The organism is uncultured Microbulbifer sp., assembly GCF_947504145.1.
Classification (GTDB): Bacteria; Pseudomonadota; Gammaproteobacteria; order Pseudomonadales; family Cellvibrionaceae; genus Microbulbifer.
On record NZ_CANNGQ010000002.1, the window covers coordinates 171,708 to 402,393 of the forward strand.

Below are 230,686 nucleotides of genomic sequence, written 5' to 3' on the forward strand. Positions count from 1 at the left end.
CATCAACGTGCAGCCTATTGCCCCCCGGCAGCCGTTGCGAACCCGCAAGCTCTCGCCGCGCGATGGCGATGACCGCAATGGGAGTGACCAGGGTCCGGTAAATTTTGCCATTGTCAGCCCTGCCAATGGCGCCACCATTCCGCCGGGCCAGCGGTTTATCGTGTTGCAGGTGGCGGTGGATCCGGTGCCGAAGGACGGCTATGAATTTTTCGTGGTGGTGGATGGCCAGCGCTGGTCGGGCACCTCGTCCGGCACCAGCCTGGATATCTCGGCGCTGGAACGGGGAACTCACACCCTGCAGGCCGTGTTGCTGGGCTCCGGCGGCCAGCCTCTGGCGCAGTCCCAGGCCATTGAGGTCTACGTGAAGCGCCCAGGCGGCCAGGTGCCCGATTTCCCTGCTCGCCAGGCTCCGGCGATGCCCAAGGCTCCGCAGGCGCCGGGCCTTAGCCCCAAGCCTCAACCCAGGCGTTAATTTCCTTCAGCGGGCCGCGATGACGCGCGGCCCTGGCCTCCCCCTTGCTCGAGCCCCGTTCTGGGGCCCGAATTGCACAAATTTTGATCTGCGCCCACTTTTGGTGCATGATGGTGCGGCGTCTTCTACCTGCGCCCCCGAACCTTTCCCTTATGCCCGATTTTTTTGCGCCATTTTGGTTTGCTTTTTGCACTGCCATTAGGCGAGCGGAATAAATGAACCAAATCGGAACTCTTGACCTCGGAAGCCTGAATGCTCAACGACCGCCAGCTACGCCTGCTTTTGGACAACCTTACCTCGGCCGTCTTGGTGCTCGACGAGAGCCTGTCGCTGCGTTACCTCAATTCTGCCGCCGAGGACCTGGTTGCTGCATCCAGCACCCGCTCGATCGGATTGCCGCTGGAAGAAGTGGTGCGCGAATCCCGCTCCGCCGAGCAGGCCCTGCGCTCGGCGCTGGCCACTGGCGAGAAATACACCGTGCGGCGGGCCCTGTGGCTGCTGCACAACCTGGAAGAGTGCACCGTGGACTATTCGGTGACACCGCTCACCGAGCTGGGGCTGTTGTTGCTGGAAGTGCAGTCCATGGATCGCCTGCTGCGCATCGCACGAGAGGATGCGCTCATCTCCGCCCAGGAGACCACACGCAATCTGGTGCGGGGCATGGCCCACGAAGTGAAAAATCCCCTCGGTGGAATTCGCGGAGCGGCACAGTTGCTGCAAAGAGAATTGAAGGACCTGACGCAGCCCGAGGGCGAGGATCTGGCGGAATACACCCAGATCATCATTGAAGAGGCCGACCGCCTGCGCAATCTGGTGGACCGGATGTTGGGGCCACGGCAGCCGGTGAAGCTGCAACCGGTCAACGTGCACTCGATAACCGAACGTGTGGCGCAGCTGGTGGAAGCCGAGTGCAATGGCGCCCTGGAGATCAAGCGGGATTACGACCCGTCGATTCCGGATATTCCGGCAGACAGCGAACAGCTGATCCAGGCAGTTTTGAATATTGCGCGCAACGCCATGCAGGCGATTACGGAAAATGTGGGCCTGGGCGATGGCAGCCTGACTATCCGCACCCGGGTGCAACGGCAGTTCACCATCGGCCGCAGGCACTGCGCGCTGGTGTGCCGTATCGACATAGTGGACAACGGACCGGGTATTCCGGAAGACATTCGCGAGCGCATTTTTTACCCGATGATTTCCGGGCGTGCCGAAGGTTCAGGGTTGGGGCTCTCCATTTCCCAGCACATCATCAATCAGCACCGGGGGCTGATCAAATGCGAGAGCGAGCCCGGGCAGACGGAGTTCCAGATTTATCTGCCGCTGGCGAATGAATAGCCACGGCAGAATTGAAGACCTTAGTGACCATTTAAAAATACAACGAACGTAAAACGCAGGCCGGAAAACTACTATGAACAATCGCGTTTGGATCATTGATGACGACCGCTCCATCCGCTGGGTACTGGAGCGCGCTCTGTCTCGTGCGGGCATCGACACCACCTGCTACGAAAATGGCGACCGCGCCCTGGATGACTTTTATAGCGAATCACCGGACGTGGTGATCAGCGATATCCGTATGCCGGGGTCCGACGGTTTCAAATTGTTGCAGCGCTTCCAGGCCGAGCGGCCGGAATTACCGATTATCATCATGACCGCACACTCGGATCTCGATAGTGCGGTGGCTGCGTATCAAGGTGGTGCTTTCGAGTACCTGCCCAAACCGTTTGATGTGGACGAAGCGGTTGCTGTTACCCGTCGCGCCCTTGCGCATGCCAACGAGCAGCAGCCGGAAGAACCGGTCATCATCGAAAACGGCACCGCCAACAAGGAAATCATTGGCGAAGCGCCGGCGATGCAGGAAGTGTTCCGGGCCATCGGCCGCCTGTCTCACTCCAACATCACCGTATTGATCAATGGTGAATCCGGTACCGGTAAAGAGCTGGTGGCGGCCGCGCTGCATAACCATAGCCCGCGCAAGAACCAACCGTTTATTGCACTCAATATGGCGGCGATTCCCAAGGACCTGATGGAATCCGAATTGTTCGGCCATGAAAAAGGCGCATTTACCGGCGCCACTGCCCAGCGCGCCGGCCGCTTCGAGCAGGCCAATGGCGGTACATTATTCCTCGATGAAATCGGGGACATGCCCGCGGAGACGCAAACCCGTCTGCTGCGGGTACTGGCAGACGGGGAGTTTTATCGGGTGGGCGGCCACACCCCGGTAAAAGTTGATGTCCGTATTATTGCCGCTACACACCAGGATCTGGAGCGCCTGGTCGAAGAGCACAAGTTCCGCGAAGACCTTTTTCACCGCCTCAATGTCATCCGCATTCATATCCCCCGTCTCGCCGATCGCCGCGAGGACATCCCGCGCCTGGTGCGCCACTTCTTCAACAGCGCCGCCAAGGATCTCGGGGTAGAGCCCAAAATCCTGCTGAAAGAAACCGAAGAATACCTCTCTGGCCTGGACTGGCCGGGCAATGTGCGCCAGCTGGAAAATACCTGCCGTTGGATTACCGTTATGGGATCTGGCCGCGAAGTCCTGGTGGACGACCTGCCGCCAGAACTTCACCAGCAGGGTGCTACCAGTGAAGCGCCACAGGACTGGCAGAAAGCCCTGCGCCTGTGGGCCGACCAGGCACTGGCCACTGGGCAGCGGGAAATCCTCAGTGAAGCGGTACCCGCCTTCGAGCGCGCCCTGATCGAAATTGCCCTCAAACACACCGCTGGCCGCAAACGCGATGCCGCAGAACTCCTGGGCTGGGGGCGCAATACGCTGACACGCAAGCTGAAAGAACTGGGTATGAATGGCGCCGATGACTAGCGCGTGTGACGTTAGACCCACCAATGAAATCGCCGGTACGCGCGCGGCCCCGCCGCGCCGTACCGCCGCACCCTTCCTGCGCCAGGTGCTCCCTCCCCGCTAACTTCCTGTCCCTTCCTGCCAGCTCAAATCACGCTCAAGTATCCATGGTTCTGGGCTGACAGAGCTCTCTACTATGCTTTCAAGGTATTACCGCCGAAGGCATGGTTGAGGAGTCTTTCGTGCATCGACCAAATGGATTCACGGACGTGAAAACCCCGAATACGGCGTATACCCCGCCACACTCATCTTCAGTTTGGTGAACCTGGGGGCGGATTTTGTTTAAATGCGCCAACTTAATTTTCAGGAAAGCCTCACATGAGTGACCTACCCAATTGTCCCCAGTGCAAGTCAACCTACACATACGAAGATCGAAGCCTGTTTGTATGTCCAGAATGCGGGCATGAATGGTCGGGCAGCGAGGCAGAATTGGGGGCGGAGGACGGCCTTAAGATCAGTGATGCCAACGGCAATCCATTGGCCGACGGCGATACGGTTACGGTAATCAAAGATCTGAAGGTGAAAGGTTCGTCGTCGGTGGTGAAGGTGGGCACCAAAGTAAAGAATATCCGGCTGGTGGAGGGAGATCACGATATCGACTGCAAGATTGATGGTATCGGGCCGATGAAGTTGAAGTCGGAGTTTGTAAAAAAAGCCTGACTACCAATTTCTGATCAACGTGGGATTTCAAGGATGAAAGACGTTGCACTGATTACCCTTCACGGTATGGGTAAGGTGGACTGGCACTACCACAGTGAGCTGGAAAACCGGCTGCGGAATGACCTTGGTGCCGACTGGGAACGGGTTTCCTTCAAAGTGGTGAATTATGCCTATTTCCTGCAGCAGCCTCAGAATATTCTCTGGGAGCGGATGCTGCGGGATACGGACAATGAACTGGACGCTACCCGTTTGCGCAAATTCCTGCTGTTTGGATTTGGCGATGCTGCCGCGCTCGAGTACAGCGCGCGCCAGGCGGGCCCAAATACCAAGTACCTACAGGTGCAGCGGGAAATTCAGGCGCAACTGAGCCAGGCGTTTGAGGAGCTTGGGCGCGACCACCGCAAACCGGTGGTGATTATCGCCCAGTCCCTCGGTTGCCAGGTGATCTCCAGCTACCTGTGGGATGCCGGTACCGGAAAATATATTTTCGAGAGCATGGCGGGTATCGACGCGGGCGAGCGCGAATTTGTAAAGCTGCGATCTCTGCGCAACCTGGTAACTACCGGTTGCAATATTCCCATTTTTGCCTCTGGGCTAGACCGCCCTACCTGCTTTGACCGCCCCAACCCGCAGTTCCAGTGGGATAACTACTACGATGCTGACGACGTGCTGGGTTGGCCAATGAACCAGCTGGGCAACACCTATCACTTTGTGCGCGATCACCCCATCAATGCGGGCAACCTGCTGACTTCCTGGAACCCGCTCAGTCATACCGGCTACTGGAGTGACGACGACGTTTTGCTCCCGCTAGCGGAAAAGTTGCGCCAGCTGTTAACAGCAACTACTTGACGGTCCCCGGCCATGATTGCTGACGAACTGTTTCATTCGATTCCGCTGGCGGTGATTTATGTCTTCACCGTTCTGCTGGTGCTTTCTACCATGGGCTTCGGTCTGGTGCTGGGGCGCCACTATATCCGATCGCAGGGCGCGGAAAAGGAGACCTCGATTGGTAGCACGGTTACGGCCACCCTGGGCCTGCTCGCCTTCCTGCTGGCATTTACTTTTAATATGACGGCGAGCCGTTATAGCGATCGCAAAGCGCTATTGCTGGACGAGGTGAATGCCATCCACACCGCGTACCTGCATGCAGACTTTCTCAAGCCGGAAGCGGCGCGCAAAGCCAAACGACTATTGATTGACTACGCCGAGTTGCGGGACTTTGATCCGAAAGTGGATGAGATAACCCCGGAGGCGCTGGCAGAGAGTGTTGCGATTCAGGCTCAACTTTGGAAAATCATCGATCAGCACGTATCGGAAAAACACGACGCCGGTTATCTGCGCCACTTTGTTGAACCGGTCACCAGTATCATCAACTCACACAATTCCCGCATTGTGGTGGGCCTCGAAGATCGAATACCGGGGCCAATATGGATTGCGCTTTACTTTCTGACCGGGCTCTCCATGCTGGCGATCGGGTTCCAGTTCGGTGTCAGCCGGGGTGGGTCGATGCAGTTGGCGTTTACCCTCGGGCTGACCTTTGCCACGGTCATCTTGTTGATTGCAGATCTGGACCGGGCAACGGAAGGGGTGATCATTATCGATCAAACACCGATGGCGCAGATGCACCTCATCCTGCAGGAGTCCAGTCGAAACCGGTAGGGATGGTCAGCATCGCAGGTGCAAAAATACGGAGCCCGCTTGATAGTTGTGCGGGCCCGGATTATGCACGTCAGGGCGGATCTGAGCGGGCTTCGCCAGACGATTTGACGTCGTCGATCGGCGAGACGGTTCTCGGTGGGATCAGCGGTTCGCCGTCGGCAATAAACTCGCGCATAAAGATTTCCCAGAACGCCATAAACAGCGCGGCCAGCAATGGGCCAATGGCGAAGCCGCTGATGCCGAACATGAATAGGCCGCCAACGGTGGAAAACAGCACGATATAGTCCGGAAGCTTGGTGTCACGTCCCACCAGAATCGGGCGCAGAATATTGTCCACCAGGCTGATTACCGCGACCCCGTAGACCATCAATACGGTGGCTTTCACCGAATCCCCTGTAGCGTATAGATAAAGAGCCGCGGGGAACCAGATGATGGCCGCACCCACGGCGGGCAGTAGCGAGAGTACCGTCATCACCACACCCCACAGCAGTGGTGCGGGCAGTCCCAGTATCCAGAAAATGATCCCGCCCAGCGTGCCCTGAGTAACGGCCACCACCAGGTTGCCCTTGATGGTGGCGCGGGTGACTTCGGCAAATTTTGCCAGCAGCAGCTTTTCCCGCTCGTCACCCAGAGGCAGCGCGCGGATGAGCAGCGCAACTAGAGCATTACCATCGCGAATCAGGAAGAATGTCAGATACAGCATCAGGCCGAGGCTGACAAAAAAGTTCAGGGTGTTCTGGCCGAGCGCCAGGGCATTTTTGGCGATCAGGCTGCCGGCGGTCATCAGCCCGCCGAGAAGGCGTTCCTTCAGTCCATCGAAGTCCATGCCGACGCGTTCCAGCGCCGCATTAATACCCGGGAAGGCGGCGCGCACCTGTTCTACCTTGGCGCCGAGATTGATTTCCCCTGACTGCACCTTCTGGTAGAGGTTGGCCACCTCACTGATGAACGAGCTCGCTACCGCCAATACCGGAATAACCACCACGACGATACACAAAAGCAGGGTCGCCAGTGCAGTCAGGTTGGGCCAGCGGGGAAAGCGATTGAGCAGGTAGCGGTACAGGGGGTGGAAGATCAGCGCGACCGCGCAGGCCCAGAAGATGGCGATGAAAAACGGCTTCAGAAGAAAGCCGAAGGCAATGGTCACCAGCAACAGGGTGAAGATAAACGAGCGTCTTTCCAGTCTTTCCTGCACCGGAGCGTCCTTGATTGTTGTTATGTGGGTGGGATTATCGAATCAGGGGCTATGAAAACAGATAGCCTCGGGGTTTACCAGCGGCGGTAACCACAGGTGTCCACATGAAAGCGGATACCACTGTAGATGCCGAGGCCCATGTTCCATTTGCGCCCGACTTTTTTGTGGATGCGGCGCAGCTTGGGTAGCAGCTGTTTGCGGGTGTATTCATCCTCGGGAATCATGTCGAGACCGCAGAAATGCATGTGCTTACTGGTGCGCGCGCCGCCGGCTTTGGCGTTGTAGCGCGCGGTGCGCCAGCCCGATAGCACAATCACCGGGCCGATTTCCGGGATGATGTAATTCTTCAGTACCTTGAGGGTGTCCACCATGGTTTCCCAGGTATCTTCCGGCGGTATGGAAAACGGTGGTTCGTCAATCTCCTGCCAGTCGGTGCCCTGCCGCATTAGCTCGTAAGGTGGCACCACGTCGTTGACATGATTGATCTCGAGAAAGTGCTCCAGCTTCTCGAACTTTGCCCGGTTGTCATTTTCATCGAGAAATTTTTCAAAAGCGACGGCCGTGGCCGCGGTGTAGCCTTTGATGCGGTAAATAAGCGGCACATCCGGATCAACCGGCTCCGGCTCGATATGCTCCACCGGGCTGACAATACGCTCCGCCAGCTCGCGCGCTTTTTCCACGGTGAGCACCACCAGTATCAGGGAGCCAATCAGCACCAGCGCGACGATCCAGATCACCCGGCGTCGCTCGATATGGATGTCGATAAACTCGTGATCCGGACTTTCTTTGATATCCATGCCGCTGACTACCCAACTACATTAAACAGCTAACAAAAAATCGCTCGCGCATCGGTTACCAGCGGCGGAATCCGCAGGTGTCCACGTGGAAACGCACCCCACTGTATATCCCCAGCCCCATATGGCTTTCTGGGCCCAGGCGGGCGTGCAGGTTGTTCAGTTCCTCAATCAGCTCCTTGCGGCTGATATTGGAGCGCGGCACCAAATCCAGCCCGCAGAAGGTCTTGTGTTTGCTCTTTTTCGAGCCGCCCGCTTTCTGGTTGTAATGATCGGTGCGAAATGCGGAGACCACATCCACCGGGCCGATACTGGGTACCAGCTCATCGCGAATCAGTTTCAACGTGGCGACCATATTTGGCCAGTAGTCCCGCGGTGGAATGGCAAAGGGCGGTTCGTCGATATCCAGCCAGTCCGATCCCTGGCGCAACAGGTTTTCCGGCTCCGTCGCATTGCCGACGCCGGCTTCTTTCAGAAACTGAGCCAGCTGCTTGAACTCGCTTCGATTGCGGCGCTGGCGCAGAAACTGATTGAGGCTGGCGTGTGTGGCTACGCGGTAGCCTTGCAGTTCGTTGTAGGGCTTTTCCTGCGCCTTGAAGTACAGGTAGAGCCACAGCAGGAGCAGCAGTAGCAGCAACAACAGGGCGACGCCGACCACGACCCACCAGTTGGTCTGCTGGCTCGGCGGCAGGTGGTCGTAGCGGCGCTTGGCTCTGTTAAAAGGATTGCCCAATGGCATACCGGCAGCCTGATTTCCCATAGTCGATTGCTGGTTCCCGGGTGCTCCGCCGGGGTTGTTCGACGGAGAGGGGTCTCTTATGACTATAGCCATCTGAGGGTTGGGCGTCGGGCACAAAAAAGGCGATCCGAAGATCGCCTTGGGGTGGCGGTCGCGAGGCCGCCGGGGGGGAATCTAGCTGTCAGGCCTTGGGGCCGGCGGCCTTGATCTCGTCGCTGACAGCGAACTTCTCGATATTGTCGGCGAAGAGTGCAGCCAGTTTGCTGGCGGCGCTGTCATAGGCGCCGCTATCGGCCCAGGCGTCGCGCGGATTCAGGTAGGACTTGTCCACACCCGGCACCGCAGCGGGGATTTCCAGATTCATGGTATCCAGGTGCACGGTGTCGGTGTTTTCCAGTGCGCCGCTCTGGATGGCGGCGATCACCGCGCGGGTCACCGGAATCGGGAAGCGTTTGCCCTTCTCGCCGGAGCCGCCGGTCCAGCCGGTGTTCACCAGGTAGACTCGGGAATCGAAATCGTCGATGCGCTTCATCAGCAGGTCAGCGTATTCCCGCGGTGCGCGCGGCATGAAGGGCGCGCCGAAGCAGGTGGAGAAGGTGGGGTGGATACCCGCTTCCGCACCCAGCTCGGTGGAGCCGACCCGTGCTGTGTAGCCCGACAGGAAGTGGTAGGCCGCAGCTTCTTTGGACAGGATGGATACTGGCGGCAGAACACCGGTCACGTCGCAGGTCAGGAAGATCACGTTCTTCGGTTCGCCGGCGCGGTTTTCCAGCTGGCGCATTTCTACGTGCTCCAGCGGGTAGGAGCAGCGGCCATTCTCGGTGAGGCTGGTGTCGTCGTAATCGGGCACGCCGGCATCGTCGGTCACCACGTTTTCGACGATGGCGCCAAAGCGGATGGCGTCCCAGATGACAGGCTCGTTCTTCTGGCTGAGGTTGATGGTCTTGGCGTAGCAGCCACCTTCCATATTGAACACGCCGCCCTTGGCCCAACCGTGCTCGTCGTCGCCGATCAGGTAGCGTTCCGGGTCTGCGGACAGGGTGGTCTTACCGGTGCCGGAGAGGCCGAAGAACAGGCACACATCGCCGTCTTTGCCCACATTCGCCGCGCAGTGCATCGGCATCACATCTTTTTCCGGCAGCAGGAAGTTCTGCACCGAGAACATGGCTTTCTTCATCTCACCGGCGTAGCGCATACCAGCCAGCAATACCTTGCGCTGGGCGAAGTTGATGATCACGCAGCCTTCGGAATTGGTGCCGTCGCGGGACGGATCGCACTCAAAGTTCGCGGCGTGCAGGATGCGCCACTCTTCCTTGCCCTTGGGGTTGTACTTGTCGGTGCGGATAAACATGTTGCGACCGAACAGGTTGTGCCAGGCGGTCTGGGTGGTGACTTTCACGGGGATATAGTGGTCTTCGTCCTGACCGACATGCAGTTGCTGGACGAAGCTGTCGTGGCTGGCAACGAAATCTTCAACGCGGGCCCAGAGGGCGTCGAACTTTTCCGCGGGGAACGGGCGGTTGACGCTGCCCCACTCGATGTTGTCGGCAGTGGATGCTTCTTCCACCACGAAACGGTCCGCGGGAGAACGGCCGGTGCGAGAACCGGTTACTGCCAGAAGTGCACCGGTATGCGTGAGGTGGCCTTCGCCGCGCTGCAGCGCCTGTTCGACCAGTTGTGCTGCTGACAGATTGGAGAACGCCTGCACCATCTCGTTTTGCTGTGCCATTCGCTTATTACCCATGAAAGTTGTATCACTGAAATAAATAGTAGGGGGTGCCGCCCGGGTTTGCGATAAATAGCCGCGGGCTATTACCGTGCCAAGCTGGCTGGCGCGCGCATTATGGCAAACTTCAAATTCTGTTCACAGGAAAAACAGTATAAATTTTGATCTAAAACAGCGTTGTCAGGGAAATTTTTTGCGAAATTTTATTCAAAATGATGATGTAGTTTTTTTACTTCATAATTTTAGGGAATATTGGGTGTTCTGTAGTTTTTACTACAGTCAGTTTCAGGGAGGGGCGGGGCAGGACGGGATGAGTATGCGGGCACCCGAAACGAAAAAACGCGCCAGGTGGGCGCGTTCGCGTTTGGACGGTGCTCTGATGTAGGGGCGCAGGCGACGATGACGATGCCGGGTATTACTTGCTGAGACCTTCAAAAACAGGATGTTTTTGCAGAGCCCCCAAGGATGGGTTCACGGCGTGTCTCAGCAAGTAATACCCGACATCGTCGCCGCCACATGACCAATCAATGCAACGTGTGCGGCGGGGCGTTGAACAGCTCTTCGACCTTGTCGCGGTCAAATTTATAAGTCTGGTTGCAGAACTGGCAGTCTGCGGTGATCTCGCCGCCCTGTTCTTCCAGCAGCTGGTACACATCCTCTGGGCCCATGGCGATTAGCGCGCGGGCACTGCGTTCGGCGGAGCAACTGCACTTGAAGCGGATATTTGCCGTGCCCAGGCTCGCCGGTTCCATTTCGTGAAACAGGCGCACCAGCAGCTCGTCATGGGGCAGGTTGTGCAACTCCTCGGCGGTGACCGTGGAAGCGAGGTGCACACCGGTCTCCCAGGCGTCCGCGTTTTCCACCGCAGTGGCGGCATTGTTACCGGGCAGTACCTGCAACATGATGCCGCCCACGGTATCCGGGCTCGATTCGATCCAGAAACGGGTCTGTAGTTGCTCTGACTGGGTGAAGTAATCCTCCAGGCACTCCGCCAGGGTATCTTTCTCCAGCGGCACAATGCCCTGGTAGCGTTCGCCCTCCTGCGGATCCACGGTAATCACCAGGGCGCCGCGGTTGCCCACCAGCTCGCGCAGGGTCGCGGTCTCTTTGATCTCTGCCCCTTCCGCCACGCGCGCCAGGCCGCGCACGTCGCTGTGGTGGGTGCACTCGGCCACCAGCAAGGGTACATCGCCCTCGCCGCGGGCCTGCAACATCAGCACCCCCTCAAACTTGAGGGTGGTGGAAAGCAGGCAGGCGGCGGCCAGAAACTCGCCCAGCAGTTGCTTGACCGGTAGCGGCAGCGGATTGTGCTCCAGCACCTCCCGGTAGGCATCGGTAAGCGTGACCAGCTGGCCGCGAATATCGTGCTTGGAGAAGATGAAGCGTTCCAACTGGTCCGACATGGGAAAGTGCCTCGTTGATGATCGGGAGGGGGAAATTGAGGGTGGCGATTTTAGTGCCTGATTGGGTGTCTGTCGCGCCCAAATACACTGGTGTTACAGGATAGTGAGTGCGAACGGGAGATGGTTGGCGGGAGGGGCGGGGGCTAACCGCAATACTGGCGGACCTGCGCTTCCAGCTTGCGCGCCTCTACCACCCGCTGGCGCTCGCTGATGGTGGACTCGTTGCCCTCGGCATCCACAAAGTACACCGGCCCCTTGAGAATTTTGAGTTGCTTGCGCGCACGGGCGCAGGCGATCTGCTGCTGGCGGCGGGCCCTGGATTGCTCGGACTGTTTCCGTGCGGCGTACTCCCGCTCGAGCTGTTTTGCGCGCTGGCTGTCGGGGAAGTCCTGTTTGCGGGTGGGGTCGGCGCTGTTGACCGGTTTCAGCTGGCCCTCCAGAGACTCCGCCTTGGCTTCCAGCGGTGGCCGGTCGCCGAAGTGCACCTTACCGTCTTCGTCCACCCAGCGGTACAGTTCGCTGGCGCTGGTATTCGCTGCCAGCAGCGCACAGCCCAGAATCATCAGTCGGCAAAACATCCCTGTTCCCTTCCCCATCAAAAAATACGGTGTTTTTTATCTGTTGGCGCGGCCGCGGCCGCTACTGCACCTGCCCCAGCTCTTCCTGTGCTTCCCGTTCCGCCAGGGTACTGAACAGCCCCTGCGAGTGACGCTCGGGAATCTGGTAGGTCTGCAGAATAAACGGCTGCTGCTCCCCGGCGGCAGCGGCGTCCAGCACCATGCGGTAGCCGGCGCTGTCTTTCAGCTCCACGAAGCCCTGCTGGGATGACTCCATCAACTGGGCAAACTGCTGGAAGTCGTTGATTTTCTCGCCGTTGACCGATTCGATGATCCAGTTCTTCCAGTCGTGATAGCCCAGGTTCACTGGCGCCGGCAGTACCTTGAGGGCGACTACCAGCTCCTGCTGTTCCGGGCTGGACCACTGGTTGCGCGCGTAGAGGTATTCGATGGGGGCTTTGGAGTGCCAGTTGCTGCCCCAGCGTTTGATCAGGTTCATATTCAGCGGCACAAACACCACACCGCCGTAGATGTAATAGCGCGGGCGCTGGTCAAACTTTTCTCCCTGCACCAGTGAGCGCGAGGGCGGTGTCGCTTCCAATACGATCTCGGCATCCAGGATCTCGCCATCGCGGGCGATCCGCACCGGCAGCTTGTCGCCCACATGGTATTTGTCCACGGCGAAGTGGTAATTGGTGCGCTGGTTCTCACGCCACTCGATGGTGCGATCTGCGGCAATATCAAAACCGTCCACCTGCAGCAGCACGTCCCCGGGTTTCAGTACCTGTGCGGCTGGTGCATCGACAAACACCCGCACCACCAGCGCGCCTTCCTGGTCTTCTGTCAGGCCCGCGGCGGCTTTCATGGAGGGGCTCTCCAGGCTCTGGGTCACGGCACCAAATTCCGGGAATCCTTGGTGAACGCCATCTTTTGCATCTTCCAGCACGTGGCTGATCACGCTCGGTGGCACAAAGTAACCGAGGTTCTCGGCGCCCTTGCTGTGGTTGGTTTGCATCGCCACACCGACGATGCGCCCATCGGAAATCACCGGCCCGCCGCTGTTGCCGGGGTTGATGGCAGCGTCGATCTGCCCGGCCATCAGGTAGCTCTCGGCGTGGGCGTAGTACTGGTGTTCGACACGGGACAGGACACCGCGGGTAATCGACAGGGATTTCCCGCCGATGGGGTAGCCGTAGACGGTCACTTCTTCCTGCAGGTCGGGCAGTTTGCCGAGGGTGAGTGGCCGGGTGTCGTCGAAGAAGCTCTCGTCCTCAACGGTGAGCAGGGCGAGGTCGGCATCGTGGGACACGAAAGTGACCCGTGCGCGAAACTTCTGCGCATCGCCGTGACGCTGTACCTGGATAAAGCTGCCGTTGGCGATCACGTGGGCGTTGGTGAGGATCCGCTGGCCTTTGATCACGGCGCCGGAGCCGGACAGCTGCTGGGCGTTGAGCAGGGCCCAGGGATTGAAGTAGTCGGGGGCGGCGGCGGTGGTGTAGATCTTGATGATCGAGCGTTTCAGCTGCTCCCGCTCGCGGTTGTCGGCGTTGGCAGCCTGGGAGAAGCAGAGGATCAGCAGGCAGAAAGTCAGCAGGTGTTTCATTGCGGCTTCTTGGTTATTCGTTGGTTTGGGGCAGTTTAGCACTTTGGCGGGTTTGTGCTCTGTTTGGCCTGCAGTGGCGGTCGGGTACCGGGTGGCCCTTTTCAGGACCGCTGTGTATACATCCCTGTACGCTGCGGCGGCGACGTCCCTGTCGCCGACGCTCCTGAAAAGGGCCACCCGGTACCCAACCTTCGCTTCTGACTTATTTATTTAGTCCAGGATCGAGTCTGGGATAACACTGCCAATTCGGACGCGTCATACCGGGCTTGACCAGGTATCGATAGGGATTGGCAGAGCGCCAGCTAATCCTGTGATTCGCGCAGGAACCTGTGAATCTGACGGCGCTGTTTTTTGTTCGGGCGGTCGTGGGAGATGTTGGCGTTGCTGGCCTTACGGTCCGCGGCGAACTGCTCGCGTTTGGCCAGGCTGTCTTCGGTTTCCCGATACAGCGTCTGCGCAATTTCCGCACCACGGCGCTGATCGGAAAGCGCGATCACTTCCACCACTTTTTCATCCCATCCCTGGCGGATGGTGAGCAGCATGCCGGTGGCGATGTCTTTGCTGGCTTTCACCCGCTGGCCATTGGCGTGCACCTTGCCGCCTTCGATGGCCTGCTTGGCGATGCTGCGGGTTTTATAGAAACGCGCGGCCCAGAGCCATTTATCAATACGTACTTTTTCCATCGATCTATTTCAGAACCCGTTCAGAGCGAATAGCGCTACGAAGTACAAAACTCAGAAGCGAAGGTGGGGTGCCGGGTGCGGGTTTTCAGGAGCGTCGCAAACAGGATGTTTGCGCCGCAGCGCCCAGGGATGGGTTTACAGCGGTCCTGAAAACCCGCACCCGGTGCCCCGCCGCCACCAAAGGACACCCGAAGGCGGTACGCGGACTTAGCGAACCCCGGCACCCAAAATTTCATCAAAATCGAATATCGCCGGAAACTCGGTAATTTCCCGCGCGGGGTTCTTGCTGTCCGGCTGGCGAATACACAGCAAGTGTTCGATGCCGTACTCCCGCGCGGCCCCCAACACATGTAGGTTGTCGTCTACAAACAGGGTGCGCGCGGGGTCGAAGGGCTGGCGTTCCTGAAGTGAATGCCAGAACAGCGTGCTCTCTTTCGCGTGTCCCAGATCGTGGGAGGAAACGATTTCATCCAGCCACAGATCGATACCGGTAATCTCCAGCTTGTGGCTCAGACCGTCCGGGTGGGCATTGGTGACCAGTAAGGCACGTTTTTTCATAACGCGCAGGCTGCGCAGGAAATTGTCCGTGTGTGGACGCAGCGCAATACGGTCCTCGATTTCGCGATAGATCGCCGGCACATCCAGTTTCAGGGCATTGGACCAGTGGTGCAGGCAATACCAGTCTAGAGTGCCCTGCAACTCATCGGTCATCCGGATCACCAGCGCCTGCGCTTCCGTGACCGGGATACCGTTGGCCTCCGCGTAGCGCAGGGGCAGGTGCTCCATCCAGAAATGGTTGTCGTAATGCAGATCCAGCAGGGTGCCGTCCATATCCAGAAGCACCGTATCGATCCGACTCCAATCCAGCATAAATCCGTCCAGTTACCGCCCGATTGGGCAGTTGGTCAAAAAAACGCCGGCTATTATGCCCCTAAGCCCGGCGTGCCGCCAAATCCGCGCGGATCAGGCCTGTCACCAGCAGCGCCTGAGCAGCGTAGTAGGTCAGCATGATCCAGGTACCAGAGAGCGGAATCGGGTCGACGAAGCGATTCAGTGCGATCAGCGCGTCGGAAATCATAAAGGTCAGCGCTCCGGCAAACAGCAGCGAAGAACCGCTGCGATGGGCTGCCGCAGACAGCGCCATAAACACGATAGCCATCACGTAGAACACCACCGGCAGTGCCATCTCGCCGGCGTTGGGGAGTACCTGCCGCGCCAGTAACAGCGCCGCCAGTACCACCGCTATGCCGCGCAGGGCGAAGCGTCGGCTGCCGAGTTCCGCCGCGCGCAGAAAGTTGCCCGCATACGTCAGTTGCGCCAGTAGAAACGCCCCCAGGCCGAACACAAAATGATTGGCGAATGGAATCGCCAGCAATACATCTCCGGTGGCCGAAAATAGCAGTGCCGCCACCGTCAGAGTGCGCCCGAGACCGCTCAGGTGCGTTGCCGCAAGCCAGACCAGAGTGAGAATCGGCACTATCTTCAGTGCTGCCATCCACAGAGCCTCGATGCCGGCGGCATCCAGCCCCATATAAAGCGTGGCGCCCAGGGCAAAGAGTGCGCCGGGCGTGGAAATTGACAGTCGGTTTTCCGGCTGTAGGGATTCGGATTGTGTTGTCATCGCTGCCTCGGACATAGTGATCTCCAGTTTTCTTATTCTATTTTTTATCTTTGCAAGTCTTGCGAGTATTCTTGCGAGTATTCGTCAAAGCGGCTGGCGGTTCAATCCACTGGTTCGCGAACTTTACAACGAGCGACAAGATCGCTGATCCAGACCATCACCTCACGGAGCGAAAGATGAAGGCCAACAATATTCTCGAAACCATCGGCAACACGCCCCATGTGCGGATCAACAACCTGTTCCGGGACGATATCGAAGTGTGGATGAAGGTCGAGCGCTTCAACCCTGGTAGCAGCATCAAGGACCGGATTGCCCTGGGCATGATCGAGGATGCAGAAAAGTCTGGCGCACTGAAGCCCGGCGGTGTGATTGTCGAGCCCACTTCCGGGAATACCGGTATTGGTCTTGCCATGGTGGCTGCGGTAAAGGGCTACCGCCTGATCCTCACTATGCCGGAATCCATGTCGGTGGAGCGTCGCAAGATCATGAAAGCGCTGGGGGCGGAGTTGGTGCTTACTCCCAAGGAGAAGGGTATGCCCGGGGCGATTGCCATGGCGGAAGAGATTCTCGCGCAGCACGATAACAGCTGGATGCCGCAGCAGTTCAAAAACCCGGCAAATGTGACTGCGCACAAGAACACCACCGCTCGGGAAATTCTCGCCGACTTTCCGGAAGGGCTGGACTTCCTGATCACCGGTGTCGGCACCGGCGGACATATCACCGCGTGTGCGCAACTACTCAAAGAGTCCATGGGCAATCTGCAGGTGCTGGCGGTGGAGCCGGAGAAGTCTCAGGTCATCGCCGGTGGTGAAAAAGGTATGCATCGCCTGCAGGGTATCGGTGCCGGCTTTGTACCGGAAGTGCTCGACAAGTCGTCGCTTGATGGCACCATCGCCGTCACTGAGGAAGACAGCTTTGACATGGCCCGCCAGTGTGCATTGAAAGAGGGCATTTTCATCGGCATATCATCCGGCGCATCGCTTGCGGCATTGAAGCGCCGCGAAAAAGACCTGGATCCCGGCAGCCGAGTACTGGTATTCAGCTACGACACCGGCGAGCGTTATCTGTCGATTGAAGACCTGTTTAGTGCCTGATTCGGAGCCCAAGATCGATAAAACTGGCAGCGGCAGGATCCATCGACAAATCCTGCCGCGAGCCGCGTATAATTCCCCGCTTCTGACTTTTAAAGCCCTCTAGTGGGGAAATTATGGACAACGATCATGGATAACAAAGTAAGCAGGGATCTGCTGGATCAGGTCATTTCTATTTCAGTGCGGGCCGGCGAGGCGATCCTGGAAGTGTACAACGCCAGCGGTGACATCGAGGTCGACACCAAGTCCGACGATTCCCCGGTCACCGCAGCAGATCTGGCCGCACACAACATTCTTGCGCCGGCGCTGGAACAGCTGGTACCGGGGGTTCCGGTCCTCTCCGAAGAAGGCGAAATGCCCTCGTTTGATGTGCGCAGCCAGTGGGAGCGCTACTGGATCATCGACCCGCTGGATGGCACCAAGGAATTTATCCGTCGCAACGGCGAGTTCACCGTCAACGTAGCGCTGATTGAAAACGGCGAGCCGGTACTGGGGGTGGTGCATGTGCCGGTGCTGGATATCACCTACGCGGGTGCCAAATCTCTGGGTGCGTTCAAACGCGATAGCGCGGGTGAAACGCCGATTTCCGTGCGCGCCATGGCGCCACGTCTGGACGGCAAGCAGCCCATCGAAGTGGTGGCCAGCCGCAGTCATGGTGCCGGTGCCGTAGACACGCTGCTGTCTCGGATTGAGGGCACCCTGGGCCAGACCGGCCTCAAGAATATGGGCAGCTCACTGAAATTGTGCCTGGTGGCGGAAGGTGCCGCAGACCTCTACCCGCGCCTCGCACCGACCTGCGAGTGGGATACCGCCGCCGCCCAGGCCGTGGTGGAAGCCGCCGGCGGTGTCGTGGTGGACGATCAGTTCGAACTGCTGCGGTACAACCAGAAAGAAGCGTTGCTGAATCCGTTTTTCTATGTGATCGGCGACCGCGCTTTCGACTGGAAGTCTCTTTTGTTGGCGTGATTCCGGCAGAGTGGAAAATCTGGTCTAGGCTTAACCTTATAGTCCGGCTGTCGCGTGGTTTTTGACGACGGCCGGTCATTACAAGGTACCGCCTATGACCAGTGTCCGCAGTACAACCAGCTACTCGCACGTCAATATCAGCGAGCCTGAAACCCGCCATCTCCGCCAGCGCCTGGAAGTGGAAATTACCTGGCTTTCACGGCAGATGCAGGAGCTGAAGGGCGCCAACGAATCCCCGGATATCTCTCTTCTCCAGACCTACCGGGAAATGATCTTTTCCCGCCGCGCCCTGCTCGGGCGAATCCCTCGCTGAACATCCTGTTCCCGGGCATTTTTGTATGGTTAATTCTCGCGAAATAAAAATTTGCGCCCGGTTTGCCCGTGGTGAATATTCGCCTGTTGCGCGGCGCTTGGGTTTGGTAGGAAATTTTTCGCAAAAATTGCAGTGGTCTCTTTAATCGTCGCGTAAATATTTTCCTCGCCGAGAATTTTGTTCAAGTTCCGGTAATTAGGTCTACGCTTGGTGGGATAAAAGTTAACGTAAAAGAGAAATTCCCATGCGCTACCCGGTCGTGGTCCACAACATCGAATTTGCCGGTTACGGTGCTATCGCACCGGATCTTCCTCACTGCCATTGCCATGGTGAAACGCTCGAAGGCGCCCTGCAAAAAATGGCGGAAACCATCGTTGAGCGCCTGGATGAACTGGAAGCTGCGGGCGACCCGCCGCCGCAGGCCGGCGAGTTGGATCTGCTGCGGAAAAATCCCGCCTTTGCCGGTGGCGTCTGGGCCATCATCGATATTGAACAAAATGCGTTGAGTCCGAAATCCTGACTCGCAGCTGTGCAGGGATAGTGAATTCACAGCAATCGAACCAACATTAAACGCGCTTCAAATAAAGAAAACGTAATTTCTGAACCAGTTAAAAACCAAGGACGGTGACAATGAAAGGTCTGGTATTCCTTCTGGCTCTGTTCGCTTCCAGTGCGGCACTGGCCCAATGGAACAACCCAATCGACGGCTACTGCAATGGCGAGTACCACATCGTGGGTACGGTCGGGCTCGGCGTCGGCGAACTGCAGATTAATGATGAACAGGACTTTGCCGGCTACGGCAGTATCGGCGTCACGCCGGACGTCGGGATCTGGCAGGTCGAATTGCGGTACACCGGGTTTGACGACGGCAGTATTTCAGTAGACCAGTGGGGTATCGGTGCCAAGGTCGATTTTACCGTGACCTGTGACGTGCAATGCCTGTACTGGATGGTGGGCTGGAACTACGGCAGTTTCGACGTCGACACCATTGAAAAGCGCGATGTGCTCTATGTGGTCGACGGTGAGACAGAGGACAATTATTGGAATGCCGGTGTAGGCTACCGCTACAACTGGACCAAGGAGTTTGATACCTCCATCGAATACAACTACAACGATGTGGACGCCCGGGTCTGGGTCAACGATGGCGTTGACGATGTGCGGCTCAATTTCGGCCATATGCGTACACTCACAGTGAACTTCAGTTACCGTTTTTAGCCGATAAAAATCCCAACCCGGCGCCGGTAAACGCGACGGGTTGGTACCTCAATCAGAACGCGTAACCCAGGCTCATATTCAGGCCGTTCTCCCGGCCCAGCTGATAGCCGTTGTAGTGCGCGGCCAGGTTGCTGGTCCACTCCAGTCCAAGCCGGACACCGGCCAGCGCGCCAGTTTGCGGCACCAGGTTGGCACCCACCGCCGCCTCTACAAATTCCCCGCCGTAGTTGGCCTGTAAATCCGACGGGCTGGAATGATTGTGCGGGCCATTGTAGTGGCCGTTGATATCGTGCTGTTTGGTATAGCCGAGACGGGCAGAGACGCTCACCCAGTCAGCGAGCCGATAAGCACTCCAGGCAGTGGCAGAGTAGCGCTCGCCAAATTGGAAGCCCGAATCGTTTTCTTCCTGTATCGGCAGGCGCGCGCTGCCCTGTGCGCCCCAGCTCAGGCTGTTGCGGCCACTGGTGTAGGTGATCGAAGGCATCAGGTCCCAGGTGCCGGTGCCCAGCTGCATGCCATAGTGCACGAAAGTGCCGTCTGCATTTTTCAGGTCCACATTACCGGTGGGTGCACTGATGCCGAGCGTTGCGTGCAGGTTGTAATCTGCATCGTTTGCGAGACGGAACAGACCGGCAAAGATGGTATCGCCGGTGCCACTGGTGCCGTGGCTGTGGCTGCCGTGCATTTCCATGGAGTGATCCATTTCACCCATGCCGTCCATCCCACTCATATCACCCATGCCGCCGTCCATGCCCGCCATGGCCGAGTCACCGTGTATATGCGAGCCTTCGGTCATGGCCATGGTCATATCCATCGACATCGTCTGTGGCATAAACATCAGGGTCAGGTTGTCGTTTACCGCGTACATGATGTCCAACATATGCATTTCCATGGTCATGCCTGTGGGCATCATGGAAAAGCCCGCGGCATTGAGCGCGGCGCTGGACGTCTTGTCCGAACCGCGATAAATCCCCGAGAATTCCTCGCGCATATAGCGGTAACCGACCATCCATTCTCCCTGGCTGTGCAGGTGGTCTGTCATGACGCCGGCGGGTGCATGGCTTTCAGGCAGGTAGGCGGGTGCCACCTGGTCATGGCCCAGTGCGGGTGTGCTTGTGAGGGCGAGAGAAAGAGAGAGCGGGGCAGAGCAGATAAGTAGCTTCGCATGACGAATCATGGGGGCGTTCCTTGTGTAGGCATTGTTCGGTCACATGTGTGCACCCTGTTGGGCACTCAGGGTATGTGCAGGTCCATTCGCAACCGGAGCCTAACACCCACTACATCAGAGTCACCCCGCCGCGACGAAATGCCTCACCTCATTCAATGTACACGCTTCCATGCCCAGGCAAGCCCGATACTTCTGCGAGCAACGTTCAGCTCGCCTGGGTCTTTAGAGCCGGCCACTGCGCTTCAGTTGCCAGTAGGTTTCCACTAGCGACATATGCATTTCCGATGGCAGCGCGTCCGCAAGAATCGTATTGCGTGCGCGCAGTTGTTGCAGCAGCCGCCCGCGACGTGCAACAAAATCTTTTCCCGCGCTGTTCAGTAGTGCGCTTTCAAAATCCGCCACCGGTTTTTCCAGTAACTCATCCAGTGCCCGCTCCCGCAGGCAGGCCACCATTACCAGGTGGTGGCGGGAGAGCTGCTGTACTGCGGCAGTCAGGTCTTCGCTGTCTTCATCCCGGACATTGGTGAGCAGAATCACCAGTGCGCGCCGCTGCTGCCGGGCCAGCAACTGCTCCGCAGCAGCGGTGTAATCGCTGTGGGCGGTGCCCGAATGCAGATCGTACACGTGATTCAGCAGCAGGTTGATAGCACCCTCACCTTTCACCGGCGGCAGGCGGCTGTGGGTGCCGGCAAAACACTGCAGGCCGACGGCGTCACCCTGGCGAATGGCCACATAGGCGGAAAGCAGCAGTGCATTGAGGGCGTGATCGAAATGGCTGAGATCACCGTCGCGGGTGCGCATTCGCCGGCCGCAGTCCAGCAGGAAAATGATCTCCTGGTCCCGTTCGTCCTGATATTCGCGGCTGATGAGTTTCTGCATGCGCGCACTGGCCCGCCAGTCTACCTGGCGTTGGCTGTCGCCCTGGCGGAATTCCCGCAGCTGGCGGAAGTCCAGCCCCTCGCCGCGACGCTGCTGCTGATGCACGCCGAGGTAGCGCAGGGACTGCTCTGTGGACAGGGCCTGCAGCGAGGAAATACCGAGAAAATTGGGATAGACCTTCACATCCTGGGCTTCGCCCAGCAGCACCCGGCACTGCCACAATTGCCACGGCGACGAGACCAGTGCCTCTACCCTGCCAAAGCCGGCGAGGCCGCGGTGTACGGGCGTCGCTTTATAGTGCGCGTGAATTTCCTGGTCCGGCGCTAACCGGATCTGTATTGGGAGGTTGGCACTGCGCAGCTGCACAGGTAATTGGTCGGATACCAGTAACGACAGTGGGCGCACACCACGGTTGTGCAGGCGCAGGCCAATTTCCTGCTCTACCCCCAGGGCGAGGTTGCCGGGCAGGTTGCGCTGGCCGTTCAGCCCTTCGCAGCGGCGGCCCGTGGCGAAGTCCAGCAGTGCGGCCAGTGCCAGTGCTCCGAGACCCAGCCACCAGACGCTGGCGAGGATTGCCGCCGCAGCGGGCCACCAGATGCGCGCAGCCGTTACCGCCAGTGCGCAGCCGGCGGCAATCAGCAGCAGCCGGATCAGTAGCGGAGAGGGCTTCACAGCCGCGGTGCCTCCACGGATTCGACGATCTGTGCCAGTACCGAGTCGGCAGTCTCGCCGTCGATCTCCATATCTGGTGATACCGCCACGCGGTGGCGCATTACCGGAATGGCCATCGCCTTGATGTCGTCTGGCAGCACAAATTCACGCCCTTCCAGCAGGGCGTGGGCGCGGGCGGCGAGCATCAGGCCGATACTGGCGCGGGGGCCGGCGGCGCGACGCAGCTGGGAAGATTCGCGGGTGGCGCGGACCAGGCGTACGGCGTAACTCAGTACCTGCTGGTCCACCTGGATCTGTGGCACCAGTGCCTGCAGTTGCTGCAGTTCGTCGGCATCGAATACGGCACTTACCGCATTGCGCAGTGTGCTTTCGATGTGTCCGCCACTGGCGGCGGCCGCCAGCTGTTCTTCCGCCTGCTGGCTGGGGAAATCAATGAGTACTTTTAACAGGAAGCGATCCAGTTCCGCCTCCGGCAGCGGGTAGGTGCCCTCCTGCTCCACCGGGTTCTGGGTGGCCAGCACCATAAACGGCTGCGGGGTTGCGTGGGTCTCGCCGTCGATGGTGACCTGATGTTCCTGCATCACTTCCAGCAGCGCCGCCTGGGTCTTGGCCGGGGCGCGGTTGATTTCGTCTGCCAGTAGCAGGTTGGTGAACACCGGGCCGCGGCGCACTTCAAAGCGGCTCTCCGCCATGTGGTAGATAGCGTGACCAGTGACATCGGCAGGCATCAGATCGGGAGTGAACTGGATGCGGCGGAAGTCGCCACCGAAGCCGCGCGCAAGGCTGCGCACCAGCAGTGTTTTGCCGAGGCCCGGCACCCCTTCGAGCAGCACGTGGCCGCCGGCCAGCAGTGCGATCAGCACCTGGTCCACTACGGCCTGCTGGCCGATAACCACCTGATTGATGCGCTCGCGCAGTGTGTTGACCCGTGCGCTGGCCTGTTGCCAGCGGTTGTCACTTTGCGGTTCAGCGCTAACGGGATTCTGGTTCAGCGTTGATTCACTGATGGTGGATTCGCTCATAGGGCGGCCTCGATGATCTGAATGCTGCGCAGTCGCGCGGTAAAGTCGTCTTGATGGATGGGCGCCGGGGCCCACAGGGTGTCAAAAATTTCCTGCGCCGAGAGGCCGGTTTTTTCCGCTATGGACTGGGCGATCTGTCGCTCTGCGCCTGGTTGCCGGTTTCGTACCAGCTTTTTCAGCAGTGGCTTGCGCGCCTGGTCAAACAGCAGCACGGCCCGGTTCTGGCGCCAGTAAAAATGTCCGCAGGCGCGGATATGTTCCATTAGCGAGCGGCGTTCACTGGCGGCGGGTGGTGCCATGGGGCCAAAGCGGCGGCTGCGGTTAGCGATCCAGGCGATGAGTGCGAGCAGTCCGGCAAAAAACAGTTCCAGGGTGTAGCGCTGGATCAGTGTGCCGAGCGTATCGAATCTGGGCTGGGTGATCATCACCAGGGCGCGCTCGCCCACCAGGTGGGCAAGAAAGTAGGCGTGATCGAATTCGCCAATGCGATCGTTCCGCCACAGGCCGCCGTCGGTCATCAGTGTCATGCGACCGCGGCCGCGCTCGTAATACACCAGCGGCGATTGAGTGGAGATTTTCTGAAAGGGCACCCAGTGCAGAGGGTTGCCATCCACGTCCGCATCCCTGTCGACGTCAGTGCCCTGGCCCATCATTTCGTGGGTAAACACCTTGCCGGGATCAAAGTAGAGGGCGTAGCTGGCACCGCTGTCGCTGGTTAGATTGACCAACCGCTCCGGGTCGACATCCGGGTTGCGGGGCGCTGACTCTTCCGCCGTCTCGTTGTCATCCGACACCGCTGGCGCTTCACCGCTGCTTTCTTCTTCTGCCAGCTTGCGGTTGTGGTCGCGCATCATTTCGCTGGCGGTCTTGCCCTGCAGGTCACTCGCGTCCTCGCCGAAGACCTCGCGCACCTGGCGATTGAAGTAGAGATCCAGGTCTCCGTTGGTCACTTCCAGCCCGAGGGTTGCCAGCAGCAGGTCCTGCTCGTTGTCACCGTCGCCACGGTGGGCGATGACAATAGCGTGGCCACCGGCTTCGATCCAGTCGAGCAATTCCCTCAGGCGGTCCTGGTTGTACACCTGGCTGGAACTGGCGAGAAACAGAGCGTCGCCGTCGTCCAGGGTGGAAACGATGGAAATATTGTCCGCGCGGCGATGATGGATATCCAGCTGGTCGAGGAACTGTTGTGCGGCGAGAAATGGGTTGCGGCGAGCCTCGGGGCCAAAGCCGAGATCAACTTCTTCCGTGTGCCGTTCGAAGAAGTACAAAAACAGGGTGCAGGCGGCGGTCAGCAGCAACAGGGTCCAGACGATGGCGATACGGCTCAGTTTCACGGCTGCACCTCCTGTTTTTGATCGCGGTTACGGCCGCGTTCTCTGTCGCGATCGCGGATCGAATCTGTCTCGTGAAATACCTGCTGCCACTGGGTGCAGAGGTTTTCCAGTTGGGTACTTTGCGGTGGCTGGTGTGCGTAGGCCTGGCGTTGCCAGGTTTTTGTGAGCAGTCCAAAAAACTGTACCAGGGCGGGCTGCAGGCGCGGGTCCCGCTCCGCTTCCTGCCGTACCAGCAGCGCACACTCGGCTTCGGTGTGGTGGTCGCGGAACGCGCAGTCGAAGCGGGAGATCAGATTGGACAGGCTGGCCCGGTACAACAGTCCCATGGCCTCCCGTTGCTGGCCTGCGTTCCACAAGCGCAGTACTTCGTTGGTGACATCATCGGGCAGGCTTTCGCGGCGCACGTCCAGCCCGAACAGGGTTTCAGGGGTGTGACTCTCGGCAATTTTTTTCATCGGGCGGTAGCCAAGCAGTCCGCGCAGATGATCGCGGAAATGCCACAGCAGGTAAGCGACCAGGCTGATGGCGAGAATCCACAGCAGCACTTCGATGATGCCCGCAAGTAATGGACCGATACTCAGGTCTTCATCGGCGCCTTCGTCGATGTCGTCGTCACCGCCGAGCCCTTCCAGCCACTCGATAAACGCGATAAACCAGTCGGGGAAGCGGTATTCGCGGGATTCGAAATCCCGCAGTCGCCAGTTGCTGACCTTTTCTCGCTGGTGGAACTCGTCCTGTGCCAGTACCTCGTCGATCAGTACTTCTGACTGTGCCGGAGTGGCGGCGTCGGCGTGTGCCGGTTGCGGACCGGCGAGGGTAGTGAGGAATAGCAGGCTGAGTGCGCAGACCAGAGAGGCCGCAGTCGATGTGGTTTTCGCGGTGCTGTGAGGTTGTGCGGTGCGTTGCTGCCGGGCGTCCAGCCGCGCGCGCAGTTTGCGAAAGTGAATCTCGATATCCCAGGCTTCCAGGTCCACCCGCCGGCCGATGTACAGCATGAATCCACCGCAGACATAAAAGGGTGCGACAGCGGCCATGATCAGCAGGCTGCAGCCGTTGGCGATCCATGCGTAGGTTGCATTGCTGTCGTTTAGGATCGGCATCCAGTCTATTTCCAGCTGTTCGGGCAGCATCAGGTAGAGGAGTGCTGCCAGTCCCATCCCCAGAATCATTTCCACATGCACGCCGACAATATGCAGCCAGCTGGCCGCATTGGCGGCTTTGCGATGCAGCAGGGAGATGCGTGTAGACCGCGCTTTGCCGCGCGCGTTTTCCAACACCGTAACCGGTAGATCGAAAGCGCGGGTAAAACTGAGACGGCGCCAGGTCAGCCACGCAAACCAGTCTGTGCGATTGGCGCGGCGGAACTGGACGAGGGCCTCGCGGTTGCTCATGGGCTCGTTGAACAGCTTGCGGCTGGCCACCAGTAGCGGCAGGCGATCGAACAGGGGTTTCAGCCACCACACGGCAAAGATGACCCAGTTGGGGCTGTCTGAAAATAGCAGGGCGAGCACCAGGAACAGCACGGCGGCTGGCAGCAACCACAGGGTAGCCAGCTGCAGCCAGTGCCGGCGCGCCAACAGAATGCCCAGGTCGATGGATTCCCAACTGGAGCGCTGGCGTGCGCGTACGGCGAGTCGATCGAGATTCACAGCCGGCCTCCCGCACTTGGGGTGGTGGGCAGGCGTCTGCCGGCCAGAAAGCAGTAACCCAGCACCAGCAGCCAGAAAAAACTGCCTACGGCGAGTTTCACCGCAATGCTGACTTCGGTACTGGAAGACCAGAAAGCTTCGAGGAAGGCGGCGATCACCAGCATCAGGAAAGTGCCGTACATGATTTTCATCGCCTCGCGCCCGGCTTCGCGCAGGGATTGCCGGCGGGTCATATTACCGGGCGATACCAGCGAATGACCCAGGCGCAGTCCAGCGGCGCCGGCGAATACGATGGCGGTCAGTTCAAAGGCGCCGTGGCCTATCACAAACGGATAGAACGTCGTAACAAACCCCACCCGGGTGATGTGCCCGAATATCGCGCCGAGAAACACGCCGTTGAACACGATAAAAAATATGGAGCCAATACCGAACAGAATACCGGAGGCAAAGGTGCGAAAGGCGATGCCGATATTGTTCTTGATATAAAACCCGAACATCTGCAGGTCGGTATCGGAGCCGCGCTCGCGGCCCAGTACCTGGTTGGCCGGGTCGTACATGGACTCGATCTGCAGCACCTGCTCGGGGGACAGGACGGCGTAGACCAGGGAATCATTAAAGTAACTGCCGAGGCCCATCACCAGTGCCGGTGCCAGAAACAGTGCGCAGGACAGCCATACAAACCGGGCCTGTTCGCGCAGGGCGCGCGGGAAGCCGCTAAACAGGTATTCCAGCCAGCGATTCCTGGAAACGGACTTTTCCTGATACAGGCGTTGGTGGCAGGCCATCACCAACTGGTTGAGCCGCGCGATCAGGTTGCTGGTGTACTGGCGCTCCTTGGCGACGGCCAGCTGCTGGCACAGGCGACGGTAGCTCGCCGGCAGGTCCTCAACCATCGCGCTGCCGTTGGCTTCAATCGGTGCGTGTTTACAGTAGCCGGCGAGGGTGTTTTCCAGCTGCAGCCACAGGCTCTGGTGGCGCTGTTCAAAATCCCGCTGTTTCATTGGCCACCCACTTGTCTATCGGCACTTCTCAGGTTGTCGTCCGCGGAGCGCGCGCCGAGCAACCAGCGGCCGATGCCGTGCAATCGATTCAGTCCGTCGTCGCCGGGTTTGCCGGTCACGGGTTGCAGCAGATCCGCCAGTTCCTGTTGCCGGGCGCGGCTCAATTCACCGCTGCGCTCAACAAGGCTCACGATGGCTTGCTGGTCTTCCAGTTGCAGCCCCCGCGGTGGTGCCATGGGGGTGACCTGGGGCAGTGCGGCCGGTGCCGCCGCCTGGTCCCGGTGAACGACAAGGGTGCCGGCAGCGTGGTCACCCAGGCGCTGGAAATCCCGGCTGCAGGTCATGCTGATAATCCCGGCGCAATAACCGAACGGCAGGAAATCCGCAAAGCGCAACAGGTTGCGCATGATGGAAGGGCCCCAGCCGATGGGCGTGAGATTGTCGTTCACTACGGCGATAGAAAAGGCCCGCTTGCCCGGGGTCTGGCCTCCGCGCAACACTTCAAAAACAACCGGGTAAAACCACTCCAGCAGGAATGAAATCAGTAGCCAGAGTCCAACCCCGGCGTTGCCGGCAAAAGTGACCGCAATTCCCAAAATGACAAGGATCACCGTCCGGTAAAAGAGATCGACCGAGTAGGCCAGCAGGCGCGGAACAGGGCCGGCTAATCGGCTGGTGAGATCGATACCCTCGGGCGTTTCAATTTCGTACAGGGTGTCGAGGCCGGTGATTTCGGCAGACGGATTCGGCGAGTGGGGTTGCGTGCTGGAATTGTGCATCGGGCAGAGCTACGGCTTGGGCGGCATGGAATGCTGGCGGGTGGTGAGCAGTTGCAAACGGCAGCGGCGGAAAGGCAATTTGAAGAACCTTTCCGCCGCGGGGAAATCAGATTTCCGGGTTGGTTTCATGTCCGCCAAACATATTGCGATACAGAATGCCGTAGGCAATGCTGAGGGTCGGAATCGCCCAGATCAGGCCGATAATCAGCGCCAGAAAACCGGCGATGTACAACAGCATCATCACGATGAAAAAGCCGAACACGGGGAACCAGTGTTTGGTTACCGCTTTGCGGGAGGTCTCCAGTGCCTGCCAGGGACCGAGGTTCTTGTCCACGATCAGCGGCAGCAGCATCATGTAGCCGATCATCAGGTAAATACCGGGCAGAACCAGCAGTACAAAGCCGAGGCCTACCAGCAGGTACATCAGGATCATACCCAGTGCCAGCGGCAGGACTTTGTCAAAATGGGCAAACACCTCGGTCGCGGAAACTTCTTCGTCCCGTGCGATTTTGACGCCGATCATCATCATGCCGGCAATGACTGGGGTGGTGCCAACAAGGATGATCAGGTTGGACAGGATAGCGCCAACGCCGGCGTTGGCTTCCGGGTTGGAAAGCGATTGGCCGGTAATCAGTGAGGCCACAACGGCAATAGCAATATAGGCCACCATATACAGCAGCAGACCCAGCCAAATGGTGCCCTTGTTGCCTTTGGTTTTGGCCCAGGCCTCACTCAGAGTATCGCCGATGGCGACCTGGTAATCCCCCGCCAGTGCACCGGGGATGGACCCCATATTGGCGCTGCTGGCCTGGTCCCCTGCCAGTTCAGCCTGGGGCGCATTGTAAATATCACTGCTCATGGTCGAAATTCCTTGATCGAATTTTTTGTCTTTATTGATGCCGGCGGTAGTTCCGAGTCCGGTCTCCCTGTAACAATCCGATACCGGCAACAGGGCCTGCAACGATAACACAGGTAAAGCGATGGTTGGCGCCATAACCCCGTCGGTGTAAGCGTGTGTAATTGGCGCCATCATGACGCTACTATTGCGCTCTGTTGTCTGATAGAAATGGTGGATGGTTGATGGAAAAGCGGTTGATGGGGAAGTTGCTGGTGAAACTAGCGCTGTGCCTGGTTGTGATTGCGGCTGTCTATGCCGCGCTGCCCTGGTACTCCGCGAAACAGCTGATCGAGGCTGCCCACCACGAAGATACGGCTGCACTCGAGCGCTATGTCGACTTTCCGCAATTGCGCTTCAACATTCGCCGGCGGCTCAACGACGAAGTGCAGGAATCCGTCGGCACCAATGTGCCCCCGGAGCTGGGCGGCCTGCTCACGGCCGGAGCCGATCTGATTCTCGGGCCGCTGGTGGATCGGCTGATCAGCCCCCAGGGGATTTCCGATCTGATCCAGGGGCAGAAAGACTGGCGCGAGCTCGAGCGCGACCTGGAACGGGCGCTTGGCGGTGCTGGAGCTTCGCCACCGTCCGCTCCATCGACTTCACTATCTCCACAGCAGCCACCAGCACCACCCTCTGCGACTGAGGACAAAGTCGCGGCGGATCCGCACGATCATCACTGGCGACTTCGCCACTGGTATTTCAGCGGGCTCAATACGGTCGGTGTCATCTGTGGGAATAAAGAAGATGATACCGGGGTGAAGCTTTTACTGCGGCGCAGCGGCCTGCGCTGGCAGCTGGTGGATATGCATCTAATCAATTCAGAAAACGGGGAATAACGAGAATGGCAATTGCACTGGAAATGCACGACTCAAAAAATGTATTTGGTGAGGCACTTATTCCCTGTAGTAGCGACCCGCTGACCGGATTTTTCCGCGATGGCTGCTGTAATACCAACGATCAGGATCTGGGCTCTCATACCGTGTGTGTCGAGGTGAGCCGGGATTTTCTGCGCTTTTCCCGCGAGCGCGGCAATGACCTGAGTACGCCTGTCGAAGAGTTTGGTTTTCCTGGACTGAATCCCGGTGACCGCTGGTGCCTGTGCGCAGCGCGCTGGCTGGAAGCCCAACAGGCCGATATGGCACCGCGGGTATTTTTACAGCGCACCCATGTACGCGCTCTGGAAATTGTGCCACTGGAAGTGTTGCGTGAGTACGCGGCAGATCTGAATTGACAGAGGCTGGAAAAGGCCGTGATACAGGAAGAAGGCGGTAGAGAAAAGGCGCAGGTATTCGCAGAAATTAAAAGCGCTCTGAAGCAAGCCATCCTGGCTTACCCAGAGCCAGCCTCACGGCTGATAACCAACTCACAGGATGAACATTGTTGGTGAGCGCGGTTTCCGTTCCGGCTGGTGACTCTCTTCAGAGTCGCCCTGCCCGCTCAGTGGATAGAATGCGCCGGTAGCGCGGATTAAACAATAGCCCTTTTTAGCCCAATTCGATGAAGCTTCCATGAAACTGTGACCGGACTGCGGTGTTTCGTTCTCGTCTGACTAAATTAACCCTTCATTCATGCATTTCGAAATCAGCTGACCGGTGGTTTTACAGTCGGCTTTTTTCAGAATGTTTTTCCTGTGGTTTTTCACCGTGTTGGGAGAAATATTCATGATGCTGGCAATATCGATGCTGGTTCTCCCTGCAGAGAGCAGGTCGAGAACTTCAAGTTCCCGCTTGGTAAATACCGATTGGGTGGCCATGGGCCTGTCTTGCTCATCGAATACGTCGATGTTGAGAAAGCTTTCCTGGCCGTGCAGATTGAGCAGCGAGAGTTTGTAATTGTTGCGAGTGGTCAGGTGAGAAATGTCGGTATGGATACCGAGGGTTTTTGTTACCCCGCCATTGTCATCGGTGGCCAGAATAATCGCCTGATGGTTGAAAAGTCGGTAACTGCCGTCGGCCACACGCAGGCGCCCACTGTAGGAAATTTTGTAATCCGTTACCCGCTCGATGCCAATCCGGTGTTTGATGATGGAAAGCGCGGTTTCTTCGGCGCGCGCGGCAAATGGCATATCTTCCGGGTGGCCCCGATCGATGATGGATTGAATGGTGGTGGTCTTGTGATTCAGCCCCAGAATACTTTCGATCGCCGGACTGACCAGCATCGGCTTTTCCAGATTGAAAAAATCGAGCACATAGTAATAAGCGCTGCCGGCGCTGAATGTAGTCGCAATAAACTGGTCCAGTTCATGGCGCTGGTGCGAGCTATCCGTATCCTTTTTGGCAAAAAAATCGGGAATATTATGCCAGGCGCGATGTATCAGGCTTTTTTCCGGTTGTAAAAAATCTGATGCCATTGGCTCCGCCCCGTCGATTTTTTCTTGTTCGTGCCAGCACCGGTCCCTGACCCGTGCCGAATTGTGATTTTCGTCACACAATGTTTTGTGTTTATAGCAATAAATCGGCGCCTGGCACAGATTTCTTTAGACGAATGATCAATTATTTATTTCTGAGTACCTGTCCCGGTCTCCGGGGTGCTGGCTAAGCGCGGACAGGCAGTTTTGGCAGGTTAGATAAGGCCTTCTGTGATACACAGGGCGAGCAGCTGGCTCATATTCTGACAGCCCCCCTTTTTCAGAATCCGTTTGCGGTGATTTTTGATCGTGTATTCGGAGAGCTGCAAATCCCGACCAATCTCCGCACTGGTCATTCCTCTGGCCACCCGTTCGATGACTGAAATTTCCCGCTGGGTAAATATCGGTGGCGCGGACCGCACATTCTGCACATTGCCATCCACCACCAGGTCGAGATAAGAGGGCTCGCCACGCATCCCGATCAGCGAGAGCCGTTGATTGTTGGTGCTGGTCAGGTGGGAGATGTCCGTGTGCACATTCAGCGACTTGCCAACGCCACCCTGACTATCGGTAGTGAGCACCACAGACTGGTGGTTGAACAAATGATAACTGCCATCCTTTACCCTGAAGCGGAAGCAGTAGGAGATTTTGTAGTCGGTCACCTTGTGCATGCCGATCTTTTCCTGGAACAGTCGGATGGCGGTGGCCTCAGCACGCGCTACAAAATCCATATCGTCCGGGTGCATCTGATCGAGGATATCCTGGAAGGTGACAGACTCCAGGCTGAGGTCGTGGATCTGCTCTACCTCCGGGCTGACATACAGCAGGTCGAGGTCAAACAAGTCGAACACATAGTGATAGAAGGGGCCATTGCTGAAAATGGAGCTGATCAGCTCATTTACCCGAAATTGTGCCAGCTCCGTCTTGCGCTGTGCGAACAGCTCCTTGCGGCTTCCCCACACATCTTTCAGCAGTTCCGTTTGTGGCTTTTGCTCAAGGATCTTCTCGGCCACGGTTGCAAGTCCTTCTGTTTTCCGGAATCCGACTGGGCGGTAAAGTGATTTGAATAAGCCAGAGCTTTGGCTGCAGATTCGCCATGTGATGCGAATCACAAAATAAGTGGGACGTTTGTATCACTTCTGTCGTCTTTTTCCAACGTCAATGAAGGCACATCGAGGTTTTCAGGTGAATGGTGTGCAGTTATGGCAGGAATGAATGTTCGTCACCCGGAAGCCGGGCCGGATGATCGCTTGAGGGGGGCACAGCAGGGAGAGCCCCCGATCGGCCATTGGCGATCGGGGGTTTTGGGGGCGTCCGAGTGGGAAAGGGCTTACTGCCGGCCCATCAAGAGGGCAGGAAATCGATCGAGTAGTTGAGCGTGGATTTCTCCACATTGGCAGTGCCGAAATTGATCAGACGGATACGCGCTAGCAGTTTGCGCTCCAGATCCGGGCTGTCCAGTTCGCTGCTCACCAGGCTTACTGCAGAAATGGTGCCATTGGCTTCGATCACCAGTTTAACGGTCACCTTGCCAGCCAGGGTCGGATCCCGACGCAGGGCGCGGTTGTAGATGGCAAAGATGGCTCCCTTGTTGGCTTCCATCACCTGGCGAATGGACTCCTCGCCGCGGGTGCCGCGCTCGCGGCGGGCCTCTTTACCGCTGGACTTCGCTGCTGCGGTGGCCTCGGCCACTTCCACCTGTGTGGTCTCGCGGCCCGACAGTGCCGAACCGCCCGTATTGCGGCTCAGTTGCCCGGTATTGATGCCGCCACTGCTTGCTTTCGACTTGTCGCTGATCAGTGAGCGGTCAATTTTTTGCGCCGTTGCCGCACCGCTGGCGAGGCTGTTGGCGCTGGCCACTTCTGATACATCGAGGCTGTCGCGCATGTCCATCAGGTCATCCTGAAGTTGCATCAGGCCGCTGTTGGCGGCTTTATCGCGTGCCTTGGCCACTTCTGCGGCCGGTGCCTTTTCCGTGAGCGGCTTGGGCTTCACCGTCTTGATGGGCTCCGGTTTGGGCTTGGGCTTCTCGATCGGTTTAGGCTCTTCCTTTTTGACCTCTTGGGGCTTTTCTTTCTTTTTCTCCACCGGTTTGGGCTTGGGCTTTTCGACCGGTTTGGGGAGTTCTTTCTTTTCCAGGATCACCCGTGCCAGTTGCGGCGGCAGTTTTTCCGCCTGCTCGCGGGTGAGTTCCGGTGCGGGAATAATGGTGAACAGTGCCCCCACCACCACAAAGGCCGCTATGCCGCTTTTGAGGAACTTGGTAAAACGCTGGTCTTCTTCTTCCGTCGAGGCCCAGGGCAGTACCGAATTGTAATAGTGCCAGGGCATGAGCGCCGGAGCCGGGCGCTTTTGTGTGGCGGATTGAGGTGTGTAGGAACCGAAGGTGGCTGTGGTCATGACTGTGGCCCTCCCCTTCAGCGACCAGCGGCCGGAGCCGCCGGGTCCTGCGGTGCGGTCTGCGTGACGGCGAGATCGATATCCCGGAAGTCAGCTGCGGCACAGGTGTTCATGATCTGCTTGAGCAGTGCGTAGGGCACTTCTTCATCCCCGAGAATGGTCACCGGGCGGCCGACGGCCTGCTTTTCTTCGGGCAGTGGTTCGGCGCGGCTGGCCAGGTATTCGAGTTCGTTCAGCAGCGGCTGGATCTGCTCCTGGTCCGCGCGGATGTCCGCCACGCTGGCAATCATGCGATTGCCTACCATCAGCTGGTCGCCGTTTACCCGCACCACGGTGGTGGTGTCAGGTTTTTCCGTGGATGTGGATTCCGGAAGAGTGATGGTCTTGTCTGCCTGCAGCACCTCTACTTCTGAAGAGTTCACCAGCAGGAAGAACACCAGAATGGTGAAAATATCCATCAGGGAAACCAGGTTCAGCTTGGTCTGCTTGTGCCGGCGCTGCTTGCGCCCTTTCAGCTTTCCGCCGATCGTCGCTTTCATATTCCGTTGCCTGCCAGCTGTTCGTCTGTCTGCACGTTTGCCTGTTTGTTTGTCAGCGGCGCATCACCCAGGGAGATCTGTGGAAACAGCTCCGCGTCCACCACCGAGGCCGCCACCACCGCGCGGAAAGAGCGCGCGGTATCCATGGCGCTCACCAGAGTGCGGTAGGGGGTGCCGGGTTCAGAGAGAATCACCAGGTCTTTTTTGTCGATATCCTTTTCGCGCAGGCTGCGCTTCACTTCCTGCAATACATCGGACACCAGTTTGAAATCCGGCTTTCCGTCCCGGTTGGCAATGCGCTTTACGCGAATTCCCGCCGGATAGTTGATGTCGATGTAGTCTTGGCGCAGCACCAGTTCCAGCTGCCGGTTTTCTTTCTGATCTTCCACCGCGGGATCACTCATACCCGGCAGGTTGAGGTTCAGTACGGAAATATGGGAAAACACCATATTCAGCAGCAATACGGGGACCAGTACGGTCATCAGGCTCATAAACGAGGTGATGTCCAGATCCGGATCGGTTTCCAGCCTGCGTCGGATAGCCATGGCTCTCTCTTTCTATCGGATTACGCGTTGGTTTTTTTAACTCGCCTCTTATTAGGCTGTGGCACTAATCAGGCGGTGGCGCCAGCTCTGGCGGCTGGGCGCGCCGCGGCGTCCGTCTTCTGGCCGCGGGTCAGCGTGATCAGGTTGAGAAATTTCACCCCGGCCATTTCCAGACTGTCGATGATTTCGTTGGTTTTGTTCTGCAGCATGGAGTAGGCCAGTAACAGCGGGATCGCGGAGATCAGACCGAAAGCGGTCGTGTTCATGGCTACGGAAATACTGGAGGACAGCATGGAAGCTTTCTCAGAAGGATCTGCATTGGCAACCGCGGTAAATGCGGCGATCAGGCCGATGATGGTACCGAGCAGGCCCAGCAGCGTGGCGATATTGGCAAGGGTGGCCAGGTAGTTGGTGCGCTTTTCCAGGCGCGGCACCGCTTCGAGGATGCCCTCTTCGATGGCCATAGCGATGTTCTCGTCTTTACGCGCGTGCTGGGCGGTGCTGATACCCGCGGCAACGATCTGGCCCATGGGGGCTTTTTCGTTCTGGGAGAATTTCAGTGCAGCGGCGAAGTTGCGCTGTTGCATCATCGGCAGAATCTGGCCGTAGGCGCGGCGATTGGCCAGCTTGGCGCGGGTAAGGAATACCCAGCGTTCCACGACCAGTACGATACCGATCACCAGTACCAGCGCGATGGGGTACATGAAGGGACCGCCGTTCTGGAAGAAGCGCAGCAGTGTGTTGAAAAATTCCATGGTCAAATCTCCGGGACGTAAAGATTTTTAGTTGCTAAATAAAAAGTAAAAGAGGTTACTTGTCTGAATCGTTTTGCTGTTTGAGCAGTTTTATTTCCCGCTGCAATTCCGAGTATTCCTGGTGCTGAAATCTGTGGTGAATTGCATTGGGTAAGGTGCTTTCAATTTTCTCCAGGCTGTTGGCCTGCTTCCAGGGAATGATGTACAACACCTTGGGTTGTTCCTGGCTGCCGATAATGGTGGACTCAAGAGTGATGACTTCACCACCTTCGTCCTGAGCCAGGGCTGGGGTTGCAGAAAGTGCTGTAATGGTAAGCAACAATGCGCATATTTTGTTCATGATTTACAGCCGCCTCTCCAGATCCACTATCCAGCCCGCCAGTACCCGGTCTGCTTCTGGCTCCAGTGCACGCGCTTCGCGGTAGTGATGCAAGGCGCGTTCCGGCTGGTGCAGGTACAGGTCAAAAAGAATACCCAGGTTGCGGTGCGCCGCTGCAAAATCCGGCCAGCGTGCCAGGGCATTTTCGTAGGCCCCTTTGGCTTCCTCGAAACGGCCCTGATCGCGCAACAGCACACCGAGGGCATTCCAGGCGAATACATTGTTTTCGTTTACGGCAACCGCCTGTTTCAGGTTGGTTTCCGCCTCTTCCGGTTTATTCAGCTTGAGTTGCACCTTGGCCAGGTTTAACCAGGCCCCGGACAACACTGCCCACTGGGTTACTACCTGTTGCAGCTCTGTTTCCGCGGCAGGGTACTGCTGCTGCAGAAAATAGTCGTGCGCACGACTGATACCCTGCTTGGCACCGGCCGGTACACTCGCGGCTTCCGCGAGGTACGGGTTGGGGCTGGCGACGCGCTTGCCGGATTCGTCCGCAGCAACTTCTGTGCGGCCGTCGCTGTCGGGAGCCGTGGGGCTACCGGCACAGGCTGCTAGCAGCGCCGTACAGAGGGTGGCCAGTGCCAGTTGTTTGCAGCGGGTTGCAGAACATTTCATATCAGTAGGCCGCATCGCTCCACTCCACCGTGGTTTCCGGTTTGCGATAGCGCGCCGGCAACAGGTTTTCCAGGGATGAGAAACTGTTTTTCACCCAGTCGTCGTACACGCCGTCGGCGGTGCGTTTTACATTCGCCTCGTGCAGCTCAATGGCTTTTTCTTCGAACGGGTAGGCCTGCTCTTCCAGCAGGATTTCGTACTGCTCCAGCTCCAGCGGATTCAGGCCGTTGGGTCTCTGGGAGTCCATCAGGTCGCGGCTTAGCTGACGGTAGATTTCCGCGAGGCGGAAATTGGCGGCGGTAGTGAATTCGGCGATACCGAAGTCCAGCACCTTTTTGTAATCCGCCACGGTTACTTCCATAGCCTGCTTTTTATTTTTCAGGCTCTGTTTCAGCGGCAGGGTCAGTTTCTGGCGTTCAAAACGGGCGTAGCTCTGCGCGGCCAGTTCGGTGCTGGCATACGCCGCGAGATAGCGGCCGCGGGGTTCTTTTACCCGATTGCCAGCGAGGCTGCTGATCCACAGATTCCGCTCGCGCTGGTTACCGGCTTTTTCATACAGGGACGCCAACTTGTACTGGGCTTCCAGGTTTTGTAATGCGGGCTCCCGCCACTGGCGCGCGTACTGACGATAGGCATCAATGGCGCGGCCGCTATTGCCGGACTGTTCAAATTGTTCGGCTGCCAGATACAGGGAGTCGCGGCGAACGCGTGGATCGGGATCGCTGTTGGCCAGTGCCATCAATTCGCCGGCGGCAGCTTCCGGCATATCCATGCCCTGGTAGATGGCAATGGCCTTGGCGGTAAGCGACGGCGTGAGTTTGTGGTCTGGATAGTGTTTGCGGAAATCCGCCAACTCCGCCTGTGCCCGGGGCCAGCGCTTCAGGCGCATCAACTGGTTGATGGCGTCGAACTGGGCGGTGGCGGCGATTGAAGATCGGCCACTTTCGCGCACCCGTAACAGCAATGCGATGGCGTCTTCTGTGGGTGCCACAAATTCCAGATTGTCGGTGGTCAGGTGCACCTGCTTGAGAATGATTTCCGCCTGTTTGTAGATGGAAGATTGCAGGCGATTGCGAGTGTTCAGATATTCCGGGTCGCTGGAGGCCATACCGGCAAGCAGCTGTGCATAGGCACCTTCGGCCGCGGGGAAATTGTCGGTTTCGAAATGGCTGTGCCCGAGCAGAATCAGGATACTGCGGCGCTGTCTGGCATCCGGCGGCGGCTGCCAGCCCGCGGCCTTTTCCGCGGCGGCAATGGTTTCTACGTGGCGGTACTGTTCAAACAGGTTGTGCGCCGCATCCAGCTGCACTGGCAGTGCGCGCTTGTCACCGGGCCAGGTATCGGCAAAGCGCAGGCTGGTTTCGGTTTTGCGATCGAGCCACAGATTGGCCAGCTCCTGGTCTTTTTCCCGTTTGTGCATTTCGCCGGCCATCAGGATGGCGGCGTAGCCGGCCTCGGTGGCCTTGGCCGGGGTTTGCGGGGTTGTTCCTTGCGCATCTTCTTGCGCATCCTCGGTAAAGCCCCAGGCCACCCGCGAGTAGGCATCGAAGGCGCGCGCGTATTCGCCGCCGTCGTTCAGGCTTTCCGCCATCAGGAAGGTGAGTTCCGGCGCCTTGCTGTCACCCGGGAAGGTTTCGATAAACTCGCCGTACAGTTCTGCTGCGGCGAGGAAGGCGGTGCGGGATTCGCGCTGGGCGCGAGCCGTAACTTTAGTATTGTTCCGGGGGTTACCGGCTTCTTTTACCAGTGCCTGTGCGCGAGCGTGGTCGAAGCGCGCCAGTTCTTCCAGCCAGGGTTTCAGGAAACCACGCAGTTCGCCGCGCTGTGTGTCATCGGCGCTCTGCCAGTAGAGGCTGCGAATACCGTAGCGGGTGACAAACTCCCGTTTTGCCGGCACCACTTCGCTGGGGAAATTACCCTGTTGCAGGATCTCCACCGCGCGCACGTGCATGGCCGGTGCTTCGCGGCTTTGGGGGTTCTGTTCCACATAGGTGAGGAAAGTCTGGGCACCGTCGCGGAAGCGCTCGCTCTCGGCATACCAGTCGCCGAGGGCGCGATACAGCAGGTGCTGGTAGCTGCGGCCGGCAAGTGCGCTGTCCGTCTGTGGCGGATTGAAGGATTCGATTACTTCGGCACCGCCGAGATAGTTGAAGCCTAGTGCCAGTACCCGCAGGGTGTCGTCGGCAAGACGTCGTTCGCCTTTTGCCAGTGACTCCAGTAGCCGTTTTTCCGGCTGCTCCTGCGCATTGTCTGGGGCCAGCAGCAGATCCATCAGGTCGAGGAAGGTGTTGCTGGCATCGCGGTAGCGCGCGTCCTTGAACTGGCTCCAGCCGAGCATATAGCGCGCATTCTGGGAAAACGGTGAATCCCCCTGCGCAAGCACTGCGCTGAAGTCCCGTTCCGCTGCGCGGTATTGCTTCTGGCTGAACGCCGCTTCGCCGCGACGGAACAGGGCCTCGGCAATAAATGGGGATTCGGGCGCGGTCTCGACAATATTTTCCAGTGCCTGCAGCGAGCCGGGGAGGTTGCCGTCGAGGGCGCGGGCCCGGGCCAGGCGATAGGCGAGGTAATCGTCGTCGGCGGAGGTCTGCAGCAGGGCTTCGTAGTGACGCACGGCCTGGCTGTAGGCCACCGCCATTTCCGGGTTGTCTTCCTGTTGCTGTTCGAGGCGCTCCATTTCCAGATCGGCGAGACGCAGCTGGATCTGGCGACGGGTTTTCGGATCGCTATTGGCTGCGAGGGCTTTTTCGTAGCTGTTGATCAGTACCGGCAGCTCCACCTTGGGCAGTTCAACCTGCGGCTCCGGTGGCAGGGTTGCCGCGGGCAGGTCTGCGAGGGTGGTGCCGGGATCAAACTGGCTGGCACAGCCGCCCAGGGTGACGCTGGTGCAGATCGCCAGCGCGAGGAGTCGTTTGCTTGGCCAGGGGGCATTCACAATTGTTCCTCCGGCGCTTGCGGAGCGGATTCGTCAGGCGGTGTGGACTCGGACTGCTCAGCGGCGGTATCTGATGCAGGCTCGGGCGTTTGCGTAGCCTGCTCAACGGCAGGCGCGTCATAGTTGCCCTGCATGGCCGCATCCTGAATGCGCGCGATGGCGAGTCGGGTGTGGGCCATATACTGGGATACGCGATGTTTGGCGATACCGAGGGCATCGCGTAGATCGTCGCGGATCTGGTCTTCGATGGCACCGCTGGCGCGGTCGATGGCGCTGTGCTGTTCGGCCAAGCGCAAGCCCGCATCCTCGACGCTGCCGGTGAGCAGGTTGAGCTGTGGTGCCTCGGCGGCAATGCGGGCGACGCTGCGCTGGCGGCGTGCGGCCTCTATCAAGTCCGCTTCCAGGGCATCGACGGCTTTGCGCTTCTGCCACAGGTTGTGATGGTACTGATCTGCCGCCTGCCACTGCAGAATGCCGCGGGCGCGATCTAGGGTCTGCTGCTGGTAGCTACTGGTTTTGCCCGCTTTGCTGAGGCGTTGGTAGCGCGCTTCGGCGGCGCGCACCATGTCGAGGTATTCGGAGGTTTCACTCTCATTGGCGGCGAGCATGGCGAGGCCATCTTCATTCGCTTCGATGCGCGCCAGCGAAGCTTTCAGCCGCTGTAATTCCTGCTCGGCCATCTCCACCTGCTGGTCGTACTGGGCGCTGTCGTGCTGTTGCACGATGGTCACACGGCGCTGTTCGCGCTCGTCGATCAGGGCATGGAATTCGGGTAACCGCTGTTGCCAGCGCGTCAGCACCCGGGTGAGCTGCTGCAGGTCGCGCAACTCGGAAAGCTGTAGCTGCAGGCGATCGCTCTGCATCATTTGCAGCAGGTAGCGCTGGTTGTCGCGGATTAACGCCGGTGTTTCTGCATCTTCGAGCCAGCCATAGCGCTGCAGGTTCAGGGATTCGTTTTCTTTCGGCAGCGGAAACTGCAGGGTGGCGGAGGCCTGTTGCAGCGCTTCCAGGTCGCCCAGGGCCTGCTGGTACTGTTGTTCCGCGTGCAGGTAAGACTGCAGTGCAAGTTTCGGGCGCTCAAGCGCTTCGTAACTGTACGGCAGCGCGAGCAACGCTTCCTGAACCTGCGGCGACAATGGATTCTTGTGGATCAGGTAGCCGAGTGCGTCTACCGCCTGTTGATGGTTGCCGCCATTCACCGACACCCAGCCGAGCCCGAGCAGGGCCTCGCCAGACCAGGGGGTGTCCAGGCGTACTCCGCGGAATTCTTGTGCCGCACCGGCTTGGTCGCCGTTGAGTGCCAGCGCATAACCGGCGCCGATACGGGCCTTGTCGCGCAGGATGCGCAGCTCCTCATCCGCCTCCGGGTTTTGTTCGACCAGCGTTGCCGCGCGGCGGTATTCCTCTGCAGCAACAGGTAGTTGCTGTTGCCGGGCAAAGGCTGCCGCGAGATTGGAGTGCCCGAGTACGCGCTCGGCGAGGGATAGGTCTGCCATCGCCAACAGTTGCTGAGCCTGGTTCAGGTCACCGCTGCGGATGGCGAGGTTCAGGGTCAGCGTGGACTGATGGATGGCGCCGGACTTGTGCAGTTGCAGTGCTGCGGTGTCCCAGTTCTGGTGACGGTAATTCAGTGCCGCCAGCTTCAGCCAGGCAATTTCGCGAAAGCGCGCAATGCGCTGCTGGTTGTCTTCGTCCGCCGCTTTCTGCAGCTGCTGTTCAAACAGCTCGGCAGCCTGGCGCTCGAGGCCGAAAGCCAGGCTAATACCGCCGCGAATCAGGTCGGCGTTGTCTGCGTGGTAGTCGATTCCACCGCGCAGGTCGGACACCATCAATGTGCTCAGGGCATCAAAGGTATTGCCCTGGAAGTAGTGGTACAGAGCGGCACCGTAGCGCATGTCCTGAGCTTGCTGGAATTTTTTACCGGGCTCAGTCGCGGCGGGCTTGTTGGCTTCCGCCAGCGACTGTTCCCCAAGCGCTAGAGGGCTCTCTTCAGCCCATGCAGGCAGTGCCGCACTTGCGATCAGTGTCGCCAGTGTCAGTGCCAGTCGGGTGGAGGATGATTTTTTCACGTCGGAAAACAGCATGGCGCGCTCAGGGGGCAGGCCACTGTACGACATTGAATTCCGGCTGTTGCTTGCCGCTGGAATCAGAAATACGCAGTTCGATCACCGCGGGTTCGTCGGTCTTTTTCAGTTCCAGGGTGGCGGCGCGCTTGAATTCGCGCTGTTCCGGGCCGATGCCGGTGAAGTAGGCGGTGACCGTGTGCTCGCCGGATTTCAGGTTGCCCTTGAACAGGGGCTGGATGCCGCCGCGAAACAGGGCTTTTTTCTGGTGGTCGGTGTAAAGGTGCGTTTCGACCAGCTTGTTGTCGATATGCAGCTTGACCGTATCCAGATCGAAAAAGTGCCCCACGTCCATGGAGACATACACGGCTACCTGGCTCTGAGCCGGGAACAGCAGGTCTTCTTCCAGCACCAGCAGATCCCTGTTCAGTTTCAGCACTTCCTGCTTCAGGTCTTCCAGGTCACCACCGGGGAAGTCGTCACTCTGCGCGAACAGGCTGCCAGACATTGCCAGGGTGAGAGCGGCCAGCAGGGCGCGTAGGATGTGGGGGCGACGAAGGGAAAACATGGTGAAGCCTGAGAGTTGGTAAGCCTGAAAAATTTATGAGTGACTGTGTCGGTACAGTATGCCCTGAGATTATGTCAGGGTGCCTCGTTTCCGGTGTGATGCAGTTGGCAATTACTGCGCCAGTCCGCTGCTAAAGAACATCCGGTGATTGGCATCGATGACGACCGCTTCAAATCCGGTCAGATCTTCGATCAGTGCCATGCCTTTTTTCTTGCCGAGTACAAATACGCTGGTGGACAACGGATCGGTATCAAAACCGTGCGGACCGATCACACTGACGCTGATCAGCTTGTCGCTGTCGCTCGCGTCGCCGCTGGAATCTGTTTCCGCGGGCTTGCCGGTAGACGGGTCGAAAATATGATGTACCCGGTGATCGTCGTCATCGATGAAAAAACGTTCGTAATCTCCCGACGTGGAAATTGCGGTGTTTTCTAGCGGAATTACTGCCGCATTTTTTGATCGGTCCCGTGGGTGGCGGATACCGATCAGCCAGGGTTTGCCGCGTTTGTCACCCAGCAAGCGCGCGTCGCCACCGGCGCTGACACTGGCATTGTGCACACCGCGCTGTTGCAGAATGGCTACCGCGCGATCTACCGCGTAGCCCTTGGCGATACCACCGAGGTCTATTTTTGTGCGTTTGTCGGTAAATTCGAGCGCGCGAAATGGCTGATTCCGTTGCTTTTTACTCAACTGAATGTGTTGGTAATTGACTGCGGGCAGCAGGGTGTCGGTCGTTTTCTGGTTTGCTTTTTCACCCTTGCGGAAATCGTACAGGCTGCCGACGGTGGCATAAGTGATATCAAAGGCGCCGCCCGTTTTGTCGCTGTACCACAGGGATTTATCGACGATCGATGCCAGTTCATCAGAGACCGCCATTGGCCCCAGGCCTGCTTCGCGGTTGACCCGCGAGAGTTCGCTGCTTTCCTTGTAGGGCGACAGCGCAGCATCGATGCGGCGAAATTCATCCATCACGGCGCGTGTGATGGCGTCGGCCTGCTTCTGGTCCTGGTGCCAGAACTGCAGGTGTACCTCGGTGCCCATGATGTCCTGTTTTTCGTAGTGCCACTCGCCGTGACAGAGGGCGGCGCTGAGCAGGCTGGTAAACAGTACAAAAGTGCGCGCGAGGTACATCGGAGTTTCTTTTATCGGTTGACTGAGTGGTTATCGAATCGGTGCAAACGCGGTCAGGCTGTCCATCAGGCTCGCATTACCCAGGCCGTGATTGGGGAACAGATTGCCAAAACCATTCTGCTCGTTGTGCAGGGCCATATAATTCAGCACTACCGTCTGCACCAGCTGGTTGACGTTATTGGCCGCCGGGCTACCGGCCGTCTCAACGTCACCGGACGGGCGCATGTAGCCCAGCTGTTGATGACGGGCCTGTTCCTCCGGGGTGCCGCCGAGCAGTTGCGGGCGGCCGGTGGGGTTGTACACCAGGAAATAGGACGCGGCGGTCTGCTGGTTATCGCCAGTCCACACGCCTTTGCCGCGGCCTTCGACCGAATCATCAATCATGCCGTTACTGAACACGGAACCGTCGCTGAATACGTACACCATCAGCGGCTGGCCAACGCGCGCAGCATATTCCAGACAGGCACCGATACAACGGCCGGCGCGCAGGTCGCGCATCTCGCCGGTGGCGCGGTCGCCCGTGTGGTAGTCGTAGCCGCCCATGGTAATGGTGCCGGCGCCGGCGTAGCCATTGATTACCAGTTTCATGGTGGACGCGGCCTTCTGGAATTCGCGGTCGCCAAAAAATTCTGCAGAAGAAAAGATGCCGGCGGGCCCGACAATGTCCGGATCCAGTGCGGGGTCCAGTGCGGTGGGGTCGCCAAAGCGGTCGGCGAGGTCGGCACTTTTCATGTAGCCACACTTCACCAGGTCTTTGATCACGGCGTCGTTGCTGACCTGGGTACTGACTTTGCCCAGCTTGGCATTGGAAATCCGGTACATGGATTCCATCACCGCGACGGTATCCTCCTGGCTCAGCAGGCCGACCAAGTCACCGACATCGACCAGTCCGGTTACATCGGACGGGCGGTCGATCTTGGTGGGGCGCACTTCGGCGTTGATCAGGTCCGCGGGTGCCATGGAGTTGCCGCCGGACTCGCTGGTTTGCGAGCCGATAAGGGCGAGCAGTGAGCCGTTGGCGCCGGCGCGGTTGATACCGTACATGGGGTTGTGCGGATTGTTGCCGGTGTCGTTCTCGGAGCGCGCGGGAATCACCGCACCGTTAATGGCCGCAGAGGTGCCGGGTGCCACTTTTTCCAGAATACCGCGCAGCATCTGGCTGTCGCTGTGGAACGAGAGGCCGAGGTCGTTGTTGACGAAGGAGTTGCCGGCGGCATCCGTCAGCGATGGCACCATATCGCCGGGCAGGCCCTGTTTGCTGTAGCCGGCGGTGCTCAGGAAATCGAGCTGGCCGCCCTGTTTGCCCACCAGCACGTTGGAGCCGGCGATATTGGCACCGCCCGCCAGATCAAAACAAATAAACGGAATTTTGCCGGCGCCGTTGGCGCTGACCCCGCAGGTTGCGCGCATGGCTTCCAGGTCGGAAGACAGGGCAGCCTGGGCCATACGCGGGTTGGCAAACAGGCTGAAAATGGAACCGCCGAGTACCGTGGCCATACCAGCGCGAAAACCCTGGCCGAGAAAGTCCCGCCGGCTCACCGGACGGTGGTGGTCCGGGTGGCGCAGTGGCTGATCCAGTTCGAAATGTTTTTTCTTGCTCATGTTGTCTTCCCCGGTGCAATCGCCCCGGTTATCAGTGAATCAGAATCATCGCGCTGCCCATCGCCGCTGCGCAGGTGGCTTTGACGGTGGTTGCGGTGCGCTCAGCGCTACAGCTACCGCCGCAGGCGGTCATGGTGTCAATCAGCCCGTCCAGCTCTTCGCGCACGGTGCTTTCATCCGGTGCGCTGGCCAGCTGTGCGCTGTGGCCGCCAACAGAGGCGGGCCAGGCGATCGGACGGCCGAGGAGTTTATCCAGCAGCGGGTCGATGATCTGTGCGCGCTTCGCGTCGGTGTCAAAGGCATTTGCGGCGCTGGCAGAGAAGTCGAAGCCTGGGAAATATGCGGTGCGAGCGCCGGTGTCGTTAACCAGGGTGCTGCAGTATTTCACCGCCAGCTGGGTAATACCCATCTGCTGGGCGGCGAGGAAGCCGCGTATATCGGCTTCTACGGGCAGTTGCTGCTGTACTTTTTCCCAGGTGTCGATCACGTCCGGATGCGCACTGGATACACCGGTTGCCGCCGACAGTGCCGCGTGAATCTGCTCGAAACGGCGGATGCCGATGCGCGGCTGCGGAGTGAGGTCCGCGGGTGCGGCGGGGGCCGCCGGGGTGGCTTCGATGCGTACGAATTCTTCGTTGCCCAGGCGTTCGAAGGTCAGGAAAAATTCGTCCGACGTGGGCCCTTTCTCCAGCGTGATGATGGTGCCCAGCGGGGAAAGTTTCTGGCCGTTTTGCGGGTCGTAATCAGCGGCGGTCACGGTGGTATCGAGCTTTGCCCAGGACTGGCCGACAACGGCTTCGCGGCCGTTGATGCCGATACGCATACCCTGAATCACCACGCCGTCAGGGGTGACGCCGTCTTCCAGGGTGATGAATTTAGGTTCGCTGAACAGGTAACCGTGGTTGTCGTACTGCTGAACTTCAAACATGACGTAGCCCTGGGGTACGTCGGTCTGTTCTTCGACTTTGAACAACAACAGGAATTTCTGGCCCACACCGGCTTCGTAGTTGGTGAGAATGTCCTCTTCCGTCAGCGCGCGGGAGTGGATGGCGAGCAGGCGCATGGAGCCCTGCCATACGTTATCGCCGGATACTTCGCTGCCGACGGCCAGAGCGAAAGAGTCGTCCCAGGTGGACAGCAGGCCGGCTTCCGCAGGATCTGCGTCGCCGGTGAATTCGCCGTTCACATACAGGCGGCGTCCGTTGATCGGATCGAAGGTGGCGACCACATGTTGCAGGGTGGCCTGTACGCGCTCTGCCATATCGTCGGTGATCAGCGCGGGCATACCGTTGGCATCGGTGCTGGCATCGTTGCGATTCTGGAAGGTGTAGTTGTACATCGCCTGGCCAAGGGTGAAGTTGCGGGTGTCGTTGTTACCGGAGTAAGTAACGATTCGCGCGGGGCCTTCCTGCACTACGTTGGCCGGGGCGACCCAGGCTTCGATGGTGTATTCACCGGTGCCGGTGAGGGTGTCGAACAGGCGCTTGCTGGTAGCGGTGGCCGCCTGGGCTTTGCCGCCGTTGAGCTGAACACCCCAGGACCCGAGCCATTCGTAGGCCCCGTTCAGGTTGAGGTCGATGGCCGGATTCACGCCGGACGTGTCATAGGCGATGGTGCCGCTGCCGGATTTGAATTCGTACAGAGCAATGGCGTTGTTCTCGATACGGCCACCGCCGCTGGCGACAACGCCGTCGGTGAGGTACAGGGCTTTACTGGTGACCCAGCTGGGATCCACTTCAGTGACGGCAATGCCGTCGGCAAAGTTGCGGATCGCGGCTGCCATGGTGTCGGCATCCTGGGCGCAATCGCTCCAGCAGTTGTGGAAGTCACTGCCGAGGCGCACGACGAAGCGGGAGTTTTCCGGTGTGTCCAGATCCATCCGTGCTTTGGACGCCTCGTAGGCCTGATCGATATCGCTACTGGCGAAATATGGCTGTTGCGCGGTTTCCGCATCTTCGCTGTGGCAGCTTGCGCAGTACTGTTCCAGCAGTGGGTACACGGTGGTGGCAAAGTTGCCGCTGGAGGCGGGGAAGCTTTTGCTTGCGCCAACATCCCGCTCTTCCGGAGGAGTCAGGGTGATACTGCTGGCTACGGAGCCGGATGCCGCAGCCCACTCTTCGATGTAGTTGGTGATGATCTCGCCACAGGTATCGGCGTTGGCGAGCCAGCAATTGTGGCCGCTGGTCACTTTGGTGACGAGACGGGAATCTTCCGGGCTGCCCAGGTTGACCAGGTCGCGGCCTTCGCCGTGGGCGAGGTTGATATCGTCGCTGCGCACAAAGCGCGGGCTCTGGTTGCCTTCAATATGGCAGCTGCCACAGCGGTTTTCCGCGGCCAGGTTGTCCCAGATATAGCGTTTGTAATTCTGTACGTCTTCACTTTCCGGCGCCGGGCCGGAATAGCTGGTGTCGTCGGTATCCGGGTTGGTGTTGGGCAGTTCTTCGGTGGATTGGCCACTGCCGCCGGAACAGGCGGCCAGTAATGCAGATGCCAGAAGTGTGGACAGCAGTGCGACTTTTTTTAGGGGCAGATTGGTTAGTTGTTGCATTGTGTTATTCCCCCGCACAGTAAACGGCAGCATCGGCATAAACCTGCTTCAGCTGGTAGCCGTTGCCGGTAAAGCGGTCGGTCATGCTGGATATGCGATTGCGGTCAGTACTGTCTTCCGGTGTGCGCAGGCACACTTGCTCGAATACCTTGGTGACCTGGCACTGGGCGAAGGCCTCGCTGTTGGCCAGCTCGCGCCCCATAGACTTGGCGCCGTTGCCGGTGCCGGGCAGTTCGCTGCTCCAGCCCAGGTGCATGTTCGGTCCTTCTCGCCAGTAGTTGTCCCACTTGTCATCGGGAATCACGTACCCGTAGGGGAAGGTGGCGCTGTTGATATGGTTCTTGGCCTGTACCCGGGTGCTGGTGGCCGGGTCGGTGTCACCGACGCGGTTGTAGTCCAGCCGGCCGCTTTCACCGGTGGGATCGCTGTCCACATCGTATTCAAAGTTGTAATAGGCAAATGCCTGAGCCATCGGGTCCATGCCGCTGTGGCAGCCCACGCAGTTGTTCTGGAATACGCGGCTATCGCCACCGGGGCTGCGGCTCACATCCTGGCGGATGCGATCCGGTGGTCTCGAAGTGTCGTGCACCTGCTCCAGGTCGCGGCACAGGTGATTCATCAGGGTGAAGCGGAACATGGCACGGTTGGTGCCCGCATAGAAGAACGCCTTGGCTCCGCCGCGGGTGGTCATTACGCCAGCGGTTGCTTCGCCAGGCAGGCCGGTCACGGAAGACTGGGTCTGGCGCTGAAGCGCCGTCTGTAGCGGGTAGCCACTGCGCTCCAGTTCTTCGTAGTGGTTGTTGTTGCTGTTGTTGTAGGCCGGCAACCCGAGGCCGGAAGCACCGGTATAGACGATGTCGCCGGAGAGAATCTCGCGGAAGTCCACATCGTCGCGCACCATGCCAATCACGGTCGCGGTGTAGTCGTTCAGCGGAGCAAAGTTGTCGCCGTCGCGATTGGTCCAGGGCGTAACCAGGTTCTTCAGAGTTACGTTGTAAAAGGAATCGTGCTCCATCGCCTTGAACGCTGCCGCTTCTGCATCGCCACCGGCAATGTCTTCAGCCATGCTCTTCAGCACCTCGACATCGGGTTTGACGCCGGTGATGCGGCTGTGGATCTGGGCTGCCTGTTCTTCCGGGCCGGCAAAAGCGGGCGCGGTGAGCGAGGCACTAACACAGGTGGTCGCTGCGAGCAGCAGGCGCGCAGCGGACGATTTTATATTCATGGGCAGGTACGCGTTGGGTTCTCGTCGCGCAGCCGGGTCGGTGGTGAGAGCCGCGCGTTTTATTTTACCTATTGATAGGCAATCGATAGTAAAGAATGTGGAATGATTCGCCAGCGGCAAAAAGATAAAGCGAGTACTGGTTGGCAAAAACCTTGTGCACAGCTTGAGAGTGTGTGAAGCAATCGCGAAAATCGGGGCATAACACTCCGGCATTTTTTGTCGTACACAAGTCCAGTCATCCCGCCGCGGTCACAGTGAGTGATCACTTTCTCGCAGAAAGAACGCTGTAAAAGCTGGTGAATGGTTGCGCGGATGAAACTGAGATGAGGACCATCCCTTGAATAAATTTCGTACGCTGGCGGCAACTGCCAGCGGACTGTTTTCACTGCTCTTGCTTGCCGGTTGCTCCGGTGGCAGCGGTGAAGGCTCGAGCCTCGGCGGCGGCGATCAGGCAGAAGACCCGGTGGTGGTGGATTACCCGGTGGTCTATGTGCGTCGCACCCTGAACCGGGACGAAGACGATGTGTTGATGGTGGATAACCTCTATACACCATCGGCGTTCAACCCCGGTGCCGAGCTGGTTATGCGCGATCGCGCCACCGCCACTGCGCCGGAGCAGGTGTTGACCGAGGAGCTATTTGTCAGTGATGAAGAGGCCGGCATTGTTTTCGAGGGCGGCTACGACGTAAAAGACCTGACCGTCTCCGCGGATGGTGCCCAGCTCGCTTTCGCTATGCGTGCGCCCAATATCGAGGGGCTGGACGACGAAGAGCAGCCCAGCTGGAATATCTGGTTATACGAATTTGAATCCGCACAACTGACCAGAGTGATTCAGTCTGATCTGATCGCCGAAGAGGGTGACGATATCGCCCCGGCGTTCCTGCCCGATGGCCGTATTGCCTTTACCTCCACTCGTCAGCGCCGCTCCCGCGCTCTATTGCTCGACGACAATAAACCGCAATTTTCCGCGCTCGCCGAAGATCTGGAAGAGCCTGCGTTTGTGCTGCATGTGATGGAAGCAGACGGCAGCGATATCCAGCAGATTTCTTACAACCAGAGCCATGACCTGTCTCCGACCGTCATGTTTAACGGCCGCATCCTGTTCAGTCGATGGGACAACATGGGCGGCGTCGACCGCCTGAGCCTGTACACCGTCAAACCGGACGGCACCAACCTTCAGTTCCACTACGGCTACCACAGCCAAGCCACCGGCACCGGATCCGGGCCAGACCCGATTCCCGCCGCCTTCAGCAAGCCACAGCAGATGCCGGACGGGCGCATTCTGGTCACCCTGCGCGCGCCGGAGGGTATTACCTACGGCGGCGATATGGTGGTGATCGATACGGAAAACTATACCGAGGCTTACAGTGAGCCTGAGCAGGAAGGTGTTTTGCAGGGGCAGGAATCCCTGTCGGTTGAGCAGGTGATCACCGACGGCGGCCTCTCGCCGCACGGCCTGTTTGCCAATGCCTGGGCCTTTCACGATGGCACCAGCCGGCTGTTGGTGAGCTGGAGCGAATGCCGGGTGATCGATCCGGAAACCGAAATGCCGCAGCCCTGTACCGACGAGTGGCTGGCAACCCCGGATATCGTTCCTGCCGATCCGCTCTACGGGCTGTGGATTTACGACTATATCGAGGGCACCCAGCGCCCGATCATTCAGCCGGTCGAAGGGGAAATGATCAGCGAAGCGGTGACCGCCGATACCCGCCCGGTGCCCGAGTTCATACCTCAACCCATCCCCGGAATCGATATCGACCGCGATCTGTTCGATGAGGGTATGGCGGTGCTGGATATCCGCAGCGTGTACGATTTCGATGGCACCGCCGCGCTGGATATTGCCGCGGTTGCTGACCCGCTGCAGACCACCGCTGCTGAACGCCCCGCGCGTTTCCTGCGGGTGGTAAAAGCGGTGGGCATTCCCGATGAAGACACCCGGGATTTCGACCGCTCCGCATTCGGCCGCAATCGCTCCCAGCTGATGCGTGAAATCATCGGCTACACGCCGATTCAGCCAGATGGCTCCGTGCGGGTAAAAGTGCCTGCGGATATGCCGCTGGCAATTTCCGTTGTGGATGCCGATGGCCGCCGTATCGTCGGCCGCCACAGTAACTGGTTGCAGTTCCGTGCCGGCGAAGTGCGCAAGTGTCAGGGGTGCCATAGTCGCGACAGCGAAGTGCCTCATGGCCGCACTGATAAAGAGCCAGCGTCGGCGTGGGCGGGGGCGCCCACCAGTGCGGCACCGTTTGCCAATACCGAACCAGCGCTCACCGCCGAGATGGGCGAGACCATGGCTCAGCTGATGGCGCGGGTGGCTGGCCACCCGCAACTCGAGGGCGATCTTCTGTTCTCTGACCTGTGGACCGATGCCAACCTGCGGGAGAAGGATCCTTCAACCGAGCTCCGTATCAGCGACCTGCCGGTGCCGGAAATGGCACCCACCAGCCTTCCCTGTCAGAGCGAGTGGACCAGCAACTGCCGTACGGTCATCCACTATCAGCAGCATATCCAGCCGATCTGGGATCTGCCGCGAGAGATTGTCGATGACATGGGCACTGTGCTGGAAGACCGTACCTGCACCGCCTGCCACAGCAACCGCGACGCCGCCGGTATGGCCCAGGTACCCCCGGGGCAGCTGGACCTGCGCGGTGACCCGTCCGGGGTCAACAATAACTTCAGCACCTCCTACGTGGAATTGATCTTTGACAATCCCACCGAAGAACTGCGCGATGGTGCGGTGCAGAATGTGCTGGTGCAGGATACCGACGACGATGGCAACCCGCTGTTCGAAACCGATGAGAATGGCGAGCTGATTCTGGATGCCGATGACAACCCGATTCCTGTTATGGTTACCGTCAATATTCAGCGGATCATGAATACCAACGGGGCCAATGCCAGCCGCTTCTTCGACGTGTTTGAGGCGGGCGGTTTCCACGAGGGTGAATTGTCCGCGGCAGAGTTGCGTTTGATTTCAGAGTGGCTGGATATCGGTGCGCAGTACTACAACAATCCCTTTGAAGCACCGGTCGATTAAATAATGAATTGCCAGTCCGGAAAACAAATCATCAGCCTGGCCGCGCTGCTCGCCGGTTTGCTTGTGGCCAGCCAGGCAGTGGCCCAGCAAGACGCGCCGGAAGATACCCCGGTTGTCGAGAGCTTCTCTGCCAGCCAGTTTGCCGAGCGCATTCCCGAAGGCGTGCCGGACGATGCCGAGCAGGTGGTCAACGGGGCCGAATTTCTCAACCTGTACACTGGCCCGGGTCGCGGCTATGTCATCGACCATGTCGTGGAGTACGGCGAGCGGTTGTGGCTGCTGAAGCGTCGTACCGACTGGGTCAAAGTCATGACGCGCACCGGTAAAACAGGTTGGACAAAAATCTCCGACCTGGACGAAATCTTTGCCGTAGAAGGCGAGCAGGTGACCGTGCCCACTCCGGGTATCGACGACTACCGTGACCAGGGTTTTCGCCTCGGTTTCGCCTACGGCGACTTCGCCGGTGCAAATTCCCTGGGTGTTTCCCTCGGCTATCGGTTTACCGGAAATATCTCTGCTGAACTGCGTGCGACGCAGACCATCGGTGCCTATTCCGATAGCCAGACCTACCAGGTTGCACTGCTGCATCAGCCGTTCCCCCAGTGGCGACTCTCGCCGTATTTCATGCTCGGTACCGGCGTTAATATTACCTCGCCCAACGCGACCATCGTCGCCACCGAAGATCGCCAGGACACCACCATGCTCACCGGCATCGGTGTAACCACCTATTTATCCCGCCGCTTTGCGCTGCGCGCGGAAGTTGCCAATCACTACCTGCTCACCTCGCGGGAAAATAACCAGGAGATAGTCGAATGGAAATTGGGATTCGACGTATTCATGTAACACTGGCCTGCGCCCTGTCCATTGCCGGTTTGTCCTCCGTGTCGCTGGCTCAGGGGGATGCGGTGATTGATGAGATCATCTCCCCGGATCTGGAGCGCCGCGAAATTCGCGAGGCCAAAATCGACAGCGAAGATTTCGAGGTGACCGCCTATCTGGGTGGCATCATGAATGTGGAAGACTTTGGCAGTAACGCCCTCTATGGCGGCAGTCTCGCCTACCACATCAACGAAGACTTTTTTATGGAAGCCGCCTACGGGGAGACCACCCTGGGTGAATCCAGTTACGAGCGCCTCAGCGGCTCGGCACCATTGCTGACCGATGAAGAGCGCGAGCTATCCATGTACAACCTGTCACTGGCCTGGAACTTCCTGCCCGGGGAAATTTTCATTTTCGACAAGTGGGCGCTGAACAGTAACCTGTACCTGATTGGTGGCGTGGGTAACACCAGCTTTGCCGATGAAGAACACTTCACCTACAACGTGGGGGTGGGGGTGCGAATGCTCGCGCAAGACTGGCTGGCTCTGCGTCTCGACGTGCGCGACCATATTTTCGAGCACGAAATTTTTGGTGAGCCCGTCACCACCAACAATCTCTCCGCCCAGCTGGGCGTTTCCATTTATTTCTGACCATTAAAAATTGAAAACAACAACCGGAGAATTCCATGCGTAAACTGATTGCCGCTCTCTGTACCAGTGCCGCTTTACTGGCGGGCGCGCCAGCTTCCGCCAATGTGCCGGCCGCGGACTTCACTCTTGCGTCATTGAAAGACGGCAACCTGAAGCTGAGCGAACAGCGCGGCGAAGTAATCATGCTGAACTTCTGGGCCTCCTGGTGCGGCCCCTGTCGCGAGGAAATGCCGTTGCTTAACGACCTGCACGCCCGCTACGAGCCGGTCGGCTTTCAGGTGTGGGGTGTCAACGTGGATGCCAAGCGTGAAGACGCCCAGGCAATGCTGAACAAGATTCCGGTGGAATTTCCGGTGTTGTTCGATGCCCAGAGCGACGTGAGCAAAATGTTCGGTGTGGACGCCATGCCCAGCTCGGTATTTATCGATCGCGACGGCAATGTGCGCTATGTGCACAAAGGCTACCGCAGCGGTGATGAAGCCGAGTACAAAAAAATCATCAAGGAACTGATCCGGGAATAAGCCATGATCAAGCGCGCGCTGTTACTGTTGCCCATCATGCTGCTGCTCGGCGGTTGTGAAACCATCATGCCCGAGCCCTGGGTAAAGCCCTACGAGCGGCACTACCTCGCTGACCCCATCATGAGCTTCGAGCGGGATCCGGTGGCGGCAGGCTACATGAACCATGTGTACGAAGCGCGCGAAGCAGCCCGCGGCGCGGAAGGTGGTTCTGGAGGCGGTTGTGGCTGTAACTGATTTCAGAAAGTTAGCGGGCCTGTTGGCGGTATTTCTACTCGCTACCAATGCATCCGCCGCGGTCTTGCCCGAAGAGCGCATGGACACCATGTATCACGGTTACAGCGGTGGTGGTGTCACCATCGATGGGCCATCGGTACTGGTACGCAAAAATATAGGCAACACTGTTTCTCTGTCCGCTAATTACTATGTGGACATGATCTCTGGTGCATCCATCGACGTGCAGGCCACGGCGAGCGCCTATACCGAGCAGCGCGACGAGTTTTCCCTCGGGGCGGACTACCTGGTGGAAAAAACCACCATGAGCCTCAACTACACCAACTCCAGTGAAAGTGACTATCAGGCAGAAACTGTCGGCTTTGGCATCAGCCAGGATTTCTTTGGCGACCTGAGTTCACTATCTATGCGCGCCAGCTACGGCAGCGATACGGTAATGCGCAACGACGACGGTGATTTTTCGGATTTTGCCGAGCACCGTCGCTACTCTCTCGGCTGGAGCCAGATTCTCACCACCAAGCTGATCGCCGAGTTGAGTGTGGAAACGGTGTCCGACGAGGGGTTCCTGAATAACCCCTATCGCAGCGTGCGCTATGCCAACCCGAATACCGATCTCGGGTTTTCCTACCAGGCTGAGCTCTATCCAAGAACCCGCAACAGCGACGCCGTGGCTCTGCGTGCAAAATATATGCTGCCCTACCGTGCGGCGATCAAAACGGAATACCGCCGCTACGCCGACAGCTGGGGAATTGACGCAGACAACCTGGAGCTGCGTTATACCCACCCGCTGGAAGCAGAAAACCTGATCCTCGAGGGCAAGCTGCGTTTTTACAAACAGAATGGGGCGGATTTTTACAGCGACCTGTTCCCCTATGCGGATGCCACCACCTTTCGCGCACGGGATAAAGAGCTGAGTGATTTCACCAGTACCGCCATTGGTATCGGCGCCTCTTATCAGTTGCCCGAGCGCTGGGCACTGTTCGATCGCAAGCAGAGCGTCAATCTTTACTGGGATTATGTGCTGTTTGACTACGAAAACTTCAACGATGTGCGCGTGCACAACAATAGTGCTGACTTCCTTCCCGGCGAAGAACCCGCCTACAGCTTTAATGCCCACGTGGTGCGATTGTTCTGGTCTATGTGGTTCTGAATTCCTCGCCATAAAACAAATACACAGGGGAGCCCGACGGCTCCTCTGCTTTCCTGTTGTTTTCCGGCCACTCCCCCCTGCTCACCCTCGATGGCGTACTTTTAAACCTGTGTATTCCGCCGTGTGATTCGACCGGCACTTCGGGGAGTGGATTGCCCGTACCTGGACGTCACAGCTTGTCAGGCCATGGTTTGTTGTTGTATGTTTTCCAGTCAAAACAATAATCAACCGTGTGCGTGAAAGAAGCGGCAATCTCCCCAGTGGACGGCACCAACCTCTGGAGAATGATTACAAGCTGCCATCGCGTCACCGGACTCCCGCACAAATCGCGGGAACAGCGATGACGACTTGCCTATGCCACAGACCTGCCACAGGTCCCTCTGCGCCTTACTGCTGGCGACACAGCTGAGTGTCGTACCGGTGGTATTTGCTCAGGAAGATCCGCATTCAAAAGCCGTTATCGACACCGGGCCCTCAGCCGCCGACAGCTCGAATGCCCCCACTTACCTTTTTCAGATACCCGCGCAGCCGCTAGACCAGGCCCTGCTCGCTTTTTCCAGCCAGACCGGGCTCGCGGTGATGGTCGCTACGGCCCAGGACCAGTCCGCCAATACTCCCGACGAACCCGCGCCCAGGGTCAGTGGCGAATACACCGCAGAAGCGGCCATGCAGCAATTACTGGTACAGACCGACTTCCGCTTTCGCCGGGTCGATGGCCAGGGCATGGTGATATTGCCTCCAAAGGTCGAGCCTGCCCCGCGAGAAATGGAACCTGAAGATAAGCCTGCACCCCGCGCGCTACTGGAAGAGGTCGAAGTAGTGGCGAGCAAGCGCCGCACCAATTTACAGCAGACCCCGATGACCGTGACGGCGATCAGTGGCGCTACGCTGGAAGAGCGCAATATCGACAGCCTGCAGGCACTCGCGGCCGAAGTGCCCAGCCTGCAGGTTCAGCGCAACGGAGACCATACCGCTTCCATGCTGTATTTGCGGGGCGTTGGATCGGATAACCATACCGAAGCCGGCGACTCCGGTGTCGCCACCCATGTGGACGGTATTTTCAGCAGTCGCGTACAGGGCTCGGCCGTTCTCCTTTACGACCTGGACCGGGTGGAAGTGTTACGAGGTCCTCAGGGCACGCTGTTTGGGCGCAACTCCACCGGCGGTGTCATCAACTATCACACTGCGCGGCCGCAACAGGCGTGGTCCTCAGACGTGTCTGTTTCGGTTGGGAACTACAACCTGCAGAAACTCAACGCCGTGGCCAATGTACCGCTCACTGAAGACTTTGCGCTGCGCTGGGCGACGGTTTCCGAGCGCGCGGATAGCTACACCGATTACACCAGCGACTCCGTTTACGCGGATCGCGCCAATCGCTACAACAACACCGACCTGTTCAGTCATCGCCTCAGCGCCAGTTGGCAGATCACCGAGAGCGTGGACTGGTGGCTCAGCTACGAGCGCTTTGAAGACCGCGGTGCCGGCAGCCTGCCGGTGGTGGATTACGAAACCCCGGTCACCATCGACACCCCCGGCTACACCAGGCTGGATCAGGATGCCCTGCGCAGCCGCCTGGAGTGGGATCTGGCCGCGGGTCATTCCCTCGTGTATATCGCCGGCTACGGCTTTACCAGCCGCCAGCAGGACTGGGATGCCGACCGCCTCGGCGCCGTGGGCAGCGAGACGGATCCGGCCATCTACCACCAGAGCAACCGCACCGTCTGGTCCGAGTACCGCGCCCGCCAGCACGAGTTGCAATTGAAAAGCCCCGACGACCGGCGCCTGCGCTGGCTGCTCGCTTACTTCAACTTTGCCGAAAAAAACGCCATCCGTTTTGACCTGGAGCACCAGGAGCCCGACGGCAGTGGCTGGGGCGATGCACCGGCACACAGTTTCCAGCAACCCGACCGTGGAACCCGTCTCGACGCCTTTTACAGTCAGCTGGATTACGATCTGACACCGCAGTGGCAGATCAGCGCCGGCGCCAGAACCGGGCGTGACCAGCGCTACGATCGCGGCGGGCGCAATGTCGCCTGTCCGGATCTGATCCGCAGTGATCGCGGCGGCGAACTCGGGCCAATTGCCGTAAACCGTGAATCCGCCGCGCCGGACCAGTGTTTCGTAGCCAACTACAACGATGTAGACCAGACCTGGCGCAGCACCACCGCGATGGCGCGGCTTTCCTACCAGCCCAGTGATCAGACCCTGCTGTATCTGCATTACGCCGAGGGCTTCAAACCTGGCATCGTGCAGGATGGGGCCAAGCTTTCCGGTACCTTCTCCGGCCGCGAGGACCCCGGGTTTGACGGTGCGCTTAAAGCGCTGATTGCGCGCAACAACAACGGCGCTGCGTTTGTCGGCCCGGAAACCAGCGCCAATTTAGAAGTGGGCTTCAAGCTCGGCCTGCTGGATGGCGGCATGACCCTGAATGGGGCCCTGTTCGATACCCGCTATCGCGACCTGCAGGTATCCGGCATCGCCGTGGCAGAAGACGGCACGGAGCTGATCCGCAGCACCAACGCCCCGTCGGCGACCATCCGCGGCGTGGAGCTGGAGCTGAACTGGGCCAGCAGTCTGAACGGCCGGCTTGCCGGCTTCCTGTCTGTAATTGACGCCCGCTACGATCACTTTCTTGCCGTCGACAATGAGTTTCCCCTGTATGGCCAGACCTGGAACCCCGGCGCCGGTAATCCGCAGGTGCCGGACCTGCTGGACTTCAGCGGCAATCGTCTCAAACAGGTGCCCAAAGTCAGCCTCGGCCTCAACTACCGCCACGGCGTGACGCTGGGCAATTGGGGCCGCGCCACCGGCCGAGTCGGATTGCGCTACGCCTCCAGTATGTATTTCGACGAGGCCAATCGCGGCGACCGCACTGGCATCCTGCTCGACAACCGCACCGGCCAGTGGATCGACGACCCGGCCGGCCCCGCGCCGGATGTGGATCGCCAACCCGCCTACAGCTTGTGGAACGCCGGCCTGAAGATGCAGCCTGCGGTCGGCAACTGGTGGCTGGATATCTACGGCGTAAACCTCACTAACATCGCCGTCGCCAACGATGTACAGGAAGCGGATATCGCCGTGCCCGAGTACTATTACGGCGCCCCCCGCACCTTCGGCCTGCGCATTGGCCTGCATTTCGACTGAATAACCGATAGTTTTACTTTTTTTCACGCTTGGGGGGACGATTGAGTCCCCCCTGACGTTATATCGACGAGAGAAGTAGATTCCAGCGCCCGTAGAGGCGTCAAAAGAGCAAATAAATACAACAAAAAAGATGGTGAAGAGAATCCATGGCGACAGCGTGGGCGAGCCAGTTGGCGACCGATAACGACAAAGACCTGGATCATTACTACCGCGAATATCAGCAGGAGCTGTGTCGATACGCGGTGAGTAAGTTCGGGTTGTCATACAGCGAGGCCGAAGACCTGGTGCAGGAGGCGTTTGCGCGCATGGCACCCCAGCTTCGGGTGGGCGATATCGAACACGTGAGAGCCTTCCTGTACCGGTCGGTGCACAACGCCACGATTGATGCGTTGCGCAAAGGTCAGGTGCGGGAGAGCTACGCGCAATCGGTGCAGGACGATCCCGAGCGGGATCAGGACACTCGCAGCCCCGAGCGCGTGGCCAGCAGCCGGCAGTTTCTGGGCCTGATCAGTCGCGCCCTCTGGGGAATGCCCCACAAGCGCCGGCGGCTATTGTTGATGAATCGTGTCGATGGACTCTCCTACGCGGAAATCGCGCGTCGCGAGGGACTTTCGGCAACCGTAGTGAAAAAGCACGTAGCGAAAGCTCTGGCTGGATGCCAGGAAGCGCTGCGCGTACATGGTGGAGAATTGTGATGACGACTGGCAACAGTCACCAGCAGACTGACAACCGGCCCCCGGATGCCCGGCAGACAGAGGCCGAAGCCCGCGAATGGTTCATGCTCAGAGCGGAGCGCAGCCTAAGCGCCAGCGAACAGTCTGACTATGACACCTGGATGCAACAGGTACACAACCGCAGCGCCTATCAGCGCCTGGAGCAGATCGATCGCAGCCTTGCGGCTCTCGCCGCTGGCGAAGAGGGCGCGCGTCTGCGTCAGCCCGGCGGCATCGATGGGGTAATGGAAAAACTGCGCGGCGTGTTTGGCAATCTCGCCGGCCCCGTATCTGGTGTTGCCTTCGCCTGCACCCTGATGCTCGCCGTTGGCACGGTCTACCTCGCCCCCTGGCAGAGCGAACCCGGTCCGCAGGCGTATGCCTCCGAGCTGGCCCAGCAGCGCACGCTAACCCTGGAAGACGGCAGCCTTGTCACACTCGGTGGTGACTCCGCAATTGAAACCGCATTTAGCGGCGAGCGTCGCCAGGTAAAACTCCTGCGCGGGCAGGCCTTTTTTGAAGTGAGCAAAGACACAGAGCGTCCCTTCTTCGTCAAGGTTGCCGGAGCTGAAATTCGCGTGGTCGGCACCCGCTTTGACGTACACGCAGGCAGCCCACAGAACGCCGCGATAAAAGTTACCGTGGAAGAAGGCATTGTCGACGTCTCCAGTACCGGCCCCGCGCGAACCGGTAGTACGCCTGCGGCAAAAGTCCGCCTCCTCGCCGGTCAGCAGATCAGCGTCAGCGAACAACAGTTGAGTCGCGTCAGCAGAGTGGACGCCACTCAGGTCGCCAGCTGGCGCCAGGGGAAATTCAGTTACCGTGACGCGCCACTTTCCGAGGTCGTCGCCGATGCCAACCGCTACCGGAAACACCGCATCGTAATCGGCGCCGAGGAACTGGAAAAGCTGCGCGTAACTACCGCATTCAATGCAGATCAGGCCGATACTCTTGTGACCATGCTGGAGCAGTCACTGCCGGTGAGGGTGTTCAAGGAACCGGACGGCCGGGTGGTTATCTGGCCGGGGACGGTGGAAGAGTAGAAAAAGCAGTTATAAAAAGCCCGGGCTTTCTATGAAGGTCCGGGCTTTTTTGTGCCTGTACCCATCTTCTAATCGTCAGCCGTTGGGCTGATTCCGCCTCATCATTTTGAGTAGGTGTTCAGCAACTGAGCGTTAGAGTCGGGGGGATAGAAGCTTGGAAGCGAAGGATATAGCGCGATGTAACCCGCAAGAACCATAAGAAACGGCAATAAAAAAAGCCGCACCCTTTCGGGAGCGGCTTTTTATATGGTGCCCAGAGGCGGAATCGAACCACCGACACGGGGATTTTCAATCCCTCAAAACGGCTCTCGTTAGGACGCGTATCGCCGCAAATCAACCGATTTCGGCATTTTTTACGCTGGCTTGTACTCCTTCCCGCTCGTCTGCGTTGACACTTTGTTGACGCTTCAGGGTGGCCAGGGGGTTCTTCTCTACCGCGTCTGCCAGGTGCCTGGGGGCCAGTTTTGCGTACCTGACCGTCATGGTCAGGGTCTGGTGACCGAGGATGTCTTTCAGCTTGAGGATATTGCCGTCGTTCATCACGAAGTGACTGGCGAAGGTGTGGCGCAGAACGTGGGTCATCTGCCCATCCGGCAGGTGGATTCCGGCGCGCTCTACTGCCCCGCGGAATGCCTGGTGGCAGGTCTGCGGGAACAGGCGGCCAATCCTCGGGCGGCCACGGCGCAGCTCGTCTTCCAGTTCGGAGTCGATGGGTACCGCCCGGGCCTTGCTGTTCTTGGTCTTCACATAGTGGACCTTGCCCTGCCGGATCTGCTCACCCCGCAGGCTCTCCGCTTCTCCCCAGCGCGCTCCGGTGGCCAGGCACAGCCGGGTGATCGCCAATACATCCGGGTTTTTGGATTCTTCCAGCTCAGCCAACAGCGCGCGGATCTGGTCTAGCTCCAGATAGATCAGAGCCGATTCATCCAGCTTGATTTTCGGAACGTCTTTGAGGGGGTTGCCGTGCGGCCAGTTGCGCAGCTTGCTGAGGGTGCCGAATACGGCGGATAGGTAGGCCTGTTCGTGGTTGACGTTGTTGGGGGATACCAGCTTGTCACGCTTCTGCTGCTTTTCGGTGAGACGGCGGTTCCGGTACCGCAGGAAATCTTCACCGGTAAATGTTCGTGCAACCGGATTGCCCAGTCGCTTGCAGATTCCGTCCAGCTTCCCTTTGCGCTTGGTGCCATCCTTCAGCGTGTGGCCGTGCAGTGTGTACCAGTCTTCAACCAGATCCTGCAGGCGGCGGTTGTCTTTCGAGGGTGGGGTCCAGTCACCAGCACCAGCCTGAGCCTTCTGCTGGGTCTCAAACAGTTCCGCATCCTTTTTTTTCGTGAAGGTGCGCCGGATACGCTTGCCACCACGGCCTTCAGGCTGGATATCAACCTGCCAGCCGGTTTTTACCTTTTTGATCGCCACGGCATAACCCTCAGCTGGCCCGCTTGATCTTCTCTTCCAGGTAAAAACCGCTGGGGATCTGTCCCGCTTCGATCTTCGCCGCTACCAACCGGCACAGCTTTTCCTGACTGGTCTTCAGGCCTTCGAGGTCGATATCGCCCTCATAAGTCAGCCACGGCATCAACTCCGGAAACATCTGCCCGATCTTGGCAAATTCATCCTCAGCCACCCGGGCCTTTTTCTGTTCGATGTTTTTTATCCGGACCCAATCAATATCTATCAGCTGTCCGAACTCTTCCCTGGTCATGCCCATCAACTCGCGGATCGCCTTCAGGCGGTCTCCAGCTCTCAGTTTCATTCCTTTTTGTTCCTCGTTCATAAATTGATCAGCCGCAATCCGTGCCGCATTCTTTTCATGCACGTTCCGCGCCGTTTATACACGCGGGGGCGTAAAAAATCCAACTCTGAAAGCTAATTATTACTCCTGCACAGGTTAAACGTGAACAAATGCGGGTGTTTGAGGGTAATAAATATCCATTGAAAGCTAAAAAGGTGTTGACTTGTCCATGCAGGGGTAAATAGTATCTCTCAACAGGTACACACGACTATCAACACGGAGCGAACAATGGAACAACAAATAAGCCCGGCAAACAGCAGCGTGCGGAAAGCACCACCGGTGGTACTGCCGAGCCCTGTAATGACCCGCGAAAAATTTGCAGAAGTCTCTGGCCTGCGTGAAGGACAAGTGCGCAGCCAGATCGAACGCGGGCACCTGCCTGTGTACTACATCGGCCGCCTGGCGCTGGTGAACATCGCGGTATTGGCATGGCCGGAACTGGATCTGGTGCCCTGCCCGATGATGACCAAAGACGCCTTCGCCAAGGTCTCCGGGATGCGTGAAAGACAGGTCGAATCCCAGATCGACCGCGGCAACCTTCCCGTGAAAAAACTCGGCCGCCTGTCCGTGGTGGATATGTCCGAGCTGGTAAAGCGGTGCCTCGCCAATAACAACAACGTAGTCACTCTTTAACCCCGCCCGGACAAAGGAACTTCCATGGATTTCATCGACATCAACCGCGAGGTGGTGACGGCGCTGGAGAAAGACCGGGCATTTAATTTCAAGCGCCGCGGCAACTACCTGCAGGGAGGGAATTGCCCTGACTGCGGGAAGAAAGAAGCCTGGATCAGCGTTGAAAAGCCCATCGTAGTGCGCTGCAACCGCAAAAATAACTGCGGCTACGAAGAGCCTGTACGCAATATCTACCCGGATATCTTCGAGAATTTCTCCGAGCGTTTCCCAGCCACGCCGGAAGATCCCAACGCAACCGCCCGCGCCTACATCGAGCACGACCGCCAGTTCCCGCTGGTCAAGGTTGGTACCTGGTTCGAGCAGGGCGCACTCCCGTTACCCGATGGCGGCTATGCGCCGGTGGTGCGCTTCCACCTGTGGGATGGCTACTACTGGGACCGCATCATCAACAAGGCCGACGCCCGCGCCCTGAATAAAAAAACCCACTTCAAATATGGGATCAATTACCGCGGCAAGGCGTGGATGCCACCGACCCAGAATCTGGAGCAAGGCGATACCGTCTTTATCGTCGAGGGTATTTTCCACGCGATCGCACTGTGGCTCTGCGGCTATAAAGCCGTGGCGGCGTTCAGCAGTAACAACCTGCCCACCGCGTTCATCGAGCAGCACAAGGATCTGGAAATCACCTGGCGTCTCGCCTACGACGACGACCCCGCAGGTCGCGGCATGATGACCAAGTACTACGACAACCTGCGCCACAAAGGCGAAAAGGTAGACGTGGCACTGGTGGGTGGCGGCAACGACTGGGACGACCTCTACCGCCTCAACAAAATCACCGAAAAATTCCTCGAAGAGTGCCTGTATCGCGGCCGTCTGTTTACCGCGCGCAGCATCGGTGAAAAGGCCTATCACTGGTACTGCAAAAACCACCGCAACTACACCGTGCTGGATTACGGCAACCGCCTGTTTTCCGTCAAGGTGGAAGAGGGGCTGAACAAGGATCTCAAAGAAGCGATTGAGGATCTGAACCAGACCGACATCGAGGACGGCACCAAAGAAAAGATCGCGGTAAAAGGCATTGAAGATGCACTGGCCACCGAGAAAGGCCGCGAGCTCTTCGACCGCAATCTCACCACCACCACCATCAGCAACTGCCTGCCCAAGTTCCTGTACTGCGAGATCGACAAAGAGAGCAACGAGGTTGCCTACTTCTTCGATGTAGCGGCACCGCGCGGCAAAGGCCTGCAGGTAGCGTTTTCCGGTTCCCATCTGGAAAGCCCCAAAGCCTTCAACAAAGCCCTGCTTAACCAGGCTCCCGGCAGCACCTTCGACGGCAGCGAAAACCAGCTCAAGATGCTGCGCGATCGCTGGTTCGATGGCGGCGTAAAACAGGTAGAGACCATCGGCTATCTCGGGTACGACAAAACCTGTCAGGTGTACGTGTACCAGGACTTCGCCTACCACAACGGCCGCCCGCTCAAGCTCAACAGCCAGGGATATTTCATCGCCGGCAAGAACCGCATCAAAACCGGGTTCAAGAGCTTCTACCTGCACCACCGCGATGAGTTCGATCACACCTGGGTGCACGACTACCACCAGGTGTTTTCCCACCTCGGCATGGTCGCCCTCGCATTCTGGATGGGTTCCCTGTTTGCCGAGCAGATCCGTGCGGAGCTGAAGGTATTCCCGTTTCTGGAGCTCACCGGTGAACACGGCGCGGGTAAATCCACCGTGATTGAATTCCTGTGGAAGCTCTGCGGTCGTGACGACTACGAGGGTTTCGACCCCAGCAAAGCGACCTTCGCCGCGCGCACCCGCGCGTTTTCCCAGCTGTCGAATCTTCCGGTGGTGCTGATCGAATCCGACCGTCAGAACGACAAAGCCAAGAAAGGCGCTTTCGACTTCGAGGAACTAAAGACCGCCTACAACGGCCGCGCCATTCGCAGTACCGGTGCCTTCAACCGCGGCAACGACACCGTGGAGCCACCGTTTCGCGGTTCCATCGTCATCGCCCAGAACGACACCGTGGACGGCAGCCCGGCACTGCTCTCGCGGATCGTCCACTGCCACGCCACCAAAGCGCACTTCTCCGAGAAAACCAAACTGCTGGCCCAGCGCTTCGAGCGCGCACCGGTGGAAGAAGTAAGCGGCTTTCTACCTGCCGCCCTGCGCCGGGAAAAAGCGATTGTCGGCAAGATCCTGCAGGACTACCCCGCGCTCGATGCCGAGTACGCACAGCGCGGCGAGATCCACGACCAGCGGGTGGTCAAGACCCACGCCATGGTCTCCGCCATGGCCGGCGCCCTGCCGATGCTGTTCCCGTCCGTGAGCGAATCCACCGTGAAGGATGTGCAGCACTACATCTATACCCGCGCCGTCAGCCGTCAGGGCCGCCTAAGCGCCGATCACCCGGACGTGCAGAAGTTCTGGGAGATATACGACTACCTCAACGTGCGCCTGGTGGACGATCCGGATTCCCCGGCCGTGTACGCCACCAATGCCGGCAAGGTCGAGGCCCAGACCCTCAACCACAGCAAAGATCCCGGCCTGATCGCCATCAACCTCATCCACTACAAGCAGCAGTGCGAGATGGCCAAGGTCGATCACCCGGACATCAAGGAACTGAAAAAGCTGCTGCCCAACAGCCGCCGCCACAAGTTCGTGGGCTGCAAAAACGTGAAGTCCGGGATCGACGACGACCGCGCCCGATATTGCTGGGTTTTCCGGCATGCGGATGCCGATAAGGCGGCCACCTAGAAAAACGGGAGGGGGTTTCGGAAAGACCTAACCGGCCTAACCGGAACCACAAAACACCCCGCAGATCCAGTAACCACGCGGGATTGAGCAGAAACGGAAAAACCTAACTTTCACCTAACCGGGAGCTAACCAAGTTAGGGAATACAAAAAACAAAAACCTAACTTTTACCTTTAAAAAAATCCTTATAAATCAATCGGTTAGGTTTTTGGTTAGGTCAGGTTAGGTTTTCACCCTAACCAGTTTTCAGGAGCTAAGTGCATGAAAAACAAAGAGTTTTCAGAAGCGGGGCAGGCCGCGTTAGACCGGTTAGGTCTTTCCGATACCCCCCCTCTTATCTCAGGCGCCAAAGACACCTACAGCGAGGCCCACCGCCGCAACTGCCTCGCCTGGCACCTGCTCTGCAACCGCTCCCGCAGCGAGATCGGCGAGTGGCTGGCAAAGCAGAGTGCGGCCATGCGTGAAGACATGCGCGACCGGCTCAACCAGCTGCAGAACCAGGTGCGCCAGATGCGCCGGGAGGCAGCACAGGCATGAACCAGCGCGCACTGCGGCTCTTCCACACCGTGACCGAGGCAGAGGTGTTCAACGCCTGGCTCAACAACGTGCAGGTGAACAAAGCCTGCAGCTGGGAAGAAGTAGTGCGGGATGAATTGATTTTCGGCTGTCTCGCCCGCGAGGCCGCCTACACACACCGCGGGCAGCGCCCGCCCAAGTATTCACGGATTAAACCGTCCACCACCGAGGAAGCGACCATGAAAGAAGTGTTTGTACTCGACGTAGCCCAAGCCCGTCAGATCCGCCTGGCACTGGCGCTCTGCCGCGAGCGTATCGCCTGCCCTGACACCACCACCGTGGCCAAGGAAGAAGCCGTGCGCGAGATCCGCGCCGCGCAGGACATCTTCATCGACCACGAAGAGCGCGCAGCCACGCTGAAGCAACTCAACCGCGAACAGTGGGGTGCCGCCAGTGCTTAAAGCCACCATCGCCCTTGGCCCTGTTTTGCTGCGCAAGATCGAGGCCGCCGCCCGCGAGAAAGAAGAAATCGAAGCACTGCTGATGCGTGAGCCGCTGCAGGCCGAGCAGCACGCCAATCGCTACATGCAGGTAACCGCCGAGCTCGCCGCCTTTGGCGAGCAGGTACTGAAAATGGCCAAAGCCATGCAAAGCGGCGCCGTCGTTGGGCGGCTGCACTAACCGGTTTCGGGGGAAATCAAAGTGACAGAACAGCAATTGGCAGCTTACGAACAGCTGCAAACCGTTCCGGAAAAAGTCCGCTTCCTGCTCGATATCGGCGTCACCGCCGATCTCGACATGGAAGAGCTGGATATCACCTACCGCGCCCATGTGGGCGACGTGCGCCTGCCGGTTTCTGGCGCCTCGCGGCTGACCGCGATCGAGCGCGGAAAAGCCTGGCTGCAAGAAAGGCTGGCCCAAGCGGAAGGAGACAACGCATGAAACTCTGGCACTACCTCACCGGCCTGGCCGCGCTGATTTTCTGCGGCACCTCGCTGGTGTTTACCGTGGGGCTGTGGATCTCCATTCCCGGCGGCGCCGGTGGCCAGCTGGTGGCGGGGCTCACCGCCACCGCGCTGGAACTGTGCAAATTCAGCTTCGCCCCGCTGGGGTTGTGGCTGCGTGCACAGGGCAGGGCCGTGGGGTACGCCCTGCTGGTCCTGTGGCCGTTGCTGGTGTTGATCAGCATTGGTGCCACCGTTGGCTTCCTCGCCAGCCACGCGGAGCAGCAGCAACAGCTGAACGCCCGCAGCAGCCTGGAATACCGAACCCTGCAACAGCAGCTGGGCAGCGTTGAACAGCAGATCACCACGCTCAACAACGTGATCGCCACCGATGCCGCCAACGGCTACCGCCAACGGGCCATCGAAACGGCCGCGCAACTGCAGCAGCTGGAGCAACAGCGCAGCCAAACACTGGCCAAACTGCAAACCCTGAGCGAATCCAGCTCTGGCAGCGCCTCAGACAGCGCAGGTGCCACGTTCGCCACTCTGGCAGGGCTCACCCACATCGACCCCAAGCAGATACAGCACAGCGGCTTTCTGGCGCTCGCCATCATCACCGATGTGGTGGGGCTGGTGGCACTGATGGCGTTCAACAGTGTTTTAACGGCAACACCCACAGTTCAACGCGAACAACGGCCGCAACCGCGCACCGTTAAGCGCACTGAACGCACAACGCCGCTCGTTGAAACTGCCCAGCAGCGGGAAACGGAAAGCCCGCCAAACGGTGAGCTCACCAACGAACAGCAACAGCTGGCCGAACGCATCATCGCCCGAGAATTCGGCGAGCGCCCGGTGCTGCGCAACATCAACCGCGAAGTGCGGGGCGGCAACCAGGTGGTGAAACCGGTATTCGACCACCTGCAGAAAACCGGAGTCCTGATCCGCGACGGCCGCGGCTTCGCGCTGGCCTGAGCTGACGCACCAATAACAAGGAAAATCCCGTGGAAAATATCGAAAAACTGATGTACGAAAAAAATCTGCTGGCTTCGAAATTGGCTGAGCTGGAGGTGGTGCACAAGCAGGAAACCGAGATGATGAGAGACCACATCGAAAGACTGGACACCCAATACAAGCACTTGGCCATTGCCTACAGCAAGCTGGAAGATGAAAAACTGGAATTTGTCCGCCGCGACATGCAGCGCGATGCCCGTGTAGAGGAACTTCAGGATGATGTAAAGCGCGAGGCCAGCCGCGCAGACTGGTTCAAGAATGAAGTCGGTCGCGTGACCGAACTGATGCGCGCCCACGGGATTGAGAGCGGAGACCCCGGTGATAACGAAGTGCTGGTGGAAGTGGTGGAGAGCCAAAACGGCGAACGCCACCTGATCCAGAAATCTTCCATCAACGACTGGAGGGTTGGCCCGATAAAGCTCTACACAAGAACGCAGTCACTCCATATCGACGACGAACACAAATCGGTCACAGAGGATGTACCGCTTTGCTTCCTGAAGAAAGTATCCGACCTTTTTGAATGTTGTTACGAACACTGCCATTACAGTGATCCGAACGGATTTCCGGTTTACACAAGACCGCAGCAAACCGAAATGCCGGAGGCCAATTGATGGACTGCATCGACCTCTTCGCCGGTCTCGGCGGCCAGACAACCGGCGCGGTTCTGGCCGGGCACCGGGTGCTGTGGGCGGCCAACCACTGGCCGGTGGCGGTGGAGTACCACAGCATGAACCACCCGGAGACCATTCACTCCTGTCAGGATCTGCAGCAGGCGGATTTCAGCCAGGTTCCAGCGCACGACGTGCTGCTGGCTTCCCCTTGCTGCCAAGGCCATAGCAAGGCGCGCGGCAAGAATGCCAACCGCCACGACGCCAGCCGCTCCACCGCGTGGGCAGTGGTGGCCGCGGCGGAGGCCTGCCGGCCGCAGGTGCTGCTGGTGGAGAATGTGCCGGAGTTTCTGGAGTGGTCCCTGTACCCGGCGTGGGCGGATGCCCTGCAGCGTCTCGGCTACACCCTCGCCCCGCACATCGTGGATGCCGCGGATTACGGTGTACCCCAGCACCGGGTGCGCCTGTTTCTGGTGGGTACCCGCAGCGCTCGCCCGCTGCATCTGGAGCTGCAGAAGTCGGTACCGGTCAGCGCCCGCCAGGTGATCGAGCTCGATGCCGGCAACTGGTCGCCGATCCACAAGCCCACCCGCAGCGCCAAGACACTGGCGCGCATCGAGCGCGGACGCCGGGATCTGCGCACCGATACCTTCCTGATCCCGTATTACGGCAGCGGCTCCGGCCTCACTGGCCGCAGCCTGGACCGCCCCATCGGCACCCTCACCACCCGCGAGCGCTGGGCGGTGGTACGGGGAGATCAGATGCGGATGCTGACGGTGGAAGAGCAGCGGGATTTTATGAGCTTTCCGGCGTGTACCCGGCTGCCGAAAAACAAGGCACTGGCCACGCACCTGCTGGGCAATGCGGTGGCGCCGGAACTGGAAAAACAACTGCTGACTGCCATCGCGCGGGCGGCTTGATTTACAGGATCAGATCATGAGTGGAAAACAGAAAGCGCAACGCTGGCGCGAGCACAACGGCTACACCGGCAAAGGCGGCGTGGTAGTGCTGTTCAACGATAAGGTGTGCGGGTGGATGAATGAACTGCGCGATCCGCAGGGATGGGAACCCGGTTGCATTGCGCTCGATGAGCACGGCAACCAGTGGCAGGCCAGCGGCGGCGACAGCTACAACGGGGCGGAGCGCTGGGAGGTGATGAGCTAGGTATCGGGAAAATCGAACAGGGTTTTGACGGGGCACTGCAGGTGCCCCGCAATGCGTTGCAACAGATCAAACCGCGGGCCGTGCTTGCCCGCTTCTATATCGGCGATGGTGCGCACCGAACAGCCGGCGCCAGCCGCCAGTGCCTCCTGGGTAACCCCTTTCTTCTTGCGAATCTCGGCCAGCCGGTGGCCAAACTGCATTTTGAGATCCGTCATCCCAGTCCCTTATCTTTGATAGGGGACTATTTTCACTGCCTGCTCTAGGACGAAACATGAGGTTTAACCTCATGTTTGTTATCTATTGTTTAGAACGTGAAATTCACAATTATTAGGAAATTATTCCTCGCTATGGGAATAGGTATCCGATCCGGCCATTCGGGCAACCAGTTCCAGATGATCCAGAACCAGCTGTTGGTGGGCCGGGGGTAGTTCCTGGTACAGGCGGGCGTGTCGGGGCGGTAGCTGTTCGAGCTCTGGGGTGCTGTCTACGCCTTTGGCGATGGTGAGCAGTGGCGCTTTCAGTTCACTGCACCAATTCACCAGCAATTCTGCCGGTATCGCCTGGCGCCCCAGCTCCATTTGGGACAGGGAATCTGCGCGGACTCCCAGCTTCTCGGCCATGTTTTTGGCCTTCATGTTACGCGCCTTGCGTGCGCTTCTCAGCCGATCACCGATGGCCTCTCGCGCCGTTACCCGGTTAGCTCGGCCGCCGCTTTTCAATCTCCCTCATACGGATACAACTTGTTACAGGGCGCTCAAAAATAGAGCAAAGTCCCGCAAATCACAAAAAATATGGAAATACCCTAGAAAATTTGCGCTTCCCTTTGGAATTGCCGGTTTTGTGATCTATACGACAGCCGTCAAATAATGCCTAATAAATGCCGAATTTATCGGGCTCTATGGAATAAAAATCTAAACGAGGTAAGGAGTTCAGGAAGTATGACTACGAGAGTAAACGGCGCGGAGCGCGCATCGGTTTTAGGGGTATCAGCGGGGCTATCGCCGGCGGAGCGACGAGGTTTACCGTTATCCGACCGCGAGCGGCTGGAGGAAGCCGACAAGCTAGTGGCGCTGATGCAGTTTGCTCTCAGTGGTCGAGACCAGGCGGAGCTGAATTCGGAAGTGCAAGCCGGCTGTGTGCTGGTGCTGGATCAGATCCGGGAGGCGGTGCAGCGGGTGGCAAACCGCCACTGAAAACACCCGGTAAGCGGGCAAGAAAAAGGGCGCTGTGTGCGCCCTTTTTGTTTCTGGAGAGTTGTGTCTGGGGAGGGGGAGCGGGAAACGTGTCAGGCGCTCGCCTGCAATTGTTGCAGCAGCTCCAGCTGCTCGCTCTTGGGTAGCCCGCGGAAGATATCCGTCGCCATGCGGCGGGCCTGAAAGCTGGAAGGGGAAAGGGTGTGGCTGTAGGTCAGCTTCATAACAAAGCTGTGGCCGCAATGCGGATTGCGGCAGATGCAGTACAGGTCTGCCACCTTTGGGTCCAGCTCATTGCGGCTGCTGATGATGGCCTTGCTATTACACTCGGTGCATTTCACTTGCATCTCTGTGTCCTCTTCCCCCGGATCGTGAGGAAATTTTAACACATTGCTACGCCCTGAAGGGTAATAATTATCCATCTGTCAAGCCCTTGGGTTGGGTAAATTTGATCTGCCGCGCAGCCGGCAGGTACTGGTTCAGTGCCAGGAACACGTCCTGCATGGGAACCACTTCATTCTCGTAATACACCCGGCTGATCTTTTCGATATCGCCAAAGCCACCGGTATTCTCCGGCATGATGCCGGCCAGTGCCGGCTGTATGCGCCACATGCTGAGCACATCGTTGCGGCTGAGGTTTTTCACCCGCTCAAATTCATCTTTGGTGGCGATATCGCCCACCGGGATGATCTTCACCGAATCCGGTTTGCCGCCTGGGATATTCAAAAACAGCGATCGGAAGTTGCCCACGCCCTTGCTCGCGCGGATCTGATCTTTCAGAGCCTTTTCATCGTCCGGATCGAGATCCGCATCGGCCGTGTAGAAGATGTACCCCATGTGCGCGCCGTTGTTGTAGTACTTGCGGCGGAACAGGGTGGCGTCTTCGTTCAGCAGCACCGAGTGAATGCCGCCGAGGTACTGCGGCACGCCGTAAATCTGCTGGTTGGGGTCGTACTCGCGCAGCTGGATCACTTCACCAGGTGCGAACTTCACCGGGTCCAGTCCATCGCGCTGGATCATGCAGTATCGGTCTGGCTCGGTCATGCGTCGCATATTCAGCGCCGGCAGGTGCTGCAGGCGCAGCAGCTGGCCGAGGCGGTTTTCAATGCGCTTGAAGTAGCAGTGGCCGAACACCATGAAATCAAACCCGGCATTGCCGAGATCTTCCGCACTCAGCGCGGTGCTGGGCGCGAAGTACTTGCGCAGCAGGTTGCGCTTGAAATAGGGGATGGTGCCGTGGTGGGCATTGGCGCGCAGTATTTTCGACAGTCCACTCTGGCTCACCGGCGGCGTGTAGTAGTCGCCCTGGGGATCGAGAAAGGTGCCGAGGTAATCGGTGATTGCGTTGCCTAGCGCCGGTTCCGCGTCGCCAAAGCTGAACGCCATTTCACGGTCATTGCTGCCCGCGGTGACGGTCTTGCCGGCGGGCGCGGTGCTCTGCTGGTTGCGTTTGCGTTTTGCCATTGAAATCTCTCAATCAGGCGGCGAAGCCGACACTGGTACGACGCCGCTTGCGGTTCAGGGGTTCGTTACTGAGCGCGTGCATGATCGCCCACGCCACATCCGCGTGGCCGGTGGCGCTTGAGCGGTTGGCAGCGTAGGTGATGTGATCACCACTGGTGGTGGTCTGGTGTATCTGCAGAAACGCCTGGGCGATATCGGTGTGTTCCGCGTCCCACTCGATGCGCTGGCTCTCCACCACGTCCTGCGCCTTCAGCACCAGGTTGGTTTTGCTTTCCAACCCGTAGTGAATCGGCGTGGCGCGGCGGTAGAACTCCTTCACCATCTCGAATACGCCGTGGCCGGGGCCGGTGCAGTCGATGCCGACAAACTGCACGTTGTACTTTTCCGTGAGCTCCTTGATGCGGTTGGCCTGCCACTGCCAGGCGCGGTTGCGCATCACGATCTTTTCCAGCACGCGGAACTTCTCGCCCTCCTTGATCGGCGGTGCCACCACCACAATGGCGGCGCCGTCGCCGGATCTGGATGGGTCGTAACCGATCCACACCGGGTGGTTGCCGTAGGGGCGCGTCGAACGTGCTTTGAAGTCCACCCATACCACGTTGGTATCCACCGCGGCGGTCAGCAGATCCTCCAGTTTGAAAACGGACAGTCCCGCTTCCATAAAGGCGCACATAAACAGGTTGTTGAATTCCGCCTCGGTGTACTCGATTTTGAGCTCGTCGATATCGAACAGATCGCAGCCCTGTTCCGCGGCGTCTTCCACGGTGACGATATTCCGCCAGATCTTGTCCGGGCCGAGAGCGCCGCCCTTGAGCGCTTCGCGGCTGAGATCGAATTCCACTTTGGTTTTGCGCTTTTCGTTGTAGCGCTCGCCGCACCACATCGGGTAGGCGCCGTGGCTTTTCACCGAGGGTGTGGAGAAGTAGGTTTTGCGCCACTTCTTGTGCGCGGCCATACCGCTGGCCAGCTTGTTCAGGCGCTCGAAATCCGGAATCCAGAAAACCTCATCCACATACAGGTGTCCGTGGTAGCCCTGGGCGGTTCGGCCGTTGGTGGAGACAAAGCGCAGCTCGGCACCGTTGGATAGCTCGATGGTCTCCGCGCCCTTCAGTTCGATCTCGAAGTACTCGCGGGCAAACTTGATGATGTAGGCCTTGAAGATCTCGGCCTGTGCGCGGCTGGCGGAAAGGAATATCTGGTTTTCACCGCTGAGGATGGCATCCTCGAACGCCTCCCACGCGAAATAGTAGGTGGCGCCGATCTGGCGGCTTTTCAGAATGAAGCGGGTGCGCTGGTCTTTGTTGTCGTGCCAGCGGTGCTGGTAGTCGTAAAACAGTTCTTTGCGAACCGCCTCCAGCATCTCCGGGGTGATCTCGGAAACATCGTTGCGCGCCTTGCGCTTTTTACTCTTGCCGTCGCCACCAGGTTCCCCGCGGACTGCAGCCGCTTTTTCCTTGGCGGTGCGCGCCTTGCGCTGCTCCACCATGGCGAGTTTGTCCAGCAGGTTGCCGAGCTTGTCCATTTCCTTGTAGTCGGCATCGGTTTTGTTGTCTTTTTCCACCAGCGCAATCAGCTTGCGCGCGGCTGCCTGCTCTACCGTTTCATGCTGCAGCATCTCTTCCCAGTTGCCTTTTTCGGCCCACTGGTACACCACCCGAACATTGTTCAGGTTCAACTGTTCCGCGATCTCCCGCGCCGATACCCGGCGCAGCCACATCATCTTAGCCGCGGTTTTGATTTCGTCTGGATAAGCTGCCATGCGCCGCAGTGTACGAGAGAAATTGTGCGATTCACTGCGGCTTTATTGCGGGTAATTTCTGGTTTCGATTTATAGGAATTCTCAGGAATTGAGCCGATTGTTCCCGGTTTTTTTTGCACCTAGTCTGCCGGCTATCGAAGTGGCAAACGGCCACAGCAACTTTCAACCGGACGAAACCGAAGGGCAGAACATGGCGCGCAACCTGAAAACCGGATGGGTGGTACTGGCAACCAGTGGCCCGGTAGTGCACGGCGACGAAGACGGCCGCTTTATCAAAAAAGAGTGGCTGCAGGACATGGCCGAAACCTACAACACCAAGGTTTTCACCGCGAAGATCTGGCCGGAGCACCGCCGCTATTCCAGTGCCGGTACCGTGCTTGCGCTGAAGGTTGAGCCCGCCACCGATCCGGAGCTGAAAGGCGAGCTGCAGCTGTTCGGTATTCTTTCCCCAGCCGATTGGCTGATCACCGCCAACCAGGCCGGCGATTACACCTTCCCCTCTATCGAAGTTGGCGAGAACTTCCGCGGCACCGGCAAGTTCTTCCTTAAAGGCCTGGGTGTTACCGACGACCCCGCCAGCGCCGGCGTTACCGAACTCAAATTCTCCAGCAAAGCGGGCGACGAAGTTGCCCACGTATTCAACGGTCACCAATTCAACCTGGCGGAAAGTTTGGAGCAGGAAAAGAGCCTGCTGCACCGGATTTTCGGCCGCGAAGATTCCAGCCAACCAGAACAGGAAAGCGAAGCTATGGACGAGAAACAATTCTCCCAGCTGATGGACACCATCAAAGACCAGGGCAAAAAACTCGATGCGCTGGAAGACAAATTCAAGTCTCTCAACGCGGGCGCCAACAGCGAAGGTGCCGAAGGTGCTGAAGGCGGCGAGGGTGAGGGCGGCGAAGGCGAAGAGGGCACGGTCAGCGCCAAGGAATTCAACGCGCTGAAATCCCAGCTCGATGACCTGAACAAAAAGTTCACCGCTGCGCTGAACGAAGAAAACCCGGGCACCAATGTTCCGGAAGGCAAAGGCGGCGCGGAAGAAGAAGTAATTTAACGCGCGACCAATCCTGTAGCACACGTTTAGCACCAAACCGAAACAGCAGAAATATTCAGGACGATACCCATGCGTAAAGATACCCGACTCAAGTTTTCCTCACTGGTCGTCGCCATGGCCGCGACCTATGGCGTAGAGAGTGTGGCAGAAACCTTCTCCGCAACGCCTTCCGTCGAACAGAAGCTGATGGACAAGATCGTCGCTTCTTCCGATTTCCTGCAGCGCATCAACGTGATCGGTGTGGATGAGCTCAAGGGTGAAAAGATCCTTGGTTCTGCCACCGGCATGGTGGGCAAGCGCACCAACACCAGCAGCAACGACCGCCAGACGGTTGACCCGCTGAACCTCGATACCAACGGTTACGAGTGTGTGAAGACCGAGTACGACGTGCACATCCTCTACAACACGCTGGATGCCTGGTCAAAGTTCCCGGACTTCAAAGACCGCTTTATGAGTTACGTGCGCAAGGCCATCGCCCACGCGCGCATCCGCCACGGCTTCTACGGCACTCAGGCCGCATCCGTCACCGACTCCGGCAGCAACCCCAACGGCGAAGATGTGAACGTGGGCTGGTTCCAGCACCTGCGCGCTTACAACAGCGGTTCGCAAATGCTGGCCGAGGGTGGCACTGCCGGTGAGATCCGCCTGGGTGCCGGTGGCGACTACGAAAACCTCGATGCCATGGTGCACGACGTGCTGCAGCTGGTGGACGAACCCCACCGCGATGGCAGCGACCTGGTGGTGATCGTTGGCCGCGACCTGCTCGCGCAGGACAAGGCACAGCTGTACACCGCGCAGGGCCAGAAGCCCACCGAGAAAGAGCGCGTGGAGAACAGCGCGGTCACCCGCACCTACGGCGGCCTGCCGGCGTACACCGTGCCCTTCTTCCCCTCCCGCGGCCTGCTGATCACCAGCTGGGACAACCTCAGCCTGTACTACCAGGCCGGTGCGGTACGCCAGCAGATTCTGGACAACGCCAAGCGCGACCGCGTGGAGCACTACAACACCATCAACGAAGCCTACGTGGTGGAGAACCTGGACAAAGCAGCCGGCATTGAGTTCGCCAACGTGAAACTGCCGGCTCCGGGCGATACCTGGGCTTAACAGGTTATTGAGAGACGGTCACTGTCAGGCGCAGCGAGCTTCCCTCGGTCAGTAGGTCTTGTTTTGAGTCAGCTACTCGACCGGGGGCTTTTTAAAGAGCCCTGCGCCGGACTTCTCTGGAACGACACATAAAAAATACGGAGCAATCCATGAGCATCGCCCTGCGCCACAAAGCGAAGTGCCTGGCCGCCGCTGAGCGCCAGCAGATAACCGAATCCAAAGCCGCCGAAGCCCCGAAAACTCCGGTGCAGAAATCCAAAGCCAACCACGATCGCACGATTGTGGAAACCCAACTCGAACGCGATCTGGAATTGCTTTCCGAGCGCGACAACGTAGCGGAAAAGATCGCCCTGAAACGCCAGCTGCTGCCGAACTACCTGCCGCAGGTGGATGCGTACCTGGAAGCGGGCATGCAGCACCCGAACCCGCTGCTGGTTTGGTGCCTGATCTGGCTGATCGACGTAGAAGACATCGAGCAGGCGCTGAAGCTGGCGAATATCGCCATCGAGCAGCAGCAGCTGATGCCGGAACGCTTCAAGCGCGATCTGCCCACCTACGTGGCCGAGGCGCTGCACGACTGGGCAGAGCGCCAGTACAAGGATCAGAAGAGTGCCGATCCCTACTTCAGCGAAGTGGTGGATGCGGTGCACAGCGAGCGCTGGCCGGTGGCTCAGATCATCGTGCAGGGCAAGCTGTACAAACTCGCCGGCCTGTTTGCCGAGCGCAACGGTGAAACGGAAAAGGCGGTGCAGTGGTTCGAGCGCGCCATGGAAGCCAACCCGAGAGCGGGCGTGAAAACCCGGTTGGAAAAACTAAAAACACAACTGTAACGACTCCCCCGAGGGCACGGGCCAGTGGGGCGTCTGCCGCCCTGCGCGAACAGGCAAACCACTTGGCACCGTGTTTTTTTGAAGAGCAGAGCGCATGAGCTTTACCGGCAAAACCGACAGCTATCTGGAAAGCACCATCGAGAACAACGGATTTTTTCCGGATCTCTCGCTGGGCAATTTTCAGCGCCTGTATCGGGTGCCGGCGGAGTACCACCAGGAGAAGGTGGAACACCACCTGCGCCTGGCGATGCTGGATGTGAACAGCGATCTGTTCGACCAGCAGGATGCGTGGATGACCGACGGCCACGCCACGCTGGGCGCGGTCTCTGCGGAAACCATCGGCGGTGAAAGCGTACTGGAAGAGCAGTACCGCCGTGCGGTGTTCTGCCGCGCTACCGCCAACCTGTTCGGTGAGTTCGCCACCATTTACCGCCGTGAAGTTGGCGATAGCCAGGCGAAGGAAAGCGAGAGCACCGCGCAGATGTACCGCTCGCAGGCAGACCGCGCGCTGCGGCACCTGCAGGGAACCAAAACCAATATCACCGCGGAGCTTTTGTAATGGCACTGGAAAAGCTCCGCGCAATCACCGCCCACCTGCTGGCCGCCAATCTGGTATCGAGCGAGCAGCTGGACAGCTGGATGGAAAGCGGTGAGCTGGAAACCGCCAGCAAGAACCTCGGCAACGGCGTGCGCATCTGCCGCTTGCGTTACGACGCAGTGATCAGCATCGAGCGCTTCGCCCAGCCTGCCGAACTGCTGTTCGCACTGGTCACCGCCTGGGTGCAGGACAACGATCCGGAACGCTTCACTCTGGGACTGCCGGAGCCGGATATCGAGATCGACGTGATCAACAAGCGCATGGCGGACGTGGAAATCAAAATTCCATTTTCCGAAAACGTGGATCTGGTCCCTGATGCCAACGGCGCGATCACTTACCTCGGGCAGCAGTGGTCTGTTGCGGTAGTGGGTGCCGATGAAGCCGACCAGGTAGCGGTGGGCGACGACGAAACTGCACCAACGGATAAACCCTATGTCCGTGAGGATTGATATCGCCGGACAGGTAGGGGTTAAAAAAATGCTGAAGGTGCTGCAGCTGCCACCGGCCAAGCGCAAGCGGCTGCTAGCACAGGTGGGGCGCAAAGTGCGGGTGTTCTCGCGCAAACGACTGCGGCAACAGAGGGGTATAGACGGACAGCCCTGGGAAGCGCGCAAAAGTGGTAACCGAAAAATGCTGCGCGGCATAAGCAAGCGCATGCAGGTGAAGACAGACCCGGAAAAAACGGTGATCGGCTTCAAGGACGGAATGACTGCAGGCATCGCCTACCAGCACCAGCATGGTGTGACCGAGCACTGGACCGCAGACAAGGCAGAGCAGGTGTACGGCCAGCCGGATTACGACGCACCGGCCACGCGCAAACAGGCAAAGGCACTGCGGGAAGAGGGATACAAGGTGCGCCGGGGCAGTGGCCGCGGTTGGCGCAGACCCAGCCTGAAGTGGGTAACGGAAAACATGACGGTAGGCCAGGCGGGAATCATCTTGCGCAGCATGCGCGACGCAGAGCCCAGCGCGAGCTGGAAGATTCCCCTACCGGCGCGGACGTTCCTCGGGGTGAATCTCACCGAGATCCGCGAACTGGCCACAACACTGATCGACGAAACACTGGAACGATTTCAACGGGCATAAGCGCCCACAACGGCAAGGGGCAAGCAAATGGCACTCGGCAAAGTTTCTGTAAACAACCTGAACCAGGCGCAGGGCAGCACGCCCGCCATTGAGCGCAAAGCACTGTTTATCGGCGAGGGCGCCACCGGCGTGGGCGAGCTGCTTTCCCTCAACAGCCAGAGCGATATCGACACCCTTCTGGGTGCCACCAGCAGCGAGATCCGCGACAACGTGCTGGCCGCCCAGCAGAACGGCGGCGAGAACTGGCAGGCGTGGGCCGCACCGCAAACCGCCGGTTACGACTGGCTCGACGTGGTGGATTCCGCAATGGAAACCATTTCTCCGGAGCTGATTGTGCTGTGTACCCCGGCCACCGCTGCCAGTGAGCTCACGGACATGCAGACCAAGGCGGAGAGCCTGCGCACCAGCCTGGCCCGCCGCGTGATCATTCTTACCGCTACCCCGGGCATTGATTCCGGTACCGAGACCTGGAGCGCCTACGAGGCGGCGCAGGCCGCGATCACCGACAGTGTGGCCGCTTACCGTGTGGCAGCGGTTCCCCAACTGCACGGCAACAACCTGGGCGTGCTGGCGGGCCGCCTGTGCACTGATGCCGTGAGCATTGCCGACAGCCCCATGCGTGTGGCAACCGGCGCAGTGCTGGGCCTCGGCGATGCACCGGTGGACAACAACGGCACCACGCTCTCTTCCGCGACGCTGGCCACGCTGGACGCTGCGCGGCTTTCGGTACCGCAGACCTATCCGGATTACCCGGGCACCTACTGGGGCGACTGCAACCTACTGGACGCACCTGGTGGCGATTACCAGGTGATCGAGCACCTGCGCGTGGTGGACAAGGCCGCACGCGCGGTGCGCCTGCTGGCCATCGCCCGCGTGGCCAACCGCTCACTTAACAGCACCCCGGTGAGCATCGCGGCCAACAAAACCTTTTTCATGCGCCCCCTGCGCGAGATGAGCTACAGCACGGTGTTTGCCGGCGAGCACTTCCCCGGTGAGATCAAGGCGCCCAATGACGACAGCATCGCCATTGTTTGGCCGAACAAAACGTCGGCAGAGGTTTACCTGAAGGTGCAGCCCTACAACGCGCCGAAGGAAATCACCGCAAACATCATTCTGGACCTCAGCAACGGCTAAGCCGGAGCGAGAAACAGCAGAGCCAATTAACCGGGAGCGATAACACATGAGCCAGAAACTCAGCGGCAAGGACATAGACGTAATGATCGGCAGCATGCTGGTCCACGTGGAAAATTTCACACTCAACATCGAGGACAACACCGCGCCGGCAATGACCCGTGGTGTGCCCGATGGCTGGATCAGCGGCGACAAAAAAGCCAGCGGCGAGATCGAGGTGGATACCAACAACCTGCAGACCATTCTGGACGCCGCGAAGAGCGCCGGCAGCTTCAGTGCACTGGATACGTTCGACATTGTGGGCAACGCCGCAGCCACGAACGTGGAGCTCAAGGTGGAAGCCTTTGGCTGCAAGTTGCGGATCAGCGACCTGCTGAATGCGTCGGCTACCGGCGGCGAGAAGCTGAAGCACAAGCTGCCCTACGACGTAACCAACCGCGATTTTGTGCGCATCAACGGTGTGCCCTATATCGACGCCAGCGAAACCGAGAATTTCATCTAAGGCGCAGTAGGTAAGGGTTATGCCAGACGATTTTGACCGCGCGTCGGATCTGGAACAGGCACAGCGCCAGCGGGCGCTGGATGCCCAGCGCGCTCGCAGCAACTTCGATACTCCAAGCCTTGCGGATTGCGAACACTGCGGCGATGAAATACCGCCAGCACGGCAGAAAATCGGCGGCGTGACCCGCTGTGTGGATTGCCAGACAAGTTTTGAAAAGTGGGGGCGCTGATGCAATTGCCAACAGGAAAACTGCCGCGCTACGGGCAGCTGCAGACCGCATTTATCCGCAAGGGTTACCGGTTTTTCGATGAGGGTGATTTCAACCTGAACCTGATCGGTGTGCGCACCGCCGACAATACCGCCAACACCTTCAACGACCACCTCGCGGTGGCGTTTCGTTTTGACGGCCGCCCGCACTGCTATGTGTTCCCGGCCACCACTGACCCGGGCCTGTACTGGCGGCAGAACCTGGCCAACGTCAACGGTACCGCCATTGTGGTTCCCGGCCAGTATGCAGGCCTGTGGCAGATCGGCCAGCACCAGGGTAAGTACCAGGCGCTGGTGCAGCGCGCACCGGTGACCGTGTACCGCGACAGCAACCGCGACCAGGTACTGGATACCGACACCACCACCGAGAGCGGGCTGTTCGGTATCAACTGCCACCGTGCCCGCGCTGACGGCGAGAGTTCGCAGGTGGACAGATGGAGCGCGGGCTGTCAGGTGCTGGCGAACGCGGCGGATTTCACCCTGCTGATGGCGCTGTGCAACCGCGCACGCATGGAGTGGGGCAACCGCTTTACCTACACGCTGATCAAGGAGGGCGACCTGTGAGCTGGCTATCGAAAATCACCGAAGTGGCGACCGGCGGCATCGGGCAGCTCTTCTTTGATGTGGCGAAAACCTATTTCCCTCCGGATATGAGCGAGGCGGATAAGAAAGCCGCGCTGCTGGAATTTGAAAAGCTGGAGATGCAGCGCAATCGCGAGGCGCACGACGCATCGGTGGAAGCGGAGAACGCACTTACCCAAAGGATTAAGGACCTGGAAGGTACCGCGGCGGATCTGGCGAGAATTCCGGTGCTCGGCACGGTGGTGCTGTTCCTGCGCGGGTGCCAGCGCCCGCTGTGGGGATTTGCGGTTCTGTACCTGGACTGGAAGTGGTTTACCGAGTGGGAGCTGACCCAGAAGCAGGAAAGCGCGCTGCTGGTGATCAATTTACTGGTGCTCGGGTTTTTGTTCGGCGAGCGCGCCGTCAAAAACGTTAGCCCGTTTCTGGTGGAAGTATTCAGAGCGAAAAAAGGGTAAGCCATGCAGATCACTGAGCAGGAAATTGAACAGATCGCAAAAAAGGCCGGTGAAGCGGCGGTACAGGATCTGTTGACCAAACTCGGCATTGATATCAGTGACGTGCACGAAACCCAAAAGGATTTTGCTTACCTGCGTGGTCAGCGCCAGACCAGTGACCAGGTGGGCGTTTGGACCCGGCGCATCATGCTGGGCTTTGTTCTTACCTCAGCCGGCACCTTGCTGGTGACCGGCATAAAAACGGCCTTTGTGGGCCTGCTGCAACAACCCTGACGGAGATAAAAACCATGGCTGCGAAAACCAACGAAGTGCAAGACGGCAACACCCAGACCATTGAGGTTTCTGTCGGAGACAAGGAATTCTCTTTCCACGTTACCCGCGAGGCCTACAACAAGTATCTGAACAGCATCACGCCCACCAGCAAGGTGGCACCCAGCCACAACTTTCTGGTGAGCACGGTAGACGCCGATGACAAGGAGGCGCTGGTGGCTCTGGTTAAGGCAATGCCTGGTGCCGAAGTGCAACTGGCCGGTGCGGTGCTTGAGGCCTACACGCCGGATCTGGCGATCACGGCAAAAAAGCGCAGCAACTAGCCGAGCAGATTGCGCACAACGGCTACGACCAACTGTGCGCGCTGGTGGCCCGGTACCTGCCGGGCCAGCCAGAAACTGTAGAGAACATGGCGCGTGCGCTGTACCTGGAACAGCGCGAATGCAAAAACTTTGAGATGGCGGTGGCCAACGGCATAGGCCGGGCGTTCACCGGTAAATAGCGGAGCAGACAATGGCATCGCGGCTGGAAAAATTGCTGTTTTCCGTCAGCCTGATCGACAAGGCCAGCGGCCCTGCGGGCAAGATTGCCGCGCAGATCGACCAGCTGAACCAGCGCGCCACCGCTGGCTTTACGCAAGTCGGTGTGGGTGCTGCTGGCCTGTTTGCCACTGGCTACGCGCTCAAGTCGGTACTGTCTCCCGCGATTGAAATGGACCGGGCACTGGGGGAAGTGCGCAGCCTCGGTGTGGCCGATGCCGCACTGAAGCAACTGGAAAAAACGTCACTGAGCTTTTCCGTGCAATACGGTGAGAGCGCGGCGGAGTTCGTTCGCTCTTCCTACGACATCCAGAGTGCGATCGCAGGCCTCACCGGTACCGAACTTTCCAAATTCACCGAGGCCGGCGCCGTGCTGGCCAAGGGCACAAAGTCCGACGTGGGCACCATCACCAATTACATGGGCACCATGTACGGCATCTTCCAGACCACCGCCGATAAGATGGGCAAGGCGGAGTGGGTGCAGATGCTTGCCGGCCAGACCGCCAGCGCGGTGCAGATGTTCAAAACCACCGGTAGTGAAATGTCCTCCGCGTTCTCTTCTCTTGGTGCCGACGCTACGGCGGCCGGTATTTCGATGAGCGAGCAGATGGCGATTCTCGGCACCCTGCAGGCCACCATGAGCGGCAGCGAGGCGGGCACCAAATACCGGGCATTCCTGAAAGGGGTTGGCAAGGCACAGGATGAACTGGGGCTGACGTTTACCGACAGCCAGGGGCGCATGCTGCCGATGCTGGACATCCTGCAGAAACTGCGAGGCCGTTTCGGCGACACCATCGACGTGGCGGAAGGCATGCAGCTGCAGAAAGCGTTCGGCACTCAGGAAGCGGTGGCGCTGCTCAACCTTCTGGTTCCCAAGGCCGATGGCCTGAAAGATTCCATGGATGCCCTGGGCAACGTGCGGGGCATGGACAAGGCGCGGGAAATGGCCGACGCGATGGCCGACCCGTGGCAGAAACTCGCCTCACTCGGTACCGCAGTGAAAACCGTATTCGGCCGTGTGATGCAGCCGGTGCTGGTGCCGCTGGTGGAAACACTGATTGCCGGCGGTGACGTGATCATGGACTGGACCGAGCGTTTCCCGACGCTCACCAAAGTGGTTGGTATCGGCATCCTGACGATTTTCGGACTGGTGGCCGCTGTGAGCGCCTTCGCGCTGGTGCAGGGTATCGCCATGCTGGCCATGGCCGGTTGGAGTGGCGCCATGCTGGTGGGAACCGGCATTGCAAAGGCCTGGCGCTTCGCCATCGCTGCTGCGCAGGTTACCTGGTTCCTGTTTAACGTCGCGATCTGGGCGGGTGCTGCCGCGTTTGGTGCACTGCGCACCGCCTTCATGGCCTCCACCGCTGCCACCTGGCTCCTCAACGCCGCACTGCTGGCCAACCCCATCACCTGGATTGTTCTCGCCGTAGCCGCACTGGTGGCCGCTGTGGTGGGCCTGATCGTGTACTGGGATGAACTGATGGAGTGGTTCAAGAACATCAAGCCGCTGCAGATGCTGGGCGATGCCATCGACTGGCTGATCGACAAGATCAACATGATCCCAGGAATCAATATCGACACCGGTGGCGATATCGCGGTGACCGAAAAAATACAGCAGGAGCGCGACGCAATGGACAGCGCGACCGCCGGCCTGCAGTCGAACAAACCGAATGCGGTGCCGACTGGCGGCCTGATGCAACAGGTGAACCAGTCCACCACCAACAACCGCGGCACACACGTCGAGAAAATCGAAGTGCATACCAGCGGCGGCGTCAGCGGCTACCAGCTCGCCGACGAACTGGCACTGGCGGGAGGTTGATATGGCGGAATACGTAGACCTGCTGATCAGCGAACGCGACCTGACGCTCGATGAGGGCGGTTTCCCGGTGCTGTGCGATGGCCGGGTCAGTATCGGACAGGACATCAAGCACCGGATTCTGGAAAGCGGGCTGGCGCTGCAGCTGATCGCCGAGCGCGACCCTGCGCGTATTGCGCGCATCGAAAATCAGATCCTGCTGCTGGTGGATCAGGACACACGCATTAGACCTGGTACCGCAAAGCTCACGGTGCAGGACGCGGCCGGTGAGCAATACATTCTCACCGCGAAAACGATGAAGTACGGCGACACCACAGTCACTTTTAGCGGGGTAAGTGGGTAATGACAGACGAAAACCGCAAAGCGTTCGAGCAGCTGGCCATTGACGCCGGTATCCCTACAAATGAAACCAGCCTGAACACCAAGCTGGCGGAAATTACGGAAGATGCCGGGCTCGGTATCAACAACGACAGCAATGTATCGCCGTTCTGGCGTTTTGTGCGCGCGGCAGTGACGGTGCCGGTTCTGTGGCTGATCAACTTCATGATCGACCATGTACTGACGCAGGCGTTTGTGAAAACTGCCACCGGCACTTTTCTGGAGTGGCATGCGTGGGCGGTGAACCTGGTGCGCAAAGCGGCGGTAAAGGCGCAAGGTCAGTTGCAGTTCTCGCGTACCGACACCAGTGTGGCGCTGCAGATTCCGATGGGAACGGTGGTGCGCAGTACGCCGATTAACGGTGTGACGTATCGCCTGGTTACCACGGCGGATGCGCTGATGGCGCCGGGCGAATCCAGTGTGGTGGTCCCGGTCACGGCACAGGCTTCCGGCGCTGCGCATAACCTCGGCGCGGGTTACTACATCCTGCTGGATGTGCCGATTGCGGGTGTGACGGTGACCAACCTCTCTGACTGGCTGCTGGTTCCGGGCGCGAACGAAGAGACCGACGATGAACTGCGCCTGCGTATTCGCAACCAGTACAGCGCGATCAACCAGTGGCATACGGACGCGGTATACCGCGCGATCATCGCGGACTTTGCCGGCGTGGGTACCGGCAACATCTTTTTCGAGCACGACGCACCGCGCGGACCAGGTACCGCGAACGCCTATGTGCTGCTCGATATCGGCAACCCCTCCGCGCAGTTCATTGCCGACATCCAGAGCGTGATCACAGATGACGGCAACCACGGCCACGGTGACGACCTGCAGGTGTTCGCCATGCCGGAAACCAGCAACGACCTCACTTGCGATCTGTGGTTTGTCGCCAACACCAGCACAGCGGATAAAACGCAGCTGCTCGCCGCAGTGGAAGACGTGATCCGCGCGGCCTTCCGCGAGAACACCGACTACCAGCCGACGCTGGTTTACCCCTGGAGCCTGTTCAGCTTCTCGCAGCTGGCGCGGGAAATTCAGGAGTTGTTCCCCGCAATCCAGAACATTGATTTCAGCCTGCCGCAGATCACCAGCCAGATGGATATCCCCCGCCTGGGAACGCTGACGGTGCAGGAGGCAGCGTGATCAAAATCGAGCTTCCCAGCTGGGCCAACTTAGGCCAGATCGACAAGCTGAAAAACCTGATCACCACCTGGTGGGATCTGGTGGAAAGCTGGCTGCGGTGGCCCAGTGAACAACTGGACCCAGAAACCTGCGGCTTAGCTGCGCTGAACCTTCTGGCCTGGCAGCGCAACGTGAATCGTTTCGACGGCGAGTCGATCGACCTGTACCGGCTGCGCGTGAAATACGCCTTTGTAAATGCCAAGGACGCCGGCAGCGTGGCGGGTATCAAGCGCATTTTTGAGAGGCTGGGCGTGGGTTACGTGGAAGTGATCGAGCGCGACCCGGGAAAAGATTGGGACGTGATTCAGCTGCAGCTGAGCGACGCACAGCTCAGCCAGAACCAGGCACTGCTGAAACTGTTACTGACCAAGTACGGACGCACCTGCCGCCGCTACGAATTTTATCTGATCGGGACTGTTGATCTCGGAATTTCTGCACACGAAATAGAACATCAATGGTTCTTTGACGAGGCCAGTTGAGGAGAACGCATGAGCACTGGAATTTTAACCAACGCAGGCCGTGACCTGTTTGCCCAGAAAGCGGGCGCGGGTGAAGTGCTAACCATTGACCGCTTCCTGTTGGCCAACATCGCCGGGTTAGACCCGAATTCCCCAGCCGATCCAGATGAAGCGCTGCCGGATATTGCTGATCGTGTAGCCGAGCTTTCCGTCACCAAGTCTGGCTACGTGAACTCGGACAAGGTTGTCTATAGCCTATATCTGGGGACCGGCGAGGGTGACTACACCTTTAATTGGGTTGGCATTCTCGCAGATGACGATACGCTGATTGCGGTTCGATATATTGAGCCAGTTACAAAATACGCCACCGATGGAGTTGATGTAGGGAATAGTATTACCAGGAATTTTCTGGTGACTTATACCGATGCGCAGTCGATAACCAATATCACTGTTGATGCAAGTACTTGGCAGCTGTCTTTTGATCAGGCAACAGAGCTTCAATTCGGTATGGCGAAAATCGCCACGGATTCACAGTCATTTGATGCTGATGACGATCAAACAATTCTCACGCCAAAGAAGGTGGCAAATAACCGTTGGCTGCCGAAGACATACCCTGATATCGCTAGCATGCTGTCCGACAGCTCACTGCGTGAAGGTCAGCCCGTCAGGTGGTTGGGTTATATGTCGCCGGGAAATGGTGGCGGGGGTGAAGGGGTTGTTGGCTCTGGCTTCGGTTCACCTGATGGCGGATCTATTTTTTATTTGGGAAACGGTCTTCAGGTTCGTGCGTTATTCCAAGACGGTATTGCGCGCGCCAGTCAATTTGGGATTACAGGTGTTGGCGACGAGACCAGTAAGCATCAAGCCCTATTTGACCAGGCTGGCGTTCGGAAAATTGTCATTGATAAAAGCTTCACGTCCAGTGGCGCGACATGTAGTGCGAATGCACAAATAGAGTTTGTTAACGGATGTGAAATTATCCATGACACATCAGCTGGAACTCCAGCTATTGATGTACAAGCACCTTCCTTGAGCTTTCTGAAATCCAGAATTAAGAACCCTCGCATATCCGCAAGCGGGCCTATCGGAAACAGCGCCATAAAATTTGCGGAAGACGATGCAGGATTCAGCAAGGCATACCAGTTTGAAATAGAAGGGGTTTTGATAAAGAGGTTGTCAGGTACCGACGGGGGTTATTCTTCATATATTCATATTGGCGACTGCGTGCGAGGCAGCATCACGGGGGAGATCAGGGGTGGATTCGACCCGGACTCTGACCCCGTGCCGCAATCCGATACGCGCGGTATTTATTTAAATGCCGTAACAGGATGTATCGCAGTAGATATAAATAACCTGCAGGTAGTAGGTTGCAAATACGGTATCTATCTCGGCGAGAAGGTAGAGAATTTTTGGGTTGCAACAACTGAGCTTGTTGGCGTATGGAAAGGTATCTATGGCCGCCCTGCGGATGATCGCCCAGGTGGTGCTATGGGGCCAGCGCTTCATATCAATAGTGTTGAGCGCGGTATTGAGCTTGGCAATCGACGAGATTTCAATATAGAAGGCGTTCAGCTTTATAGCGATTCATCCTATTTTGGCGTGTCAGAATGGGCTGGTATTGAGCTTGACACGACGAGACGAAACTCTATTTCCGGGGTGACCATTCGTTGCATCAGTTTAGGGACATTGAAAAACGGCATTAAAATGAAAAATGCTTTCACCACCACAATTTCGACTGTAAGTTTTGGCCAGGGTGGAACTCTTGATAGAGGCCTATATATTGACAGTTGCAACGCAATATCAGCAGATGGGATGGTGTTTGCCTCGGGCTTGGATACGTGGGTTGAAATTAATGATTCACAGAACATAGAGATCGGAGAGCATTCGACAGAAGAGTCATCCATAACTTCGCATAAGTATCTGATTACAGGCACAACCTCCCGCGACCGGGTCTCTATTCAGAGGGTTACAAAAGACAGATACCGTGAAGATGTTATTTCAGCGGGGGGATCAACGCGGGTTTACAACTATGAAGGCGAAATTGCTCTAAAGGTTTCTGCTACCGCAGGTAGCGGTGCATATACATACAATATTGAGCTAGACAGAGAAAATGTCCTTACCGGGACATTGGCAATAATTCATGTCGCTATCGCCACCTCATCAGTTAATCCGACGATTAAGATTTTTGACGACACTACCGAGCGAGTGAGTATATCTGCGGCCGGAGTGTTCGCTGACTATGTGGCTGAGTTGATTTTTAACGGTGCTGGGTGGGTAAAGCGTTCCGTAGTTAAATCTTTATAGGTGCAACATGTTACTAAGTGGAGCATCAATTCCTAGTACAGAGATGTCTGTCGTGATAACGACTGAATTTGATAGTGAATCCCTTGGGGGCGAAACCAGTAGTACAAGTAGTGCTCATAAGGGGATTAAGCCGAAGTCAATAAATGTATCTTTTGTTGTAAAGTACTCTGAGAATTCTGAATTAACAGAATTTTATCGTATGGCTGAATCAACCGATGATAACGGAGATTTGGTCGTTTATGACATCACAGATCGGTCAGCGAATGCAGCTAACGTCCGCCAGGTAATATTCAACGGGCGCATCGAGCAGCGCGAGGTTATCGGCATGAAGGCATGGCGGGTGAGTTTTACTCTGCTGGAGTACCTGAGTGTCGCCGAGAAGACGGAGCAGCGGCAGACTGATTCCGAAGTTGAAACCTCCCCTCTGCAGTACTCGCAAAGCCTAACCGGCTTTGAAAAGGTGGTGCAGGGTGTGGAAACAGCCATGGCGTAATCAGTGAAGCTGCATAAAAAAATCACCGCCGCTGGAAAGCGATTTGAGATAGTGGAAAGTAATCTGCGGCTCGGCTTGTTTACGCCGGGCCGAGCACTTTTCACATTGCAGGCAACGGAAGCCATTAAGGGTCTGGTGGTGTTCAGTTGCGGCTATAAAGCCGATGCGTTGAATCCTTGGTTCGTGGGTTTTGTTGAGGCCTGCACGACTGTCGATAAAAAGCAGCAGAGAATCTTCTGCCGGGAGCTGGGCGCTGCGTTGTTCTACCGGTTGCCTCTGGCGTTGCGCGATGTGGATCTGCAGCAGACTCTGGATGAGGTTTCCGAACTGACAGGCCTTGAGTTCTCCATACCCGGTGGAAACCCTTCATATACGACTACTAAGGCAGCGGCCTTTTACAATACCGGCAATGGATACCACGCAATGGATTCAATCGCAGGTGTATTCGGTATATCCAAACCGCTTTGGCAGCAGCAGGTAGATGGGAAGATTTTTGTCGGTAGCTGGGATGACTCCCCTTGGTCGAGCAAGCGGGTGGATATCGACCGCAGTTGGGAACGTCAGCTGACCAGTCACAACGGCGCGACTTTGCCGGCATTGCCGGCGCTGCGCCCGGGTGCTCTATACAACGGTAATGTGCTGACGGATGTGGAGCTCACGGGAACGCAGATGAATATCAGCTGGTCATCGAATCCATGGGCGGAGAGGTAGTTCGCAATGTTGGAAAAAGTCATCAAGCGAATAGTGAAGCGGCTGTATCCGGAGCTGACTGGAGGGCTGCACTTGCCGCAGTGGGGCCAAGTGATCCACGAGCCTGTAGCGATTGATAGGGCTGCCGAGAGTACCGATAAAGATCCTGGGTACTGTGTGGATGTGCAGTTGCTCGATGCCGCCGGTAATCCTGACGAGAAAATGCCGCTAATGGAAAAGGTGCCGTTGCCGCTACATGGTGCTGGAGGCGAGCGCGGCTTTCTTGCATTCCCACAACCTGGTGCGCTGGTAGAGCTCGGCTTTGTGATGGGGATGCCACATCGTCCTTTTATCCGCTCTGTATTCGCCCGCGGGGCAAAATTGCCTGTGCTGGGTGCGCAGGATGCGCTGATCGCCAAGGATGCGGCGAACTTATACCGCATCGACAGCGACAACAATATCAGCGAGCAGTGCCAGGCGGTGGCCGAGCGCTTCGCGGATCTGAAACAGCGGGTGGTGGTGAAAGATGGCGGCACTGTGTGGCTGGGTAACGAGTCCAGCAATGTGCTGCGTATCCTCGACGATCTGATCAAAGTCACCAGCGCCATCGCTGATACGGCATCGAGTCACACCCACGAATACACCGACAACGGATCGCCACTAAAAACAAAAGAGCCAGATCAGACTGGGGATTTCTCAGGACATAAGGGCGACGCCGACTCGCTGGATTCAGAGCTGGCGCCGATAGTGGATGGGGGTTAACTTTTTTCGGTAAGGTAGTCGCCCAGCCTCAGCTTGTCGGCATTGAGATCAAAATAGGATTCATCGACAGGGCTTACCAGATGTAACCGCATGCTTGAATCGTCGTTTGAGAATTTCAGCTTTGCCCACGTTTCATGTTTGTTGGATCGGACATAGACACCACCGTCCCAGTGGCACGTTACATCGAACGCGCCTCCAGCGCGCTGTCGGGACTCCATACTTACACCCGCGCGGAAATGTCCCTCCTGCAGGTTGATCATGCAGAAGTTTTCCTGAGTTTCGCCGGCATATATCGTCACTTGCCCCTGATCCTTAGTCAGCTTGATGACTTTGATTTCTCCCCCTGGGCTTAAGTCTTCTAGCGGTGTTACCTCCAGCCTGCCGCCTACACTTTGCTTCTCTGCTTCCCCGCAGCCAGCTAACAGGCCGGCGAACAGTCCAATTACCAGAAAACCTTTAAAAATCCGCATTTCTGAAACTCCTTTCAAAACTCTCGGTTATTTTTTGAACGCTCACGCGGGAGATTTTTCACTCCTCCCCACGCCTGCCGATTTTAGGCGCCTTTTTGGTCAATGAAATGGCCAGTTACGTGCAGCCCACAGGCTGTGCGGGGGCTTCAGGGATTCGGGCTTTCACTCTTTGAAGGGATCGGAAAGCCAGAGAAAAGCCAGTTCACCACCGAGGCCGGTAACAGGCCGATATCGGCGGGCGAAAACTGCGTTGACACTCCGTTGACACTTTGGGCGTTTTTGACGCCAGCCGTGAATTTTCAGCAGGCATTAAAAAACCCGCGAAAGCGAGTGCTGACGCGGGTTTGTAGATGGTGCCCAGAGGCGGAATCGAACCACCGACACGGGGATTTTCAATCCCCTGCTCTACCGACTGAGCTATCTGGGCGTGGCTGTTTCGGGGTTGTCCCCGGCAGCGAGGCGCGTATTAAACCTGCTCTCTCAAGGGGAGTCAACCCCTTGATTGATAAATAGTTTTTACGGTTTGTGAGCGGTTGCTTACTTGTCGCCATCTTTCTCGGGAACGAAGCCTTCGGCGTCATCATAGTCTTCGCCGCTGAAGAATTTACTCATCTGCTCCGCTAAATAGGCGCGGGAAGAAGGCTCCATCATGTTGAGGTGCTTTTCGTTGATCAGCATGGTTTGGTGGGCCATCCATTCCTGCCAGGCTTTGGCAGAGACGTTTTCGAAGATGTCCTGTCCTTTTGGCCCTGGAAATGGCGGGTTGGGGAGGCCTTCCAGTTCTTCCTGGTATTTGCGGCAGAAGACGGTGCGGGACATGGTTTCTCCTAACAGGGTGCCAATAGTGGAGCCCGGTGCGCCACCAGCTGTTTGACCAGCTTGGCGATGGGCGCGGGCAGTCCCAGATCCTGGCCGGATCGGGGGCGGTCAAGCTGGCGCAGTTTATACCAGCCGCTGGCTCCTTCCGCCACCCGTGTGGGTTTCGCAGGCAGAGTTATCCACACCGGGTGGATGTCCAGGTGGAAGTGGCTGAAGGTGTGGCGCATGAGGGGCAGGGATTGGATTTCACTGGCGTGAAGATCTTGCGCTGCCAACCACTCCTGGGCGCTGTCCTCGCCTCCGTCGTCACCTTCCAGCTGTGGCGGAATCCACAGCCCGCCCCAGATACCGCTGGCGGGGCGTTGTTCAAGATACAGCTCGCCGTCGTGTTCGATCAGCAACAGGGTGGTTTGACGCTCGGGTTTTTCTTTCTTCGGTTTTTTGCCGGGATAGTCGGTGGGGTTGCCCTGGGCGCGAGCGATGCAGTGGTTTTCAAATGGGCAGCGTTCGCAGGCCGGTTTGCTTCGGGTGCACAGGGTGGCGCCCAGGTCCATCATCGCCTGGGTGTGGTCACCGGTGCGCTCTGCTGGCGTGTAGCGCTCGGCGATCTCCCACATCTCTTTTGCCACCGCAGTCTGCCCGGGCCAGCCTGCCACCGCGTGAATGCGGGCCAGCACCCGTTTTACGTTGCCGTCCAGAATCGCCGCTTTTAGGCCCATGCTGATACTGGCGATAGCGCCGGCGGTGGAGCGACCGATACCGGGCAGTGCGGACAGCGCCTCGACATCCCTGGGGAATTTCCCGCTGTGCTCATCGACCACGGTCTGCGCGCACTTGTGCAGATTGCGCGCACGAGCGTAGTACCCGAGACCGCTCCAGTGGGCGAGAACCCGGTCCTGGCTGGCGGCAGCGAGTGCCTCAACGGTGGGAAAAGATTCCATAAACCGCTGATAGTAAGGAATAACAGCCGTGACTTGGGTCTGCTGCAGCATGATTTCCGATACCCATACCCGGTAGGGGTTGATGTCCTGCTGCCAGGGCAGGTCGTGGCGGCCGTGCTGGTCGAACCACTTGATCAGAGTCTGCTGGAACCGGGCTGGGGTCTTGGGTTTGATGGTGGTTTTGGCCATGAATAAACAAAAATGGGCACCGCGAAGGGTGCCCATGCTACCGGGATAAACGGGGGAGAGGTAGGGCGATTAGTCGCCGCGATTGAAGATGCCTTTGAACTTGTCTTTCAGCTTGTCTTTCAGGTCCTCGGTCTTTTCTTCTACCTTGTCGCCGTATTTCTTCTCCGCCTGGTATTTCAGTTCGTCGCGAATCAGGTCGTCGATGCGGCGGCTGTCGGGTTTGCAGGTGGTAGCTCCGGCTTCATCAAACCTGGCGTTGCAGCGCAGAGGCAGCGGGCGGTTGCGCCAGCGCGAGTTCTGTACGGAGCAGCCGTCGCCGGAGGTTTTCTCGCCGACCAGTGCGAGTCCCAGGGCGAAGTCGAATTCCTGCTGTTCGAGATTGACCGTGCCATCGCCGGTCAGTGCGATATTTTCGATACCGGCGTTGATGCCTTCCACCTTGGCCACGTCGCCATCCAGATTGATACTGGTGCGCAGATCCTGCAAGCGGGTCTGTGCCGGCCATTCTTTTTCTGGCATTGCGGTTTTCTCCGCGTAGCTCACCAGTTGGCACATGCCTTTTTCAAGGTTGAACGGCGCCAGTGCCAGTTCTTTGGAGTTTAGTTGTACCGCGGCGCGCAGGTTCTTCTGCAGTGCCAGGGTGTCGGCGCCGCTGGTCTGGCCGACCCAGGTGAGGTCGGTTTTGCCGGACAGGGTGACTTTCTTTTTATCGGCGGCTTCCGGTTCGTCGCTGGCAAACAGGGCTTCCTGCACTTTGGAGATTTCCACTCCGGTAAGGCCGCCGCTGAGTTCGCCGCGCGCCGAATTGCCGCGGGCGTTGAACACACCGGTACTGTTCAGGGTGCCGCCGTAGAGGCCGGCGGCCAGTTTGTTCAGTTGGTAGAGGCCGTTATTGACGTCAATCGCCAGCTCGGGTTTGTCGATCTGGAAATCCAGCGCGTGCAATTTTTCCAGGGTCAGGTCCAATTTGGCATTGAAGCCGCGCATCGACTCCAGTGGCAGTTCCACCGGTTGCGCGGCGGCCACATCTGCGCTCAGTTCATCTTCTTGTGGGCCAGCGGCCGGAGGTGGCAGGTAGTCGTCCACGTTCAGGTCGCCGCCTTTCAGGCTGAGGGCAACGCTGGGCACTGCTTTGGCGTTACTTGCCGCCTGGAAGCTAGCGCCGCCGGTGAATTTGTTGCCATCCAGTGTGAGTTCCAGCGGCTCCAGGGTCATCTGTTTGTCGGTGCCGCTGATGTCGGATTCGATGCGCAGTGTTTTCAGTGCGCTGCTGCTCTGGGGTTTGTAGTCGCTGCCCACGGCGGCGAGCCAGCCGGAAATCGGCGCTACATCCACGTTCAGGTTGAGCTGAATCTGCCAGGGGGCGTCGGCTTTGGCGCGGCGCACGTTGCCGCGCAGGTTGATCTCGGCCTCCGCACCGTCGGCGCTGGTGAGCTTGATATTGGCCGGCTGCAAGCGCAGGCCATTCAGGCCTTCGTCGATAGACAGGGTGCTGTGGATATCCAGGTCGAGCGGCGCAGGGAAGTCACTGCTGGCCAGCTCTGCCTGTACGCGCACATCGCCGGGTTTGCCGCCGGGCACCAGGTTGTCGGCGTTGATCTGCAGCTGGTTGATGCTGTACTCGGTACCGGCCTGGTGGTCGGTGTACTTCAGTACGCCGTCTTCCAGACGCAGCTTTTCCAGCGCAATTTCCAGACCGCCACTGGATGCTGTTTCTTCTTTTGGCACTTCCAGTGTGGGCGGCGTTTCCCGCTGGGTTTTTGCATCCTGCTCGGCCTTCGCCTCCATGGCGTCGGTAATCAGTTCCCAGTTGCCCTTGCCGTTTTTGTCCACGCTGAGGGCGACCTGTGGCCCCAGCAGTACAACTTCTTTGGCTTCAATACGCTTGTTTAGCAGCGGCATGAGTGCGACGCCGACGGCAACCTTGTCGGCTTCCAGCAGGGATTCGTTGGGCAGTGCCAATGGCGCGAGTTTTACCCCTTCGAGCTTGAGAGCAATGTTCGGCCAGATCTGCCAGCCAATATCGCCGTCGAGGGTGAGGGAAATACCCTGATCCGCAGCCAGCTGCACGATTCTGGGCTTGTATTGATTGGCATCGAGACCGGAGAGGAACCAGGCGATGATGCCGGCAAAAAGTACGAAGAGAACAACGAGGGTAATAAGACCACGTTTGATCCAGGCCATACAGACGTTTCCTTAGCTGATACTGGCAAAGATGGGGGCCCAGGCACTTTGCGCCGGGGATCTCAGTTGCAGACTATTGAAGCAGGTGACGGTCAGAAATGAAACCTCACCGGCGTACGGCTTCCGGCGAGGTTACGCAACGTGAGAATACTCAGTGTTCTATATCGTGCCCTGCGCGCACTCAGGCTGTGGCCGACACAGTACAGGACAATTGGAGAGCACTCGGTACGAAATAAAATTTTTTGTCGCTGCGTGAAAAGGCGGCGCCCCATATCTGGGGCGCCGGCGGGGAATGGATCCGGAGAATGAAGCGGCGAGGGCCGCCGCCTCATCATCGGTATGCGATATTGGTTAGAAGTGGAATCGAATGCCCGCTTCCACACTGCGCCCGGCTTCAGGGGCAAAGTCGCGCAGCAAGGAGGTGGAGTTGCGGATTTCCTCATCCAGCAGATTGCGGGCGCTGGCGAAGACGACGGCATCGGTGCCGCCCAGGTTCAGGTTGTAGCGAGCGCTCAGGTCCATGCGTGTGTAGCCTTCGGTTTCTTCCTCGAAGGAGCCGGCGCGCTCCTGTGCGGCGGCCTTGGTGGTGCGCAGTTCCCAGTTCCACTGGCTGTAGTCGCCGCCAAATGCGAGGCCGACGCGCAGCGGTGGCATGCGCGGCACCGAGCGGCGGTAATCCGTTACTTCCTCGTGCTCATGATCGTGGTCGGCCTCGTGTTCCTCTTCGTGCTCGTCATGCTCATCGTGATGCAGTGCGAGGTCGCCGGTAAAACTGGCGCGCACGCTGTCACCGAACAATTCCACATAGTGGCCGCCGGTGAAGGGGAAACGCGCAGAGACTTCGGCACCGTAGAACACCGCGTCGCGATTGGTATATCCGTAAATGGCAAACTCGCTGTCCTCATCGAATTCACCGGTGTTGGCGGCGTAGATGTAGTCGGCAATGTGGTTGTAGAAGACGTTGGCTTCAATGCGAGCCGCGTGCCAGCCGCTGGCGTCCTGGTTGTGGTGGTGATAACCCAGCTCCAGGTTGATGGAATTTTCTTTTTCCAGGTCTTCGTCGCCTAGCAGGTAGCGGGATTCCGCCAAGTGAGCGCCGTCGGCGAACAACTCTTCGGACACCGGTGCGCGCTCGGCGCTGGTGAGGCTGGCATTGAGGTGCTGGTGCTCGGCGAGGAAGTACTGCAGGGCGCCAGACAGGCCCACCAGGTTGAAGTCTTTGTCACTGCCGTATTGCGGGTCGATGGCGACATTTTCCAGGCGTGCACCCAGGTCCAGGTGCCAGTCGCCCCATTCGCGCTCCTTCATGGTGAAGGCGCCGATGCTGTCGGTGACCGATGGGCGAACGAAGGCTTCGTCACCGATGGCAGCGAAATCCTTGCGGGAGACCTGCAGGCCGTAGGCACCGCGCCACTCACCGCCGGCGTCGTGGGTCAGCTCCACGCGGCTTTCCCAGGCTTTATTGGTAAAGCGGGTGCCTTCGTCGTAGTGGTCGCCGTGGGATTCCAGCTCTACGTGTTCGTAGTCGTTGTGGCCCAGGCGGAAGCTGAGTTTGTCCCAGTATTCGCTGTTGAAGCGGTGTTCGCCCTTCATGTCGTAGCGGGTCTGCGCCAGGGCGATGCGTACGCGGTCTTCGCCGTGCTCCTCATGCTCTTCTTCGTGCTCTTCCTCGAGGGCGTGATCCTCGTCCTCGTGGTGCTCGTCTTCCTCGTGCTCATCGTCGTGGTGATGCTCGTGGGTGCCGAGAGGGATGCCGTAGTTGTTCTCCAGGCGGTTCACCGAGAAGCCGACAAAACCGGAGTCGGTGACCCAGGACAGACCGGCGCTGGCGCTCTTGGCGCGGGCGTTGGTATTGCCCACGAAGCCGTCGGTGTTGAACTCCTCGTCTTCGTGATGCTCCTCTTCCTCATGCTCTTCATGATCGTGCTCTTCATGGTCGCCGTGTTCGAGGATGGCGAGGCCGGGGATCTGGGTATCGTCATTTTCGCGGTACATACCGTCCAGGTACCAGGCCAGGTTGCCGGCACCGCCGGAAAGGCGAAAAACACCGGCGTCCTGACTGTTGGCGGTGTCGTGGCGCATTTCTACCGCGCCTTCCAGTTCCTCGGGCACTTCAGTGGGGATGCGGCCGTCCAGCACGTTCACTACACCGCCGATGGCGCCGGAGCCGTAGCGCAAGGCGGCGGGGCCGCGCAGCACTTCGATGCTGTTGGCCAGCAGGGGCTCCACGCTAATGGCGTGATCCGAGCTGGTGTTGGAGGCGTCAGCCACGTCCAGGTTGTCGTTCAGTACCTTCACCCGGTTGGCGCCCTGGCCGCGGATCACCGGCAGGCCCACGCCGCCGCCGAAGGAGGCGTTGGCTACGCCCAGCTGGCTGTTGAGGGTCTGCCCCAGGGTGGCAGAGGCGGCTTCGCGCAGCGCATCTCCGCTCAGCACGGACACCGGTGCCGCTACCGCGTCGGCGGGTTTGGCGAGCGGAGAGACGGTGACATTCACCTCTTCGATGGATTCTTTCTTGTCGGCGGTTTGTGCGGAAACAGCAGAAGACAGCGCGCAGGCAACGGCCAGCGCCAGAGTGTTAACTCGGTACATTGTGGTTATTCCTGTCAATTACAGGCAGCGGCCCCCCAAAAGGCCGGCGCCCGAAAACATTAGCGTTATATAAGCCGCTAGCCCGGCTGTTGTGAGCCTGGGGTGGCGAGAACGATTAGCTGAGTGACAGGTAGGCGGGCGGGCCGCGAGCGGACTGGCGCTCCGGTTGGCAGTCGAGGGCCACCGGGGCCTGCTGTTGGATATACAGCGGTGCCAAGTCATCGGATACGAAGGTGAATTCACTGCCCGCGGGCGCGGGTGTGTGGTTGTGGGACAGGTCGCACAGCTCGTGGGCCTTGTCGTCGATGTGAATATGCTCCGCCAGCACCGGCTGCGCGAGCATCAGCGCGAACAGCAGTACAAAGCTGACCCAGACAGGGGTCTTGTGGCGGGAAGACAGATTCATGGGGCGTATGATATTTGATCTCCGCAATGAATCAAGTTTCATCTGAGACTATCGGCCAAATTCCGCTCCTTTTGGGCGTATAATTCGCGCCTTCTGTCGCAAGGGCTGGCAATCCACAGCTGGCCCCACCTCGCAACCAAGGATGTAGACCTCATGCGCACCGCCAGCGTCAACCGCGATACCCTGGAGACCAAGATCCAGGTCAGCCTCAACCTCGACGGCAAAGGCACCGGAAAATTCAATACCGGCGTCCCCTTCCTCGAGCACATGATGGACCAGATCGCCCGTCACGGCATGATTGACCTGGACATCACCTGCGACGGCGACGTGCATATTGACGACCACCACACCGTGGAAGACATCGGCATCACCATCGGCAAGGCCATCAACCAGGCCATTGGCGACAAAAAAGGCATGACCCGCTACGGTCACAGTTACGTACCCCTGGATGAGGCCCTGTCCCGGGTGGTCATCGACTTCTCTGGCCGCCCCGGTCTCACCATGAACGTGCCTTTTACCCAGAAGCGCATCGGCAATTTCGATACCGAACTGTTCTACGAATTCTTCCAGGGCTTCGTCAACCACGCCCTGGTGACCCTGCACATCGACTGCATCCGCGGCTTCAACGCCCACCATCAGATCGAGACGGTGTTCAAGGCCTTCGGCCGCGCGCTACGCATGGCGTTGACGCCGGACCCCCGTATGGAGGGCGCCATGCCTTCCACCAAAGGTGTGCTGTAAGGAGTCGGTGATGCAGAAGATCGTCGTTCTCGACTACGGCATGGGTAACCTCCACTCCGTCGCCAGTGCCCTCAAGAAAGTGTCGCCGGAAGACGAAGTGGTACTCGCCACTACGCCGGAGCAGGCTCAGGGTGCCGATCGGTTGATCGTGCCCGGTGTCGGCGCCATCCGCGACTGTATGGAAGGCTTCATTCGCCCCGGCTTTGTGCCGCTGCTGAACCAGTGCATCGAATCCGGCATGCCGGTACTCGGCATCTGCGTGGGGATGCAGATCATGATGGCGAACAGCGAAGAGAACGGCGGCGTCGACTGCCTGGGTATCTTCCCGCAGCCGGTCAAATTCTTCGGCACGGATTTGCATGATGAAGGAGCGGCTGGCGCCCGCGGCGCAAGGTTGAAGGTCCCGCATATGGGCTGGAACCGCGTGCAGCAGAAGATCGACCACCCGATGTGGGAAGGTGTCGAAAGCGGCAGCCGCTTCTATTTTGTGCACAGCTACTATGTGCCCGCGGAAAACAACGATGCGGTGGCCGGTGAGACCGACTACGGCGTACCGTTTGCCGCCGCGGTGACCCACAACAATATCTTCGCTACCCAGTTTCACCCGGAAAAAAGTGCGGATGCGGGTATGCGGTTACTGAAGAATTTTGTCGGCTGGAACGGTGCTGCCTAAGAAAGTCAGCTGACGAACTAAATAAAAAGATATGAAGGCAGGGTGCCCTGCTGCCACCGGGCCTGAAGATAACCGGGACCCCGAAACAGGAAGTTAACCAAAATGATCGTAATCCCAGCCATTGATCTGAAAGACGGCGAGTGCGTGCGCCTGCGCCAGGGTGAAATGGAAGACGCTACCGTCTTTTCTGACGACCCGGTAGCCACCGCCGAACACTGGCTCAGCCAGGGCGCCAAGCGCCTGCACATTGTCGACCTGAACGGCGCCTTCGCCGGCAACCCGGTCAACGGCGACGCCGTCAATGCCATCGCTCGCCAATTCCCGCAATTCCCCATCCAGATCGGCGGCGGCATCCGCGACCTGAAAACCATCGAATGGTATCTGGACGCCGGTGTCAGCTGGACCATCATCGGCACCGCCGCGGTAAAGAACCCCAAACTGGTCCGCGAGGCCTGTAAAGAATTCGAAGGCCACATCATTGTCGGCCTGGATGCCAAAGACGGACTTGTCGCCACCGAAGGCTGGGCCGAAGTCTCCGATGTGCAGGCCACCGAGCTCGCCAAAGAATTCCAGGACTGCGGCGTCAGCGCCATCGTCTACACCGACATCGCCCGCGACGGCATGATGCAGGGCGTGAACCTCGAATCCACCATGGACCTCGCCCGCGCCGTACAGATCCCCATCATCGCCTCCGGCGGTGTCAGCTGCATCGAAGATATCGAAAAGCTGCTCGCCGCCGGCGACGACAAAACCGAAATCTTCGGTGCCATCACCGGTCGCGCCATCTATGAAGACAAGCTCGACCTGCGCGCCGCGCAGGAACTGTGCGACAACTGGACCAAGTAATTAAAACAGGTAAGCGGAACGAATCAATGGGCCTCGCAAAACGCATTATCCCCTGTCTCGACGTCGACGCCGGCCGCGTGGTCAAGGGCGTCAACTTTGTCGATATCCGCGATGCCGGTGACCCGGTGGAAATCGCCCGTCGCTACAACGAGGCGGGTGCTGACGAAGTCACCTTCCTCGATATCACCGCTACCCACGAAGGCCGCGATACTACATTGCACACCGTGGAAAAGATGGCCTCACAGGTGTTCATTCCACTCACAGTCGGTGGTGGTGTGCGCGAATTACAGGACATCCGCAACCTGCTGAATGCAGGCGCTGATAAAACCGCGATCAACTCCGCGGCGGTGTTCAACCCGGACTTCGTGCGCGAAGCTGCCGACCGCTTCGGCAGCCAGTGCATCGTTGTTGCCATCGATGCCAAGCAGGTGGCGGAAGGCAAGTGGGAAATCTTCACCCACGGCGGCCGCAAGCCCACCGGCATCGACGCGGTGGAATGGGCGAAGAAAATGGACAGCTTTGGCGCCGGCGAAATCCTGCTCACCAGCATGGATCGCGACGGCACCAAAAATGGTTTTGACCTGGCCCTGACCCGCGCCATTTCCGATGCGGTCTCGGTACCAGTGATTGCCTCCGGTGGTGTGGGTAACCTGCAACACCTGGCCGATGGTGTGCTGGACGGCGGCGCAGATGCGGTACTGGCGGCCAGCATCTTCCACTTTGGTGAATACACCGTGGGTGAGGCCAAACAGTTTATGCACAACGCCGGCATCGAAATGCGTCTGTAGGCGATTCGGATCCGGTCACTTCAAACGGGGCGCTAACCGCGGGGTTAGCGCCCCGCTTCATTTCCGCTACCCGCATATTTCTTCTCGTTATTCGCGATTTTTGTAAAACGATCTGCCACGAATATTCGACTACGCTGTTACGGGGTGCTATTTGCCGCGCACCTGGTATGTGCGGCTCAGATGCCAATCGCAAAAGTCCTGAAAGCGAGTAATCCAAACATGCCAAAGCGTATTGCGACGCTGCTGCTGTGCCTGCTGCCGGCCTTTGCCTGGGCGGACGATCAGTTCGAGCTGGGAAAAAAGAAAGCCGCCGTGTGTATGACCTGTCACGGAGAAGCGGGGGTTTCCAGTATTGGTATTTACCCGAATCTGCAGGGGCAAAAACTGGAATATATGGTCGCCACCCTCAAGGCCTATAAACGCCGTCAGCGGCAGGGCGGGCTGGCCCTGGTGATGTACGAGCAGGCGGACAAGCTCACCGAACAGGATATGCAGGACGTCAGCTACTTTTTCTCCCAAGTCTCCGGGAAGGCGGCAAGCCGCGCCAGCGAATAACGGATCCCGCGACACAGGAACACACGCATGGAAGCGGACTACAACATCCGGGTGGTGAAGTACTTTATCGTCACCGCGCTGGCATGGGCGCTGGTGGGAATGCTGGTGGGGTTGATGCTGGCGGCACAGCTGTACTGGCCAGCACTGAATTTTGATTCGGAATATTTCCAGTTTGGCCGCCTGCGCCCGCTGCATACCTCCGGGGTGATCTTCGGGTTTACCGTGAATATCCTGATGGGCACATCGCTGTATATCGTACAGCGCACCGGCCGCACGCCACTGTTCAACAATACCCTGGCGTGGATGGTGTACTGGGGCTGGCAGCTGGTTCTGATGCTGGCGGTCATCACCCTGCCCCTGGGCTTTACCACCTCAAAAGAATACGCGGAGCTGGAATGGCCCATCGATATTCTGATAGCAGTGGTGTGGGTGATGTATGCGGTGTTGTTTTTCGGCACTGTGGGCAAGCGCACCGTCAAACATATCTTTGTATCCAACTGGTTTTTCGGCGCCTTCATTATCGTGATTGCGATGATTTTTATCGTCAATAATCTCGAATATCCGGTGAGCCTGTGGAAATCCTACTCGATCTATTCGGGCACCCAGGATGCCATCGTGCAGTGGTGGTGGGGGCACAATGCGGTGGGCTTTTTGCTGACCGCGGGGATTATCGGGATGAATTACTACTTCATCTCCAAGGCGACGGAACGCCCTATTTATTCTTATCGGCTGTCGGTGGTGAACTTCTGGGGGCTAGTGGGCTTTTACACCTGGGCGGGCACCCACCATCTGATTTATTCCTCGGTGGACGACTGGGTGCAGAATCTCGGCATTATCATGTCGCTGTTACTGTGGCTCCCTTCTTGGGCGGGGGCCTTCAACAATCTGATGACCCTGCTCTCCAACAAGGAAAAGCTGAAACACGATTTCGTGATGCTGTTCTTCCTGTCTGCGGTGATCTATTACGCCCTGGCAACACTAGAGGGCCCGCTGCTCAGTATCCGCTGGTTCAATATGGTGGCGCACAATACCGAATGGATTGTTGGCCATGTGCATTCCGCAGCTCTGGGTTGGGTGGCCATGTCCGGGTTTGCGGTGTTCTATTACTTTATACCGCGCCTGTGGGGCTATACGGAAATGTGGTCGCGCCGGTTGATGAAGTGGCACTTCTGGTTTTCCCATATCGGCATCACACTTTATGCGGTGGCGCTGTGGATCGGCGGTATTGGACAGGGTTATATGTGGTTGAAGCAGAACGCCGACGGTTCACTGGCCTACAGCTTTGTGGAGTCCATGAACTTTGTAGGCCCCTGGTTCCTGATGCGGTTTATCGGCGGAGCCTTTTTTGTCGCCGGGGTTCTGATCATGCTATACAACTTCTACCGCACGCTGACCCAGAGCTGGGACGCCCGCGAGCCGGCGCGGGAGGTGGCCTATGCTGACTAAAGAATTTACCCAGTCGGTCTGGATACTCATCCTGTCGGTTATTGCCGTGGCGAGCTTGTCTTTACTCGCGTGGGTGCTGCCGAACCTGTTTACCAAGAGCGAACTGGTAAAAAACTCCACTGCAAAACCGTTTACCGCGTTGCAGCTGGCGGGGCGGGATATCTATATCAGTGAAGGCTGTGCCAACTGCCACTCGCAAATGGTGCGCCCACTGGCTGCGGAAGTCGCCCGCTACGGTCGCTTCACAACGGCCGAAGACGATATCTACGAGTATCCCAACCTGTGGGGCTCCAAGCGCACGGGTCCGGATCTGGCGAATCTCGGTCGCAAGTATTCCTATCAATGGCACGAGGCGCACCTGCGCGACCCGCGCGCGGTAGTGCCAACCTCGATCATGCCCGCCTACCCCTGGTTGTTTGAAAAGCGCCTCAGCGGTGAACGCATTGGGCGGAAAATGGAAGTGCTGCGCAGCCTTGGAGTGCCCTACACCGACGCCGAAATCGATCGCGCGCGCCTTGAAGTGCGCAACAAAACCTACGCGCAGGCCTTGATCGCCTACCTGCAGAGTCTGGGTGAGTAGCCGCCATGTTGACGACTTTCTGGAGCAGCTGGGTAATTCTTGTCGTTCTCGCCTTTTTCGCGGTAATGATTTACGTGGTGGGCAGCTATTGGCGAATCAACAAGGATGCGGACAAGGATCGTGAGCTTTACACCTTTGATGGTGTGGGCGAGAACGATGCAAAAATTCCGCGGATTTTATTGCTTGCCTATGCCATTGGCTTTGTTGCAGTAGCGATATTCTTCCTGCTGTACCCGGGGATGGGCAACTGGGGTGGGCTAATGGGCTGGAAATCCCAGGATGAACTCCAGTTCTTCGCCGATGGCAGCCTGACCGAGGCGATCCAAAGTGCGGGTGCAGGTGAGAGCACTGGTAGCGGTGCCGCAAATCTCGAGCAGCTGGCGCAGAGCGATGAAGTAATCGGCTACGGCGCCACCCTGTTTAAAACCCATTGCGCGGCCTGTCACGGCGATGATGCCCAGGGGCAGAAACACTTCCCGAATCTGACCGACGACGAATCCCTCTATGGCGGCAGCGACCAGTCCATTCTTCACGCCATTGAACACGGGCGTCACGGGGTGATGGTCGGCTGGCGAGATGTACTGACCGACCAGCAGATTGAAAATGTCTCGGCTTATGTGGCGAGCCTGCAGCCGGAACGGCAACTCTCGGTTTCGCCGGTGTCGCTGATAAGCGGGGAAGAACTGTTTTCCTACAACTGCAGTGTTTGTCACGGGGACGATGCCAAGGGCAATCAGCAGGTTGGCGCCTCCGACCTGACTGACGCGGTCTGGGTACACGGCGGTAGCCTGGAAGATATTGAGAACACTGTGCGCAATGGCCTGGATTCCCCCATGCCGGCGTTTGGCGACCAGCTGAATCGCGAACAGATTCTCGCGCTGGCCGCCTTCATCAAACGCAAGCAACTGCAAAGCAGTAAACATCTCGCCACACTGAACGGGGCAACCATCAAGCGCGGTGAGTATCTCGCCTACGCCGGTGACTGCGTCGCCTGCCATACCGCAGAAAACGGCGAGCTGTTTGGTGGCGGACTGCCGTTCCCGACACCGTTTGGCAATGTGTATTCCACCAATATTTCGCCGCACAGAGATAAAGGGATCGGCCGTTACACCTACGACGAATTTGCCCGCGCGGTGCGCGACGGCAAGGGCAAGCACGGCAATCTGTACCCGGCCATGCCCTATACGTCTTATCAATATGTGACCGACGAAGACACTCAGGCACTGTGGCAATTTCTCCAGTCGCTGCCGCCGGTGAACCGGGAAAATACACCGGATACCATGATGTTTCCGAGTAATATCCGCATGGGACTCGGTGCCTGGAACCTGGCCTTTTTTGATCGCGATCCGCTGAGCTATCCCGGTGACAAGTCGGAAAAATGGAAGCGCGGAAAATATCTTACCCTGGGGCTTGGTCACTGCGCCGAGTGCCACACCCCGCGCAATCTTGCCCAGGCCATGAAAAGTGACGCACCTATGCAGGGCAATGTCATCGACTACTGGAATGCGCCGGATATTACCGCCAATGAACTGTATGAAAACGGCTGGACGGAAAAAGATATTGTGGATTTCCTGAAAACCGGTGACTCCGCCAAGGGCACCGCGTTTGCGGGAATGGCCGACGTGGTGAAAAACAGCACCCGACATATGTCCCGTGAAGACCTGTCGGCGATGGCGACCTATTTGCTGGAAGGCGATGTAGGCAATGTGCGCGACCCGGCGCGCAAGCGGCTTGCACCCTCCGGATTTACCGCTGCGGACAAGCAGCGCGAGGAATACAGACTGTTTGCGGAAACCTGCGGCGCCTGCCACGGCCAGGATGGCGAGGGCCGAAAGGATATTGCTCCGGCCCTGCTCGGCAACGGCATCATTGCCCACTCGGAACCCTACAACACCATCGCGGTTGTATTGCGTGGTCTGTCTCCGGATTATCTAGAACCAAATCGTGACTATATGCCGATGACCAGTTTCAATGATATCGCTGGCGATGGGCAGATCGCCGCGGTGATTACCTTTATCCGGGAGAAGCTTGGCGGAAGAGATACACCAGTGACACGTGAAATGGTCCGTGATCTGCGTAGAACCCTGGAGAAGAACCGGGTCACAGGTGGCTTCCATGAGCAGGAGCTTCCGCCTCAATAACCGGCGAGGCTTTAATAAAAATAAAAAACAGTGCTATAAATGTAGGTTCCGCAGCGAGTCTGTCTCTATATGAACTATTTACGATTCAATTCGCGAGATTACCCTGAGGCCAATCGGCGCACCGCGCTGGCCGAAACCTATGCGCCGCTGTGCGGGTTGGACGTTGATGTCAGCTCGGGTCGGCTGGATGTCGATGTCACGGTACGCGGGCTCTCGCAAATTGTCGTGAGTGACTCCCTTCTGATCAATCACAAGGCATCCCGAACCCGGTCTCATATCGCCGACGGGGATGACTCCATGATGCTGGTCATCCCGCGACAGGGGATGATGGAAATTTCTTCCGGCACCAGGCAAGAGAGGATGTGCGCCCCAGGGCAGTTGTACCTTCTGCCGCTTGAGGACCCATTCGTCAGCCAGAATCAGGGAAAGCATTTCGTTACCAGTATTGGCTTGCCACAGAGCTTTCTGCAAAGCCGGTTGTCGGCACCAGACAGAGTTATCGGAAAAACATTCCAGGCTGCCGACAGCAATGCTTACCGCTTACTTTTGGGGTATCTGGAGAATCTTTACCATACCGGTGAGATTTTGGCGGGCCCTGTCGCGACCTTGGCAGAGCTCCAGATAATGGATCTCGCTGCGCTGGTTCTCGGGTTTGATGAAGAGAGTGAGGTCATAGCGGGAAACCGGGGTGTCAGGCAAGTCAGGTATCAGGCGATGCGTAATTATATCAAGTTGCGAATGTTTGATGCGGAACTGAGCGCGGATGTGGTAGCCCGGCATTTCAATATTTCTCCGCAGTACCTTCGCAAAATTTTTAGCGAATTCAATCTCACCTTCACCGACTATCTCAACGCAATTCGTCTTGACTGGGTCTACAAGAACCTGGCAAGCCCGGCCAACTCCAGAAACTACATCTCCACGCTGGCTTACCGTGCGGGGTTCAGCAACCTCGCCTGGTTCAATCGCGCATTCAAGCGGCGTTTTGGTATCTCTCCTTCCGAAGTGCGGGAAAGCACGGTCATTGAAAATACCTGAGTCCTGTGCCGTATACGGCCGCAATTCCCTATCGCCAAAGTCGCATATAGAACGCGAATCATGCGCAAATAGTATTGGCGCGAAAATTCATATGCTTGTGTAATGAACACTCGCCTTGGAAATCAGGGGCGCACGGGATTTTAGGAATAACGAAACGCCAAAGGATTGGTGTGGGCAGCGGGTTACAGTGGTTGACCACGCTGGATCAAGTGTGCCCTCTGATTTCCAGGGCGTTTGTGGTTAATGATGCCACTCTAGTGAAATTTCGATTTTTTCGGCGCATCCAATACAAGCTGAAGGAGCGGATAGCATCAGGGTATCCGCTTAAACTGGACTTAACTATAGGAGCAGCTTGAAATGCTCCTTTGCATTGACGGTAGCACTACCTACCCCGGCACTTCAACGGAAGTGAAGTGAGCGGTTCGACAAACGGATTTGTCGAGTCCGGGTTTATAAATTTATAAAGCCACTTTTGGCGGTGGTTTTATGACTTTAGGTAGTGTTGCTTCCTGGCTGGCAGTGCCTCTATTTTTATAGCGCCGGGCTCCCTCCCCGGCGTTTTCTTTTCCCCTTCTATTCAGAATTTATGCGCATTGCGCCAGCGCCGTGCGCGCAGGCTACCGAATGGCCGCACGTTGCCGGAATATCTTTTGAGGGGGTTGAGGAAGTTTTCTACTGCCTTTTCCGCTTCTTCGCGGCAGGCGAAAGGGCCGAAGGTCTTGCCACCACGCACGGTGAAATACCAGTCGTCATCAAGCTTGTAAAAGCGGTCTGCGCGAGGGGGTAAGGGTTTTCCATTTTCGCCACGGCGATACTGCTGCATGACTACCTCGCTACCACTTCAGTTACCACATTCAACGGGTTGTCCGCTGCCGTTTCAGCAGCGGATAACCGCACCCAATTAAAAGCCTAGCCAATAATCGGGTGCTACTTCCTGCAATCGGTGGAAGTTACAGATCTTCGGCGCGAATCTGCGCGACCTGGTCCTTCGCTTTGGACGTACTGCTTCCTTCGTTTTTGGTGGGGGTGCGACGGACATACAGGTTCAGGCCCTTGAGCACATTCAGTGCTTCAAATACCTGGTTGTCCCGGCTGAACCAATCGTCCTGGTCTGCCTTGGCCCGCTTGCGGTCTTCGGAGCCACTTTCTTCGCCACCGTTACCATTGCCCAGGTGCCCGGCCAGGTCCGCTTCTGTAGTGCGCCCGCGGCCGTCCATACGGGTTACCTTCACCCGTTCAACGGTGATATCTGGCTTGATACCTTGAGCCTGGATGGAGCGCCCCTTGGGGGTAAAGTAGAGCGCGGTGGTGAGCTTGATTGCGCGGTCTTCGTTGATTGGAATGACCGTCTGTACAGAGCCTTTCCCGAAACTGTCGGTGCCCATTACCACCGCGCGGCGATGGTCCTGCAGGGCGCCGGCCACAATTTCTGCCGCGGAGGCGGAGCCGTCGTTGATCAGTACCACCAGTGGCGCGCCGTCGGTAATATCGCCGGAGCTGGCGGCATAACGCAGATTGGAGGAGTCATTGCGGCCCTCGGTGTAGACCACCAGGCCCTCTTCGAGAAATGCGTCCACCACTTCCACGGAAGACTGCAGCACGCCGCCGGGGTTGTTGCGCAGATCAACTACCAGGCCTTTGATCTCGCCTTCTTTTTTCAGCTTTTTCATCGCGCGTACCAGATCGCCACCGGTATCCATCTGGAACTGGCTGATGCGCAGGTAGCCGTAGCCCTCTTCGAGCATTTCACCGCGCACGCTGTACACGCGGACTTTGTCGCGCTTGACGGTGACGTCGAAAGGTTCCTTGTGGCCCTTGCGACCGATAGTCAGAGTGACCGAAGAGCCCACCGGACCGCGCATTTTCTCTACCGCATCATCGAGGCTCACGCCGCGCATGGATTTGCCGGACAGGCGCAGGATCACATCGCCGGCGCGCAATCCGGCGCGCTCGGCGGGCGTATCGTCCATGGGCGTGATGATGGTGATGTAGTCGTCCTCGATGCCGACTTCAATGCCAAGGCCGGCAAACTCCCCCGTGGTATTGGCCTGCAAGTCATCAAACGAGCGGCTGTCCAGGTAGGCGGAGTGCGGATCCAGTCCCTGCAGCATGCCCTTGATGGCGTATTCCAGCAGGGTGCTGTCGTCTACTTCATTGACGTAGCCCTGACGAATCTGCTCGAACACTTTGGCGAAGCTTCGCAGGTCTTCCAGTGGCAGGCGGGATTGGGCTTCCAGCGCGGCGCGCTCGGTACTACTGTCCTGCTCGCCCTGGCTGAGACCCATGAGTGGCAGTGCGGTGAGAGCTGCCGCACCGATCAGGCGGGCCAGCATTTTGGGGGTGAACATAATCTGCACGTCCTTGGCATTTATCGTTACTTTCCAAGAAGAATTGTAGACCCGGGACTCCCGTGGGGTTTGAAGTTGGCGGGGAAGTTAACTGGCGTGCGCGGGCGGGGAATGAAAGTGCAAGGGGAAGTGTGTTAGGGCAGCGGCGAGCCTGCCCCAGGCGTTCAGGTCAGTGTGCGATCTAGCCTCGGCACCACACGGTAGGATCCTGCGGTTTGCCGTGGCGGCGGATTTCGAAATAAAGCCCCGGCTGGCTGATGCCGCCGGTGTTGCCCACTTTGGCAATGGTGTCGCCGCGCTCCACCCATTCTCCGATGGCGCGGTTGAGCGATTGATTGTGGCCGTACAGGCTCATGTAGCCGTCGCCGTGGTCGAGGATGATCAACATGCCCTGACCACGCAGATAATCTGCGAACACTACGCGCCCGCGATGGATGGCCTGAACCGGCGAGCCTTCGTTGGCGCGCAGTGTTACCCCGGTCCAGGTAATGCCGTTGGCGCGGCGCTGACCGAACGCGTTGGCGCGGCGGCCGCTGGTGGGCCACTGCATGCGCCCGCGTTGTTTGGCGAAGGGGGTATCGTCGCTGGGGTTGATCAGGCTGGCGATGGCGCGGCCCACTTCGTCCACCAGGCGCTGCAGGCGGCTGCGGTCACTGTGCAACTGGTCCAGTTCACCGCTTTTGCTGGCGAGCTGCCTGGCGAGTTTGTCCAGAGTGCGCTGGCGGCTCTGCTGGGCGCTGACCAGGTCGCGGCGCTTTTCTTCAAGTTGGTTGCGCTCGCTGGCGAGGGTGTCCTGTTCGCGCTGGATGCCAGTGCTGACGGTGGAGAGTTGATCGAGGGTGGTGACGTAATCGCCGATGACGCGGCTGCGTTGCTGGAGGAAGTAGTCGTGGTAGCGGAGTTGGCGGGCGATATGCTGGGGGTCTTGCTGGTTGAGGAGCAGCTTGATCTGCTCCTGTCGACCGAGTCGGTAAGCGGCGGCGACTTCCTGCTCGACCCGCCGCTGCATACTTCGCCGGGACTCTTCCAGCTGTTTTTCTTCCCGTTTCAATTCCTGCAGTTTTTCACCGCGGCTCTGCATGTCGGATTTGATCTTGTCGATCCGCTGCAGTAGTTCCGAGATGTCCTTTTCGTTGGATTCCAGGTCTTTGAGCAACTGGTCGCGATCACTCTTGACCTGATTCAGCTCCTGCTGCAGGGATTCAATACGCTGTTTGATCTCCGCCAGACGCGCCTGCTGCTCTTCATCGGCGGCCGCCTGCGCAAAGCAGGCGGGCACCAGAAGCAGCGAGGACAGCAGCGCCGCAATGATCATTGCAGAAATTTTCATGGAGACTGTATTACCTCGCCATTCGCTATGAGTATCAGTCCGGGTCAGTTTAGTTTTACCAGCGGTTCACCGCTCATTTCCACCGGCTGCGGCAGGCCCATCAGCGCGAGCATGGTGGGCGCCACATCGGCGAGGCTACCGCCGTCGCGCATGGTGACGTTGCGTTCGCCCACGTACACAAAGGGTACCGGCAGGGTGGAGTGCTGGGTGCTCACCTGGCCGGAGCCCGCGTCGAACATTTCTTCCACATTGCCGTGGTCGGCGGTAATCAGCACTTCGCCACCGGCCGCCAGGGCCGCCTTGGTGACGCGATCCACGCACTCATCCAGTGCTTCCACGGCTTTCACTGCGGCTTCGAAAACGCCGGTGTGGCCGACCATGTCACCGTTGGCGTAGTTGCAGATGATCGCGTCGAACTTGCCGCTCTCGATGGCCGCGACCAGTTTGTCGGTCACTTCCGGCGCGTTCATTTCCGGTTGCAGGTCGTAAGTGGCCACATCCGGGGATTTGATCAGCACGCGCTCCTCGCCATTGTAGGGCTCTTCGCGGCCACCGCTAAAGAAGAAGGTCACATGCGCGTACTTTTCTGTCTCGGCGATACGCAATTGCGCTTTGTTCTGGTTCTGCAGGTACTCACCGAGGGTGTTGGTCAGGGCTTCCGGCGGGAAGGCGCAGCTGGCCTGCATATCCGCGGCGTATTCGGTGGTCATTACAAAGTCTGCCAGTTTCGGGGTTTTCTCCCGGGCAAACCCGTCGAAGGCCGGGTCGGTAAAGGCGCGGGTGATCTGGCGCGCGCGGTCCGGACGGAAGTTCATAAATACCATGGCGTCGCCATCGTTGACCGGTGCCGCTTCGCCGATGCGGGTGGGAGCCACAAATTCGTCGTTCTCGTCGCGGGTGTAGGCCGCCTCGAGGGCTGCGAGGGCGGAGTCGGCAGTGTGCTCGGCTTTGCCCTGGGTGATGAGGTCGTATACCGGCTGTACGCGATCCCAGCGGTTGTCGCGGTCCATGGCGTAGTAGCGACCGGCGACGCTGGCGATCTGCGCGTTGCCCAGGGAGTCACACACCTGGGTCAGGCGCGCCAGCGGGGCTTCCGCGCTGCGCGGTGCGGTGTCGCGGCCGTCGGTGAAGGCGTGGATGTACACCGCCCTGGCGCCGCGCTGGGATGCCAGCGTGGCCATCGCGACAATGTGATCGTCGTGGCTGTGCACGCCGCCTTCCGACAGCAGGCCCATGATGTGCACCGCGCCATTGTTGGCGATGGCTTTGTCCACCGCGGCGGTGTAGGCCGGGTTCTTGAAGAAGTCCCCGTCCTTGATCGCTTTGTTGATGCGGGTGAAATTCTGATACACCACACGGCCGGCACCCAGGGTCATATGGCCCACTTCCGAGTTGCCCATCTGTCCCTCCGGCAAGCCTACCGCCATACCAGAGGTGTGGATCAGGGTTTTGGGGCGGGTCGCCCAGATGTTGTCCCACACCGGGTTCTTGGCCGCGGCAATGGCGTTGTGCTCCGCGTGCTCGCTGTGGCCGAAGCCGTCCAGAATCAGCAGTACCAGGGGGCGTTTGGGCGAAGACTCGGATGCCATGGGATCGGAATTCCTGTGTTGGGTTGTTGGAAGATCGTTCGGCGACGTTGCCAGAGGACGGGGCTCGTGTGGGTATTACGTCGGCAAAGTACCGCAGGTGGCGGATTTTAACCTGTTTGCCCCGCCGAGGTCAGGTGTTAACCGTCTATCCGCGTGATTGATCCCCGAAATTGCTGATTATTTAGTGGTCACGGTGGTGTATACTCCGCCACCTTCGAGCGGCCGGATTGCGGGTTTCTGCGGCGGTCGCATAGGGGCCAGACTGAGAAGTCTGGTCACGTAAGAACAACAAATTGTGAATTTCTGGGGGCGAAGTGGATTTTTTCGTCTTTATCAGCGAGCAGTGGCTGCTGGTGAGTCTGTTGGTGGCGCTGGTTTACGCGCTGGCCATTACCGAGCGTATCAAGGCGGGCAAGCCCGCATCGGCCCACGAGGCCACGCACCTGATCAACTCTGAAGATGCGAAGGTAGTGGACGTGCGCGACCGCTCCGATTTCGTTGCCGGGCACATTGTGGATGCCCTCCACATCCCCCACGGCGAGATCGAGAAGCGCATTGGCGAGTTGGCACCCTATAAAGAGAAGACCCTGATCCTGGCTGACAAAATGGGCCAGCACGCGGGGCCGGTAGGTCGCCAGCTGAAAAAGGCGGGCTACACTGTGCGTCGCCTGGAAGGCGGTATGTCCGAGTGGTCAAACCAGAAGCTGCCGCTGGTGAAAGGCTGAACTGAACCCGCCCGATCGAGAAGCAAAGAGGTTACCCGGTTGTGAAAGAAGTCGTTATCTACACTACCCGCTTCTGTCCCTTCTGTGTCCGCGCGAAGTATCTGCTGGACAACAAGAATATCCCCTACACGGAAGTATCCGTGGATGGCGACCGCGCTCTGCGCGCAGAAATGACCGCCAAAGCGGGGCGCCACACGGTGCCGCAGATCTGGATTGGCGACCACCATGTGGGTGGCTGCGATGAGCTGATGGCCATCGAGCGCAGCGGCGAGCTGGAAAAGATGCTGGCGTAAGGCCCGTCGCCGGCCCAAGAAATTTCAGATACATGCCTTGAAAGGGGTTTTCGAGGCCCCCATAAGTAAGACCCATACAGGGAGTCTTTCTTTCAGGGAAGGCAGACAAAAATCTAATTTACACGACAGGCAGTGACATGGCTGAAGAACAAAACGGCGCAGCAGTGAACGGCGACGCGCAACAAGTACAATTCGCAATGCAGCGCATTTACCTGAAAGATCTCTCCTTTGAGACCCCGATGGGTGCCGAGATTTTCAAGAAACAGTGGAAACCTCAGGTCAATCAGGAACTGAACACCAAGACAGCCAAGATCGATGAAGATCTGTACGAAGTCGCACTGACCCTGACCATCACCGTGAAAGTGGAAGATGAGACCGCTTTCCTGGTGGAAGTCCAGCAGGCCGGCCTGTTTGGCATCAAGGGCCTGGAAGGTCAGCAGCTGGCTCAAGCACTGAACACCGCCTGCCCTACCATCCTGTTCCCCTATGCGCGTGAAGTTGTCGACAACGTCGTCACCAAGGGCTCCTTCCCCGCCCTGATGCTCCCGCCGATCAATTTCGACGCCCTGTTTGCCGCCGCTCTGCAGCAGGCGCAACAGCAGGCTGAAGAAGGCGAAGTGAAGTCCGACGCTTAATCCGCGCGGAATATTCAGAAAAAGGCTCCTTCGGGAGCCTTTTTTGTATCTGAGAAAACCGGAGTGTATTTCCCCATGCAGTGGGACTTCCCCCAACCCTATATTCATAAAGTGTGTGTAGAAGCCGAACACGTGGATGGCCTCCACCACGCCAACAACGCCGAATATGTGCGCTGGTGCGAGCGTGCAGCCTGGTTACACAGCGTGGAACTGGGGCTGGATGTCACCCATTACCAGGAAATGGACCGCGGAATGGCCATTCGTCAGGCCGAGTACGACTATATACTGGCGGCCAGAGAGGGCGATGAACTACTCATCGGCACTTGGCTCACCATGGTCGACGGACGTCTCAACATGACCCGTGAGTTTCAGGTCTACCGCGCTCTGGACGAAGCGCTGGTGCTCAGAGCCGCTTGGCAGATGGTGTGCATCGAACTCTCCAGCGGTAAACCCAAACGGATGCCGCAAACTTTCAAGGATATCTACAGTCCCGCTGTGGTCGAAGATATCGCCAGGCGCTAGCGCCTGCACTGCAAACTGGTGGATAAGCCTCAGGCGCATCCACCAGAATTTCACTGGAAATCCGAGGAGCGCCCGAATGACCGAATTCAACACCCTCACCAAAAACACCGGCGTCCTCAAAGGGAAAACCCTCTTCATCACCGGTGCCAGCCGCGGCATCGGCCGCGCCATCGCCCTCAAGTGCGCCGCGGACGGTGCCAATATTGCCATCGCCGCCAAGTCAGCAGAGCCCCACCCCAAGCTCCCCGGCACCATCTACTCCGTCGCTGAGGAAATCGAGGCGGTTGGCGGTAAAGCCCTGCCCATGCAGGTGGACGTGCGGAATGAAGAGCAGGTCGCCGAAGCATTGAAGAAAACCGCCGATACCTTTGGCGGCATCGACGCCGTCATCAACAACGCCGGCGCCATCAACCTCACCAGTGTCGAATCCACACCGCCCAAGCGCTACGACCTGATGTTGGATGTGAACGCTCGCGCCGTATACCTCACCGCCCACCTGGCCATTCCGTATCTCAAGAAGTCGGAATGCGGACATATCCTCAGCCTGTCGCCGCCGCTGAATCTCGAACCGCGCTGGCTTGGACCCTTTGCGCCTTACGCGCTGTCCAAGTTCGGCATGACGATTCTGAGTATGGGGCTGGCGGAAGAATTGCGGAAAACCAGCATCAGCGTCGCTACGCTGTGGCCGCGCACACTGGTCGCCACTGCCGCTATCGAATTCGCCGTCGGCAACCGGGAAATGTTCGAGCAGAGCCGCAAACCCATGGTGATGGCGGATGCCGCCTACGAGGTACTGATCACCGACAATCAGGGCCTGAACGGCGCCCAGCTGATCGACGAGACCCTGTTGCATGAACGCGGGGTGGAAGATTTCACGCAATATGCGCACAATCCCGCCAAGGCCGGTGAACTGGCAGTGGATCTGTTTCTCGATCCCTGAGCGGGAATACCGGCGCCTACTGGCAGTGAGAGGTAAGCGGGGGAAGCGGTGGACAAGAGTGACCTGGAAGATTTTCGCGGTGCGATGGGTGCGCTGGGGGATGTAAAACCGCTGCCGTCCAGGCAGCGCGAAAATGCGTTAAGCAATACTTTAAACAACGACGCCAAAGACCCTCTCAACCAGCGCGCCCGCCGCGAGGCCGCCACTGCCCAGACCTACCGGGAGCTCAACCCGCTGGGTGGTGAGTTTGTCGAGCCGGTAGAGCCATTTGACCCCATTGAATTCAAGCGCGACGGTGTGCAGAACGGTGTGTACCGCAATCTTCGCCTGGGTAAATACACCGTGGACGCACGCCTGGATCTGCACCACCACACGGTGGAAATGGCCCGCAGTGCCCTCTATCAATTTATTCGGGATTGTACGGAAGCCGACGTGCGCTGTGCCCTGGTCACCCACGGCAAAGGCGAGGGGCGTAAGACCCCGGCGATGCTGAAAAGCTGCGTCAACGCCTGGCTACCGCAGTTACAGGAAGTGCTCGCGTTTCACAGTGCCCAAAAACAGCACGGCGGTCTGGGTGCCACCTATATCCTGCTGCGCAAGAGCGAACGCAAACGCCAGCAGAACCTCGAGCAACACCAGCGCCGTTCACGTCCGTGAACGATAAACCGAACAGGAAGTTTTTGGGAAAACTTCCTGTTCGGTAATCTGTTTGTCACGTCTGGCAGTTATATTATTCCCACAACGAAATTGAGCTTGTCCGGTTGTTTCATCGCGCAACCGAAAGTTTTCGTTGTTCTTCTCTCTTTGCATCGCACCAACCTTGTTGGTGATTCTTGCTTCCGAGTTTGGAAGTGCCTCCGGTTGGAGGACCCGGTTCGAGTTTCGCGATTGCGAATCGAACCTTTTTTTGAATGGGCGGCCCTAGTGGCCGCCTTTTTTCGTTTGGGTGGGGGGATTCAGCGTGCGGCCGGTGGGGCCTCGCTGGCTTGTCGGAATTCAAGGCGGGTGCCATCGTTTCCTTCCAGAATCAGGAGATCGCCCTGGGTGTGGGCATGGGTGACCAGTGGCAGGGCCAGCAGGAAGTCTTGTTCCAGTTCGCTGCTGTCGCGGCGACCCACCATGCGGGATATTTTGGGGGGCTTCAGCCACTTGATGGAGCCGTTGTCGTCGAGCCGGAATTTACCCAGGTAGGGGTTGGAGCCGGCGCTGCCACGCACAAAGCCGAGTTTGTCGCAGCCGAGGTATGGGCGGTCGCGCCACATTTTTTTCCACAGCAGGCGGGGCTTGTGCTCGCGGCCGTCCACAAACAGGCTGTCCAGTAACCACTGGCGGTCGCAGATGGCGCTGCTACCGGTTTGCGTCATCGCTGCCTGGCTCGCCTCTGCCTGATGCGCGTCGTTACTACTGCACCCGGCCTGAGTCAGGCAAAACAGCGACAGGCTGAGAATACCTGCGCGGAGAATCGTGGTGGGTTTAGCGGAGAACAGTGTCTGCGGGAGCAGGCGGTGCATGGGATCCGTCCGGTGGCCTTTTGCGCCATTTAACACCAAATACCGGTGGTTGTCTGTGACCCAGCCACTCTATCCGGTGCCCGACCGCCACCGGGGCGGGAGAGAGCACGGGGGATGAAAGCGAGGGCGTGGTGGTGGGCGGCTGTCAGTTGCCCGATTTGATGTATTCGATATAAATATCGCCGGATGCGTCCCGCAGGATCAGACGGCCGCCGCTACTTTTCACGAATGCCTGGCTGGTGCCGGAAAGCGCGCGCAGGTACTGGGTTTCCTGCTCCATCAGCTGCGGTGGGCCGGCCATTTTGGTGGAGGCGAAACTGCCGGTGTCCCACAGGATCTGACCGTTGGTGGTGACCTGCATGGCACCGCGGTAGGTATTGATGCCGCTTTTGCCCATGGCTTCGCCATCGGTATTGCACAGGAAGGTGAACTCCCCGGGCTGGTCGACAGGAACGGCCTGGCCATTGATGCGCAGCAGGCGCATTTCCCACTTGCCGCCGCAGACGCTGGCCATGGAGCCCGGGTTCTGGCTTGGGCCAGAATCTTTGTCCCCCATATTCATACAGCCGGCGATCACGATGGCGAGGCCCGCAAGCCACACCGGTACCACCCTGTTGATTCCTTTGCGGATCATTCTTTTTGCTCCCTTTTCCCGTTCCCTGCTCAAAAGATAGATAAAGCTTAGTCAGTTGCGCTCTTTGCGAGAGGACAGCGACGACAGCTTGTGGCGGAAAGGGTCACAGAACGGGGAGTGCGCGGGCGCCAGCGCCCGCTTTACCCGTGCGGCAGACTTCTGACGGGGTACACGGGTAGGGGGGCACGGGTTATGAGGGCTGTCGTACACACCGCACCACGATTTTTGACTCCAGCTCCTGCTCAAAGCATCGGAAGCGGGTGCCATTTACATTCAGGGAACGGGGGGCATCGCGGCTGCCACTCCTGGGCCTTCGGTCGGAGGACCTTACCGACAGATGTGCCGGGTCCATATGTGGGGGAACTGCGCTGCTGAATGCGCGGTTTGCTTGACTCTCCCGGGGCTCGGTTGATGTACAACCGGCAACAATTCCTGTCGCTATCGCCGTCGTCAGCAGAATACAACTCAATTTCTGCACGCGGATACCTCGATGGCTGGTTCGAGGGCGCTTCACTGCAGCCCTCACTTTCAGCCTAGAAGAGTCTGCTGCCAAAGTGTGGATATGTGCGCCAATTTGCGAAAAGGTGCGCCGGCTGGGAGCTTGTGGCGACAGGAGGCTGGCGTCTGAAACTGGTTTGAGTGGATGAGGAGAAACAAAAAAGGGGCCCGGTGGGCCCCAATTGCAATGCAATGTACGACAGTGTGAGAAGGTGTTTTAGAAGTTGTAGTTACCTGTGAGGGCGATAGTGCGGGGCGCGCCGTAGAAGGCAGTCTGTAAGCTCGGGCCAAAGTCATATCCCGCGATACGGTATTCGGTATCTGTCAGGTTCTTGCCCTGGAGGCCGAGGTTCCAATTGCCGCTCGCGCTGTAATAGGTCGCAGTGAGATCAACCAGGGTGTAGCCCTCTTGGTCGAGGATGCTCGGTGTTTCGAAGATCTGAGTATCTGAACGGTAGGAGGCCGAAGGCACAACCACCATCTCTCCGCCAGCAACTGGCAAAGACCAGTTCAATTGGACCATGGCGGTAGTGTCCGGGGTATTTTGCATATCGCGGGTATCAGCAATGTTTGCCCCGCCTGACATAAACTCGACGAACTCGGCATCTACCAAACCAAGGTTTGCGTTCGCAGACAGACTGTCGGTGAGCGCCAGAGAAGCTTCGAGTTCGATACCTTGAATACGGGATTTACCCGCGTTGAGTACGTCGCCCGCCGTCGTGCCGTCTTCCAGTAGGCGCTGAGTAGTCAGCTGCATATCAGTGTAATCTGCCCGGAACACGGCACCATTGAGGCGCAAACGGTTGGAAAGTAAATCGAGTTTCCACCCCATTTCTAGAGTGTCTACGGTTTCTGGAGCGTACCCTTCTCTGGTGAGCGGGTTTGCGGTTTCAACACCGCGCATATCGAAGCCGCCGGACTTAAAGCCTGTGCCATAGGACGCGTAAATCATAGCGTCGTCATTGATTTGGTAGTCAATTCCTACGCGCGGTGTGAATTCGCCCCATGAATCACTGTTGGTATAGTCGGTGCGTACTGCAGCAACTACCGGATCAGCTGAGTCCCCATAGTATTTATCGTGAGAAAAGTCGCTACCGAGACCGGCGATTACCGCGTTGTAAACATCGGCTTCTTTATCGTCTTTGGTGTAGCGGCCGCCAAGATTCAGGTTCCACTGCTCGGCAAACTGCCAATTGTAGTGCGCGTAAGCTGAGAGGCTCTGCGTGTCTACACTGCCGTTCACGGCTACGCTAATCGGTGCCAATACGGCATCGTAAGCGCCGGCAGCAGTTCCATCGTAGTAGTAGATGCCACTGACCAGATCTGCATTTTCACCTTGCCAGATCAGCTGAAATTCCTGAGTGAATTGCTCGTCGTCGTAGAATGCTGGAACGTCGAAGCTCGGTGTGTTCACACTATCGAAGTCGATTACGGTATCCGTTTTACCTTCTCGGTTTGCGGTTACGGATTTTACTGTGACGCTGTTCGATAATTGCCATTCAGCGGTGAAAGACATACCGCTGGTTTCTACCAAGTTTTCTGACGGGAGGTTGGACTCGGTGTCGTAAACGCTGTCGAGCACTGGCTCACCGTTTACACCGGGATCAAATCGGTGGCCGTGTTTAGAGGCTGATTTATCGGTGGTTTTGTCTGCGGCGAAACGGAAAAACAGTTCCTCTGTTGGCGAGTATTCCAGGCTAACACGAGCGGCCAGAATATCTTTGTTGTACTGATCTTCTCCGGTACGCACGTTCTCGCCAAAGCCATCGCGATTGAAGCTCGCGATAGCAGCACCGATATTCAGGTTTTCAGTCAGGCCGGTAGAGGCCTTGAGTTTCAGGTCGCGCTGATTGTAGCTGCCGAGGGAAGAGCCGATTGAGATCTCAGTGTCGCCCGTCATTTTCTTGGTGACATATTTCACCGCACCACCGATGGTGTTCTTACCGTACAGGGTGCCCTGCGGGCCGCGCAGCACTTCGATACGCTCCACATCAAACACGTCCATGACCGCACCCTGTGGGCGGGCAACGTACACATCGTCAATGTAGATGCCGACACCCGGTTCATAGCCCCACAGCGGATCCTGCTGGCCGATACCGCGAATAAATGCGGTCAGGGTGGAGTTGGTGCCGCGGCTTACCTGCAGCGTGGTGTTCGGGGACATTTTCTGGATTTCGGTCATATCGGTAATGCCGTTATCCATCAATTGGGCTTCGCTGATGGCGGATACCGCCACCGGCACTTCCTGCAGTGACTGCTCGCGCTTCTGCGCGGTCACGGTCACTTCTTCCAGTTGGGGTTCTGCATAGGCGAGGGACGCGCCGCAGGCGAGCATGATGCCTGCAGCGAGGGGGTTAAATTTCATTGATTTGCGCATGGCTCTCTCCGATCACCGGTTTATGGTTTTTATCTAAGTTACGGATTTGCACTGTATCGGCTGCTGCGGATCTTGCCTGCTAGACCAAGGTATGACGCCCGGGAGGCGGGGAAGGCAGGACAAAAAACAGCCGATGCGTTAGTCTGTGCATAATAACCAAAATAATGAATGAGGCGCCATTTGTTCAGCCTTACATTGCTCGCCGCGGTGGGCCTGATTTATCTGCTGATGCTGTTTGCCATTGCCTTCTGGGGTGACCGGCTGTCGGCTGCGCGTATCCGCCCGATAAAACCCCTGCTGCTGGCTCTGGCCGGCACCTATACCAGTGCCTGGATGTTCTTCGGTGTGCCCGCCCAGGCGGTGAGCGAGGGCTGGCTGCTGCCTCCCACCTTTGTCGGTGCCAGCCTGATGCTGATCTTCGGCGCCCCCTTGCTGATGCGCTTTGTGCGCCTGTCCAAGCAGCAGGGCTCCACGTCCATTGCCGACTTTATCAGTGCCCAGTACGGCGGCTCCCAGTGGCTGGCTGCGGTAGTGGCACTGCTGGCGGTGGTGGCCATTGTTCCCTATCTCTCTCTGCAGCTGCGCGCGGTGGCCGACAGTTTCCTGCTGCTGGCCAACAGCGTCGAAGGTGCTGGTATCAGTGCTTCGGTGGTAACCGGGGTGGTGAGCGTGACTCTGGGGTTGTTTTCGGTTCTGTTCGGCACCCGCCATATCGACAGCAGTGTGCACCGCAACGGCATGTTACTGGCGGTCGCGTTCGAGGCCCTGGTGAAAATCGGCGCACTGATTGCGGTAGCCTGGTTTGTGGTGAATAGCGCGTTTGACGGTGCGGCGGACCTGACCCGCGCGGCGCTGGCGAGCGACAAGGTCGCCGCTATTGCCGAGGCGCGCCCGGCAGATACTGGTTACTTTGCCGTGGTGGTGCTGGGAATGGCGGCGATTTTCTGCCTGCCGCGCCAGTTCCATATCCTGATGATCGAGAGTGACGACGAGCGCGATATCGGCCCGGTGCGCAAATTGATCCCGGTCTATCTGGCGGTGGTGTCCATGGCGGTACTGGCAGTGGGCTACGGCGGTATGTTGTGGCTGCCGGGTACCGATGGCAGTAGTGGTGCGGGTTACGCCAATGCGGAACGCTTTGTGCTGGGGGTGCCGCTGGAAAGCGGGATCCCCTGGCTGGCCCTGCTGGCATTTGTTGGTGGCCTGTCCGCCGGTTCCAGCATGGTGATTATCGCCACCATCGCCCTGTCCACCATGATCGCCAACACCATGATTGTGCCCTGGTGGCTCAAGCGGCTGCAGCAGCGCCCGGCGGGTGTGGCGCTGGGCAGTGACTTGCGGCGGGTGCGCCGCGTCATCATCGGCCTGCTGATGCTGGCGGCCTTTGGGGTGAGTGAACTGATCGGCTCCGGTGTCAGCCTGGGTACCTTTGGATTGTTGTCTCTGGCGCTGGCTGCGCAGTTGGCCCCGGCGATGATTGCCGCAGTGACCTGGCCGGCGCGCTGGCCGCGGTTGCGCGCTGCGGGTGTGGTTGTGGGCCTGTTGCTGGGCACGCTGGTGTGGGGTTTGTCGGCGTTGCCGGCAGCGCTGGGTGGTGCGGACCGTGTGGCTGCGTTGCTGGGGCTGAACTGGAACCCGCTCTCCATTGCCTGTGTGTTCGGGTTGGGGATCAATGCCCTGGCGCTCATCGTCTGCTCGCTGCTGCAACAGCGCTGGTTGCCGGGCAGTGCCGCGGCCGAAGTGGCACCGGTGGATCGCGCGCGCCTGCGTCAGTTGCTGGCGCGCTTTGTGGGAGAAGATGCGGCGGACCGGGCGCTGGCACCGATGCAGGCAAACAGCGCAGCGCAAAGGCCGCGCGCTTCCGCGGAGCACTACCGGGAAACGGTGGAAAAAATTCTCGCCGGTATCGTCGGCAGTACCAGTGCCCGCCGCCTGGTGCGGCAGTTGGGCGAGCCGGAAGTCACCGCCCAGCAGCTGGAGCAGGCGTCGGACATTTATCAGTTCGGGCGTGGCCTGCTGCAGAGCAGCATCGACAATATCGATCAGGGTATATCGGTGGTGGATGCCAACCTCAATTTGGTCGCCTGGAATCGCCGTTACCTGGAGCTCTTCCACTACCCCACCGAGATGATTTACGTGGGCCGCCCGGTGGCGGAACTGGTGCGCTACAACGCCAGCCGCGGCGAGTGTGGCCCCGGTGTGGTGGAAGATCATGTGAACAAGCGGGTAGAACATCTGCGCAACGGTACCGCCTACCGGGTGCAGCGCAACCGCACCGACGGCACGGTGCTGGAGATTCGCGGCAACCCGCTGCCCGGTGGCGGCTTTGTGACAACCTATACCGATGTGTCGGATTACCAGCGCGCTGTGGCGGAGCTGACCGACATCCGCAATTCTCTCGAGCACAAGGTGGCCCATCGCACTGCAGAGCTGGAGAGTGTCAACGACGAACTGCAGACTTTGAATTCCGAACTGCAGGAGGCCAGCGCCGGCAAGACCCGCTTCCTTGCCGCCGCCAGCCACGACCTGGTGCAACCCCTGAATGCCAGCCGGCTGTTTATTGACGCGCTCGCGGCGCGCCCGCTGGAAGACAGCAGCCGTCAGCTGCTCACCCGCGCCGACAGTGCACTGGCCGCGGCGGAGCAGCTGATCACCGATATGCTGCAGATCGCGCGTATGGATGCCGGCGATATCAAGCCGGCCTTTGCCCCGGTATCCCTCGACAGCATCCTCGACGACGCGGTGGCCCAGGCACGCCTCGCTGCCGAGGCGCGCGGGATTTGCCTGCGTTACCGTCGCAGCCATCTGTGGGTACAGAGCGATGAAAAAATGCTGCGGCGGGTGGTTCAGAACCTGCTGGACAATGCCGTCAAATACACGCGGGAGGGGGGTGTATTGATTGGTGTTCGCGGTAATGCCGGCGGCATTTCCCTGGAGGTATGGGATACCGGCGAGGGTATCGCACCGGATCAGCAGCAGGCGATCTTCCGCGAGTTCTGTCGGCTCACCTCGAAAGACACCGCGGGCCATCAGCGCCAGCACGGCTACGGTCTCGGCCTCGCCACCGTGGAGCGTCTGTGCCGGTTGCTGGAGGCACCGATCGGTCTCTCCTCGATTCCGGGGCGCGGCAGTGTGTTCCGGGTGCGCTTGCCTCGTGCGGCAGCGCGCGTAAATGTAGCGCCCAGGGTAAAAGCGGGAGCGGGGCGGGGCGCGGCACTGAATCTGCAGATTTTATGTGTGGATAACGAGCCTTCGATCCTCGAGGCCATGGCGGCTCTGCTGGGCGGCTGGGGGTGCACCGTACAGTGCGCGCAGAATCGAAGCGGGGCACTGGCGGCGGCGGAGCCGGACCTGTTGCTGATGGACTTCCACCTGGACGATGGCGACAACGGCATCGACCTGGCGGCGGAACTGCTGGCGCAATGGGACGGCGATGTGCCCTGCGTGATCATCTCCGCGGAAAACACCAATACGGTTAAGGCTCGCGCACAGCAGGCCGGCTGGCAGTTCCTGCAGAAACCCCTGCGGCCGGCGGCGCTGCGTGCCTTATTGCAGCAGAGCGCGCAACAGAGCGCACATTCTGCGACCAAGGTCGTATAGGCAGGGGGCGCCTCGCGGCGCAGTCTGAACGGTAAGATCCGGAATAATAAAAAGTGGTATCAGAGCAATGAAAAAATACCTGTTGGAAATTCTTATGTTCAGCGCCTACGCGCTGTTCGCGGCGAGCTGGGTGTCCGGCGCCATCCTCACTCCGGCGATCCAGGCGTCCTTTGGCGAGGAGGGTTTTGCCAATGCCACCTGGGGCAGTAACGTCATCACCATCGCCAAGATTGTCGGCAATCTGGCTGCCGCCGCCCTGTTGGTACGTCTCGGTGCCAAGCGCGCTTTTACACTGGCGATTATCCTGATTGCCGCCGGTGCTCTGGGGGCCCTGGCCGGTACCTATGGCGGCTGGCTGCTGTCGCGATTGGCCCTGGGTCTCGGTGGCGCACTGGCGATTGTCTACTTCGCCCCGGTGGTGCTGCATTACTTTTCCGCTGAAGAGCGCCCGATGATCAACGGCATCAATGCCGCGGCCTTCAATACGGGCAACCTGCTCGCACTCTTGTCTACTACCGCTCTGCTCAGCTGGTTGGGTAGCTGGCAATCGGTGGTGGTGCTCTACGGTGTGATGGTGCTGGCGCTGGGTGTGCTCTGGTGGCTGAGTGCCGAGAACTTTTCACTGTCTGGCGGTGCAGATAAACCCGCGGAAAACTATGGCCTGAAAGAGGGCATCCGGGAAAGTTTCAACTGGTGGCTGCCGCTGGCCTATTGCGGTGTACTGTTCTGTTATATCGCGGTATTCGCGCTGTTCCCGCTGATCGATGGCTTTGCGGTGGCAAGCAGTCACCTCTCTGCGGTAATGATTGCCGCGGGTATGGTGGGCACTGTAGCGGGTATCATCGTCACCAAGCGCTATGCGCTGCGCCTGCCAGTGCTGCGTTACTCCGGGCTCGCACTGGTAGGCTTTGCAGCGCTGATGGTCACCAGCCGCGATCCGCTTGTGGCCTACGGCGCAGCGGCGCTTGCCGGCTTCTGTATGTTCCTGCCGATGACTGCTCTGGTCACCCTGCCGCAGGAGCTACCGGGTATGACGCCGGGCAGAATTACCGTCACGTTCGCCATGTTCTGGTCCATTTCCTACGGGGTGGAAACCGGTTTGATGTACGGTGCGGGCCTGCTCGCCGATATGACCGGCGAGCCCGCTACCGCGGCGTATTTTGCCGTGGCCTGCTCTGCATCCCTGTTCGTATTTTCATTCCTGTTGCCGGAAAGCGGCAAAAAAGTCGTAGCGGAAAACCTGGAGGCCAGCGATGCCGCAGCGTGAATTGGCTTTGAATCCCAAGCTCGGCGAATGGCTGGTTGCCGTCAACGCCCAGGTTGCCAAATTGAAAGAAGCGGGGTTCGAGCCGACCCCTATTTCCGCTCGCGAAAGTCTCGCCAGTCTGACGACAAATTTTGTCGAGCCCGGCCCGGAAATGTTGGTGGGTGAAACCCTGGTGCACGGTGGCGAATACCCGGTGCCGGTACGGATCTATCAACCGGGTGAGCCCAACACGGCCGAGTCGGAAAGTGCCGCGGAAAAAGCAGCGATCATCTACTGCCACGGCGGCGGCCATATGGCCGGCAGCGTGTCTGTTTACGACCCTATTTGCCGTCGCTTTGCCGAAGCCTGTGGGCGCACACTGATCAGCGTGGAATATCGGCTGGCACCGGAAAACCCGTACCCGGCAGGGTTGAACGACCTGATCAACGTGGTGCGCCACCTGGGTAGTGCACTGGATAGAAAAAAGATTGATCACAACGGTCGCTGGATCCTCATGGGTGATTCCGGTGGTGGTGCGCTGTGTGCGTCCGCGAGCCGTCTGCTACAGCACCAGCCCCACAGCATCGACGCCCAGGTGCTTGTCTATCCCAGTCTCGACTACACCATGCAGGCGCCGTCCATCGAAGAAAATGGCCGCGGTTACCTGCTGGAGAAGGAGAAGTGTCTCTGGTACTTCCAGAACTACCTGCAGAATGCGGAAAACCCCCGGCAGGTATCGCCACTGCACGGTGAATTTACCCGCAACCTGCCCGCCAGCCTGGTCATCACCGCGGGGTTTTGTCCGCTGCGGGACGAGGGTGTGGAGTATGTACGCAAGGTGCGCGAAGGTGGCGCCAATGCCGAGCACCTGCATTTCGGTGACATGATTCACGCCTTCCTGAATATTGAGAAACTGGTGCCGGATGCCTGCGACGGTGTGTATCGGCACGCCGCGGAGTTTCTACGGGGCCTGTAAACGCGGCTTGAACCCGTGGACGGAAAATAAACTCGCTATCTGTGGTCCGGGAGACTAAAACTCCAGCTTTCTTGGAAGTTTTAGCCGGGAGCATTCGATGTCTACTGAGAACAAGCCTGTCCATTCTTCTTCCGGGGCCGCCGCCCCGGGTCAAATCAATCTCTCCACGCGCCCCCTGCTGCGCGCCATGGCCGACAACTGGTGGGTCGCACTGGTGCGGGGGCTGTTCGCCATTCTTTTCGGTGTATTGACCTTCGTCTGGCCGGGTATTTCCCTGCTCAGCCTGGTCATCCTTTTCGGTGTGTATTCGCTGATGGACGGTGTTGTTGCCATCTACGGGGCCATCACCGGGCGCAAGGAGGTCAGCAGGTCTTCGTTGTGGTGGTTGCTGTTTGTGGGTATTACCGGGGTTGCCGCAGGGATCGTGACCTTTGTCTATCCCCAGGTGACGGCGCTGGTGCTGGTGATCTTTATCGGTGCCTGGGCGCTGGTGCGCGGTATCTTCGAGATCATCGGTGCGGTACGCCTGCGCAAGGAAATTGATCACGAGTGGTTGCTGATTTTTGCCGGCTTCCTGTCAGTGATCTTTGGCCTGGTGCTGCTGCTCAAGCCCGGCGCTGGTGCGCTGGCACTGTTGTGGCTGATCGGGGGCTATGCGATTGCTTTCGGGGTCATTCTGGTGTGGCTGGCGTTTCGCTTGCGCAAGTTGGCACGCAATGCGCATGATGGCTGACGATATGGCAGGGCGGAGCATTCCGCCCTTGCCGCCTGCCAGGGCGGCCCTCACGGCTCCCTTGAATGTAAGTTGTGCGCGGGGCAAACTGCGCTCAACATGAAGTCATCGCAGGCGATAACAAATATAACGAGCCGAACATGAGCGAAGCACTGATCGTTCTCGATCCCGCGGCAGACAAAAGTCTGCAACAGCAGATCCGCGAAAAGCTGATCCAGGGGATTCTTTCCGGAAGTATTCCCGCCGGCCACAAGATGCCGTCCTCCCGCCGTATGGCGGAGCAGCTGAGCGTTGCCCGCAATACGGTGGTGCTTGCCTATCAGCAGCTGGTGGACGACGGTTTCCTGGTGACTCGCGAACGCAGCGGGTTTTACGTCAGTGAAACGGTTTCCCAGCAGGGGGTGATCAGTCACGGCGCTGGCGGTATTCCGCGGCAGGATGAAGATGATCGCAGCTTCTGGCGCTCCCACTGCAATCCAGTGTCTGTCAGCCGTCGCGCCCTGCAAAACCGCCCGGCCAATTGGCTGCAGTATCCATTTCCCTTTGTCAGCAATGAATACGACCCGCGCCTGTATCCGGGCTCGGAGTGGCGGGAGTGCACCCGGGATATTTTCACCGCGCGGGAAGTGGCCCAGTGGGCGACCCTCGGGAATAACGAAGACGACCGCAATCTGGTCGAGCAGATCTGCACTCGGCTATTGCCGCGGCGGGGAATTTACGTGGATCCGGGCCAGATACTTCTGACCAGCGGTATGGAGCAGGCCTGCTATCTGCTGGGTGAGTTGTTGTTGGGGGAGCAGCGCAAGCTCGCGCTGGTAAAGCCGACCGGCGGAGAGACCGGCGAGATATTCCGTCGCACCGGCGCGGAGCTGTTGCCGCTGTCCCAGGACGCGGACGGTCCGGCAGTGGATGCATTTCTCCGGCAGGCGGACTGCCTATACCTGCAGCCCAATGTGCACAATCCCACCGCGGTAACCACCAGTCTGGAGCGGCGCAGAGTACTGCTGAAGCAGGCCCGGGAGCAGCGGGCGGTGGTGATCGAAAACGACTGCGATCACGATTTCAGCTACCACGGCAATCCGTTGCCGCCTTTGAAAAGCATGGATGGCGGTACCTCTGTCATCTATCTCTATCAATTCCCCAAGGTCATTGACCCGGGTATGCAGCTCGCGTTTGTGGTTGCGCCCAAACCGGTGATTCAACGATTGCGGGCGCTGCGCTACACCCTGCGCGAGCGCGTGCCGGCGTTGAATCAGCGTCTGCTGGCCAAATTTGTGGCCGCCGGACATCTGGATGCGGCACTGTTCAAAATCACCCAGCAGCTGAAAGAGCGCTGGGCCGCCCTGGGCGAAGCCCTGATGTATCACCTGCCGAAACTGAAAGTCCGCCGCGCCAGTTGCGGTACTGCCTGCTGGCTGGAGCTGCCCGCGCATATCGACGCGCTGCAGTTACAGGTGAGTGCCGAGCAGAATGGCCTGTTGTTGGAAACGGTAAGCGATGGCAGCGCGGTGCGTTTGGGTTTTTCCGCCATCGATGCCGACAAGATCGAGCCGGGGATCAAGGTGCTGGCACAGCTGATCAATGGCGAGCTGCTGGCCGAGGAAGAGGCGCTGGAAAGCGCGAGCGGTCGTCGCCTGGCGGCCGGGGATCTGCAGCGGGAAATGCCGGGCGCCATTTTCCTTGGCACCAATACACTGGGCGAATCCTACCGTATCGAGCTGAAGCCCGACGGCACCATGCTGGGCTATTCCCGCAATGATGTGGAAATGGACGAGACGGATACCGGCCGCTGGTGGTTGGATGGCGACCAGTGGGTGCGCCAGTGGCGCAACTGGTCCTATGGGCGCAAGGCCAGCTTCCACGTGGTCACCGATGGCCACCGGATTAAATGGTTCAATGAAACCGGTAAGCTGATCGACGCGGCTGTGATTGCTCGGGAATAGCGCTGGTACTGGCCGGTTTCAGCCTGCAGTCTTGCGGATTTTCCGCTTGCGCCGTCTTCCGCTGTGCAGGCGCGCCAGCGCCCAGTCGATATGTTCCCGCACCAGCGGTGTCGACGCTTCGCGGGCGTTTTCCAGCGCAGTAACAATGTCCGGGGATACATCCGCATTCCCCAGCGCCACCGCCAGATTGCGCTGCCAGCGCTCGAAACCGATCCGCCGAATAGCCGATCCCTCGGTTTTTTTCAGGAACTCCGCTTCCGTCCATTGAAACAGTTCCACCAGATCGCCGCTATCCAAGCCGTGCCGCGGATGGAAATCCTGCTCTGCTGTGGGCTTGGCGAACTTGTTCCAGGGGCAGATGATCTGGCAGTCATCGCAACCGAAGACCCGGTTACCCATGGGCTCGCGCAGCGCTTCCGGGATTGGCCCCTTGTTCTCAATGGTCAGATAGGAGATACAGCGGCGCGCATCCAGGGTGTAGGGGCCTGCGAAGGCGTCGGTGGGGCATACCTTCAGGCAGGCGGTGCACTCGCCGCACTGATTAAGTTCTGTGCTTTGGTCTACCGGCAGTGGCAGGCTGGTGTAAATTTCGCCGAGGAAGAACCAGCTGCCGGCATTGCTGTTGATCACCATGCAGTTCTTGCCGATCCAGCCGAGCCCGGCCTTTTCCGCCAGGGCGCGCTCCATTACCGGCGCACTGTCGGTAAATGCTCGGCCGCGTGCCTCGATGCCGCGTTCGTCACAATAGCGCTCGATCTGCTGCGCGAGTTGTGCGAGCCGTTTGCGGATCAGTTTGTGGTAGTCGCGGCCATTGGCGTAGCGGGAGACGTAGGCCTTGTCTGCACTTTTCAGGATCTTAACCGGTTCGGTATCCGGCGGCAGGTAGTCCAAACGCACGCTGATCACCCGCAGGGTGCCTTCTTCCAGCAATTCCGGTCGCCAGCGTTTTTCCCCATGCGCTCCCATCCATTCCATATCGCCGTTATAGCCGGCCTCCAGCCACTGTTGCAGCCGCTCCCCGTGCTGCTCCAGATGGCAGTCGGTAATGCCCACCTGCTGAAAGCCCAGCTCCCGCCCCCACAGGTGAATCTGCGTGACCAGGTCTTCCAGGATTTGTGGTTCGGGGGTGGCAGTCATGGAAATCGGTGTGGCCCAGTGTGCGGCGATTCGCGGGTTGAAGCGGTATAATTATCGGTATTTTGCCACAGATTAAAAATTGACCACAGAACTTGATCATAGAATCTGGCCGCCGAATCAGGCCATAGACCGGAATGCAGTACACACCATGGATAGTCCGATGCACACCACCCCGCCGCCCACCCTCTCGGCCCCTCAGCGCCTGTACAGTGCCGAGTCTGTACGCCAGCTGGATCAACAGGTAATCAGCCAGCAGCAGGTTCCCGGCCTTGCGCTGATGAAGCGCGCCGGGCGCGCGGCATACGACTGTCTGCGCCACCGCTGGCCGGATGTGGCCGCGATCCAGGTGTTCTGCGGTGGCGGTAACAACGCCGGTGACGGCTATGTAATTGCCGGTCTCGCCGCCCAGCGGCAGCTCCCCGCGACTGTATTTGTGGCGGTGCCAGTGGAGAAGCTCAAGGGCGAGGCGCTGGAGGCCTACCGTTTTGCCGAGCGCGAGGGCGCCACACTGGTGTCGAACCTGAGCGATCTGCCCGCGGCGGAGAAGAATACGGTACTGGTAGATGCGCTGCTGGGGACCGGCTTCAGCGGTGCACTGCGTGCGCCCATGGAGAGTGCTGTCGCGCATATCAACAAGTCTCAGGCGCCGGTGTTGGCGGTGGACCTGCCATCGGGCCTGCACGCGGACAGCGGCACCGCCGAGAGCGGGGCGGTCCAGGCAAATGTGACAATTACTTTTATCGGCCGCAAGGCAGGCCTGTATCTCGGGCGCGGTCCGGCACTGACCGGCGAGGTGATCTTTGACGACCTGGGTGCGGCCCCCTCAATCTACGAACAGACACCGGCGTTACTGACCCGCCACTGCGGAGACAGTCTCGAGCGCCTGCCGGCGCGCTCGGCCGACAGCTACAAAAACCAGTTCGGACACGTGATGGTGGTCGGTGGCGATCACGGTTATGGCGGCGCCGCGTTGATGGCGGCAGAGGCGGCGGCCCGTGCCGGCGCCGGCCTGATTTCCCTGGCGTCGCGCCCCGAACACGTGGCCGCGGTGCTAACCCGCTGCCCGGAAGTCATGGCGCAGCCAGTCGTTTCCGGGCAGGAGCTGGAGCCCTTGCTGGAAGCGCCGGATGTTATTGCCGTTGGCCCGGGCCTGGGCAAAAGCCCGTGGAGTGAGCAGCTGCTGGCCCGCGCGGGCCGCGCCGAGGCCAGGTTGGTGCTGGATGCGGATGCGCTGAATATTCTCGCCGGTGGCCGGGTGCTCGCCGGAGTGAAACGCGATGACTGGGTGCTGACCCCCCACGTCGGGGAGGCGGCGCGCCTGCTGGGGATTTCTACCGCAGAAGTGAGCGCCGATCGCGTGGCGGCGGCCAGAGCGATTCAGCAAAAGTTCAGCGGCGTGGTGATACTTAAAGGAACCGGCACCCTGATTGCCCACAGCGACGGAATTGACATCATCAACAGCGGCAATCCGGGTATGGCGTCCGGGGGCATGGGCGACCTGCTGACCGGTGTGATCGCCGCCCTGATCGGGCAGGGGATGGCGCTGCCTGCTGCGGCGCGGCTGGCGGTGTGGGTGCACGGCGAAGCTGGCAATCGCGCGGCCCGGGATGGCCAGCGCGGGCTGCTTGCCACGGATCTGCTGCCGCACATCCGGGCGCTGGTGGACTAAACGATTACTAGAGAGTATTTGAAGTGAACGCGTTGCCTGTGGATAAACTTCTGTTTCTCGCCGACGAGGCTGCCACCGTTGCCGCTGGTGAGGCGCTGGGTAAAGCGTGCGATGAGAGCGGGTTGCGCGAGGGGCTGGTGATTTTTCTCGGTGGCCAGCTGGGCGCCGGCAAAACCACCTTCAGCCGCGGTGTACTGCGCGCCTTTGGTCATCGTGGCGCGGTAAAAAGTCCGACGTATACTCTGGTGGAGCCCTATGAGTTTGCGCCCGGCAGCGAGCGCGAGCGGCGGGTTTACCACTTTGACCTCTACCGTCTTGGCGACGCGGAGGAGCTCGAATATATGGGGGTGCGGGACTATTTCGGCCCGCGTAGCCTGAGCCTGGTGGAGTGGTCCGAGCGCGGCGAAGGGGTGTTGCCGCCGGCAGACCTGGTGCTCTCCCTGCAGTTGCAAGGGGAGGGGCGCGAATTGAAATTGACCGCGCTCAGCGAAGCCGGTGCCGCACTGCTGGCGCAAACACAATTTGCTAAGAATGCATGAGCGGATCGCAGTGGAAAGTGTGACCGGAACCCCAATGGCAAAGGATTCGACAGGGCGATAATAATGATCGGAGCAGGATTGCCAGTGTTAGGTAAAACAGAAAAACGGAAAGCGAAACTGCGAGCCCGGCTGACGGGCGCGCTGCTGGCGATGCTTGTTGTGCTACCGGTTTCTCAGCAGGCGCACAGCGCGGAAGTGGAAGGGGTGCGCCTGTGGCGCGCGCCGGATCACACCCGCCTGGTGTTCGATCTGGACGGCCCCGCCGAGCACAAGCTGTTCATGCTGAAGAATCCTGATCGCGTGGTCATCGATGTGTCGGGAGCAAAGTTGTCAGCCGGTATGGATGGCCTGCCGCTGGACGACACTCCGATTTCCGGCGTCCGTCACGCGGTCAAAAACAGTAAAGACCTGCGCGTGGTGCTGGACCTGAAACAACCGGTCAACCCCCGCAGCTTCGCCCTGCGTCGCCATGAACAACTGCCCGATCGCCTGGTTATCGACCTGCATGACCGCGGCAAGGTGGAAGAAAAAACCATCGAGCAGGTGACGGATGACCGGCATATCCTGATCGCCATCGACGCCGGTCACGGCGGTGAAGACCCGGGTGCACTTGGCCCCGGCGGCCTGCGGGAAAAAGACGTGGTGCTGGCGATTTCCCGCTACCTGAAGGCGTCCATTGATCAGCGTTCCGGTTTTTCTGCGAAACTCGTGCGCACCGGCGATTACTATATTCCTCTGCGCGAGCGGGTGAAAAAAGGTCGGCAGCTGCAGGCAGACCTGTTTGTGTCGATCCACGCGGATGCTTTTACCCGCAAAGACGCCCGCGGAGCCGGGGTCTATGTGGTGTCGTCCCGCGGTGCCACCAGTGAAACCGCACGCTTTCTCGCCCAGCGGGAAAACGAATCCGACCTGATCGGTGGTGCCGGTAGCCTGAGCCTCAGCGATAAAGATGACACCCTTGCCGGAGTGCTGCTCGATCTCGCCATGACCGCGACCATGAATTCCAGCCTGGATATCGGCAGCAGCGTGCTGAGCTCACTGGGCAGTTTTACCCACCTGCACAAAAAGAAAGTGGAGCAGGCTAACTTCTCGGTGCTGCGCAATCCGGATGTGCCCTCGATTCTTGTGGAGACTGGCTTTATCACCAACCCGCAGGAGGCGCGCCGCCTGCGTGACCCGTCGTTCCAGAAGCGCATGGCGGAAAAGCTCAGTGATGGCATCGTGGCGCACTTCACCGCCCGCCCACCGGCCGGTAGTTGGCTCGCCGCCAACGGCAATCGTATCGATCGCAAGCATACGATCACCCGGGGTGATACCCTGTCTGGCATTGCAGCCCGCTACGACATTTCCGTGGCCGACCTGAAACGGGCCAACGGTATGCAGACCTCCATGATCCGTGTGGGGCAGACGTTGACGATTCCTTCGGGCTAACCGCCAAGCATCATTACTTTCATAGTTCCCAATGCCAGAAAATATCCAGTTACTTTCCCCAAGGCTCGCCAACCAGATCGCCGCTGGTGAGGTGGTCGAGCGGCCAGCATCGGTCATCAAAGAGCTGCTGGAAAACAGCCTCGACGCCGGCGCCACACGGCTGGAGGTGGACCTGGATGCGGGTGGCACCAAGCGCATTATGGTGCGCGACAACGGCAAGGGAATCGAAAAAGAAGACCTGCATCTTGCCCTGGCCCGTCACGCCACCTCGAAAATACACGGGCTCGAAGATCTCGAGGCCGTGGCCACGCTCGGCTTCCGCGGTGAGGCGCTGGCCAGTATCTCGTCTGTGGCCCGCCTGATGCTGACCAGCAGCCGCGACGAAACCGGCAAGGGCTGGGTGGTGTCCGCCGAGGGCCGCGAAATGGAAACCCAGCTGGCCCCGGCTGCCCATCCCCGTGGTACCACCGTTGAAGTGCGCGATCTGTTTTTCAATACGCCCGCGCGGCGAAAATTTCTGCGCACGGAAAAAACCGAATTCAATCGTGTCGACGACACCATCAAGCGCCTGGCCTTGTCACGCTTTGATGTGGCTTTCAGCCTGCGCCACAACGGCAAGGGCATACACAACCTGCGCGGCGGCACCAGCCGCGTGGAAAAAGAGCGTCGTGTCGCACAGTTGTGCGGTCCCGCGTTTATGCAGAATGCCCTGCACATCGAAATGGAGCGCAACGGCCTGCGCCTGTGGGGCTGGGTGGCCGAGCCCGCCTTTTCCCGCTCCCAGGCGGACTTGCAGTTTTTTTACGTCAACGGTCGCGCCATCCGCGACCGTGTGGTGAGTCACGCAGTGCGCCGCGCGTTTGCCGACGTGCTGTATCACGGTCGCCATCCGGCCTTTGTGTTGTACCTGGAACTGGATCCGGCGTCCGTGGACGTGAACGTGCACCCCACGAAGCACGAAGTGCGCTTCCGCGACAGCCGCCTGGTGCACGATTTTCTGTTTGGCTCACTGCACCGGGCGCTGGCGGATGTGCGGCCCGGTCAACGGGATGAGCAGGAAGACGTATCGCCACAGATTTCCGGCGTGGCCGCCGGTGAATTTGCCGGACAGGAGCGAATGTCGCTTGCCCAGGCGCCGGCTCAGGGGGCTGCGCAGGCAGCCCCGGGTGCCGGAATAGCCCAGGGCGGATTTGGCGATCGCGCTTCGCCCGAGCGCATCCAGCAGCAGATGCAGGGCTACGGTGCGCTGCACCAGCCTTACGCTGGTAGCGTGCAGGAGGCTCCCGCTGCGCCCGTCGCAGGAGGGCAACCGGCCTGGGCGCAGTCGGTTCCTGCCGGGTCCGACGAAGAGGCGCCGCCGCTTGGTTTTGCCGTCGCCCAGCTACACGGCATCTATATTCTTTCCCAGAACCAGCACGGTATGGTGGTGGTGGACATGCACGCGGCGCACGAACGCATCGTCTACGAACAGATGAAAAGTAGCCACGCCGCTGGCGGTATTCAGGCGCAGCCACTGTTGGTGCCGGTGAGTCTGGCAGTGAGTGAGGGCGAGGCGGACTGCTTTGAAGAGTGTGAGGAAGTGTTCACTTCTCTCGGTTTTGTACTGCAGCGCGCCGGCCCCGAAACCCTGATGGTGCGGCAGGTGCCCGCCATGCTGCACGGCGCACCGGTGGAGCAGCTGGTGCGGGATGTGCTGTCGGACCTGCTGGCGGAAGGCAGCAGTGAGCGCATCGGCAACCAGATCAATGAAATTCTCTCCACCATGGCCTGTCACGGCTCGGTGCGTGCCAACCGCAAATTGACCATTCCGGAAATGAACGCATTGCTGCGCGACATGGAGCGCACTGAGCGCAGCGGCCAGTGCAACCACGGGCGCCCGACCTGGACGCAAGTGAAGCTCTCGGATATGGATAAATGGTTTATGCGTGGCCAGTAAATCTACTGCGCACGTGCCTGGCGGCGCCCGGCGGTGCTCGCAACGGTTTCCAGAGGCGTCTTGATGACTTTTTCAAATCGTCCCCGCGCCATCTTTCTGATGGGCCCCACCGCCTCCGGAAAAACCGATCTGGCGATGGCCATCAGTGATCGTCTGCCGGTGGAGCTGATCAGCGTGGACTCCGCGCTGGTGTACCGCGGCCTGGATATCGGCTCAGCAAAACCGACAGCGGAAGAGCTTGCGCGCTACCCCCATCGATTGATCGATATCTGTGATCCGGCGGAGAGTTACTCCGCGGGGCGTTTTCGCGAAGACGCTCTGGAGGCCATGAACGAAATCAGCGGGCGGGGAAAAATTCCGCTGCTGGTGGGCGGAACCATGCTGTATTTCAAGGCTCTATTGCAGGGCATGGCAGAAATGCCGCAGGCGGATCCGGCGTTTCGCGCAAAGATAGAAGCGCGCGCAGAAAAAGAAGGGTGGCCGGCGCTACATGCAGAGTTGGCCCGGGTCGACCCTGCGCTGGCCGCCGAACTGCACCCGAATCACTCGGTGCGTATCGAGCGGGCCCTGGAGGTCTACCACCTCTCTGGCAAAACCATGACTCAGCTGCGCGCCGAGCAGGACAGTGATTCCCTGCACGCACAATACGATATTCAGCAGCTTGCCATCGTGCCTACAGATCGGTCGCTACTGCATCGGCGTATCGCCGAGCGATTCGAGCGCATGTTGGAAAACGGCTTTCTCGACGAGGTGAAAGGCCTGCGCGCCCGCGGCGATCTGCATCGGGACCTGCCAGCGATCCGCGCAGTGGGCTACCGGCAGGTATGGGAGTATCTCGACGGTGAAACCGATTATCGGCAGATGGTGGAGGCGGGTATCGCCGCCACCCGTCAGCTGGCCAAGCGTCAGCTCACCTGGCTGCGACGCTGGCCGGATCTGAGGTCTATTGACGCACAGGAGCCTGGCGGTAAAGTGCGCAAAATTGATGAAATGTTGACTGAGGCCTTGAAATTTCTCGGTTGAGCAGCCATAACGTGAGTGGGCCCGTGTATCTGGCCCAGTTCAGTCAGTTATTCACAGAGCCTCGTTAACTTTTTGGCTCTTTTTATACGCCGCATCACCATGGCCGTTTCTTAGTCCGCGGGTTTCGCGGGCGCGATCGTGCGTCATCTGGCGATTTATCTTTTGGCAAGGAGAAAAAAGATGTCAAAAGGGCACAGCTTACAAGACCCTTACCTCAATGTTCTGCGTAAAGAGCGTATCCCGGTTTCCATCTATCTGGTCAACGGTATCAAACTGCAGGGCCAGATCGAATCCTTTGACCAGTTCGTGGTGCTGTTGAAAAACACCGTGAGCCAGATGGTCTACAAACATGCAATTTCCACAGTTGTACCGTCTCGCGCTGTACGCGTGCCGTTGATGAACCCGGCCGGACCGGGCGGCGAAGGCGCTGCTCCTGAAGGTGGCGAACGCGATTCTTTCGGTTGACTGTGTGTGCACCGCGTACTTCTGTTATCCGGGCCTTGAAATGAGGCCTGAATGACGGCTGCGGTGGCCTGCTACAGCAAGCCGTTATACAGTGCAGTACTACACAGCGCCCCGGCACGTCCGGGGCGTCTGTTGTTCGGCGCCAGCCCATTGGCGCATATTTTGAGCCCAAGAGAATAATCCTTGTTTTTTGATCGCCCGGAATCCGGTGAACTTGCCGTACTCGTCCACCTGGAGCTCTCCGCCATCGACAGTCCCGACGACCCGCGGGAGTTTGAAGAGCTGGCATTGTCTGCCGGCGCCGACCCGGTGGCATTTATCTTTGGCCAGCGCGCCACCCCGGATCCCAAAACGTTTGTCGGTCGCGGCAAGCTGGAAGAAATTCGTGAGACCGTAACCAAGCACGACGCAGCGCTGGTGATGTTTGACCACACCCTGTCGCCCAGCCAGGAGCGCAATATTGAGCGCGAACTCAAGTGCCGGGTACTGGACCGTACCGGACTGATCCTGGATATCTTTGCTCAGCGCGCCCGCACCCACGAGGGCAAGCTGCAGGTGGAGCTGGCGCAGTTGCGCCACATGTCCACCCGCCTGGTGCGAGGCTGGACCCACCTCGAACGTCAGAAAGGCGGTATTGGCCTGCGCGGCCCTGGTGAAACCCAGCTGGAAACGGACCGCCGTCTGTTGCGCGCGCGCATCGACTCCATCGAAAAACGTCTGGACAAGGTGCGACGCCAACGCGAGCAGGGGCGCCGCGCGCGTTCCCGCGCCGAGGTGGCCACCGTGTCGCTGGTGGGTTACACCAACGCCGGCAAGTCCACCCTGTTCAATCGCATTACCAGTGCCGAGGTCTACGTGCGCGATCAGTTGTTCGCCACACTGGACCCCACCATGCGCCGCGTCGAGCTGCCGAATGTGGGCGCGATGATTCTGGCGGATACCGTGGGTTTTGTTTCCCACCTGCCGCACCGCCTTGTAGAAGCATTCCGTGCCACCCTGGAGGAGGCTGCCAATGCCACTCTGCTGCTGCATGTGGTAGACGCTGCGGCGGAAAATCGCCTGCACCTGATCGAAGAGGTGCAGACGGTACTCGAAGAAATTGGCGCGGCGGATTTGCCTCACTTGCTGGTGTACAACAAACTGGATCTACTGGCCGATGGCCAGCCGCGCATCGATCGCGACGGTCAGGGCGTGCCGCGCGCGGTATGGCTGTCTGCCGCTACCGGTGCTGGCTGCGATCTGTTGGTGGAGGCCATCGCCGAACGCCTCGGCGAGGAGATGGTCAGTGGCGCCCTGGTGATCCCGCCCCAGCACGCGCGCTTGCGCGCACAATTGTTTGAGGGCAATGCGGTGCAGGAAGAAAATTATCGCGACAACGGCGATGTCGAATTGAAAATATTGCTGCCGCGCTCCGAGCTGCAGCGCCTGATGGCACCCTTTCGGGAGGTCGGCGATGGACCCCAGTGGTTGCCAGAGAATCCCGATGCGGAGCCCAGGCCGGAAGACTGGGAAATCGACTGAACGAGGCCCGCTATCGAAGAGTTTTCGACGGGCCGTCGAAGAATACAGGCTGTGCGCGGATCACATCTGGCAATCAATGCTAGAATTTCGCGACAGCTAACGATCAATAAATTGAAGAGTTGGAGTAAATAAATGGCCTGGAACGAACCGGGTGGTAATAACAAGGATCCCTGGGGTGGCGGCAATCGTAACAATGACGGTCCCCCCGATCTCGACGAGCTGCTGCGCAAAATGCAGCAGAAACTGAACGGCCTGTTTGGCGGGAAACCCTCAGGGCCCGACGAAGGTCGTCCCGGCGGTGGTAACTTCCCCTGGTCGCTGGTGCTCATCGTGCTCGCCGTGGTGTATGGCCTGTGGGGCTTTTACCAAGTAGATGCGAACGAATCTGCCGTGGTACTGCGGCTGGGTAAATACAACAGCACCCAGAGCTCCGGCCTGCACTGGAATCCACCACTGGTCGATCATGTGACCAAGGTGAACATGACCGAGGTGCGTACCGAGCGCACCACCGGCCAGATGCTTACCGAGGATGCGAGCATCGTTGACGTGGTGCTGCAGGTGCAGTGGCATATCGATGACGCCGAGTCGTTTGTACTGCGTGTGCGTGACCCGCTGAAGAGTCTGCAGGAAGCTACCGACAGTGCCCTGCGTCATGTGGTGGGCTCCCAGACCCTGAACGGCGTCATTTCCCAGAATCGTACCCAGGTGGCTGCTGATACTCAGGTGCGCCTGCAGGAGTACCTGGACCTGTATCAGACCGGTATCCGTGTCGACGTGGTCAACCTCACCGACGCCAAGGCCCCGCGCGAAGTGCAGGACGCGTTTGATGATGTAGTGCGCGCCCGTGAAGACGAAGTGCGGCTACAGAACGAAGCCCAGGCATACGCCAACCAGGTGATCCCGGTTGCCCGCGGTCAGGCCCAGCGCATGATCGAAGAAGCGGAAGCCTACAAATCCCGTGTGGTAGAGAGTGCCCGCGGTGAGGCGGCGCGCTTTACTGCGCTGCTGGCGGAATTCCAGCAGGCTCCGGAAGTTACTCGCGAGCGGATGTATCTGGATGCGGTGCAGGAAGTAATGACCAACACTTCCAAAGTGATGGTGGACGTCGAAGGCGGCAACAACATGATGTACCTGCCGCTGGACAAACTGGCTGAAAGCAGCGCGAGCAGTGCCAGTCAGCGCGCGCAGATTTCCCCGCAAGTGGTCGAGGAAATTTCTCAGCGGGTGATGAACCAGATTCGCAATGAAGTGAATAGCGCGCGCCGCAGCCGCGAAGTGCGATAAGGGGGTTGCTATGAACAACAACAAATCACTATTGATTATCGCGCTGGTTCTGGTCGGGCTGCTGGTTTTGTCCGGCAGTGCCTTCGTGGTGAAGGAAACCGAGAAGGCAGTACTGGTCCGCTTTGGTGAAGTAGTGCGGACAGACTACGAGCCGGGGCTCTACTTTAAGATTCCACTGGTGCATGAGCTGCGCAGATTTGATGCGCGTATTCAGACTGTGGACTCCCAGCCGGTGCGGATGCTGAACAGCGAAAACAAGTTCATGATGGTGGACTCCTACGCGAAGTTCCGGATTACGGACGTGGGGCGCTTCTATGTGGCAACCCGCGGTGACGAGCGCAATGCGGTGCGCCTGCTGGCAGAGCAGATCAATAACCGTCTGCGTAACCAGTTCGGTGTGCGCGACCTGCACGAAGTCGTGAGTGGCCAGCGCGATGAGTTGATGGCAGACATCACCAAAAACCTGAATGAGACCGCGCGTTCGGCGCTGGGTGTCGAAATCATCGATGTGCGGGTGAAGCGAATCGACCTGCCGGCGGAAGTGTCCGAGTCGGTGTTCCAGCGGATGCGTGCCGGCCGTGAACTGGAGGCGCGCGATCACCGGGCCAAAGGTCAGGAAGCCAGCGAGCGGATTCGCGCCAATGCCGATCGTCAGAAAGTGGTCATCGAGTCTGAGGCTTACCGCAAGGCGGAAGAGTTGCGCGGTGACGGTGATGCCGAAGCGGCCAAGATTTATGCCCAGGCCTTCAGTAAGGATCCGGAGTTCTACCGTTTCTCCCGCAGCCTGACGGCCTACAAGGCGTCCTTCGATAGCAAGAGCGATATGCTGCTGATGGAGCCGGATAGCCAGTTTTTCCGTTATCTGAAGAATCCGGACGGCAACTAATCCGGAAGCAGAGGCGAAGAAGCCGATGCGCAGGCAGCGATACCGGGTACTGCCTTGTGAGACCTTTACCGCCATGGATGGCGGTGCGGAGCCCCCAGGGATGGGTTAACCGGCGTGTCTCACAAGGCCGTGCCCGGTAGCGGTGCCGCCCAGGACTTTTAGTGGGCCCGTCACAGACTGGCCACACCCCTGCGAAATAGTGGTAAAATCCCCAAAACCGGGCCGGCGCCCGGTTTTTTTGTGCCGGTCCGTTTATCTGAACCTCTGAATCGAAGCGCTTTTGGAGCTGCTGCCGTGTGGGACGAGCTGGTCCGGGCCCTGGGCCTGGTGCTGATCATCGAAGGCATATTGCCTTTTCTCTACCCGCGCCGCTGGCGTGCACTGGTGCAGCAGCTGGCATCTGTGGATAATCGCAGCCTGCGCACGGCGGGGTTGGTATCCATGCTCGCCGGCACAGCCCTGCTGATGCTCTTTGGCTGATATTCAGGACTGAGGTTCCCCCGGCCCATGAGGCCGCACTGTTAACTGTCGAACGCCCACACCATGACCCAAGCCGAACGCTGGATGCTACCGGATGGCATCGCCGAGATTTTGCCCGCAGACGCCAAGCGGGTGGAAACCCTGCGCAGAAACCTGCTGGACCTCTACCACCGCTGGGGTTATGAGTTGATCATTCCGCCGATGGTGGAGTTTGCCGATTCCCTACTGATCGGCATGGGCCGCGATGTCGACCTGAGAACCTTCCGGGTGACCGACCAGCTGTCCGGGCGCAGTCTGGGTATTCGCGCGGACATCACTCCCCAGGCCGCACGGATCGACTCCCACAGTTTCCCCCGCAGCGGCGCCAACCGCCTCTGTTACGCGGGCCAGGTGCTTTACACCCGCCCACGCGCGCCCATGGGCCCGCGAGCGCCCATCCAGATCGGCGCCGAGTTGTACGGGGTGGAGAGCCTGAACGGGGATATCGAGGTCATCAGCCTGATGATCGAGACCCTGCGCGCCGCCGGTATCCGGGAAATTCACCTGGATCTCGGGCATGTGGCCATTTTCCGCAGTCTCGCGGAGGCCGCGGGCCTCGATGAGGCGCAGAAGGGCAAATTGATCGCCCTGCTACAGAGCAAGGCAGTGGCGGATATCGAGCGTTGGGTGGACGACAATATCACCTCCGCCGATGCCGCCAGCTGGTTGCGCTCTCTGCCCCGGCTGGCCGGAGGCACTGAATGCCTGGCGCGCGCGCGGGAAGTGTTTGCCAATGGTCCCGAGCGATTGAAAAGCGCGCTGGAAGAAATTACCAAGGTGGCCGATGCGGTGGCGCGCCGTTACCCCGAGGTGGCACTGTTCTTCGACCTCGGCGAAATGCGCGGTTACGACTACGAGACCGGTCTGGTATTCGCTGCCTATTCGCCCGGTTACGGGCAGGCGCTGGCCAACGGCGGCCGCTACAACGGTATTGGTGCCGTATTCGGGCGCGACCGGGCCGCCACTGGCTTCAGTACCGACCTGGCTGCGATCAACGCGCTGGGTGAAAACGGCGACCGCGAAGCCGGCGCCATTCTCGCGCCTGCCAGCGACTGCGAGCAGCTGTGGCAGACCGCCGAGTCCCTGCGCGCCGAGGGGGAGATAGTGATCAGCCTGATGGGTGATGCCGGCAGCGATGACAGTGAAATCCTGGCCCGCTGCGACCGCGAGCTGGTGCAGGAGGGCGTTTCCTGGGTGGTGAAGCCCCGGTCGTAAACCCTAAGCTTTGCAATTGGCCCCGGGCCAGTTGAACCGATTTCAGGCCGCACGACGGGCGCGGCCGACATTTCTTTCCGCCCGTCTACTGAACTGACGACACGAGATTTACGCACATGGGCAAGAATGTAGTGGTGCTCGGCACCCAGTGGGGCGATGAAGGCAAGGGTAAGATCGTCGATCTGCTGACCGAAAAAGTCGCGCTGGTAGTCCGCTTTCAGGGCGGTCACAACGCCGGCCACACGCTGGTGATCAACGGCGAGAAAACCGTACTGCACCTGATTCCCTCCGGCGTACTGCGTCCGGATGTGACCTGCCTGATCGGCAACGGTGTGGTGCTGTCCCCGGAAGCCCTGGAAAAAGAGATGGGCGAGCTGGAAGCCGCCGGCGTCCCTGTGCGCAAGCGCCTGCGCCTGTCCCCGGCCTGCCCGCTGATCCTGCCAGTGCACGTGGCACTGGACCAGGCCCGCGAAAAGGCCCGTGGCAAAAATGCCATCGGTACCACCGGGCGCGGCATCGGCCCCGCCTACGAAGACAAGGTGGCGCGTCGCGGCCTGCGGCTCGGCGACCTGTGCAACTGGGATAACTTCTGTGCCCAGCTGAAAGAGCTGCTGGAATACCACAACTTTGCCCTTACCGAGTATTACAAGGTCGATCCGGTCAGTTACGAGGATACCGTCAAACTGGCGGAAACCTGGCGCAAAGATCTGGTGCCGATGATTGCCGATGTGGCGGACATCCTGCACAAGGCGCGCGAAAACGGCGAGCACATCCTTTTCGAGGGCGCCCAGGGCTCCCTGTTGGACATCGATCACGGCACCTACCCGTTCGTCACCTCTTCCAACACCACCGCCGGCGGCACCGCCACTGGTTCCGGGTTTGGCCCGCTGTACCTGGATTACGTGCTGGGTATTACCAAGGCCTACACCACCCGCGTGGGCGGTGGCCCCTTCCCCACCGAGCTCGATTGCGATGTGGGCCGTCACCTGGGCGAAAAAGGCCACGAGTTCGGCGCTACCACCGGTCGCCAGCGCCGCACTGGCTGGTTCGATGCCATTGCCGTGCGCCACGCCATCCGTATCAACAGCATTTCCGGCCTGTGCCTGACCAAGCTGGACGTACTGGATGGCCTGGAAGAAGTGAAAATTTGTGTGGGCTACCGCAACAGCGCCGGCGAAGATGTGCCGGTACCCTTCGACGCCGCTGGCTGGGAAGGTGTGGAGCCGGTTTACGAGTCGATGCCCGGCTGGAGCGAAACCACCTTTGGCATCGCTCGCGAAGCGGAACTGCCCCAGGCCGCGCGCAACTATATTGCGCGCATTGAAGAGCTGGTGGGCGCGCCCATCGATATCATCTCCACCGGCCCAGACCGTGTGCAGACTATCGTGCGGGAAACTTCCGCTCTGTGTGAGATGGGTATCCACAACGCCAGTATCTGATCGCTGGCGGTACTGACGATCCCACCCGAAAACGGCGCCCTGATGGGCGCCGTTTTTGTTTCGGGATAAATCCTTTCTAATTCAGCTGCGTTGTCAGCGCCAGCACCTGTTGAAAGGGCTGCTGCGCGAGGCAGCCAAACTGCCGATGCTTGCGCAGGCGCGCCGTGGCGGGGCTGGCGAGGCCGCACAGGAAGCGCGCCATTTGGCGCGGGTGGGCCAAGGCTGCGTTCTGCTCGTCGATCAGCTGCTGGATGCTGTGTTGCTGGCCGTCACTGATGGGCGGCGGCGCCGCGCCGGTCTGCTTGATTGTTCCCTTGTTCGCTGCGGTTCCGAGACAGCTGCTGCACTGGCCGCAGGGCTGGGCCAGTGTTTCCCCGAAATACCCGCACAGTTGTGCGGGCAGGCATGCGGTGTTGGTTGCGTAGTCGAGCACCAGTTGCAGGCGCGAGAGGTCCTGTTGTTCGCGGCGGGCGAACAGTTGGCTGAGGCGTTGGCAGAGAGCGGGCAAGTCCGGTTGCTGCAGGCGGCGATAGCCCTGGCGCACGCCTTTGGCGCGAGCCTCGATACAGCCCTTCTCCTCAAGAAACTGCAGGGCTTTCAGGATACGCGTGCGCGGTTCCCCGAGCTGCTGTTCCGTTTGCTGCACGTCGATAGTGAGCCAGGTGCGACCCATTTTCCCGCTGTCGAACAACCGCTGCAGAAATTCTCCCCGGGCAGGATCGAAGCGCGCGAATATCGCATCGGCCGGTTGTAGAAACTGTATCTGATAGCTGGTGTAGAAGGGGCCGGTGGCACGGATCACCTGTTCCAATTCGAGGTAGGTCAGCGCGGTGCTCACTACCAGTTGGCGAATGTCGAACCGTGTCGACAGCTCGTAGGTGGAAATATCGAACGCCTCACCCTGCTCCAGCAGGTGGCGCAACAAAGCCTCGAGGTGTGCGTCGATAGGGGTATCGCCGTAGGTGAAGTTTTCCAGCACCCGAATGTCGTCGGCGCAGGCGAGCAGTTCGCAGCGGGCGGGCAGGCCATCGCGACCGGCGCGGCCGATTTCCTGCATATAGTTTTCCAGCGACTTGGGCAGGTTGTAGTGATACACCGCGCGGATATCCGCCTTGTCGATGCCCATGCCGAAGGCAATGGTGGCTACTATCACTCGGGTGTCGCCGGCCATAAATGTGTTCTGTATCTGCTCGCGCACGTCGGGTTTCAGACCGGCGTGGTAGGCAGTGGCGCGGATGCCGGCGGCGCCAAGCTGTTCGGCGACAGTTTCCGCGGTCTGCTGCAGGGTCACATAGACGATGGTCGGGGCATCCGGTTCCACCTGCAGCCGTTGTGTCAGGTGCGGTAGTTTTTGCGTTTCGCTGCAGGGGGTGACCAGCAACTGCAGGTTCTCCCGGTAAAAGCCGGTCTGTACCTGGGCGGCGTCGGCGATTTCGAACTGGCGGCGGATATCCGCCGCCACGTCCGGGGTGGCGGTGGCGGTCAGCGCCAGAATCCGCTCGGTGCCCAGCTCCCGCGCGAGCTGGGCCAGTTTCAGGTAGTCGGGGCGGAAGTTGTGCCCCCACTCGGAGATACAGTGCGCCTCGTCTACCGCCATCAGCGCGATGTGCAGGCCGCGCAGCAGCTGCAGGAAGCGCTCGTTCTGCAGTCTCTCCGGAGCCACATATAACAGCTTCAGCTCGCCGCTGCGCAACTGCCGGTAGATCTCGCGCACTTCGTCGCCGCTGCGGCTGGAATCCAGCCGCGCCGCGGCAATGCCGAGTGACTGCAGGGCGTCCACCTGATCCTGCATTAGTGCAATCAGCGGTGAGATGACTAGGGTCAGCCCATCGAGGGCCAGCGCCGGCAACTGGTAGCACAAACTCTTGCCACCGCCTGTGGGAAAGATGGCCAGTGCGGACTCGCCGTTCAGCAGCCGGTCGATGACCGCGCGCTGCCCTGGGCGGAATGTCTTTAGGCGAAAGTGGGTTTGAAGCAATTCCTGCGGATCAAAAGGCATAGAATGAGATTCCCTGAATCGGCAGTCCCAATCAATCCTTGCGTACAGGGTGACCTGCCCTGATGATGGGAACTAAACTTAATCAATCAGTCACAAATTGCCGTTAGTCTGTGTTGATCGGCTGCTGCACGGCGCCAGTGCCAGCCGGATAGCCTAGCCAGCCTAATGGAAGTCGGGGTCTTCATGCCATCCTCTATCACCGCCCGCTACAGCTTTGCCGAAGAGCTCGCCAACAGCATCACTCACGGTGTCGGGGCATTGCTGGCAATTGCCGGCCTCGGTGTTTTGTGTGGCTTTGCTGCGCTGCGCGGGGATGCCTGGCACATTGTCAGCAGCAGTATTTACGCCGCGACCCTGATTCTCTGTTTTGCGTCTTCCACCCTGTATCACAGTATCACCCATACCTCGGTCAAGCAGGTCCTGCGCACTCTGGACCACTCCGCAATCTTTCTGTTGATAGCGGGCACTTACACACCCTTTACCCTGGTCACCCTGCGCGGGCCCTGGGGCTGGTGGTTGTTCGGCATTATCTGGGGGCTGGCGCTGTTGGGACTGGTTATCCAGTTCACACCACTGAAGAAAATCCGTGCGCTGTCGATCACGCTCAGCGCGCTGATGGGCTGGGTGGTGATTGCGGCGATCAAGCCGTTGATGGACAACCTGGCACCGGGAGGCCTGTTGCTGCTGGTGCTGGGCGGGCTCTGCTACACCGGTGGCATCGGTTTCTATCTGTGGCGCAGCCTGCGCTTCCATCACGCCATCTGGCACCTGTTTGTGCTGGCGGGTGGTGCGCTGCACTTTTTTGCAGTGCTGTTTTATGTGATTCCGCCGGCGGTCTGATTGAAGCTGTAACGTCAACGGCCACTTCAAGCGCCGTTGAATAGAGTGTCGTGCCGGTCACAGCCTGAGTGACTGGCGGCAATCCTCCCTTTCCGTTGCCTGTCTTCCGTTCTACCCTTGAGCAAGCTGATATTGCCAAGGAGCTGTTATGGGCCAGGTTGCCTCTACACCGGTGCGCCGCACTGGTTTTATTTCCATTCTGTTTGCTTTTTTGTGTGCGCTTCCATTAATGGCGGGCGCTGCTGCGGACCCGGGGTTCGAGAAGTGGAAGAAAGAGTTTCGCGAGACTGCCTTGAAAGAGGGGATCACGGCGGAGACTTTCGATCGCGCATTCAAAGGCATCGACTCTCCGGATCAGTGGGTGCTGGACAAGGCGAGTTACCAGCCGGAATTCAAGGCGCCGGCATGGCAGTATTTTGACAACCGGATTACCAAGTACGCGGTACAGCGGGGTAAAGCCAAGAAAAAAGAGCTGAAACCGTGGCTCGACAAGATCCAGCAGCAGTCGGGAGTGAACCCGAATATCCTGCTGGCGATCTGGTCGATGGAGTCGAGCTTTGGCGCGATTCTGGATAACAAGACGGTGATGCGCAGTGTGGTGCGGTCGCTGGCGACGCTGGCGTATGCGGATCCGAAGCGCAAGAAGTTTGGCCGCAGCCAGTTGCTGGCGGCGCTGAAGATTCTGCAAAGTGGCGATATTGATGAGAGCCACCTGACCGGTTCCTGGGCGGGTGCGATGGGTCATACGCAGTTTATCCCGACCAGCTACCAGGCGTACGCGGTGGATATGGACGGCGATGGCAAACGCGATATCTGGAGTTCGGTGCCGGATGCGTTGGCGACGGCGGCGAATCTGCTGAAGAAAAATGGCTGGGTTTCCGGGCAGACCTGGGGCTATGAGGTGACGATTCCGGATCGCAAGTTGCCGGCGGGCAAGTTAAAGATTTCGGAGTGGGAGAAACTGGGTGTGAAACGGGTGCGCGGTCAGGCGTTCCCGCGTCCGGATGATGTTGCGGAGCTGAAGGTGCCGGCGGGTCGCAAGGGCCCGGCGTTCCTGATGCTGAAAAATTTCTTTGTGATCAAGCGCTATAACAATTCCGATCGCTATGCGGCGGCGGTGGGTATTCTGGCGGACCAGATTGGCGGTGCGGAGCCGTTAACCAAAGACTGGAAACGTCCGTTTACCAGGCTGGATCACGATGAGGTGGTTGAGCTGCAGACCAAGCTGAAAGAGAAGGGTTTTTACGACGGTGAGATCGACGGCAAGGCCGGCGGTGGTACGCGCAAGGCCATTCTCAAGTTTGAAGAGGAAGCTGGTGTTGAGTTGCAGGGCTTCCCCAGCAAAGAGGTGCTGGAGCTTCTGCGTAAGCAATAGTTTTTTACTTCGTGGCCTGGTGCTCTGTCCGACCTTTTGTGGCGGGCAGGCACCGGGTACAGGTTTTCAGGACCGAGCTAGGCGCCCCCCTGTGTATACATCCCTGTACGCTGCGGCGGCGACGTCCCTGTCGCCGACGCTCCTGAAAACCTGTACCCAGTGCCAGCCCTGCACATTCACATTTTTTCTTCGTTCGCGCTGGTCAAAAATTTTCTTCCGGCAATAAACTGTCCTGCAACAATTCCAGATTTTCCAACACTTCATTCGGCTCGTGGAAATACGCCACGTGGTACATGGCCTCGCCTTCCTGTACCAGCGGAATATTCTGCTTGCCGATAATAATCCCGTCCGCATCTGCTAAAACCTGCTCCAGCTCGTTGCCGTAAAGGTCGGCGATGGTGGCAAGGATGTCGCCTTTCTGGACGTGATCGCCCAGCTGCTTCTTGTGATTGACGATACCGCTGTCACCGGCGCGCAACCAGCCGCTGCGTCGTGCCACGAAGGGCTCGATGCCCTGACGCCCTTTTTTGACCGGAATCATTTCCAGTTTGCGCATGACGTTGAGTACACCACGCACGCCGGCGCGGATGCAGAGTTCGTCGAAGCGCAGGGCTTCGCCGGCTTCGTACAGGAGGATGCGCACGCCGAGGTCTGCAGCGGCCTGTCGCAGGGAACCGTCGCGCAGGGTGGCGTTCATGAGTACGGGGACGCCGAAAGCGGCGGCCATTTCGCGGGTTTCCTGGTCGTCGAGGTTGGCGCGGATCTGCGGCAGGTTGCTGCGGTGGATGGCGCCGGTGTGGAGGTCGATACCGTAATCGCATTTGGCGACGACTTCTTCGAGAAATACGTGAGCCATGCGCGCGGCAAGAGAGCCGCGGGCAGAGCCCGGGAAGGAGCGGTTGAGGTCGCGGCGATCGGGCAGGTAGCGGGACTGGTGCAGCACGCCGTAGACGTTGACCACGGGTACGGCGATGAGGGTGCCGCGCAGGGATTTTAGTGCTTTGCTGTTGATCAGGCGGCTGATGATCTCTACGCCGTTGAGTTCATCGCCGTGGATGGCGGCACTGACGAACATGGTGGGGCCGGGTTTTTTACCGCGGTGCACGTATACCGGAATGTTCATCTCGGTGTCGGTGTAGAGACGCACGATGGGAAGTTCGATTTTGCGGGTTTGACCGCGGGGAACATTGACGCCGGCGATTTCGAAAGGCTCTTGCATAGAGGCTGCTTCAGTAAGAAATGACTTGTCGGTTATTGTAGTTGTGACTCTGCCGTTGGTGGAAGTCGAAAAATTTGCCCGGTGAAGGCGGCCCGGATAGCACTGCTGTGCTGTTAGAATCAGGCATGTTCGGGCGAAGCGGTCCGGCGGTACGTTTATTCGGATAACGAGAGCCCATGAAACCCGATTTGATCAAGATGGCCCTGATGCTGGGCCTGCTCAGCTGCGTTGGCCCTTTCGCCATCGATATGTACTTGCCCGCGATGCCGGCCATGGCGGAGGGGTACGGGGTACCGACAGCGATGTCTCAGTACACGCTGGTGTCATTCTTTATTGCCTTTGGGGTATTTCAGCTGTTTTACGGGCCGGCGGCGGATATGTTTGGGCGCAAGCCGCCGCTGTATTTTGGTCTGGTACTGTTTTTGTTTGCCTCCATCGGCTGCGCGCTCGCCCCCACCATTGAGTGGCTGATTGGGATGCGCTTTGTGCAGGGAGTGGGTGCGGCATCGGTGATGTCGATTCCGCGGGCGATCATCCGCGACCGTTATACCGGCACCGAGGCAACCCGTCTGATGACCACGGTGATGCTGGTGATTTCCATTTCCCCGATGCTCGCACCGCTGGTGGGCAGTTTGCTGATGGAGCCGTTCGGTTGGCCTGCGGTATTTTACGCGGTGGCATTGGCCACCGTGGCGAGCCTGCTGTTGATCTACTTTGCATTGCCGGAAACCCTGCCGGCCGACCAGCGGGTACCGGTGAAGCCGGCGGCGATGATCAGTGCTTTCCGGGTGTTGTTCAAAGACAGCTACTTTATGGGTATGACGTTGATTGGTGGTATGGGGATGGCGAGCTTTTTCTCATTTCTGTCCATTGCGGCGTTTCTCTATACGGATTATTACGGCCTGACCCCGACACAGTTCAGCCTGGCGTTTGCGTTGAATGCCCTGGGCTTTTTTATCGCCAGCCAGTTTGCGGCAAACCTGTGTGAGCGATTTGGTGGTGTGGCTGTGGTGAAGTGGGCGGTGGCCGGTTTTGCAGTGAGTGCGCTGGTCAATCTGATACTGAATCTTGCGGGTGTGGATAATTTTGTTGTGCTGGTGGCCATGCTGCTTCTGAGCAATGCCTTTCTTGGACTGGTGGTGCCGACAACCATGGTGCTGTCTCTGGATGACCACGGACCGATTGCGGGTACGGCAGCGGCCCTGGGCGGCACCATGCAGATGATGCTGGGTGCGGTAGCCATCGGTATTGTCAGCGCGGTGTTCGACGGAACGCCGTTGATTCTGGTGGGCGCCATTGCCATCTGTGGCGGGGTAGCGGCGCTGCTGGCGGCACTGACACTGCGACAATCGCCGCAACCGGCGACGACGTGAGCTGAGAACAGAATAGGTTGAGAGCAGACGAAAACGCCCGGAGAAATCCAGGCGTTTTTGGTTCTGCGTTTATAAATTGAATCCAGGCATTAACAAATCAGAGCTGAATCCAGGCATCGCCCCAGTTGGTGCCGGTACCCGGCGCGTAGTGGTATGCGCTGTTGATATTGCACCACTGCCCTTCCGGGAAGGGGCGGCACTGGTAACGCTGGCCATCGCTACCAAGTACCACGGTTTCACCGGGGGCATAGCTGCCAATGCCGTCGGGATAGGCGTAATCGTAGTCATCACCACCGGTGGATACCGGGGCGTGGGTAATGCTGACGCTGCTGGTGTCGGCCGCCTGCCCATCGGATACGCTGAGCTCTACCACTACCGTCTGTACCGCTTGCGGGGCGCTCAGGTTCAGGGCGACATCCCGATCGGTGGTGCTTGTCAGGGTGGCGCCGCTGCCGCTCATGATCTGCCAGCGGTAAGACAGAGGATCGCCATCCGGATCGCTGGCGTTGGCCGCGGACAGATTCACCGAACCGGCGCCGGTCACGCTGTTTGTTGAGGTAGTGATGGCCGCGGTGGGCGCACCATTTCCGTTGGCCGGCTGGATATCCACTTCGTGGCTGAGGTTCAACTCTGCCTGGGTGTATACGCGGTTCTGGGATGCGCTCTGCACCGGTGCGATGGTATCGCTGGACGGATCAAGAACACCGATACGCGCATACTGGGACTGGCTGTTGACCGCATTGGCGAAGGCGAAAGCCCACTCGGCAGCGGTGGCGTCTTGCTGCAACTGCAGGGTAACCGTTTCCATATCATTACCGCTGCCGTTGAACAGGCGCAGGCTGATCTCGCTGCCGCTGGTGAGGTCTGAGTGTGCCTGCAGTGCGCCCTCGTCGGCCCAGTTACTCGGGGTGCCGTCACCCAGCACCACATCGGTACAGGTATAGAAGGCTTCCGGGCTGTCGGAGCGCTGCCAGGTGGTGTAAATCACATGTTTGCCGGTCAACTGCGGCAGCGGGCAGTTGAGGGTGTAGCGCTTGTCGGCACCCACCGGCACATTGCCCAGGCGGCAGAACTCGAATACATCGCCCCACTTCAGCGGCTCGGTGCCGGTATAGCCGGAGCGGGTGATATAGAACACCCATTCATCGGTGGCGTGGGGGGCGGTCGCCCAGAAGGTGAAGTCAAAGGTGCCGTCCGCCTTCGGGGTGACGGGTGTTGCCTGCCAGTCGCTGCGGGCCAGGTCCATACCGGCGTATTTACTGCGGCCGCCGGAGCAGAGCTGGCCGTCGGGAACCAGTGCGCGGTGATTGCCAGCAGCATTGGCCTGGTTGATTTCGTTCCAGTCGTAAAATGGCTGGGTGCTGCCGAGTGCCTTGGCGGCGGCGCAGGCCGGGTCGGATGGATTTTCCGGGTTGTTCAGGAAGCAGTTGTAAATTCGGCTTTCCGGAATTTCCATGGTGCCGTGTGCCAGAGCGTCGAGAGCCGGAAGCGCACAGAGTGCCGTCAGTGACAGGGCCCTGCCAAGTCGCCGGCGGATGTGAAGGTTGTGGTGCATGGCGGATTTTCCTCAAATTATTGTTGGTTATATTTCTGGAATCCCAGACAGCGCTGTCAATTAAGATGACAGCGCTGTCTGGCTCGCGTCATGCTAATGGGTGCGTTGGGGTTGTACAGGGATGCGCGGGGAATAGCGCGTCAATACTTGCACTACTCCAACGAGTGGGAGCCGAATGTGTGATCGGCTGCCAGGTTTTACCCTTCGCCGATAGGTGTGGCGATAGTTGTGGAGATAGCTATGGAGATAGGTTCGGCGCCAGAAGTGGATTCGGAATTGCCCGGCGCGGTTGTGGGCAGGGCGGCGGCCAGATTGAGCGAACCTCCGTCCAGTGGTGTGCCGGGTACTGTGTGGATCTTTCCCCCGCTGCGCATCGGTGTCGGTATGAAATACCTGAAATCCCGATAGAACAATTGCACCTCACCGTCGTAAATACCCAGGCTGCCCTGGAAACTGCCGGGACAAAGTGGAAGCGTTTCATTTTCCGGTGCTGTTGCGGGTTCGAAATGCCAGAGTGGTTTTGACACCCCTCCGTCGCGGGCGTCTGGCAACAGTGCCAGCAATCGGCCCCCATCGTCCGCGACAAAGAAGGTTCTAACAAAACTGTCGGCCTGCAGCCCGTTGTCGACATTGTGGGTATCGTCGCTCTCGTTGAGGGTCAGCCTCGCCAGGGGGATACCAGTAGTCGGGTGGTGCAGAAAGTGCGCGATAGTGCGCGTGTTATTGAGATGGATGAATTCGCTCCACAGTCCGATACCGGACCAGTGCGTAGCAATGCGGCGTTGCCGCCCGGAGCGGCGGTGGGTGCTGGTTTTTACCAGTCTTCTCCCGAAAGGGTCGCAACGCAGCCAGGTTTTAAAGTCTCCACACTCTACGCAATGCAGCAGCCCCCAGCCATCGTATTGATAGCGGTAGCCCGTATTCGAGTTTGGTGACATGCGGGCATCGGCGACAATATTGTTGTGTGCATCCCGCCCCCATCCCGGTGCTGCCGGTTGTGGATTGAGCAGAGTGAGCCGGGGGAGGTGTTCGAGCCGTGCATCCGCCGTTTTCTCCGTGCACCAATTTTCTATGCGCCACAACGCATCGCCGTCCAGCCAGACACTTTCGAGTCGCCCGTGCCGGTAGGACTTTTCCAGCAGGTGTGCGCCCAGCGACAGATTTTCCCGGCACTCACTGTTCCCATCGTGCTGGTTCTGCGCCTCAATTTCACTGCGCACGGTCATGACGCCATTGGTGTCGATTCCGTAGAGCCTGCCCGCGGGAGAAAAGATAAAGGCGATATTGATCTGATCCGAGCAGGAATTTTTCAGCCAGCCGCGGCGGTCGTACCTGTGATTGATACTCAGGGTAGTGTTGGGGCTACTATTTCCACCCTCGGCAGCGCTTTCGCTATTCAGATCGTGATGTTCCGCGGTCAGCAGGCCGCGTCTGTCATAGCGGTAGCGCAGGTTGCAGAATTCATTGGCGGCCTGGGTCAGGCGCCCGAGGGTATCGAAATGAAAGTGACACAACTGCCCGCTGTTATTGCGTATCTGCTGCAGCTCGCCAGTATCGTTGTACTCCAGATACCAGTGGCTGTCGCTATCGCGAAATTCCCTCAGGCTGCCGTCATTGCGGTACTGCCACTCCCGCTGCAGCGTGCAACCGTCTTTGAAATTCGTCAGTTCACCAAACTGGTTGTAGCGCCATGTGTATGTTTGGCCTTGGCAGCGCAGCGTGGATAGGCGGCCCTGCCGGTTGTACTCCAGTTTGAGCGCGGGCCCGGAAAGTTCCTGGATATGGCGAACACGGCCGTGGTCGTCGTACTGCCACTGCAATAGCACCTCGCCTTCTCGACTGATTGTGCAGGGGCGGCCGTACTCATCGGACAGGATGGTGAAAGCGCTGCTGCCGATGAACGTCTGGGCCAGATTGCCGTGATTGTCGTATTGCCATTCGCGGTCTGCTTGACCCGTGACCGCATACCGAACGATGTTGCCGCGGTTGTCGTAGTCCCAGCTGGCGTAACGGTCGCCATGTACCAGTTCGATCAGCCGGCACTGGGCGCTCCACTCGAGTGTGAGGCGCCCGCCTTCCGGGTCTGTTAAAACCCGCAGCTGGCCGCGTTCGTCGTGCTCAAATTTCCACTGCTCTTTTTCCGGGTCGGTAATCGCAGACGGGTACGGAGAATTCTCCCGGTAGTGGTATTGCCAGCTGTGCGTATTGGTGTCACCGGTCACAGTGCCCGCGGCCACAAGTCTGCCGGCTTCGTCGTAAATAAAGTGTTTGTGATTACCCTGCCGGGAGTGTCGCAGAATCCGGCCGAACGGATCGTGGCGGTAGAGGGTGTCTATGCCATGTGCGTCGATGCTGTGGCACAGGTTGCGATAGAGGTCGTAGCGCCAGCGTTGCGACCGGCCACCCTGAGAGGACTCGATCAGGTTGCCGCGGGTATCAAATCGCAACTGGATATCATGTTCCCCGGCGGCGGAGACGATGCAGGTGTGTGCGCCGGATCGCCAGCGCAATTTCCAGGTCATGGGATTGTCGTCAGCGGCAGCGGTGCCGATTTTCGTCCCAGCTTCTTCCGTGCGGTGGATTTCCGAAACCCGCTGGAGTTTATCGTAAATGAAAACCAGGTGTCCGCTGCTCAGGTTGGTGAGTGCCGTAACTTTTCCGGCCTGCAGGGTAAAGCTTTCTTCGCCGGCTGCGGTGCGTGTCGCTACAAGAAAGCCGTCGGAGTCATAGTCGTAATGACAAAGTGCACTGCCGTCTCCAGTAGCGGCGCTGGCTATTTTTGTCAGTTTTCCATTGTCGTAATGGAAGTCGATGGTGGAACCCCAGGATGAGACGATTTTTTCCGGGTGGCCATTGCGGTAATCCACACTGAGTGTATTGCCGGAAGCGTCGCGGATTTCACAGAGTGGCGCAAATTTTCCGGTGCCGTCTGCGCGAAATATTTTGTCCGGTGCGTCGAATGCCGAGAGGCGAAAGCTGTGCAGGCTCTGTCGCAACAGATACAGGCGCTCGCTGCGGTTGAAGCTGGCGTGACCGATGGCGGGAAGATCGAAGGCCACCAGGCGGCCATCCGCCGAATGCAGCAATACTTTTTGTGCAGCGCCGGGGGTGGCCTCGGGTAGCTGCAGGCATTCACTCAGTGTGTGGCGCCAACCCTGTCCGAGACCTGCATCCGCTTGCTGGCTTTGGCGGTAGTAGCGTTGCCAGTGAAAGGGAAACGGGCCCGGCAGTGTGAAATCTTCGCGCTGGAAGGCGAGCTCGCCGTTGCTGGCAATGACATGCCCGGCAACCAGAGGGCATTGATGCAGTGTTGGGAGGGTGTCTCCCAGTGGATTGTGTCCGGCATGGTTACAAAAGCGTACCGGTGCGGAAGCCGGTGTTCGCAGTTGCGCTACTGTAATCGCGCGCGCAAGGGTGTATCCAGTTGCATCGATTTTGGGGGCTGAGGGCCAGAATTTCCCCAGAAAATTTTCTGCTATGTTGGTTCCGTTTGTGGCCTTGCCAGATACTGTGCTGCGATCGAGAAGCTTCGCGTACCAGTTGCAGATGGCAACGGCATCGCCGGCAATGTCGGGCATAGGCTGGGGGTGCAGCCAGTCGAGTACAGTGGGAATAAAATCGACCAGACGATCCGGTGTCATGGCGTTTTCTCGCAAATCGGTTGCTTGGTGTGTGTTCGCCCGGGCTCAGCGTTGAGATTTTCGCACCGTAATGTCATTTGTGGCGGCCGGTTTCAGGGTGATCGGGTCTCCAGAAAATTCCGTCACCGCTTCCGTTCTATTGCAGTATTCGATAATGCCGGCACTGATGTTGTCTCGACCGCCGCACTGGTTGGCGTCGTCAATAAAATGGTAAACGGATTCCAGTGCGGGCCGGTAGGTTGCCAGTACGCGCTCTATGGTGTGATCGTCGAGGTATTCGGTGAGACCATCGCTGCACAATAACAGCAGCGCGCTTTCTTTTAATATCCAGCTGTTGACCGTGGCTTCCACCGGCTCGGATACGCCGAGCGCCCGGGTAATGTGATTTCTTACTTGGGACGTTTGTGCCTGTTCGGCGGTTAATTGTCCGGAATCAATCATTTCCTGAACCACACTGTGATCTCTGGTCAGACGTTGAAGCCCGTAATCATTCCAGAGGTAAGCGCGTGAGTCGCCAATATGCGCGACTACGAGAAAATCATTCCAGATGGCCGCTACCACCAGGGTGGTGCCCATCTGCGAAAATTGTGGTCGGGTTTGCTTGGTGTCGAGGATTTTTCGATTGCTGACGCCGATGCCGTCTACCAGTGCAGCCTGTAGCGTCAATTGCTGTTGTTCCGGGGAACAGGCAAGAAATGCCGGGTTTAGCAGGTCGGCCAGATGGGCCTGCAGGGTTTCGGTAGCAATCGCGCTGGCGGTGGCGCCACCACTGTAACCGCCCATGCCATCTGCCACGATCACATAGGCAAAAGGGTGGTCCGGATCACTGTGGCAGTGAATGCTATCTTCATTTTCTTCTCGTACCTGGCCGATATCGGTTCGACCATTGACTGCCAGCCTGATGGGCTCCATGTCTGTCACAACTCCATGACATTTTCAGATTATTGTGGAGCCAGCAAACCGTTATCTGGTTTAGTCTCCATGACTTCCGTCGTATTTGGGACAGTAATGTTAACTTGCTAGTGCATCAGGTTTGAATTTTTTTTGAATCATTTGCAATAATGCCAACCCCTTCCGGGTGGCGAGTGTGCACTTGGTACATTCGTGCAAATTAAAAAGGATTTTTTGGCAAGATGCCTCGTCTTCCGAGACTCAACCTGATTGATATTCCTCAGCATATTGTGCAAGTCGGGCACAATAATCTGCCGTGTTTTTTTGACGAGGAAGATTATCAGTTCTATCTGGATAGTCTGCGCAACGCCGCGGATCAATATCGGGTGGACGTGCATGCCTATGTGCTGCTGCCCAACATGATCCAGATTATTGCCACGCCCCGGGTGCCCGATGGTATTCCCTCGATGATGCAATCCCTCGGGCGCAGATACGTACAGTTCGTCAATCATCGCTATCGCCGTTCCGGTACGCTCTGGGCTGGGCGCTATAAGTCCAGCCTGATCGATTCGGATTCTTACCTGCTTACCTGTTACCGGTATGTGGAGTCCCGCCCTATTTATCTGGGACTGGCGGAATCCATGAGTGACTACTTCTGGTCCAGCTTCCGTCACCACGCCAATATCGAGCAGAGTCACGTGATTAAAGATCATCGGCTCTACCTCTCGCTGGGGAAAAAGCCCCAGGCCCGAGCCGATGCCTATCAGGAATTGTTCCGCTATCGCTTTGATCGAAGGTTGTTGGAATACATCGCTGAGACGATCAAGCTGGGGCAGGTGCTTGGTGGTGATGTATTCAAAGATAAGATCGAGCAAATTTCCAATCAGCGCGTCAGGCCGTTAAAACGCGGGCGACCGAAAAAGAGCGTCAAGAAAAAAGTGGCGAATACAGAACTGGAATCCGCAGGCGAGTCGAAAAATGAATCGGTCAATCTGGAGGCTGGATTGTGAGTAGGGCGACCATGCAGACGGGTGCTGCCAGTTTTTCTTCGGGTGATGTGGATGTAGTGACACCCGGGCGGCACGATCGTGCCAATTACCGGGTCGCCATCGTCGGTGATTTCAGCGGTCGCTCAAGCCAGGGGCTTTGTGATCCGGAATCTATTGGCTCGCGCCAGGCATTCCGTGTTGGGAAAGACAACTTCGAACAATTGTTCGAGCGCCTTCAGGTGGCCGTCAATTTACCGGGAATGCAGGAGCCGTTGCGGCTGTTGGAATTTGACGACCTGCACCCGGATTATCTGTATCAGCGCCTCCCCCTGTTCAGTCAGTTCATTGAACTCAAGCAGCGGCTGCTAAATCCATCGGCGTTTCCCGCTGCGGCCGCGGAAATTCAGCAGTGGCGCCCGGATCTGGCCGGCGAGCCTGCGGATTTGCAGTCGGATCTTTCGGCGCGCGGTGCGCAGTCCATGCTCGACCGGATTCTGGCTGGCGCCACCTATCAGGCTGAAGCACAAAACAGTGCGCAGGGTCAGATTGATCAGCTGATCAAGGATATTGTTGCCCCCTATGTGCAGCAGAAGCCCGACGCGAATCAGGATGTGTACCTGGATGCAGTGACCGAGGCGGCTTCTGAAGCCATGCGCAAAATCATGCACCACAGCGATTTCCGCCAGCTCGAAGCCAGTTGGCGCAGTCTGCACTTGTTGCTGCGGCGCCTCGAGGACCACCCGGGACTGGAAGTGCACCTTTTGGATATCAGCAAGGCAGAAGTGCTCGCGGATCTGGTCCAGGCGGAAGATGATCTCGAGCAATCACAGGTGTTCAAGTGCCTGGTGGAGCGCCACACCGTTGCCGGGAGCGCGCCCTATGATCTGGTGCTGGGCGACTTTACCGTCAGCGACGATGAGCGCGACCTGCATATGTTGATCGACCTCGCCACCATTGCCGAGGCGGCGGGAAGCACTGTGGTAATGGGCGGTGATTGTCGTCTTGCCGGCTGCCCGAGCATGGCCAGTACCATGGATCCGGATGACTGGGGTTATCCGCTCTCCAGTGACTTTACCGAAAGCTGGCAGGCAGTGCGTGAATATCAGGCCTGCGCGCACCTGGCACTGGCCGCGCCTCGTTTTTTACTGCGCCTGCCCTACGGCGCAGATTCATCCCGCACCGAGTATTTCTCCTTTGAAGAGTTGAGCCCTGAGCTTGGGCATCGCTATTACCTCTGGGGCAACAGCGCGTATCTACTAGCGCTGTCGATCTGCAACGCATTCTCTACGACCGGCGCACCGCAATCGGTGAGTGCGGACCATTACCGGGACCTGCCCCTGCACCTGCGAAAGCTACCGCAAGGGGAGTGGCTGACGCCCTGTGCCGAAGCCTGGATGACTGACCGCGCCGCTGCGCGCTTCCAGAGTGCCGGTCTCAGCACCCTGCGCTCCGTGCAGGGGCGCGACGAAATCCTGCTGCCGAAACTGCAGTCCATTTCTGGTACGGAGCTGAAGGGGGTGTGGGTGTGAATCGCAAAGACACCACTTCCGAGTTCTCGCGGCCGAATCAGGCCTGCCAGTACCGACCTAATGACGAGCGAAACTGACATGGATCTACTGCTTTCTGTTGTGTCAGACCCCGATGGGGCCAATATGCTGAAGCACACCAAGTTGTTTACCCGGGAGGGTGGCAGCGTTGGCCGCGCAGACAGTAATGACTGGGTACTGCCGGATCCCCAGCGGGTGGTGTCCTCGCGACATGCGGAAATTATTTTCGCGGAGAATCGCTATTTTCTCGTGGATCAGGGGACCAACGGGACTTTTCACAATCAGTCGCCGGAGCCGATAGGGAAAGGCAACCGGGTTCCCCTGGAAGATGGCGACTCCATTTCCCTTGGTGATTATCAGCTTACCGTGTCTGTTCGTCGGCCGGCTGCGGATCCGGGTATTCCTCAAGGGCTAGGCGGTGCAGACTTTCTCGATCAGTCCGATCGCACCACGTTCAGTCCGGCCGCCGCGGCAAAAATGCAGAGTGCCAAAGAGGCGCAGGAGCTCGACAGTTGGCTTGAGCCGGGCGCCAATGGACAGAGCAATCAAAGCGGAGAATGGGGTTACCTGGTGCAGTCTGGCAATGCGGCTGACAGCGGTGGATCTCTGAATGGGCTTCTTGGCGAAGAAGCGGTTACCGACCCTCTGCAAGTGTTGAATCATTCCGGCAGTGACGGCCGCCCGGATCTTCTGGGAGGCTTCGGTGCAACCCCGGCACCGGCCGGCCAGTGGGGTGGCGACGACGACTGGTGGAAAGACGGCAGCGAGCAGGACCATGCGCCGGCACCGAATCATGCGATGCAGTTTTCCACTGAACAGGTGCCCTCACCGGCAGCTCCCGCTCCATCTGTTACTGCCGCGCCGCCCGCGGACCCGTTCGCTCAGGCAAGTGCGCCGCCGGTGCCACCGCTTTCAACGCCCTCGCACCCTCCCGTTCAGCCGGTACCCCCTGGGGGAAACCCTGCAGTGTCCGCGCCGGTTGGCGACAACCCGTTTGCGGAGTCTTTTTCTGCGGTAGCGGAGAACCAGGTCGAAGGCGCCCCCGGTTTTAGTGCGCCGGAGTCTCCATCTTCAATACCCGCTGCGCCTGTATCGAATACGTCGGTACCACCACAGATACCGTCACAGGCGCCGACTGCGCAGACGCCGGTCGGCGGTGCATTTGCTGGCGCTTCCCAGCATTTCACTCCACCGCCTGTAAATCCCGGGGTGGAGTCGGTATCGCAACCTTCTGTGCAGGCTTCCAAGCCGGTTGCGCCGGCCCGGGCAACCGCCGGGGTATCGTCGGGAAGTATGGCCCCGGCTCTCGCACAGCAGCTCGGGCTCAATCTCAGTCCGGAACAGCTTGCACAACTGGATGAACAGACCGCAGCCATCGTCGAGGAATCGGTATCGCGCCTGATCGATCTGCTGCGCGCGCGCACCAGCATCAAAAATGAATTGCGTGTGCAGCGAACCATGATTCAGACGGAAGCGAATAACCCGCTGAAGTTCAGCGCAACGGCTAGCGATGCGCTGGGTGCCATGTTTGCCGGCACTGGGGCATTCATGACGCCGGTGGAAGCGGTGCGCGACAGCTTTGATGATCTGTCCGATCACCAGGTCGCGGTGCTTTCAGGCATGCGTGCGGGCTACGAAGCCATGTTGCGATATTTCAGTCCGGAAAATATTGCGCAGCGAGGCGGTGCGCAGAACGGCGTTTTTTCCAGTAAAAACGCGCGCAATTGGGAAAATTTTGTCGATTCCTATCGGAAGATGGTGAGCGATCCGGACACCTGCTACCGGCGTCTGTTCGGCGAAGAATTTGCCGCAACTTATGAAAGCCAGCTGTCTGAGCTGAAAAATGCACGCAACTTAAATGGCTCAAATCGCCGCTGATCGCGCAGTCGGATCGGGGTCGGAAGAAAGCACTTGTCAAAAATCTGGAAATTTAGTGGGAGAGTATTGTGATACAGAGAAAATGGATAAACGTTTTACTGGTGGCGTTACTTGCAATCGTTATAGCAGGTTGTCAGACCACGCGTCGCACACTGAATTTTGATACCAGTATCGCGCTGAATGTGGATATCGAACACGACGTGAATCCCGATAGCGATGGTCGCGCCTCGCCGGTGGTGTTGCGGGTATTCATGCTCGCGGATGATCGACAGTTTTCCCGTGAGGAATTCCTGAATCTCTACGAAAATGCGGAGTCCCGCCTGGGTAAGGACCTGATTGATACGGTCATTTTAAAAGAGTTCGCGCCCGGTGAGCAGCGTGTCGAAGAACTCGCTCTTACTCCGGAGGTGAAATATATCGGTCTGTTGGCGGAGTTCGTACAGTACCAGCGGGCAGAGGCGCTGATGCTGCTGCCGATTACTGAGCACAAGAAAAATGGTTACGGAATTACCCTTGAAGGTACCCGTATCGCTTCTACCGAAGCGCTGGATATGCGTCGCCGTGCCGCGGGCAATGGCAACGGAAACCGTCGTGAAAAAGAAGATGATAAAACAGTGACCATCTCCAGTGCCGAGTACGAGCGTCTGCAAAAGTTGCAGAGTGGTGGAAAACGTTAAGCACTGCCAGTGTCATCCAAAAAACCGCAATTGAATCTCGTAAGGCAATCGCCTTGCGCCGCAACAGGGAAAACGTATGTCGGCGAACAATAAGGTCATCTGGAGCGAGGGGATGTTTCTCCGGCCTCAGCACTTCCAGCAACAGGATCGCTATCTGGAGCGGTTGCTGGAAGCGCGTACTGGCGCTCTCGGCCCCTATACCTGGGGGCTCGTGGAGTTGGCCATCGATAGTGAGCCGCTGGCCATGGGCAAGCTGTCTCTGTCGCGAGTGAGCGCTATTTTCCCGGACGGTACCCCGATGCTGGCACCGGAAAATGAAAACCTTCCAGATGTTTTGGACGTACCCGTCAATACCCGTGATGAGATCGTCTACCTGTGTATTCCGATGAAGCGCCCGGGTAGCCAGGAGTCGGTTAGGGATCAGGAAGATTTCCCGCAGGCCCGCTATCAAACGTTTAATTACGACGCTCGCAACAGTGCTTCCACCTCCGGTGAAGCTGCGCGGATACAGGTGGGTAAGTTGCGCACCTGTCTCAAGCTCGGCAGCGAAGATCTCGGCGGCTATGCAGCCATCGGTATTGCGCGGATTCGCGAGCGGCAGCCGGAAAAACCGGTGGAGCTGGATGCGGAATATATCCCTCCGTTACTGAGCGCAGATACATCCTCGGTGATCAAATCTTATATCGAAGAAATCAAGGGGCTGCTGGATCATCGCGGAAGTGCCCTGGGCCATCGGCTCAGTGACAGTGGTCGCAGTGGATCGGCAGAAATTGCCGACTATCTGTTGCTGCAGGTCATTAACCGTTTTGAACCGCTGCTAAAGCAGATTACCGGCCAACCGCGCTTGCATCCGCACGCGCTGTACCTCGAGCTGCTGCAACTGGCCGGTGAGCTTTCCACATTTACCGCCAGTAACAAGCGCCCACCGGAAATTCCCCGCTACATGCACGATAACCTGCAGCAGAGTTATACCGGGTTGTTTTCCGCCCTGCGCCAGTCACTGTCCACGGTGCTGGAGCAGACGGCAATTCCGATGGAGCTGGTGCAGCGCAAGTTCGGAATTTACGTTGCACCGATTACCGACCCGTCACTGGTGAAAACCGCAAGTTTCGTGATGGCCGCGAAGGCGGATATGCCCGGGGATCTGCTGCGCAGTCGCTTCCCGAGCCAGGCCAAGGTGGCGCCGGTAGAGGCGATTCGCGAATTGATTTCTGCGCAGTTGCCGGGCCTCTCTGTGCGCGCGCTGCCGGTTGCACCGCGGCAGATTCCCTATCACGCGGGCTTTACCTATTTCGAACTGGAGCGTACCGGTGAGCTGTGGCAGACCATGCAGCGCTCCGGTGGTTTTGCCGTGCACCTGGGGGCCGAATTCCCCGGAATAACCATGGAACTCTGGGCAATCCGGAACAACTGATATGAGCAACGACGCCTATACACCGCCCTCTGCTGGCGACCGTACCGTGATGGTGCCTACCCCCGGGGCTGCGGCACCCGCAAGCCAGCGTCCGCGTGCGCAGGATTTTTCCGCTGCGGATGCTGGTGCGGAATTGCGCATTCGCAACAGCCTGAACCCGCTTATTTCCGCAGCCTCAAAACTGCTCGGTGCCATCATCAAGTTGCGCACCACCATGAACCACAACAATGTCCCGGACCTGCACAAGCGGCTCACTCGGGAAATTCAGAATTTTGAACGGGAAGCCCGTCAGCTTTCACTGCCTCAGGAAACTGTGCTCACTGCGCGCTATCTGTTGTGCACAGTGGTCGACGAGGTGGTGCTGACCACGCCCTGGGGAACCGCCAGCGGCTGGAGCCAGCACTCGCTGCTCAGCCTGTTTCACAAGGAAACGTTCGGTGGTGAAAAGTGTTTTCTGATCCTGCAGCGCACCCTGGAAACTCCTGGTTCGCATATCGAGTTGCTCGAGCTGTTTTATCTCTGCCTGAGCCTCGGATTTCAGGGGAAATACCGCTTGGTGCAGCGTGGCTACGAGCAGCTGGAACAGATCCGGGAAAATCTTTACCGCACCATTGAAAGCCATCGTCCACCGATGGACCGGGACCTTTCACCCCGCTGGCAAGGCTGTGTGGAGCGCAAAACCCGACTGCACCAATACATACCTCTGTGGGTGATTGCGAGTGTTGTGCTCGGTGTACTGGCGGCGACCTTCAGTGGTTACCGGTGGTGGCTGTACCAGAGTGCGACGCCGGTGGCTGCCGAGATTCAGGCGTTCACCGTTGAAAGCCCCGATTCCGATTCGCAGGTGCGCTGACGCGCGGACATGATTGCTCGCCAATAATGATTGCGGGTACTGGAGTGATACATGAGACGTTTGGCTAATTTCTTTGCCAACAAATGGGTGCTGGGTCTGATCGGGCTGACGGCACTGGCGTTACTGATATGGTTTGGTGCCGACTACATAAAGTTTGGCAGTGACAACGCAACCCTGTCGAAGGGTGTGCGCATTACCATCATCGTTTTCCTGTTCGCCATCTGGCTGGTGTGGAATATCAGCCAGTGGCTGGTGGAGCGGCGTCAGAACCAGGCGTTGATCGAAGGCATAGAAACTTCCCAGGAAGAAGAGGCCGATCCGGATCAGGAGCGCAGCCAGGAAGAGCTGCAGGCCCTTTCTGACCGCTTCCGCGATGCCATGCAGGTGCTGCGCAAGGCGCGTTTCCGTTCTCAGCACGGGCAGTTGTCCCTGTATCAACTGCCCTGGTACATCATTATCGGTCCACCCGGTTCGGGAAAAACCACGGCGCTGGTCAATTCCGGCCTGGAATTCCCGCTCGCGCAAAGTCACGGTAAAGAGGCGCTCGGTGGTGTCGGCGGTACCCGCAACTGTGACTGGTGGTTTACCAACGACGCAGTGCTGATCGATACCGCCGGCCGCTACACCACTCAGGATAGTCACCGTGTCTACGACAACAGTGCCTGGCGCGCTTTCCTCAACCTTCTGCAGAAATATCGCCGTCGCCGTCCGATCAATGGTGTGCTGGTGGCCATCAGTTTGCAGGATTTGATGGTTCAGACCTCGGAGCAGCGTGCCCACCAGGCCAAAACCATTCGTGCGCGTATCAATGAACTTCAGCAACAACTGGGTGTACGCTTTCCGATTTATCTCACCTTTACCAAGTGCGACCTGGTAGCCGGGTTCAGTGAGTTCTTCGACAACCTGTCCCAGGCCGAGCGCGAGCAGGTGTGGGGGATCAGTTTCCCAGAAGAAGCCAAGGCGGGCGATGGTGCACCACTGGAAGAGTTTCCGGCGGAATTCCGCGGCCTGGTAGAGCGTCTGAACCAGCGTGTATTGTGGCGAATTCACCACGAGCGCAATCTGGAAAAACGCGCGCTGCTACAGGGGTTCCCCGCACGTATGGAGAGCCTGCACGGTGTGCTGGCCGAATTTGTGCGACAGACCTTCAGTGCAAACCGCTACGACACGGTGCCGATGGTGCGCGGTGTGTATTTCACCAGCGGCACCCAGGAGGGCAGCCCCATTGATCGCATGATGGCGTCGGTGAGTTCCGACTTCGGTCTCGAGCGCGATATGGGGCAGAAGTTTCAGGGCGCGGGCAAGAGTTTCTTCCTGCACCGGCTGCTGAAAGACGTCGTATTTCCCGAGGCCGAACTGGTGGGGGTCAACCGCCAGTTCGAACGTATTACCCGCTGGTTGCGCGGTGCGGTGTATGTTGGCTCCGCCGCGGTATTTGTCGGTGCACTCTTTCTGTGGACCGGCAGTATTGCGCAGAACAAACTGTTCATGGGCGAAGTGGAAGATAATCTCGAAGCGTTCGAGCGGGGCCTCCGCGAATCGGAGGGGCGCGACCCCGGTACGGTGGAAGCGTTAGCGTTACTGGACCCACTGTACAAGGCGTCCACGGTTTATCAGAAGGAAGAGCACCCCTGGCTCAACAATCTGGGCCTCTACGATGACCGTATCGATGAGGCCGCCGACGTACTCTACCGCGAAAAGCTGAATCAGATATTCCTGCCGGCTTTGCAGCGGGATCTGGAACGCAAGCTTGCCAGGATGGACAGCGCAGATACGGCATTGGTGCCGACACTAAAAACCTATCTGATGTTCTTTGATGAAGAAAGGCGGGACCAGGAAGTGCTGCAGTCCTACTTCCAGCGCGCCTGGTCCGAGCGTTTGAGTGGGGAAGCCGACAAGCAGGAAAGGTTGCTTGCGCATCTGCAGCAGCTGTTTGCTCAGCCGCTACCCGCCGGTCGCACACCAAATGAGCGGGTGGTGGCCAATGCTAGACAGCAGTTGCGGCGCATCCCGGTTGCCCAGCGACTCTATGGCGAGTTGCAGCGTGGTGCACTGGGCGGCACCCGTGTCGACCTGTACAGCGAAGTCGGTGGTGATACGGCCAGTTTGTTTGGCGTGCAGCCCGGTGACCCGCATTTCCAGATCCCGTACCTCTACACCAAAGCTGGCTACAAGGAAGTGGATTTTGGTGCAGATTCACCACTGCTGCAGAAACTGTCGCAGGAACGCTGGATTTATGGTGGAAACCTTGAAGGAGAAGATTTTACTGCTGAGGATCGGGAGAAGTTGGGCGAGGAAGTGAAGAGTATTTATCTCGCGGAATATCACCAACGCTGGCGTTCCTTCCTGACCGGTTTCTCACTGAAGGGATTCAATTCGACCCACGAGGCCTTTGAGGTACTCTCCAAGCTCGCCGACCCGGTGTACTCGCCATTGCTGGCGGTGTCGGAAATTACTGCAGACAATACCCGTCTTACTCCCCGCCCGGAACTGCCAGCGGATGCCAATGGCGTGCCCCTGCCGGTTTCCACAACCACCCGGCGTCTGGGCGGAGCGGTAGCGAGCACTGCGGCAAATGCCATTGCCGACAAGTACCAACCCACGGTTGTGGATGTCCGCTTCGAAGAGCTTCACCGGCTGACCCGCAGTGAAAAGGGCCGTCCGGCGCGCGTGCAGGACTATCTTGCCGCGATCTCCCAGGTGCAGGAATATATCGCCGAAATCGACGGGGGTGTCGATTCCAATGAAGTGGCGTTCAACAATGCCAAAGCGCGTTTCTCCGGTGCCAGCGACGCGATCAAGCAGTTGCGAATTAAAGCGGCCAATGCGCCGGTGCCCTTCGATGGCTGGCTGGAACAGGTGGCTGATAACACCTGGAGCCTGGTGGTGGCTAAAGCGAAGGCTCATGTAGATCGGATGTGGCGCGAGCAGGTCTACAGTAGCTACCGCCAAAGCCTGGCAAACCGCTATCCGCTGCAGGTGAGCAGCTCCCAGGATGTGCCGATGTTGCAGTTCAACGAGTACTTCAAACCTGGAGGTATCGAACAGCAATTTATTCAGCAATATCTGAAACCCTTTATCGACACCCGCAACTGGAAAGCGCGGGTGCTCGAAGGCCGCAGCCTGGGGCTGTCAGGATCGGCACTTTCACAGATGCGGCGTGCAGAGATGATTCGCAAGACCCTCTTCAGTCAGGGAGAGCAGGCCGGCTACAACTTCCGTATCGAGCCCACCAAGCTGGATTCCGGCGTTCGTCTGTTTGCATTGGAGCTGGGCGATCAGCGGGTACCCTATTCACACGGGCCTCGCACCCGGCGCGGGCTGGATTGGCGGGGCGGGGAATCCAATCGCGCCCGTATTATTTTTGAAGACCTGAATGAGACAGTGCACCGCCAACACTTTGAGGGCGACTGGGCCTGGTACCGCCTGATCGAAAACTCGCGCCTGCAGCGGGGCCGCAGCAGTAATGAGTATTTGATTACCTTTACCGAATCCAGCCGCTCCGCGCAATTCCGGGTCATTGCTTCCAGTGCCTACAACCCGTTTGATAAAAATCTACTGGCTGGCTACCGCTGCCCCCAGACACTGTGAGTTGGGGGGAATCGATGGCGAGCAAGGGTATTTTTGGCAAGTTGCCGGCACACGGGGATTTTGTGCAGCGGAATCTCCCCGGCAGCTTTATCACCCCTTGGGATGAGTGGCTGCAGAGAGCAGTGCACGGGGTCAGGGAGGTAATCGGTGAGCAGTGGCTGGATTATTATCTGACAAGCCCAATCTGGCGATTTGCGTTCAGTGCCGGTGTGATTGATGCCCACGCCTGGAGCGGAATCCTCGTGCCCAGTGTGGACAGTGTGGGCAGGTATTTTCCGGTGACGCTGGCCGCTTCGCGCCCCTCTACTGAAAGTCCCTTCTCGCTTATGCGCGACGATACCTGGTATCAGGCGCTCTCCGATCTTGCTATTGAAGCACTTCAGCACAGCTTGCAGGTTGATCAGGTACTTGCACGTTTTCCTGAACTTTCCAGTAGACCGCCGGCGGTCACTTGTGAGCCGCAAACTGATGATGTCATTACTCTGAGCGGCGGCTCCACACCTGCGGATTGCTATCCGATGCTTCTGGACAAATTGCTCGAAAAAGATATGCGCAGCTTCAGCCTCTGGTGGTGCTCGGGATCCCAGCATCTGGCGCCCACTACAAAAGTAACTGCAGGCCTGCCGGATGCATCGGTTTACAGTTCTATGCTCGGTGCGCCGGAGTTCCACTGGTAAATAGAACTATTTTTCGATGTTGGCTGTTGGGAACTTGATTGTCCGTCTGGAGTAGTGCGTTGATCTAATTTTGAGTTAACTGGTAAATACGTACCAATAAAAAACCGTGTTTTGCTGAAAATTGCGCTTTCTGTCTACTCCAATGAAAAAGTAATTTCGATAGAATAATGTGTGGGTATTTCGAAAGAGGTACGCCAGTGCCACTTAAGTGGTTTGATGCAGGAATTTTGTATTCATTGAATATTTTGAATGTGTTGCCAGAGGGAATTCGGGCAGCCGGATTCAGGGACAGGGAATGTCGACGAACTCCTATCAGGTGTTATTTACCGGTAATGTGGCCGAGGGCAGGGAACGCCGCGAATGCATCTCTCTTTTGGGGGAGCGTTTTGGTCTGGACTTCAAGCAGATCAAGCACCTGCTTTCCAGTGACAAGACTGTGGTGAAGCGCTGTTCGCGCCGGGAAGATGCCGACAAACTGGTGCGGGCATTTGCGCTGGCCGGTTGGGTGGCAAAAGTCCAGGAGTCCGCGGTTGATGCCGGTAAGAAAAAATCGGTAGAAAGTAACCGCGATACCAGTACGCCACTGCGCTCCCTGGTCGCCGAGGATGGCAGCTGCACATTGGGCGTGCCTGTGCACTGGCAGGCGATGAGCGGACTGAATCGAAACGCGATACTGCAGGCTGGCAGTCTCTCGAAAAATGAATTCTGTGTAGTGCTTTTCCAGCAGGTCGGTGTTCCGGAAACGGCTTCCGCTATTGAAGATTACTGCAGTGCGCAGCTACAGCAGTGCGTGCAACAGGTGAACAGCGGTGTGCTGGTTCGCCCCGCAACAGAATTATCTGGTGGTATGGTCGCCGGATACTACGGTGAAATCACCGCTGAAATTGACGGGATACCGGTGGGTTATCTGGTGGCATGTGTGAGGCAGGAAGATCGTGTATACACGCAATTTCTGTGGTGCGAGAGCCGCGAGTACACACGTAAAAAAGATCTGCTGATAAAGGTGGTGGAGAGCTTCACCGTCAATGGTCAGCCGGGTGAAGGCAATCGCACACAGGTCGCCACGAATGTGGTTTCTCTGTACTGAGCGCCCGGCAAACCGAAATTGCTCAATGTGAATAAATATTCACGAACAACATTCGCAGAAAATCGCGAGAGAAGGAATTCAGATGGCATTTGCCAACGTAATTGATGTTGATGCGCTATTGGCGGAAATCGATGCTGATAGCCCGCAGGGGGCAGATATCCGCGAGGACCGATCGCCCACGTCCGACTACTACACCATCAAGGATGCGCGTAACAGCGCCAGAGCTGCCGAGCGCTCGGCGATGTTTGATGACAGCGATAGTGACCTGCTCGCTCCCTGGCGCGATGTGGCCAGTACGGCGGAGAAAATCCTGCGCAATACCAGCAAGGACCTCGAAGTGGCCAGCTGGTATACCGAAGCGTTGATCCGCCTGCACGGTTTCCCTGGCCTGCGCGATGGGATGTTGCTGATGCAGGGATTGGTCGAGCGATATTGGGATGGTCTTTATCCGGAACCGGACGAAGATGGCCTGGAAACAAAAGTTGCTCCCCTGACCGGACTCAATGGCGATGGTGCCGATGGCACCCTGCTGATGCCCATCCGCAGCGCAGATATTACCCCCGAGGGAGACTTCGGGGGCTTTTCATTTTTTCAGTACCAGCAGGCGCGCGATGCGGACAAGATCGCCGACGACGACGCGAAACTGGCACGGCTGGAAACCCTTGGCTACAACATCGGCGAGTTTGATCAGTGCGCCAGAAGTGCAGCCCCTCAATGGGCTCAGGACCTGGTGAATACGCTGGACGACACACTGGCCAGCTTCAAGGCAATTACAGAGAGCCTGCGTACACAGTGCGGCCAGGATGCGCCTCCCAGTACCAATATCAGCAGCCTTCTCGACGAGGTGCTGCGCACCGTCCGATTTATCTATAAAGAGCCTCTCGAATCCCTGAGCGCAGTTGAAGAGACGCCGGTGTCTTCCGGGGAACCGGAGTCTTCCGTGTCGGCAGCGGATCTGGCTGGTGCTGTGATCCAGCCGTCCATCGCTGTTCCTACCGGTGCAATCACCTCCCGCGAAGATGCGTTGCAATTACTGGAAAAAGCCGCCCGCTATTTCCGTACCTACGAGCCGCACACCCCTCTGGCGCCGGGCCTGGAGCGCTTGCTGAGCTGGGGCCGGATGACGGTGGCGGAGCTGATGTCGGAACTGTTGCCCGATGACCAGTCTCGCGCGATGTACTCGCAGCTTACCGGCGTGAAGCTGGATGGCAGCGACAGTCAGCGCTATGTCGCCCCGCCAAAAACAGCTGCCGCCAGCCCGGTGTCCGAAACTTCCGGCGAGCCTGCAGCCGCGCAAGGTGCGCAAAGCGAGAGTGGTTGGGGCGCAGAACAGAAAGAGCCTGCGGAGGCCACCGGCTGGTAGAAAACTCTCATACAAATTATTTAGAGCCCGTTTAAGTAAATCTTTCAAGCAAGCCAGACAATCCATCGCCTGAATAGACCGGCGAATAAATGCAGTACTCACCGAGATTCCAGATTAGAGGAAAGGAGACCCCGATGTCCGAGAGCATTCACAATAAACTGAAGCGTGTACGTAAGCCCCGCGTACATATCACTTACGATGTTGAGACCAATGGTGCAGAAGCCAAAAAGGAACTGCCTTTCGTCACTGGTGTGATGGGGGATTATTCCGGGGACAACACCGAGAACCGCAAGCCGCTTAAAGAGCGCAAGTTTGTCCAGATTGATCGCGACAACTTCAACGATGTAATGGCGAAGGTGAATCCAAAGCTGAATCTGCAGGTAGAAAATACCCTGGCCGGCGACGGCAGCAAAATGGCAGTGGATCTCGATTTCAACCACATGGACGATTTCTCGCCGGAACAGATTGTCGAGCAGATCGAGCCGCTGAAGCAGCTTCTGGAAGCACGCAGCAAACTGCGTGACCTGCTGAGCAAGGCGGACCGCTCTGAAGACCTCGAGAAGGTGCTGGAAGATATCCTGCAGAGTACCGATAACGTCAGCGCCATTTCAGAACAGCTGGGTCTCGGCGAAGAGAAGGGAGAGGATGCGTAATGAGTACTGAAGTTGAAAATGTAGCAGAACAGGAAGTCGAAGAGCAGTCGGTCAGTCTGCTTGAACAGGCGATCTCTGCCACCAAACAGACCCAGCCGGATGAAGCCCAGGACCTGATTGCCAACCTGACCCAGCAAGTACTGCAGGGCACCGTCACCTGGGACCGCAACCTCACCCAGACCATCAATAAAGCAGTGAATGCCATCGATCAGGCCATGTCCCGCCAGCTGTCGGCGATCCTGCACGATGAGAAATTCCAGAAGCTTGAGGGTTCCTGGCGTGGCCTGAACCACCTGGTGATGAACAGCGAGACCGGGGCCACGCTCAAGATCCGCATGATGAACCTGTCCAAGCGCGAGCTGTTCCGGGATCTGGACAAGGCTGTTGAGTTCGATCAGAGCCAGACCTTCAAAAAAATCTACGAAGAAGAATTTGGTACAGCCGGTGGTGAGCCGTTTGGCTGCATGATCGGTGATTTCGAGTTCACCAGTCACCCGGAAGATGTTGAGCTGCTGAGCAAAATGTCCAACGTCGCGGCTGCGGGCTTCTGTCCGTTTATCTCCGCGGCTGGGGCTGGCATGTTTGGCTTCAACGATTTCACCGAGCTGTCAAAGCCACGGGATCTCGGTGGTATTTTTGAGTCTGGCGAGTACATCAAGTGGCGCAGCTTCCGCGAGAGTGATGACTCCCGCTTCGTTACTCTGGTTATGCCGCGCACTCTGGCGCGCACGCCCTACGGCGCCAATACCAAGCCGGTGGAGTCGTTCAACTTTGAAGAGTTCGATGTAGATGAGTCTGGTGTGTCCAAGCCGGCCGATCACGAAGATTACTGCTGGATGAATGCATCCTATGTGATGGGCACCACCATGGCACAGGCATTCGCAGAAAACTCCTGGTGCACGGCGATTCGCGGTGCGGAAGGGGGCGGTAAGGTGCAGGGCCTGCCCACCCACGTATTCAAGAGCGACGATGGCGACCTCGATCAGAAGTGCCCCACCGAAATCGGTATTACCGACCGCCGTGAAGCGGAACTTAGCGCGCAGGGATTCCTGCCGTTGTGTCACTACAAAAACACCGATTACTCCGTATTTTTCGGCTCCCAGAGTGCGCAAAAGCCAAAAGTATTTGACGACCCGGACGCGACCGCCAATGCGTCGATTTCCGCGCGTCTTCCCTACCTGATGGCAACATCGCGTATCGCGCATTACCTCAAGGTGATGGCTCGGGACAAAGTCGGCTCGTTTATGGAAGCGGGCGACTGTGAGCGCTGGCTGAACAAGTGGATTTCCCAGTACACCAACTCCAACCCGGATGCGAGCGCTGAAATGAAAGCGAAGTATCCGCTGGCGGAAGCGCGGGTTGAAGTGAAGGAAATTCCTGGCCAGCCCGGTTGCTACAGTGCAGTGGCTTACCTGAAGCCCTGGCTGCAAATGGAGGAGCTCACCACCTCCATGCGTATGGTCGCCAATATCCCCTCCGCGGGTTGATGAAGTGGGCCGGTAACCCTGCCGGCCCTCTCTTTTCCACTACGGTATTTCTGGCCGAAGTCGCTAATACTCCGGGAGTTACTCTTGCCTGCTGCTTCCCCTCGAACCACTGCTGGTGCGGTAGATCGCTCTTGTGAATCCGCAGGCTTTTCCGGAGGCTCATTTACGCGTTTTTCTGGAGAGGGAGACTGGCTGCGCGGGTTTCTCGATGAGCCGGACGATCTGTTTGCTTTTGAATACCTGGTCGCGGCATCGGGTCCGGCGGATGAACGCCAGCAATGCAGTGTGCGGCAGTGGATCAGCGGCATTATTGCCGAGCTTGATGCGCTGATATCCCTGCAGATCAATCGCATCATTCATCATCGGAAATTCCAGCAGTTAGAGGCTAGCTGGCGAGGTATCTCGCTTCTGGTTCACCAGGCCCCCAGTGCGGAAAATATCAAGATCCGCTTGCTCGATTTGAGTTGGAAAGACCTGAGCCGGGATATAGAGCGCGCCCCGGATTTCGACCAGTCCGGGTTTTTCCATCTGATTTACAACGAAGAATTCGGCACACCCGGTGGGCAGCCATACGGGCTGTTGATCGGTGACTACTACATCGCGCACCGCCCCTTCGACGGTCACCCATACGACGATGTGTTTACCCTGCAGGGGATCGCACATACGGCCGCCGCCGCGTTTGCGCCCTTCATTTGCAGCGCAGCACCACAGCTGTTCGGAGTGGATCGCTACGATGATCTGGCCAAGCCGATGAACTTCGCAGAGATTTTCCGGCAGAAACAATACATTCGCTGGAACAGTCTGCGGGACCTGGAAGACAGCCGGTTTATCGGCATCACTTTGCCCCAGGTGCTACTGCGCAATCCCTACAGTGGCAACTTTGGTACCCATGGCGGTCTGCGGTTTCGCGAGGAAGTGGCGGGCCCGGATAGTCGCAATTACCTGTGGGGCAACAGCGTGTTTGCCATGGCGGCGGTATTGATTCGGGAATTTGATGAGGTGGGCTGGTTCTCCCATATCCGCGGTGTGGCGCGAGACCACCTGGGCGGTGGCCTTGTAACCCAGCTTCCTTCCGTTGGCTACGGCGTGGATAGCAGTACCCAGGTGGTAAAAATGGCCACGTCCATCCTGGTGACAGATTTTGCCGAGCGGGAACTGAGTGATCTGGGCTTTGTGTGCCTGTGTCACTGCTACGATACCCCCTACAGTGCTTTTAATAGCGTGCCTTCACTGCAGCGTCCGAAACAGTACAGCGCAAAATCGGCGACCGCCAATGCCCGTATCAGCAGCATGTTGCAACAGATCCTTTGCGCCTCGCGCTTTGCGCACTATATCAAGGTCATGATTCGCGACAAAGTCGGTGCCTATATGAATGCGGCGGATTGCGAGCGTCAACTACAGCAGTGGATGGATCGCTATACCACTGGACGGGACGATCTATCGTGGGAAATGCTTGCCCGCTACCCTCTGCGGGAGGCGCGCGTGCGGGTGATGGATGAGCCGGGGAAAATTGGCAGCTATCAGAGCGTGATTCACCTGAAGAGCCACTACACCGTGGATCACTTGGTGTCTGAGCTGAAGTTGACCACCGCTCTGTCGCAGATTGGTGTGGGAGCGGTCAGCTGATGGCGCGCGAGAAACGCTTGTTGGCCCCGCTGCTTGATCGTCTACTGGTCTCATCGGGTCAGGTGGATATGCATCGCCCTCACCAGGTGCTGAGACAATTGCGCGAAGCGGTGCGCCGGGACCTGGAGCACCTGTTCAATACCCGCTTCCGCTGCCTGTCGCACCCACCGGAGCACGAGCACCTGGAAACCTCCAACATCAATTTTGGCCTGCCGGACCTGTCCACCATCAACCTGACTTCCGCGGAAAGCCGCAAGCGTTTCTGTCGCGACATTGAGCGCACAGTTCTGGATTTCGAGCCAAGGATTCGCTCAGTCAAAGTGTCCACTCAGGACAGGGTAGATATCGAAGACCCCAGTATCCGCTTCCGTGTGGAAGCGGTTTTGCACGTGAACCCCGCTTCCGAGGTCATCGTGTTCGACTCAACGCTGAACCCGGTTACGCAGCTGGTGGATGTATCGGAGATTATGTGATGAGTGACAAACTGATCGACCTCTACGAGCGAGAACTCGCGTTTGTGCAGCAGACCGCGGGCGAGTTCGCCCGTCTGCACCCAGCCGCCGCATCCCGGTTACAGCTTGATACCGAAGCCGTGGACGATCCTCTGGTAGGGCGCTTGCTCTCCGGCTTCGCCTATATGAATGCGCGAGTGCAACAGAAACTGAACGACGACTTTCCGGAACTGACCGATGCGGTTCTGGAAACACTGTACCCGCACTACCTGCGTCCCATCCCGTCCTGTGCCATCGTCCAGTTTGAGCCGGAGGTGGATCTCGACAGCATTGTGCGTATCGAGCGGGATTTACTATTGGAGTCAGAGAGCTTTCAGGGACAGACCTGCCGCTTTACCAGCTGTTATCCGGTAGATGTCAGCCCTGTTCGGGTCGATTCTGCGAGCCTGATGGCACGCCCGTTTATTGCCCCTGGCTGCAATGATGTCCCGGGTGCGAACGCGGTACTCAAGCTCTCATTGAAAACCCTTTCGGAAGAAATCTGCTTTTCCGAACTCAAGCCTGATTCCCTGCGCTTCTTCCTGCGCGGTCTTCCCAGCCATATCTGCGAGCTGTACGACCTGCTTCTGACCCGTTGCGTAAAGGTGGTTGTGGCCAATGGCGAGGGCGACTCGTCCCCTGTCATTCTCGAGCCGGATGCGTTGAAGCAGGTGGGCCTGGACCCGGACGACGCACTGCTGCCCTATCCCGATTCATCATTTATGGGGTATCGGCTGCTGACCGAGTACTTTTCTTTTCCGGAAAAATTCCAGTTCATTGACGTAACACGCCTGGATGAAGCGGTCGACAGCCGCTATGGCGACACACTCAATTTGTATTTCTACCTGTCAGAAACCCACGGTGAGTTGGAAAAGCAGCTTGCGCCGGAAATGTTTGCCCTCGGTTGCACGCCGGTGGTCAATCTGTTCAGCCAGAGTGCAGATCCGATACCAGTCGACCACCGCCAGTATCAATATCCGGTCGTGCCGGATGTGCGTCGCAGTACGGGCCTTGAGGTCTACTCCATCGATCAGGTGAACGGTACCGACAGCACAGGTAACACCACACCCTATCGTCGTTTCTACGGACTGCAACACAGCCAGGTGCCGGGCTCCCAGGGCGCCTTCTGGTATTCCCGTCGGCGGGACGTGATCGAGGGAGAGCACGGCAATGAACAGGCGTCAGAAGTGGATATCACGCTGGTCGATCTGGATTTCAATCCCTATCAAGCCGATGGCCAGACCCTAGACCTGCGCCTGACCTGCAGCAACCGGAACCTGCCCAAGAAACTACCCACTGGCAACGCCCAGCCGCATCTTTCCATCGTGGATGGCGATGCGCCCACCCGGCGCATCAGTAGTGTGGTTGCGCCGACCGACACTCTGCGCCCACCGCACCGCGAGCGGGGCTACTGGCGACTTATTTCGCACCTGAACCTGAATCACCTTTCCCTCAGCGGCGAGGGCGGTTGCGAAGCGTTCAAGGAAATTCTTCGGTTGTACGATTTCCGCAATTCCGGCAGTACCCGGAATATGATCGAGGCGTTACTGAAAATGGATACCCGACAGATTACCGCGCCGATTCAGATTGACGGGAGTGTCGTGCTCTGTCGCGGTACCGAAGTGACGATTGAGCTGGATTCCATGATGCTCAAGGGCACCAGCCCGTTTTTGTTTGCCAGCGTCATTGAGCGCTTCCTTGGGCTTTACTGCTCAATCAATTCATTTACCAGGTTGATCGCGAAACAGAGCGGTCGGGACGGAGAGCTGAAGCGATGGCCACCTCGCGCGGGCGACAAAGCACTGGTGTAATCGACCGGCTCGAAGGTTCTCCCTACGAGTACGAATTCTTTCAGGCCGTGCGCCTTTTGGAAACGGCCGCGCTGCGGGACGAACACGGCGCAAACAACGAAGCAGTTGGCGGAGCCACACCGCCATCGCGGGAGTTTCTGCGCTTCAGGGCGCAGACTTCCATGTCTTTTGTCAGCGCCGATGTTCTGCGTCTGACTCGTCCGCAAGAGCGACGTGATGGCGATGAAGAACCTGCTGATGGCGGCAGCCGGCAGTGGGAAATGGAGATCGGTTTTACCGGCCTTGTGGGTAGTCAGGGTGTGGTGCCCTATTACCTGACGGAAACCCTGCAGCGGGAACTCAAGGAAAAAAATCCTGCGCTAAAGGATTTTCTCGACATATTCCATCACCGCACAATTTCGCTTCTTTACCGAGCCTGGCAGAAATACCAGATGCCGGTGAACTACGAACTGGCGCGGCTGCGCAGGGACAAGGAGCCAGACCTGTTCAGCCAGGTCATTGCCTCGGTGGCAGGCATGGGCACCAGCGAGATGCGCTACCGTCTGCCCATGCCCGACGATGCCATGCTGGGCATGGCCGGTCACCTGGGCCGGCAGCAATGCTCAGCGGCGGCCCTCACCCATATGATTCGCCGCTATTTCGGACTCGAAGTGTCAATCGACCAGTTTCAGGGGCAGTGGGACACGTTGCCGGAGGATGTGCTCACACGCCTGCCCTGCGAAGAGCAGCCGCTGGGCGTGAACAATCGGCTGGGTGTGGATTCCATTGTGGGTACCCACTGTTTCCAGGCCCAGAATAAATTCCGTGTGGTGATCGAGCCGATGAGCTACGAGGATCATATGGACATGGCGCCGGGAGGCCGCAAACTGGAAGCGCTGAAATCGTTTATCCAATTGAGTGCCGGGGTGGAAATGGATTTCGAAATTTCCGCCACTTTGTATACCGAACAGGTCGCGCCGGTACAGCTTTCCAGCCAGGCCGTGACTCAGCCTTTGTTGGGCTGGAATTCCCATATGGCGGCAGAGCAGGGCGAGGGCGCTCCAGTAGTGATCAGTCTGAGCGCGGACCAGGTTTCGCCGGAAGAAGCGCTGCCGATGGCCTGAGCAGGGCGAAGATGTTCTGCGATTTAACACACTTATAACAGGGATTTACTCAAGGGAATCGTTACGATGATTAATCTGGACCTGAAGCGACTCATCGACACCATGACGCCGCCAATGCGGGATTCATTGGAAGGCGCCGCCGGGCTCTGTCTTGCGCAGAACCAGTACAACGTCGAGCTTGAACACTGGCTGTTGAAACTGCTGGACCAATCGGACACCGACCTTTTCCATTTGCTGGAAAAACACGAGGTAAATCCTTCCAATTTTGCCAAGCAACTGGCCACTGCGATTGCCGGTTTCAAGTCCGGTAGCAGCCGCCCGGCGGCGTTATCTCCTACTATTGTCGAGGCCGCAAAAAACGGCTGGATGCTGGCCTCCATCGACTATGGGCACCCGGTGATCACCTCCGGTCACTTGCTGGCGGCACTGCTTCTCGACGAGTCATCGCGCCGCCAACTGCTGGATTCGTGCCCGGAACTGAAAAACATCGCGCCGGAATCCATTCGTGAAACCGCCCGCGCGATGTTTACCCGCACCGGTGAGTCCAGCCATCTGAATGGCGGAACGGAAGCTGGGAATGGTGCTACGGCACCAGTGGTTGCCAGCAAGGCGCCTGCGCTGGACAAGTACACAGTGAACCTGACGGAGCGCGCGCGTAACGGAGAGATTGATCCGGTATTGGGGCGCGATGAAGAAATCCGGCAGTGTATCGATATCCTGACCCGCCGCCGCCAGAACAATCCGATCCTTACCGGAGAGGCCGGCGTGGGCAAAACCGCTGTGGTGGAAGGGTTGGCCCTGAAAATTACCACCGGAAATGTACCCGAGCCCCTGCGTGATGTTGCTGTTCGCACGCTGGATTTGGGGCTGTTGCAGGCGGGCGCGAGCGTCAAAGGCGAGTTCGAAAATCGCTTAAAATCGGTGATCGAGGAGGTGCGCGCGTCCGCGACGCCAATCATCCTGTTTATCGACGAGGCGCACACCATGATTGGTGCCGGTGGCAAAGAGGGGCAGGGTGACGCCGCCAACCTGCTGAAGCCTGCGCTGGCACGGGGTGAACTGCGTACCCTAGCCGCAACCACCTGGGCCGAGTACAAAAAATATTTCGAGCGGGATCCGGCACTTACCCGCCGGTTCCAGGTGGTGAAAGTCGAGGAGCCGGATGAGGCCAAAGCGGTGGATATGATGCGCGGCATCGCCACCAGCCTGGAAGAGCATCACAAGGTGCGCATCCTGGATGAGGCCATTGTCGCTTCGGTAAAACTGTCCCACCGCTATATTCCCGGTCGCCAGCTGCCGGACAAATCCGTGAGCCTGCTGGACACTGCATGTGCACGGGTTGCCCTGGGGCAGTCCTCCACGCCTGCTGCTATCGACGACGCCCAGCGTATTATCGATAGCGCAGACCGCACAATCGCCAAGCTGCGCCGGGAAAACGCCGCCACCGGAGCCCATGAGGACACACTGGAATCCCTGATTGCCGAGAAAGCAGCGGCGGAGCAGCGCCTCGTTACCCTGGGCAACCAGCACCAGCAGGAACTTGAGCTGACGGCACAGATCCGGGAGCTGCGAGATCAGATTGATGAAGTGTTCAATAGCAGTACCGACGGAGAAGGCGCCGATCAATCGGTCATGGGTGATTTCAAGCAACAGCTGACTGAGCTGACTGCGCAACTGAAAGAAATTCAAGGCGAATCCCCGCTGATGCAGCCGGATGTCGATGAGCAGGCAATTGCTGAAGTGATTGCCAACTGGACCGGGATTCCGGTGGGCAAAATGGTCTCGGACGAAATTCACGCGGTACAGACGCTGGCAGAGCGGCTAAACCAGCGAGTGATCGGTCAACCTCACGCCCTCGAAGCTGTGGCCCAGGCTATCCGTACCTCCCGCGCAGGGTTGACGGATTCCCGCAAGCCCGTAGGCGTATTCCTGTTTTGCGGCACCAGTGGTGTGGGCAAGACCGAAACTGCACTGGCGCTTGCTGACACCCTGTTTGGTGGCGAGCAGAATATCACCACCATCAACATGTCTGAGTTCAAGGAGGAGCACAAGGTTTCCATGCTGCTCGGCTCACCCCCCGGATATGTCGGCTACGGCGAGGGTGGTGTACTGACGGAGGCGGCGCGGAGAAAACCCTATTCGGTCATCCTGCTGGATGAAATGGAAAAGGCGCACCCGGGTGTGCAGGATATTTTCTATAGCCTGTTTGACAAGGGCACCATCAAGGACGGTGAAGGTCGCGATATCGACTTCAAAAACACCGTCATCATCATGACTTCCAACGCCGGTGAAGATGCCATCCGTGCGATCTTCGATCAGGTGGAAGAGAAGCCGGAGCCGGATGTGCTGATGGATAATATCCGTCCCCAGCTATTGCAGAAGTTCAAGCCCGCCTTCCTTGGTCGTGCCAATGTGATCGCCTACTATCCGCTGGATGACGAAAATCTGGTGGAAATCTGCAAGATTAATATGTCTCGCATCGAAAAGCGTGTGCGTGAGCATTATGGAGCAGACTTCAGCTACGACGAAGATGTACTCATCAATATCGTTGCCCGCTGCCAGGAGGCCGATACGGGTGCGCGTAATATTGAGGTGATTCTGAATCGCACCCTGTTGCCGTCACTGGCTAGCGAATGCCTGGACAGGATGGCTAAAGGCGAAGACGTTACCAGTATTCACGTCGGTGCCAGTGAGGATGGAGGCTTCATTTATCAGGTAGGCTGATACGGAGACGGCTGGCCTGGCAAATTATTTGCCAGGCCAGTGGCGCAGACAGAGGTTACGTTGATGGCGTTATCTCTGGCTGATTTAGTGGTCGAAAATTGAATGGACGGCAACCTGTACAAGCCGGTCCACCTTGTCTTTCAGCTGCTTGAAGATATGGCGAATAAAGCTCATAGTGAGATCGATATCCTTTTTAATCTTCATGCCAAGAGCGACCATAATCCGCTTAACGAGCCGGTATACCCACGAAGACAGGGTTTTTGAAAAATCGATACCCCTCATCAAAATGTAGGCGAGCATGTCGAGCAGTGTTACGCCAGAGGCGATGCCGAGTTGAAGGCTTATTCCCGCAACTTTCAGCACCTTCTGTAGAACATACGCGATCGCTTTGTTGATCATGTTCATGGTATTCATGGTCAGGCTAAGAGGGCCATCTGAAGAGAGCCACTGCTCGATCGCGCCTTGGGTTACATCGGGCTCCAGTTCATACATTGTTTCCCAGGACGCTGTCTTACTGACGCTGGCAATGTAGTTTTTCATCTTGTGGAATTCACCCGAGGGCATACTTCCTGGACTTTTCAGGCAGTAGCCCTGACGTTTTTCCGGAAGGTGGTAAAAGGGCCACAATGGTACCATCGGTACAACATCGGTCTTGTGGTATACCCGGTAGATATCTTTTCCTTCGTCCATCTCGTCGGTAACGAGTTTGACGAAACTGTGACCGCCCACTCGCGGGCTACCAAATGTATAGAGCTTTACGTTGGTATGGTGAACATGCTGTGACTTGTTTAGCCATTCGGCCGTCAGTGTTGCCAGGGCTCCACCCAGGCTATGGCCAACACAGTGTACGGTGCCGATGGTTTTGCCCTGTCCGCTAAAGCGCTGTTTAATACCTGTGAGCTGTTGTGCCAGCTCCGGGAGAACGCTATGAAAGCACGCATTGAACCCCGTGTGTACAAATCTCCCCGTAGCTGAGGGCGAGAATCCAACGGTGGCATCGGTAGCCCAGTCAAAATTGTTGTCGGTGCCGCGGAGAAGAATCAATATATCGCCTTCAAAATCACCTCGTCCTTCAGCGACTACACCAAATCCGGTTTGCTTCTTGATAACCCAGAGGGTTCCAGATTTTCCATTCACGACACTGCTTTCGCTGGATAGATCCCATTGGCTTTTGAATCTGTCTATGGTTGCGGGAGTGAAGGTATCACTCTGGATCTCGTAAACAGCGCTGGCGAGGCTCGCCGCATCCCGATGAGAAATTAACGCGTTCATACTATTTTCCTCAGCTATCCCAAGTGCAGTTTGTGCCAATGGAGTGCAGCATCAGGTGGACAAACTTTGTTTCGTCGGTCAGTTCACATTTAAAGTTCAGCGGCTTTCCTTCAAGCTCCGCGTTCTCTTCTTCGCTGCGCTTGACGGTTTCCCAGATAAGAATGTCTTTGGAGTCGTATTCAGCAATCAGCTTCTGATGGGAAACAAATTCTTTTGGTAGTAGCGCTCGATCTTTTTTGGTCAGTGCATCGAACGAGAAGAACCCCTCACTATTCGCTTCGGTAGTATCTTCGTAGCTGTCGCCGTCAATTTCCACAACGCGACGAATGGTGGCGTGGGCCGCAGGCTTTTCTTTATACGTCAGATATCCGGAAACGTCTGAAAACAGAAAAACCTCTTTTCCTCCAAAAAGTGACATGGCAAATCCTGCATTTGAGATTGATAGAAGAATTAGTAGTGCTATAGATAATTGCCCGATGCGGCGCATGTTTATCCTCCAATTAATACGGTGGGGCAGCCCACAATGATTTTTCCTCCATGAGCGGTGGAGTCGCCCATGCGCGCGGCGGGTTTGCTCTGGATGAGCACTGTGGTGCTGCCCATCGCTACAGTATCTGGAGGGCCAACACAGGTGCAGGCGCTGCCAACGGTCGCGGCAGGCAGGCTGCCGATAAGTACCGTAGGGCCACCCGGCGATAAAATCGGCCCACCCACGTGGGGCACGGTTCCCGTGGTCATGGGGCATACATGCATGTCGCTGATTCGTGAAGCCGGCTTTCCCATTATTCTCTCCCCGGTTGTTGTATTACGCCGGCTTACCACTGCCGCCGCGAGCAAGGTGCAGACCCTGCTGCAGGTAGCGACTGAACGCCTGCTCTGGCTTCACCGGATCCGACATGGATGCCGCAAGAATGACGCTGCCGGCGACCGCATGCGCATACAGATGAGAGGGCGGCTCGATCGCAGGTTCACCAGGCCCGGCCAGGCTGCCATGGCACCAGGATGCAGCAGTTGCAGCCCAGCTGGCGGGAGTCTTGTGACCGGTTGCTTCGCCCAGTTGCCTGCAGATCAGGCGACGCTCTTCGCTTGGTTTTTTTACCCAGCTTTCGGTGGCGACCAGGGCTTTTACGTTGTTTTCATCGGTCTCTGGTGTCTGTATGTCCCGGCTACACAAGCAAGCCCACCATACCGACTCCCTTTTGGGGAGGCCCAGCGCCAACAGTTTGATCGCGTCCGCATAACAGCCGGCTTCCATCAAACGAAGGATGCTGACTTCAGGCGCGGTGTCCGGCACCAGTGATGGCCGGCCTTCGTCGCTGATATCAATGTGTTGCAACAGTGCTTGTGCGGTTGTTGCCTCTACTTTAACCAGATCTGTCATTGCTCAATCCATCAGTTGATCTTGGTTATGCCACCATTGAGAGTCAGCATACCTCCGGCTTTTACTTCCGCGGTTGCATCTCCCTTGCAGGACAGCATTACCCCTTTGATCTCTATCCCGGAAGGTTTGATGGAAATACTGTTCCCGCCAACCTTGAGGTCAATCGATGTTTTCGAGGTGATTTTAATTGCACCCATGACGTCGATGGTCTGCGTGCCGGTCTTCACCTTGAGCTCCTGATTTCCGGAGTCCAGGGTTACCGAGTGATTGCCCTTGATTTTGGTGGTCTGGTTGCCTTTGCTCAGGGTGATGCTCTCGTCGCCCTCGGCAATGGTAATGGTCCGGTTCTTTTTGACTTCCAGGGTCTGGTTGTTGTCGATTTTCCCGGACTGGTCGTTATGAATCAGGAAGTTGTGATCCTTTCCTGCTTCCATGTAGACCTCTTCACTCCCCTTTTTATCATCAAAGCGGAGCTCGTTGAACTTGCTGTCTTTTATTTGAGTCTTCCAGCCGCTTTGGGTAGACGTATATTGGGGGCCCGGGTTGTCGCTGTTGAAAACGGCGCCTGTTACCAGGGGCCTGTCGGGGTCGCCATTGATATAGTTGATGACCACCTCCTGCCCGATTCTGGGAACAAAGTTGGCACCCCAGTTTTTCCCGGAAAAGGACTGCATCACCCGGATCCAGCAGCTGTTCTGCTTGGAATTCCAGGGAAACTTCACTTTGAGTTGAGTGTACTTGTCTTCGGAGCCGGAGGACTCGGTCGCCTTGACATTGACTACCTGGGCAACCTGGGGTGAGTGGATTTTCTGGGTCGCGACAAACGGGTCCGGTCGCGGCATCACATTTTCGGGGATGCATTTGAAGGTGTTGCGGAATTGGGAGTCGTCGCTGTTACTGTCAGTTGCCGTCAGGCGGACCGAAGTCAACAGGTACTTCCCCTTTTCTGATTTGAGCGTATGCAAAAGTTCAAATCGGGCGCCGGCGCTGAGTTCGCCGCAATCGCTGGAACCATTTGCCACATCGAAGCCACCTTCCTGGGATTCCATCGCACGTTCGGTCAGTGCTTTGTGGTAGCTGTCTTTGAACGCGTGGGTTCCGTCACCCTTGTCTTCAAAATGATTCAGGCCGTACAGACTTTGAATATAGCTCTGAACACTGTTTAGTTTGCTGGTAGTGGTGACATTCTGCAGGTTGTCTTTGTCAGGGGTGAATTCATTGTAGTCTTTGAATTCAAAGCCACCGCCATGATAGTTAAAGCTGCGTTGCCAGCTGTGTACGGAGTGTTTGGAGGGCTGGCTGCCACCACCATCGTATTCGATCTTTCCTGCACTGCAGTCGTAGAAATTCTTGTGATCGTCGCACAGTACCATCTCGTGCTTGCCGTCGGACTGGACGAAGTAGTAGGCGATCCCCTCTTCAGCCATCAGGCGAGAGACAAACTGAAAGTCACTCTCGTTGAACTGAACACAATATTCTCGGGTAAGGTATTCGCCGTTGAGCTTGTCACTGAAGGTGACGACACTGGCGTGTTCGCCCAGGACTTCCTTGATGATATCCCGCGCCGACTTTTTCTCGAAAATGCGATTTTTACCGCTCAGGCGGGTAAACCAGAATCCCGGTTGAATGACTGCGGAGTATTCGCGCAAACCTTCGGCATTCACATCGAGAAGTGAGAAGTGGGTGATATATCCGTTAATGAATTTTTCGGATTCACCGTGGTGAATGCTGGCGGTAAAAATTTTGCCAACGATGGCGTCCTGAGTAATCTCGTGATTATCGGACAGAAGGCGCAATTGATAGCGATAAGTGCTTGAGATGTGCTCTTCGCCGGATATGGCGGTAGCAATAAACGTATCTTTTCCAATCGGACATTTCGTCCGGATCATGCGTTTATCCTGGTTGAGTGCAGACATGTCAGCCCCTGGTCCGTGTCAATACGATAAATCCATTAATTTTGAGGTCGTGTTTGCCGGTTGACGCCTGCGCTGAGAAGCAGCTGCAGATTGTACGCTATGCAAAACGACAAAAGCCGGACCCGACAGACCTGTGCTGTGGAGCCCGGCTTGACGCAAGTAAACCAGATTACAGCGGGGAGGCAGTAGTGAGGTCGTAGCCAACACGCATGTTTTTCGGGTTTTTGTTGGTCTTGTCAGCGTGGTTCAGGTCCGCTTCGATTTTGGCGAAGCTCAGGGAGATGGATTCGGCTGGCGCGCCACCGGCAGAAGCGGAAATGCTGTACGAGGAGATCAGCACGTCTTCCAGGGTGTATACCGCAAATTTTTCTACGGAGTTTGCACCAGTTTGAACAACGTGAATCTCAACCTTAACGCCTTCGTCACCGGTTACGGAGGATTTGAACAGGCCGCCGGAAGCTGCGTCGATGCGCTTGCTTACGGTTACTTCGCTCAGGCTTGGGCGAGTTGCTTCACGGTTGGCAACAGCGCCAGCTTCCATGGAAATACCACGGCCAACGCCGAAGCTGAAGCTGTCTACTTCAATCCAGTCTTCGTAGCCCTTTGCGGTTACGTTGCCCGCTGGGGTTTTGCTGTTGAAGTTCATGTAAATAGCCATCGTTAATCCCTCAATATGGTATGGAGTCTATGGTGGAGTTCCCTGACGCTCTGCCGTTGCAGATATTCAGGGTGCCGTTTTCGGCAGGCGAGATGGATTTAAGCAGAGCACTTACGAAAAAAAAACCTCTAAAATCAATTATTAAATTGACTCTGGCACCAATTATTCGAGAGTTTTCTGGAATGGTGTTGGATAGCGTTACTTCCGAAAATTGACTCTGGCACGAATAAAATTCAATTAATTATCGATCTCTCTACGCAAAATATCGTGAGATGCACGCGCGCTAAAGTTGCACTATCGTTCCAACTCACTGGGTCGTCCGCCGCGTATTGGTACAGTCGTGTTAATTAGGTGCAGAAATAAACTTCTGTTCAGTCATATGTAAGAAAGTGTAATCAGGAAAGTGCGCGATATAGGCTCCAATTAATTGTTGGGGCAACCTGCCTTCGATATACTGCGCGACCTTCAGGCTTGCGCCAGCGAGTTGTTCCCGTGCCTGTAAACTAAACGTGTTACCGGTACCCGGGTATGTGTATATCGGGTATTGGTGGCCATATATCTGTGCTCGAAAGTATCCGGTACGCGTTGACGAAGTGAAATGCCAAGTCGGCGAGTGGAACTGCCGTCCAATTTACACCAGGGAGATGGTTGTGAATGACAAGACCCGCATAGTTAAACGAGCTGCGGAAAACCTGTCTGCATGCGATGACGCAGATGTGACAGTATTCGTCGGCAATGAGAATACCGGAGCAAATGATCATCCGCCGATAGGAAGCAATCCCGGACTGGTGCCATCAAAACCGGGGCGGCCTGCGGCTGGTCCCGAGCGCGCGGACGCTACGGTGATTGTCGATTCTTCGAATAGTTCTGGCAGCCGCTCTGCTGGATTGCCTCAGCCGAGAGGGGCGGTGCACTTCGAACCTTCCACTTCTCGCGAGGGTGCGGTAACCAAAACCGTCATCAAGGGACGCTTCGAACTCGACAAGTTGCTAGGTGTCGGTGGTATGGGCGCTGTCTACAAGGCACTTGACCGGCGCAAACTCGAAGCCAGCGACAGCGATCCGTATGTTGCGATCAAGCTGCTGAACGAAGACTTCCAGAAACACCCGGACGCATTCATCTCACTGCAACGTGAGGCGCGGAAGTCCCAGACGCTGGCTCACCCGAACATCGTTACGGTTTATGACTTTGACCGGGAGGGTGACCGGGTCTTTATGACCATGGAGTATCTGGAGGGGGCACCTCTGGATAAGCTTTTGCGTGAGCGCGCAGGTACCGGCTTTGAGCGGGAGCGTGCTGAGTCCATTCTCCGCGATGTCTCCCAGGCACTGATCTACGCCCACTCCCACCGGATTGTCCATTCCGACTTCAAACCCGGAAACATTTTCATTACTGCCAAGAAAGGTGCCAAGGTCATCGACTTTGGTATTGCTCGCGCGGTATCTGAAGGTGGTATTGCCAGTAAAGCCGGCGAGAAAACGGTATTCGATGCAGGCACCCTCGGTGCATTGACTCCTGCGTACGCTAGCCTCGAGATGTTGAAAGGTGGTGAACCGCAGCCCGGCGATGATGTGTTTGCTCTGGGTTGCGTGGCCTACGAGCTGTTTAGCGGCCGTCACCCCTATAACCGTGTGCCGGCCGATAAAGCGCTGGAGAAAAAGCTCAAGCCGGCACGTATTCGTGGGCTTAGTCGCCGTCAGTGGCGAGCCCTGGAGGCCGCGCTTGCCTTCCGTCGCAAAGATCGCCCGGACACCGTCGACGAATTCACCCACAAGTTCTTCGGTAGTAACCGCTGGAAATGGATTTTTGGAAGTTTGTGTGTCGCCACCGTGGTCGCTGGCGTTACTGGTTATACCTATCTTGAGCGCGAAAATACCGCAGAACAGAAACGCGTGCGGGTGCAGCTGGAGCAAAAGCACGAGGTTGAGCTGCTTGAAAGCCGGATTTCCGACAAACGCGAGGCAATCGATCGGCTGGTAGAGCTCAGTGTGCTTACTCCCGGCTGGGAGCGGGATCTGCGCTTGGAGATTGATGAATATATTGGTCTGAACCCATCGGATGGCGGATATCCGGAGGGTGTCATTCAGCGGGTTTCCGAGCTCTTTGTCTCTGCGGCGACAGGGCAGTTGACGCTTGGGAATCTGGACGAGGCAGACCGGATGCTCGAGCGAGCTGCGGATTGGAATTACTCCGGCAGCGCAGCTCAGGAAGTCGAGTCTGCGCTTCAAGAGGAGCGAGAAGAGCTTAGGCAGCGCCTCGAAGCCGAGCGGCTTGCCGCAGAACGCGAAGCCGAACGTCTGCGCATACAGGAGGCTCAGGCCCTTCAGCGCCAGGCGGCACTGGAGAAGCAGCAGAGAATTGATGCAGTGGTGGATGACCTGGAAACGGCACTGCGCTGCCGTTTCGCCATGGATATTCCTGTTGGTGTTGGGGCGCCACTTCGGCAGTTGGCGGCAATTGACCAGGTGAAGGGTGTTCAGATCCGCCCTGTGGTGGCTGAAGAGCTGGGTGTGTGCCTCAAACATCTCGCTGCAAGAAGCCCCTCCCGCACCTCCCCGCTGTTGTCGGATTCCAGAGCGCTACTTCCTGCGCAGGAAGTGCTGCAGGAATTTGATCTCGACTACTGTGGGCACCTGAGTCCTGGCAGCGGCGGTCGCGGTGATCGTTACAGTTGTGCGGACCCACTTGTTTCTGGTGGAGAAGGACCTGAGATGGTGGTCGTCAACGGTGAAGGTGGGCGGCCGTATGCGGTTAGTAAATATGAAGTGAGCACCGCGGACTTCCATAAGTACTGCGCGGCGGCCGGTGACTGCACTGCAGGTTCTGTTGCCCGACCTGAGCTCCCCATTCGAAATATCAGTCTTGCGCAAGCGGAAAAATATCTGGCCTGGCTTAGCCAGCAGACAGGCCGGGAGTACCGGTTGCCGACAGAGCGCGAATGGTTTGCTGCATCCAGTGCTGATGGCCGTGGTGAAGTGGCGGATAGAAACTGCTTCCTCACCTATGGCGGTATTAACAAAGGCAGCGAACTGGTGGCGGTGAAAGCCGGTACTGGCAACCCGTTCGGTTTGTTGAATACGGTCGGTAACGTTCGCGAGTGGGTGTGGGGCGCCGATGGCCGACTGATTGCGGCGGGTGGCAGCCGGTTGGACCCCATGAGTCGCTGTCTGGTTACCTCCAAAATTTTCCACAGTGGCGCACCGGACGATGTAACCGGCTTCCGCGTTGTGCGTGACCTCAGCCGTTAGCCCCGCTTTCTGAGGCTGAAAGAAACATTTATCTGATCCATTGCCGGATTACGGAGCTGCGCCGCCGCCAGCGGCGCTTTGAATTGTTATAGGGAATTAGCCAATGTTGTCGCAATACAAGCGATACCCACTGGGAAGTGGGCTCTGCCTTTTTCTGTTGTCATTGACAGCGGTAGCTCAAGACAGCGGATCCAATTTCCGCAACCGCGTGCACGCCGCGTTTGAGCAGGATGTACCGGTAGACCAGGATGTCAGCGAAGAGTATCGCAAGCGCATGGAAGAGGCGCGCGATCCTAACCTGGATACGGATATTCCCGAATTCTCCAGCCGCGAGCTGGGTCCACGTATCACGGTCAAAAAGATCCGCTTCCACCGGCTCGAAGAATACCCCGAATTCGGTATTACTAAAGACGCACTCGAAGAATTGGCGGAATCCCTGCGGGTAAAGTTCATGCGGGAAGACGAAATCGTCGCCGCGGGTTTTACCCAGGAAAACCTGAAAGAGCTGGCTCTCCTGCTGGACAATATGGGTGCACGTTATGGCAGTGAAGGCCTGGGGCCCCAGCAGTTGCGCCGGCTGGTCACTACCGTGGAGCGCCAGAACGCTGAGCGCGGCTTGACCTACGCTGATCTCGAGGAAATCGCGGCAGAATTGACGCGTTTTTACCGCGAGCAGGGCCTGTTTCTTGCGCAGGTACAGATTCCAGCGCAGGAAGTACAGGACGGAATTGTGACATTTTCTGTGCGCGAAGGGATTCTTGGGCAGATCTCGGTGACCGGAAATGAGCGCTATTCCGAGAGTCGCCTTTCCCAGCCGTTTCAGAGTCAGCTGGGTGAGCTGGTCAACCATGAGGATGTAGAGGAGTCACTCTACCTTCTCAACGACCTGCCGAGCCTGAATATCAATGGTTATTTCAGCCCGGGTGACAATCCCGGAGAAACACGCCTCAACCTCAAAGTGCGCGATGCCAGCAGTTGGCAGATTGTCAGTCGTTACGATAACCACGGCTCTACCTTTACCGGTGACCAGCGCATGTATACCTCCTTCGATTGGGGGAACCCTCTGGGTATTGGCGATGAGCTGACACTTGCCTACCTAAAATCCACCGATGGCAAGAGTCTTGGTGGCGATCTGGGGGCCGACCTCGGGCAATTCCGCTACAGCCTGCCGATATTCGGTGCACGTACCCGCCTCCAGTTTACAGCCGATTACAACAAGTTCAGCCTGCACGATTCGAGCGATGAGAATAGTGCGATCAACGGGCTGGATATTCACGGCACCAATGAAAGCTACGGGATCTCTGCGGACCACAAATTTATCCGCTCGCGAGAATTCAATGTCTCCGGAACTTTCGGTGTTACCCAGAAAGCCTCTGAGATCGAAGCAAGAATCTCTTTGCCCGACTCCGGTGATGACGTCAGTGGGGTCCAGATGGGCCTGTATCTGGACCGATTGTCGGATGGCGTGATCCCCATGCTCAATGTCGTCAATACCCGCTTCCAGTACGGCGATTTCAACAATGAGGTCGACCTTGAGCGGGATACTGAATTTTACAAATTCGCTGCCGATACCAGCTCGCTATTATTTATTCCGTCTTTATTAACCGATAATAAATCTCGCCTGATTATCAAGACACGCTCCCAGTACAGCGAAAGTGCACTGCCTTCTTTTGAGCAGTTTTCCCTTGGCGGTGCCAATGGCGTACGCGCATTTGACGTGCGGGACTTTTCTGCCGACCAGGCAGCGGTCGTGTCGGCGGAATGGTACCCGGATATGCCGTCAATCCTGAATCCAACAGTATTCGATGGTCGCCTGAGCGATATCTTGCAGATGGCAGTGATTGCCGATGCCGGATACGGGGTGGTGAATAACTACGAGCGGGATATTTTCGGCGATGGCGAGGTGATACCCAACGACTGGGCGGCGCTTTCCGGTGCGGGTTTACTGTTCAAGCTGAACTGGAAGGAGAGCTGGTCCGGGCAGGTATCCGTAGCCTGGCCTACCATGTCCATCTCCTCCATCGACGGTACCGGCGACGATGCCGACGCACCCACCGTCTACGCAGATTTCACTTACTTCCTGTACTGAACTGAACCAGACACCAAGGATAGGGTCACCGCGGCCCGCTGGATACGATCATCATGATGAACATGAAAAAGCAAAAAATCGCCAAAGCCATCACGTTAGCGCACATTACCTGGTGTGGGGCATTCATTACACCGTTTGCCTTTGGTGCTCCGGGTACTGTAGATAGTGATTCCGGGAATGTGACGATTGCAGACGACCAGCTTATAGATGGTGTAACAACCACCAATATCAGTATTTCAGGTGATTTTGCGGAAATTCGCTGGGAAGATTTCAATATTCTCAGTGATGAGGCCGTGGATTTCGCATTTGATATCACGAATCCTGAGAGCGGTATCGTAGTTAATAATGTTCTTAATGCAGGATCAACCATTTCTGGGCAGCTGACTTCCACGGGCCACGTGGTGTTGATCAATCCCCGCGGCGTGCTGTTTACCGAGGGTGCGTCCGTGGATGTCGGTGCGCTGACGGTTTCTGCACTGAAGGGGGACATTACCGCGCGCGACGGTGAGTTTGCGTTTGATTTTGATGATACCGCGCAAACCGCAGAGGGTGACCACTACTTTGCCCCCGGCACTATTCAGAATCAGGGAGTGATTACTGCCGATAGTGGTGTGACCTTGATAGGTCGCAGCATTCAGAACCTGACTCTGGATGGAGCGACAACTAATGCACGGATCCAGTCAGCGACCATCGATATGGTGGCAGCCGATGCGGTGACGCTCAGCCTGGGAACCTCCGGTTTATACGGTGTACAGGTCACTTCGGCATCGCTTGCGGATGAGTTGATCGTTAATGGTGCCGGTTCTGTGGTTGCAGGCGCTACGGTATTGATGACAGCCGACGCCGCCGATGCCATCACCGCAACGGCCGTAAACAATCAAGGCTCTATCGAGGCGAGGGGAATTGATACCTCCGGCGGTGTTATTCGCTTGACCAGCTCTGCAGGCCGAGTAGAAAACTCCGGAAATATTGCGGTCGCCGTTGGCGAAACAGGCTCCCAGCTGGCACTGGAGGTGACGGCGGAAACAGGTTTTGACAATAGTGGAACTATCGCCGTTGAGGACTTTTCCCTGCAGGTCGGTGCAAACGGTTCTGATTCCACAAGCGATGTGGGGAATCTTTCGTTTACTGGTGAGTTTGAGGTCACGGGCGGTGCCGGTACAGACAGCGTGGCGCTTGATCGTCTCAATGGCCAGCTTGAGTTGACAGCAACGGACAGTGAAAACGTGTCATTCAACGATGGCACTTTGACCGGCACCCTCACCGGTGTCGAGGCTGTTGTTGCGGATGCTGCAGATACGCTAGTGGGTACCGAAAATGACGATCAATTCACGCTGATCGGTAGCGGAGGCGCGCGAAGCAATGGTATTGACTTCACCGGCATGGGAACACTGGATGGTGGCGGTCATGGAGATGATGGCGACACGCTGATCGTTGAATCTGATGTCGTTCTCTCGTTAGCAGATCTCGCAAGTGATGAGCAGGATGGAATAGCTCTCAGCAATATCGAGGCTGTGCAAACTAACACAGCCGGTATATCTGATGTAGAAGATGATACTGAATTTACGTTGAGCATTGATGCAGATACCGGTGTAGAAACCGTATCAGTGACAGGGTTGGAACGCTATCAACTTACCAACGTCACCAAGATCGATGCAAGCGACGCCGAAAATGTTTCACTGGATGCAGCAGCGCTGGATGATCAGAGCCTCTATTTGCGGGATACCAGCGGTACCGTTGGTACAGCGGAAATCCCGGAAGATGGCATTGAATTCAGTGGGGTTTCTCGTGTTGAAGTTTCCAGTCTTGATGCGAGCGATATTGGAGACGCAGAGCTCTACTTTCGTGATGTTTCGGGGGCGAACCTTGCAACAGCGAGTGAAGGTGGAACCCTGTTTATCGGTTTGACATCTGTCTCAGCCGCTTCACTCAATAGCAACGGCCATGCTGTCGACCTTACCCTTGGCGGAGCGCTGGGCGAGGTAACATCGTCCGATGTTGTTGCATTCAGTGGTGTATCGAAACTGGTTGGCAGTGCGGCGGCGACTGTTGAAGGCGGCGGCAACTGGACACTGGATGGGAGCGATGGTGTACAGGAAACGGTTAGCGAGGTTGCGCTCACTGGGGCCTGGGAGATCATGGCGACTGGGGCCGAACTGACCGGAACTACTGGTTCGGATGTATTTACACTCAACAGTGACGGCAATGTAGTAGCTGGATCTGACTTGACGTTTATTGGGGTGACTTCCGTTGCCGGCGGGGATGGTGCGGATAGCCTTGAGGTTTCCGGTCCAGCTGGCCCAACAATTTTCCTGCAAAATGACGCGGGTACGAGTGCTTCTACTACTGCCGATAGCGCCGACGGAATCCTGTTTTCTGGACTGACCTCGATTACTGCAGAAAATCTTGATGCGAATAGTAATGAAGTGACGTTGGAGTTCGTAAGCGGTGAGTTATCTACCGATACCGTTTCATTTATTGGGGTGTCCGAGTTTGTTGGGAGCGAGGGCGCGACGGTGTCCGGCGGTGATGGCTGGGAATTGACTTCGGGTACCAGTGTTACGGAGGTGACCAGCGCAACCCAGTTCTCCGGTGACTGGCTTGTTCAAGGTGAAACTGGTGTCCAGTTGACCGATTTCAGCTCCGGGCTCACGTTTAACCTGGCGAGTGCGGAAGACTTTTCGATTGTCGGTTCGGATCTTGCGTTCCAGGGGTTTTCCTCTGTAGCGGGATCCGGTAGTAGCGTATTGAATGCGGCGGATTTAGGAAGTGCGCCTCTCTTCCTGATGCGTACCGATGGCACTGTTTCCACGATCGCGACTTCAGGCCAGGGAGTCGACTTCTCCGGATTTGGTGAAGTGCAAGTTGCTTCGCTGGATGCGTCAGAAATTGGTGAAAACGCACTGTTTTTCCGAAATGCCTCCGGGAGCAGTCTATCCACCGCTGCAAATGGCGGCACTCAGTTCACTGGCCTGAGCCGTGTTGCTGCTCAGGTGCTTAACACCAATGACCGTTCGGTTGATCTTACGCTGGGAACAGCAGCTGGTGAGGTTGAGAGCTCCGACGTCGACTTTGCTGAGGTGGATACCCTGGTTGGTACCAGTGGCGCATTGGTCAGCGGAGGGCGTAACTGGACAATCGATACAGGTAGCGCCGTATCAGAAGATGTGAGTGGTATTCAGCTGGAAGGCAGCTGGGCAATCACTACAGCAAATAACGCAACTTTGGAGGACTCTGGCAGCGACAGCAATTTCACCCTGATAGGTAATGACGTGGGCTTTAGTGGCACTGGACTCGTATTCAGTAACCTCGGTGAAGTGAATGGAGGTGCGGGTAGCACGCTGGATGCCTCGGCCTTGAGCACAGCGCTCTACCTCACAGATTCAGCCGGCACCGTTTCGACGACGTCGAACAGCAGTGGAGTCGAGTTTTCCAGTTTTTCCAGCATCGAGGTCGATCACCTCGATGCGACATCCTTGGCGGACAGCACCCTATATCTGCGCAATGTAACGGGAACCAGTGTATCGACGACTGCGGCCGCAGATACCGGTGTTACGGTTTTCAGCGAGCTTGAACAGGTTTCAGTGGATGTACTGCATAGCAACGGCTTTTCTGTAAGCTTTGAAGTCAGCGATGCTGACGCAATTGAGGTCGAGGCTGGCGGCACCCAGTTTGATCAATTGTCAGAAGTGACGGGTAGCACCGGGGCGCAAATATCGGGCGGTGCAAACTGGGCTCTGGAGAGTGGCGGTGTGCGCGAAAGCACTAGCTCAATTCTGTTCAGCGATACCTGGTTTGTTGAAGCGGTAACCGGGGCTGAGCTCGCAGGCACCGGAAGTGTTGATACATTCACCCTCAATGGCGATGGCGATGTAGAAACAGGCTCATTCACGTTCAGCGGTCTCAGCTCGGTAAACGGCGGAAATGACACAGATATCCTCAATGCGACCGGGCTTGTCAGCGGGGTAAAGGTTGAGGGTGAGAGCAGCGTGTCGGCTATCGGTACACTCTTTGAAGAAATCGAAACCATCAACACGAATGCCGTAACCGGTGCAGACTCCGGTACCCTATTTACCCTGTCCGGTGGGGTTGTCACCGTGGGTGATTCGAGCCTCAGCTTCAATGGTATTACGAGTGTTGATGGTGGCACCGGAAGCAGCTCGCTGGACGCTACATCGCTGGGTGCTACCCCTCTGTACCTATTGGGCGACGGCGGCGTGTCTACCATGGCCGACGGTAGTGGTATCGGTTTTACCAACCTGAATGAAATCACTGCGACACAACTCGATGCCATGGCGCTGGGTAGTGCCCCACTTTATCTGCGGAACAGTACCGGCAGTCAGGTATCGGCGGATTCGACTGGTGGAACCCTCTTCAATGTTTCCGGTGTTCAGGCTGCGAACCTGGATACCAACGGAAACACGGTAGGGTTCAGCGTTGCCGGGGTGGCCGCACTGAATAGCAGTGCAGCGAGCTTTACGAATCTGGTTTCCGTTTCGGGTGGAGATGGATCGACAGTTTCCGGTGGGGATAGCTGGGCCCTGGCTGATACTGGTGGTGCTACGGAGAGCAGTAGCTCGGTTACCTTTAATGGTGATTGGAGCGTTGATGCCACCGATACGACGCTGACGGGCACCAGTAATAACGATATTTTCACCTTGAATGAAAGCGGTACTGTCGTAGCCGAGGGCATTGCTTTCCAGGGTCTGAGCGCCGTAGTTGGTGACGGCGGGCAGGATACCCTGAATGCAGGAAGCTACGCGGGCGGTGTCAGCCTAACGGGTGCATCCGGCGCGGTAGGCGCGGCCAACGTTTCATTTACGGAAATCACCAATGTCACTGCACCATCGGTAACCGCCGCTGATACCGGCTCCAGCTTTGTGGGCCAGGGAAATACGATTGTCGCCGATGGGCTGACATTCTCCAGCCTCGATGTGATCTATGGTGGAAACGGCAGCGACAGCGTCCGCGGTATCGATGCACTGTTTTTACGTGCCGATGGTGATGACCGCTATTTCGCAGACAGTAGTGATCTTCAATTCCGCAATATCGACACCTTTGTGGCCGACTCCGTTTCGGCAACCGATGAAGTAGGTGCGGTCGTGTTCGATCTGCTCGATCTCGATCAGGTTTCAGTGGCGTCCGCCACCATCTCCGGTCTGTCTGAAGTCGATGGCAACGGGGCTGGTGTTGTGGATGCGTCGGGATACAGCGGCGGCGTGTGGCTGACGGGTGCGAACGGTCAGGTGGCCTCTGCCGCTACTGGTGGACTGACGTTCTCAGGTGTGGACAGTGTCACCAGCGCATTGATCAATGGCAGTACAGCTGGCGAGGCTTATCAGGTCACCGCGCCCGGCACTGTCAGTGTATTGGAAATGCTGTTGAACGGTGTCGGCGAGGTTGTTGCCAATAGCGGTACCTCCAGCGTAACCGCGGCCGCGGGCAGTGATTGGACTCTCGATGTGGCCGACGCAACAGCGGCTTCCACAGACAATATTCAATTTACCGGATTTTCCCAGCTGGCCGCACAAGCCGGAGACCTTATCGGCACTGCGAACAGCGATGAATTTACGCTCAACAGCGATGGCGATGTAGAAATAGGCGCGCTGGCGTTCAGCGGCCTCAGCTCGGTAATTGGCGGTGATGGCACGGACATCCTTAATGCGACCGGACTTGCCAGCGGAGTGAAGGTCGAGGATGAGAGCAGTGTGTCGGCTATCGGTACAACCTTTGAAGAAATCGAAACCATCAACACGAATGCAGTAACCGGTGCAGACTCCGGTACCGTATTTACCCTGTCCGGTGGGGTTGTCACCGTGGGTGGTACAAGCCTCAGCTTCAATGGCATTACAAGTGTCGATGGTGGCACCGGGAGCAGTTCGCTGGATGCTACATCGCTGGCTACTACTCCTCTATACCTGTTGGGCGACGGCGGCGTGTCTACCATCGCCGACGGCAGTGGTATTGGTTTTACCAACCTGGATGTAATCACCGTGGCACAGCTCGACGCAATGGCGCTGGGTAGTGAGCCGCTCTATCTGCGCAACAATACTGGTAGCCAGGTATCGGCGGACTCGACTGGTGGAACCCTCTTTAATGTTTCCGGTGTTCAGGCTGCGAGTCTGGATGCCAACGGTAATACTGTGGTGTTTGACCTGCTTGGCCTCAACGAGGTCTCAGTGGGGACTACAACGATCTCCGGTCTGTCTACAGTCGATGGCAGCGGGACTGGTACTGTGGAAGCGTCGGGATACAGCAACGGTGTGTGGCTGACAGGTACAAATGGTCAGGTGGCCTCTGCCGCTACCGGTGGCCTGACGTTCTCAGGCGTGAGCAGTGTAACCAGTGCGTTGATCAATGGCAGTACGGCTGGGGAGAGTTATCAGGTCACGGCGCCTGGCACTGTCAGTGTATTGGAAATGCTGTTTAACGGTGTCGGCGAGGTTGTTGCGAATAGCGATAATTCCAGCGTAATCGCGGCCGCGGGCAGTGACTGGGCTCTCGATGTGGCCGACGCAACCGTGGCTTCCACGGACAATATTAAATTTACCGGATTTACCCAGCTGGCCGCACAAGCCGGGAATCTTGTCGGTACCACAAACAGTGAAATCTTCACCCTGACCGGCAGCGATGAGATCGGGCAGCTTGTCGGTATTGGTGCGATGCAGTTCTCCGGGTTGGATGCGGTTACGGGTGGTGGCGGCACCGATTCTCTAGACGCCATGGACTATAGCTCCAGCGTTTCCCTGAATGGTTCAACCGGTGGGGAGCTGCGCGCCGACAGTCTCATCTTTTCCGGCTTTTCCTCCGCAGACATCTCCGCACTTGCTGGTCGCGAAGGCCTAGTGGACGAATTTATTGTGACGGCCCAGAACACATTGGAGGTGGCCGGGCTGACTATTTCCCAGGTGGAGGATGTTGCCTCGGAAGAAGAGGACTTGGTGGTATCAGATGGTGTTGCCTCCAATGTGACCGCTGAAGGCTTTCAGCTCCAGGGGATCAATTTTGGCGGCGCGGATTTGATCACCGTCGCAGTGGTTGAGGGTTCCGCCGACGACGACGTATTCACAATCACTGACTCTGACCGGATTATTGTCAACGACCGGGCATTTTCCTTGTCGACACGAGTAGACGGCCTCGCGGGGAACGATACGGTAATCGGCCTGGAAGGTCAGGACTGGACCATTTCGGGTCTCAACAGTGCCCGCAGTCAGGGCGCCGATTTCATTAACATTGAGCGACTGGTTGTCGGCGATGCCGGGCTGATTGGCGCTGCCGAAGGGGACATTTTTACCCTCAACGATGACGGCAGCGTGCGCGTCGGCAATATCGTCGCCGAGGGCATGCGTTACATCGACGGCGGCAGCGGTGCGCTTGACGCGATCGACCAGCTGGATGCCAGCGACTTTGCCGGTGGACTGCAGCTGACCGGAGCCGACGGCCTGCTGCTTGCTGGCGAACTTGAAGTGCGCGGTTTCGAATCGGCCATCAGCGTTGCTCTGCAGGGTAGCGGTGCGTCGGACCTGTTTACCGTTGGCGACGACGGCGTGGTGGCCGGCGGGATCACTTTCAGTGAGCTTTCCCACGTCTCCGGTGGTGGTGGCAGTGACCGGGTCGAAAGCGCGCTGGACCTCGACTGGTTACTTGGCAGTGCCGACGGCGCATTTACTCACGCCGGTATCGAATTTGCCGGTATTGCCACGGCGGCCGGCGGCGGTGCATTACAGGCGGGTGAGAGTAGTAGCGTATTTACCCTACAAGACAGCGGTGTGCTGCAGGTGCACGAAATCGGTTTCGAAGGGGTAACCAGCGTCGACGCCGGTGCGGGCAGCGACAGTGTCGCCACCGATGCGGGTCTCGTCTGGACACTGGATGGTACGGCGGGCACTGCAAGTGTCAGCGGCGTAACGTTCAGTGCAATCGAGCAGGTGTCCACGGCCGGTGCCAGTGTCGACACCACTGCGGCCAGCGCACCCCAGACCTTCGCGCTGAGCAGTGCCGGCGCAGAAGTCTCGGTGTTGGATATTCTGTTTTCCTCGGTAGCCTCGGTTGTGGCTGGTGACGGCAATGGCGATACCGTGGTGAGCAGTGCGGAGCAGTGGCAACTTCAGGGCAGTGAAAACCGTGTTGCGGCCGGAGGCGTACTCTTCTCTGGAATCGATAATGTGGAAGGCGCGGCCGCGGAAGTGATCGGCACTACGGAGGCCGATGCATTTTTACTGAACGGGGAAGATAACAGCCTTGCCGCAGCGGGCATTGCCTTTTCCGGTGTAGAGCAGGTATCCGGTGGTGGTGGTCAGGATACCCTGGAAGGTACCAGCGGTGCGGATAGCTTCCGGGTGGAAGCCGGTGGAGATATCCGTGCGGCCGCCATGCAGTTTACCGGGCTGGCCAGTGTCGATGCCGGTGCTGGCGATGATTCGGTAAATGGTGATGTGGATTCCTGGACCTCTGCGACCGATGCCGGTGGCCTGGTGGCGGGCAGCGCTGAGGCCACGGTAGACAGCCTCACGGTGCTGTTTGAGAATCTGGAACGCGTTCAAGGCACTGGGCTTTACACCGGCCCGGCTGCGGTCAACGACTACTACCTGAGTGGGCCCAGCAGCCTGACTATGGGTGGTGTTGAATTCTCGGGACTGCAGACGCTGGTGGCGGGCAGTGGTGCCAACACGCTCTATGGTATTGATGCCGATATGCAATGGAGCCTGGGTGGCGATCAGGGGAGCGTCAGTGATGGTCAGTCCAGCCTCGGATTTTCCGGGTTTGATGCCATCGTGGCCGGCAGCGGCGCCGACCAGTTTGAGCTTGGCAGTACCGCGCTCACATCCCTCGATACCGGAGCGGGTAACGATACCGTTCAGCTTCAGCAGGCACAGCTCTCACAGCTCTCTCTCGGTGCAGGTAATGACCGTCTGGTAGTCGCCACCGCCGGGCAATCCCTGGACGTGACTGCCGGTGGCGGTGAGGACCAGTTACTGGTCGAGGCCGCCGGGCAGAGCTGGTTGATTGATAATGATATCGACGGCACCAACAGTGTCGGCACAATTGATTTCAGTGGCTTTGAAATGCTGGAAGATGCATCCGGCGGGCTTGAGCTCAGCACCGGGCTGGCGTTCAGCTTTTTCGGCAATGCGGCTCAAGGCTCGGCCGGGGTCGAGTTTGCCGGTGCCGGTATGACGCTGGCCTATGATCCCAGTGGCGATCTGGTTCTGGTCAGCCGTAGCACTGACACCATCGGCGGTGAACTGCATGCGCGCGATGCTCATCTCACCCTGGCCGGGAATCTCGATATCACGTCCCGGTTGGATGAGCTGTCGATCTATACCTCTGGTGGTGATATCGAGGCTTTGGTCACGGATATTGATGATCTGGTCATCGGTCAGATCGATGTAGGACGCGGCCACCTTGAACTGGACACCTTGGAAGGTGGTGGGCTTACGGCGAGAGATGCCGGCGAGCTGCATATAAATGCCGGTAGTGTTGTTCTGGGAACGGGCGACAATGGCTGGACGAATATTGGTACTCAGGCGGCCCCGCTGTATGTGGATATCAGCGAGTCACTGAAAATTGTCGCTTTCAGCTTCGTGCACCCGATTTTCAGTGGTCAACGCCCCACGGTTGATGCTGAGGGTAACGGCGTTCAGTCAATTACCAGTGCGCAGGCGTCCCAGGGGCTGAAGTCCGCGGTGCAGCGCCCCGCGGACGATATTGCCCAGCTGGACCCGGGTATCTTTGACGAAGTGACGCCATACAGTCTCGGGATCAACACGATGAACGCGCCGGAGATGCGCCTTACCGCCAATGGGCTGCAGTCCGCGGAAGACGATGAGGAAGAAGAGAGTGAAGAGCAGGAGGCGACTCTGGCGCCCGCCGCCGGGGAGTAGTTGCGCAATCTGCAGGTGGGAGGGGCGCCGGTTGCGGCCCCTCCGCCAGTTCACCTTTCGAGACCGGGCCTGATACCGGACAGGCAAATAAAAAAGGCCGACTCTTCCGAGTCGGCCTTTTTTATGCAGATATGGTGCCCAGGAGAAGACTTGAACTTCCACGACCGTAAGGCCACTAGCACCTGAAGCTAGCGCGTCTACCAATTCCGCCACCTGGGCAAATCAGCGGTGTGCTCCGCTGAGGACGCGCACTATATTGATTTGGCCCATGGGTGTCAACGCTTTTTGCCGCGTTTTACGCCATCGCCGCTTCGGCCTGAGTGGAGTGCGTCGTCAGTTTGGTGGCGGGAGCCACAAAACGGGTCGGGAATTATGCTCAAATCGCTTATACTCGCGGCAATGTGCAACATTCAGGGTGGCTAGTGGGCCGCTCCCGGCATTCGCCACTTCTGGTTGCACCCACTCATGCCACTGCGCCGGGCGCACACCGGGGCTGCGCAGACTGCGCGGTCGATCGCAGAACAATGGAAGCTGTTTTGAATCAAGACAAATCAAATTCCCCCTCCGCTGACAGCGCTGGACCGGTTGCCGATCCCCACGCGGAGCGCGAGGCGGAAAAATACGACAAGCCCGTCCCCAGCCGCGAGTTCCTGCTGGATATCCTCGAGCAGCAGGCGGGCCCTGTGGCCTGGGAGGCGGTTGCCGACCTCTTGTCCATCGACGATGAAGATCGCCGCGAGGGCGTTCGCCGGCGTCTGATTGCCATGTCCCGGGACGGCCAGATTGCCAGCAATCGCGCCGGTGATTTTGGTGTGCTGGATAAAATGAGCCTGGTGCGTGGCCGAGTCATCGGTCACCGCGACGGTTTTGGTTTCGTCTCTCCCGGCGACGGCAGTGACGACCTGTTCCTCTCTCACCGCCAGATGCGCAAGGTGTTCGACGGCGATGAGGTGTTGGTGCGGGAGACCACCGGTGGTTTTCGCGGTAAACGCGAAGGCGCGGTGGTCCGTGTCATCAAGCACAACACCCACCAGCTTGCCGGGCGTCTGTTCCGGGAAGACGGCATCTGTTTCGTGCGTCCGGATAACCCCCGCCTGACCCTGGATGTGATGGTGCCCGAGGGCAAATGCGCCGACGCCGAAAGTGGCCAGTATGTGGTGGTCGATATCACCGCCCAGCCGGGGCGCAATACCCTGCCCCACGGGGAAGTGGCGGAGATTCTCGGCGATCACCTCGCCCCGGGTATGGAAATTGACGTTGCCATACGCAACTACGCCATTCCCCATACCTGGCCCGCCGCGGTGCTGGCGCAGGTGGATGGCATCGCCGACGAGGTGCTGGAAGAAGACAAGAAGGCGCGCATCGACCTGCGCCAACTGCCGCTGGTCACAATCGATGGTGAAGACGCGCGGGATTTTGACGACGCGGTATTCTGCGAAGTGCTGCCCGATGGCAACTGGAAATTACTCGTCGCCATTGCCGACGTCTCCCATTATGTGGCAGTGGGAACACCGCTGGATGTGGAGGCGCACCAGCGCGGTAACTCGGTGTATTTCCCGGATTTTGTGGTGCCCATGCTGCCGGAGAAACTCTCCAATGGACTCTGCTCCCTGAACCCGGAAGTCGACCGACTGTGCATGGTGTGCGAAATGCGCATCGACCAGTCTGGCAGTATTATTGGCTATCAGTTTTTTGAAGGGCTAATGCGCAGCCACGCCCGTTTCACCTACACCCAAGTGGGTGAGATTGTGGAAGAGCGGGACAATCGCGACAGCGGTATCCGCAAGCAATTCGCTGCGCTGACACCCCATGTCGACAACCTGCACGATCTTTACAACGCCTTGCGCGGCGCCCGCGATCGCCGCGGCGCCATCGATTTCGAAACCACCGAGACACGAATCCTGTTTGATGCCGCGCGCAAGATCGAACGCATAGTGCCGGTCCAGCGCAACGATGCACACAAGATGATTGAAGAGTGCATGCTTGCCGCCAACGTCTGTGCAGCGGAACTGATGGAAGTGGCGGAACTGCCGGCGCTGTATCGTGTGCACGATATTCCCAAGGCCGAGCGGCTGGAAAAACTGCGTGAATACCTCGGTGAGCTGGGGCTGCGCCTTGAAGGTGGCAGTGAGCCTCAGCCCAGTGATTATCAGGCGCTGCTGCAACAGGTCGACGGCCGCCCGGATTTCCACATTATCCAGACCATGCTACTGCGCTCCATGAATCAGGCGGTCTACCAGCCGGAGAACCGCGGGCACTTCGGCCTCGATTACCGGGCCTATGCCCACTTTACCTCACCGATTCGCCGTTACCCGGATCTGCTGTTGCACCGCGGGCTGCGCTGGCTGATTCGCAGCGGCAGTGCCAACCCCGCACCGGTAGCGGATAGGGTGCGTCAGGCGCCGGGCGCACACGCGCTGGAGCGGGAAGAAATCCTGCCGTACAACACCGCGGCCATGGTGGAGCTGGGTGAACACTGTTCCATGACTGAGCGCCGCGCCGATGATGCTACCCGCGATGTGGTCAGCTGGCTCAAGTGTGAATATCTGCAGGATCATGTGGGCGAGGTCTACCGCGGTGTCATCAGCGCGGTAACCGGGTTCGGCCTGTTTGTGGAGCTTGACGACCTCTACGTGGAAGGGCTGATTCACGTCACTGCCCTGCCCAAGGATTACTACCAGTTTGAACAGGCGCAGCAGCGCCTCGTCGGGGAGCGCAGCGGCACCCGGTTCCATCTGGGCGATGGCGTCACCGTGCAGGTGGCACGGGTCGACCTGGAGGAGCGCAAGGTTGACTTCACTTTTGTGGAGCTACACCCGCGCCCCAGCTACAAAAACCCAAAATACCGCAAGCCGAAGTCGGACAGCAAAGCCGTTCAGGCGGATAGCGGGCGAGAGAAAGCGAAAAAAGTGAAGGCAACCAAGAAAACCCCTGTTACCGCCGAGCCGGATAACGTGGAAGACGCAACTGAAGTAAGCGGCCGCGCTATGGAGATGGCGGTGGAGTTCCAGCAGGAGCGCCAGCGCCGCGGTAAATCGGATTTCAGTTCGGAAGAGCAAAAAGCCAACCCCTGGGGCGGTGGGCTGAAGAAAAAAACACCGTCGGAATCGCCGGACGAGCCGCGTCCGATCCGCAAGCGCAAGGTGGGTAGCAGCGAGACGGAAATCGTCCCGCCATCCATCGAGCTGCCCGAGGACCCGGAGGTTTCTGAGGAGGCCGCTGAAATCGAGGGCGAGCCGCCGAAGAAACGCCGGCCGAAAAAAACGCCGCCACGAAAAGGCGGAAAACGACCCGCGGTTGCCGCACGCAAAGCTGCGCACAAAGCGTCCAAGGCGGAAATCGCGAAAAAGGCCGCCAAGAAAAAACTGAAAAAGAAAATGTCCAAAAAACCGGGCGGGAAGAAATAGACTGTGGCACAGCAATTGGTATACGGCCTGCACGCGGTGCAGGCGCTATTGAAGAGCAGCCCCCAGCAGGTGCAGGAGCTTCTGCTGCTGCGCGGACGCAAAGATCAGAAACTGCAGAAAATTATCCGCCAGGCGGAGCAGAATGAAATCAGTATTCGCTTCGTGGATCGGCGAGCGCTGGATGAAAAAATTGGCGACGATGGCAATCACCAGGGTGCAGTTGCGGTCTGCGTGGGCCAGACGCGTATTTACGACGAGCAATTTCTGAAGTCCCTGCTGCAACAGCTGGACGACAAAAGTGAGGCGCCGTTCCTGCTGATTCTGGATGGTATTACCGATCCGCATAACCTCGGCGCCTGTATTCGCTCTGCGGAAGCCGCTGGTGTACATGCGGTGATTGCCCCCAAAGACAAGGCGGCGGGTCTTACACCAACCGCACGCAAGGTGGCTTGCGGGGCGGCGGAAGTTCTGCCGTTTGTCACCGTCACGAATCTCGCGCGCACGCTACAGATGTTGCAGCAGGCGGGTGTGTGGATATTTGGCGCGGCGGGAGAGGCGGAGCAGAATATTTATCAGTCCTCCCTTACCGGCGCCATTGCTCTGGTAATGGGCGCAGAAGGCCCCGGCCTGCGTCGCCTCACCCGGGAAAATTGCGACCACCTGGTAAATATTCCTATGGCAGGAGAGGTCAGCAGCCTGAACGTTTCTGTCGCCACCGGTGTATGCCTGTTTGAAGCGGTGCGTCAGCGCAGCTGAGCACTCTTGTGCTGAAGTGTCTTGGTCTGCGGTTTGTAGAAAAGGCACTTCGGTTTTACGAAACTGTCTTGATCCTCCTTTTCCCCCACTTTGCTGCCTTCTTGTTTTCGTTTCTTGTTCCCCTGTTCCTACCTCTGACGTCTTAGTGCGCCCACCCTTACGTATTTGAGACCTGCTCCCAGCGAGAATCCGGGACCCACGCGCAGACCCTGCTTTAATTTTTTACGACTTTTTAAATTCGGCGGGAACCTTTTGCGGTTCCGGTTCGTGTTTATGTTCAGGAGTCTGTTGTGACGCTGACAAATCCTCCGGATTGTGGCGCTCAGTAAGGCTCGGGATTAGCGGCCCGGTACGGGTGGCAAGGGAGTATGCGGTGAAGGCCTGGTTTTTAAATCAGAAACGTGCGCGCCAGGACAGGTTTGTGGCGCTTGTGTTTCCCCATCTGCGGCAGTTGTATCGGGTGGCGTTTCGTTTTACCGGCAGCGCCCATGAGGCGGAAGACCTGGTGCAGGATGTTCTTGCCGGGCTGTTGCCGCGAGTTGCCGAACTGGACAGCATCGAGCGGTTGGGCCCGTGGCTGGCGCGGGTACTTTATCGCCGCTATGTCGATCAATATCGCCGGCGCCAGTCTTCGCCGGTGGACGAATCCGTGAGTATTGATGCGGATGAACAGGTCGGCTTGTGCGAACGCAAAATGACAAGTGATGGAATTGGCGAACACGCTCGTATGGATATGCAGCGCACCCTTGATCGCGCCCTGGCGCGTTTGCCGGACAGCGGGCGCGACATCGTACTGCTGCACGATGTGGAGGGGTACACGGTGCTGGAGATTGCGGGAATTCTCGCGCTGGAAGTGGGCACGGTGAAATCCCGCCTGCATCGCTCGCGCAAAAAATTGCAGCAGTGGCTGGGGGATGAGTCCGCTCCGGCGGGTGGCGAGTTTAGTGATCGCGCGGCGCGGGTCAATTGAGGAGGCAGTGATGTTGTGTCAGCAGTTACGACAATTGATGGTGCGCGATGGCAGCCGGGTGGTTCGCGAACACCCACTACTGGGGCAGCACATCGGTGAGTGCGATGTGTGCCGTGCGCTGGTGCAGAAGCAGGAGCGTCAGCAACTCGCCCTGCAGCAGTCACTGGCGGATATGCCGGTGCCGGACCCCGGCGATGATTTCGAGGCGCGCCTGCTGGCCCGTGTGCTGCCCGCACGCCGCCGCGGCGCGCGCGCAACTGGTGGCGCCGGCGGGCTGGCTGTGGGAATGGTATTCGGGCTGGCGGCCAGTCTGTTACTCGGTGTGCTACTGGTGCCGCAACTGATCTCTACACCTGACGCGCAACCGCAGGTATTGGAACACGCCTTGAGGCCCGTGCATGTGCGGCTGGACAGCCCGCGCGCACTGGATGGCGCAACCATCCGCATTCAACTGCCGGCGCACACCAGCCTGAGAGGATTTCAGGGGGTGCAGAACCTCCAGTGGCAAACAGATATTCCGGCAGGTGCCAATCGCATCACCCTGCCGTTGCAAGTGGACGGCGAGCTGGCCGAAAGCGAACTGGCTGGCGCAAGTCTGACCATAGAAGTGGAGTACCGCGGCGCCAAAAAAACGCTGCGCTACTCGATACCTGAAGTAGAACCGGCGACACCGTCGCCATCGTTGATCAAGCTCTGAAGGAAAGAGGTAAAGGATTATGTCTCAGCAATTGTCGAAGAAATTGTCTGCCCAGGTTTTTTTCACGCGTCGCCCCTCCCTGGCGCAGGCTTTGCTCCTGGCCACCGCCCTGCCGTTTTCGGCGGTGACCTGGGCACAGCAAGACATGGCAGCGGGAAGCGACGTACAGGCCGCAGTGGCGGAAGCAGAAGCGGCGGCGGATCTGGATATCACCCTGCAGGTGGTGGAAGACGCTGAGACCGCCCAGGACCTGCTCAACAACATCGAGCTGCCGGAAGAGGTGCGCGAGGTAGCGGAGCAGAAACTGGCCGCCGCGCTGGCTGCCATCAAGGCCGCGCGGGAAATGCAGGCTGGTGGCGAAGCGGGCACCGATAATGCCGACCGCGAGGCGATGCTGGCGGAGATGGCAGAGCGTCGCACGGCACTGATGGCCAGCGCTCAAAACTCGGCCCTGGCCGCGAACGAGCAGGCACAGCAGGCCGTCGAGTCCGCGCGTGAAGCGGTGGAGGAGGCGCTGAAAAACGGCCTCACCAACGCCGAGATGCAGGGCATGATCGAGCAGATGATGCAGGACATCCTGGGTGCACTACCCGAAGAAGCCCGCGGTGGTATGGGTGATATGGATGGGTTGCTGGACTCACTGCGTGGCGACGTAGCGGCGGAGGCTGCGGAAGGATCCGGTGGCTGAATCGGGCTGTCGGTAAGTCGGCCAGATTGGGGCGGGCCCCGGGGATCGAATGTGGTCCCCGGGCGGATTTCCCGCGACAGTGGGCGGCGTAGAGCAGATGTAAAGATGGAAAGCATCCAGCGATGTGTATGAGGCAAGGAATGCGCGAATATATTCAGTTGTTGTTTCTGGTCACCCTGCTGGTGGCCGTTTCTGTTTTTGGGCCGCCCAGGTTGGCGGCTGCGGAAACCCCCAGCGCCACAGGCGCTTTCAAGCGTGGCGACTACCCTCAGGCTCTGGCGCTATTTCGTCAGGCAGAAGCCGCCGGCAATGAAAGTGACCGGCTCAAGTTCAACCTCGGTGTCACCCTGTTCAAACTGGGACGTTATGAGGAAGCATCCGAGTATTTCTGGCAGCTGGTGCCCGCACCTCAGTGGCGGGACCTAGCGGAATACAATCTGGGGCTGGTGGCGCGCCGGCAGGGCGACCAGATACAGGCCGCGCAGTATTTTCGTCGGGTGAGTGCGCGTTCGGCATCGCCCAAGTTGCAGCGGTTGGCGGCACTGCAGCTGGGGGCCGTGGCATCGGAGCCGGCGCCACAGCCGCGACCCTGGCTCGCCATGACCAGCCTGAACGCCGGTTTTGACAGCAATCCCTACGCGGTGAAAAACGCGTTGTTGGGAGAGGACGCAGTGGGTGAAGACAGTTTTTTCGAGCTGTTCGCCTGGGGTCAGTACCGCCTGCAGGGTAACGAGCGCGACGGCTGGCGATTGCACGGTTACGGCTTCACCCGTCGCTACAGCGATCTGGACAACCTCAATCTGGGCAGTGTGAGCAGCGCACTTTCGCGCGATATGCGCTGGCGGGGCTGGGCGCTGGAGGCCGGTGCCGGCGCTGAGCTGGTGACCCTGGGGGGAGAGCTGGTTAGCCGTCAGCTGCAGTTTATCGGCCGCGCCAAGCGGGACTTTGGCGCAACCAGCGTGCAGCTTTCGTATATTCCGGCCTACTACGCGGGCGGAGATGACTTCACTTATCTCGATGGCTGGCGGCAGCGCTTTTCCGCCAGGGCGGGGCGGGAGGCGTTTGGTGCAGACCTGAGTGTTTACTACCTGTATGACACCAACGACCGCGCCGACCTGCAGCAGGCGGCGGAGGACTACTACAGCTATTCACCCATACGCCACGCGTTTGGCTCGGACGCGCGCTGGCGCTTCATGAGCCGCTGGGAGCTGCGCGCCGGGTTCGAGTATCGCTACAGCGTCTACGACGGGCTGAACCGGGTTGTCGACGGCGAGGGCAACGTGGCCGAGTACGAGCGCGCGTCCGACCGTTTCAGAAGCTGGGTATCCACCCGCTATCGCCTGACACCGCGTTTCAGTCTCGACGGTAAGGTGACGAATATCGACAATCGGGAAAACCGCGATCTGTACGACTACGACAAGACGGAGTTCAGCCTCGGGGTTAGCTACGTATTCTGAGAGACGTGGTCACGCGGGGTGCGATGGGGGAAGACGGTAAATTCAGAAAAGAAAGTGGAGGGGCGTTTCCGCCCCTCTACGCATTGAATCCTGATTGTTATTCGTCGGTCCCTGGAGATTATTGTTATTGTGACTGGGATTCTTTTATCGGAATCAGGGATTCCGTTTATTTTGGCGACCTTGTAGTGATATGACGGGCGACCCCGCACACCCCTCAAGCCCGATTTGCAAATATCTGTGACTGTTCAGGTTTGCCTGGTCTTGTGGCGGCTTTCGGTTCCTGATGTCAAAGTATGACCTGGTGGTCGCCTCCTCCTGTCGCGCTGCCCTGCGGCGGAACTGTCGTCGCCGGCACTGCCGCGCGCCTGCCTCCCAATCGATCAACTTGCAACCAGTTCCCCGGGCGCATAGAATGCGTCGCCCGCAATGGACCCGTCCGGGTTGCATTGCGCACTCCTTGCCTCACCGGGCAGTCACCGCACTCACGCGATGGCAAGCCAGGAGGCTGTGTTAACCCGTAAGGAGCAAAAATGCGTCATTACGAAATTGTATTCCTGGTTCACCCGGACCAGAGCGAGCAGGTGCCCGGCATGGTCGAGCGTTACTCTGCGACCATCAAAGAGAGCGGCGGTGAAGTACACCGTCTGGAAGACTGGGGCCGCCGCCGTCTGGCTTACCCGATCAACAAGATCCACAAGGCTCACTACATTCTGATGAATGTGGAAACCACTGAAGAAGCACTGGCGGAACTGACCACCAACTTCAAGTACAACGATGCCGTGATCCGCAACCTGGTGATTCGCGAAGACGAAGCCGTCAGCGAAGAAAGCCCGATCATGAAGGCCGAGAAAGAGTCCCGCGAGCGCAAAGCTGCGCGCGCAGAACGCTCTGAGCGTCGCGAGCGCGCCGATAAGGAAGAGTCTTCTTCCAAAGGCGCTGATGAAGACAAGTCTTCCGAACAAACCGAAGACGAAGAGTAAGGGGATAATCTGATGGCACGTTTTTTCCGTCGTCGTAAGTTCTGCCGTTTCACCGCCGAAGGCACCAAGCGTATCGACTATAAAGATCTCGATACCCTGAAAGCCTACGTTTCTGAAACTGGCAAAATCGTACCGAGCCGTATCACTGGCACCAAAGCCAAGTATCAGCGTCAGCTGGCCACCGCGGTCAAGCGTGCGCGTTACATTGCGCTGCTGCCGTACACGGACAGCCACGAAGCCTAAGCTGCGCTTTGCTTCGTACGTACTGTTTTAAAAGAGAAGCTATCTAGTGCGCGCTATCGCTGAATTCGCAATGCGATCGCGCCTACGCGCGGTGATTCTCACCCTGGTGGGTATCCCGCTGATCAGCCCCGCCGTGCTGGCACTGGTGGGGTTGCGCCGCGGCAGTGGTGATGGCCTGTTTGTTCTGGCCTGGGCACTTCTGCCGGTGGTTGCCGCCGCCGGTGCGGGCTATATGTCCCCGCTGATGTCCGGAATGGCAATCACCCACTTTGTGGGGGTGCTGGCCGGTGCGCTGGTACTGCGCGCTACCCGCGCCTGGAGCTGGGCGCTGGTGGTACTGACCATCGCAACCAGTTTGGGCATTGTGGTGACCTCGCAGGTTGCCGGCGGTGTACTCGACAGCCTGATGCAGGCAGTCAACGAGGCCGCCGGTGGCGCGACTACTCCGGAGGCGCAGCAGCTGAGCAAGGCATTTGCCAGCGAGGCGCAGGCCACGGGTTACCTGGCATTCGTGTCGGTGATCAGTGCGGTGCTGGCGCTGGTGCTGGGCCGTTGGTGGCAGTCGCTGCTGTACAACCCCGGCGGTTTTCAGGAAGAGATGCACGCTTTGCGTATGCCTCTGCCCGTAGCCGCAGCCGGTATGCTGTTGTGGATCTACTGCCTCGTCAGTGAGCACTTTGTGTTCTGGGGCGCGGTAGCGGCCTTCCCCATCATGGTGGCGGGCATCTGCCTGATCCACTGGCTGGTGGCCCGCAAGGGCTGGGGGCGCGGTCCGCTGATTGCCATGTATGTTTCACTGGTGATCGCTGCGTTACCGCTGGCCGGGTTTCTGTGTGGGCTGGCCCTGATCGATAGCTGGATTGATATTCGCGCACGCTCGAGCAACAAACGCTGAGCGGCGCACAAGAACTGAAACTGAGGGTTCCGAGATGGAAGTTATTCTGCTCGATAAAGTAGGCAAACTGGGCAATGTGGGCGACCGCGTTGACGTTAAATCCGGTTTCGGCCGCAACTTCCTGCTGCCTACCGGCAAAGCGGTTCTGGCCAACGAAGCGAACATCGCTGAGTTTGAAGCCAAGCGCGCTGAGCTGGAAGCCGCCGCTGCTGCCAAAGTCAGCGAAGCGGAAGGTCGCGCTGCCAAGCTGGAAGGTGTTGTTGTAACCATCGCCGCCAACGCTGGCGACGAAGGCAAGCTGTTCGGCTCCATCGGCACTCGCGACATCGCTGAAGCGATCACCGCTGCAGCGGGCATTGCCGTAGAAAAAGCCGAAGTGAAACTGCCGGAAGGTGCACTGCGCGAAGTGGGCGAGTTTGACGTAGACGTACAGCTGCACTCCGATGTGATCAGCACCGTTAAGGTCGTTGTAGAAGCCGAATAAGCTTCTGCTGCTTCCCGCACGCCAAGTTGCGGTGGCGGAAAACGGAATTGCCCGTTTGCCGGTCAGCCGCGCTACAATCAGGCGCTGGATTCTCCCTGCTGGTCTATGACCGGCAATGGAGGGTACAGCGCCTGACTTGTTTCTGAGTCCGGTATTCTGAGTCCTGAAAAGGTTTCTGCGCCTGGAAAACTGTAATAACGCCAGATCATGAACGAATACGCCCCCCACGAAGAAGAATCTCAGGAGTCCCAATCCAGCTCACCGCTGCCGCACTCGGTAGAGGCGGAGCAGTCGGTACTGGGCGGCCTGATGCTCGATGCCAGTCGCCTGGATGCGGTGGCCGAGCAGTTGAGTGCGGAAGACTTCTTCGTGGCCAACCACCGGATCATCTTCGGGGTGATGCTGGAGCTCTCCACCGGCGAGCAGCCACTGGATATCGTCACCCTCGCCGAAGGCCTCGCCACCCGCGATCTGCTCGCGGATATCGGCGGCCCGGCGTACCTCGCGGAGCTGGCCGAAAATACCCCATCTGCCGCCAACATCGTTGCCTACGCCAAGATCGTGCGCGAGCGCTCCATGTTACGCCAGTTGATTGCGGCGGCCGGCGAAATCAGCCGCACCAGTTTCAACCCCGGTGGCCTGGGCTCGGTCGACCTGCTGCAGATGGCAGAACGCAGGGTGGCGGAAATCGCCGAGGGGCGCGCCAAAGAGGGCGGCTTTGTCGGTGTCGACACACTGTTGAAGAAAACGGTCGAGCGCATCGATGAGCTGTTCAAGTCCGAGGGTGATCTCACCGGTCTGAGCACCGGCCTGACCGAGCTGGATCAGCGCACCTCCGGCTGGCAGCCGGGAGAAATGATCATTCTGGCTGCGCGTCCTTCCATGGGTAAAACCGCACTGGCACTGAACTTCGTCGAGGCGGCCATGTTGAGCCAGCACAAGCCGACGCTGGTATTCAGTATGGAGATGCCGTCGGACAGTCTGGTGATGCGGATGCTGTCGTCTATCGGCAAGATCGACCAGGGCCGGATCCGCAACGGCAAGTTGCAGGAAGAGGATTGGCCGAAGCTGTCCAGTGCGGTGCAGAAGATGAAGGGCAAGGGCCTGTACATCGATGATACCCCCGGCCTGTCACCTTCGGAGGTGCGCGCGCGGGTCAAGCGCACGGTGCGCGACCACACCAACAAGCTGATGCAGGCGGACCCGAAGCTGAGCCGGGAAGAGGCGGAGCGCCGCGCACTACCGGCGATGGTGATGGTGGATTACCTGCAGTTGATGCAGGTGAAGGGCAGCACCGAGGGGCGTACCCAGGAAATCTCGGAGATTTCCCGCTCCCTGAAGGCGCTGGCGAAAGAATATGAGTGCCCGGTGATTGCGCTGTCGCAGTTGAACCGGGGAGTGGAGCAGCGCCCCAACAAGCGGCCAATGAACTCGGACCTGCGGGAATCCGGGGCGATCGAGCAGGATGCGGATGTGATTCTGTTTATCTACCGGGATGAGTATTACAACGAGGACAGCCCGGATAAGGGCCTGGCAGAGTTGATTATCGGTAAGCAGCGTAACGGTGAGATTGGTACTTGTCGGGCGGCGTTTGTGGGTAAGTACACGCGCTTCGATGATCTGGCGCCGGAGTATTACCAGGAAGAGCATTGAGGCCCATCCCTGGGCCGGCATAAAAATTACGGAAAAATCTCAATCGGCGTACCGGTATCCACCATCGCCCAGATTTCGTCCATCTGCGGGTTGGTTACCGCGATACAGCCGTCGGTCCAGTTCATGCGGGTCAGGTAATCTTCGATACCTTTCCAGTGCGGTTTCTGGCCGTGGATCATGATGGATCCACCGGGGCTGCGGCCCAGTTTTTTCGCCCGCGCGCGGTCTTGCGCATTGGGATAAGACACCTGAATAGCGCGGTAGTAAGTGCTGTTCTTCTTTTTCCAGTTCAGGGTGTAGCGGCCTTCCGGGGTGCGCGAGTCGCCCTCGTACTGTTTGTGCCCCTTGGGGTTTTTGCCAAATACCACCTTGTAGCTTTTCACAACCTTGCCGTTGCGCTTCAGCTGCATCAGGTGCTTGGATTTGTAGACTACGACCTCGTCAACGGGATTGATCTTGGCAAAAACCAGGGTCGGCATCAGGAGCAGGGCAATCAGGCTGAGTTTTATATATCGCATGGCTCTCATCGGTAATTGTGGCTTTCCGGGGCTTAACAGTCAGCTTCCGTGCTCTCGCACTTCCACATCCCTGCCTTGGGCGGGGAGGCTGGTTTCTGTGGCGAACCGGGTTCGCGGTCAGAAAGCAATGTGGTTGCACGGTGCGACTTGGTAACGCAATAGCGTCATGACAGCGCTGTCCTTTGCTGCCGCCCCGAACCAATGTTGGGGCTATTATTAGGCAATTATCCTAACCCCAACCGTATAATGACGAAGTGGGTTGTATGATTAATGCTCTGAGTGGTCAATTTATCATCAAGTAGGCCACGTTTAAAGAGGCGTCAATAAAAAAGACCGATCAGACCGAGGAAGATTCCGTGACCCGTACGTTTTTTGTGACTGGCACCAATACCGAAGTGGGCAAGACTTATATCACCGCGGCGCTGCTACACAAGGCGCGCGAGCAGGGCCTGGAAACCGCAGCGGTAAAGCCGGTGGCCTCCGGCTGTGAACCGACGCCCGATGGCCTGCGCAATAGCGATGCCCTGACCCTGATGGACGCGATGACCCAGGCGCTGGAATACCAGCAGGTCAATCCCATCGCACTGGAGCCGGCGGTTGCGCCCCATATTGCGGCCATGGAAGCGGGCAAGCGGCTGGATATATCGCGGATGGAAGGCATCTGCCGTGGCGTGATGAGCGGCAAGGTGGATCTGGTATTGATTGAAGGCGCTGGCGGCTGGCGGGTGCCGCTGACTCCGCGCCAGTTCCTGTCGGACCTGCCGAAAGCACTGTCGTTGCCGGTGATCCTGGTGGTGAATATGGAGCTGGGGTGTATCAATCACGCCCTGCTTACCGCAGAGGCGGTGCGCCGCGATGGCCTGTCTCTGGCGGGCTGGGTGGCGAACTTCGCCCGCGGGCCGCAACAGGAGATGCTCCGTGCAGAGGAAAACCTGATGACCCTGCGCGCCCTGCTGCCGGCCCCCTGCCTCGGTGTTGTTGCCCACGATGAACAGGGCGACTACCGCAATGGCGCCGCTCACCTGGATCTTTCCCCGCTGCTATCTTCATCGGAATAAGCCTTCGCCGATAGGCTGGCGCCTGCGTCAGCCTCATTCTCTTCGAGCAACAGATATCCCGGCTTGACTTGAAGTGCGCTTGGGCCTAGATTTCAAACATCTGTTTGAAACAAACGACTGAACTAGCGCCCGACATTGGTTCAGTGAACCGAAAACAACCGGAGAGGCGAGACCATGGCCGAGTACAAGGCACCACTGCGCGAGATGAACTTCCTGCTGCACGAGGTATTCGAGGCGGACAAGCTATGGGCGCGCCTGCCGGCGCTGGCGGAGTCGGCGGATCGCGAGACCGCGGACGCGATTCTGGAAGAAATGGCCAAACTGGCCGCCAACACCCTGGATCCGATCAACCGCTCCGGTGACGAGGAAGGTTGCCACTGGAAAGATGGCGTGGTCACCACACCCAAAGGCTTCCCCGAAGCCTACGCCACCTACTGTGAAGGCGGCTGGGGGGCGCTGGTGGGCAACCCGGAGTTTGGCGGTATGGGGATGCCCAAGATGCTGGGTGCCCAGGTAGAGGAAATGCTTTGCTCCGCCAATATCTCCTTTGCCCTGTACCCGGTGCTGACCAACGGCGCCTGCCTGGCGTTGGATGCCCACGGTAGTGAAGAACTGAAACAGAAGTACCTGCCAAACATGTACTCGGGCACCTGGGCCGGTGCCATGGACCTGACCGAGCCTCACGCCGGTACCGACCTGGGCATCATCCGCACCAAGGCGGAGCCACAGGACGACGGCAGCTACCGCATTACCGGCAGCAAGATCTTTATCACCGGCGGTGACCACGACCTCTCAGAAAATATTATCCACCTGGTGCTGGCAAAACTGCCGGATGCTCCCAAAGGCCCGAAAGGTATTTCCCTGTTCCTGGTGCCGAAAATCCTGGTCAATGAAGACGGCAGCCTGGGTGAGCCCAATGCATTGGGCTGCGGCTCCATCGAGCACAAGATGGGCATCAAGGCCTCCGCTACCTGTGCGATGAACTACGATGGCGCCAAGGGCTGGCTGGTAGGCGAGCTCAACAAAGGCCTCGCGGCCATGTTCACCATGATGAATTACGAGCGCCTCGGTGTGGGTATCCAGGGCCTGGGTGCTTCTGAGCGCTCCTATCAAAGTGCCATCGAATACGCCCGCGAGCGGGTACAGAGCCGCTCGCCGGAAGGCGCGAAGCAGCCGGAAAAAGCCGCCGACCCGATCATTGTGCATCCGGATGTGCGCCGCATGCTGCTGACCCAGAAAGCCTATATCGGCGGCGCTCGCGCGCTCTCCACATATGTGGCCCGCTGGCTGGACCTGGCGAAATTCAGTGAAGGCGAAGAAAAGCAGCACGCGGAGGCCATGGTTGCCCTGCTCACGCCGGTAGCCAAGGCGTTCTTTACCGACAAGGGCCTGGAGTGCACCGTGCTCGGCCAGCAGGTTTTTGGCGGTCACGGCTATATCCGTGAGTGGGGGCAGGAGCAGCTGGTGCGCGACGTGCGTATCACGCAGATCTACGAGGGCACCAACGGCATTCAGGCACTGGACCTGATCGGTCGCAAAACCGTGGCCAATGGTGGTGCTTTCTTTGAGTTGTTTGCCGCCGATGTCCAGACCTTTATCAACGCCCATGCAGAAAATGAAGAGTTGGCGGAGTTCATTGTGCCGCTGGCCACCGAACTGCAGCGACTGAAAGACGTTACGGTGGCGGTGATCGAAGCGGCGAAAACCGATCCGAACGCACCGGGCGCGGCCTCTGTGGAGTACCTGCATCTGTTCGGCTTTGTGGCTTATGCGTTTATGTGGGCGCGGATAGCCAGCGTGGCCGCCGGTCAGAACGACGATTTCTACCGCAGCCAGATTAAGACTGCACGTTTCTATTTTGCCCGCCTGCTGCCGCAAACCCGTGCGCTTGCAGCCAGCGTACAGGCAGGCAGTGCGACGCTGATGGATCTGGAAGAAGACCTGTTCTGATCCTGATGGATCTGCCGCAGCCTAAAAAGCCCCGCATCCGCGGGGCTTTTTTCGTTGCGGGGAATCTCATAAACTCGGGCCACCACAATAAAAAAGATCCCGGGTTGCCCATGTCGAATCCAGAGTCCGAGTCCGAATTCACCGTCCCACCGAAAAAACTCTCCGATGAAGATCAGGCCAAGGTGGATCGCTACCTGAAGAGCGGCCACAACGACGTGGAGCGCAAGCCGTTTCGCCCATTTCTGTTGCTGGGCGTCATTCTCGTCGTGCTCACCCTGCTGTCGCTGCTCAGCCTGTTTATTGCCCGCACCAAAGGGGTGGTGTGATGGCGGAGGCCGGGAAGTTTCTGCCGTTTGAATTCGAACGATTGGACGATGCTGAGAAAATCGAGCGCGCACAGGCGTTTTATCAGCGGCTGAAGCAGCGCCGCTCGGTGCGGGACTTCTCCAGCGAGCCGGTACCCCGCGCAGTGATCGAAGCCTGTCTGCGTACGGCAGGGAGCGCGCCCAGTGGTGCCAATATGCAGCCCTGGCATTTTTGTGTTGTGGAATCTGCCGCGATAAAGCGCGAAATCCGCCTGGCAGCTGAAGCAGAAGAACGGGAGTTTTATCAGCGGCGCGCATCGGAAGAGTGGCTGGATGCGCTGGAACCACTGGGAACCGATGCGGAAAAACCGTTTTTGGAAACGGCTCCGTATCTGATCGTGATCTTCCTGAAGAAATTTTCCGAAGGTGCGGAGGGCGAGCAGCGCAAGAACTACTACACCGCGGAGTCCGTCGGCATCGCCACCGGACTGCTGTTGGCCGCCTTGCATACTGCGGGTGTTGCTACCCTCACCCACACTCCGAGCCCGATGAAATTTCTCAACAGTATCCTCAAGCGCCCGGCCAGTGAGCGACCATATATGATCGTAGTCGCGGGGCTGCCTGCCGAGGGTGCGGAAGTGCCTGCTATCGACAAAATGCCTCTGGAAGAGATCGCCGAGTTTTTATAGCCACCAGCTAAAAATGGAGAGGCTAGCTCCCCAGCTGCTTGAGGGTTCGCCATTCGTCGGCTGTTATTGGCTGAATCGACAGGCGCCCCTGCTTCACCAGTACCATCCCGGCAAGCGCCGGGTTCTGCTTGATCTCTTTCAGGGCGACCGGTCGTGTAAATTCACTCTGCCACTGGATGTCCACACAGAACCAGCGCGGGTTTTCCGCAGTGGCCTTGAGGTCGAAGTATTTGCTCTCCGGGTCGAATTGCGCCGGGTCTGGGTAGGCGGTGCGGACTACCCGGGCGGTGCCGACGATTGCAGGAATCTTGCAGGCGCTGTGGTAGAAGAGCACCCCGTCGCCCTTCCCTACCTGATCCCGTAAGAAGTTGCGCGCCTGATAGTTGCGAATGCCGTCCCAGCGGCCAACCTGACCGGGCTCATCTTTCAGGTCAGACAGGCTGTATTCATCCGGTTCCGACTTGAATAACCAGTAATTCATCTGCGATCTCCGCAATAGGCCGCTTTCTGCGGCAGTCCGTCCGATTGCTGCGTTTGGTGGTATTTCGTCCACGCCCGCTCTCATTTAGGCTATTTTCCCAGATTGGCGCACTTTCTGCGCATGTTTGGAGATTTATGGGTACTTCTGTTTTCAACTGGCTGTCCGAGTGGCTGGCCTCCGAGCGCAACCAGTACAGAGCGCTGCAGTGGAGCGGCTGGGCGGGTTACACCCTGCTGACGTTTATCGGCGGCTTTTTCTGGGTGGAGAACCACTTGCTCTACTCCGGCTACATTGCCGTGGCCACTGCTTCCGGTATCGCCATATCCGAGGGTATGCGCCGCGGCTTTCAGCGCCTGTGGGACAAGCCACCGGCGCAGCGGTTGCTGGGCTCCCTCGGTGTGATCATTGTGGGTGCGGTCTTGTGGGCAGCGATCAAGTTCGGTGGCTCCCTGTGGCTGTATGGCAAGGAGAGCGACGAGCACCCCATGGTGATGGCGGTCTACTGGTTCTCCTACTCCTTTCTGATCTACATGACCTGGACGGCGCTTTACTACGGTATCAAGTATTACCAGGCATCGCTGTTGCAGCAGGAGAAGGCGCTGAGAGCAGAGTCCATTGCCCACCAGTCGCAGCTGAAGATGCTGCGCTATCAGCTCAACCCGCACTTTCTGTTCAATACTCTGAATGCCATTTCGACCCTGATCCTGGATCAGGACGGTAAGACCGCGAATAGTATGGTGACGCGCCTGTCCCAGTTCCTGCGTCACTCCCTGGATAACGACCCGATGCAGAAGGTGACTCTGGCAAAAGAAGTCGAGGCGCTGATGTTGTACCTGGATATCGAGAAAGTGCGTTTCGCCGATCGACTGCTGGTAAACGTGGACCTCGATGGCGACGCGTCCGAGGCGCTGGTGCCCAGCCTGTTGCTGCAACCAATCGTCGAGAACGCAATCAAATACGGTATCTCCCAGCGGGAGTGGGGTGGTGAAGTCACCATTAAAGCGCGGGTGTTTGCCGGCGAGCTCTTGCTGGAGATCAGCGATAACGGCCCGGGTATGCCCGAGGCCGAGCTGGCGCGGCTGGGCAGCGGCAGCGGTGTCGGTATTCGAAATACCTGCGAGCGCTTACAGGCCCTGTACGGTGGGGAGCAGAAAACCCGCTTTTGCAATCGCCCGCAAGGCGGTCTCGCGGTACATTTACGGATCCCCTTTGAGCGGGAATGACAACCTGGTCTGGGCACAGGGAAACGGTCTTCATAGTTGGAGTGACGAGCGGTGAGTAGCGACAGATTGAAAGTCATAATCGTGGACGACGAACCCCTGGCCCGCCGGGGCCTACGGCTGCGCCTGGAGAACCTCGGCGGTGTCGAGGTGGTAGCCGAATGCGGCAATGGCCGCGAGGCGAAAGAGCAGATCCTGAACCTGAAACCGGATGTGGCTTTTCTGGATATTCAGATGCCCGGGGTGACAGGGCTGGAGCTGGTGCAGCTGTTGCCAAAAGAAGAAATTCCACAGATCGTGTTTGTCACCGCTTACGATCAATACGCCGTGGAGGCCTTCGAAGTGAACGCGGTGGATTATGTATTGAAACCGATCGAGGAAGACCGCCTCGGCCGCGCAGTGGAGCGGGTGCGGGAAAAGCTCGGCAGCGAAAACATTGCCGCCCAGCGCGAGCAGCTATTGGAAGCGGTGGCGGATCTCACGCAGGAATCACCGGCGGCACTGGAAGAAAAACTGGCTGCGGGTGAACTGGGCAACAGCCGTTACCCGGAAAAAATTGCGATCAAGGATTCCGGGAAAATCACCCTGGTACCGGCGCGGGAGATCGACTGGATCGATGCCGCCGGCGACTATATGTGCGTGCACGCCAACGGGGAAACCCATGTGATGCGCATCACCATGAAAGAATTGGAACAGCAACTGGATCCGAAAGTATTCCAGCGTATCCACCGCTCAACCATCGTCAATCTGAAACGCGTGCGCGAGATCTGCGCGCATATCAATGGTGAATATCATCTGGTGCTGAATAACGGCGAGCGTCTGAAAATGAGCCGCAGCTACAAGAACAAAGTGCAGCATTTTATCTGAAAGAGGTTTCGGCCCGGGTGCGGATCAGATCTGGATCAGCGCCTGGGCTTCGCGAATCAACTGTTTTCGGTCGCGCAGTTCGAGCTTGCGTAAAATGGCGGTAACGTGGCTTTTTACCGTGGGTTCGGTGATATCCAGATCGTAAGCGATCTGCTTGTTTAGCATGCCTTGGGCGATCATCTGAAAAATCTTCAGCTGCTGCGGTGTGAGCCGGCCGAGCTTTTCAGCCAGCGCGCTTTCACTTTCCGCCTGCAGCGCCTCTTCACTGAACCACTGATCCCCCGCCAGCACGCACTCGATACACTGCAGGATTTCGTCCGGCCGCGCGGTTTTTGACAGAAAACCGCTGGCGCCGAGCCCCGCAGCCTGCTGAATTACCCCGTGCCGATCACTGCCCGACACCACCACCACCGGAACCGCGGGAAAATCATTGCGAATCCGGGCAAGCCCGCTGAACCCTTCACTGCCCGGCATATTCAGATCCAGCAAGAGCAGGTCGATTTCAGCGTGGGAGAGCCGCTTGAGGGTGGACTCCAGGTCTTCGCTCTGCAGCAGGTCTGCATTGGGAAAGTGTGGGCTGAGGGTGGTCGTCAGCGCATCGCGATACAGCGGATGGTCATCGGCAATCAGCAATTGATAATTCACGGCAGCACCCTGAAGAATGAAAGAATCGGGTGCAATGGATACTACTGTGCGCTCCATCCACCGTCCACCGGTAGGGCCGCACCGGTAATGGTGCTGGCAAAATCGCCACACAGGTACAGTGCCAGTTCGCCGATGGCATCGGGGCTGGTGGCCCGTGCCATGGGCTGCTTGGCGCCGACCAGCTCCGCGCGTGCGGTATCCAGGTCCACTTGCTGTTCCCGCGCGATATTTTCTATCTGGGGTTGAATCAGTGGGGTTTCCACCCAGCCGGGGCAGATGGCATTGGCGGTGATGTTGCAGTCTGCGTTTTCCAGCGCGAGCACCTTGGTCAGTCCGACCAGGCCGTGTTTGGCCGCGCAGTAAGCCGATTTGTACTCGGAAGCCACCAGTCCGTGCACCGAGGCAATATTGATGATCCGCCCCCAGGCCGCGGCGCGCATCGCTGGCAGCAGGTCGCGGCACAGAAAAAAGCCCGCGCTGAGATTGATCGCCAGAATCTGTTGCCACTTGTCTGCGGGGAAATCGTGAGCGGCGGCAGTGTGCTGGATCCCGGCATTGTTGATAAGAATCGAGGGGTTGCCGATCGCCTCGCGGGTGTCTGCCACCAGCTGGGCACAACCGGCTTCGGTGGAAATATCCGCTGAGCTAAAGCCCTGCTTGCCGGTGTAGCCCGAAAATTCGGATTGCAGTGCGCGGGCAGTTTCCCCGTTGGCGAGCCCGTGCAGCATGACGTGGTGACCGGCGCGGGCAAAACAGTGCGCGATAGCGAGGCCGATACCACTGGTGGAGCCAGTGATCAGGACGGAATGGTTTGGATTCTGCTGCACAGCGAACTCCCGCAGATGCTTATTCTTTGGAGAAATCCTAGCGCGGCAGACTCAGCGGGTCTGTATGACCAAGGTATGAAACGAAAGAAGCCGCCCGAAGGCGGCTTCTCTACACAGGAAGGGAATCTTCCGGATTAGCGGCGACGATGGCCGCCACCGCGATGGCCACCATGGCTTGGACGGCCACCTGGACGGTGATGATGGTGGCCGCCACCTGGGCGTCCGGGGCGATGGCTAGGACGACCGGGACGATAGCCGGGGCGGTGATGATGCCCGGGACGGTTGTAGTAGTGGCGACCGTGGTACCGGTAGTAACCGCCGCGATAGTAACGGGGCGCGCCGTAGCGGTAGTAGCGCGGCGAGGAAATGTAGAAGGACGCACTGCCGGACGGGTACACATAGGGTGTTGAATAGGGGTAGCTGGAATACCCCACGCTACTGGAGCTGTAATAGCCATCGGACACACAGGCACCCAGTGTGAGGGTGCCGAATACGGTGAGAGCCAACAGGCCCTTTCTGATGATGCTCTTCATGAGAGACCTCCAAGGGGCAGGCAACGGGTAGTCACGGCGGGCAAGCACGAGAATTACCGGTTAACTGTGGTAGGTTTTGAACGGTTTTTGATCGAGTATCGATCGAGTGTTGCGAAGGTTCAGCGAGGCTGATTGACGCGACTTCGAGGCGTGTCCATGCGGTAGTCACCGCCGCGCATGTAGTAGTTGGGATGCCGCACGTTGTGGCAGCGGTTGTTCTGGTGGCAGTGGTAGTAGCGGCCCTTGACCGAGTAGTAGCCGGGCCCTTCGCTGGTGCGATTGACGGCCGTCGTCGTGTCGGTCATGTCCTCCATGCTGGTGCAACCGGTGAGCGTCAGCAGTGCCGCTGCCCCCAATGCTCCGGCGAGTCCTCCGAATGAACGGTTCATGAAAACCTCCGCGCCCGCAGGCGGGTAACTTTCTTACTTTCCTTCGAACCTTTTCTCCCGGATGTCAGCACTGGTTGAAAACACTTGTTGACAACCGGTGAAAATGGTTCGAAACCCAAGTGAAAGTTATTAAAGGGTGGCGGGGAGGCGATCACGACCCATTGCGATGAATATCAACAACTAAAAAGTTATGACAGGGCCGTGGGATAGAAGATTAAGCCGAAACCAACTGCTGTAACTGGTTATCCAGCAATTGCTGCAATTTGGGGTTCAATCCCGTCACCTCCGCGCCCCAGCTGGTGGTGTGGCACTGGATGCGGTCTTCGAGGGATTCGTCGTCCTGCAGTTGTGGGTGCAGTGCGAGCCCGCGGGACTGGCTCAGCAGTTGCTCACCACCGAAATCCAATTCTTCCGGCTTGGTGGGAAGCACCGCCAGCGCCAGCTGCAGGCCGGTGGCGCGGCTGGACTGCTGCAGCCCGCGGAGCAACAGGCCCGCACACACCGCGCGGAAGGCCGCGTCGTCACCGGCAAATCCCAACCCGACAAAGGGGCCGGCACTCGGCAGCGGCCGCGCGTCGTAGATCCGGGTCAGCAACTGCAGCCGCTGCTCCAGCTCCGCCTGCAGGCCGTCCAGGGCACTGTGGGACAGCTGGTTGCCCAGCTGGGCCCAGTTCAGCGGGCGCAGGTACAGGCCCGCAGTCACTTCCGGTGGCGGCTTTGGCTGGGCTTTGGGGACGACCAGCGGTGTGCGTTGGCGGCCCGGCTTTAGCTGGCTGGCGGCCAGAGCGCAGGCGGCGCTGAAGGGCAGGGCAAAGATCAGGCACAGCAGCAGGCTGGCCCAGGGGTAGGGTACCGAGGCCCCTGGCTGGATATTCAGGGCCACGCTGCCGGCGAGGCTGTCGTGCAGTACTACCGGTTCGGTAATCATCTCGCCGCGGTTGCGCACGCCCGCCTGTGCCAGCGGGCTGGAATCCACATCCTGAATGGTTACCCCGCGTACCGCTGGCAGTGCAAGTGTCTGCTGGGCCAGCATCTGCAGGCTGATGCGGTCACCGGCCACAATCTGATCCAGGCTCTGGCTTGCCAGCAGCTTTGCTGCCGCTTCGGCGCTAGCCCTGTCTCGGGCAACCGCTGCGGACTGTTGCTGGCCGTAGGCATGGCCAAGAGTCGCCAGGCAGAAGCCGGCGAGGGTGAGCCAGATGGTGGCCGCCAGCAGTTGGCGCTGCTGGCGGGTGCTGAGGCCGGCGAGCCGTTGGGGCAGGCTGCTGGAGAATTCGGACAGGCTGGCGAGAAAATTTTTCATCTTGTTATGTGTTCGCTGGCAGTACAGACGCTGATTTTATCCCACTTCTTCAGCGAAAAAAGGCGCCGGGCTATAATGCGCGGCCTTTTCCCGGCCCCGCGCCGGGGTCGGCCACCTCGAAACCAACAAGAGTCAGACATGGACGCAGTTATCTACTCCTCCCACTCCACCCTTTGCCAGCAGGTATTCGCTCACTCCGTGGCTGCGCAAATGCCTGATTCCCCCGCGGCGGTAACCGCGCCCTGGTGCTTGACGCTGCTCGGAGAAGCGCTGACGGAGGCTTCGCTGCAATCGGTGAACACCTTTGTGAAGGCGCAGGGCTGGTCGATAAGCGGGGTGGATATTCTCGCTGCCGGGACGGACTGCAGTGCCATCCGCTTGCAACTGGAAGGCGAGCTGGACTTTAACGAGGCGCGCCAGGCGTTACTGGTGCTGGCTGGCGAGCAGGGTATCGAGTTGACCCTGCAGGCGGGCACGACCCAACGTGCGCCCAAATTGGCCTGCTTCGATATGGACTCTACCCTGATCCAGGCGGAGGTTATCGATGAGCTGGCGAAAATTGCCGGTGTTGGCGACCAGGTGGCGGAGATCACTTTGTCCGCCATGCGCGGGGAACTGGATTTTCAGCAGAGTTTTCGCAAACGTATGGGGTTGCTGAAGGGCTTTACCGAAGCCCGTCTTGCGGAAATCGCTCCTAAGCTGCCGATCATGCCCGGCGCTCCGCGCCTGCTGCGGGCGCTGCGTGCACTGGGCTGTAAAACCGCAATCCTCTCCGGTGGTTTCACCTACTTTGCCAACTACCTGAAAGACAACCACCTTGCTGTGGATGTGATTCACGCTAACCAGCTGGAGTTTGACGACGGTGCACTGACCGGTGGGGTGATCGATCCGATTGTGGACGGCGCGCGCAAGGCGCTGCTGTTGCAGGAGATTGCAACGGAGCTTGGATTTTCACTGGATGAGGTGATTGCGGTGGGCGACGGTGCCAACGATCTGCCGATGCTGTCGCTGGGGGCGCTGGGAATTGCGTTCCACGCCAAGCCAAAGGTGCGCGCGGAGGCGCCACAGGCGATCGATGGTTTTGGGTTGGATGCGGCACTGTACCTGTTCGGCTTGAACGACCGCCAGATTGCGCAGTTGCTGGGGGAGTGACGGGGTGGCGCGGACTGATCAGCCAGGTCTGATCAGTAGCGTTTGGCCAGTCCGAGCACCGGGCTCAACTCGCTGCCCACGGAGGCAAACGGCATGGATGGTTTGCGCTCTCTATCCCCGTAGCAGGCCTGCTTGCTGCAGGCAGCCATCATGGTCAGTAATCCGATCAGTGCGGTGGCGGCGAGAAGTCGCTTGCCCATGGACATGGTGATTTCCCTATATGCGGTGTTCGGTATCTTCCGGTGAATTTCAGTGCGGTGCCAGTAATAGACGCAGTGAATCCCGAAAAAGTTGCACCCGACTTGTGAAGTGCGACAGAGATTAAGAGAAAAGCGCCGGTTGTGATAGTCCGGCGCACATTTACCCGCCATTTTCCCCGTGATTTCTCCCGCTGATCAGTCGGTTTTATGCGCCGGGTGTTGATCCTCCAGCTCCGCTACATCCCGCGCCACCTGCCCCGGCGACCCGGTGCGGCGCGCCAGCACGTCGTAAGCCACCGGTACGATGTACACGGTAAACAGGGTTGCTGCCAATACCCCAAACAACACCACGGTGCCGATCACCGCGCGGGTTTCGGAGCCGGCGCCGGACGACAGCAGCAGTGGCAGTGAGCCGGCGGCGGTGGTGATCCCGGTCATCAGGATCGGTCGCAGGCGCGTCTCCGCGGCCTGGCGCAGAGCCTGGCTGAACTCCACGCCGCGATCCCGAAGCTGGTTGGCGAACTCCACAATCAGGATGCCATTTTTGGCCGCCAGCCCCACCAGCATGATCAACCCCACCTGGCTGTAGATATTCAGGGATTGATTGGTGAGCAGCAGGCCCAACAACGCGCCGGCCATGGCCAAGGGCACCGTGAACATGATGACCAGCGGGTGGACGAAGCTTTCGAACTGGGCGGCGAGTACCAGAAACACGACAAGAGCGCCGAGCAGAATGGCGAACAGGATGGTGTTGCTGGATTCCTGGAAGCTTTTCGACTGGCCTTTGTAGTCGATCACCGGCGAGTCTTCGATATTTTCATCCACCAGCTGATTCAGGTATTGCAGCGCTTCCCCGAGCACCAGCCCGTCCGCCAGATTGGCGTCGAGGGTGATGGAGCGCACGCGGTTATAGCGCTGCAGCTGGGGGGAGTCGGCGTACTCGGAGACCTCCACCAGGCTCTGTAACGGAATCAGTTCGCCACTGGTGGTGGAGCGGACGTAGAGATTTTCCAGGCTGTCCGGGGTGCGCTGCATTTCCCGCTCGCCTTCGAGAATTACGTCGTACTCTTCGCCGTTGTTGATAAACGTGGTGGCGCGCAGTGACCCGAACATGGTCTGCAGAGTGGTTCCCACATCGCTGACCTGTACACCGAGATCCGCGGCGCGCTCGTAGTCCACGTTGATGCGCAGTTGCGGTTGGGTTTCCTTGTAATCCCAATCGACCCCGAGTAATCCCGGATTGGATTCGTCGATGGCTGCATTCAGCTGGTCGCGCCATTCGGTCAGCTGTTCATAGCTGCTGCCGCCGATAACAAACTGCACCGGTTTGCCGAGGCCGCCGCCGAAGCTCTGGCGCATCACCGGGAAGGCGCGCACTCCACTCAGGTCGCTTACCGCCGCGCGCACCTGGTTCATCAGTTCAAACGCCGAAGGGCGCTCGCCCCAGGGGGCCAGGGTGAAGATCACCATGCCGGTGTTGAAGGTGGCGGAGGTGCCGAAGGAGCGCGGCGAGCGCACCAGCAGGCGGTTTACATAACCCTTGTCCACCAGAGGCATCAGCCGTTCCTCAATGGTGTCCATATATTCCTGCATGTACTGGTAGCTGGCACCCTCGGGGCCATTCACCAGCAGGAAGAAGGAGCCGCGGTCTTCTCGCGGTGCGTATTCCGTGGGGATCAGACGGAACGACAGTGCGGCAAATGCCATTACCGCCACGAACACACAGCCCGCCACCCAGTGATGCCGCAAGATAAAGTCGAGCCCACCGCGATAGCGGCGCTGTACCCGCTCCAGCCCCTTGTCCATCACCTTGGTGACGGCGTTGTGTTCGTCATTGGGGCGGATCAGTTTTGCTGCCAGCATTGGCGACAGGGTCAGCGCGGTGATGGAGGAGAAGATCACCGCCGCCGACATGGTCAGAGCGAATTCGGAAAACAGTCGGCCGATGTCCCCTTCAAGGAACGTAATTGGCACAAACACCGCGACCAGAACGAGTGTGGTGGCAACCACCGCAAAACCCACTTCGCGCGCGCCGCGGTAGGCGGCCAGCAGCGGCGGTTCGCCGTACTCGTCCATGCGCCGGAAAATGTTTTCCAGCACCACGATGGCATCGTCCACCACCAGGCCGATGGCCAGCACCAGTGCCAGCAGGGTCAGCAGGTTGATACTGAAACCGAAGGCGTACAGCAGGATGGAGGTGGCGATCAAAGATACCGGTACCGTTACCGCCGGTACCAGGGTTGCGCGCCAGTTGCCGAGGAACAGGTAAATCACCAGAGTTACCAGAATCACTGCAATGATCAGGGTGGTGTACACCTCCTTGATTGCCTCGGACACGAACACCGAGGCGTCGTAACTCTGGCTGAGGCGCATACCGTCCGGCAGGGATTTGTTGACCTTTTCCATCTCCGCCTTGGCCGCTTCTGCCACCGCCACAATATTGCCGGTGGACTGGCGGGTGATGCCGACGCCCACCATGGGCTCGCCGTTGCCGCGGAAGGTGGAGCGGTCTTCGGCGGAGCCCAGCTCCACCCGCGCCACATCGCCGAGGCGCACCACGTGGCCGCTGTCACCCGTGGTGATGGCCAGGCGCGAGAAGTCCTCGGCACTCTGGAACTGACGCTGCAGGCGCAGGGTGAACTGGCGATCGCTGGATTCCAGATAGCCTGCCGGCAGCTCGCGGTTTTCTGCGCGCAGGGCCTGTTCGATATCCGCGCTGGTGACGTTGTGCGCGGTCATGGCGCCGCGGTCCAGCCAGATGCGCATGGCGAAGTCTTTCGCCCCGCCCACGCGCACCCGCGCCACGCCGTCGAGTACCGAGAAGCGGTCCACCAGGTAGCGGTTGGCGTAGTCGGTCAGTTCCGGCACGGTCATGCGGTCGGAGGTGAGGTTCAGCCAGATCACCACGTCGTCGCTGCTGTCTACCTTTTCAATTTCGGGGGGATCCGCTTCCACCGGCAGATTGTTCAGCACCCCGGAAACTCGGTCGCGGATATCGTTGGCGGCGCCGTCCACGTCGCGGTTGATATTGAATTCGATGGAAATGCGCGAGCGCCCGTCGGTGCTCGACGAGTTCACGGTTTTTATCCCCTCGATACCGGCAATGCGGTCTTCGATGAGGCGGGTGATGCGGGTTTCCACAATATCCGCGGAGGCACCCGGGTAATTGGTGTCGATGGACACGATGGGCGGGTCGATATCCGGGTATTCCCGCAGCGCCAGCCGGTCGAAACTGATCAGGCCAAACACCACCAGCAGCAGCGACAGTACCAGCGCAAAAACCGGGCGTTTGACCGCCGTATCACTGATGATCATTGGCTGGCCGCTCCCTCGTCTGACTGCACGGAGACCGCCTGGCCGTCGCGAATATGCAGCGTGCCGCGGGTCACTACCTGATCACCCTGGCTGAGCCCGGAGAGTACCTCTACCTTGCCGCGGTAGCGGTGGCCAATCTGGATTTCGCGGCGCTGCACCATGTGCCCGCCCTCGGTTTTCTTCACCACAAACACCGACTGATCGCCGGCCACAGGCACCAGTGCCGCCTCGGGAATGGTCAGCGCCTCGCGCGGATTGCTGATGATCTTCACCCGCAGCAGCATGCCCGGCTTGAGATCGCTGTCCGGGTTGTCCAAACGGCCGCGCACGGTAAACGCGCGGGTCTGTGGGTCCACGCGGGCCTCCACAATCATCACCTCGCCGTTGAATACCCGCTTCGGGTGGGCCTGGCTGATGGCTTCGATCTTCATGCCGCCGGCAATGGCAGACAGCTGGCGTTCCGGCACGGTGAAGTCGAGCTTCAGGCGCTCGATTTCCTGGATGGTGGTGATTTCCGTGGTGGGGGTGGCCAGGCTGCCCACGCTGATATTGCGCAGCCCCAGCTGGCCATCAAACGGCGCGCGGATAATGCGATCGTCGATGCGCGCCTGCAGCCCGTCGATCAGTGCGCGGGTCTCGGCCACCTGGGTCTGCACCGCCTCCCACTGTTCGCGGGTGGTCAGGTTCTTGCCCACAAGGCCACCCAGGCGTTTTTCGTCCCGTTCAAAGCGCTCTAACGTGGCGCGTGCGCCCGCCAGCTCTGCCAGCTCTTCGCCGTGGCTCAACTCCACCAGTACATCGCCGGCCTTTACCCGCTGCCCGCTCTCAAAATGGATCTTGCTGATATGTTCCGTTACCCCGGCGCGCAGCGACACAAACTCCCATGCCCGGGCGGTGCCCAGCGCTTCGATGGGATTGGAGATGTGTTCCAGCTCCACCGCTGCCACACGCACCGGTACCGGCCCGGCGTTGGGGGCCTGGGCGTACAGGGAAGTGGGGGGCGCGAGAAGCAAAGTGCTGATCAGGACAAGAGAGGCTCGAAGGGTTCCGAAGGCGCGGATCATTTTCATGACGATGGGGAATACCTGATAGTCGAAGGCTTTTATTGGATTTTGAATTCGGATGCTGAGTCGGATTCGGGCACGCAAAGTCTGGCACCAAGTGCAGCAACTTTCAGGCCAGAATAATGGAGCGGGTGTCAGGATTGAGGATGTTTACATAAATTTACTTCCCGCTGTGTGGGCAGCGGGGGGTAAATCGATGAGCTGTATGCCTTTTGGGGTAAAAGGGGCTTGCTCTATTGAATTTATCAGGTCTTCAGTGGGGGGTTAGGGGCGGTGCAAATCTGTTCGGAACTTAACACCGGTAACCGCATTCTCGATTATCTGCGATTTGAATGCCTCAGTACAAAAAGTGCCCACCTTTTCGTCGAAATCTGTTTTGAATAACGAAAGGTATTCCATTTTGTTTTCCAGGAATTGGAGGGACTTGAGACCCAGGTAAATCCCACCTCGACGGTTTTGTTCGCTGTGTGCGAGGTCTACTGCGTTAGTGGTGGCGAGTGTGTTGAATACAAACCATGGCTTCTTTTCGATTTTTATCGGCAAAAACTCGCCTGATGCTTCAAGTGTACCCGCCAGTAATTGGTATGCACGCTCATTCAGTACTGGGGTACCTTCCCAGCTGGCAATATCGGGAGTCGATAACTGTCTGCTTTTTCCAAGGCCATCATACAGCTCTCCCTCCATTTCAACCCATACATTGGAAAGTGGCAGTCCTTCGGGGTAATAGAGGTCTCCCATCAGGTCTTCCATATCGTCCTGATCCAGGTTGATACAGGAATAACACTCTCGCTCGAAATCCAGTCGATAAATCATTATTTATTCATCGGGTAGTTCGTGTTTGGGGAGCATCATCCAATCAGGCGTGTCTCCGCTTTGTAACATTTTTCCGATCAAATCCAGTTTTACTCTGAACATGATCTTATTTCTCTCGGTAGAGAGGACTCCCATCAAAAAACGGTAGTACCCTTCGCGATGAATTCTCCGGTGCGGGACAGCATTGGGGTG

General features: G+C 58.4%; 205 protein-coding genes and 2 tRNA genes (2 of these 207 only partly in view). 127 read left to right on the plus strand and 80 right to left on the minus strand.

The genetic code is table 11. The features are described 5' to 3' along the window. The 6 genes from Q1A74_RS07280 to Q1A74_RS07305 all read left to right on the plus strand — a co-directional run. On the plus strand, positions 1-472 hold the 3' portion of the coding sequence (locus Q1A74_RS07280; protein WP_299594191.1) for a DUF4124 domain-containing protein. It extends 194 nt beyond the left edge of the window; the window shows 472 of its 666 coding nt (coding positions 195-666); its start codon lies beyond the left edge, outside the window; it ends in the stop codon at positions 470-472. A gap of 252 nt (positions 473-724) precedes the next feature. Further along, positions 725-1,807, plus strand: coding sequence for a nitrogen regulation protein NR(II) (glnL, locus tag Q1A74_RS07285; RefSeq protein WP_299594193.1), 1,083 nt, complete (start codon positions 725-727; stop codon positions 1,805-1,807). A gap of 73 nt (positions 1,808-1,880) precedes the next feature. After that, a complete protein-coding gene (glnG, locus tag Q1A74_RS07290; protein ID WP_299594195.1) occupies positions 1,881-3,293 on the plus strand; it encodes a nitrogen regulation protein NR(I) in 1,413 nt (470 codons plus the stop codon). A gap of 357 nt (positions 3,294-3,650) precedes the next feature. Next, positions 3,651-3,992 carry a zinc ribbon domain-containing protein YjdM gene (locus Q1A74_RS07295; RefSeq protein WP_299594197.1) on the plus strand — a complete coding sequence of 114 codons (342 nt, stop codon included), beginning with the start codon at positions 3,651-3,653 and terminating at the stop codon, positions 3,990-3,992. 33 nt (positions 3,993-4,025) lie between these two features. After that, positions 4,026-4,841, plus strand: coding sequence for a hypothetical protein (locus Q1A74_RS07300; protein WP_299594199.1), 816 nt, complete (start codon positions 4,026-4,028; stop codon positions 4,839-4,841). A gap of 12 nt (positions 4,842-4,853) precedes the next feature. Then, positions 4,854-5,651 (plus strand): hypothetical protein, encoded by a 798-nt coding sequence (locus Q1A74_RS07305; RefSeq protein WP_299594201.1) that lies wholly within the window; start codon positions 4,854-4,856, stop codon positions 5,649-5,651. 70 nt (positions 5,652-5,721) lie between these two features. On the opposite strand, the gene Q1A74_RS07310 is transcribed toward Q1A74_RS07305, so the two are convergent. From Q1A74_RS07310 to Q1A74_RS07355, 10 genes are all read right to left on the minus strand, one after another. Continuing rightward, positions 5,722-6,846, minus strand: a complete 1,125-nt coding sequence (locus tag Q1A74_RS07310; RefSeq protein WP_299594203.1) for an AI-2E family transporter — start codon at positions 6,844-6,846, stop codon at positions 5,722-5,724. 74 nt (positions 6,847-6,920) lie between these two features. Then, the gene (locus Q1A74_RS07315) at positions 6,921-7,643 is read right to left on the minus strand and encodes a D-Ala-D-Ala carboxypeptidase family metallohydrolase (RefSeq protein ID WP_299594205.1); all 723 of its coding nucleotides are present in this window, start codon (positions 7,641-7,643) and stop codon (positions 6,921-6,923) included. Positions 7,644-7,698: 55 nt separating this feature from the next. Beyond that, the gene (locus tag Q1A74_RS07320) at positions 7,699-8,400 is read right to left on the minus strand and encodes a D-Ala-D-Ala carboxypeptidase family metallohydrolase (protein ID WP_299594207.1); all 702 of its coding nucleotides are present in this window, start codon (positions 8,398-8,400) and stop codon (positions 7,699-7,701) included. Between the two features lie 160 nt (positions 8,401-8,560). Further along, positions 8,561-10,108: a phosphoenolpyruvate carboxykinase gene (locus tag Q1A74_RS07325; protein ID WP_299594209.1), complete on the minus strand. Its 1,548-nt coding sequence runs from the start codon at positions 10,106-10,108 to the stop codon at positions 8,561-8,563. A 521-nt stretch (positions 10,109-10,629) separates the two neighbouring features. Next, positions 10,630-11,508 (minus strand): Hsp33 family molecular chaperone HslO, encoded by an 879-nt coding sequence (gene hslO / locus Q1A74_RS07330; protein WP_299594211.1) that lies wholly within the window; start codon positions 11,506-11,508, stop codon positions 10,630-10,632. A 143-nt stretch (positions 11,509-11,651) separates the two neighbouring features. Next, positions 11,652-12,086 carry a DUF4124 domain-containing protein gene (locus tag Q1A74_RS07335; RefSeq protein WP_299594212.1) on the minus strand — a complete coding sequence of 145 codons (435 nt, stop codon included), beginning with the start codon at positions 12,084-12,086 and terminating at the stop codon, positions 11,652-11,654. Between the two features lie 61 nt (positions 12,087-12,147). Continuing rightward, positions 12,148-13,668: a serine protease gene (locus tag Q1A74_RS07340; RefSeq protein ID WP_299594214.1), complete on the minus strand. Its 1,521-nt coding sequence runs from the start codon at positions 13,666-13,668 to the stop codon at positions 12,148-12,150. A gap of 302 nt (positions 13,669-13,970) precedes the next feature. Next, complete coding sequence (locus Q1A74_RS07345; RefSeq protein ID WP_299594216.1) at positions 13,971-14,351, minus strand: S4 domain-containing protein; 381 nt, start codon at positions 14,349-14,351, stop codon at positions 13,971-13,973. A gap of 207 nt (positions 14,352-14,558) precedes the next feature. Further along, positions 14,559-15,221, minus strand: a complete 663-nt coding sequence (yrfG, locus tag Q1A74_RS07350) for a GMP/IMP nucleotidase (RefSeq protein WP_299594218.1) — start codon at positions 15,219-15,221, stop codon at positions 14,559-14,561. Positions 15,222-15,282: 61 nt separating this feature from the next. After that, positions 15,283-15,987 carry a lysoplasmalogenase gene (locus Q1A74_RS07355; protein ID WP_299594220.1) on the minus strand — a complete coding sequence of 235 codons (705 nt, stop codon included), beginning with the start codon at positions 15,985-15,987 and terminating at the stop codon, positions 15,283-15,285. Between the two features lie 161 nt (positions 15,988-16,148). On the opposite strand from Q1A74_RS07355, the gene cysK reads away from it, so the two are divergent. The 5 genes from cysK (at position 16,149) to Q1A74_RS07380 (ending at position 19,557) form a co-directional block, all read left to right on the plus strand. Next, entirely contained in the window at positions 16,149-17,066 is a 918-nt protein-coding gene (gene cysK / locus Q1A74_RS07360; protein ID WP_299594222.1) for a cysteine synthase A, read from the plus strand. Between the two features lie 126 nt (positions 17,067-17,192). After that, a complete protein-coding gene (gene cysQ, locus Q1A74_RS07365; protein WP_299594224.1) occupies positions 17,193-18,029 on the plus strand; it encodes a 3'(2'),5'-bisphosphate nucleotidase CysQ in 837 nt (278 codons plus the stop codon). 94 nt (positions 18,030-18,123) lie between these two features. Continuing rightward, on the plus strand, positions 18,124-18,342 hold the full coding sequence (locus Q1A74_RS07370; RefSeq protein WP_299594226.1) for a hypothetical protein: 219 nt from the start codon (positions 18,124-18,126) through the stop codon (positions 18,340-18,342). 244 nt (positions 18,343-18,586) lie between these two features. Next, the gene (locus Q1A74_RS07375; RefSeq protein ID WP_299594228.1) at positions 18,587-18,862 is read left to right on the plus strand and encodes a type II toxin-antitoxin system HicB family antitoxin; all 276 of its coding nucleotides are present in this window, start codon (positions 18,587-18,589) and stop codon (positions 18,860-18,862) included. A 110-nt stretch (positions 18,863-18,972) separates the two neighbouring features. Beyond that, complete coding sequence (locus Q1A74_RS07380; RefSeq protein ID WP_299594230.1) at positions 18,973-19,557, plus strand: outer membrane beta-barrel protein; 585 nt, start codon at positions 18,973-18,975, stop codon at positions 19,555-19,557. A 52-nt stretch (positions 19,558-19,609) separates the two neighbouring features. Here Q1A74_RS07380 and Q1A74_RS07385 read toward each other — a convergent pair whose 3' ends face one another. The 8 genes from Q1A74_RS07385 to Q1A74_RS07420 all read right to left on the minus strand — a co-directional run bounded on the left by Q1A74_RS07385 (position 19,610) and on the right by Q1A74_RS07420 (position 28,920). Continuing rightward, on the minus strand, positions 19,610-20,734 hold the full coding sequence (locus Q1A74_RS07385; RefSeq protein WP_299594232.1) for a hypothetical protein: 1,125 nt from the start codon (positions 20,732-20,734) through the stop codon (positions 19,610-19,612). Positions 20,735-20,947: 213 nt separating this feature from the next. Beyond that, positions 20,948-22,276 (minus strand): DUF58 domain-containing protein, encoded by a 1,329-nt coding sequence (locus Q1A74_RS07390; RefSeq protein ID WP_299594234.1) that lies wholly within the window; start codon positions 22,274-22,276, stop codon positions 20,948-20,950. Then, positions 22,273-23,298, minus strand: coding sequence for a MoxR family ATPase (locus Q1A74_RS07395; protein ID WP_299594236.1), 1,026 nt, complete (start codon positions 23,296-23,298; stop codon positions 22,273-22,275). Before Q1A74_RS07395 ends, Q1A74_RS07390 begins: the two co-directional genes overlap by 4 nt. Then, the gene (locus tag Q1A74_RS07400) at positions 23,295-24,632 is read right to left on the minus strand and encodes a DUF4350 domain-containing protein (protein ID WP_299594238.1); all 1,338 of its coding nucleotides are present in this window, start codon (positions 24,630-24,632) and stop codon (positions 23,295-23,297) included. The genes Q1A74_RS07395 and Q1A74_RS07400 overlap by 4 nt, the downstream gene beginning before the upstream one ends. Further along, the gene (locus Q1A74_RS07405) at positions 24,629-26,281 is read right to left on the minus strand and encodes a hypothetical protein (protein ID WP_299594240.1); all 1,653 of its coding nucleotides are present in this window, start codon (positions 26,279-26,281) and stop codon (positions 24,629-24,631) included. The genes Q1A74_RS07400 and Q1A74_RS07405 overlap by 4 nt, the downstream gene beginning before the upstream one ends. Then, positions 26,278-27,282, minus strand: a complete 1,005-nt coding sequence (locus tag Q1A74_RS07410) for a stage II sporulation protein M (protein ID WP_299594242.1) — start codon at positions 27,280-27,282, stop codon at positions 26,278-26,280. Before Q1A74_RS07410 ends, Q1A74_RS07405 begins: the two co-directional genes overlap by 4 nt. Next, complete coding sequence (locus Q1A74_RS07415) at positions 27,279-28,061, minus strand: RDD family protein (RefSeq protein WP_299594244.1); 783 nt, start codon at positions 28,059-28,061, stop codon at positions 27,279-27,281. The genes Q1A74_RS07410 and Q1A74_RS07415 overlap by 4 nt, the downstream gene beginning before the upstream one ends. Before the next feature lie 106 nt (positions 28,062-28,167). Next, complete coding sequence (locus tag Q1A74_RS07420) at positions 28,168-28,920, minus strand: hypothetical protein (protein ID WP_299594246.1); 753 nt, start codon at positions 28,918-28,920, stop codon at positions 28,168-28,170. A 221-nt stretch (positions 28,921-29,141) separates the two neighbouring features. Between Q1A74_RS07420 and Q1A74_RS07425 the strand changes: the two genes are divergently transcribed. Next, positions 29,142-29,795: a DUF2939 domain-containing protein gene (locus Q1A74_RS07425; protein ID WP_299594248.1), complete on the plus strand. Its 654-nt coding sequence runs from the start codon at positions 29,142-29,144 to the stop codon at positions 29,793-29,795. 5 nt (positions 29,796-29,800) lie between these two features. Then, the gene (locus Q1A74_RS07430) at positions 29,801-30,190 is read left to right on the plus strand and encodes a DUF2237 domain-containing protein (protein ID WP_299594249.1); all 390 of its coding nucleotides are present in this window, start codon (positions 29,801-29,803) and stop codon (positions 30,188-30,190) included. 318 nt (positions 30,191-30,508) lie between these two features. On the opposite strand, the gene Q1A74_RS07435 is transcribed toward Q1A74_RS07430, so the two are convergent. The 15 genes from Q1A74_RS07435 to Q1A74_RS07505 all read right to left on the minus strand — a co-directional run bounded on the left by Q1A74_RS07435 (position 30,509) and on the right by Q1A74_RS07505 (position 48,611). Then, positions 30,509-31,309, minus strand: a complete 801-nt coding sequence (locus tag Q1A74_RS07435) for a response regulator transcription factor (RefSeq protein WP_299594251.1) — start codon at positions 31,307-31,309, stop codon at positions 30,509-30,511. A 212-nt stretch (positions 31,310-31,521) separates the two neighbouring features. Continuing rightward, the gene (locus Q1A74_RS07440; protein WP_299594253.1) at positions 31,522-32,319 is read right to left on the minus strand and encodes a LuxR C-terminal-related transcriptional regulator; all 798 of its coding nucleotides are present in this window, start codon (positions 32,317-32,319) and stop codon (positions 31,522-31,524) included. A 331-nt stretch (positions 32,320-32,650) separates the two neighbouring features. Then, positions 32,651-33,706, minus strand: a complete 1,056-nt coding sequence (locus Q1A74_RS07445) for an AgmX/PglI C-terminal domain-containing protein (RefSeq protein WP_299594255.1) — start codon at positions 33,704-33,706, stop codon at positions 32,651-32,653. A gap of 17 nt (positions 33,707-33,723) precedes the next feature. Then, positions 33,724-34,245 (minus strand): biopolymer transporter ExbD, encoded by a 522-nt coding sequence (locus Q1A74_RS07450; protein ID WP_299594257.1) that lies wholly within the window; start codon positions 34,243-34,245, stop codon positions 33,724-33,726. Then, positions 34,242-34,790 carry a biopolymer transporter ExbD gene (locus tag Q1A74_RS07455; protein WP_299594259.1) on the minus strand — a complete coding sequence of 183 codons (549 nt, stop codon included), beginning with the start codon at positions 34,788-34,790 and terminating at the stop codon, positions 34,242-34,244. Before Q1A74_RS07455 ends, Q1A74_RS07450 begins: the two co-directional genes overlap by 4 nt. 68 nt (positions 34,791-34,858) lie before the next feature. Continuing rightward, positions 34,859-35,545: a MotA/TolQ/ExbB proton channel family protein gene (locus Q1A74_RS07460; protein ID WP_299594261.1), complete on the minus strand. Its 687-nt coding sequence runs from the start codon at positions 35,543-35,545 to the stop codon at positions 34,859-34,861. Positions 35,546-35,600: 55 nt separating this feature from the next. Beyond that, complete coding sequence (locus Q1A74_RS07465) at positions 35,601-35,885, minus strand: hypothetical protein (protein WP_299594263.1); 285 nt, start codon at positions 35,883-35,885, stop codon at positions 35,601-35,603. Between the two features lie 3 nt (positions 35,886-35,888). Continuing rightward, on the minus strand, positions 35,889-36,539 hold the full coding sequence (locus tag Q1A74_RS07470; RefSeq protein WP_299594265.1) for a tetratricopeptide repeat protein: 651 nt from the start codon (positions 36,537-36,539) through the stop codon (positions 35,889-35,891). A 1-nt stretch (position 36,540) separates the two neighbouring features. Next, a complete protein-coding gene (locus Q1A74_RS07475) occupies positions 36,541-39,474 on the minus strand; it encodes a tetratricopeptide repeat protein (RefSeq protein ID WP_299594268.1) in 2,934 nt (977 codons plus the stop codon). After that, positions 39,471-41,591 (minus strand): hypothetical protein, encoded by a 2,121-nt coding sequence (locus Q1A74_RS07480; protein ID WP_299594270.1) that lies wholly within the window; start codon positions 41,589-41,591, stop codon positions 39,471-39,473. Before Q1A74_RS07480 ends, Q1A74_RS07475 begins: the two co-directional genes overlap by 4 nt. Continuing rightward, positions 41,566-42,105: an AraC family transcriptional regulator gene (locus Q1A74_RS07485; RefSeq protein WP_299594272.1), complete on the minus strand. Its 540-nt coding sequence runs from the start codon at positions 42,103-42,105 to the stop codon at positions 41,566-41,568. The genes Q1A74_RS07480 and Q1A74_RS07485 overlap by 26 nt, the downstream gene beginning before the upstream one ends. A 111-nt stretch (positions 42,106-42,216) precedes the next feature. Next, on the minus strand, positions 42,217-43,236 hold the full coding sequence (locus Q1A74_RS07490; protein ID WP_299594274.1) for an FAD:protein FMN transferase: 1,020 nt from the start codon (positions 43,234-43,236) through the stop codon (positions 42,217-42,219). Positions 43,237-43,266: 30 nt separating this feature from the next. Further along, complete coding sequence (locus Q1A74_RS07495) at positions 43,267-44,838, minus strand: general secretion pathway protein GspF (protein WP_299594276.1); 1,572 nt, start codon at positions 44,836-44,838, stop codon at positions 43,267-43,269. Between the two features lie 31 nt (positions 44,839-44,869). Beyond that, positions 44,870-47,386, minus strand: coding sequence for a LamG domain-containing protein (locus tag Q1A74_RS07500; protein WP_299594278.1), 2,517 nt, complete (start codon positions 47,384-47,386; stop codon positions 44,870-44,872). Between the two features lie 4 nt (positions 47,387-47,390). Then, complete coding sequence (locus tag Q1A74_RS07505; RefSeq protein WP_299594280.1) at positions 47,391-48,611, minus strand: hypothetical protein; 1,221 nt, start codon at positions 48,609-48,611, stop codon at positions 47,391-47,393. Between the two features lie 337 nt (positions 48,612-48,948). Between Q1A74_RS07505 and Q1A74_RS07510 the strand changes: the two genes are divergently transcribed. The 9 genes from Q1A74_RS07510 (at position 48,949) to Q1A74_RS07550 (ending at position 59,916) form a co-directional block, all read left to right on the plus strand. Next, complete coding sequence (locus tag Q1A74_RS07510; protein WP_299594282.1) at positions 48,949-51,645, plus strand: hypothetical protein; 2,697 nt, start codon at positions 48,949-48,951, stop codon at positions 51,643-51,645. A 3-nt stretch (positions 51,646-51,648) separates the two neighbouring features. Next, the gene (locus tag Q1A74_RS07515) at positions 51,649-52,488 is read left to right on the plus strand and encodes a hypothetical protein (RefSeq protein ID WP_299594284.1); all 840 of its coding nucleotides are present in this window, start codon (positions 51,649-51,651) and stop codon (positions 52,486-52,488) included. Further along, positions 52,458-53,114: an outer membrane beta-barrel domain-containing protein gene (locus Q1A74_RS07520; RefSeq protein WP_299594286.1), complete on the plus strand. Its 657-nt coding sequence runs from the start codon at positions 52,458-52,460 to the stop codon at positions 53,112-53,114. Before Q1A74_RS07515 ends, Q1A74_RS07520 begins: the two co-directional genes overlap by 31 nt. Before the next feature lie 35 nt (positions 53,115-53,149). Further along, entirely contained in the window at positions 53,150-53,635 is a 486-nt protein-coding gene (locus Q1A74_RS07525) for a TlpA disulfide reductase family protein (protein WP_299594288.1), read from the plus strand. Positions 53,636-53,671: 36 nt separating this feature from the next. Then, entirely contained in the window at positions 53,672-53,869 is a 198-nt protein-coding gene (locus Q1A74_RS07530) for a DUF4266 domain-containing protein (RefSeq protein ID WP_299595566.1), read from the plus strand. A gap of 79 nt (positions 53,870-53,948) precedes the next feature. Continuing rightward, positions 53,949-55,016 carry a DUF3570 domain-containing protein gene (locus Q1A74_RS07535; protein WP_299595568.1) on the plus strand — a complete coding sequence of 356 codons (1,068 nt, stop codon included), beginning with the start codon at positions 53,949-53,951 and terminating at the stop codon, positions 55,014-55,016. 354 nt (positions 55,017-55,370) lie between these two features. Continuing rightward, entirely contained in the window at positions 55,371-58,160 is a 2,790-nt protein-coding gene (locus tag Q1A74_RS07540) for a TonB-dependent receptor (protein WP_299594290.1), read from the plus strand. 146 nt (positions 58,161-58,306) lie between these two features. Continuing rightward, positions 58,307-58,855 carry a sigma-70 family RNA polymerase sigma factor gene (locus tag Q1A74_RS07545; protein WP_299594292.1) on the plus strand — a complete coding sequence of 183 codons (549 nt, stop codon included), beginning with the start codon at positions 58,307-58,309 and terminating at the stop codon, positions 58,853-58,855. After that, positions 58,855-59,916 carry a FecR domain-containing protein gene (locus Q1A74_RS07550; RefSeq protein WP_299594294.1) on the plus strand — a complete coding sequence of 354 codons (1,062 nt, stop codon included), beginning with the start codon at positions 58,855-58,857 and terminating at the stop codon, positions 59,914-59,916. The genes Q1A74_RS07545 and Q1A74_RS07550 overlap by 1 nt, the downstream gene beginning before the upstream one ends. 333 nt (positions 59,917-60,249) lie before the next feature. Here Q1A74_RS07550 and Q1A74_RS07555 read toward each other — a convergent pair whose 3' ends face one another. Together Q1A74_RS07555 and Q1A74_RS07560 are read right to left on the minus strand one after the other, a co-directional pair. Beyond that, positions 60,250-61,332, minus strand: coding sequence for a tyrosine-type recombinase/integrase (locus Q1A74_RS07555; protein ID WP_299594296.1), 1,083 nt, complete (start codon positions 61,330-61,332; stop codon positions 60,250-60,252). A 10-nt stretch (positions 61,333-61,342) separates the two neighbouring features. Continuing rightward, positions 61,343-61,732, minus strand: a complete 390-nt coding sequence (locus tag Q1A74_RS07560; protein WP_299594298.1) for a helix-turn-helix transcriptional regulator — start codon at positions 61,730-61,732, stop codon at positions 61,343-61,345. A gap of 204 nt (positions 61,733-61,936) precedes the next feature. Between Q1A74_RS07560 and Q1A74_RS07565 the strand changes: the two genes are divergently transcribed. The 10 genes from Q1A74_RS07565 (at position 61,937) to Q1A74_RS07610 (ending at position 69,339) form a co-directional block, all read left to right on the plus strand. Next, positions 61,937-62,341 carry a hypothetical protein gene (locus tag Q1A74_RS07565; protein ID WP_299594300.1) on the plus strand — a complete coding sequence of 135 codons (405 nt, stop codon included), beginning with the start codon at positions 61,937-61,939 and terminating at the stop codon, positions 62,339-62,341. A gap of 24 nt (positions 62,342-62,365) precedes the next feature. Continuing rightward, on the plus strand, positions 62,366-65,098 hold the full coding sequence (locus Q1A74_RS07570) for a toprim domain-containing protein (protein WP_299594302.1): 2,733 nt from the start codon (positions 62,366-62,368) through the stop codon (positions 65,096-65,098). A gap of 259 nt (positions 65,099-65,357) precedes the next feature. Beyond that, a complete protein-coding gene (locus Q1A74_RS07575) occupies positions 65,358-65,633 on the plus strand; it encodes a hypothetical protein (RefSeq protein WP_299594304.1) in 276 nt (91 codons plus the stop codon). Beyond that, complete coding sequence (locus tag Q1A74_RS07580) at positions 65,630-66,073, plus strand: hypothetical protein (RefSeq protein WP_299594306.1); 444 nt, start codon at positions 65,630-65,632, stop codon at positions 66,071-66,073. Before Q1A74_RS07575 ends, Q1A74_RS07580 begins: the two co-directional genes overlap by 4 nt. After that, positions 66,066-66,293 (plus strand): hypothetical protein, encoded by a 228-nt coding sequence (locus Q1A74_RS07585; protein ID WP_299594308.1) that lies wholly within the window; start codon positions 66,066-66,068, stop codon positions 66,291-66,293. Before Q1A74_RS07580 ends, Q1A74_RS07585 begins: the two co-directional genes overlap by 8 nt. 21 nt (positions 66,294-66,314) lie before the next feature. Next, positions 66,315-66,554 carry a hypothetical protein gene (locus tag Q1A74_RS07590; RefSeq protein ID WP_299594310.1) on the plus strand — a complete coding sequence of 80 codons (240 nt, stop codon included), beginning with the start codon at positions 66,315-66,317 and terminating at the stop codon, positions 66,552-66,554. Next, a complete protein-coding gene (locus Q1A74_RS07595) occupies positions 66,551-67,528 on the plus strand; it encodes a hypothetical protein (RefSeq protein WP_299594312.1) in 978 nt (325 codons plus the stop codon). The genes Q1A74_RS07590 and Q1A74_RS07595 overlap by 4 nt, the downstream gene beginning before the upstream one ends. A 29-nt stretch (positions 67,529-67,557) precedes the next feature. Continuing rightward, complete coding sequence (locus Q1A74_RS07600) at positions 67,558-68,178, plus strand: hypothetical protein (protein ID WP_299594314.1); 621 nt, start codon at positions 67,558-67,560, stop codon at positions 68,176-68,178. Beyond that, a complete protein-coding gene (locus Q1A74_RS07605) occupies positions 68,178-69,095 on the plus strand; it encodes a DNA cytosine methyltransferase (protein WP_299594316.1) in 918 nt (305 codons plus the stop codon). Before Q1A74_RS07600 ends, Q1A74_RS07605 begins: the two co-directional genes overlap by 1 nt. 16 nt (positions 69,096-69,111) lie before the next feature. After that, positions 69,112-69,339 (plus strand): hypothetical protein, encoded by a 228-nt coding sequence (locus Q1A74_RS07610; protein ID WP_299594318.1) that lies wholly within the window; start codon positions 69,112-69,114, stop codon positions 69,337-69,339. On the opposite strand, the gene Q1A74_RS07615 is transcribed toward Q1A74_RS07610, so the two are convergent. Together Q1A74_RS07615 and Q1A74_RS07620 are read right to left on the minus strand one after the other, a co-directional pair. Then, complete coding sequence (locus tag Q1A74_RS07615) at positions 69,336-69,554, minus strand: helix-turn-helix domain-containing protein (RefSeq protein WP_299594319.1); 219 nt, start codon at positions 69,552-69,554, stop codon at positions 69,336-69,338. The genes Q1A74_RS07610 and Q1A74_RS07615 overlap by 4 nt on opposite strands. 120 nt (positions 69,555-69,674) lie before the next feature. Further along, on the minus strand, positions 69,675-70,058 hold the full coding sequence (locus Q1A74_RS07620; RefSeq protein WP_299594321.1) for a helix-turn-helix transcriptional regulator: 384 nt from the start codon (positions 70,056-70,058) through the stop codon (positions 69,675-69,677). A gap of 219 nt (positions 70,059-70,277) precedes the next feature. Between Q1A74_RS07620 and Q1A74_RS07625 the strand changes: the two genes are divergently transcribed. Further along, on the plus strand, positions 70,278-70,532 hold the full coding sequence (locus Q1A74_RS07625; RefSeq protein ID WP_299594322.1) for a hypothetical protein: 255 nt from the start codon (positions 70,278-70,280) through the stop codon (positions 70,530-70,532). A 92-nt stretch (positions 70,533-70,624) separates the two neighbouring features. On the opposite strand, the gene Q1A74_RS07630 is transcribed toward Q1A74_RS07625, so the two are convergent. The 3 genes from Q1A74_RS07630 to Q1A74_RS07640 all read right to left on the minus strand — a co-directional run bounded on the left by Q1A74_RS07630 (position 70,625) and on the right by Q1A74_RS07640 (position 73,755). Beyond that, positions 70,625-70,879, minus strand: coding sequence for an ogr/Delta-like zinc finger family protein (locus Q1A74_RS07630; RefSeq protein WP_299594323.1), 255 nt, complete (start codon positions 70,877-70,879; stop codon positions 70,625-70,627). Positions 70,880-70,946: 67 nt separating this feature from the next. Then, a complete protein-coding gene (locus tag Q1A74_RS07635; RefSeq protein ID WP_299594324.1) occupies positions 70,947-71,996 on the minus strand; it encodes a phage portal protein in 1,050 nt (349 codons plus the stop codon). 13 nt (positions 71,997-72,009) lie between these two features. Next, entirely contained in the window at positions 72,010-73,755 is a 1,746-nt protein-coding gene (locus Q1A74_RS07640) for a terminase family protein (RefSeq protein WP_299594325.1), read from the minus strand. A gap of 88 nt (positions 73,756-73,843) precedes the next feature. Here Q1A74_RS07640 and Q1A74_RS07645 point away from each other — a divergent pair, with 88 nt between their 5' ends. The 13 genes from Q1A74_RS07645 to Q1A74_RS07705 all read left to right on the plus strand — a co-directional run bounded on the left by Q1A74_RS07645 (position 73,844) and on the right by Q1A74_RS07705 (position 81,957). After that, the gene (locus tag Q1A74_RS07645; RefSeq protein ID WP_299594326.1) at positions 73,844-74,809 is read left to right on the plus strand and encodes a GPO family capsid scaffolding protein; all 966 of its coding nucleotides are present in this window, start codon (positions 73,844-73,846) and stop codon (positions 74,807-74,809) included. Between the two features lie 69 nt (positions 74,810-74,878). Further along, the gene (locus tag Q1A74_RS07650) at positions 74,879-75,913 is read left to right on the plus strand and encodes a phage major capsid protein, P2 family (protein ID WP_299594327.1); all 1,035 of its coding nucleotides are present in this window, start codon (positions 74,879-74,881) and stop codon (positions 75,911-75,913) included. A gap of 149 nt (positions 75,914-76,062) precedes the next feature. Next, positions 76,063-76,743, plus strand: a complete 681-nt coding sequence (gpM, locus tag Q1A74_RS07655) for a phage terminase small subunit (RefSeq protein ID WP_299594328.1) — start codon at positions 76,063-76,065, stop codon at positions 76,741-76,743. A gap of 94 nt (positions 76,744-76,837) precedes the next feature. Beyond that, positions 76,838-77,302 carry a head completion/stabilization protein gene (locus tag Q1A74_RS07660; protein ID WP_299594329.1) on the plus strand — a complete coding sequence of 155 codons (465 nt, stop codon included), beginning with the start codon at positions 76,838-76,840 and terminating at the stop codon, positions 77,300-77,302. After that, a complete protein-coding gene (locus Q1A74_RS07665) occupies positions 77,302-77,790 on the plus strand; it encodes a phage tail protein (RefSeq protein WP_299594330.1) in 489 nt (162 codons plus the stop codon). Before Q1A74_RS07660 ends, Q1A74_RS07665 begins: the two co-directional genes overlap by 1 nt. Further along, positions 77,774-78,427: a phage virion morphogenesis protein gene (locus Q1A74_RS07670; protein WP_299594331.1), complete on the plus strand. Its 654-nt coding sequence runs from the start codon at positions 77,774-77,776 to the stop codon at positions 78,425-78,427. The genes Q1A74_RS07665 and Q1A74_RS07670 overlap by 17 nt, the downstream gene beginning before the upstream one ends. Positions 78,428-78,454: 27 nt before the next feature. Further along, positions 78,455-79,561: a DUF2586 domain-containing protein gene (locus tag Q1A74_RS07675; RefSeq protein ID WP_299594332.1), complete on the plus strand. Its 1,107-nt coding sequence runs from the start codon at positions 78,455-78,457 to the stop codon at positions 79,559-79,561. Positions 79,562-79,607: 46 nt separating this feature from the next. Then, positions 79,608-80,060: a phage protein gene (locus Q1A74_RS07680; RefSeq protein WP_299594333.1), complete on the plus strand. Its 453-nt coding sequence runs from the start codon at positions 79,608-79,610 to the stop codon at positions 80,058-80,060. 19 nt (positions 80,061-80,079) lie between these two features. After that, positions 80,080-80,289: a TraR/DksA family transcriptional regulator gene (locus Q1A74_RS07685; RefSeq protein ID WP_299594334.1), complete on the plus strand. Its 210-nt coding sequence runs from the start codon at positions 80,080-80,082 to the stop codon at positions 80,287-80,289. Next, positions 80,289-80,891 carry a hypothetical protein gene (locus tag Q1A74_RS07690; RefSeq protein ID WP_299594335.1) on the plus strand — a complete coding sequence of 201 codons (603 nt, stop codon included), beginning with the start codon at positions 80,289-80,291 and terminating at the stop codon, positions 80,889-80,891. The genes Q1A74_RS07685 and Q1A74_RS07690 overlap by 1 nt, the downstream gene beginning before the upstream one ends. Next, positions 80,888-81,364, plus strand: a complete 477-nt coding sequence (locus tag Q1A74_RS07695; RefSeq protein WP_299594336.1) for a hypothetical protein — start codon at positions 80,888-80,890, stop codon at positions 81,362-81,364. Before Q1A74_RS07690 ends, Q1A74_RS07695 begins: the two co-directional genes overlap by 4 nt. A gap of 3 nt (positions 81,365-81,367) precedes the next feature. Then, positions 81,368-81,637 carry a hypothetical protein gene (locus Q1A74_RS07700; RefSeq protein ID WP_299594337.1) on the plus strand — a complete coding sequence of 90 codons (270 nt, stop codon included), beginning with the start codon at positions 81,368-81,370 and terminating at the stop codon, positions 81,635-81,637. 14 nt (positions 81,638-81,651) lie between these two features. After that, positions 81,652-81,957: a putative phage tail assembly chaperone gene (locus tag Q1A74_RS07705; protein ID WP_299594338.1), complete on the plus strand. Its 306-nt coding sequence runs from the start codon at positions 81,652-81,654 to the stop codon at positions 81,955-81,957. Here Q1A74_RS07705 and Q1A74_RS07710 read toward each other — a convergent pair. Continuing rightward, on the minus strand, positions 81,954-82,154 hold the full coding sequence (locus Q1A74_RS07710; RefSeq protein ID WP_299594339.1) for a hypothetical protein: 201 nt from the start codon (positions 82,152-82,154) through the stop codon (positions 81,954-81,956). The genes Q1A74_RS07705 and Q1A74_RS07710 overlap by 4 nt on opposite strands. On the opposite strand from Q1A74_RS07710, the gene Q1A74_RS07715 reads away from it, so the two are divergent. The 8 genes from Q1A74_RS07715 (at position 82,148) to Q1A74_RS07750 (ending at position 90,253) form a co-directional block, all read left to right on the plus strand. Beyond that, positions 82,148-83,992 carry a phage tail tape measure protein gene (locus Q1A74_RS07715; protein ID WP_299594340.1) on the plus strand — a complete coding sequence of 615 codons (1,845 nt, stop codon included), beginning with the start codon at positions 82,148-82,150 and terminating at the stop codon, positions 83,990-83,992. The genes Q1A74_RS07710 and Q1A74_RS07715 overlap by 7 nt on opposite strands. A gap of 1 nt (position 83,993) precedes the next feature. Further along, positions 83,994-84,332, plus strand: coding sequence for a DUF2590 family protein (locus tag Q1A74_RS07720; RefSeq protein ID WP_299594342.1), 339 nt, complete (start codon positions 83,994-83,996; stop codon positions 84,330-84,332). Continuing rightward, positions 84,332-85,507 (plus strand): baseplate J/gp47 family protein, encoded by a 1,176-nt coding sequence (locus Q1A74_RS07725; protein ID WP_299594344.1) that lies wholly within the window; start codon positions 84,332-84,334, stop codon positions 85,505-85,507. Before Q1A74_RS07720 ends, Q1A74_RS07725 begins: the two co-directional genes overlap by 1 nt. Continuing rightward, positions 85,504-86,025: a phage tail protein gene (locus Q1A74_RS07730; RefSeq protein ID WP_299594346.1), complete on the plus strand. Its 522-nt coding sequence runs from the start codon at positions 85,504-85,506 to the stop codon at positions 86,023-86,025. The genes Q1A74_RS07725 and Q1A74_RS07730 overlap by 4 nt, the downstream gene beginning before the upstream one ends. Before the next feature lie 9 nt (positions 86,026-86,034). Next, entirely contained in the window at positions 86,035-88,308 is a 2,274-nt protein-coding gene (locus Q1A74_RS07735; protein ID WP_299594348.1) for a phage tail protein, read from the plus strand. A gap of 199 nt (positions 88,309-88,507) precedes the next feature. After that, positions 88,508-88,801 (plus strand): hypothetical protein, encoded by a 294-nt coding sequence (locus Q1A74_RS07740; protein WP_299594349.1) that lies wholly within the window; start codon positions 88,508-88,510, stop codon positions 88,799-88,801. A gap of 3 nt (positions 88,802-88,804) precedes the next feature. Further along, positions 88,805-89,512, plus strand: coding sequence for a hypothetical protein (locus tag Q1A74_RS07745; protein WP_299594351.1), 708 nt, complete (start codon positions 88,805-88,807; stop codon positions 89,510-89,512). A gap of 6 nt (positions 89,513-89,518) precedes the next feature. Beyond that, positions 89,519-90,253 carry a hypothetical protein gene (locus tag Q1A74_RS07750; RefSeq protein ID WP_299594353.1) on the plus strand — a complete coding sequence of 245 codons (735 nt, stop codon included), beginning with the start codon at positions 89,519-89,521 and terminating at the stop codon, positions 90,251-90,253. Here the strand turns inward: Q1A74_RS07750 and Q1A74_RS07755 are convergent. The 7 genes from Q1A74_RS07755 to Q1A74_RS07785 all read right to left on the minus strand — a co-directional run bounded on the left by Q1A74_RS07755 (position 90,250) and on the right by Q1A74_RS07785 (position 97,854). Beyond that, on the minus strand, positions 90,250-90,723 hold the full coding sequence (locus Q1A74_RS07755) for a hypothetical protein (protein ID WP_299594355.1): 474 nt from the start codon (positions 90,721-90,723) through the stop codon (positions 90,250-90,252). The genes Q1A74_RS07750 and Q1A74_RS07755 overlap by 4 nt on opposite strands. Positions 90,724-91,074: 351 nt before the next feature. Then, a tRNA-Phe gene (locus tag Q1A74_RS07760) sits at positions 91,075-91,150 on the minus strand. 110 nt (positions 91,151-91,260) lie between these two features. After that, the gene (locus Q1A74_RS07765) at positions 91,261-91,542 is read right to left on the minus strand and encodes an oxidative damage protection protein (RefSeq protein ID WP_299594357.1); all 282 of its coding nucleotides are present in this window, start codon (positions 91,540-91,542) and stop codon (positions 91,261-91,263) included. A gap of 8 nt (positions 91,543-91,550) precedes the next feature. Continuing rightward, positions 91,551-92,672 (minus strand): A/G-specific adenine glycosylase, encoded by a 1,122-nt coding sequence (gene mutY / locus Q1A74_RS07770; RefSeq protein ID WP_299594359.1) that lies wholly within the window; start codon positions 92,670-92,672, stop codon positions 91,551-91,553. A 69-nt stretch (positions 92,673-92,741) separates the two neighbouring features. Then, positions 92,742-94,856 carry an AsmA family protein gene (locus tag Q1A74_RS07775; protein WP_299594361.1) on the minus strand — a complete coding sequence of 705 codons (2,115 nt, stop codon included), beginning with the start codon at positions 94,854-94,856 and terminating at the stop codon, positions 92,742-92,744. Positions 94,857-95,207: 351 nt separating this feature from the next. Further along, positions 95,208-97,448 (minus strand): TonB-dependent receptor, encoded by a 2,241-nt coding sequence (locus Q1A74_RS07780; protein WP_299594363.1) that lies wholly within the window; start codon positions 97,446-97,448, stop codon positions 95,208-95,210. A 115-nt stretch (positions 97,449-97,563) separates the two neighbouring features. Next, entirely contained in the window at positions 97,564-97,854 is a 291-nt protein-coding gene (locus Q1A74_RS07785) for a hypothetical protein (protein WP_299594365.1), read from the minus strand. 153 nt (positions 97,855-98,007) lie between these two features. Between Q1A74_RS07785 and hisB the strand changes: the two genes are divergently transcribed. From hisB to Q1A74_RS07830, 9 genes are all read left to right on the plus strand, one after another. Continuing rightward, on the plus strand, positions 98,008-98,595 hold the full coding sequence (hisB, locus tag Q1A74_RS07790; RefSeq protein WP_299594368.1) for an imidazoleglycerol-phosphate dehydratase HisB: 588 nt from the start codon (positions 98,008-98,010) through the stop codon (positions 98,593-98,595). Between the two features lie 10 nt (positions 98,596-98,605). After that, positions 98,606-99,268, plus strand: coding sequence for an imidazole glycerol phosphate synthase subunit HisH (gene hisH, locus Q1A74_RS07795; RefSeq protein ID WP_299594370.1), 663 nt, complete (start codon positions 98,606-98,608; stop codon positions 99,266-99,268). A gap of 102 nt (positions 99,269-99,370) precedes the next feature. After that, positions 99,371-100,114, plus strand: a complete 744-nt coding sequence (gene hisA / locus Q1A74_RS07800) for a 1-(5-phosphoribosyl)-5-[(5-phosphoribosylamino)methylideneamino]imidazole-4-carboxamide isomerase (protein WP_299594372.1) — start codon at positions 99,371-99,373, stop codon at positions 100,112-100,114. A gap of 26 nt (positions 100,115-100,140) precedes the next feature. Next, positions 100,141-100,902: an imidazole glycerol phosphate synthase subunit HisF gene (gene hisF / locus Q1A74_RS07805; protein WP_299594374.1), complete on the plus strand. Its 762-nt coding sequence runs from the start codon at positions 100,141-100,143 to the stop codon at positions 100,900-100,902. A gap of 219 nt (positions 100,903-101,121) precedes the next feature. Continuing rightward, entirely contained in the window at positions 101,122-101,457 is a 336-nt protein-coding gene (locus Q1A74_RS07810) for a c-type cytochrome (protein ID WP_299594376.1), read from the plus strand. Positions 101,458-101,484: 27 nt separating this feature from the next. Next, positions 101,485-102,903 (plus strand): cytochrome-c oxidase, cbb3-type subunit I, encoded by a 1,419-nt coding sequence (gene ccoN, locus Q1A74_RS07815; protein ID WP_299594378.1) that lies wholly within the window; start codon positions 101,485-101,487, stop codon positions 102,901-102,903. Beyond that, positions 102,893-103,483, plus strand: coding sequence for a cytochrome-c oxidase, cbb3-type subunit II (gene ccoO, locus Q1A74_RS07820; protein WP_299594380.1), 591 nt, complete (start codon positions 102,893-102,895; stop codon positions 103,481-103,483). The genes ccoN and ccoO overlap by 11 nt, the downstream gene beginning before the upstream one ends. Positions 103,484-103,488: 5 nt before the next feature. After that, the gene (locus Q1A74_RS07825; protein WP_299594382.1) at positions 103,489-105,624 is read left to right on the plus strand and encodes a c-type cytochrome; all 2,136 of its coding nucleotides are present in this window, start codon (positions 103,489-103,491) and stop codon (positions 105,622-105,624) included. Positions 105,625-105,693: 69 nt separating this feature from the next. Further along, positions 105,694-106,659 carry an AraC family transcriptional regulator gene (locus Q1A74_RS07830; protein ID WP_299594384.1) on the plus strand — a complete coding sequence of 322 codons (966 nt, stop codon included), beginning with the start codon at positions 105,694-105,696 and terminating at the stop codon, positions 106,657-106,659. Positions 106,660-107,236: 577 nt separating this feature from the next. Here the strand turns inward: Q1A74_RS07830 and Q1A74_RS07835 are convergent. The 4 genes from Q1A74_RS07835 to gpmI all read right to left on the minus strand — a co-directional run bounded on the left by Q1A74_RS07835 (position 107,237) and on the right by gpmI (position 111,926). Continuing rightward, positions 107,237-107,482: a DUF6316 family protein gene (locus Q1A74_RS07835; protein WP_299594386.1), complete on the minus strand. Its 246-nt coding sequence runs from the start codon at positions 107,480-107,482 to the stop codon at positions 107,237-107,239. Positions 107,483-107,609: 127 nt separating this feature from the next. After that, positions 107,610-109,007, minus strand: coding sequence for a S41 family peptidase (locus tag Q1A74_RS07840; RefSeq protein WP_299594389.1), 1,398 nt, complete (start codon positions 109,005-109,007; stop codon positions 107,610-107,612). Between the two features lie 181 nt (positions 109,008-109,188). Beyond that, positions 109,189-110,337 (minus strand): peptidoglycan DD-metalloendopeptidase family protein, encoded by a 1,149-nt coding sequence (locus Q1A74_RS07845; protein ID WP_299594391.1) that lies wholly within the window; start codon positions 110,335-110,337, stop codon positions 109,189-109,191. Positions 110,338-110,381: 44 nt separating this feature from the next. Continuing rightward, positions 110,382-111,926: a 2,3-bisphosphoglycerate-independent phosphoglycerate mutase gene (gpmI, locus tag Q1A74_RS07850; RefSeq protein ID WP_299594393.1), complete on the minus strand. Its 1,545-nt coding sequence runs from the start codon at positions 111,924-111,926 to the stop codon at positions 110,382-110,384. 314 nt (positions 111,927-112,240) lie between these two features. Here gpmI and Q1A74_RS07855 point away from each other — a divergent pair, with 314 nt between their 5' ends. The 6 genes from Q1A74_RS07855 (at position 112,241) to smrA (ending at position 115,698) form a co-directional block, all read left to right on the plus strand. After that, a complete protein-coding gene (locus Q1A74_RS07855; protein ID WP_299594396.1) occupies positions 112,241-112,651 on the plus strand; it encodes a rhodanese-like domain-containing protein in 411 nt (136 codons plus the stop codon). Positions 112,652-112,692: 41 nt separating this feature from the next. Continuing rightward, positions 112,693-112,944 (plus strand): glutaredoxin 3, encoded by a 252-nt coding sequence (grxC, locus tag Q1A74_RS07860; protein WP_299594398.1) that lies wholly within the window; start codon positions 112,693-112,695, stop codon positions 112,942-112,944. Positions 112,945-113,081: 137 nt separating this feature from the next. Further along, complete coding sequence (gene secB, locus Q1A74_RS07865; RefSeq protein ID WP_299594401.1) at positions 113,082-113,579, plus strand: protein-export chaperone SecB; 498 nt, start codon at positions 113,082-113,084, stop codon at positions 113,577-113,579. 75 nt (positions 113,580-113,654) lie between these two features. Then, a complete protein-coding gene (locus Q1A74_RS07870; protein ID WP_299594403.1) occupies positions 113,655-114,101 on the plus strand; it encodes a thioesterase family protein in 447 nt (148 codons plus the stop codon). A gap of 76 nt (positions 114,102-114,177) precedes the next feature. Next, positions 114,178-115,041 carry an NAD(P)-dependent oxidoreductase gene (locus Q1A74_RS07875; RefSeq protein ID WP_299594405.1) on the plus strand — a complete coding sequence of 288 codons (864 nt, stop codon included), beginning with the start codon at positions 114,178-114,180 and terminating at the stop codon, positions 115,039-115,041. Positions 115,042-115,089: 48 nt separating this feature from the next. Continuing rightward, positions 115,090-115,698 (plus strand): DNA endonuclease SmrA, encoded by a 609-nt coding sequence (gene smrA / locus Q1A74_RS07880; RefSeq protein WP_299594407.1) that lies wholly within the window; start codon positions 115,090-115,092, stop codon positions 115,696-115,698. Between the two features lie 299 nt (positions 115,699-115,997). Here smrA and Q1A74_RS07885 read toward each other — a convergent pair whose 3' ends face one another. The 3 genes from Q1A74_RS07885 to Q1A74_RS07895 form a co-directional block, all read right to left on the minus strand. Then, positions 115,998-116,552: an META domain-containing protein gene (locus Q1A74_RS07885; RefSeq protein WP_299594409.1), complete on the minus strand. Its 555-nt coding sequence runs from the start codon at positions 116,550-116,552 to the stop codon at positions 115,998-116,000. 145 nt (positions 116,553-116,697) lie between these two features. Continuing rightward, a complete protein-coding gene (locus Q1A74_RS07890) occupies positions 116,698-117,186 on the minus strand; it encodes an META domain-containing protein (protein WP_299594411.1) in 489 nt (162 codons plus the stop codon). Between the two features lie 715 nt (positions 117,187-117,901). Beyond that, complete coding sequence (locus tag Q1A74_RS07895; protein ID WP_299594413.1) at positions 117,902-120,061, minus strand: TonB-dependent receptor; 2,160 nt, start codon at positions 120,059-120,061, stop codon at positions 117,902-117,904. Positions 120,062-120,229: 168 nt separating this feature from the next. On the opposite strand from Q1A74_RS07895, the gene Q1A74_RS07900 reads away from it, so the two are divergent. The 5 genes from Q1A74_RS07900 to Q1A74_RS07920 all read left to right on the plus strand — a co-directional run bounded on the left by Q1A74_RS07900 (position 120,230) and on the right by Q1A74_RS07920 (position 128,559). Next, positions 120,230-123,661, plus strand: coding sequence for a PAS-domain containing protein (locus Q1A74_RS07900; protein WP_299594415.1), 3,432 nt, complete (start codon positions 120,230-120,232; stop codon positions 123,659-123,661). A gap of 67 nt (positions 123,662-123,728) precedes the next feature. After that, positions 123,729-124,928 carry an MFS transporter gene (locus Q1A74_RS07905; RefSeq protein ID WP_299594417.1) on the plus strand — a complete coding sequence of 400 codons (1,200 nt, stop codon included), beginning with the start codon at positions 123,729-123,731 and terminating at the stop codon, positions 124,926-124,928. After that, complete coding sequence (locus Q1A74_RS07910; protein WP_299594419.1) at positions 124,915-125,883, plus strand: alpha/beta hydrolase; 969 nt, start codon at positions 124,915-124,917, stop codon at positions 125,881-125,883. Before Q1A74_RS07905 ends, Q1A74_RS07910 begins: the two co-directional genes overlap by 14 nt. A gap of 97 nt (positions 125,884-125,980) precedes the next feature. Next, entirely contained in the window at positions 125,981-126,616 is a 636-nt protein-coding gene (locus Q1A74_RS07915; protein WP_299594421.1) for an HdeD family acid-resistance protein, read from the plus strand. Between the two features lie 140 nt (positions 126,617-126,756). Beyond that, positions 126,757-128,559 (plus strand): PLP-dependent aminotransferase family protein, encoded by a 1,803-nt coding sequence (locus Q1A74_RS07920; protein ID WP_299594423.1) that lies wholly within the window; start codon positions 126,757-126,759, stop codon positions 128,557-128,559. A gap of 18 nt (positions 128,560-128,577) precedes the next feature. On the opposite strand, the gene queG is transcribed toward Q1A74_RS07920, so the two are convergent. Continuing rightward, positions 128,578-129,696, minus strand: a complete 1,119-nt coding sequence (queG, locus tag Q1A74_RS07925) for a tRNA epoxyqueuosine(34) reductase QueG (RefSeq protein WP_299594425.1) — start codon at positions 129,694-129,696, stop codon at positions 128,578-128,580. A gap of 148 nt (positions 129,697-129,844) precedes the next feature. Between queG and Q1A74_RS07930 the strand changes: the two genes are divergently transcribed. The 12 genes from Q1A74_RS07930 to Q1A74_RS07985 all read left to right on the plus strand — a co-directional run bounded on the left by Q1A74_RS07930 (position 129,845) and on the right by Q1A74_RS07985 (position 143,623). Further along, positions 129,845-131,365, plus strand: a complete 1,521-nt coding sequence (locus tag Q1A74_RS07930) for an NAD(P)H-hydrate dehydratase (RefSeq protein WP_299594427.1) — start codon at positions 129,845-129,847, stop codon at positions 131,363-131,365. Positions 131,366-131,388: 23 nt separating this feature from the next. Beyond that, the gene (gene tsaE / locus Q1A74_RS07935) at positions 131,389-131,904 is read left to right on the plus strand and encodes a tRNA (adenosine(37)-N6)-threonylcarbamoyltransferase complex ATPase subunit type 1 TsaE (protein ID WP_299594429.1); all 516 of its coding nucleotides are present in this window, start codon (positions 131,389-131,391) and stop codon (positions 131,902-131,904) included. A gap of 150 nt (positions 131,905-132,054) precedes the next feature. Then, entirely contained in the window at positions 132,055-133,335 is a 1,281-nt protein-coding gene (locus Q1A74_RS07940) for an N-acetylmuramoyl-L-alanine amidase (protein WP_299595570.1), read from the plus strand. Between the two features lie 31 nt (positions 133,336-133,366). Next, the gene (mutL, locus tag Q1A74_RS07945) at positions 133,367-135,271 is read left to right on the plus strand and encodes a DNA mismatch repair endonuclease MutL (protein ID WP_299594431.1); all 1,905 of its coding nucleotides are present in this window, start codon (positions 133,367-133,369) and stop codon (positions 135,269-135,271) included. Positions 135,272-135,334: 63 nt separating this feature from the next. Then, entirely contained in the window at positions 135,335-136,294 is a 960-nt protein-coding gene (gene miaA, locus Q1A74_RS07950) for a tRNA (adenosine(37)-N6)-dimethylallyltransferase MiaA (protein WP_299594433.1), read from the plus strand. A 180-nt stretch (positions 136,295-136,474) separates the two neighbouring features. Beyond that, positions 136,475-136,759 (plus strand): RNA chaperone Hfq, encoded by a 285-nt coding sequence (gene hfq / locus Q1A74_RS07955; RefSeq protein ID WP_299595572.1) that lies wholly within the window; start codon positions 136,475-136,477, stop codon positions 136,757-136,759. A 183-nt stretch (positions 136,760-136,942) separates the two neighbouring features. Further along, entirely contained in the window at positions 136,943-138,280 is a 1,338-nt protein-coding gene (gene hflX / locus Q1A74_RS07960; protein ID WP_299594435.1) for a ribosome rescue GTPase HflX, read from the plus strand. 132 nt (positions 138,281-138,412) lie between these two features. Further along, a complete protein-coding gene (gene hflK, locus Q1A74_RS07965) occupies positions 138,413-139,564 on the plus strand; it encodes an FtsH protease activity modulator HflK (protein WP_299594437.1) in 1,152 nt (383 codons plus the stop codon). Positions 139,565-139,574: 10 nt separating this feature from the next. After that, a complete protein-coding gene (gene hflC / locus Q1A74_RS07970) occupies positions 139,575-140,450 on the plus strand; it encodes a protease modulator HflC (RefSeq protein ID WP_299594439.1) in 876 nt (291 codons plus the stop codon). Between the two features lie 294 nt (positions 140,451-140,744). Continuing rightward, a complete protein-coding gene (locus Q1A74_RS07975; RefSeq protein WP_299594441.1) occupies positions 140,745-140,930 on the plus strand; it encodes a DUF2065 domain-containing protein in 186 nt (61 codons plus the stop codon). Between the two features lie 63 nt (positions 140,931-140,993). Then, a complete protein-coding gene (locus tag Q1A74_RS07980) occupies positions 140,994-142,184 on the plus strand; it encodes an ATP phosphoribosyltransferase regulatory subunit (RefSeq protein ID WP_299594443.1) in 1,191 nt (396 codons plus the stop codon). A 116-nt stretch (positions 142,185-142,300) separates the two neighbouring features. Further along, positions 142,301-143,623, plus strand: coding sequence for an adenylosuccinate synthase (locus Q1A74_RS07985; protein WP_299594445.1), 1,323 nt, complete (start codon positions 142,301-142,303; stop codon positions 143,621-143,623). Positions 143,624-143,699: 76 nt separating this feature from the next. Here Q1A74_RS07985 and Q1A74_RS07990 read toward each other — a convergent pair whose 3' ends face one another. After that, positions 143,700-145,622, minus strand: coding sequence for an ATP-dependent DNA helicase RecQ (locus Q1A74_RS07990; protein ID WP_299594447.1), 1,923 nt, complete (start codon positions 145,620-145,622; stop codon positions 143,700-143,702). Positions 145,623-145,805: 183 nt separating this feature from the next. On the opposite strand from Q1A74_RS07990, the gene Q1A74_RS07995 reads away from it, so the two are divergent. Both Q1A74_RS07995 and Q1A74_RS08000 read left to right on the plus strand, forming a co-directional pair. Next, positions 145,806-146,462 carry a hemolysin III family protein gene (locus tag Q1A74_RS07995; RefSeq protein ID WP_299594449.1) on the plus strand — a complete coding sequence of 219 codons (657 nt, stop codon included), beginning with the start codon at positions 145,806-145,808 and terminating at the stop codon, positions 146,460-146,462. 148 nt (positions 146,463-146,610) lie between these two features. Further along, on the plus strand, positions 146,611-147,837 hold the full coding sequence (locus tag Q1A74_RS08000) for a lytic murein transglycosylase (RefSeq protein ID WP_299594451.1): 1,227 nt from the start codon (positions 146,611-146,613) through the stop codon (positions 147,835-147,837). Positions 147,838-148,039: 202 nt separating this feature from the next. On the opposite strand, the gene Q1A74_RS08005 is transcribed toward Q1A74_RS08000, so the two are convergent. After that, positions 148,040-149,056: a succinylglutamate desuccinylase/aspartoacylase family protein gene (locus Q1A74_RS08005; RefSeq protein ID WP_299594453.1), complete on the minus strand. Its 1,017-nt coding sequence runs from the start codon at positions 149,054-149,056 to the stop codon at positions 148,040-148,042. Between the two features lie 176 nt (positions 149,057-149,232). On the opposite strand from Q1A74_RS08005, the gene Q1A74_RS08010 reads away from it, so the two are divergent. Further along, positions 149,233-150,429 carry a multidrug effflux MFS transporter gene (locus Q1A74_RS08010; RefSeq protein ID WP_299594456.1) on the plus strand — a complete coding sequence of 399 codons (1,197 nt, stop codon included), beginning with the start codon at positions 149,233-149,235 and terminating at the stop codon, positions 150,427-150,429. 97 nt (positions 150,430-150,526) lie between these two features. Here Q1A74_RS08010 and Q1A74_RS08015 read toward each other — a convergent pair whose 3' ends face one another. The 3 genes from Q1A74_RS08015 to Q1A74_RS08025 all read right to left on the minus strand — a co-directional run bounded on the left by Q1A74_RS08015 (position 150,527) and on the right by Q1A74_RS08025 (position 156,537). Further along, positions 150,527-151,984 carry a lytic polysaccharide monooxygenase gene (locus tag Q1A74_RS08015; protein WP_299594458.1) on the minus strand — a complete coding sequence of 486 codons (1,458 nt, stop codon included), beginning with the start codon at positions 151,982-151,984 and terminating at the stop codon, positions 150,527-150,529. A 197-nt stretch (positions 151,985-152,181) separates the two neighbouring features. After that, on the minus strand, positions 152,182-155,625 hold the full coding sequence (locus Q1A74_RS08020) for a DUF6531 domain-containing protein (RefSeq protein WP_299594460.1): 3,444 nt from the start codon (positions 155,623-155,625) through the stop codon (positions 152,182-152,184). A gap of 45 nt (positions 155,626-155,670) precedes the next feature. Then, positions 155,671-156,537, minus strand: coding sequence for a Stp1/IreP family PP2C-type Ser/Thr phosphatase (locus Q1A74_RS08025; protein WP_299594462.1), 867 nt, complete (start codon positions 156,535-156,537; stop codon positions 155,671-155,673). Positions 156,538-156,758: 221 nt separating this feature from the next. Here Q1A74_RS08025 and Q1A74_RS08030 point away from each other — a divergent pair, with 221 nt between their 5' ends. The 17 genes from Q1A74_RS08030 (at position 156,759) to tssH (ending at position 180,487) form a co-directional block, all read left to right on the plus strand. After that, positions 156,759-157,526, plus strand: coding sequence for a transposase (locus tag Q1A74_RS08030; protein ID WP_299594464.1), 768 nt, complete (start codon positions 156,759-156,761; stop codon positions 157,524-157,526). Continuing rightward, a complete protein-coding gene (locus Q1A74_RS08035; protein WP_299594466.1) occupies positions 157,523-159,034 on the plus strand; it encodes a type VI secretion system contractile sheath large subunit in 1,512 nt (503 codons plus the stop codon). The genes Q1A74_RS08030 and Q1A74_RS08035 overlap by 4 nt, the downstream gene beginning before the upstream one ends. Positions 159,035-159,094: 60 nt before the next feature. Then, complete coding sequence (gene tagH, locus Q1A74_RS08040; protein ID WP_299594468.1) at positions 159,095-160,930, plus strand: type VI secretion system-associated FHA domain protein TagH; 1,836 nt, start codon at positions 159,095-159,097, stop codon at positions 160,928-160,930. A gap of 68 nt (positions 160,931-160,998) precedes the next feature. Then, the gene (gene tssJ / locus Q1A74_RS08045; protein WP_299594470.1) at positions 160,999-161,607 is read left to right on the plus strand and encodes a type VI secretion system lipoprotein TssJ; all 609 of its coding nucleotides are present in this window, start codon (positions 160,999-161,001) and stop codon (positions 161,605-161,607) included. A 76-nt stretch (positions 161,608-161,683) separates the two neighbouring features. Next, positions 161,684-163,021, plus strand: a complete 1,338-nt coding sequence (gene tssK / locus Q1A74_RS08050; protein ID WP_299594472.1) for a type VI secretion system baseplate subunit TssK — start codon at positions 161,684-161,686, stop codon at positions 163,019-163,021. Between the two features lies 1 nt (position 163,022). Then, positions 163,023-163,874, plus strand: a complete 852-nt coding sequence (icmH, locus tag Q1A74_RS08055) for a type IVB secretion system protein IcmH/DotU (protein WP_299594474.1) — start codon at positions 163,023-163,025, stop codon at positions 163,872-163,874. A gap of 51 nt (positions 163,875-163,925) precedes the next feature. Next, entirely contained in the window at positions 163,926-167,465 is a 3,540-nt protein-coding gene (gene tssM / locus Q1A74_RS08060) for a type VI secretion system membrane subunit TssM (protein ID WP_299594477.1), read from the plus strand. Positions 167,466-167,479: 14 nt separating this feature from the next. Next, entirely contained in the window at positions 167,480-168,142 is a 663-nt protein-coding gene (tagF, locus tag Q1A74_RS08065) for a type VI secretion system-associated protein TagF (RefSeq protein WP_299594479.1), read from the plus strand. Positions 168,143-168,437: 295 nt separating this feature from the next. Then, on the plus strand, positions 168,438-169,229 hold the full coding sequence (locus tag Q1A74_RS08070; RefSeq protein ID WP_299594481.1) for a hypothetical protein: 792 nt from the start codon (positions 168,438-168,440) through the stop codon (positions 169,227-169,229). A gap of 82 nt (positions 169,230-169,311) precedes the next feature. Continuing rightward, positions 169,312-170,592, plus strand: a complete 1,281-nt coding sequence (tssA, locus tag Q1A74_RS08075) for a type VI secretion system protein TssA (protein ID WP_299594483.1) — start codon at positions 169,312-169,314, stop codon at positions 170,590-170,592. Positions 170,593-170,726: 134 nt separating this feature from the next. After that, the gene (gene tssB, locus Q1A74_RS08080; protein ID WP_299594485.1) at positions 170,727-171,245 is read left to right on the plus strand and encodes a type VI secretion system contractile sheath small subunit; all 519 of its coding nucleotides are present in this window, start codon (positions 170,727-170,729) and stop codon (positions 171,243-171,245) included. After that, positions 171,245-172,732 (plus strand): type VI secretion system contractile sheath large subunit, encoded by a 1,488-nt coding sequence (gene tssC / locus Q1A74_RS08085; RefSeq protein WP_299594487.1) that lies wholly within the window; start codon positions 171,245-171,247, stop codon positions 172,730-172,732. Before tssB ends, tssC (Q1A74_RS08085) begins: the two co-directional genes overlap by 1 nt. A gap of 84 nt (positions 172,733-172,816) precedes the next feature. Continuing rightward, positions 172,817-174,358 carry a type VI secretion system contractile sheath large subunit gene (gene tssC / locus Q1A74_RS08090; protein ID WP_299594489.1) on the plus strand — a complete coding sequence of 514 codons (1,542 nt, stop codon included), beginning with the start codon at positions 172,817-172,819 and terminating at the stop codon, positions 174,356-174,358. Next, complete coding sequence (gene tssE / locus Q1A74_RS08095; protein ID WP_299594491.1) at positions 174,358-174,831, plus strand: type VI secretion system baseplate subunit TssE; 474 nt, start codon at positions 174,358-174,360, stop codon at positions 174,829-174,831. The genes tssC (Q1A74_RS08090) and tssE overlap by 1 nt, the downstream gene beginning before the upstream one ends. Beyond that, a complete protein-coding gene (gene tssF, locus Q1A74_RS08100; protein WP_299594493.1) occupies positions 174,831-176,660 on the plus strand; it encodes a type VI secretion system baseplate subunit TssF in 1,830 nt (609 codons plus the stop codon). The genes tssE and tssF overlap by 1 nt, the downstream gene beginning before the upstream one ends. Next, entirely contained in the window at positions 176,624-177,763 is a 1,140-nt protein-coding gene (gene tssG / locus Q1A74_RS08105; RefSeq protein WP_299594495.1) for a type VI secretion system baseplate subunit TssG, read from the plus strand. Before tssF ends, tssG begins: the two co-directional genes overlap by 37 nt. Positions 177,764-177,829: 66 nt before the next feature. Beyond that, entirely contained in the window at positions 177,830-180,487 is a 2,658-nt protein-coding gene (gene tssH, locus Q1A74_RS08110) for a type VI secretion system ATPase TssH (protein ID WP_299594497.1), read from the plus strand. 84 nt (positions 180,488-180,571) lie between these two features. Here the strand turns inward: tssH and Q1A74_RS08115 are convergent, their stop codons facing one another. From Q1A74_RS08115 to Q1A74_RS08140, 6 genes are all read right to left on the minus strand, one after another. After that, positions 180,572-181,759, minus strand: coding sequence for a lipase family protein (locus Q1A74_RS08115; RefSeq protein ID WP_299594499.1), 1,188 nt, complete (start codon positions 181,757-181,759; stop codon positions 180,572-180,574). Positions 181,760-181,769: 10 nt separating this feature from the next. Beyond that, positions 181,770-182,246, minus strand: coding sequence for a DUF6795 domain-containing protein (locus Q1A74_RS08120; RefSeq protein WP_299594501.1), 477 nt, complete (start codon positions 182,244-182,246; stop codon positions 181,770-181,772). A 2-nt stretch (positions 182,247-182,248) separates the two neighbouring features. Further along, positions 182,249-182,542, minus strand: coding sequence for a PAAR domain-containing protein (locus Q1A74_RS08125; protein ID WP_299594503.1), 294 nt, complete (start codon positions 182,540-182,542; stop codon positions 182,249-182,251). Between the two features lie 22 nt (positions 182,543-182,564). Then, a complete protein-coding gene (locus Q1A74_RS08130) occupies positions 182,565-183,140 on the minus strand; it encodes a hypothetical protein (protein WP_299594505.1) in 576 nt (191 codons plus the stop codon). An 11-nt stretch (positions 183,141-183,151) separates the two neighbouring features. Beyond that, the gene (locus tag Q1A74_RS08135) at positions 183,152-185,056 is read right to left on the minus strand and encodes a type VI secretion system Vgr family protein (protein ID WP_299594507.1); all 1,905 of its coding nucleotides are present in this window, start codon (positions 185,054-185,056) and stop codon (positions 183,152-183,154) included. A 169-nt stretch (positions 185,057-185,225) separates the two neighbouring features. Then, positions 185,226-185,714 (minus strand): type VI secretion system tube protein Hcp, encoded by a 489-nt coding sequence (locus Q1A74_RS08140; protein WP_299594509.1) that lies wholly within the window; start codon positions 185,712-185,714, stop codon positions 185,226-185,228. Positions 185,715-186,364: 650 nt separating this feature from the next. On the opposite strand from Q1A74_RS08140, the gene Q1A74_RS08145 reads away from it, so the two are divergent. The 3 genes from Q1A74_RS08145 (at position 186,365) to Q1A74_RS08155 (ending at position 200,935) form a co-directional block, all read left to right on the plus strand. Then, a complete protein-coding gene (locus tag Q1A74_RS08145) occupies positions 186,365-188,962 on the plus strand; it encodes a protein kinase (RefSeq protein ID WP_299594511.1) in 2,598 nt (865 codons plus the stop codon). A 103-nt stretch (positions 188,963-189,065) separates the two neighbouring features. Further along, positions 189,066-191,051, plus strand: coding sequence for a ShlB/FhaC/HecB family hemolysin secretion/activation protein (locus tag Q1A74_RS08150; protein ID WP_299594513.1), 1,986 nt, complete (start codon positions 189,066-189,068; stop codon positions 191,049-191,051). 62 nt (positions 191,052-191,113) lie between these two features. Further along, positions 191,114-200,935 (plus strand): filamentous hemagglutinin N-terminal domain-containing protein, encoded by a 9,822-nt coding sequence (locus Q1A74_RS08155; RefSeq protein WP_299594516.1) that lies wholly within the window; start codon positions 191,114-191,116, stop codon positions 200,933-200,935. Positions 200,936-201,067: 132 nt separating this feature from the next. Here the strand turns inward: Q1A74_RS08155 and Q1A74_RS08160 are convergent. Further along, positions 201,068-201,154: transfer RNA gene (locus tag Q1A74_RS08160), tRNA-Leu, on the minus strand. A gap of 317 nt (positions 201,155-201,471) precedes the next feature. On the opposite strand from Q1A74_RS08160, the gene rnr reads away from it, so the two are divergent. The 11 genes from rnr to dnaB all read left to right on the plus strand — a co-directional run bounded on the left by rnr (position 201,472) and on the right by dnaB (position 213,165). Continuing rightward, complete coding sequence (rnr, locus tag Q1A74_RS08165; RefSeq protein WP_367275368.1) at positions 201,472-204,342, plus strand: ribonuclease R; 2,871 nt, start codon at positions 201,472-201,474, stop codon at positions 204,340-204,342. A 3-nt stretch (positions 204,343-204,345) separates the two neighbouring features. Then, on the plus strand, positions 204,346-205,098 hold the full coding sequence (rlmB, locus tag Q1A74_RS08170) for a 23S rRNA (guanosine(2251)-2'-O)-methyltransferase RlmB (RefSeq protein ID WP_299594520.1): 753 nt from the start codon (positions 204,346-204,348) through the stop codon (positions 205,096-205,098). A gap of 421 nt (positions 205,099-205,519) precedes the next feature. Beyond that, a complete protein-coding gene (locus Q1A74_RS08175; protein WP_299594522.1) occupies positions 205,520-206,068 on the plus strand; it encodes a sigma-70 family RNA polymerase sigma factor in 549 nt (182 codons plus the stop codon). Between the two features lie 10 nt (positions 206,069-206,078). Beyond that, complete coding sequence (locus Q1A74_RS08180; RefSeq protein WP_299594524.1) at positions 206,079-206,765, plus strand: hypothetical protein; 687 nt, start codon at positions 206,079-206,081, stop codon at positions 206,763-206,765. Positions 206,766-206,784: 19 nt separating this feature from the next. Then, positions 206,785-207,453 carry a hypothetical protein gene (locus Q1A74_RS08185; RefSeq protein WP_299594526.1) on the plus strand — a complete coding sequence of 223 codons (669 nt, stop codon included), beginning with the start codon at positions 206,785-206,787 and terminating at the stop codon, positions 207,451-207,453. Positions 207,454-207,593: 140 nt separating this feature from the next. Next, positions 207,594-208,910 carry a tetratricopeptide repeat protein gene (locus Q1A74_RS08190; RefSeq protein WP_299594528.1) on the plus strand — a complete coding sequence of 439 codons (1,317 nt, stop codon included), beginning with the start codon at positions 207,594-207,596 and terminating at the stop codon, positions 208,908-208,910. 530 nt (positions 208,911-209,440) lie between these two features. Continuing rightward, positions 209,441-209,890, plus strand: a complete 450-nt coding sequence (gene rpsF / locus Q1A74_RS08195; RefSeq protein WP_299594530.1) for a 30S ribosomal protein S6 — start codon at positions 209,441-209,443, stop codon at positions 209,888-209,890. 12 nt (positions 209,891-209,902) lie between these two features. Beyond that, entirely contained in the window at positions 209,903-210,133 is a 231-nt protein-coding gene (gene rpsR / locus Q1A74_RS08200) for a 30S ribosomal protein S18 (RefSeq protein ID WP_066960629.1), read from the plus strand. 70 nt (positions 210,134-210,203) lie between these two features. Beyond that, a complete protein-coding gene (locus Q1A74_RS08205; protein ID WP_299594538.1) occupies positions 210,204-211,028 on the plus strand; it encodes a hypothetical protein in 825 nt (274 codons plus the stop codon). A gap of 34 nt (positions 211,029-211,062) precedes the next feature. Further along, on the plus strand, positions 211,063-211,512 hold the full coding sequence (gene rplI / locus Q1A74_RS08210) for a 50S ribosomal protein L9 (protein WP_299594540.1): 450 nt from the start codon (positions 211,063-211,065) through the stop codon (positions 211,510-211,512). A 207-nt stretch (positions 211,513-211,719) separates the two neighbouring features. After that, a complete protein-coding gene (dnaB, locus tag Q1A74_RS08215; RefSeq protein ID WP_299594542.1) occupies positions 211,720-213,165 on the plus strand; it encodes a replicative DNA helicase in 1,446 nt (481 codons plus the stop codon). Positions 213,166-213,191: 26 nt separating this feature from the next. On the opposite strand, the gene Q1A74_RS08220 is transcribed toward dnaB, so the two are convergent. Further along, positions 213,192-213,683, minus strand: a complete 492-nt coding sequence (locus tag Q1A74_RS08220) for a L,D-transpeptidase family protein (protein WP_299594544.1) — start codon at positions 213,681-213,683, stop codon at positions 213,192-213,194. Between the two features lie 356 nt (positions 213,684-214,039). Between Q1A74_RS08220 and bioD the strand changes: the two genes are divergently transcribed. From bioD to Q1A74_RS08240, 4 genes are all read left to right on the plus strand, one after another. Next, positions 214,040-214,741 carry a dethiobiotin synthase gene (gene bioD / locus Q1A74_RS08225; RefSeq protein WP_299594546.1) on the plus strand — a complete coding sequence of 234 codons (702 nt, stop codon included), beginning with the start codon at positions 214,040-214,042 and terminating at the stop codon, positions 214,739-214,741. Between the two features lie 174 nt (positions 214,742-214,915). Further along, on the plus strand, positions 214,916-216,691 hold the full coding sequence (locus tag Q1A74_RS08230) for an acyl-CoA dehydrogenase C-terminal domain-containing protein (RefSeq protein ID WP_299594548.1): 1,776 nt from the start codon (positions 214,916-214,918) through the stop codon (positions 216,689-216,691). Positions 216,692-216,801: 110 nt separating this feature from the next. Continuing rightward, positions 216,802-217,017 carry a DUF3094 family protein gene (locus Q1A74_RS08235; protein ID WP_299594550.1) on the plus strand — a complete coding sequence of 72 codons (216 nt, stop codon included), beginning with the start codon at positions 216,802-216,804 and terminating at the stop codon, positions 217,015-217,017. Next, entirely contained in the window at positions 217,017-217,685 is a 669-nt protein-coding gene (locus Q1A74_RS08240; RefSeq protein WP_299594552.1) for a nitroreductase family protein, read from the plus strand. Before Q1A74_RS08235 ends, Q1A74_RS08240 begins: the two co-directional genes overlap by 1 nt. Positions 217,686-217,707: 22 nt before the next feature. Here the strand turns inward: Q1A74_RS08240 and Q1A74_RS08245 are convergent, their stop codons facing one another. Beyond that, a complete protein-coding gene (locus Q1A74_RS08245; RefSeq protein WP_299594554.1) occupies positions 217,708-218,166 on the minus strand; it encodes an EVE domain-containing protein in 459 nt (152 codons plus the stop codon). Between the two features lie 134 nt (positions 218,167-218,300). On the opposite strand from Q1A74_RS08245, the gene Q1A74_RS08250 reads away from it, so the two are divergent. Together Q1A74_RS08250 and Q1A74_RS08255 are read left to right on the plus strand one after the other, a co-directional pair. Then, positions 218,301-219,389: a sensor histidine kinase gene (locus tag Q1A74_RS08250; protein ID WP_299594556.1), complete on the plus strand. Its 1,089-nt coding sequence runs from the start codon at positions 218,301-218,303 to the stop codon at positions 219,387-219,389. A gap of 66 nt (positions 219,390-219,455) precedes the next feature. After that, positions 219,456-220,253 carry a response regulator gene (locus Q1A74_RS08255; protein WP_299594558.1) on the plus strand — a complete coding sequence of 266 codons (798 nt, stop codon included), beginning with the start codon at positions 219,456-219,458 and terminating at the stop codon, positions 220,251-220,253. Positions 220,254-220,277: 24 nt separating this feature from the next. On the opposite strand, the gene Q1A74_RS08260 is transcribed toward Q1A74_RS08255, so the two are convergent. From Q1A74_RS08260 to Q1A74_RS08280, 5 genes are all read right to left on the minus strand, one after another. Continuing rightward, positions 220,278-220,955 (minus strand): response regulator transcription factor, encoded by a 678-nt coding sequence (locus Q1A74_RS08260; RefSeq protein WP_299594560.1) that lies wholly within the window; start codon positions 220,953-220,955, stop codon positions 220,278-220,280. Beyond that, entirely contained in the window at positions 220,940-221,725 is a 786-nt protein-coding gene (locus Q1A74_RS08265; RefSeq protein WP_299594562.1) for a 3-hydroxybutyrate dehydrogenase, read from the minus strand. The genes Q1A74_RS08260 and Q1A74_RS08265 overlap by 16 nt, the downstream gene beginning before the upstream one ends. Before the next feature lie 134 nt (positions 221,726-221,859). Next, positions 221,860-222,258 carry a hypothetical protein gene (locus Q1A74_RS08270; protein WP_299594564.1) on the minus strand — a complete coding sequence of 133 codons (399 nt, stop codon included), beginning with the start codon at positions 222,256-222,258 and terminating at the stop codon, positions 221,860-221,862. A 119-nt stretch (positions 222,259-222,377) separates the two neighbouring features. Further along, positions 222,378-222,647, minus strand: coding sequence for a hypothetical protein (locus tag Q1A74_RS08275; RefSeq protein ID WP_299594566.1), 270 nt, complete (start codon positions 222,645-222,647; stop codon positions 222,378-222,380). 214 nt (positions 222,648-222,861) lie between these two features. After that, positions 222,862-223,950, minus strand: coding sequence for a hypothetical protein (locus tag Q1A74_RS08280; protein WP_299594569.1), 1,089 nt, complete (start codon positions 223,948-223,950; stop codon positions 222,862-222,864). A gap of 138 nt (positions 223,951-224,088) precedes the next feature. Between Q1A74_RS08280 and serB the strand changes: the two genes are divergently transcribed. Further along, the gene (gene serB / locus Q1A74_RS08285; RefSeq protein WP_299594571.1) at positions 224,089-225,102 is read left to right on the plus strand and encodes a phosphoserine phosphatase SerB; all 1,014 of its coding nucleotides are present in this window, start codon (positions 224,089-224,091) and stop codon (positions 225,100-225,102) included. 32 nt (positions 225,103-225,134) lie between these two features. Here serB and Q1A74_RS08290 read toward each other — a convergent pair whose 3' ends face one another. From Q1A74_RS08290 to Q1A74_RS08310, 5 genes are all read right to left on the minus strand, one after another. Beyond that, positions 225,135-225,308, minus strand: coding sequence for a hypothetical protein (locus Q1A74_RS08290; RefSeq protein ID WP_299594573.1), 174 nt, complete (start codon positions 225,306-225,308; stop codon positions 225,135-225,137). Positions 225,309-225,497: 189 nt separating this feature from the next. Further along, positions 225,498-228,617 carry an efflux RND transporter permease subunit gene (locus Q1A74_RS08295; protein ID WP_299594575.1) on the minus strand — a complete coding sequence of 1,040 codons (3,120 nt, stop codon included), beginning with the start codon at positions 228,615-228,617 and terminating at the stop codon, positions 225,498-225,500. Next, complete coding sequence (locus Q1A74_RS08300) at positions 228,614-229,687, minus strand: efflux RND transporter periplasmic adaptor subunit (protein ID WP_299594577.1); 1,074 nt, start codon at positions 229,685-229,687, stop codon at positions 228,614-228,616. Before Q1A74_RS08300 ends, Q1A74_RS08295 begins: the two co-directional genes overlap by 4 nt. Before the next feature lie 258 nt (positions 229,688-229,945). Continuing rightward, positions 229,946-230,494, minus strand: coding sequence for a DUF1629 domain-containing protein (locus tag Q1A74_RS08305; RefSeq protein ID WP_299594578.1), 549 nt, complete (start codon positions 230,492-230,494; stop codon positions 229,946-229,948). A 3-nt stretch (positions 230,495-230,497) separates the two neighbouring features. Beyond that, a protein-coding gene (locus Q1A74_RS08310) for an AHH domain-containing protein (protein WP_299594580.1) crosses the window boundary here: on the minus strand, positions 230,498-230,686 show its 3' end. Its footprint extends 468 nt past the window's final position; only the last 189 of its 657 coding nucleotides appear in the window; its start codon lies off the right edge, out of view; it ends in the stop codon at positions 230,498-230,500.

Excerpts from the sequence above, each read along its gene's own strand:
- Q1A74_RS07900 (WP_299594415.1), top strand. The coding sequence starts at position 120,230 with ATGAGGCGCCATTTGTTCAGCCTTACATTGCTCGCCGCGGTGGGCCTG.
- Q1A74_RS07300 (WP_299594199.1), top strand. The coding sequence starts at position 4,026 with ATGAAAGACGTTGCACTGATTACCCTTCACGGTATGGGTAAGGTGGAC.
- Q1A74_RS07495 (WP_299594276.1), bottom strand. The coding sequence starts at position 44,838 with ATGAGCAAGAAAAAACATTTCGAACTGGATCAGCCACTGCGCCACCCG.
- tssA (WP_299594483.1), top strand. The coding sequence starts at position 169,312 with ATGGCATTTGCCAACGTAATTGATGTTGATGCGCTATTGGCGGAAATC.
- Q1A74_RS07605 (WP_299594316.1), top strand. The coding sequence starts at position 68,178 with ATGGACTGCATCGACCTCTTCGCCGGTCTCGGCGGCCAGACAACCGGC.
- Q1A74_RS07375 (WP_299594228.1), top strand. The coding sequence starts at position 18,587 with ATGCGCTACCCGGTCGTGGTCCACAACATCGAATTTGCCGGTTACGGT.
- Q1A74_RS07980 (WP_299594443.1), top strand. The coding sequence starts at position 140,994 with ATGACCCAAGCCGAACGCTGGATGCTACCGGATGGCATCGCCGAGATT.
- Q1A74_RS07940 (WP_299595570.1), top strand. The coding sequence starts at position 132,055 with ATGCTTGTTGTGCTACCGGTTTCTCAGCAGGCGCACAGCGCGGAAGTG.
- Q1A74_RS07785 (WP_299594365.1), bottom strand. The coding sequence starts at position 97,854 with ATGAATCTGTCTTCCCGCCACAAGACCCCTGTCTGGGTCAGCTTTGTA.
- Q1A74_RS07680 (WP_299594333.1), top strand. The coding sequence starts at position 79,608 with ATGAGCCAGAAACTCAGCGGCAAGGACATAGACGTAATGATCGGCAGC.
- Q1A74_RS07595 (WP_299594312.1), top strand. The coding sequence starts at position 66,551 with ATGAAACTCTGGCACTACCTCACCGGCCTGGCCGCGCTGATTTTCTGC.
- Q1A74_RS07515 (WP_299594284.1), top strand. The coding sequence starts at position 51,649 with ATGAATTGCCAGTCCGGAAAACAAATCATCAGCCTGGCCGCGCTGCTC.
- Q1A74_RS07670 (WP_299594331.1), top strand. The coding sequence starts at position 77,774 with ATGTCCGTGAGGATTGATATCGCCGGACAGGTAGGGGTTAAAAAAATG.
- Q1A74_RS07450 (WP_299594257.1), bottom strand. The coding sequence starts at position 34,245 with ATGAAAGCGACGATCGGCGGAAAGCTGAAAGGGCGCAAGCAGCGCCGG.
- Q1A74_RS07625 (WP_299594322.1), top strand. The coding sequence starts at position 70,278 with ATGACTACGAGAGTAAACGGCGCGGAGCGCGCATCGGTTTTAGGGGTA.
- tssE (WP_299594491.1), top strand. The coding sequence starts at position 174,358 with ATGGCGCGCGAGAAACGCTTGTTGGCCCCGCTGCTTGATCGTCTACTG.
- Q1A74_RS07765 (WP_299594357.1), bottom strand. The coding sequence starts at position 91,542 with ATGTCCCGCACCGTCTTCTGCCGCAAATACCAGGAAGAACTGGAAGGC.
- Q1A74_RS07385 (WP_299594232.1), bottom strand. The coding sequence starts at position 20,734 with ATGATTCGTCATGCGAAGCTACTTATCTGCTCTGCCCCGCTCTCTCTT.
- Q1A74_RS08005 (WP_299594453.1), bottom strand. The coding sequence starts at position 149,056 with ATGCAAGAGCCTTTCGAAATCGCCGGCGTCAATGTTCCCCGCGGTCAA.
- hisF (WP_299594374.1), top strand. The coding sequence starts at position 100,141 with ATGGGCCTCGCAAAACGCATTATCCCCTGTCTCGACGTCGACGCCGGC.
- Q1A74_RS07545 (WP_299594292.1), top strand. The coding sequence starts at position 58,307 with ATGGCGACAGCGTGGGCGAGCCAGTTGGCGACCGATAACGACAAAGAC.
- Q1A74_RS07530 (WP_299595566.1), top strand. The coding sequence starts at position 53,672 with ATGCTGCTGCTCGGCGGTTGTGAAACCATCATGCCCGAGCCCTGGGTA.
- Q1A74_RS08240 (WP_299594552.1), top strand. The coding sequence starts at position 217,017 with ATGGCGGAGGCCGGGAAGTTTCTGCCGTTTGAATTCGAACGATTGGAC.
- Q1A74_RS08130 (WP_299594505.1), bottom strand. The coding sequence starts at position 183,140 with ATGACAGATCTGGTTAAAGTAGAGGCAACAACCGCACAAGCACTGTTG.
- Q1A74_RS07355 (WP_299594220.1), bottom strand. The coding sequence starts at position 15,987 with ATGTCCGAGGCAGCGATGACAACACAATCCGAATCCCTACAGCCGGAA.
- Q1A74_RS07835 (WP_299594386.1), bottom strand. The coding sequence starts at position 107,482 with ATGCAGCAGTATCGCCGTGGCGAAAATGGAAAACCCTTACCCCCTCGC.
- Q1A74_RS07345 (WP_299594216.1), bottom strand. The coding sequence starts at position 14,351 with ATGGAAAAAGTACGTATTGATAAATGGCTCTGGGCCGCGCGTTTCTAT.
- Q1A74_RS07455 (WP_299594259.1), bottom strand. The coding sequence starts at position 34,790 with ATGGCTATCCGACGCAGGCTGGAAACCGATCCGGATCTGGACATCACC.
- Q1A74_RS07640 (WP_299594325.1), bottom strand. The coding sequence starts at position 73,755 with ATGGCAGCTTATCCAGACGAAATCAAAACCGCGGCTAAGATGATGTGG.
- Q1A74_RS07740 (WP_299594349.1), top strand. The coding sequence starts at position 88,508 with ATGGCTGAATCAACCGATGATAACGGAGATTTGGTCGTTTATGACATC.
- Q1A74_RS07435 (WP_299594251.1), bottom strand. The coding sequence starts at position 31,309 with ATGGCATCAGATTTTTTACAACCGGAAAAAAGCCTGATACATCGCGCC.
- Q1A74_RS07490 (WP_299594274.1), bottom strand. The coding sequence starts at position 43,236 with ATGTACCTCGCGCGCACTTTTGTACTGTTTACCAGCCTGCTCAGCGCC.
- dnaB (WP_299594542.1), top strand. The coding sequence starts at position 211,720 with ATGAACGAATACGCCCCCCACGAAGAAGAATCTCAGGAGTCCCAATCC.
- Q1A74_RS08030 (WP_299594464.1), top strand. The coding sequence starts at position 156,759 with ATGCCTCGTCTTCCGAGACTCAACCTGATTGATATTCCTCAGCATATT.
- rpsR (WP_066960629.1), top strand. The coding sequence starts at position 209,903 with ATGGCACGTTTTTTCCGTCGTCGTAAGTTCTGCCGTTTCACCGCCGAA.
- mutY (WP_299594359.1), bottom strand. The coding sequence starts at position 92,672 with ATGGCCAAAACCACCATCAAACCCAAGACCCCAGCCCGGTTCCAGCAG.
- Q1A74_RS08150 (WP_299594513.1), top strand. The coding sequence starts at position 189,066 with ATGTTGTCGCAATACAAGCGATACCCACTGGGAAGTGGGCTCTGCCTT.
- Q1A74_RS07575 (WP_299594304.1), top strand. The coding sequence starts at position 65,358 with ATGAAAAACAAAGAGTTTTCAGAAGCGGGGCAGGCCGCGTTAGACCGG.
- Q1A74_RS08290 (WP_299594573.1), bottom strand. The coding sequence starts at position 225,308 with ATGTCCATGGGCAAGCGACTTCTCGCCGCCACCGCACTGATCGGATTA.
- Q1A74_RS07930 (WP_299594427.1), top strand. The coding sequence starts at position 129,845 with ATGGATAGTCCGATGCACACCACCCCGCCGCCCACCCTCTCGGCCCCT.
- Q1A74_RS08190 (WP_299594528.1), top strand. The coding sequence starts at position 207,594 with ATGCGCGAATATATTCAGTTGTTGTTTCTGGTCACCCTGCTGGTGGCC.
- cysK (WP_299594222.1), top strand. The coding sequence starts at position 16,149 with ATGAAGGCCAACAATATTCTCGAAACCATCGGCAACACGCCCCATGTG.
- Q1A74_RS08260 (WP_299594560.1), bottom strand. The coding sequence starts at position 220,955 with ATGGAGCGCACAGTAGTATCCATTGCACCCGATTCTTTCATTCTTCAG.
- Q1A74_RS07635 (WP_299594324.1), bottom strand. The coding sequence starts at position 71,996 with ATGGCAAAACGCAAACGCAACCAGCAGAGCACCGCGCCCGCCGGCAAG.
- Q1A74_RS08300 (WP_299594577.1), bottom strand. The coding sequence starts at position 229,687 with ATGAAAATGATCCGCGCCTTCGGAACCCTTCGAGCCTCTCTTGTCCTG.
- Q1A74_RS07775 (WP_299594361.1), bottom strand. The coding sequence starts at position 94,856 with ATGGCCTGGATCAAACGTGGTCTTATTACCCTCGTTGTTCTCTTCGTA.
- rpsF (WP_299594530.1), top strand. The coding sequence starts at position 209,441 with ATGCGTCATTACGAAATTGTATTCCTGGTTCACCCGGACCAGAGCGAG.
- Q1A74_RS08015 (WP_299594458.1), bottom strand. The coding sequence starts at position 151,984 with ATGCACCACAACCTTCACATCCGCCGGCGACTTGGCAGGGCCCTGTCA.
- Q1A74_RS07690 (WP_299594335.1), top strand. The coding sequence starts at position 80,289 with ATGCAATTGCCAACAGGAAAACTGCCGCGCTACGGGCAGCTGCAGACC.
- cysQ (WP_299594224.1), top strand. The coding sequence starts at position 17,193 with ATGGATAACAAAGTAAGCAGGGATCTGCTGGATCAGGTCATTTCTATT.
- Q1A74_RS07485 (WP_299594272.1), bottom strand. The coding sequence starts at position 42,105 with ATGTTTTCCCTTCGTCGCCCCCACATCCTACGCGCCCTGCTGGCCGCT.
- Q1A74_RS07660 (WP_299594329.1), top strand. The coding sequence starts at position 76,838 with ATGAGCTTTACCGGCAAAACCGACAGCTATCTGGAAAGCACCATCGAG.
- Q1A74_RS07320 (WP_299594207.1), bottom strand. The coding sequence starts at position 8,400 with ATGGGAAATCAGGCTGCCGGTATGCCATTGGGCAATCCTTTTAACAGA.
- Q1A74_RS07430 (WP_299594249.1), top strand. The coding sequence starts at position 29,801 with ATGGCAATTGCACTGGAAATGCACGACTCAAAAAATGTATTTGGTGAG.
- yrfG (WP_299594218.1), bottom strand. The coding sequence starts at position 15,221 with ATGCTGGATTGGAGTCGGATCGATACGGTGCTTCTGGATATGGACGGC.
- Q1A74_RS07915 (WP_299594421.1), top strand. The coding sequence starts at position 125,981 with ATGTCTACTGAGAACAAGCCTGTCCATTCTTCTTCCGGGGCCGCCGCC.
- hisA (WP_299594372.1), top strand. The coding sequence starts at position 99,371 with ATGATCGTAATCCCAGCCATTGATCTGAAAGACGGCGAGTGCGTGCGC.
- glnG (WP_299594195.1), top strand. The coding sequence starts at position 1,881 with ATGAACAATCGCGTTTGGATCATTGATGACGACCGCTCCATCCGCTGG.
- Q1A74_RS08245 (WP_299594554.1), bottom strand. The coding sequence starts at position 218,166 with ATGAATTACTGGTTATTCAAGTCGGAACCGGATGAATACAGCCTGTCT.
- Q1A74_RS07665 (WP_299594330.1), top strand. The coding sequence starts at position 77,302 with ATGGCACTGGAAAAGCTCCGCGCAATCACCGCCCACCTGCTGGCCGCC.
- Q1A74_RS07415 (WP_299594244.1), bottom strand. The coding sequence starts at position 28,061 with ATGCACAATTCCAGCACGCAACCCCACTCGCCGAATCCGTCTGCCGAA.
- gpM (WP_299594328.1), top strand. The coding sequence starts at position 76,063 with ATGAGCATCGCCCTGCGCCACAAAGCGAAGTGCCTGGCCGCCGCTGAG.
- Q1A74_RS07710 (WP_299594339.1), bottom strand. The coding sequence starts at position 82,154 with ATGCCATTGTCTGCTCCGCTATTTACCGGTGAACGCCCGGCCTATGCC.
- Q1A74_RS08305 (WP_299594578.1), bottom strand. The coding sequence starts at position 230,494 with ATGATTTATCGACTGGATTTCGAGCGAGAGTGTTATTCCTGTATCAAC.
- Q1A74_RS07480 (WP_299594270.1), bottom strand. The coding sequence starts at position 41,591 with ATGTCGTACAGTGGCCTGCCCCCTGAGCGCGCCATGCTGTTTTCCGAC.
- Q1A74_RS07505 (WP_299594280.1), bottom strand. The coding sequence starts at position 48,611 with ATGAATATAAAATCGTCCGCTGCGCGCCTGCTGCTCGCAGCGACCACC.
- Q1A74_RS07295 (WP_299594197.1), top strand. The coding sequence starts at position 3,651 with ATGAGTGACCTACCCAATTGTCCCCAGTGCAAGTCAACCTACACATAC.
- Q1A74_RS07550 (WP_299594294.1), top strand. The coding sequence starts at position 58,855 with ATGACGACTGGCAACAGTCACCAGCAGACTGACAACCGGCCCCCGGAT.
- tagF (WP_299594479.1), top strand. The coding sequence starts at position 167,480 with ATGGCGAGCAAGGGTATTTTTGGCAAGTTGCCGGCACACGGGGATTTT.
- Q1A74_RS07995 (WP_299594449.1), top strand. The coding sequence starts at position 145,806 with ATGCCATCCTCTATCACCGCCCGCTACAGCTTTGCCGAAGAGCTCGCC.
- tssH (WP_299594497.1), top strand. The coding sequence starts at position 177,830 with ATGATTAATCTGGACCTGAAGCGACTCATCGACACCATGACGCCGCCA.
- tagH (WP_299594468.1), top strand. The coding sequence starts at position 159,095 with ATGACGAGCGAAACTGACATGGATCTACTGCTTTCTGTTGTGTCAGAC.
- Q1A74_RS07565 (WP_299594300.1), top strand. The coding sequence starts at position 61,937 with ATGGAACAACAAATAAGCCCGGCAAACAGCAGCGTGCGGAAAGCACCA.
- Q1A74_RS07370 (WP_299594226.1), top strand. The coding sequence starts at position 18,124 with ATGACCAGTGTCCGCAGTACAACCAGCTACTCGCACGTCAATATCAGC.
- Q1A74_RS08205 (WP_299594538.1), top strand. The coding sequence starts at position 210,204 with ATGCGATCGCGCCTACGCGCGGTGATTCTCACCCTGGTGGGTATCCCG.
- Q1A74_RS07735 (WP_299594348.1), top strand. The coding sequence starts at position 86,035 with ATGAGCACTGGAATTTTAACCAACGCAGGCCGTGACCTGTTTGCCCAG.
- Q1A74_RS08235 (WP_299594550.1), top strand. The coding sequence starts at position 216,802 with ATGTCGAATCCAGAGTCCGAGTCCGAATTCACCGTCCCACCGAAAAAA.
- Q1A74_RS07675 (WP_299594332.1), top strand. The coding sequence starts at position 78,455 with ATGGCACTCGGCAAAGTTTCTGTAAACAACCTGAACCAGGCGCAGGGC.
- Q1A74_RS08295 (WP_299594575.1), bottom strand. The coding sequence starts at position 228,617 with ATGATCATCAGTGATACGGCGGTCAAACGCCCGGTTTTTGCGCTGGTA.
- Q1A74_RS07500 (WP_299594278.1), bottom strand. The coding sequence starts at position 47,386 with ATGCAACAACTAACCAATCTGCCCCTAAAAAAAGTCGCACTGCTGTCC.
- ccoO (WP_299594380.1), top strand. The coding sequence starts at position 102,893 with ATGCTGACTAAAGAATTTACCCAGTCGGTCTGGATACTCATCCTGTCG.
- Q1A74_RS08230 (WP_299594548.1), top strand. The coding sequence starts at position 214,916 with ATGGCCGAGTACAAGGCACCACTGCGCGAGATGAACTTCCTGCTGCAC.
- Q1A74_RS08250 (WP_299594556.1), top strand. The coding sequence starts at position 218,301 with ATGGGTACTTCTGTTTTCAACTGGCTGTCCGAGTGGCTGGCCTCCGAG.
- Q1A74_RS08155 (WP_299594516.1), top strand. The coding sequence starts at position 191,114 with ATGAAAAAGCAAAAAATCGCCAAAGCCATCACGTTAGCGCACATTACC.
- Q1A74_RS07615 (WP_299594319.1), bottom strand. The coding sequence starts at position 69,554 with ATGACGGATCTCAAAATGCAGTTTGGCCACCGGCTGGCCGAGATTCGC.
- serB (WP_299594571.1), top strand. The coding sequence starts at position 224,089 with ATGGACGCAGTTATCTACTCCTCCCACTCCACCCTTTGCCAGCAGGTA.
- Q1A74_RS07845 (WP_299594391.1), bottom strand. The coding sequence starts at position 110,337 with ATGAAAATTTCTGCAATGATCATTGCGGCGCTGCTGTCCTCGCTGCTT.
- Q1A74_RS07895 (WP_299594413.1), bottom strand. The coding sequence starts at position 120,061 with ATGCGCAAATCAATGAAATTTAACCCCCTCGCTGCAGGCATCATGCTC.
- miaA (WP_299594433.1), top strand. The coding sequence starts at position 135,335 with ATGACTTTTTCAAATCGTCCCCGCGCCATCTTTCTGATGGGCCCCACC.
- Q1A74_RS07325 (WP_299594209.1), bottom strand. The coding sequence starts at position 10,108 with ATGGCACAGCAAAACGAGATGGTGCAGGCGTTCTCCAATCTGTCAGCA.
- Q1A74_RS08135 (WP_299594507.1), bottom strand. The coding sequence starts at position 185,056 with ATGTCTGCACTCAACCAGGATAAACGCATGATCCGGACGAAATGTCCG.
- Q1A74_RS07825 (WP_299594382.1), top strand. The coding sequence starts at position 103,489 with ATGTTGACGACTTTCTGGAGCAGCTGGGTAATTCTTGTCGTTCTCGCC.
- Q1A74_RS07650 (WP_299594327.1), top strand. The coding sequence starts at position 74,879 with ATGCGTAAAGATACCCGACTCAAGTTTTCCTCACTGGTCGTCGCCATG.
- icmH (WP_299594474.1), top strand. The coding sequence starts at position 163,023 with ATGAGCAACGACGCCTATACACCGCCCTCTGCTGGCGACCGTACCGTG.
- queG (WP_299594425.1), bottom strand. The coding sequence starts at position 129,696 with ATGACTGCCACCCCCGAACCACAAATCCTGGAAGACCTGGTCACGCAG.
- hflC (WP_299594439.1), top strand. The coding sequence starts at position 139,575 with ATGAACAACAACAAATCACTATTGATTATCGCGCTGGTTCTGGTCGGG.
- Q1A74_RS07470 (WP_299594265.1), bottom strand. The coding sequence starts at position 36,539 with ATGAAATGTTCTGCAACCCGCTGCAAACAACTGGCACTGGCCACCCTC.
- Q1A74_RS07395 (WP_299594236.1), bottom strand. The coding sequence starts at position 23,298 with ATGAGCGAATCCACCATCAGTGAATCAACGCTGAACCAGAATCCCGTT.
- Q1A74_RS08000 (WP_299594451.1), top strand. The coding sequence starts at position 146,611 with ATGGGCCAGGTTGCCTCTACACCGGTGCGCCGCACTGGTTTTATTTCC.
- Q1A74_RS07715 (WP_299594340.1), top strand. The coding sequence starts at position 82,148 with ATGGCATCGCGGCTGGAAAAATTGCTGTTTTCCGTCAGCCTGATCGAC.
- Q1A74_RS07460 (WP_299594261.1), bottom strand. The coding sequence starts at position 35,545 with ATGGAATTTTTCAACACACTGCTGCGCTTCTTCCAGAACGGCGGTCCC.
- Q1A74_RS07540 (WP_299594290.1), top strand. The coding sequence starts at position 55,371 with ATGCCACAGACCTGCCACAGGTCCCTCTGCGCCTTACTGCTGGCGACA.
- Q1A74_RS07990 (WP_299594447.1), bottom strand. The coding sequence starts at position 145,622 with ATGCCTTTTGATCCGCAGGAATTGCTTCAAACCCACTTTCGCCTAAAG.
- Q1A74_RS07920 (WP_299594423.1), top strand. The coding sequence starts at position 126,757 with ATGAGCGAAGCACTGATCGTTCTCGATCCCGCGGCAGACAAAAGTCTG.
- Q1A74_RS07870 (WP_299594403.1), top strand. The coding sequence starts at position 113,655 with ATGCAGTGGGACTTCCCCCAACCCTATATTCATAAAGTGTGTGTAGAA.
- Q1A74_RS07340 (WP_299594214.1), bottom strand. The coding sequence starts at position 13,668 with ATGAAACACCTGCTGACTTTCTGCCTGCTGATCCTCTGCTTCTCCCAG.
- Q1A74_RS07780 (WP_299594363.1), bottom strand. The coding sequence starts at position 97,448 with ATGTACCGAGTTAACACTCTGGCGCTGGCCGTTGCCTGCGCGCTGTCT.
- tssK (WP_299594472.1), top strand. The coding sequence starts at position 161,684 with ATGTCGGCGAACAATAAGGTCATCTGGAGCGAGGGGATGTTTCTCCGG.
- Q1A74_RS07610 (WP_299594318.1), top strand. The coding sequence starts at position 69,112 with ATGAGTGGAAAACAGAAAGCGCAACGCTGGCGCGAGCACAACGGCTAC.
- hslO (WP_299594211.1), bottom strand. The coding sequence starts at position 11,508 with ATGTCGGACCAGTTGGAACGCTTCATCTTCTCCAAGCACGATATTCGC.
- Q1A74_RS08275 (WP_299594566.1), bottom strand. The coding sequence starts at position 222,647 with ATGAACCGTTCATTCGGAGGACTCGCCGGAGCATTGGGGGCAGCGGCA.
- tssC (WP_299594487.1), top strand. The coding sequence starts at position 171,245 with ATGAGTACTGAAGTTGAAAATGTAGCAGAACAGGAAGTCGAAGAGCAG.
- tssF (WP_299594493.1), top strand. The coding sequence starts at position 174,831 with ATGAGTGACAAACTGATCGACCTCTACGAGCGAGAACTCGCGTTTGTG.
- Q1A74_RS07465 (WP_299594263.1), bottom strand. The coding sequence starts at position 35,885 with ATGAACAAAATATGCGCATTGTTGCTTACCATTACAGCACTTTCTGCA.
- Q1A74_RS07700 (WP_299594337.1), top strand. The coding sequence starts at position 81,368 with ATGCAGATCACTGAGCAGGAAATTGAACAGATCGCAAAAAAGGCCGGT.
- hisB (WP_299594368.1), top strand. The coding sequence starts at position 98,008 with ATGCGCACCGCCAGCGTCAACCGCGATACCCTGGAGACCAAGATCCAG.
- Q1A74_RS07755 (WP_299594355.1), bottom strand. The coding sequence starts at position 90,723 with ATGCGGATTTTTAAAGGTTTTCTGGTAATTGGACTGTTCGCCGGCCTG.
- Q1A74_RS07905 (WP_299594417.1), top strand. The coding sequence starts at position 123,729 with ATGAAAAAATACCTGTTGGAAATTCTTATGTTCAGCGCCTACGCGCTG.
- tssG (WP_299594495.1), top strand. The coding sequence starts at position 176,624 with ATGGCCACCTCGCGCGGGCGACAAAGCACTGGTGTAATCGACCGGCTC.
- Q1A74_RS07750 (WP_299594353.1), top strand. The coding sequence starts at position 89,519 with ATGTTGGAAAAAGTCATCAAGCGAATAGTGAAGCGGCTGTATCCGGAG.
- secB (WP_299594401.1), top strand. The coding sequence starts at position 113,082 with ATGGCTGAAGAACAAAACGGCGCAGCAGTGAACGGCGACGCGCAACAA.
- glnL (WP_299594193.1), top strand. The coding sequence starts at position 725 with ATGCTCAACGACCGCCAGCTACGCCTGCTTTTGGACAACCTTACCTCG.
- ccoN (WP_299594378.1), top strand. The coding sequence starts at position 101,485 with ATGGAAGCGGACTACAACATCCGGGTGGTGAAGTACTTTATCGTCACC.
- Q1A74_RS07685 (WP_299594334.1), top strand. The coding sequence starts at position 80,080 with ATGCCAGACGATTTTGACCGCGCGTCGGATCTGGAACAGGCACAGCGC.
- Q1A74_RS08220 (WP_299594544.1), bottom strand. The coding sequence starts at position 213,683 with ATGCGATATATAAAACTCAGCCTGATTGCCCTGCTCCTGATGCCGACC.
- gpmI (WP_299594393.1), bottom strand. The coding sequence starts at position 111,926 with ATGGCATCCGAGTCTTCGCCCAAACGCCCCCTGGTACTGCTGATTCTG.
- Q1A74_RS07410 (WP_299594242.1), bottom strand. The coding sequence starts at position 27,282 with ATGAAACAGCGGGATTTTGAACAGCGCCACCAGAGCCTGTGGCTGCAG.
- Q1A74_RS07875 (WP_299594405.1), top strand. The coding sequence starts at position 114,178 with ATGACCGAATTCAACACCCTCACCAAAAACACCGGCGTCCTCAAAGGG.
- Q1A74_RS07890 (WP_299594411.1), bottom strand. The coding sequence starts at position 117,186 with ATGATCCGCAAAGGAATCAACAGGGTGGTACCGGTGTGGCTTGCGGGC.
- Q1A74_RS07380 (WP_299594230.1), top strand. The coding sequence starts at position 18,973 with ATGAAAGGTCTGGTATTCCTTCTGGCTCTGTTCGCTTCCAGTGCGGCA.
- hisH (WP_299594370.1), top strand. The coding sequence starts at position 98,606 with ATGCAGAAGATCGTCGTTCTCGACTACGGCATGGGTAACCTCCACTCC.
- Q1A74_RS08180 (WP_299594524.1), top strand. The coding sequence starts at position 206,079 with ATGTTGTGTCAGCAGTTACGACAATTGATGGTGCGCGATGGCAGCCGG.
- rplI (WP_299594540.1), top strand. The coding sequence starts at position 211,063 with ATGGAAGTTATTCTGCTCGATAAAGTAGGCAAACTGGGCAATGTGGGC.
- Q1A74_RS07525 (WP_299594288.1), top strand. The coding sequence starts at position 53,150 with ATGCGTAAACTGATTGCCGCTCTCTGTACCAGTGCCGCTTTACTGGCG.
- Q1A74_RS08185 (WP_299594526.1), top strand. The coding sequence starts at position 206,785 with ATGTCTCAGCAATTGTCGAAGAAATTGTCTGCCCAGGTTTTTTTCACG.
- Q1A74_RS07425 (WP_299594248.1), top strand. The coding sequence starts at position 29,142 with ATGGAAAAGCGGTTGATGGGGAAGTTGCTGGTGAAACTAGCGCTGTGC.
- Q1A74_RS07570 (WP_299594302.1), top strand. The coding sequence starts at position 62,366 with ATGGATTTCATCGACATCAACCGCGAGGTGGTGACGGCGCTGGAGAAA.
- Q1A74_RS07315 (WP_299594205.1), bottom strand. The coding sequence starts at position 7,643 with ATGGATATCAAAGAAAGTCCGGATCACGAGTTTATCGACATCCATATC.
- tssB (WP_299594485.1), top strand. The coding sequence starts at position 170,727 with ATGTCCGAGAGCATTCACAATAAACTGAAGCGTGTACGTAAGCCCCGC.
- Q1A74_RS07705 (WP_299594338.1), top strand. The coding sequence starts at position 81,652 with ATGGCTGCGAAAACCAACGAAGTGCAAGACGGCAACACCCAGACCATT.
- Q1A74_RS07335 (WP_299594212.1), bottom strand. The coding sequence starts at position 12,086 with ATGTTTTGCCGACTGATGATTCTGGGCTGTGCGCTGCTGGCAGCGAAT.
- Q1A74_RS08125 (WP_299594503.1), bottom strand. The coding sequence starts at position 182,542 with ATGGGAAAGCCGGCTTCACGAATCAGCGACATGCATGTATGCCCCATG.
- Q1A74_RS07580 (WP_299594306.1), top strand. The coding sequence starts at position 65,630 with ATGAACCAGCGCGCACTGCGGCTCTTCCACACCGTGACCGAGGCAGAG.
- Q1A74_RS08070 (WP_299594481.1), top strand. The coding sequence starts at position 168,438 with ATGTCGACGAACTCCTATCAGGTGTTATTTACCGGTAATGTGGCCGAG.
- Q1A74_RS08140 (WP_299594509.1), bottom strand. The coding sequence starts at position 185,714 with ATGGCTATTTACATGAACTTCAACAGCAAAACCCCAGCGGGCAACGTA.
- Q1A74_RS07830 (WP_299594384.1), top strand. The coding sequence starts at position 105,694 with ATGAACTATTTACGATTCAATTCGCGAGATTACCCTGAGGCCAATCGG.
- Q1A74_RS08280 (WP_299594569.1), bottom strand. The coding sequence starts at position 223,950 with ATGAAAAATTTTCTCGCCAGCCTGTCCGAATTCTCCAGCAGCCTGCCC.
- Q1A74_RS07445 (WP_299594255.1), bottom strand. The coding sequence starts at position 33,706 with ATGACCACAGCCACCTTCGGTTCCTACACACCTCAATCCGCCACACAA.
- Q1A74_RS07535 (WP_299595568.1), top strand. The coding sequence starts at position 53,949 with ATGGACACCATGTATCACGGTTACAGCGGTGGTGGTGTCACCATCGAT.
- Q1A74_RS07420 (WP_299594246.1), bottom strand. The coding sequence starts at position 28,920 with ATGAGCAGTGATATTTACAATGCGCCCCAGGCTGAACTGGCAGGGGAC.
- Q1A74_RS08270 (WP_299594564.1), bottom strand. The coding sequence starts at position 222,258 with ATGAAGAGCATCATCAGAAAGGGCCTGTTGGCTCTCACCGTATTCGGC.
- Q1A74_RS07630 (WP_299594323.1), bottom strand. The coding sequence starts at position 70,879 with ATGCAAGTGAAATGCACCGAGTGTAATAGCAAGGCCATCATCAGCAGC.
- hflK (WP_299594437.1), top strand. The coding sequence starts at position 138,413 with ATGGCCTGGAACGAACCGGGTGGTAATAACAAGGATCCCTGGGGTGGC.
- Q1A74_RS07985 (WP_299594445.1), top strand. The coding sequence starts at position 142,301 with ATGGGCAAGAATGTAGTGGTGCTCGGCACCCAGTGGGGCGATGAAGGC.
- Q1A74_RS07810 (WP_299594376.1), top strand. The coding sequence starts at position 101,122 with ATGCCAAAGCGTATTGCGACGCTGCTGCTGTGCCTGCTGCCGGCCTTT.
- mutL (WP_299594431.1), top strand. The coding sequence starts at position 133,367 with ATGCCAGAAAATATCCAGTTACTTTCCCCAAGGCTCGCCAACCAGATC.
- Q1A74_RS08025 (WP_299594462.1), bottom strand. The coding sequence starts at position 156,537 with ATGGAGCCCATCAGGCTGGCAGTCAATGGTCGAACCGATATCGGCCAG.
- tssM (WP_299594477.1), top strand. The coding sequence starts at position 163,926 with ATGAGACGTTTGGCTAATTTCTTTGCCAACAAATGGGTGCTGGGTCTG.
- hfq (WP_299595572.1), top strand. The coding sequence starts at position 136,475 with ATGTCAAAAGGGCACAGCTTACAAGACCCTTACCTCAATGTTCTGCGT.
- Q1A74_RS08020 (WP_299594460.1), bottom strand. The coding sequence starts at position 155,625 with ATGACACCGGATCGTCTGGTCGATTTTATTCCCACTGTACTCGACTGG.
- Q1A74_RS07910 (WP_299594419.1), top strand. The coding sequence starts at position 124,915 with ATGCCGCAGCGTGAATTGGCTTTGAATCCCAAGCTCGGCGAATGGCTG.
- Q1A74_RS07725 (WP_299594344.1), top strand. The coding sequence starts at position 84,332 with ATGACAGACGAAAACCGCAAAGCGTTCGAGCAGCTGGCCATTGACGCC.
- Q1A74_RS08120 (WP_299594501.1), bottom strand. The coding sequence starts at position 182,246 with ATGCGCCGCATCGGGCAATTATCTATAGCACTACTAATTCTTCTATCA.
- Q1A74_RS07520 (WP_299594286.1), top strand. The coding sequence starts at position 52,458 with ATGGAAATTGGGATTCGACGTATTCATGTAACACTGGCCTGCGCCCTG.
- Q1A74_RS07885 (WP_299594409.1), bottom strand. The coding sequence starts at position 116,552 with ATGCACCGCCTGCTCCCGCAGACACTGTTCTCCGCTAAACCCACCACG.
- Q1A74_RS08115 (WP_299594499.1), bottom strand. The coding sequence starts at position 181,759 with ATGAACGCGTTAATTTCTCATCGGGATGCGGCGAGCCTCGCCAGCGCT.
- Q1A74_RS07840 (WP_299594389.1), bottom strand. The coding sequence starts at position 109,007 with ATGTTCACCCCCAAAATGCTGGCCCGCCTGATCGGTGCGGCAGCTCTC.
- Q1A74_RS07720 (WP_299594342.1), top strand. The coding sequence starts at position 83,994 with ATGGCGGAATACGTAGACCTGCTGATCAGCGAACGCGACCTGACGCTC.
- Q1A74_RS08010 (WP_299594456.1), top strand. The coding sequence starts at position 149,233 with ATGAAACCCGATTTGATCAAGATGGCCCTGATGCTGGGCCTGCTCAGC.
- Q1A74_RS07305 (WP_299594201.1), top strand. The coding sequence starts at position 4,854 with ATGATTGCTGACGAACTGTTTCATTCGATTCCGCTGGCGGTGATTTAT.